The organism is Haemophilus sp. CCUG 60358, from assembly GCF_001679485.1.
In the GTDB taxonomy this organism is placed as follows: Bacteria; Pseudomonadota; Gammaproteobacteria; order Enterobacterales; family Pasteurellaceae; genus Haemophilus_D.
In genome coordinates this window covers 57,672-264,241 of record NZ_LZOZ01000014.1, presented here as the reverse complement: position 1 = coordinate 264,241, position 206,570 = coordinate 57,672, and the positions used below count along the sequence as shown (strand labels likewise).

The 206,570-nt window shown below is 39.5% G+C and carries 227 protein-coding genes, 12 tRNA genes, 1 riboswitch and 2 other annotated features (1 of these 242 only partly in view); of the genes, 78 read left to right on the top strand and 161 right to left on the bottom strand.

From position 1 onward, the window contains the following. Positions 1–204: 204 nt before the first annotated feature. The gene (locus tag A9500_RS06340; RefSeq protein ID WP_065244300.1) at positions 205–1,779 is read right to left on the bottom strand and encodes a carbon starvation protein A; all 1,575 of its coding nucleotides are present in this window, start codon (positions 1,777–1,779) and stop codon (positions 205–207) included. A gap of 200 nt (positions 1,780–1,979) precedes the next feature. Between A9500_RS06340 and A9500_RS06335 the strand changes: the two genes are divergently transcribed. Continuing rightward, positions 1,980–2,213 (top strand): zinc ribbon domain-containing protein, encoded by a 234-nt coding sequence (locus A9500_RS06335; RefSeq protein WP_014065022.1) that lies wholly within the window; start codon positions 1,980–1,982, stop codon positions 2,211–2,213. A 45-nt stretch (positions 2,214–2,258) separates the two neighbouring features. Here A9500_RS06335 and A9500_RS06330 read toward each other — a convergent pair whose 3' ends face one another. The 6 genes from A9500_RS06330 to lpcA all read right to left on the bottom strand — a co-directional run bounded on the left by A9500_RS06330 (position 2,259) and on the right by lpcA (position 6,650). Further along, a complete protein-coding gene (locus A9500_RS06330) occupies positions 2,259–2,972 on the bottom strand; it encodes an NAD-dependent deacylase (protein ID WP_065244299.1) in 714 nt (237 codons plus the stop codon). 117 nt (positions 2,973–3,089) lie between these two features. Continuing rightward, positions 3,090–3,773: an arginine ABC transporter permease ArtM gene (gene artM / locus A9500_RS06325; protein WP_065244298.1), complete on the bottom strand. Its 684-nt coding sequence runs from the start codon at positions 3,771–3,773 to the stop codon at positions 3,090–3,092. Next, positions 3,773–4,444 (bottom strand): arginine ABC transporter permease ArtQ, encoded by a 672-nt coding sequence (gene artQ, locus A9500_RS06320; RefSeq protein ID WP_065244297.1) that lies wholly within the window; start codon positions 4,442–4,444, stop codon positions 3,773–3,775. Before artQ ends, artM begins: the two co-directional genes overlap by 1 nt. A 3-nt stretch (positions 4,445–4,447) precedes the next feature. Continuing rightward, positions 4,448–5,167 carry a lysine/arginine/ornithine ABC transporter substrate-binding protein gene (locus A9500_RS06315; protein ID WP_065244296.1) on the bottom strand — a complete coding sequence of 240 codons (720 nt, stop codon included), beginning with the start codon at positions 5,165–5,167 and terminating at the stop codon, positions 4,448–4,450. 11 nt (positions 5,168–5,178) lie between these two features. Further along, complete coding sequence (gene artP / locus A9500_RS06310; RefSeq protein WP_005696556.1) at positions 5,179–5,916, bottom strand: arginine ABC transporter ATP-binding protein ArtP; 738 nt, start codon at positions 5,914–5,916, stop codon at positions 5,179–5,181. A gap of 149 nt (positions 5,917–6,065) precedes the next feature. Beyond that, complete coding sequence (lpcA, locus tag A9500_RS06305; protein WP_049356571.1) at positions 6,066–6,650, bottom strand: D-sedoheptulose 7-phosphate isomerase; 585 nt, start codon at positions 6,648–6,650, stop codon at positions 6,066–6,068. Positions 6,651–6,850: 200 nt separating this feature from the next. On the opposite strand from lpcA, the gene A9500_RS06300 reads away from it, so the two are divergent. Beyond that, on the top strand, positions 6,851–7,660 hold the full coding sequence (locus tag A9500_RS06300) for a DNA ligase (protein WP_065244295.1): 810 nt from the start codon (positions 6,851–6,853) through the stop codon (positions 7,658–7,660). Between the two features lie 53 nt (positions 7,661–7,713). Here the strand turns inward: A9500_RS06300 and trxA are convergent, their stop codons facing one another. Both trxA and A9500_RS06290 read right to left on the bottom strand, forming a co-directional pair. Beyond that, the gene (gene trxA / locus A9500_RS06295) at positions 7,714–8,037 is read right to left on the bottom strand and encodes a thioredoxin (protein ID WP_049356568.1); all 324 of its coding nucleotides are present in this window, start codon (positions 8,035–8,037) and stop codon (positions 7,714–7,716) included. Positions 8,038–8,154: 117 nt separating this feature from the next. Further along, on the bottom strand, positions 8,155–9,264 hold the full coding sequence (locus A9500_RS06290; RefSeq protein WP_065244294.1) for a methionine biosynthesis PLP-dependent protein: 1,110 nt from the start codon (positions 9,262–9,264) through the stop codon (positions 8,155–8,157). A 255-nt stretch (positions 9,265–9,519) separates the two neighbouring features. Between A9500_RS06290 and A9500_RS06285 the strand changes: the two genes are divergently transcribed. The 3 genes from A9500_RS06285 (at position 9,520) to A9500_RS06275 (ending at position 9,791) form a co-directional block, all read left to right on the top strand. Beyond that, positions 9,520–9,595 (top strand) — tRNA-Gly (locus A9500_RS06285). Between the two features lie 7 nt (positions 9,596–9,602). Beyond that, positions 9,603–9,676 (top strand) — tRNA-Cys (locus tag A9500_RS06280). Between the two features lie 28 nt (positions 9,677–9,704). Next, a tRNA-Leu gene (locus tag A9500_RS06275) sits at positions 9,705–9,791 on the top strand. 597 nt (positions 9,792–10,388) lie between these two features. Here A9500_RS06275 and A9500_RS10520 read toward each other — a convergent pair. From A9500_RS10520 to A9500_RS06145, 29 genes are all read right to left on the bottom strand, one after another. Next, positions 10,389–10,901: a hypothetical protein gene (locus tag A9500_RS10520; protein ID WP_083180352.1), complete on the bottom strand. Its 513-nt coding sequence runs from the start codon at positions 10,899–10,901 to the stop codon at positions 10,389–10,391. 42 nt (positions 10,902–10,943) lie between these two features. Next, complete coding sequence (locus A9500_RS06265; RefSeq protein WP_065244293.1) at positions 10,944–11,228, bottom strand: hypothetical protein; 285 nt, start codon at positions 11,226–11,228, stop codon at positions 10,944–10,946. A gap of 153 nt (positions 11,229–11,381) precedes the next feature. Next, on the bottom strand, positions 11,382–12,983 hold the full coding sequence (locus A9500_RS06260) for a hypothetical protein (RefSeq protein WP_065244292.1): 1,602 nt from the start codon (positions 12,981–12,983) through the stop codon (positions 11,382–11,384). After that, complete coding sequence (locus tag A9500_RS06255; RefSeq protein ID WP_065244291.1) at positions 12,984–13,547, bottom strand: hypothetical protein; 564 nt, start codon at positions 13,545–13,547, stop codon at positions 12,984–12,986. Further along, positions 13,534–14,301, bottom strand: coding sequence for a hypothetical protein (locus A9500_RS06250; RefSeq protein ID WP_065244290.1), 768 nt, complete (start codon positions 14,299–14,301; stop codon positions 13,534–13,536). Before A9500_RS06250 ends, A9500_RS06255 begins: the two co-directional genes overlap by 14 nt. 57 nt (positions 14,302–14,358) lie before the next feature. Next, a complete protein-coding gene (locus tag A9500_RS06245; RefSeq protein WP_065244289.1) occupies positions 14,359–14,724 on the bottom strand; it encodes a hypothetical protein in 366 nt (121 codons plus the stop codon). After that, entirely contained in the window at positions 14,705–14,857 is a 153-nt protein-coding gene (locus A9500_RS10730) for a hypothetical protein (RefSeq protein ID WP_179854552.1), read from the bottom strand. Before A9500_RS10730 ends, A9500_RS06245 begins: the two co-directional genes overlap by 20 nt. Then, positions 14,857–15,198, bottom strand: coding sequence for a hypothetical protein (locus A9500_RS06240; protein WP_065244288.1), 342 nt, complete (start codon positions 15,196–15,198; stop codon positions 14,857–14,859). The genes A9500_RS10730 and A9500_RS06240 overlap by 1 nt, the downstream gene beginning before the upstream one ends. Then, the gene (locus A9500_RS06235; RefSeq protein ID WP_065244287.1) at positions 15,191–15,469 is read right to left on the bottom strand and encodes a DNA helicase UvrD; all 279 of its coding nucleotides are present in this window, start codon (positions 15,467–15,469) and stop codon (positions 15,191–15,193) included. The genes A9500_RS06240 and A9500_RS06235 overlap by 8 nt, the downstream gene beginning before the upstream one ends. Further along, positions 15,448–16,047 carry a hypothetical protein gene (locus A9500_RS10900; RefSeq protein ID WP_257005682.1) on the bottom strand — a complete coding sequence of 200 codons (600 nt, stop codon included), beginning with the start codon at positions 16,045–16,047 and terminating at the stop codon, positions 15,448–15,450. Before A9500_RS10900 ends, A9500_RS06235 begins: the two co-directional genes overlap by 22 nt. Continuing rightward, a complete protein-coding gene (locus tag A9500_RS10895) occupies positions 16,048–18,285 on the bottom strand; it encodes a phage tail protein (protein WP_257005681.1) in 2,238 nt (745 codons plus the stop codon). It lies immediately after the preceding gene. Positions 18,286–18,311: 26 nt separating this feature from the next. Further along, positions 18,312–18,836, bottom strand: coding sequence for a phage tail protein (locus A9500_RS06220; RefSeq protein WP_065244286.1), 525 nt, complete (start codon positions 18,834–18,836; stop codon positions 18,312–18,314). 9 nt (positions 18,837–18,845) lie between these two features. Then, on the bottom strand, positions 18,846–20,015 hold the full coding sequence (locus A9500_RS06215) for a baseplate J/gp47 family protein (protein WP_065244285.1): 1,170 nt from the start codon (positions 20,013–20,015) through the stop codon (positions 18,846–18,848). Next, complete coding sequence (locus tag A9500_RS06210) at positions 20,008–20,343, bottom strand: DUF2590 family protein (protein ID WP_015979431.1); 336 nt, start codon at positions 20,341–20,343, stop codon at positions 20,008–20,010. The genes A9500_RS06215 and A9500_RS06210 overlap by 8 nt, the downstream gene beginning before the upstream one ends. A gap of 3 nt (positions 20,344–20,346) precedes the next feature. Then, on the bottom strand, positions 20,347–22,458 hold the full coding sequence (locus A9500_RS06205; RefSeq protein WP_065244284.1) for a phage tail tape measure protein: 2,112 nt from the start codon (positions 22,456–22,458) through the stop codon (positions 20,347–20,349). Positions 22,459–22,467: 9 nt separating this feature from the next. After that, entirely contained in the window at positions 22,468–22,638 is a 171-nt protein-coding gene (locus tag A9500_RS10725; protein ID WP_158004197.1) for a hypothetical protein, read from the bottom strand. A gap of 8 nt (positions 22,639–22,646) precedes the next feature. Continuing rightward, positions 22,647–22,955 (bottom strand): putative phage tail assembly chaperone, encoded by a 309-nt coding sequence (locus tag A9500_RS06200; protein WP_065244401.1) that lies wholly within the window; start codon positions 22,953–22,955, stop codon positions 22,647–22,649. A gap of 2 nt (positions 22,956–22,957) precedes the next feature. Further along, positions 22,958–23,188: an Rz1-like lysis system protein LysC gene (gene lysC, locus A9500_RS10995; RefSeq protein ID WP_373554055.1), complete on the bottom strand. Its 231-nt coding sequence runs from the start codon at positions 23,186–23,188 to the stop codon at positions 22,958–22,960. After that, entirely contained in the window at positions 23,148–23,495 is a 348-nt protein-coding gene (locus A9500_RS06195; protein WP_065244283.1) for a hypothetical protein, read from the bottom strand. Before A9500_RS06195 ends, lysC begins: the two co-directional genes overlap by 41 nt. Then, positions 23,480–24,040 carry a lysozyme gene (locus A9500_RS06190; RefSeq protein ID WP_065244282.1) on the bottom strand — a complete coding sequence of 187 codons (561 nt, stop codon included), beginning with the start codon at positions 24,038–24,040 and terminating at the stop codon, positions 23,480–23,482. The genes A9500_RS06195 and A9500_RS06190 overlap by 16 nt, the downstream gene beginning before the upstream one ends. After that, positions 24,033–24,266: an HP1 family phage holin gene (locus A9500_RS06185; protein WP_049355445.1), complete on the bottom strand. Its 234-nt coding sequence runs from the start codon at positions 24,264–24,266 to the stop codon at positions 24,033–24,035. The genes A9500_RS06190 and A9500_RS06185 overlap by 8 nt, the downstream gene beginning before the upstream one ends. Positions 24,267–24,356: 90 nt before the next feature. After that, complete coding sequence (locus A9500_RS06180; RefSeq protein WP_049355444.1) at positions 24,357–24,809, bottom strand: DUF2597 family protein; 453 nt, start codon at positions 24,807–24,809, stop codon at positions 24,357–24,359. Positions 24,810–24,812: 3 nt separating this feature from the next. Beyond that, entirely contained in the window at positions 24,813–25,943 is a 1,131-nt protein-coding gene (locus A9500_RS06175) for a DUF2586 domain-containing protein (protein ID WP_065244281.1), read from the bottom strand. A gap of 14 nt (positions 25,944–25,957) precedes the next feature. Continuing rightward, positions 25,958–26,641 (bottom strand): hypothetical protein, encoded by a 684-nt coding sequence (locus A9500_RS06170; protein WP_065244280.1) that lies wholly within the window; start codon positions 26,639–26,641, stop codon positions 25,958–25,960. Then, the gene (locus A9500_RS06165) at positions 26,619–27,119 is read right to left on the bottom strand and encodes a phage tail protein (protein ID WP_065244279.1); all 501 of its coding nucleotides are present in this window, start codon (positions 27,117–27,119) and stop codon (positions 26,619–26,621) included. Before A9500_RS06165 ends, A9500_RS06170 begins: the two co-directional genes overlap by 23 nt. Continuing rightward, a complete protein-coding gene (locus A9500_RS06160) occupies positions 27,107–27,559 on the bottom strand; it encodes a head completion/stabilization protein (RefSeq protein WP_065244278.1) in 453 nt (150 codons plus the stop codon). The genes A9500_RS06165 and A9500_RS06160 overlap by 13 nt, the downstream gene beginning before the upstream one ends. Continuing rightward, a complete protein-coding gene (locus tag A9500_RS06155) occupies positions 27,552–28,397 on the bottom strand; it encodes a terminase endonuclease subunit (RefSeq protein ID WP_065244277.1) in 846 nt (281 codons plus the stop codon). The genes A9500_RS06160 and A9500_RS06155 overlap by 8 nt, the downstream gene beginning before the upstream one ends. A 12-nt stretch (positions 28,398–28,409) precedes the next feature. Then, a complete protein-coding gene (locus A9500_RS06150; RefSeq protein ID WP_065244276.1) occupies positions 28,410–29,426 on the bottom strand; it encodes a phage major capsid protein, P2 family in 1,017 nt (338 codons plus the stop codon). 3 nt (positions 29,427–29,429) lie between these two features. Next, complete coding sequence (locus A9500_RS06145) at positions 29,430–30,290, bottom strand: GPO family capsid scaffolding protein (RefSeq protein ID WP_065244400.1); 861 nt, start codon at positions 30,288–30,290, stop codon at positions 29,430–29,432. 203 nt (positions 30,291–30,493) lie between these two features. On the opposite strand from A9500_RS06145, the gene A9500_RS06140 reads away from it, so the two are divergent. From A9500_RS06140 to A9500_RS10510, 3 genes are all read left to right on the top strand, one after another. Further along, complete coding sequence (locus tag A9500_RS06140; protein ID WP_065244275.1) at positions 30,494–32,317, top strand: terminase ATPase subunit family protein; 1,824 nt, start codon at positions 30,494–30,496, stop codon at positions 32,315–32,317. Then, a complete protein-coding gene (locus tag A9500_RS06135) occupies positions 32,307–33,344 on the top strand; it encodes a phage portal protein (protein WP_065244274.1) in 1,038 nt (345 codons plus the stop codon). Before A9500_RS06140 ends, A9500_RS06135 begins: the two co-directional genes overlap by 11 nt. Before the next feature lie 79 nt (positions 33,345–33,423). Next, on the top strand, positions 33,424–33,696 hold the full coding sequence (locus A9500_RS10510; RefSeq protein ID WP_083180369.1) for an ogr/Delta-like zinc finger family protein: 273 nt from the start codon (positions 33,424–33,426) through the stop codon (positions 33,694–33,696). An 18-nt stretch (positions 33,697–33,714) separates the two neighbouring features. Here the strand turns inward: A9500_RS10510 and A9500_RS06130 are convergent, their stop codons facing one another. The 14 genes from A9500_RS06130 to A9500_RS06070 form a co-directional block, all read right to left on the bottom strand. Beyond that, the gene (locus A9500_RS06130; protein ID WP_065244273.1) at positions 33,715–34,122 is read right to left on the bottom strand and encodes a type II toxin-antitoxin system HicB family antitoxin; all 408 of its coding nucleotides are present in this window, start codon (positions 34,120–34,122) and stop codon (positions 33,715–33,717) included. A 63-nt stretch (positions 34,123–34,185) separates the two neighbouring features. Then, the gene (locus A9500_RS06125) at positions 34,186–34,365 is read right to left on the bottom strand and encodes a type II toxin-antitoxin system HicA family toxin (protein ID WP_065244272.1); all 180 of its coding nucleotides are present in this window, start codon (positions 34,363–34,365) and stop codon (positions 34,186–34,188) included. Positions 34,366–34,444: 79 nt separating this feature from the next. Continuing rightward, positions 34,445–34,963, bottom strand: coding sequence for a phage N-6-adenine-methyltransferase (locus tag A9500_RS06120; protein WP_065244271.1), 519 nt, complete (start codon positions 34,961–34,963; stop codon positions 34,445–34,447). Positions 34,964–34,965: 2 nt separating this feature from the next. Next, positions 34,966–35,139: a hypothetical protein gene (locus A9500_RS10720; protein ID WP_179854560.1), complete on the bottom strand. Its 174-nt coding sequence runs from the start codon at positions 35,137–35,139 to the stop codon at positions 34,966–34,968. A 46-nt stretch (positions 35,140–35,185) separates the two neighbouring features. Further along, positions 35,186–35,431, bottom strand: a complete 246-nt coding sequence (locus tag A9500_RS06115) for a hypothetical protein (protein WP_065244270.1) — start codon at positions 35,429–35,431, stop codon at positions 35,186–35,188. Positions 35,432–35,444: 13 nt separating this feature from the next. Continuing rightward, the gene (locus tag A9500_RS06110; RefSeq protein WP_065244269.1) at positions 35,445–35,687 is read right to left on the bottom strand and encodes a hypothetical protein; all 243 of its coding nucleotides are present in this window, start codon (positions 35,685–35,687) and stop codon (positions 35,445–35,447) included. A 7-nt stretch (positions 35,688–35,694) separates the two neighbouring features. Next, the gene (locus tag A9500_RS06105; protein WP_065244268.1) at positions 35,695–35,994 is read right to left on the bottom strand and encodes a hypothetical protein; all 300 of its coding nucleotides are present in this window, start codon (positions 35,992–35,994) and stop codon (positions 35,695–35,697) included. An 11-nt stretch (positions 35,995–36,005) separates the two neighbouring features. After that, a complete protein-coding gene (locus A9500_RS06100; RefSeq protein WP_065244267.1) occupies positions 36,006–38,333 on the bottom strand; it encodes a replication endonuclease in 2,328 nt (775 codons plus the stop codon). 2 nt (positions 38,334–38,335) lie between these two features. Further along, complete coding sequence (locus tag A9500_RS06095) at positions 38,336–38,596, bottom strand: hypothetical protein (RefSeq protein WP_065244266.1); 261 nt, start codon at positions 38,594–38,596, stop codon at positions 38,336–38,338. Positions 38,597–38,646: 50 nt separating this feature from the next. Further along, entirely contained in the window at positions 38,647–38,928 is a 282-nt protein-coding gene (locus A9500_RS06090) for a hypothetical protein (RefSeq protein WP_065244265.1), read from the bottom strand. A 12-nt stretch (positions 38,929–38,940) separates the two neighbouring features. Beyond that, complete coding sequence (locus tag A9500_RS06085) at positions 38,941–39,150, bottom strand: hypothetical protein (RefSeq protein ID WP_065244264.1); 210 nt, start codon at positions 39,148–39,150, stop codon at positions 38,941–38,943. Further along, a complete protein-coding gene (locus tag A9500_RS06080) occupies positions 39,150–39,518 on the bottom strand; it encodes a hypothetical protein (protein WP_065244263.1) in 369 nt (122 codons plus the stop codon). Before A9500_RS06080 ends, A9500_RS06085 begins: the two co-directional genes overlap by 1 nt. A gap of 18 nt (positions 39,519–39,536) precedes the next feature. Continuing rightward, positions 39,537–39,953 (bottom strand): hypothetical protein, encoded by a 417-nt coding sequence (locus A9500_RS06075; RefSeq protein ID WP_065244262.1) that lies wholly within the window; start codon positions 39,951–39,953, stop codon positions 39,537–39,539. Positions 39,954–40,010: 57 nt separating this feature from the next. Continuing rightward, positions 40,011–40,223 carry a DNA-binding protein gene (locus tag A9500_RS06070; RefSeq protein ID WP_065244261.1) on the bottom strand — a complete coding sequence of 71 codons (213 nt, stop codon included), beginning with the start codon at positions 40,221–40,223 and terminating at the stop codon, positions 40,011–40,013. Positions 40,224–40,335: 112 nt separating this feature from the next. Between A9500_RS06070 and A9500_RS06065 the strand changes: the two genes are divergently transcribed. The 12 genes from A9500_RS06065 to A9500_RS06010 all read left to right on the top strand — a co-directional run bounded on the left by A9500_RS06065 (position 40,336) and on the right by A9500_RS06010 (position 50,685). Further along, complete coding sequence (locus A9500_RS06065; protein WP_143421584.1) at positions 40,336–40,917, top strand: phage repressor protein CI; 582 nt, start codon at positions 40,336–40,338, stop codon at positions 40,915–40,917. Beyond that, entirely contained in the window at positions 40,918–41,823 is a 906-nt protein-coding gene (locus A9500_RS06060; RefSeq protein ID WP_065244259.1) for a BRCT domain-containing protein, read from the top strand. A gap of 3 nt (positions 41,824–41,826) precedes the next feature. Next, a complete protein-coding gene (locus A9500_RS06055; RefSeq protein ID WP_065244258.1) occupies positions 41,827–42,381 on the top strand; it encodes a hypothetical protein in 555 nt (184 codons plus the stop codon). 2 nt (positions 42,382–42,383) lie between these two features. Further along, on the top strand, positions 42,384–43,397 hold the full coding sequence (locus A9500_RS06050; RefSeq protein WP_065244257.1) for a site-specific integrase: 1,014 nt from the start codon (positions 42,384–42,386) through the stop codon (positions 43,395–43,397). Between the two features lie 434 nt (positions 43,398–43,831). Further along, a riboswitch (TPP riboswitch) is annotated at positions 43,832–43,923 on the top strand. 74 nt (positions 43,924–43,997) lie between these two features. Next, positions 43,998–44,723, top strand: a complete 726-nt coding sequence (locus A9500_RS06045) for an ABC transporter ATP-binding protein (RefSeq protein WP_065244256.1) — start codon at positions 43,998–44,000, stop codon at positions 44,721–44,723. Beyond that, a complete protein-coding gene (locus A9500_RS06040) occupies positions 44,720–45,457 on the top strand; it encodes an ABC transporter permease (protein WP_065244255.1) in 738 nt (245 codons plus the stop codon). The genes A9500_RS06045 and A9500_RS06040 overlap by 4 nt, the downstream gene beginning before the upstream one ends. A 25-nt stretch (positions 45,458–45,482) precedes the next feature. Further along, positions 45,483–46,427 carry an ABC transporter substrate-binding protein gene (locus A9500_RS06035; protein WP_065244254.1) on the top strand — a complete coding sequence of 315 codons (945 nt, stop codon included), beginning with the start codon at positions 45,483–45,485 and terminating at the stop codon, positions 46,425–46,427. A 9-nt stretch (positions 46,428–46,436) separates the two neighbouring features. Beyond that, entirely contained in the window at positions 46,437–47,084 is a 648-nt protein-coding gene (tenA, locus tag A9500_RS06030; protein WP_065244253.1) for a thiaminase II, read from the top strand. A 15-nt stretch (positions 47,085–47,099) separates the two neighbouring features. After that, positions 47,100–47,894 (top strand): hydroxyethylthiazole kinase, encoded by a 795-nt coding sequence (gene thiM, locus A9500_RS06025; protein WP_065244252.1) that lies wholly within the window; start codon positions 47,100–47,102, stop codon positions 47,892–47,894. Further along, the gene (gene thiD, locus A9500_RS06020) at positions 47,887–48,696 is read left to right on the top strand and encodes a bifunctional hydroxymethylpyrimidine kinase/phosphomethylpyrimidine kinase (RefSeq protein WP_065244251.1); all 810 of its coding nucleotides are present in this window, start codon (positions 47,887–47,889) and stop codon (positions 48,694–48,696) included. The genes thiM and thiD overlap by 8 nt, the downstream gene beginning before the upstream one ends. Before the next feature lie 10 nt (positions 48,697–48,706). Continuing rightward, positions 48,707–49,384 (top strand): thiamine phosphate synthase, encoded by a 678-nt coding sequence (gene thiE, locus A9500_RS06015; RefSeq protein ID WP_065244250.1) that lies wholly within the window; start codon positions 48,707–48,709, stop codon positions 49,382–49,384. Then, entirely contained in the window at positions 49,381–50,685 is a 1,305-nt protein-coding gene (locus A9500_RS06010; RefSeq protein WP_179854562.1) for an MFS transporter, read from the top strand. Before thiE ends, A9500_RS06010 begins: the two co-directional genes overlap by 4 nt. A gap of 105 nt (positions 50,686–50,790) precedes the next feature. Here the strand turns inward: A9500_RS06010 and A9500_RS06005 are convergent, their stop codons facing one another. The 4 genes from A9500_RS06005 to A9500_RS05990 all read right to left on the bottom strand — a co-directional run bounded on the left by A9500_RS06005 (position 50,791) and on the right by A9500_RS05990 (position 55,377). Beyond that, positions 50,791–52,179, bottom strand: coding sequence for a cytochrome-c peroxidase (locus A9500_RS06005; RefSeq protein WP_065244248.1), 1,389 nt, complete (start codon positions 52,177–52,179; stop codon positions 50,791–50,793). 230 nt (positions 52,180–52,409) lie between these two features. Further along, entirely contained in the window at positions 52,410–53,297 is an 888-nt protein-coding gene (gene hflC, locus A9500_RS06000) for a protease modulator HflC (RefSeq protein WP_049367835.1), read from the bottom strand. Continuing rightward, positions 53,297–54,538 carry an FtsH protease activity modulator HflK gene (gene hflK / locus A9500_RS05995; protein ID WP_065244247.1) on the bottom strand — a complete coding sequence of 414 codons (1,242 nt, stop codon included), beginning with the start codon at positions 54,536–54,538 and terminating at the stop codon, positions 53,297–53,299. The genes hflC and hflK overlap by 1 nt, the downstream gene beginning before the upstream one ends. A gap of 128 nt (positions 54,539–54,666) precedes the next feature. Next, on the bottom strand, positions 54,667–55,377 hold the full coding sequence (locus A9500_RS05990) for a 4'-phosphopantetheinyl transferase superfamily protein (protein ID WP_065244246.1): 711 nt from the start codon (positions 55,375–55,377) through the stop codon (positions 54,667–54,669). A 172-nt stretch (positions 55,378–55,549) separates the two neighbouring features. On the opposite strand from A9500_RS05990, the gene A9500_RS05985 reads away from it, so the two are divergent. Then, positions 55,550–57,043 carry a PTS transporter subunit EIIC gene (locus A9500_RS05985; protein WP_065244245.1) on the top strand — a complete coding sequence of 498 codons (1,494 nt, stop codon included), beginning with the start codon at positions 55,550–55,552 and terminating at the stop codon, positions 57,041–57,043. Positions 57,044–57,123: 80 nt separating this feature from the next. Here A9500_RS05985 and thrC read toward each other — a convergent pair whose 3' ends face one another. The 3 genes from thrC to thrA all read right to left on the bottom strand — a co-directional run bounded on the left by thrC (position 57,124) and on the right by thrA (position 61,880). Continuing rightward, positions 57,124–58,398 (bottom strand): threonine synthase, encoded by a 1,275-nt coding sequence (thrC, locus tag A9500_RS05980; protein ID WP_065244244.1) that lies wholly within the window; start codon positions 58,396–58,398, stop codon positions 57,124–57,126. Between the two features lie 77 nt (positions 58,399–58,475). Beyond that, positions 58,476–59,420 carry a homoserine kinase gene (gene thrB, locus A9500_RS05975; protein WP_065244243.1) on the bottom strand — a complete coding sequence of 315 codons (945 nt, stop codon included), beginning with the start codon at positions 59,418–59,420 and terminating at the stop codon, positions 58,476–58,478. A 12-nt stretch (positions 59,421–59,432) separates the two neighbouring features. Further along, positions 59,433–61,880, bottom strand: coding sequence for a bifunctional aspartate kinase/homoserine dehydrogenase I (gene thrA, locus A9500_RS05970; RefSeq protein ID WP_065244242.1), 2,448 nt, complete (start codon positions 61,878–61,880; stop codon positions 59,433–59,435). A gap of 33 nt (positions 61,881–61,913) precedes the next feature. Beyond that, positions 61,914–62,028 (bottom strand) — a sequence feature (Thr leader region). A gap of 163 nt (positions 62,029–62,191) precedes the next feature. On the opposite strand from thrA, the gene A9500_RS05965 reads away from it, so the two are divergent. After that, positions 62,192–62,896 carry a YggS family pyridoxal phosphate-dependent enzyme gene (locus A9500_RS05965; RefSeq protein WP_065244241.1) on the top strand — a complete coding sequence of 235 codons (705 nt, stop codon included), beginning with the start codon at positions 62,192–62,194 and terminating at the stop codon, positions 62,894–62,896. Between the two features lie 56 nt (positions 62,897–62,952). On the opposite strand, the gene murA is transcribed toward A9500_RS05965, so the two are convergent. The 15 genes from murA to galT form a co-directional block, all read right to left on the bottom strand. Then, the gene (gene murA / locus A9500_RS05960) at positions 62,953–64,233 is read right to left on the bottom strand and encodes a UDP-N-acetylglucosamine 1-carboxyvinyltransferase (RefSeq protein ID WP_065244240.1); all 1,281 of its coding nucleotides are present in this window, start codon (positions 64,231–64,233) and stop codon (positions 62,953–62,955) included. Between the two features lie 8 nt (positions 64,234–64,241). Beyond that, positions 64,242–64,499: a BolA family protein gene (locus A9500_RS05955; RefSeq protein WP_049380103.1), complete on the bottom strand. Its 258-nt coding sequence runs from the start codon at positions 64,497–64,499 to the stop codon at positions 64,242–64,244. Positions 64,500–64,512: 13 nt separating this feature from the next. Beyond that, positions 64,513–64,848 carry a lipid asymmetry maintenance protein MlaB gene (locus A9500_RS05950; RefSeq protein WP_065244239.1) on the bottom strand — a complete coding sequence of 112 codons (336 nt, stop codon included), beginning with the start codon at positions 64,846–64,848 and terminating at the stop codon, positions 64,513–64,515. 4 nt (positions 64,849–64,852) lie between these two features. After that, positions 64,853–65,500, bottom strand: coding sequence for a phospholipid-binding protein MlaC (gene mlaC, locus A9500_RS05945; RefSeq protein ID WP_014064940.1), 648 nt, complete (start codon positions 65,498–65,500; stop codon positions 64,853–64,855). A 21-nt stretch (positions 65,501–65,521) separates the two neighbouring features. Next, positions 65,522–66,028 (bottom strand): outer membrane lipid asymmetry maintenance protein MlaD, encoded by a 507-nt coding sequence (gene mlaD, locus A9500_RS05940; RefSeq protein WP_065244238.1) that lies wholly within the window; start codon positions 66,026–66,028, stop codon positions 65,522–65,524. A 12-nt stretch (positions 66,029–66,040) separates the two neighbouring features. Beyond that, complete coding sequence (gene mlaE, locus A9500_RS05935) at positions 66,041–66,826, bottom strand: lipid asymmetry maintenance ABC transporter permease subunit MlaE (protein ID WP_049366355.1); 786 nt, start codon at positions 66,824–66,826, stop codon at positions 66,041–66,043. Continuing rightward, a complete protein-coding gene (gene mlaF, locus A9500_RS05930; protein ID WP_065244237.1) occupies positions 66,823–67,617 on the bottom strand; it encodes a phospholipid ABC transporter ATP-binding protein MlaF in 795 nt (264 codons plus the stop codon). Before mlaF ends, mlaE begins: the two co-directional genes overlap by 4 nt. Before the next feature lie 72 nt (positions 67,618–67,689). Further along, entirely contained in the window at positions 67,690–69,222 is a 1,533-nt protein-coding gene (gene lnt, locus A9500_RS05925; RefSeq protein WP_065244399.1) for an apolipoprotein N-acyltransferase, read from the bottom strand. Between the two features lie 74 nt (positions 69,223–69,296). Then, positions 69,297–70,193 (bottom strand): CNNM family magnesium/cobalt transport protein CorC, encoded by an 897-nt coding sequence (gene corC, locus A9500_RS05920; RefSeq protein ID WP_014064936.1) that lies wholly within the window; start codon positions 70,191–70,193, stop codon positions 69,297–69,299. A 208-nt stretch (positions 70,194–70,401) separates the two neighbouring features. Continuing rightward, positions 70,402–70,536, bottom strand: coding sequence for a hypothetical protein (locus A9500_RS10505; RefSeq protein ID WP_257005679.1), 135 nt, complete (start codon positions 70,534–70,536; stop codon positions 70,402–70,404). A 13-nt stretch (positions 70,537–70,549) separates the two neighbouring features. After that, positions 70,550–70,942, bottom strand: coding sequence for a hypothetical protein (locus A9500_RS05915; protein WP_065244236.1), 393 nt, complete (start codon positions 70,940–70,942; stop codon positions 70,550–70,552). Between the two features lie 94 nt (positions 70,943–71,036). Next, a complete protein-coding gene (locus A9500_RS05910) occupies positions 71,037–71,276 on the bottom strand; it encodes a hypothetical protein (RefSeq protein ID WP_065244235.1) in 240 nt (79 codons plus the stop codon). 167 nt (positions 71,277–71,443) lie between these two features. Then, entirely contained in the window at positions 71,444–72,469 is a 1,026-nt protein-coding gene (gene galM, locus A9500_RS05905) for a galactose-1-epimerase (RefSeq protein ID WP_065244234.1), read from the bottom strand. Beyond that, positions 72,463–73,617 carry a galactokinase gene (gene galK, locus A9500_RS05900; RefSeq protein WP_065244233.1) on the bottom strand — a complete coding sequence of 385 codons (1,155 nt, stop codon included), beginning with the start codon at positions 73,615–73,617 and terminating at the stop codon, positions 72,463–72,465. Before galK ends, galM begins: the two co-directional genes overlap by 7 nt. Positions 73,618–73,671: 54 nt before the next feature. Next, the gene (gene galT, locus A9500_RS05895) at positions 73,672–74,718 is read right to left on the bottom strand and encodes a galactose-1-phosphate uridylyltransferase (RefSeq protein WP_049374436.1); all 1,047 of its coding nucleotides are present in this window, start codon (positions 74,716–74,718) and stop codon (positions 73,672–73,674) included. Between the two features lie 215 nt (positions 74,719–74,933). On the opposite strand from galT, the gene A9500_RS05890 reads away from it, so the two are divergent. The 4 genes from A9500_RS05890 (at position 74,934) to mglC (ending at position 79,739) form a co-directional block, all read left to right on the top strand. Beyond that, positions 74,934–75,941 (top strand): substrate-binding domain-containing protein, encoded by a 1,008-nt coding sequence (locus tag A9500_RS05890; RefSeq protein ID WP_065244398.1) that lies wholly within the window; start codon positions 74,934–74,936, stop codon positions 75,939–75,941. A 180-nt stretch (positions 75,942–76,121) separates the two neighbouring features. Continuing rightward, entirely contained in the window at positions 76,122–77,117 is a 996-nt protein-coding gene (mglB, locus tag A9500_RS05885; RefSeq protein WP_014064930.1) for a galactose/glucose ABC transporter substrate-binding protein MglB, read from the top strand. Positions 77,118–77,195: 78 nt separating this feature from the next. Continuing rightward, positions 77,196–78,710: a galactose/methyl galactoside ABC transporter ATP-binding protein MglA gene (gene mglA, locus A9500_RS05880; protein ID WP_065244232.1), complete on the top strand. Its 1,515-nt coding sequence runs from the start codon at positions 77,196–77,198 to the stop codon at positions 78,708–78,710. 18 nt (positions 78,711–78,728) lie between these two features. Next, a complete protein-coding gene (mglC, locus tag A9500_RS05875; RefSeq protein ID WP_049373959.1) occupies positions 78,729–79,739 on the top strand; it encodes a galactose/methyl galactoside ABC transporter permease MglC in 1,011 nt (336 codons plus the stop codon). Between the two features lie 113 nt (positions 79,740–79,852). Here mglC and iscX read toward each other — a convergent pair whose 3' ends face one another. From iscX to A9500_RS05765, 22 genes are all read right to left on the bottom strand, one after another. Then, positions 79,853–80,047: a Fe-S cluster assembly protein IscX gene (iscX, locus tag A9500_RS05870; RefSeq protein WP_049366368.1), complete on the bottom strand. Its 195-nt coding sequence runs from the start codon at positions 80,045–80,047 to the stop codon at positions 79,853–79,855. Continuing rightward, positions 80,047–80,388, bottom strand: coding sequence for an ISC system 2Fe-2S type ferredoxin (fdx, locus tag A9500_RS05865; protein ID WP_005696659.1), 342 nt, complete (start codon positions 80,386–80,388; stop codon positions 80,047–80,049). The genes iscX and fdx overlap by 1 nt, the downstream gene beginning before the upstream one ends. 45 nt (positions 80,389–80,433) lie before the next feature. After that, the gene (hscA, locus tag A9500_RS05860) at positions 80,434–82,290 is read right to left on the bottom strand and encodes a Fe-S protein assembly chaperone HscA (RefSeq protein ID WP_065244231.1); all 1,857 of its coding nucleotides are present in this window, start codon (positions 82,288–82,290) and stop codon (positions 80,434–80,436) included. A 40-nt stretch (positions 82,291–82,330) separates the two neighbouring features. Continuing rightward, positions 82,331–83,017: a DUF2625 domain-containing protein gene (locus A9500_RS05855; RefSeq protein WP_065244230.1), complete on the bottom strand. Its 687-nt coding sequence runs from the start codon at positions 83,015–83,017 to the stop codon at positions 82,331–82,333. Positions 83,018–83,091: 74 nt separating this feature from the next. Further along, complete coding sequence (gene hscB, locus A9500_RS05850) at positions 83,092–83,613, bottom strand: Fe-S protein assembly co-chaperone HscB (protein WP_065244229.1); 522 nt, start codon at positions 83,611–83,613, stop codon at positions 83,092–83,094. 9 nt (positions 83,614–83,622) lie between these two features. Then, complete coding sequence (gene iscA / locus A9500_RS05845) at positions 83,623–83,946, bottom strand: iron-sulfur cluster assembly protein IscA (protein WP_032822628.1); 324 nt, start codon at positions 83,944–83,946, stop codon at positions 83,623–83,625. Between the two features lie 50 nt (positions 83,947–83,996). Then, complete coding sequence (gene iscU / locus A9500_RS05840; protein WP_005696665.1) at positions 83,997–84,380, bottom strand: Fe-S cluster assembly scaffold IscU; 384 nt, start codon at positions 84,378–84,380, stop codon at positions 83,997–83,999. 54 nt (positions 84,381–84,434) lie between these two features. Next, positions 84,435–85,649: an IscS subfamily cysteine desulfurase gene (locus A9500_RS05835; RefSeq protein ID WP_049366738.1), complete on the bottom strand. Its 1,215-nt coding sequence runs from the start codon at positions 85,647–85,649 to the stop codon at positions 84,435–84,437. 62 nt (positions 85,650–85,711) lie between these two features. Beyond that, positions 85,712–86,167 carry a Fe-S cluster assembly transcriptional regulator IscR gene (gene iscR / locus A9500_RS05830; protein ID WP_065244228.1) on the bottom strand — a complete coding sequence of 152 codons (456 nt, stop codon included), beginning with the start codon at positions 86,165–86,167 and terminating at the stop codon, positions 85,712–85,714. 59 nt (positions 86,168–86,226) lie between these two features. Beyond that, positions 86,227–86,946: a tRNA (cytosine(32)/uridine(32)-2'-O)-methyltransferase TrmJ gene (gene trmJ / locus A9500_RS05825; protein ID WP_083180347.1), complete on the bottom strand. Its 720-nt coding sequence runs from the start codon at positions 86,944–86,946 to the stop codon at positions 86,227–86,229. A 122-nt stretch (positions 86,947–87,068) separates the two neighbouring features. Then, positions 87,069–87,144 (bottom strand) — tRNA-Lys (locus tag A9500_RS05820). A 29-nt stretch (positions 87,145–87,173) separates the two neighbouring features. Continuing rightward, a tRNA-Lys gene (locus A9500_RS05815) sits at positions 87,174–87,249 on the bottom strand. Positions 87,250–87,274: 25 nt separating this feature from the next. Next, positions 87,275–87,350: transfer RNA gene (locus A9500_RS05810), tRNA-Lys, on the bottom strand. 175 nt (positions 87,351–87,525) lie between these two features. Next, positions 87,526–87,993: a peptidoglycan-associated lipoprotein Pal gene (pal, locus tag A9500_RS05805; RefSeq protein ID WP_065244227.1), complete on the bottom strand. Its 468-nt coding sequence runs from the start codon at positions 87,991–87,993 to the stop codon at positions 87,526–87,528. 23 nt (positions 87,994–88,016) lie between these two features. Next, a complete protein-coding gene (gene tolB, locus A9500_RS05800) occupies positions 88,017–89,300 on the bottom strand; it encodes a Tol-Pal system beta propeller repeat protein TolB (RefSeq protein ID WP_005696671.1) in 1,284 nt (427 codons plus the stop codon). A gap of 41 nt (positions 89,301–89,341) precedes the next feature. Continuing rightward, positions 89,342–90,595, bottom strand: a complete 1,254-nt coding sequence (gene tolA, locus A9500_RS05795) for a cell envelope integrity protein TolA (protein ID WP_065244226.1) — start codon at positions 90,593–90,595, stop codon at positions 89,342–89,344. Positions 90,596–90,613: 18 nt separating this feature from the next. Next, positions 90,614–91,033 carry a colicin uptake protein TolR gene (gene tolR, locus A9500_RS05790; protein ID WP_014064913.1) on the bottom strand — a complete coding sequence of 140 codons (420 nt, stop codon included), beginning with the start codon at positions 91,031–91,033 and terminating at the stop codon, positions 90,614–90,616. Positions 91,034–91,111: 78 nt separating this feature from the next. Then, on the bottom strand, positions 91,112–91,798 hold the full coding sequence (tolQ, locus tag A9500_RS05785) for a protein TolQ (RefSeq protein WP_065244225.1): 687 nt from the start codon (positions 91,796–91,798) through the stop codon (positions 91,112–91,114). 20 nt (positions 91,799–91,818) lie between these two features. Next, positions 91,819–92,247 carry a tol-pal system-associated acyl-CoA thioesterase gene (gene ybgC / locus A9500_RS05780; RefSeq protein ID WP_179854559.1) on the bottom strand — a complete coding sequence of 143 codons (429 nt, stop codon included), beginning with the start codon at positions 92,245–92,247 and terminating at the stop codon, positions 91,819–91,821. Between the two features lie 71 nt (positions 92,248–92,318). After that, positions 92,319–92,606 carry a cyd operon protein YbgE gene (ybgE, locus tag A9500_RS05775; RefSeq protein ID WP_065244224.1) on the bottom strand — a complete coding sequence of 96 codons (288 nt, stop codon included), beginning with the start codon at positions 92,604–92,606 and terminating at the stop codon, positions 92,319–92,321. A 112-nt stretch (positions 92,607–92,718) separates the two neighbouring features. Next, on the bottom strand, positions 92,719–93,858 hold the full coding sequence (cydB, locus tag A9500_RS05770) for a cytochrome d ubiquinol oxidase subunit II (RefSeq protein ID WP_065244223.1): 1,140 nt from the start codon (positions 93,856–93,858) through the stop codon (positions 92,719–92,721). A 14-nt stretch (positions 93,859–93,872) separates the two neighbouring features. After that, entirely contained in the window at positions 93,873–95,438 is a 1,566-nt protein-coding gene (locus A9500_RS05765) for a cytochrome ubiquinol oxidase subunit I (protein WP_065244222.1), read from the bottom strand. A 459-nt stretch (positions 95,439–95,897) separates the two neighbouring features. Here A9500_RS05765 and A9500_RS05760 point away from each other — a divergent pair, with 459 nt between their 5' ends. Beyond that, on the top strand, positions 95,898–96,209 hold the full coding sequence (locus A9500_RS05760; RefSeq protein WP_049368010.1) for a DUF5339 domain-containing protein: 312 nt from the start codon (positions 95,898–95,900) through the stop codon (positions 96,207–96,209). Between the two features lie 55 nt (positions 96,210–96,264). Here A9500_RS05760 and ruvB read toward each other — a convergent pair whose 3' ends face one another. The 10 genes from ruvB to aspS all read right to left on the bottom strand — a co-directional run bounded on the left by ruvB (position 96,265) and on the right by aspS (position 104,268). Continuing rightward, positions 96,265–97,272, bottom strand: coding sequence for a Holliday junction branch migration DNA helicase RuvB (gene ruvB, locus A9500_RS05755; protein ID WP_041918230.1), 1,008 nt, complete (start codon positions 97,270–97,272; stop codon positions 96,265–96,267). A 13-nt stretch (positions 97,273–97,285) separates the two neighbouring features. Beyond that, complete coding sequence (gene ruvA / locus A9500_RS05750) at positions 97,286–97,897, bottom strand: Holliday junction branch migration protein RuvA (RefSeq protein WP_049368011.1); 612 nt, start codon at positions 97,895–97,897, stop codon at positions 97,286–97,288. 59 nt (positions 97,898–97,956) lie between these two features. Further along, entirely contained in the window at positions 97,957–98,529 is a 573-nt protein-coding gene (gene ruvC, locus A9500_RS05745; RefSeq protein WP_065244221.1) for a crossover junction endodeoxyribonuclease RuvC, read from the bottom strand. Between the two features lie 50 nt (positions 98,530–98,579). Next, a complete protein-coding gene (locus A9500_RS05740) occupies positions 98,580–99,014 on the bottom strand; it encodes a hypothetical protein (RefSeq protein ID WP_065244220.1) in 435 nt (144 codons plus the stop codon). A 17-nt stretch (positions 99,015–99,031) separates the two neighbouring features. Next, positions 99,032–99,772, bottom strand: coding sequence for a YebC/PmpR family DNA-binding transcriptional regulator (locus tag A9500_RS05735; RefSeq protein ID WP_005697071.1), 741 nt, complete (start codon positions 99,770–99,772; stop codon positions 99,032–99,034). Between the two features lie 30 nt (positions 99,773–99,802). Continuing rightward, positions 99,803–100,276 (bottom strand): dihydroneopterin triphosphate diphosphatase, encoded by a 474-nt coding sequence (gene nudB, locus A9500_RS05730; RefSeq protein WP_065244219.1) that lies wholly within the window; start codon positions 100,274–100,276, stop codon positions 99,803–99,805. A 101-nt stretch (positions 100,277–100,377) separates the two neighbouring features. Then, on the bottom strand, positions 100,378–101,646 hold the full coding sequence (locus tag A9500_RS05725) for an NRAMP family divalent metal transporter (RefSeq protein WP_014064903.1): 1,269 nt from the start codon (positions 101,644–101,646) through the stop codon (positions 100,378–100,380). A gap of 284 nt (positions 101,647–101,930) precedes the next feature. Then, on the bottom strand, positions 101,931–102,308 hold the full coding sequence (locus tag A9500_RS05720; protein WP_257005678.1) for an opioid growth factor receptor-related protein: 378 nt from the start codon (positions 102,306–102,308) through the stop codon (positions 101,931–101,933). Positions 102,309–102,323: 15 nt separating this feature from the next. Further along, positions 102,324–102,452 carry a hypothetical protein gene (locus A9500_RS10890; RefSeq protein WP_257005677.1) on the bottom strand — a complete coding sequence of 43 codons (129 nt, stop codon included), beginning with the start codon at positions 102,450–102,452 and terminating at the stop codon, positions 102,324–102,326. A gap of 49 nt (positions 102,453–102,501) precedes the next feature. Beyond that, positions 102,502–104,268 carry an aspartate--tRNA ligase gene (gene aspS, locus A9500_RS05715; RefSeq protein WP_065244218.1) on the bottom strand — a complete coding sequence of 589 codons (1,767 nt, stop codon included), beginning with the start codon at positions 104,266–104,268 and terminating at the stop codon, positions 102,502–102,504. A 184-nt stretch (positions 104,269–104,452) separates the two neighbouring features. Between aspS and cmoA the strand changes: the two genes are divergently transcribed. Next, positions 104,453–105,178 (top strand): carboxy-S-adenosyl-L-methionine synthase CmoA, encoded by a 726-nt coding sequence (gene cmoA / locus A9500_RS05710; protein ID WP_065244217.1) that lies wholly within the window; start codon positions 104,453–104,455, stop codon positions 105,176–105,178. 67 nt (positions 105,179–105,245) lie between these two features. On the opposite strand, the gene A9500_RS10885 is transcribed toward cmoA, so the two are convergent. Then, complete coding sequence (locus A9500_RS10885; RefSeq protein WP_257005676.1) at positions 105,246–106,739, bottom strand: GDYXXLXY domain-containing protein; 1,494 nt, start codon at positions 106,737–106,739, stop codon at positions 105,246–105,248. Continuing rightward, positions 106,711–107,925: a DUF2157 domain-containing protein gene (locus A9500_RS10880; RefSeq protein WP_257005675.1), complete on the bottom strand. Its 1,215-nt coding sequence runs from the start codon at positions 107,923–107,925 to the stop codon at positions 106,711–106,713. Before A9500_RS10880 ends, A9500_RS10885 begins: the two co-directional genes overlap by 29 nt. 168 nt (positions 107,926–108,093) lie before the next feature. Between A9500_RS10880 and gloA the strand changes: the two genes are divergently transcribed. From gloA to priC, 4 genes are all read left to right on the top strand, one after another. Then, the gene (gene gloA / locus A9500_RS05700) at positions 108,094–108,501 is read left to right on the top strand and encodes a lactoylglutathione lyase (protein ID WP_049356445.1); all 408 of its coding nucleotides are present in this window, start codon (positions 108,094–108,096) and stop codon (positions 108,499–108,501) included. A gap of 74 nt (positions 108,502–108,575) precedes the next feature. Beyond that, a complete protein-coding gene (gene rnt, locus A9500_RS05695) occupies positions 108,576–109,265 on the top strand; it encodes a ribonuclease T (RefSeq protein WP_049384305.1) in 690 nt (229 codons plus the stop codon). 117 nt (positions 109,266–109,382) lie between these two features. Continuing rightward, positions 109,383–109,510 (top strand) — a sequence feature (His leader region). Positions 109,511–109,613: 103 nt separating this feature from the next. Further along, positions 109,614–110,966, top strand: a complete 1,353-nt coding sequence (locus A9500_RS05690) for a Na+/H+ antiporter family protein (RefSeq protein WP_054418282.1) — start codon at positions 109,614–109,616, stop codon at positions 110,964–110,966. A 38-nt stretch (positions 110,967–111,004) separates the two neighbouring features. Next, positions 111,005–111,586: a primosomal replication protein PriC gene (gene priC / locus A9500_RS05685; protein ID WP_065244216.1), complete on the top strand. Its 582-nt coding sequence runs from the start codon at positions 111,005–111,007 to the stop codon at positions 111,584–111,586. A 68-nt stretch (positions 111,587–111,654) separates the two neighbouring features. Here the strand turns inward: priC and A9500_RS05680 are convergent. Further along, positions 111,655–111,744: transfer RNA gene (locus A9500_RS05680), tRNA-Ser, on the bottom strand. Positions 111,745–111,899: 155 nt separating this feature from the next. Continuing rightward, positions 111,900–114,713: a ribonuclease E gene (gene rne, locus A9500_RS05675; RefSeq protein WP_065244215.1), complete on the bottom strand. Its 2,814-nt coding sequence runs from the start codon at positions 114,711–114,713 to the stop codon at positions 111,900–111,902. Between the two features lie 176 nt (positions 114,714–114,889). Between rne and A9500_RS10715 the strand changes: the two genes are divergently transcribed. The 4 genes from A9500_RS10715 to hflX all read left to right on the top strand — a co-directional run bounded on the left by A9500_RS10715 (position 114,890) and on the right by hflX (position 117,856). Continuing rightward, entirely contained in the window at positions 114,890–115,063 is a 174-nt protein-coding gene (locus A9500_RS10715; protein WP_179854558.1) for a hypothetical protein, read from the top strand. Between the two features lie 76 nt (positions 115,064–115,139). Beyond that, complete coding sequence (gene rluC / locus A9500_RS05670) at positions 115,140–116,120, top strand: 23S rRNA pseudouridine(955/2504/2580) synthase RluC (RefSeq protein ID WP_065244214.1); 981 nt, start codon at positions 115,140–115,142, stop codon at positions 116,118–116,120. An 86-nt stretch (positions 116,121–116,206) separates the two neighbouring features. Then, positions 116,207–116,491, top strand: coding sequence for an RNA chaperone Hfq (gene hfq / locus A9500_RS05665; RefSeq protein ID WP_049364479.1), 285 nt, complete (start codon positions 116,207–116,209; stop codon positions 116,489–116,491). 9 nt (positions 116,492–116,500) lie between these two features. Continuing rightward, complete coding sequence (gene hflX / locus A9500_RS05660) at positions 116,501–117,856, top strand: ribosome rescue GTPase HflX (protein ID WP_065244213.1); 1,356 nt, start codon at positions 116,501–116,503, stop codon at positions 117,854–117,856. Here the strand turns inward: hflX and A9500_RS05655 are convergent. The 6 genes from A9500_RS05655 to mepM all read right to left on the bottom strand — a co-directional run bounded on the left by A9500_RS05655 (position 117,846) and on the right by mepM (position 124,107). Continuing rightward, on the bottom strand, positions 117,846–118,796 hold the full coding sequence (locus A9500_RS05655; protein WP_065244212.1) for a sigma 54-interacting transcriptional regulator: 951 nt from the start codon (positions 118,794–118,796) through the stop codon (positions 117,846–117,848). The genes hflX and A9500_RS05655 overlap by 11 nt on opposite strands. 120 nt (positions 118,797–118,916) lie before the next feature. Further along, a complete protein-coding gene (locus A9500_RS05650) occupies positions 118,917–119,825 on the bottom strand; it encodes a siderophore ABC transporter substrate-binding protein (RefSeq protein ID WP_065244211.1) in 909 nt (302 codons plus the stop codon). A gap of 14 nt (positions 119,826–119,839) precedes the next feature. Beyond that, positions 119,840–120,601, bottom strand: coding sequence for an ABC transporter ATP-binding protein (locus A9500_RS05645; protein ID WP_065244210.1), 762 nt, complete (start codon positions 120,599–120,601; stop codon positions 119,840–119,842). Beyond that, a complete protein-coding gene (locus A9500_RS05640; protein WP_065244209.1) occupies positions 120,592–121,551 on the bottom strand; it encodes an iron chelate uptake ABC transporter family permease subunit in 960 nt (319 codons plus the stop codon). Before A9500_RS05640 ends, A9500_RS05645 begins: the two co-directional genes overlap by 10 nt. Further along, on the bottom strand, positions 121,544–122,497 hold the full coding sequence (locus tag A9500_RS05635) for an ABC transporter permease (protein WP_065244208.1): 954 nt from the start codon (positions 122,495–122,497) through the stop codon (positions 121,544–121,546). The genes A9500_RS05640 and A9500_RS05635 overlap by 8 nt, the downstream gene beginning before the upstream one ends. Before the next feature lie 134 nt (positions 122,498–122,631). Then, positions 122,632–124,107, bottom strand: coding sequence for a murein DD-endopeptidase MepM (gene mepM / locus A9500_RS05630; RefSeq protein ID WP_049369154.1), 1,476 nt, complete (start codon positions 124,105–124,107; stop codon positions 122,632–122,634). 178 nt (positions 124,108–124,285) lie between these two features. On the opposite strand from mepM, the gene znuC reads away from it, so the two are divergent. The 5 genes from znuC (at position 124,286) to tilS (ending at position 129,184) form a co-directional block, all read left to right on the top strand. After that, positions 124,286–125,080, top strand: a complete 795-nt coding sequence (gene znuC, locus A9500_RS05625) for a zinc ABC transporter ATP-binding protein ZnuC (protein ID WP_049370526.1) — start codon at positions 124,286–124,288, stop codon at positions 125,078–125,080. A gap of 9 nt (positions 125,081–125,089) precedes the next feature. Continuing rightward, positions 125,090–125,875, top strand: coding sequence for a zinc ABC transporter permease subunit ZnuB (gene znuB / locus A9500_RS05620; protein ID WP_049370527.1), 786 nt, complete (start codon positions 125,090–125,092; stop codon positions 125,873–125,875). Positions 125,876–125,962: 87 nt separating this feature from the next. Next, complete coding sequence (accA, locus tag A9500_RS05615; protein ID WP_065244207.1) at positions 125,963–126,910, top strand: acetyl-CoA carboxylase carboxyl transferase subunit alpha; 948 nt, start codon at positions 125,963–125,965, stop codon at positions 126,908–126,910. Positions 126,911–127,025: 115 nt separating this feature from the next. Beyond that, positions 127,026–127,892, top strand: coding sequence for a pyridoxal kinase (gene pdxY, locus A9500_RS05610; protein ID WP_049364468.1), 867 nt, complete (start codon positions 127,026–127,028; stop codon positions 127,890–127,892). Further along, entirely contained in the window at positions 127,892–129,184 is a 1,293-nt protein-coding gene (gene tilS, locus A9500_RS05605; RefSeq protein ID WP_065244206.1) for a tRNA lysidine(34) synthetase TilS, read from the top strand. The genes pdxY and tilS overlap by 1 nt, the downstream gene beginning before the upstream one ends. A gap of 15 nt (positions 129,185–129,199) precedes the next feature. Here tilS and mutH read toward each other — a convergent pair whose 3' ends face one another. The 3 genes from mutH to A9500_RS05590 form a co-directional block, all read right to left on the bottom strand. Beyond that, complete coding sequence (gene mutH, locus A9500_RS05600; protein ID WP_065244205.1) at positions 129,200–129,871, bottom strand: DNA mismatch repair endonuclease MutH; 672 nt, start codon at positions 129,869–129,871, stop codon at positions 129,200–129,202. Then, the gene (locus tag A9500_RS05595) at positions 129,868–130,407 is read right to left on the bottom strand and encodes a methylated-DNA--[protein]-cysteine S-methyltransferase (protein WP_065244204.1); all 540 of its coding nucleotides are present in this window, start codon (positions 130,405–130,407) and stop codon (positions 129,868–129,870) included. The genes mutH and A9500_RS05595 overlap by 4 nt, the downstream gene beginning before the upstream one ends. Positions 130,408–130,496: 89 nt before the next feature. Next, the gene (locus tag A9500_RS05590; RefSeq protein WP_065244203.1) at positions 130,497–131,885 is read right to left on the bottom strand and encodes a porin; all 1,389 of its coding nucleotides are present in this window, start codon (positions 131,883–131,885) and stop codon (positions 130,497–130,499) included. A 208-nt stretch (positions 131,886–132,093) separates the two neighbouring features. On the opposite strand from A9500_RS05590, the gene A9500_RS05585 reads away from it, so the two are divergent. From A9500_RS05585 to purN, 3 genes are all read left to right on the top strand, one after another. Next, positions 132,094–132,381 (top strand): YfcZ/YiiS family protein, encoded by a 288-nt coding sequence (locus tag A9500_RS05585; RefSeq protein WP_065244202.1) that lies wholly within the window; start codon positions 132,094–132,096, stop codon positions 132,379–132,381. A 153-nt stretch (positions 132,382–132,534) separates the two neighbouring features. Continuing rightward, the gene (gene purM / locus A9500_RS05580; protein ID WP_065244201.1) at positions 132,535–133,572 is read left to right on the top strand and encodes a phosphoribosylformylglycinamidine cyclo-ligase; all 1,038 of its coding nucleotides are present in this window, start codon (positions 132,535–132,537) and stop codon (positions 133,570–133,572) included. Between the two features lie 68 nt (positions 133,573–133,640). Beyond that, a complete protein-coding gene (gene purN, locus A9500_RS05575) occupies positions 133,641–134,279 on the top strand; it encodes a phosphoribosylglycinamide formyltransferase (RefSeq protein WP_065244200.1) in 639 nt (212 codons plus the stop codon). Between the two features lie 56 nt (positions 134,280–134,335). On the opposite strand, the gene A9500_RS05570 is transcribed toward purN, so the two are convergent. Continuing rightward, positions 134,336–134,950, bottom strand: coding sequence for an OmpW family outer membrane protein (locus tag A9500_RS05570; RefSeq protein WP_065244199.1), 615 nt, complete (start codon positions 134,948–134,950; stop codon positions 134,336–134,338). Positions 134,951–135,163: 213 nt separating this feature from the next. On the opposite strand from A9500_RS05570, the gene A9500_RS05565 reads away from it, so the two are divergent. From A9500_RS05565 to mtgA, 7 genes are all read left to right on the top strand, one after another. Further along, the gene (locus A9500_RS05565; protein ID WP_065244198.1) at positions 135,164–135,919 is read left to right on the top strand and encodes a beta-methylgalactoside transporter; all 756 of its coding nucleotides are present in this window, start codon (positions 135,164–135,166) and stop codon (positions 135,917–135,919) included. Position 135,920: 1 nt separating this feature from the next. After that, positions 135,921–136,475: a septation protein A gene (locus tag A9500_RS05560; protein ID WP_065244197.1), complete on the top strand. Its 555-nt coding sequence runs from the start codon at positions 135,921–135,923 to the stop codon at positions 136,473–136,475. Beyond that, positions 136,475–136,945: an acyl-CoA thioester hydrolase YciA gene (yciA, locus tag A9500_RS05555; RefSeq protein WP_065244196.1), complete on the top strand. Its 471-nt coding sequence runs from the start codon at positions 136,475–136,477 to the stop codon at positions 136,943–136,945. The genes A9500_RS05560 and yciA overlap by 1 nt, the downstream gene beginning before the upstream one ends. Positions 136,946–136,956: 11 nt before the next feature. Continuing rightward, on the top strand, positions 136,957–137,253 hold the full coding sequence (locus A9500_RS05550; protein WP_065244195.1) for a YciI family protein: 297 nt from the start codon (positions 136,957–136,959) through the stop codon (positions 137,251–137,253). 66 nt (positions 137,254–137,319) lie between these two features. After that, complete coding sequence (locus A9500_RS05545) at positions 137,320–139,557, top strand: transglycosylase SLT domain-containing protein (RefSeq protein WP_065244194.1); 2,238 nt, start codon at positions 137,320–137,322, stop codon at positions 139,555–139,557. Between the two features lie 32 nt (positions 139,558–139,589). Continuing rightward, a complete protein-coding gene (trpR, locus tag A9500_RS05540; RefSeq protein ID WP_065244193.1) occupies positions 139,590–139,898 on the top strand; it encodes a trp operon repressor in 309 nt (102 codons plus the stop codon). Then, positions 139,876–140,622 (top strand): monofunctional biosynthetic peptidoglycan transglycosylase, encoded by a 747-nt coding sequence (mtgA, locus tag A9500_RS05535; RefSeq protein WP_065244192.1) that lies wholly within the window; start codon positions 139,876–139,878, stop codon positions 140,620–140,622. Before trpR ends, mtgA begins: the two co-directional genes overlap by 23 nt. Positions 140,623–140,677: 55 nt before the next feature. Here mtgA and A9500_RS05530 read toward each other — a convergent pair. Next, positions 140,678–140,753, bottom strand: a tRNA-Ala gene (locus A9500_RS05530). Positions 140,754–140,835: 82 nt separating this feature from the next. Then, positions 140,836–142,278 (bottom strand): glutamate--tRNA ligase, encoded by a 1,443-nt coding sequence (gene gltX, locus A9500_RS05525; RefSeq protein WP_065244191.1) that lies wholly within the window; start codon positions 142,276–142,278, stop codon positions 140,836–140,838. A gap of 172 nt (positions 142,279–142,450) precedes the next feature. On the opposite strand from gltX, the gene A9500_RS05520 reads away from it, so the two are divergent. The 4 genes from A9500_RS05520 to A9500_RS05505 all read left to right on the top strand — a co-directional run bounded on the left by A9500_RS05520 (position 142,451) and on the right by A9500_RS05505 (position 142,904). After that, a tRNA-Val gene (locus tag A9500_RS05520) sits at positions 142,451–142,526 on the top strand. A gap of 44 nt (positions 142,527–142,570) precedes the next feature. Then, positions 142,571–142,646: transfer RNA gene (locus A9500_RS05515), tRNA-Val, on the top strand. A 59-nt stretch (positions 142,647–142,705) separates the two neighbouring features. Further along, a tRNA-Val gene (locus tag A9500_RS05510) sits at positions 142,706–142,781 on the top strand. Positions 142,782–142,828: 47 nt separating this feature from the next. Continuing rightward, a tRNA-Val gene (locus A9500_RS05505) sits at positions 142,829–142,904 on the top strand. Positions 142,905–143,022: 118 nt separating this feature from the next. Here A9500_RS05505 and A9500_RS05500 read toward each other — a convergent pair. The 3 genes from A9500_RS05500 to A9500_RS05490 all read right to left on the bottom strand — a co-directional run bounded on the left by A9500_RS05500 (position 143,023) and on the right by A9500_RS05490 (position 146,168). Then, positions 143,023–144,015, bottom strand: a complete 993-nt coding sequence (locus tag A9500_RS05500) for an amidohydrolase family protein (protein ID WP_049374946.1) — start codon at positions 144,013–144,015, stop codon at positions 143,023–143,025. Positions 144,016–144,205: 190 nt separating this feature from the next. Next, complete coding sequence (locus A9500_RS05495; protein WP_065244190.1) at positions 144,206–145,948, bottom strand: DUF3413 domain-containing protein; 1,743 nt, start codon at positions 145,946–145,948, stop codon at positions 144,206–144,208. A 1-nt stretch (position 145,949) separates the two neighbouring features. After that, positions 145,950–146,168, bottom strand: a complete 219-nt coding sequence (locus tag A9500_RS05490) for a YejL family protein (protein WP_014064863.1) — start codon at positions 146,166–146,168, stop codon at positions 145,950–145,952. A 139-nt stretch (positions 146,169–146,307) separates the two neighbouring features. On the opposite strand from A9500_RS05490, the gene yejK reads away from it, so the two are divergent. The 4 genes from yejK (at position 146,308) to cpxA (ending at position 149,971) form a co-directional block, all read left to right on the top strand. Next, entirely contained in the window at positions 146,308–147,324 is a 1,017-nt protein-coding gene (gene yejK, locus A9500_RS05485) for a nucleoid-associated protein YejK (protein ID WP_065244189.1), read from the top strand. Between the two features lie 62 nt (positions 147,325–147,386). Next, positions 147,387–147,800 carry an outer membrane protein assembly factor BamE gene (gene bamE, locus A9500_RS05480; protein WP_065244188.1) on the top strand — a complete coding sequence of 138 codons (414 nt, stop codon included), beginning with the start codon at positions 147,387–147,389 and terminating at the stop codon, positions 147,798–147,800. A 63-nt stretch (positions 147,801–147,863) separates the two neighbouring features. Continuing rightward, complete coding sequence (locus A9500_RS05475) at positions 147,864–148,568, top strand: response regulator (protein ID WP_065244187.1); 705 nt, start codon at positions 147,864–147,866, stop codon at positions 148,566–148,568. After that, positions 148,568–149,971, top strand: coding sequence for an envelope stress sensor histidine kinase CpxA (cpxA, locus tag A9500_RS05470; protein WP_065244186.1), 1,404 nt, complete (start codon positions 148,568–148,570; stop codon positions 149,969–149,971). The genes A9500_RS05475 and cpxA overlap by 1 nt, the downstream gene beginning before the upstream one ends. Positions 149,972–150,008: 37 nt before the next feature. Here the strand turns inward: cpxA and A9500_RS05465 are convergent, their stop codons facing one another. Together A9500_RS05465 and A9500_RS05460 are read right to left on the bottom strand one after the other, a co-directional pair. Then, positions 150,009–152,177 carry a cation-translocating P-type ATPase gene (locus A9500_RS05465; RefSeq protein ID WP_065244185.1) on the bottom strand — a complete coding sequence of 723 codons (2,169 nt, stop codon included), beginning with the start codon at positions 152,175–152,177 and terminating at the stop codon, positions 150,009–150,011. Continuing rightward, a complete protein-coding gene (locus tag A9500_RS05460; RefSeq protein ID WP_005696754.1) occupies positions 152,164–152,373 on the bottom strand; it encodes a heavy-metal-associated domain-containing protein in 210 nt (69 codons plus the stop codon). Before A9500_RS05460 ends, A9500_RS05465 begins: the two co-directional genes overlap by 14 nt. An 80-nt stretch (positions 152,374–152,453) precedes the next feature. On the opposite strand from A9500_RS05460, the gene cueR reads away from it, so the two are divergent. After that, positions 152,454–152,840, top strand: a complete 387-nt coding sequence (gene cueR, locus A9500_RS05455; protein WP_065244184.1) for a Cu(I)-responsive transcriptional regulator — start codon at positions 152,454–152,456, stop codon at positions 152,838–152,840. A gap of 1 nt (position 152,841) precedes the next feature. Here cueR and metJ read toward each other — a convergent pair whose 3' ends face one another. Beyond that, positions 152,842–153,159 carry a met regulon transcriptional regulator MetJ gene (gene metJ / locus A9500_RS05450; RefSeq protein WP_005696757.1) on the bottom strand — a complete coding sequence of 106 codons (318 nt, stop codon included), beginning with the start codon at positions 153,157–153,159 and terminating at the stop codon, positions 152,842–152,844. A 227-nt stretch (positions 153,160–153,386) separates the two neighbouring features. On the opposite strand from metJ, the gene aqpZ reads away from it, so the two are divergent. Continuing rightward, positions 153,387–154,076: an aquaporin Z gene (gene aqpZ / locus A9500_RS05445; RefSeq protein WP_065244183.1), complete on the top strand. Its 690-nt coding sequence runs from the start codon at positions 153,387–153,389 to the stop codon at positions 154,074–154,076. A 114-nt stretch (positions 154,077–154,190) separates the two neighbouring features. Here the strand turns inward: aqpZ and galU are convergent, their stop codons facing one another. From galU to A9500_RS05405, 8 genes are all read right to left on the bottom strand, one after another. Beyond that, complete coding sequence (galU, locus tag A9500_RS05440) at positions 154,191–155,078, bottom strand: UTP--glucose-1-phosphate uridylyltransferase GalU (protein WP_065244182.1); 888 nt, start codon at positions 155,076–155,078, stop codon at positions 154,191–154,193. 224 nt (positions 155,079–155,302) lie between these two features. After that, on the bottom strand, positions 155,303–155,494 hold the full coding sequence (csrA, locus tag A9500_RS05435; protein WP_049363188.1) for a carbon storage regulator CsrA: 192 nt from the start codon (positions 155,492–155,494) through the stop codon (positions 155,303–155,305). Between the two features lie 78 nt (positions 155,495–155,572). Next, complete coding sequence (gene alaS / locus A9500_RS05430; protein WP_065244181.1) at positions 155,573–158,197, bottom strand: alanine--tRNA ligase; 2,625 nt, start codon at positions 158,195–158,197, stop codon at positions 155,573–155,575. Between the two features lie 186 nt (positions 158,198–158,383). Continuing rightward, positions 158,384–158,809 carry a universal stress protein UspA gene (gene uspA / locus A9500_RS05425; RefSeq protein ID WP_014064852.1) on the bottom strand — a complete coding sequence of 142 codons (426 nt, stop codon included), beginning with the start codon at positions 158,807–158,809 and terminating at the stop codon, positions 158,384–158,386. Positions 158,810–158,913: 104 nt separating this feature from the next. Continuing rightward, positions 158,914–160,206 (bottom strand): Xaa-Pro aminopeptidase, encoded by a 1,293-nt coding sequence (gene pepP / locus A9500_RS05420; protein WP_065244180.1) that lies wholly within the window; start codon positions 160,204–160,206, stop codon positions 158,914–158,916. Positions 160,207–160,218: 12 nt separating this feature from the next. Next, positions 160,219–160,767, bottom strand: coding sequence for a YecA family protein (locus tag A9500_RS05415; protein ID WP_065244179.1), 549 nt, complete (start codon positions 160,765–160,767; stop codon positions 160,219–160,221). Positions 160,768–160,878: 111 nt separating this feature from the next. Then, positions 160,879–162,525: a chaperonin GroEL gene (groL, locus tag A9500_RS05410; protein WP_065244178.1), complete on the bottom strand. Its 1,647-nt coding sequence runs from the start codon at positions 162,523–162,525 to the stop codon at positions 160,879–160,881. A 22-nt stretch (positions 162,526–162,547) separates the two neighbouring features. Further along, positions 162,548–162,838, bottom strand: coding sequence for a co-chaperone GroES (locus A9500_RS05405; protein ID WP_005629492.1), 291 nt, complete (start codon positions 162,836–162,838; stop codon positions 162,548–162,550). A gap of 169 nt (positions 162,839–163,007) precedes the next feature. On the opposite strand from A9500_RS05405, the gene ureA reads away from it, so the two are divergent. The 10 genes from ureA (at position 163,008) to aspA (ending at position 171,093) form a co-directional block, all read left to right on the top strand. Beyond that, on the top strand, positions 163,008–163,310 hold the full coding sequence (gene ureA / locus A9500_RS05400; protein WP_065244177.1) for an urease subunit gamma: 303 nt from the start codon (positions 163,008–163,010) through the stop codon (positions 163,308–163,310). Between the two features lie 51 nt (positions 163,311–163,361). Then, positions 163,362–163,667, top strand: coding sequence for an urease subunit beta (ureB, locus tag A9500_RS05395; protein ID WP_065244176.1), 306 nt, complete (start codon positions 163,362–163,364; stop codon positions 163,665–163,667). A gap of 11 nt (positions 163,668–163,678) precedes the next feature. Further along, positions 163,679–165,397: an urease subunit alpha gene (gene ureC, locus A9500_RS05390; protein WP_065244175.1), complete on the top strand. Its 1,719-nt coding sequence runs from the start codon at positions 163,679–163,681 to the stop codon at positions 165,395–165,397. A gap of 37 nt (positions 165,398–165,434) precedes the next feature. Next, the gene (locus tag A9500_RS05385) at positions 165,435–166,055 is read left to right on the top strand and encodes a glutathione S-transferase (RefSeq protein WP_065244174.1); all 621 of its coding nucleotides are present in this window, start codon (positions 165,435–165,437) and stop codon (positions 166,053–166,055) included. 12 nt (positions 166,056–166,067) lie between these two features. Continuing rightward, positions 166,068–166,679, top strand: coding sequence for a hypothetical protein (locus A9500_RS05380; protein WP_065244173.1), 612 nt, complete (start codon positions 166,068–166,070; stop codon positions 166,677–166,679). A gap of 4 nt (positions 166,680–166,683) precedes the next feature. After that, positions 166,684–167,241, top strand: coding sequence for an urease accessory protein UreE (gene ureE / locus A9500_RS05375; protein ID WP_065244172.1), 558 nt, complete (start codon positions 166,684–166,686; stop codon positions 167,239–167,241). Further along, entirely contained in the window at positions 167,226–167,933 is a 708-nt protein-coding gene (locus tag A9500_RS05370; protein ID WP_065244171.1) for an urease accessory protein UreF, read from the top strand. Before ureE ends, A9500_RS05370 begins: the two co-directional genes overlap by 16 nt. A gap of 82 nt (positions 167,934–168,015) precedes the next feature. After that, positions 168,016–168,651: an urease accessory protein UreG gene (gene ureG, locus A9500_RS05365; RefSeq protein WP_065244170.1), complete on the top strand. Its 636-nt coding sequence runs from the start codon at positions 168,016–168,018 to the stop codon at positions 168,649–168,651. 50 nt (positions 168,652–168,701) lie between these two features. Beyond that, positions 168,702–169,514, top strand: a complete 813-nt coding sequence (locus A9500_RS05360) for an urease accessory protein UreD (RefSeq protein ID WP_065244169.1) — start codon at positions 168,702–168,704, stop codon at positions 169,512–169,514. A 160-nt stretch (positions 169,515–169,674) separates the two neighbouring features. After that, the gene (aspA, locus tag A9500_RS05355; RefSeq protein WP_065244168.1) at positions 169,675–171,093 is read left to right on the top strand and encodes an aspartate ammonia-lyase; all 1,419 of its coding nucleotides are present in this window, start codon (positions 169,675–169,677) and stop codon (positions 171,091–171,093) included. A 67-nt stretch (positions 171,094–171,160) separates the two neighbouring features. Here the strand turns inward: aspA and A9500_RS10875 are convergent, their stop codons facing one another. From A9500_RS10875 to pyrH, 16 genes are all read right to left on the bottom strand, one after another. Then, a complete protein-coding gene (locus A9500_RS10875; protein WP_257005674.1) occupies positions 171,161–171,295 on the bottom strand; it encodes a hypothetical protein in 135 nt (44 codons plus the stop codon). Between the two features lie 18 nt (positions 171,296–171,313). Then, positions 171,314–171,760, bottom strand: a complete 447-nt coding sequence (locus A9500_RS05350; protein WP_257005673.1) for a DJ-1/PfpI family protein — start codon at positions 171,758–171,760, stop codon at positions 171,314–171,316. Between the two features lie 85 nt (positions 171,761–171,845). Continuing rightward, positions 171,846–173,699 (bottom strand): SLC13 family permease, encoded by a 1,854-nt coding sequence (locus tag A9500_RS05345; protein ID WP_065244167.1) that lies wholly within the window; start codon positions 173,697–173,699, stop codon positions 171,846–171,848. Positions 173,700–173,734: 35 nt separating this feature from the next. After that, complete coding sequence (gene rnhB, locus A9500_RS05340) at positions 173,735–174,337, bottom strand: ribonuclease HII (protein WP_065244166.1); 603 nt, start codon at positions 174,335–174,337, stop codon at positions 173,735–173,737. Next, positions 174,330–175,499, bottom strand: a complete 1,170-nt coding sequence (gene lpxB, locus A9500_RS05335) for a lipid-A-disaccharide synthase (protein ID WP_065244165.1) — start codon at positions 175,497–175,499, stop codon at positions 174,330–174,332. The genes rnhB and lpxB overlap by 8 nt, the downstream gene beginning before the upstream one ends. Before the next feature lie 95 nt (positions 175,500–175,594). Next, positions 175,595–176,383 carry an acyl-ACP--UDP-N-acetylglucosamine O-acyltransferase gene (gene lpxA / locus A9500_RS05330; RefSeq protein WP_049381727.1) on the bottom strand — a complete coding sequence of 263 codons (789 nt, stop codon included), beginning with the start codon at positions 176,381–176,383 and terminating at the stop codon, positions 175,595–175,597. Positions 176,384–176,406: 23 nt separating this feature from the next. After that, positions 176,407–176,856, bottom strand: coding sequence for a 3-hydroxyacyl-ACP dehydratase FabZ (fabZ, locus tag A9500_RS05325; RefSeq protein ID WP_014064844.1), 450 nt, complete (start codon positions 176,854–176,856; stop codon positions 176,407–176,409). Positions 176,857–176,952: 96 nt separating this feature from the next. Next, on the bottom strand, positions 176,953–177,978 hold the full coding sequence (lpxD, locus tag A9500_RS05320) for a UDP-3-O-(3-hydroxymyristoyl)glucosamine N-acyltransferase (protein ID WP_065244164.1): 1,026 nt from the start codon (positions 177,976–177,978) through the stop codon (positions 176,953–176,955). A gap of 12 nt (positions 177,979–177,990) precedes the next feature. Beyond that, a complete protein-coding gene (locus A9500_RS05315) occupies positions 177,991–178,599 on the bottom strand; it encodes an OmpH family outer membrane protein (RefSeq protein ID WP_065244163.1) in 609 nt (202 codons plus the stop codon). A gap of 103 nt (positions 178,600–178,702) precedes the next feature. Continuing rightward, positions 178,703–181,081 carry an outer membrane protein assembly factor BamA gene (gene bamA / locus A9500_RS05310; protein WP_065244162.1) on the bottom strand — a complete coding sequence of 793 codons (2,379 nt, stop codon included), beginning with the start codon at positions 181,079–181,081 and terminating at the stop codon, positions 178,703–178,705. A 26-nt stretch (positions 181,082–181,107) separates the two neighbouring features. After that, complete coding sequence (gene rseP / locus A9500_RS05305) at positions 181,108–182,439, bottom strand: sigma E protease regulator RseP (RefSeq protein ID WP_065244161.1); 1,332 nt, start codon at positions 182,437–182,439, stop codon at positions 181,108–181,110. An 8-nt stretch (positions 182,440–182,447) separates the two neighbouring features. Next, a complete protein-coding gene (locus A9500_RS05300) occupies positions 182,448–183,314 on the bottom strand; it encodes a phosphatidate cytidylyltransferase (protein WP_065244160.1) in 867 nt (288 codons plus the stop codon). 11 nt (positions 183,315–183,325) lie between these two features. After that, positions 183,326–184,045 carry a polyprenyl diphosphate synthase gene (gene uppS, locus A9500_RS05295; protein ID WP_065244159.1) on the bottom strand — a complete coding sequence of 240 codons (720 nt, stop codon included), beginning with the start codon at positions 184,043–184,045 and terminating at the stop codon, positions 183,326–183,328. 40 nt (positions 184,046–184,085) lie between these two features. Then, the gene (ispC, locus tag A9500_RS05290; protein ID WP_065244158.1) at positions 184,086–185,285 is read right to left on the bottom strand and encodes a 1-deoxy-D-xylulose-5-phosphate reductoisomerase; all 1,200 of its coding nucleotides are present in this window, start codon (positions 185,283–185,285) and stop codon (positions 184,086–184,088) included. A gap of 89 nt (positions 185,286–185,374) precedes the next feature. Beyond that, entirely contained in the window at positions 185,375–185,932 is a 558-nt protein-coding gene (gene frr / locus A9500_RS05285; RefSeq protein WP_005696784.1) for a ribosome recycling factor, read from the bottom strand. Positions 185,933–186,056: 124 nt separating this feature from the next. Further along, positions 186,057–186,770 (bottom strand): UMP kinase, encoded by a 714-nt coding sequence (pyrH, locus tag A9500_RS05280; RefSeq protein WP_005698626.1) that lies wholly within the window; start codon positions 186,768–186,770, stop codon positions 186,057–186,059. Between the two features lie 125 nt (positions 186,771–186,895). Between pyrH and A9500_RS05275 the strand changes: the two genes are divergently transcribed. After that, complete coding sequence (locus tag A9500_RS05275) at positions 186,896–188,455, top strand: phosphoethanolamine transferase (RefSeq protein ID WP_065244157.1); 1,560 nt, start codon at positions 186,896–186,898, stop codon at positions 188,453–188,455. Positions 188,456–188,529: 74 nt separating this feature from the next. Here the strand turns inward: A9500_RS05275 and tsf are convergent, their stop codons facing one another. The 4 genes from tsf to mtr form a co-directional block, all read right to left on the bottom strand. Next, positions 188,530–189,381, bottom strand: a complete 852-nt coding sequence (gene tsf, locus A9500_RS05270) for a translation elongation factor Ts (RefSeq protein ID WP_049365655.1) — start codon at positions 189,379–189,381, stop codon at positions 188,530–188,532. Positions 189,382–189,514: 133 nt separating this feature from the next. Further along, complete coding sequence (gene rpsB, locus A9500_RS05265; protein ID WP_005698638.1) at positions 189,515–190,237, bottom strand: 30S ribosomal protein S2; 723 nt, start codon at positions 190,235–190,237, stop codon at positions 189,515–189,517. Positions 190,238–190,406: 169 nt separating this feature from the next. Next, entirely contained in the window at positions 190,407–191,180 is a 774-nt protein-coding gene (locus tag A9500_RS05260; protein WP_065244156.1) for a class I SAM-dependent methyltransferase, read from the bottom strand. A 64-nt stretch (positions 191,181–191,244) separates the two neighbouring features. Beyond that, positions 191,245–192,501 (bottom strand): tryptophan permease, encoded by a 1,257-nt coding sequence (gene mtr / locus A9500_RS05255; RefSeq protein WP_065244155.1) that lies wholly within the window; start codon positions 192,499–192,501, stop codon positions 191,245–191,247. 121 nt (positions 192,502–192,622) lie between these two features. On the opposite strand from mtr, the gene A9500_RS05250 reads away from it, so the two are divergent. Next, positions 192,623–193,402: a M48 family metallopeptidase gene (locus A9500_RS05250; RefSeq protein WP_005699798.1), complete on the top strand. Its 780-nt coding sequence runs from the start codon at positions 192,623–192,625 to the stop codon at positions 193,400–193,402. Between the two features lie 127 nt (positions 193,403–193,529). On the opposite strand, the gene A9500_RS05245 is transcribed toward A9500_RS05250, so the two are convergent. The 5 genes from A9500_RS05245 to priA form a co-directional block, all read right to left on the bottom strand. Further along, complete coding sequence (locus A9500_RS05245; protein WP_065244154.1) at positions 193,530–196,634, bottom strand: efflux RND transporter permease subunit; 3,105 nt, start codon at positions 196,632–196,634, stop codon at positions 193,530–193,532. 13 nt (positions 196,635–196,647) lie between these two features. Then, positions 196,648–197,844, bottom strand: a complete 1,197-nt coding sequence (locus tag A9500_RS05240) for an efflux RND transporter periplasmic adaptor subunit (RefSeq protein WP_065244153.1) — start codon at positions 197,842–197,844, stop codon at positions 196,648–196,650. 30 nt (positions 197,845–197,874) lie between these two features. Continuing rightward, a complete protein-coding gene (locus A9500_RS05235) occupies positions 197,875–198,453 on the bottom strand; it encodes a TetR/AcrR family transcriptional regulator (RefSeq protein WP_065244152.1) in 579 nt (192 codons plus the stop codon). A 156-nt stretch (positions 198,454–198,609) separates the two neighbouring features. Then, a complete protein-coding gene (gene ftsN / locus A9500_RS05230) occupies positions 198,610–199,494 on the bottom strand; it encodes a cell division protein FtsN (protein ID WP_065244151.1) in 885 nt (294 codons plus the stop codon). A 93-nt stretch (positions 199,495–199,587) separates the two neighbouring features. After that, complete coding sequence (gene priA / locus A9500_RS05225) at positions 199,588–201,777, bottom strand: primosomal protein N' (protein ID WP_049375039.1); 2,190 nt, start codon at positions 201,775–201,777, stop codon at positions 199,588–199,590. A gap of 114 nt (positions 201,778–201,891) precedes the next feature. Here priA and trmB point away from each other — a divergent pair, with 114 nt between their 5' ends. From trmB to napA, 5 genes are all read left to right on the top strand, one after another. Beyond that, a complete protein-coding gene (gene trmB / locus A9500_RS05220; protein ID WP_065244150.1) occupies positions 201,892–202,638 on the top strand; it encodes a tRNA (guanosine(46)-N7)-methyltransferase TrmB in 747 nt (248 codons plus the stop codon). Between the two features lie 50 nt (positions 202,639–202,688). Further along, on the top strand, positions 202,689–203,030 hold the full coding sequence (locus A9500_RS05215; protein WP_065244149.1) for a YggL family protein: 342 nt from the start codon (positions 202,689–202,691) through the stop codon (positions 203,028–203,030). 222 nt (positions 203,031–203,252) lie between these two features. Continuing rightward, positions 203,253–203,795 carry a ferredoxin-type protein NapF gene (napF, locus tag A9500_RS05210; protein ID WP_065244148.1) on the top strand — a complete coding sequence of 181 codons (543 nt, stop codon included), beginning with the start codon at positions 203,253–203,255 and terminating at the stop codon, positions 203,793–203,795. Continuing rightward, entirely contained in the window at positions 203,782–204,045 is a 264-nt protein-coding gene (locus A9500_RS05205; protein WP_049367905.1) for a chaperone NapD, read from the top strand. Before napF ends, A9500_RS05205 begins: the two co-directional genes overlap by 14 nt. 63 nt (positions 204,046–204,108) lie before the next feature. Then, positions 204,109–206,570, top strand: the 5' portion of a protein-coding gene (gene napA, locus A9500_RS05200) for a nitrate reductase catalytic subunit NapA (protein ID WP_065244147.1). It continues 25 nt past the right edge of the window; only the first 2,462 of its 2,487 coding nucleotides appear in the window; the start codon lies at positions 204,109–204,111; the stop codon falls past the right edge of the window.

The following is a 206,570-nucleotide window of genomic DNA, read 5'->3' as shown; positions in this document are numbered from 1 at the left end:
CTTGCTTGCTTGCTTGCTTGTCAAATGTTCTCACAGATTAAAATCCTAGGTTATAAAAGTTTTTGAATTATCCTATCATTTACTCTTCAAAACAAGAAAAGAAATGTAAAGGAATATAAGGAAATGTAAAGAAACATAAAAATTATAGATAAAAAACCGTTCGAACATCAATTCAAACGGTTTTATAAAATGAGATTTTATGAATTAATTATTTACATACGCTTCTTCGTCACGATCACCTAATGGTTTAAGCTGTGTGAAGAATAAAACTAAACAAAGTACTGTTAAGCCTAAGCCGATATAAACAGATAATTGATAGTCTAAACCAAAACCGATTTTGTTGTATGCAAGGTAAGTAAAACATACGGTACTGATAAATGCCGCAGGGATTGTACATATCCAGTGGAATTTATTATAGCGATATAAATACGCAGCTGCAGTCCATAACATAACCATCGCAGTAGTTTGGTTCGCCCAAGTGAAGTAACGCCATAAGATAGAGAAATCCACTTTTGATACGATATAACCAACCACGAATAATGGCACAGCAATAATTAAACGTTTAGCTAAGGTTTTTTGTTCTAAATGGAAAAATTCTGCAATAACAAGACGTGCCGCACGGAATGCTGTATCGCCTGATGTAATTGGAAGAACAACCACACCTAACACTGCAAAAATACCACCAACAAGACCTAAGAAGTGGATAGAAGAGTCATAAACCACTTTAGAAGGAGAACCTGCTTTAATCGCTGCTAATAAATCTGGTAAAGAATCATAGAAACTTAAACCAACTGCACACCATACTAACGCAATCACACCTTCACCGATCATCGCACCGTAGAAAATGAAACGTCCTTCTTTTTCGTTTTCAGTACAACGTGCCATTAACGGGCTTTGTGTTGCGTGGAAACCAGATAATGCACCACAAGATATTGTTAAGAACAAGAGTGGCCATAATGGTAAATCCGCACGGGTTTCAAAGTTTTGGAAGAATTTCTCAAAAGACATACCGTCCACAGAACGATAGAAAGAAATTGGGTCTGCTGAGCTAAGATCTGCACTTACTAAACCATATACCATACCTACAGACATAAAGAGTAATAATGCACCGAAGAATGGGTAGATACGACCGATGATTTTATCAACCGGAAGTAATGTCGCAAGAATATAGTAAATGAAAATGATAGCAGTCCAAACACTGATAACAGTCGCTTTATCCATACCCCAAACGGTAATACCACCTGCTTCAGCTACTTGATGGATTTCTTCCGCATTGCTAATAGAAATGCTACCTGATGCAGCACCGAACACATCCATTGTAATCGTACCCATTAATTGAGCTGGACTTGCAACGAATACCACACCTACTAACAATAAAAGCACAACAGCTAATACGTTAATGAATGCTTTAACTGGACGACCTAAGTATTTACCTGCGAGGTTAGGCATAGATGCACCGCCATTACGCACACTTAACATTCCACAGAAATAATCGTGTACCGCACCCGCAAAGATACAACCAACCACAATCCAAAGCATAGCAACTGGTCCGTATAACGCACCAAGAATCGGACCAAAGATTGGGCCTGTACCTGCAATATTTAATAATTGAATTAACCAAATCTTAGTTTTAGACATTGGCATATAGTCAACGCCATCATTCATGGTATACGCTGGCGTTTGACGATTTGGATTGATCACAAAAATGCGCTCAATTACACGACTATAAAAGAAATAACCTGCAAGCAATAACGCCACGCAGAAGAAAAACCACAACATAAAATACTCCTCAGGAATAAATGAATACCGAAATTTAGTCATATACTAGACTTCGTCGGCGGTATTCTAAGTTAAAATTCTCAAAATCAAAATTTTAATTTTTACAATGTTTCAAATTTGTGATCTATATCACGTTTATCATTACGCTTTTTTCACTTACAATAAGCTCATAAATTCAAATAATTAAAAAAGGATCATAAATGGCTCTTACTCGCTGCCCTGAATGTCGTAAAAAAATCAGCGAATCCGCTCAATTTTGTCCAAATTGTGGTTTTTCTTTTAAAGAAGAAGATCTTGAGATTTACAAACAAAAACTCGAAGAACGACGCCAACATAATGCCGAAATTAATCGAAAAAGCACTAAACTTCACCTTATTTGGTTCGCTATTTTCACTATCGTTATTTTGCTCGCAAGTTGGCTGACAGGAGAATAAAAAGTGCGGTCAAAAAATAATGAAAATTTTGACCGTACTCCATCTTTATTGCTTAGATATAGGTGAATCGTTTATTTTATCTAACAATACGCTCACTACCTTCGGTACGCCCTTCCCTGCTTTTTCTTTTATTGTGATGACTTGCTTACGAACAAATCCTGTATTGGGATTTGGATCGATTAAGTAAATTGGCGCTTTGCTTGGCGCTTCATTAACTAAACCATTCGCAGGATACACTTGCAAAGAAGTACCAATCACTAACACGACATCCGCTTGCTCTACGATATCCACTGCACGTTCTAACATCGGCACCATTTCACCGAAAAAAACAATATATGGGCGCATTGGATGACCGTTAGGATCTTTATCTTCCAATTTCTGATCGACAAAACAATCCACAATATAACTTTCATCAAAACTACTACGGGCTTTATTCAGTTCACCATGTAAGTGTAAAACATTCGAACTTCCTGCTCGTTCATGTAAATCATCCACATTTTGCGTGATAATTCTCACATCATAGGCTTTTTCTAATTCAACTAAGGCGATATGTGCAGCATTTGGCTTAGCTGCAGCCGCATTTTTTCGTCGTTGGTTGTAGAAATCTAATACTTTTGCACGATTCTTTTGCAAGGCTTCAGGCGTACAGACTTCTTCAACTTTATGCCCTGCCCATAAACCATCTTCCGCTCTAAATGTAGGAATACCACTTTCGGCACTAATTCCTGCGCCTGTTAATACGACACAAATAGGTTTCATAATATCCTCCTCAGTACTTTATATTATAAGTACTGAAAAACAGATTTACTTCGCATTTATAATAAAAAATCGGGCAATTTTTAAACTGCCCGATTAGTTTCTATTTTTGACCGCACTTTATACCTTGGCGGTATCAATACGTTCGAATGACAACACTTTATTTTCTAACTGACGGAGTAATAAAGTGGCAATACCGGTAATAATGAGATAAATACCGCCTGCAATACCGTAGATAGTGAGTGCATCATATTCAGTACCGTAAAGTTGGCGAGCATATCCCATGATATCCATGATCGTAATGGTAGAGGCCAATGCTGTACCTTTAAATACCAAAATAATTTCATTGGTATAAGAAGGGAGTGCGCGTTTTAACGCATAAGGAATGAGAATTTTTAAAGTCTGCATACGACTTAGTCCTAATGCCGCACAGCTTTCCCATTGACCTTTAGAGATCGCTTTTACTGCCCCATGGAATAATTGAGTTGAATAAGCCGCACTATTCAAAGCCAAAGCTAATGCAGCACAGAACCATGCATTGGAAAATAATCCCCATAATGGACTGTCCACCAACCATTGGAATTGACCAGGGCCTGCATAAATCAAGAAAAATTGCACTAAAAGCGGGGTCCCTGTAAATAAAACAAGGAACAAATTGACCGCACTTTTCACCAATTTATTGCCAATAGAAAGCAAGAAGGTTAGCCCTAATGCTAAGAAAAAGGCAATAAACAAAGACACAACTGTAAGCAACAGGCTAGTCGGAATACCTTGAGCAATTACTGCTAAATACTCTTGAAACATTATTCGACTCCCCGTTCAAATCGAGTGAAACGTAATTCTAATTTGCGAATCCCCGCTTGGCTGATCAACGTAATCACCAAATAAATTAACGCAGCAATACCATACCAAGTAAAAGGCTCATGAGTATTCGTATTGATGTATCCTGCTTGACGCATTAAATCATCTACCCCGATTAATGACACCAGCGCGGTATCTTTTAATAACACGAGCCATTGATTGCTTAAGCCCGGTAAAGCATGTCGCCACACTTGTGGCATAATTAAATTGATGAAGGTATAAGGACGGCTTAAGCCTAACGCCGCACCTGATTCCCACTGCCCTTTTGGAATGGCTTGAATCGCACCACGTAAGGTTTGTGAAGCATAAGAGGCAAAAATCAAAGACAATGCAAATACACCACAACCAAAGGCGCTGAATTCGATATACTCCCCTGTCAGCATTTCTACTACTTGGGTTGAACCAAAATAAATCAGTAGAACCACCAAGATTTCCGGTAAACCACGCAATAAAGCAATCACAACAGAAGCTGGTTTTGCAATAAAGACATATTTATTCGCTTCTAAGGCAGTAAAAATAATACTGAGCAATAAGCCGACAATTAACGAGCAAATAGCAAGCCCTAAGGTCATTAGGGCTGCATGTCCAATTAATGTAAGATAATCATAAAACATAGATTATTTTGTCATCCATTTGTCATAGATTTTTTGGTATTCACCATTTGCTTTCACGGTTTCTAAACCTTTATTTAAGCTTTCTAGCAATTCTTTACTTGATTTATTCACCGCGATACCTAAACCGTTACCGAAATATTTTTTGTCGGTCACTTTGTCGCCTACAAATTGAATTTCAGGCTCTTTAGAAATCATATCAGACAATACGGCGGTATCACCGAAGATGATATCAATACGACCATTTTTTAAGTCTAAGATCGCATCTTGAAGGCTGGCATAAGCTTTTGCATTATATTGTTTGCTTTCTGCAGCAGTATATTGTTGGAATGTTGTTCCGTTTTGAACACCAACTGTTTTTGCTGAAGCTAAATCTGCTTTACCTTTTAAAGCTACATAGCTTGCTGAACTATCATAGTAAGCATTAGAGAAAGCCACTTGTTTTGCGCGCGCTTCCGTAATATCAATCGCAGAAATTGAAGCATCAAAACGTTTAGATTTTAAGCCTGGAATTAACGCATCAAATGCTTGGCTTTTAAAGTGACAAGTTGCTTGAATTTCCTTACAAATTGCATTCGCGACATCCACATCAAAACCGATAATTTCGCCTTTTTCATTCGTTGTTTCAAATGGTGGGTAGCTCGGCTCCATCGCGAAAGTGATTTCTTGTGCATTCGCAACAAAAGCTGAGCCCATTAACATTGCGCTTAAAAGTAATTTTTTCATGTTGTGTTTCCTTATTCTGAGTGTGAAAGATATTGTTTAAATTGTTCGGTTTTGGGATTATCAAAGCAATCTGCACTGCCCATTTCAATAATCTTACCTTGTTCCATATAAACGACCTTTGTCGCCACTTTTTGTGCCACGTTCACTTCGTGGGTTACAATCACTTGAGTAATGCCTGTTTGTTGAAGTTCTTTAATGATATCAACAACTTGAGCTGTAATCTCAGGATCCAGTGCTGCCGTTGGTTCATCAAACAACAACACTTGCGGTTTCATCATTAATGCACGAGCAATGGCAACACGTTGTTGCTGACCGCCAGATAAGTGAAGCGGGAAACGATCGGCATGCTCTTCCAAACGTAAACGTTTTAAAAGTTCTAATGCATCTTTTTTCGCTTCTTCCTCGCTAATGCCTAACACTTTTTTCGGCGCTTCAATTAGGTTTTCAATCACTGTTAAATGTGGCCAAAGATTGTATTGCTGAAATACCATGCCTACATCTTGACGAAGTTGACGAATAGCTTTCGGATTATTATTCGCTTGAGATAAATCAAAATGGTTATTCGCAATATGCAATTCACCAGAAGTTGGCACTTCTAATAAATTTAGTGTACGGATTAACGTACTTTTCCCAGCACCACTTGGCCCGAGTAACACCACAGTATCGCCTTCCTGTGCATCAAGATTGATATCAAACAATGCCTGTGATGAACCATAAAAGAAATTCAAATTTTTAACACTAATCGCCATTTTAAGTTTACTGCTGTCCTTGATTGACTTGTAAGAATGAATAAATATTACTTTTTAGTGATTATTTATGCAAGCATTTTTTATAAAAAATCCCAAAAAACTTTTTGGGATCTTTAAATCATTGAATTTTAAACCGCACTTATCGCGTATTAAGCCTCTTTCGCCATTTCAAATTCAACTAGCATCATTAAAATATGGATCACTTTGATGTGAATTTCTTGAATACGATCTGCATAACCAAAGTGTGGCACACGAATTTCAACATCCGCTAAGCCTGCCATTTTACCGCCATCTTTACCTGTCATCGCAATCACTTTCATGCCTTTTGCTTTCGCGGCATCAATCGCATTTAAGATATTTTTAGAATTGCCCGATGTCGATAATCCAAATAAAACGTCGCCTTCTTTACCCACGGCCTCAACAAAGCGAGAGAATACATATTCATAACCAAAGTCATTACTTACACAGCTTAAATGACTTACATCAGAAATCGCAATTGCAGGATAACCAGGACGATTTTCACGATAACGACCAGTTAGTTCTTCAGCAAAATGCATAGCATCACAGTGAGAACCACCATTACCGCAAGATAATACTTTTCCGCCATTTTTAAAGCTTTCTGCTAACAATTTAGCCGCTTTTTCAATGAGTTTGATGTTGTTATCATCTGAAACAAACTTATTTAGTACGTCTTGTGCTTCCACAAGCTCAGCTTTAATTTGATCAAAATACATTTTATTCTCCTTAAAAATTAAAATTCGAAATCGCGTTGGCATTGTATAGCGTTCATTTCAAATAATCCACAGCTCTTTCTTATCTCTCTATTTTTCAGCTTACTTCTCATTATTTTGCGATACGAATCACAGATTCAATTAAAAACGCTGTAAAAAATGACCGCACTTTTTAAACTCAATAAATTTAAAAAGGAAACATCATGAGAGCGATTTACTTATTACTTTGCCTCCTATTCAGCCAAATAACCTGGGCGAATGAGCGTGATTTAATGCTATTAAGCACCTATGAGAACCAAGATATTCAAGGTTGGGTAATGTCTGAAAAATTAGATGGGGTACGAGGTTATTGGGATGGCAAAACATTATTAAGTCGTCAAGGACTCCCCTTGCCCGCGCCTACCTATTTTACCGCTCAATTTCCGCCTTTTGCCATTGATGGTGAGATATTTAGTGAACGTAATCAATTTGAAGAGATTGCCTCTATCACGAAATCCTTTAAAGATGATAATTGGACAAAATTGATACTTTATGTTTTCGATGTGCCTAATGCATCAGGCAATCTCTTTGAACGTCTCAAAACCTTAGAAGATTATTTGAAAGATCACCCTACACCTTATATCAAGATTATTCCGCAAATTCCGATACGAGATAAAACACATTTATTCGAGTATTTGTATGAAGTGGAAGCGAAAAAAGGTGAAGGGATTGTATTACGTAATCCTAATGCGCCTTACGAAAGAAAACGCAGTACACAAATTTTAAAGTTAAAAAGCACTTATGATGAAGAGTGCACAGTGATAGCACATCACAAAGGGAAAGGACAATTTGAGAATATACTCGGATCGCTCACCTGTGAAAATCATCGTGGAAAATTCAAAATTGGTTCAGGATTTAATCTGAGTGAGCGCGAAAATCCACCACCTATTGGCTCCACAATCACCTATAAATATCGTGGATTAACTAATTCAGGAAAACCTCGTTTTGCCACTTATTGGCGAGAGAAAAAATAAGAGCGGTCAAAAACATCACTATTTTTGACCGCTCTTTATGTTTAATAACTCAATTATAGGTGTTGATTAATAAACGCCGCTAATTGATTTTTTGGTAACGCACCGACTTGTGTTGCAACAAGTTGGCCATTTTTGAAAAGTAGTAAAGTTGGGATACTACGTATACCAAATTGACCTGCAACTAATTGGTTGTCATCGACGTTGATTTTAACGATTTTTGCTTTACCTGCAAATTCAGGTGCAATTTCATCTAAAATTGGCGCAATCATTTTGCAAGGACCACACCAAGGTGCCCAGAAATCCACTAATACTGGGATATCAGATTGCACAACGGCAGTTTCAAAATCTGCATCATTAATATGTAATACTTCGCTCATTTTTGTTTCCTTATTTAATAAGGTGCTGACGAATCAACACCTAACGTTAATTGATGTTATGCATAATAGCACAAGGCATATTGAATTGCACAGATTAGTCCGATTGATAAAAACTAATTATTTAAGTTGTGCAAACGCCTGTAATAAATCGGCTTTGATGTCTTCCACATCTTCTAAACCAACAGAAAAACGCAATAATGTGTTTGTAATACCACGAGCGACGCGTTCTGCTTCTGGAATATCCATATGAGTTTGGGTTGCAGGATAGGTAATAAAGCTTTCTGTTCCCCCTAGACTTTCAGCAAAGGTAATCAATTTAATTGATTTCAAGAAAGTATTTACCCAATTTTCATCTTTCAAACGGAAAGATAGCATACCGCCTTTGTTTGGATATAACACACTATCAATTTGTGGCTGTTGACGTAAAAATTCTGCAATCGCCTTCGCATTATCTTGATGGCGTTTCATACGTAATGAAAGGGTTTTCATACCACGCACGGTTAACCAAGAATCAAATGGCGAAAGTACGGCACCTGCACCATTTTGAATATAGGCGATACGATCACAAAGCTCTTGTCCTTTCGCAATAATCAAGCCCACTAAACTATCATTATGACCCGCAATATATTTTGTACCGCTATGAATGACAATATCTGCGCCTAAATCTAATGGACGAGATAGCACTGGGGTTAAGAAGGTATTATCCACAATCATTAACAAGTTGTGTTTTTTCGCTAATTTCGCAATTTCTGCCACATCACACTCTTCCATTAATGGATTCGATGGGGTTTCAATAAAAATCGCTTTTGTATTCGCTGTAATCGCGGCTTCAATTTCAGCTAAAGAAGCGGTATTCACATAAACGGGTTTTACGCTGTTGTTATTTTTATAGGCAAAATCTAATAAACGATAAGTTCCACCATATACATCACTTGATACAATCCATTCATCAGGGCCTTTAAATAGGTTCATCAGCACTTGAATTGCCGCCATACCTGAAGCAAAAGCAAAACCACGGTCACCATTCTCTAATTTTGCAACTGTATCTTCCAAAACACTACGCGTTGGGTTTTTCGTGCGGGTATAATCAAAGCCAGTACTTTCACCAATCCCATGATGGCCATAAGCTGTTGAAAGATAAATTGGTGTTGAAACCGCACCTGTGCGCTCATCACTGCGATTCCCCGCTTGGGCTAATAATGTATCGATAGAATATTGTTGTGTCATAATTTACCTCTAAAACATGCAAAAACTTGACCGCACTTTTCTTTATTTAATGGCGAGCAAAACGTTCCAATTTTGTCATAAAGCCTCTCATGATAAAAGTAGAAATTGAAAACTCTGTAAAAATTATATTCTTGTGCTAAATTTTGCTGTAATTTCAACCGAAACGAAGATTTTTTCAACATTTGAATTTTTTTTTAAGATCTTCGATTGACAGAATTTTAAATTCCCGTAAAATGCACCGCACTAACAGCGTATGCGGGAATAGCTCAGTTGGTAGAGCACGACCTTGCCAAGGTCGGGGTCGCGAGTTCGAGCCTCGTTTCCCGCTCCAAACTAACGGCGTGTTAGCAAAGCGGTTATGCACTGGATTGCAAATCCATGTAGCTCGGTTCGACTCCGGGACACGCCTCCATAACCACGCAGTTAGTTAATCACTCAATGCCCGAGTGGTGGAATCGGTAGACACAAGGGATTTAAAATCCCTCGCCTTTCGAGGCGTGCCAGTTCAAGTCTGGCTTCGGGCACCATTAAAAACAATTAAAAATCAAAAAGATAGTCGCACTAAGCGGCTTTTTTTATATCAAAAATTCACACCTAATTTTTAATACTGGCGGTTAAGTGGCGATAAACTGGCAGCAGATTTTATTTAGTTATTGCTATTATATTTTATCCTGTGGCGATGATCGCCAGAGCTTTTAACTGAAACAGTTTTCTCTAAAAAAATCCCACGTAAAACTTATAAATATAATGAAAATCATATAGTTAAAAAACTCTATATCAATTTAAAGATCTCTTTTAAGTGAAAAACACTGTAAAACCCCGTAAATTTTACAGTTAAGATCTCTATTCTTTCAGTAAAATGATCTCTTTTACTTCAACTACTTACCTAATTCTACCAGCTGAAAATTAACTGAAAAAATGTAAATTTTTAACGCAAATTCGGCGGGGGAGGAAGTGGATTTTCCGTGCCTTGTATTTTTACGTGAAAAAATTCCGTGAGATTCTTTTGATATGGTTTATTGAGTAAATTTATTTTTTAAACAATAACTTAGATTTTACGTGATAAATGCCGACGAAATTGATTTCGTTGAAATAAAAAAAGCGGGAGAATCCCGCCTTTGAAATCATACTGAAACTTTATTGATGATAGTTTCAATCTTCATTTTCTTCTTATTTAGAAGTACAAAAATATCAGCCCAAACCCCTGTTGGTATTTTTCTTTCATTTGTTAGCCAAAATCTTATTCTACGCGCATCTGATAACCCTAGTTCTTTTGCGAGGTTTGTTTGCCATTGGTCGCCATAAAGTGCCTTCCCGCATTCGGCTAATTCATCTGCTCCATAATTTTTGATGTCATCCGTCAATTTTGCATAGTGATAATATCCTAACCAAAACGAGCCTTGCGCATCAAAACCCATTTTGTCTTTAGGGTCGGTTAAGTCACTAGGTATCTTATCCATCAAACGCATAATTTCATCTTGTGAATTTGATTTAATTATATCTCCACGTTGATTCATTAATCCGATTCCTTTTGCTGGAAACCGAATGATAGTGTTTTGAATATTTACCGGAATATCAACGCCATAAACGCAGCGAACTAATTGCCCTATTGAATACATGATTTCTTTATAATTCATTTTTGATTCTCCTTAAAATAAAGCCTCTTTCGAGGCTTGTTATTATTTTTTTCCGCCATCAACCATCACGACTGCAAAGATTGTTTGTTTTGGAGTTGTACTTGTAAAGCGACTATATTTATCAATCCAAACCCAAGATTCTTGACGGCCAAAGAATGTATCAATAATTTTTTGTACGTGCGCAATTTGTTCTGCGGTTGCGCCTTGAGGGATTTCAATTTCACCAAGGATTTTAATGATATTATCAATAATATCATTAGCCCATTTGATTTGTTTTTCTGAACCGATTAATTGAGGTTTTTTGATTTGGATAGTTTGAGTTGTCATAATTGCCTCCTTTAGGCTTATTTCAGGCGCCCCCTGTGGGCTTCCTTTCTACGTCCTAATAATAGGACAATTTAAATTTAAATGCAAGCATTTTTTTATAAATTTTCAAAAAAAATAGCGGTCAATAGACCGCTTTGTTTAAATGTAAATATGTTATTCAATAATCGGCGTGAGTTTACCTTTGATTACTTTTGCTTTGTTCGCCTGCTGGTTGAATGTGCTTGCTTGATCTGGCGGTGGCGATCCTCTATGAGTATGAGTTGCCACTGTGCTTGCCACCTCGCCTAATAGTTGAATGGTATCTTCCAAAAGTCTAAATATGTTTTGCCCTTCAGTACCCATATAACTTAGCGGCGCCACAAATTTATTCTTTTCGTCTGAAACACGTTGAGCCAATCCGACTATTTTTTCTTGTAGCGTGCCACCTGTCCCTACAGTTCGATTACTTGCTGTCGTGTCATTGATACTGCCCAACACGCTAACAGTTTTATTTCCGCCAATAGTTTCAGTTTTATCAGAATCAATCGTCACATTTGACGTGCCAATTTGTTTTACTTCGCTGTCGGTTTCGATATAGCGTTCAAATGATTTATCTGTAATCTTCTGATCGGTTTCGCGAATCTTATTGCCTGCAGCATCGGTGCGTTCATACACTTCGGGGCGTTGCTGTTTGAGTTGTTCTCCAGGTGCAATACTCGGTACTGTTTTTCCTTGCGCTAACATAGTGCGTACAAAAGGCTGATCGCTTCGCCCATAAGCGAAACCTACTTCAACCATCGTTCCCACTTCAGGAAAAGCAAAATCTCCGCCTTGTGAACCTGTACTTGTTACAGGTAACGGTACTGCAGGATAAACCGGCACAGTTTTATCCTCGTTTCCGTTTTCGTCCAGTAGCTGCAGCTCAACGGCATACTTTGGACGGAACGGATCGGAAATATCGCCACCGCTTGATGGATCTGCAATACCAACTACTTTCGCATACTTCGGCAAATGATACCCGCCCGCCAGTTCCGGGAATGTTTTTTCCATTTGTCGGCGTTCTGGGCTTTTTTGTTCGGGCTTGCCGTCTTTGCCTAGATTTTCCCACGAAAGTACATAATCATCGCCATGCAATTCCACTTTCTGAATTTTATTGCCATTAATGATTGCACCAGGTCGAATAGCGGCTGTGATAGGAATTGTCATATCATTGCTACCGCTTGTTAATGTCATGCTTTCGTCAAACTCAATATTCTTGCCTGCCCAGCGTGAATCTTTATGCGAACCAACAAACAAAGAACCGTCTGGCGATTGTTGCCACATATAATCTGCTATTTGATATTGTCGCCCAATATTGGCTAAAAGCTGATAACCACTGCCATTATGAGTGAATAACGAAATCGGCGTATCCGCATAATCCACTTGCGGCACCTTTACTGGGATTTTTGTTTGGCTTGTAATCCACGCGCATAAATCGCGCAAAGTAATATGGCGATGAGAGCAATTTAACGGCTTTTCAAACACGGCCACTTTTTCGCGAATAAATAATTTTTTATAGCCGTTTTCCGCACTTTGTTCACGCTCAACAATACCGTCAAACCATTTGTAATAGTGATCATATTCTCCCATCTCAAAAACTGCGCTTTTGCCGATACAATCTTTATCTGTGCGAACCGTGACAAATCCACGCCCTGTATTATTAAGTTCTAAAACGATAAGTTCATCAGCAAGTTCCAATTCTTCATCATCGATAATGCATGTTTTTATAATTTTCATTTATGAACCAATCCAATCATCTAAATCTTTTGCCCAGCCTTTTCTTTCGTCCGACTTATTTTCTTCTCCAGATTTCCCCGAATTTTCACCCGCACTTTTATTCGCTGTTGGTGCTTTTTCACCTTGTGCCTTGGCTTTCGGTTTTTTCTTGCGTTGGTCTTTTTTCTCGGCCACTGAATTAACTTCGCGCAAGGTGAATGATATAGCCCACCCTAATTGTCCGCTTTGTTCTATTGCTGACACTTCGCCACTAAATTGTACTTCTCGCATATTCACCGCCTCGGCAATGGTACAAGACACACGGTATTTGCTTTGCTCGCCTTTGCCGTCTTCAGATTCTGCTAAGTTAAATAATTTGGTGAGCCATTCTTTTTGACTGTATGGGATAAATCCAGTAACGTTTAATTCTTTAGCTTTTACGCCTTTATCTGATTTTTTTGTACTGGATTTTTGACCGCTCATGTCTTTTTCTTCGCGTTTGACTGAAACCGACATTAAAATATTGTTTAAATAAATTGGCGTGCCATTTAGTGCAAGTTGTACACTGGGATTACGTTTCGGCATTTTGCAACATTCCTCTAATATTGGTTAAATCTGTGCCAATAAACATCACACAAGCAGTAAACACATTACCCGCTGTAGGCACATTCAATTTGATTTTTGTTTCCGCCACTTCGAGATAATCCGAAACGGAAAACGCATACACATTCGCCGATGTGTTCAGCATTTTTTCGACTTTTTCATTATTGGCTTTATCGCGTTCTTTTTTAGCGGCCTTTAACGCTTCTATCATCGCCATCGGATCTTTAGTTTGCGCAGCAACCGCTGCAGATGTCGCATTGCGTAAAATACTTTGCATCGTGCGGGCTGAACTTGGCGTAATATCGGCACTATTGGAAAATGATGGACTTGCCATAGTTGGCGTTTTTATCATTTTTGTTTCTTGTAAATCTTTACTTGATTTCGCATAGTCTAGCGCTTGCTTAAATGTTGGCTCTGGCAATAGCTCACGCACTTTTTCCAACTCTGCAATAAACTGATCAATATTGCTACTTGTCACCATAATGACCACGACATCCTGCACACCTTTAGGGCGATTCGGATCGGCATAATCAACCAACTTTGCCGCTAGTGCTTTCACGGCATTTTCGGGTGACAAATAGTGATTTGATTTTTCTTTGATGCCGTGCGACCAATTATGCACACCTAACTTAGTACCACTTACAGATAGCGAAAAAGGGGAAATAATCCCCTTTTGTGCGTTTTGTAATGTTGTTTTTGCCTGTGGGGATAATTTTAGTTTTTGTTGTTTCCACATATAAAAATCTACGATATTAATGATTCAATATTATGATAATTAAGAATGAAAGAATCTCTAACCCACCTCACTCACAAAATCCACCTGTGCAGGGTCTACAAACGCAATGAGATAAATTGGGAAATATGATGCATCCGCAGGCATTTCGTAAATTTCTTTGAAATAGGCGTTTTCCATAGTAGCGTTGGCAAATAATGCCATACCCCCTTTCCCCACTAATTCAGGATTAACTTTCACATTTATTATCTGAGATTCGGTTGACCCCGGTTTTAACGTCACTTTCTGCACCCATTGGGTTTTTGTCCCCTGTTGAGCGGTAGCGGAGACTTGTAAGGCTGCCACCGTCTCTTGTAAGTGGGCAATGTCTTTTCCAAGTTGATAGATAAAAGCTTGGTCTTGTTGGTTAATTTCTAATTTTTCCATTTTTGTAGTCCTCTTTAGCTTGGTTGTAAATTGTTAAAAGTGCTTTATCAAACAGTGCAAGGCTTGCCAGCTTTACACAAGGCTTAACCTGGATTTGCACGGTTTGTTTGGGTTTTACTTGGATAGTTTGCATCATACTCTCCGCGTAATATCGTGTTGTAACCGCACTTTGCCGTTACACCACGTTTTAATTTTGCCGTCTGGCGTGGTTTGTTGCAGGTCAAATCTTGCCTCTTTCCACGTTACATTTTCTGTCTGTTCATGGGCGATAATGAGGCTGACTTCATTTCCACTGATAAGAATGCCTTGGTTGTCCGTCGATAGATGAATCTTCTCGCTTGCACTCCATAAGGGCACGATATCGCAATCAAACCGACTGCCTGTAAAATCTAAGGGTTCGCCGTTTTCTTCAGTAAAAACGAGGGTTTCTGCTTCGTCATCGCCGCGAATCCAGTTAAAAATAATCTCACCCACGCTGCACCGCCTTAAAGCGTTCATCATGTTGTTTGCCTGAAATCTCGCTTTCATAGGCCATTTTACAGTGATTGCGGTCAAAAAAAATGCCGTTGATGACACGATACAACACACGCCAGCGTTTTTTCGGGTTTTCCGCGAATACCGCGCCTCGATAAGTGCGGCTGGAAAGAGTTTCATCTGCTGCGCCACCTGTTAAGGCGTTAAACAGTTGGTCTATGGCAATGACCACGTGATAGCCATAGCGTTTTAATTTGTTTGGAATTGCCATTGTTCAATCTCCTGTTCAAGTGCGGTTAAATCATCGGGCGTTTTTAAAGCGACCAAGCGGTCTTCAAATGCCTGACGTTGCCCAATAATGATTCCAATCGCCACAGCAAACTGAGCGGATTTTTCAATCACTTTGCTAATTAGCATATCCAGTGGTACACCACGTACACGAGCAATTTGTGAAAGCATCGGTGTAGGGGTGTTGTGGTCGGCTTGCCATGCGAGAGCCTCTTTTTCTTGACGGTAAAAACTTTCAATTTCCGTCTGTGGATACCCTGCCAGTAGGCTATTTTTAAGTTGGTCAGCTTTGTCCGCTAACTTATTGAGTAAGCCTTCTTTTTGTTGTGTAAAAAGTACGGTCAGTTTTTCTTGAGGAATTTCCCAATCTTTTCCATTCCACTCATAAAACTCGCTCTCTGGAGCATTGACTAAAATCATTTTGCCATTGCTCTTAACTAATTTTTTATTTATCAATTCCTCGATATTTGCTATTTCAATTTCGTGATATTTTGTTTTATCTTCCGGTTCTGGAAAAATCACATATTGACTAATATCAGTCTTTAAAAACCAAGCTTTCATTTAGGCCCCCACTACTACAATTTTCTTAATAATAGGCTTCCTTGCATTTTCTGGTGTAAGGGTTAAATTTCTTCCATTTCTGGTTAATTTAATCGCCATAGAAAAGTTATAGTCACCTGCTGAGCCACCTGCATCTTGGTCACCTATTCGTGTATTATTACAATGTTCTATCGGTGCAGATAACCACATATCAACGATAGTTCCTGCCCCCCATGATTTTGTAACACAGACAAAAAGGATTCCTCTATCAACAGGTAAAGTCACGGTGAGCTCATTACGCATTTCACCTTGCCAGACAAGTTGCTCCTTAGCTATATCATGTTTAAAGGCGACTCGCCCCAAATCAGTTTTATCTAGACGGACTTTTAATCCATCTGAAACCCAAGATAGTGCAATGTCATGAGTTCCTTCATCTTTGTAGATTGCATTATTTAAAGATTTCCCCAATGATGTTTTTACGTCTCCTGGCGAGACAAAATCTCCACTGTGTTCGAAGCTCCAGTTTTTACTTGTCCCATTATCTTCGATAAGGTTAATTATCCCTCTGCCGAATCCATCGCCAGCGCCTTGCTTGGTCGTGTAACCGAACGAAAATCCAGCGCCATAACGTCCTTTTGACCGCACCAACCCTTTAACAAATGGATGATATGTATCACGATCTTGAGATCCCTCGGCATTAACTAAAAACGGTGCGCCGCTGGTATATTGATTAGCATAGTTACCATACCCATAATGTTTAGATGAGATGCCGACGGAATACAAAATGCCAGTCATAGAATCACCAGCTTTATTTATCGCCCAGCTTTGATAGGCAACAACTTCGCCGTTATTTCCTAGTGCGGGGAATGATAGATAGACACGATCGCCTATATTAGGGATAAACATCATATTAAAACGACGATTAGCCGCTTCGTGCGAATTTGGGTGTGCCTCTAACTGCCAATAACCCTGTGATGTCTCAAATTGATAAGCGCTCCATCCCCCAGATATATTTTTAGCCCTCAATGTACCGTTTATAGTAGTGTCACCTGTTTTCGGTACTCGACCTTCAGCATTTTGGTTTGCTTTATCCGCTGCCGTTTTGGCTTCCGCACCTTTATCATAAGCGGTTTTGGCCGCTGCACTGGTTGCGACGGTTTCTGCACTATTACTATTTACCGCAGAGGATTTTTTACTGTTTGGAATGTAATTACCCAAATTACGCGTAATTGCATCAATTAATGCTTTTAAGCCTTTAATTGCTTTCGGGGTTGCAGCCATATCTTCGGCATCTGAATCATAGCCTGAAAATAATTTTACAATCCCCTTTTTAACTAAACTTGCGATAGGTAACTTGTGCGTATGACCCCGTTTATCTTTGGTATTTTCGGTTGTGTCATCTAATGTAAGCGGATTCATACCCAAAAACGGCGAAAGCAAGCGGCGATCTGTCACATTGCCTTGGCTGTCAATATCCGCCAGAATTTGTACATAATGTTGGCGGCTTGCAGTATCTACATAATCCGCTTTTGATTGCGTGAGATACTTAATTTCGGTTTGGTATTCTCCCGTTACGGTGCAATGATGCACTAGATCGGCGTAAACTGAACATGGCAAATTGTTTGCTGTGAGGTTATAAAGTACGGATAAATCCATACGAACACCTTCAACATAAGCATTGCCTGGTTGAATAGTAAATTGATTGCCTGTTTTACGTTTAACCAGAAAACTATCATCGAAAAATACTGCTCTGCCATACAGATCACGATTGGTTAAACGGATTTTTTCATCAAGTCCATGTAAGCGCACAGTAAAATCAATTTGCCATGTGTTTGCGTTCACATTAATGCCGGTTAAGGCTTTTGCACCTGAAAACTCCAAAAGGATGTTGCGCGTAATGCTGTTGCCTTGCACGGCATTTTTATTGCGTGTTTTTTTCACCGGTGCAGTTTGTACGGCAACGGCAAGCATATTTTTTGATTTATTGATCAAACCGATGAAATTAAAATCAAAATCGCCTACTTCTGTTCCAATCGTCACCGAATACACAACGGCATTTTCATTAATCACGCCACTTTGTGATACCGCTTGGCGGTGTACAATTTGTGCCGATGTTGGCATAGTGAGATATTGCGCAAGATTGTTCTCATTTAACCCTGGAATATTGGCGAAAATAAATTCATCAAACTGCACTGTGCCACGTGCAATAGTTTGTTCTGCAACGTAGCGTTCAAATTGTGGCGTAATTAAACTAGCCATAAATAAACCTCTTATTGTTGTTATTATCAGTTTACTTTTACATAAAAACTTTGATAATCGTGATTAAATTCGCCATGGTGAATCGTCACGCTTTCTTTCGTAATCACTTCAAAGGTGTAACGGCGACAAGTGCGGCCATATTTTCGAATGATCAAATTGAGTAATTCTGTTTTCTTCGCTAACTGGGAATCACTGATTCGAATTTTGATCACATCCCAATTTTCCCTATCGAACCGTTCTTCAATTTCTACGTAGCCAATGCCTAAGCGTTCAAAAATGCGGATAAAGCCCGCTTTACTGCCCGCATCTTTCGCATTTAAAAAGGCATATTTCACACGCTTGCGGAAGAGTTCTAACGGCTCGCCCTCAAATCGTTCTACGTCGCGTTGATAGGCGATTAAATTTAAAATGCGTTCACTGCAGTGTTCTTCATCTAAAATATTGAAAGGAAATTTGACCGCACTTAAAACGTAATCCCACCATTTGCCAAACAGCACGGCGACTTTGTTAAGTTCACCTTTATCCATCCAGAAGGGCAATTTTATTTTCATTTTTGCCCCTTACTTTTGGACTGTGACAGATAACTGCTGAATACGCGGAATAGATAAATCGCTTTGAATGTCACTTTGCCCCCACACGATAGAGGAAATTTCGCTGATCTTGTCGTGGATTTCCTCGCCTAATTTCGACCAGCTAAAACGGCTAAAAGGGTAAGTCCTTGTTACACCATAATTATTATTTTCGCGAAATGCGCAGCGGATCATATTTTCCACTTGTTGCACGATTTCTTGTTTACGCACATCGCCGACAAAAATAGATGGTTGGAAGTAAATGGCGCACGTTAAATTATGTTTAGTTTCCGGCATGGCGTAGCAAATCAAATCATCACCGTGGCCGTGAAAACCCTCATCACGCACATGTCGATTGACTTTATCAATAAAGGGCTGACTGGTTACGCCTGTGTCTAATAACAAATAAGCGTTTGCCGTACCTGGCCCACGTGGCGCATCGTGTTTAAAATAAATTCTGTCCACCGATAAGGCGGCAACTTTGGCGATCATGCCTTTGTAAACGCTGTCAATATGATGCTGTCCAACGCTGGAAAACTGCGTACGATAGCGTTCTCGTAACTCGTCATTTGTTTCACGATCTGCGCCTGGTGAGGTGAGCCAATTTTCTAAATTTTCTACCGCACTTACCCCTGCGATAGATTCTGGCAAAATACGGTAATAACCTGCAGCCAAATTGAAATTTGCGCCAGCCTGCTCTGCGATTACTGGCACTGGCGCACGCAACACACCTTTAGGAATAAGGGTATCTTTCGTCACCATCAAACGGAAAATCACATCATTAATACGTTCCGTTTGAATCACTGTGCCTGCTTTAATGGTAAGATCGGTCACATCGCTTTCTTTTGTAAAATGCACAACCCCTTCTGCTTTTGTTGCTGCTTTAAAATCTAAACCCACTGCCCACGCTTGAATTTGTAACCAACTATCTTTTGCAGTTTTTACAAATAAATTCGGAAGAATTTCAGCGATTAAATGATCTGTCAGCCACTTCACAGGCTTAACAGCAATGGCAGTGATTAATCGCCAGAATGGACTCATTCTGCTTGTGTTAGTAATCAATCCTTCTTCTGCGGTTAAGCGTTCAAATTCTTGACGGATTTGCGTTTCTTCTGTGGGCAATCCGCTTTCAGCTAACATTTGTTTAAAATTTTCACTCATTTAAACGTAACTCCAATTCATCAAGTCGCCCAAATTCATAAGTTTCAGCGGTAATAAATAACTGTCCTAAACGTTCTTCGCTAATGGAAACGGTACCTGGAATCAAGCGCACATCTTCTTCAACCAATAACACCATTTGCAAAATAATATCGCGACGTAAAATGCGCGAACGCTCTGCGATAAGTTGTGTCGCCAATCCACTTTCTAAAATGGCGTGTTTAATATCTTGCGCAATAGATATTCGGTTATCGCAAATTAACGGCTGATTGCCGCTATCTAGCGTAATGTCTTCTCCTGTAATCAATAAATCAAGATAAAGCTTTTCCATTTATCACCCCGCGGCCAACTGTTCACGATTGCGCATTTCTTGCCATACTTTATTTCCATCATTGCTATTGATGGTGACACCGCCGTAATTAATCGTTTTCGTGGTTTGTTGGTTTTGTGTAATAGCTTTGCTGACCGATCCGCTTGGCATTTTGGTAAATTGCGGTTTCGTTTGCTCGCTCAATTCAAATTTTGGCGATGTGGTATTCAACGTCCCAATTTGATTTTGCATTTGTAACGCTTGCGCACCGATTGATGCACCGACAGCTGTCGCACTACCCTTCATTGGTAAAGCGCTGTCTTCCCATTTAGGGATCAACGGAATATTGATACCTGGCAAATTGTTCGCTTTTTCAATAATGAAATTAATGACATCCGTAAATGCATTTACAATACCTTTAAAAGCTCTTGAGAAAATCTTTCCCAACTCCGATGCGATATTTAAGAAACTTTCAATTGGTTTGTTACTGTCCCAAAGTGCGGTTATCGCATTCCATCCGTCAATCATTGCACCGATAGAAATAGCAAACACATCTGCCATAAACCCGAAGGAACGAGCGACTAATTCCACGGCATTAAGCACGATATTAAATACGGTACCTAACGCATAGCCCATATCTACGCCGAATTGTTGGAAACTATATGCCGAATCGGATGCACTACCGAATAAGCCAATAATTTGCCCAATAGTTGAGCCGATGCGTTGCAATGCACTCCATACAATCTCAAAGGCAGAAAACAACGGCGCGAAAGATACGCCAGCCATTTTAAATCCTTCGATAAAGCCAGCTATAAATGCCATAAATTGAGAACGGAATTTATAAATTACAATACCTAACCCAATCACAGCACTTACGACTAACATAACTGGGCTGACTAAGAAAGAAAATGCCACACCAATTGCCGAAACAATACCACTCATCAAGGTAAGTGCGGCTGTTAAACCGGTGAATCCAATTAATGCCCCCACGGCATAGCCAATCCAACGGGCAATATTCTTGTAAGTCCGCAACCAATTTGTAAATTCTTGCCCCATGTCAGCAAGACGATTCATCACAGGCTCAAGTTTTGCAAGAATCTGTGTGCCAATGGCAATTTTAATGTTTTGAAAAATAGCCTGAAAACGCATCCACGAATCTGTCACAGTTTTTGATATAGCCATGGCATCATCAAGGGTTTTCATTTTGTCGATTTCTGCAATATCCGCTTTGAGTGAATCAATCTTCGGTAGAAGATTGTTGATCACTTGTGCCGCCTCTTTCGTACCGAAGGCTTTTTGCAGTTCATAAAGATTTTCGGAATTTAACTCACCATACTTGCCTTTGATTTTTTCCAAAATATCAATCATAGGCAACATCTTGCCTTGAGAATCGAGGAAAGATAAACCCAGTTTTGATTGTGCTTTTACCGCGCCACTTAAAAAGGCAGCGTATTTTGTACCGGCCAATCCGCCTTCAAATACATTTTGCAAGTTACCAATAACGGCAAATTGCTCTGCAGTTTTAATGCCGTGGTCTTTCGCTGACGAACCTAAATTTGTGTAAGCCTGCATTAATGATTCGCCAGATGACTTGAATTTATTCGCAGTCACAGTGGCTTGTGCTGAAATTTGTTCAACCCATTTTTCTTTACCAATTTTGGCCGCCTCATCACCAAAAATTCCGTATAGCTGGGAAATATACGACCCCATGGCTTTAACATCTGATCCAGTGGCTTTTGCAAGGATGTTAGACCCTCTGGAAAAGGCGATGAGTTCACTGTCATTTAAACCATCAATGGCGCGCGCAATTTCATTTGTAGAATTCACTACGTCCGTTGCTGCGCCCCCATAAGTGGCGGAAAAATCAAGGGCGAAATCAGTGATTTTATCTAAACCCGTTTGATCTCGCCCAGTGGCTTTAACTTCATTCAATGCACGCGTAAAATCAATGGCAGGATCTAGGGCGTTTTTCATCGCTGCACCCGTGGCGATAACACCTGCTGCGCCTAAACCAATTCGGCGCATCGCATCTTCACCACGTTTGCCTAAATCATCAATGGTTTTCATCACGCCTTTAAGTGGTGCGGAAAGCTGATCATTTAAGCTGATGATGTACTCAAGCCCCTGAATTGCCATTATTTAATCCTAAAATACCTTGGCTATACCGCTTGCCACGGCATTTGCCTGTTGTTCGAAATACTGTTTATGTAACCACATTGCGCGCGCTAGATTGTAGTCGCTGTTATCTGCGTGTGGTAAATAGTGCATTCGTAGCGCAATAGCTTGCGATAAGCCATTGCGCTCTATGCTATCCACACGCGAGGCTAGTTTTTTACCGTAATATTAATTTTCGGTACTAATACCTCATTCACTTTTCCTGCAAGTAACCCCGCAAGACCCGGAACATTAATAATTGCTAATAAATCTTCTTTTTGCTCACGAGCCACAATTGTAAGTAGATAATCTTTGATTGGGGTCACTTTATTGTCAGTCGTAATGTCATTCATCATTTGATCATATGCGCTATTGTCGCGGACAAACGTAAATTCAAACCCTTCGACATTGACTTTGACTGAGTCTTTAAGATTGCCAGTAAGTTTATTTAACAAAGTTTGGGCGTTGTTTTTTTCCATTTTTAGTTTCCCTTTTGGTTTCTGTTTTGGTTGTTGAAATCTGTGATGCACTTGTTCATCGCTGTGTAAGCCGTGGTGCATATTTCAAGGCGGTCTAACGCCTGATTTAAACTATCTGCCAAATCTCCATTGGTGCGAATGTTTACGTTTAACGGTCTACATTCGGTTGTTTGTGGGCAAATTAGCTGTAAATTATTTACTTGTGGCTCTGTGGTTGAGCACGCCAGCAACATCATCAGGCACGCGGCCATAAGTCCAAATTTTATTTTCTGCATTGTTTAGCACGTCCTTTAGTTGTTGCCGGCGTTGTTCGGCTTTTTTGTTAGCTTGATTGAGTTGCGCTGTTAATTCTGCATTTTGCATTTCGTAACGTTGCAACATCACTTTATTTTGTTCGATAGTTTGTTCACTTTGTTTTAATAAAAGTGCGGTGGTTTCTGCCTGTTTTTTATAGTGCAGTGTCGATCCAATACAACCAACAAACACAATAAAAAATGCACCAATAAACAATAATTTAAAATGCATTATTCCCCCAGACAAATTGCCTTTTCTTTTGTGCGGCGCATTTGTAAGCCTTTTAATACTCGACCGCCCGATTTGTTGAAATCAGAAATGTGATTACACATTAATGACCAGTCTTGCGCTTTTGCCGCACGATAAATCGTTGTAGGTAATGTCATACCATGTTTTTTACTGTAATACCGCTTGATATTGCTACAGCCTAAATTAAAGGCTAAAGACACCATGGCATCATATTGCCCTTGATTCATCTTGCGCCCATTAAAATCAGCATTAATGCAGTTTTCTGCCTCTTTAATGTTTTGGCGTAAATCAGCTGCCACTTCATCAATAGTTAAAATCTTGGTTTTATCCACGTTATGTGTATTTCCAACACCATTAGTCCATACATCGGCAGGGCATTTATATGGATTGCGCACACAGCCTTCCAAATTAACAATCATGTAAACGGCTTGTGGGCTGACTTTGTTTTGTAATTCTTCCGATAAATCTTTTTGTTGAGCAAAAAAAGCAGTAGCAACAGCCGCCGCAGAACATAAAATCATTGCACCAAATTTTTTACTCATCACTAATTCCTAATTTTTTCGCCTCAATTTTCGCCGCCAACATTTTGTAGGCTAATTCATCTTTACGTGCTTGCACGTCTTCTTTGTATTTTCGGTAAGCAATCCAAACCGAAGCCGCACCAAATAAAATACCGAATATTGCTGCCCACTCATTCAATGTAAGTCCTGATACAAAAGCAACGATAGATGCAACAAAAGGCTGAGTACTATCCATTCTGTTATTCATAATAAAAATCACCTTAAAGCATTTAGGAAACTGACCGCACTTGCTTTTTTATAATTGTTGTACGTCAGAACGGCCAGCACCTAAATTCGGTTAACCGATAAGATCACGTGTATCTTCGTCGGATAAATAAGGCACACCATTAATGCGCACGAAATCCGGGCTTGTGACAAAATATTTCAATTTTTTTGTGCTTTTCGCACCGCCTTTGGGGTCGATGTTTAGCACGTCAGTTAAAATAATTTTGTTACCGTAGGTTTCCACTTTGTCGCGCACACCGCCTCGCATCGCGAAGAAGGTAAAATCTACTTCCGGCAAGCTACGATAACTGCCTGCACTTGCTGCAGCCTGTGATAATTTTTGAAAGTTTTTTGAATCGAGCTCAATTTCACCTTCTGCAGCTACATCACCGCTTACCCAACCATCAGGAATACCACGGGTTAAAGCCACAGCACTATTATCACTAATGGATAGATTCACTGATTCCACGTGGATCGGAAAGCCCATCATGTAGAAATCAAAACTCATTCCGCTGATTCGTTCCATTTATTAATCTCCTAAGGTTTCTAAATCTAAGAAAATGTTTGCCGTAATATCTTTCGGGCAATCGTAAGGGCGCACTTTGATGTAAATCGTCACCTTGGTTTTGCTTTGCCACACAATCGTGATGGCATCATCTTTTGGTGGCATACATTCGCCAGGAAAATCCTTGCCGTTGATGGTCGCAGATTTGCTCATATCGCGCATCGGTTTGGCAAAATATCCTTGGTGATATGCGGTACTTGATGTTGTGGAGTTAAAAGAGCGGTCAGCAATTTTTGTGATAGCCAATAAACGTACTTTACGCGCGACTTTATCCACTACTCGGACGTTTTCGATCACTTGATAATCGCCGCCTTCCACGTCTAATGTGCGACCGTCCGCCCAGTAGTAACCGTCATAGTCTGGATACCACATCGGCACAGAATAACGTGCAGTTTCAAGTGATTTTAAATGCGCAAGGGTAAGCTCATTGCCATCTTTGTCTAACGGTTTTTCGGCACTGCCTAGGCTCACTAACGCGCCTGTTTGTACCCGTGCAGGGCTATCTGCCACCGTCACGGCACGATTTGCCAATCGCCCTGCCAATACGCCCGCCTCATTGCCGAATAGTAAAGGCACAAGGCAAACGTGATCGGCGACAATGGTTTGTTGCAAAGTGGTAAGTTTCTGCACATATTGATCCCATGTTTCGCCATCAGATTGATCATGATTAATACCTTGTACAGCCTGGATAAAGAAAGTACGACGACCGAATTTAGCAAGTAGTTCTACGTAGCATTCTTGCAATTTCCCAATACTTGCTTTATCTACGCCTAAATATCTGGTATTGACACAATATTCAAAAGAGGCGGTTTGATTGGCTTTTTTCACACATTCGACAAAGTCATAGCCGTCTTCTTGTGCGATATACACGTGTGCGAACCAGTTTTGCCCAGCATTAAGCATGGCCGCACGCACTTGTTTTTTTAAGTCGGTATCGGTTTCGCCAAATACTTTGTCAAAATCAGAATCGGGCGTTAATGCCAATAACTTTCCTGGATTAACGGTGCCTACGCCAACAAATAATGCGTGACGTTCAATTTCCTTGGTTTCGCCACTTAACTGATTAAGGGCGTTAATTTGTACAGATGGGAACATTCTTTACTGTCCTCTTATTGTTGTTTTTGAGTATATTTTTGAATTTCCGCCAGGATAATCTTGGCGTTTTCTTCTTCACGTGTATCTAAGAATGAGCGTTTTTCCGTTGGAATTATCCATTGCGTTAAATGTCTACTTGGATTCATACCGTTCTTTTCTTCCAGTTTACGAATAATCAAACTGGCTTTCGCACGTGATAAGGTGCTGCGGATTTCGCTTAATGTCGGCTTGCGGCGTTTGGCCTTGCCGTTTTTTGTTTTACCGTTTGCCACGGTATAACCTAAATCTTTTAATTTCTTTGCTTGGCGAAGGGTGCAAGGGTCTGCCCCTATGCCACCTTTATTTTTGCCAGTAAATTCCGTTTTTTTAAATAAGTGCGGAATTCCTTCTTGGTGTTCTTGCGCAATTTCGCCTGTTCGTTTTTGTTTATAAAACAATGCGCCTTGTGCTTTTTCTGCTTTACTATTGGCTAACTTTGCAATTCGGCGTAGCATTTTTGCTGTGCCGTTTTTTCGTTTCTTCCAACTTCCGCCCATTGGGTTACGTTGGTTTGCCGCACTTTTCACTGCTTGGCGTTTAATCATTTGCAAAGAGCGGATTAAAATTTCACGTTTTTTCTTATCGGGCAAACTGATGATTTCAAGATCTTTCAAGAACTTCTTTAAGTCTTCTTTATCAATCCCCATTCGGATATTCATGTTCAACCCTTACGACAACGTCAATTTCTTCGGCCGTGAAAACTTCAATTTCATCTAAACGATAATTCACACCATCAATTTTTAATTCGCCCTCGCTATCTTCCATTGCTGTCAGTGGCTCACGGAAAGCGATAGTAAAGATTAAATCTGCCGTGTTATCGTCGATAATGTCTAAATCAAATGGGATTTCACTTTCATCCAATACATCACGCATTGGATCGTTTTCGTTTACCCACACTTGAATATGCGCCATTAAATAAGCGGGAGAAATTTCATTAAATGGTAAGGCTTCAAAGTGAAAGATACCGTTATAAGAAAGATGACAGACTTCAATGCCGTTTTCGGTCACTTGTCGCCCTTCATTCAATAATTTGCCGTCTTCAATCCAGCTGTAAAAATTCCCGTGATAACGTTTCGGCAATTTTGTGAGTAAAAACTCCGTCAGTTGCTGATACAGCATTTTCTTTACAGCAGCCATACCGATCCCCGCTTTTTACCTTTCAATGTGCGGATAGCGTGGGTTGCTTCTGCCAATAGGCTTTTTTGCTCGGCCACGTATTCGCGGTTTTGGTGAATTTCACGTCCTGAAAGGGTGTTAAATTCTGGGAGTAACTCCGCTTTGGCGCGGGCAAATACCGCTTTTTTGTACAAGGTTTCGGCATAATTTTCGCCATTAATCCACTGTGTTGAAATTTCTTGCACAGAATTGACCGCACTTTTACGGTGATTTTCTTCAACCTCGGCAAGATCTAAATTAACGCCTTGCATGGCGGCAATGAGTGCCGTTTTCACCATTTCCACAGGAATTTGTAATGGAATGGCGCGTTGCTTTTGAAACTCTTCAACATAAATATCCGACCAAAAGCCGTTATTGGTGATGACTGTATCATCGTAATCTTGTGTTCTGCCGTTAAACATTGCCTTCCTCGTTATTTTGGAGTGGGCGGGCGGTAAGTTTTTCAATAACAAGATCAAAATCAATTTGCTGTTTTTCCAAACTCAAGCCCGCCACTTGGGGAAGACTGTTCGGGTCGTAATCGCCCGATTTTGCCAATGCGTTTAAACGCATGACACAACGCTCAATCATATTTTTTACACCAGCTTTCTGATTGAGTTGGAAAGCGCGGTTACATAATTGAATAGCCAGCACAAGTGTTTCGGCATCATCAATGCCACTGGCTTGTACTTTGCCTTGTGAACTGCGTAAAAGCAGTGCCGCCGCTAATTTGAGCCACTTCGCCGTGACAATTTCGTGCAACTTCCACAGAGTCGCCACGTTTTTAAAAGTTTGTGTAAAATATGGCTCCACGGATTGACCCGCTGCGGCGGTTTTATCTGTCCAGTTGTAAATTTGGTCTGCGACAAAGTTTGGCAATGTGGTTTGCCACCCTTGTGGCATAGATTGATTTTGCTGAATTGCTTTTTCAGCCAGTGACAAGGCTCGGTCAAAATCAGCAATGTCAAACAAATACACAATGCAATAAACCAAGTAATCATTCTGATAAATTGCCCCTTTATCTAAATATTCATTCACAAACGGCAACCACTTTGGCAAAAATCGGTTGCGTTTATAGTCTAATTTTTCGGCACGTGTCGGGAATGCGCGTACTGCGTTCACATCATTTTGTAAGGCGATTTCAAGCACGGCATAATCATTACCGTGAGTCGTAACCGCACTTTGTTGTGTATTGCTCCCTGATACTTGATTAATGTCTGCTAATGCCTGCATTTGGCGTTGAAAATCTCGCATTCCCATTTGGATTAGTTCCTATTCTTCGGTATCTAATTTCACGTTTTTAAATTCGATTGCGGCGAATTTGCCTAAGTCTTCCACGGCGTAAGCCTGATTGCGGTAATAGCTATCTTTAATCGCTTTTGAATCTTGATCATCACGGAAACTACGACGAATTGAACCTTTTTGCGTGTAAATGGATAAGTTATCTAAACTTGTCACAATCGCTGCGCGACCTGGCATATTAGGTACAATCATTGCTGGCATACCGCCGAAGGTTTTCATCAGATCGTGGGTGGTGAGTGCAGCTTTTTCTGTCGCGATCAAGCTGTTACCGCGATAGACTACGCTAGCCTCTTTAGCCACTAAATCTGCACCAACCAAGAATACTAGATCCCCCGCATCACGATGACGTTCGTGCAACCCTTGTTTTAAATCGTAGGCTAATTCATCTAAATTTTTATAATCTGCATTTTCACCAAAAATGCGGATTACACCATCAACTTTACCCTTAGTTAAAACTTGGGTAGGTTTGTTTTCGCGGGCAAACTGCATCCAACCTTTGTTTACATCTTTGCCTTGTGGGTCTTTTGTCGTTTTACCCACGCTTTCGCCATAAAAACCAATCATGATTTCATCAAGCGCGATTTGGCGTTGCACATAATCCGCCCACATTTGCGCGAATTGTGGCGCAAGATGCCCCCATTGATCTACGCGAGCCCAAGGGATCAATACGCCAGAATCTGTTTCAACGCATTCATAGCCATAGCCTGATGGATCAACACTACCATAATGACGTGCGTTTTCTTTGCGACCAGTAATAATGCCCTCTGTTGCACCAAAGATTAATTGGCCTTTTGCATCATCTACTTGCACGTAGTTAATTTTTTTCAAGAAGTCCGCTTGTTTTTGGATGTTGCCTAGTAAGTGGGTTTCTTTTGGCGTTTCAATCGCAAAAGACTGACCATTTTCTAAACGGGTTACGTCTGCACCGTAATAACCAGCAACATCTTGTAAAAACTGCTTAAATACTTTTTCTGTTTCTAATTTCATTGTTTACACCGCCACATTAAATGTTTTAGTTTCCACTGGTGTGCCATTTGGCACTTCGGTTTGTTCTTGGCTTAATTCGTTGAATTTTTTATCCAACGCCTGAACCGTTGTTAAAAGTTGATTGAACTGCTCTGCTGTTACGCTTTGCGGCTGTTCATCTTTCTTTTCTTCTGGTTTGTTTTCCGGTTCTTTGGTTTCAGGTTTGACTGAAAAATGATTGTCAATTTTTGTGCCTAAACCATTCACCGCATCAATTAGTTGCTCGAACTGTTTATCGTTCATTGCATCGTCCTCTTTATTATTGTTGTTATTGGGAGTTGGTTGTTCTTCCGTTTGGGTGGAAGATGAAAATAACTTTTTAAAAACATTCGCTAAGGTGCGTAATGCCTTTTCTTCTTCAACATCTTCTTTTGCAGAAAAATCTACTTTGATAAATTCACCGCAAACACTGCCTTTTTGTTCAACATTGAAAAATTTTAATTCTGTGGTACCTACGGATGCCGGGGAATCTGTTACACCTAAACCTGATAAGTAGGCTTTTCCGCTGTTGCGGAAATTCGGGGTAATTTCAATACTGGTGAATAAGTATTGTCCTGCACGGTTGTATTCGATTAATTCTTTATTGGGTGCGATGATGGCAAAAAGTTGAGTTTCGCCTTTTTCGTTTTCTTCGGCTTTTAGCTCAATGACCTGCCCCATATTGAACCAACGACGATGTTCTGGCCATAGATTCGCAGTGTAATGTTCTGGGTCGTAGGTTTCTGCCATTTCGTGCAACTCTTGGGCGGTGATTTGGCGACCGTCCACGGTGTAGCCCGATGTGGCGATACAAATAAAATCAGTTTTTAGTTTTGATTTGTTCATTTTAGAAATGCCTGTGTTTCGCTTTGTTTGCGTAAGTGCCGCCATTTTTGCCGATCTTTTTTTCAAAATCACGGATCAAAACTTGGATATATTCGGATATAGGACTGAAATAACTCCTATCCGAACATATCCAAATGTTGCCATTAAATTTTTGCTGTTTTTGTTGCCACAATACGTCCAACAAAACAACAGCAAGATAAAAGATGACGGAATCCAAGCTAAGAAAAAGAAAAACAAAACGCTACGATGACGAAGTGATTTATGCGGCAAAGTTTTTGTATTTAAAAAAATACACGCCGAAAGAGATCGCTGAAGAATTAGGTTTAAATAGCACACGCCCGATTTACTATTGGGCGGAAAAATACAACTGGCGCAATTTAATCAGCGAAAGCGGGATTGAAGAATTAATCGCGTTGCGAATTATCACGCTGACAGAGCGTGAAAATAAAAGCGTTCAGGAAATAAAAGAACTAGAAGCCCTGATCGATAAAGATATTCAGTATAAAAAGCAACGTGCCGCAACGGTAGCTAAAGTGACAGCAAAAAGTGCGGTCAATTCTGCGGACGTTTCTGGCAATGAGCGCGCCTTTGCTGATAGTGGTGACGGCGATGAACGCAAGAAGAAAAAACGGGTTAAAAATGATATTTCCCACGTCACCCCCGAAATGTGCCAGCCTTTTATTGATTCGTTGTTTGATTATCAAAAACATATTCGTGCTAACAAGCACAATGATGTGCGCAATATTCTGAAATCGCGCCAAATTGGGGCGACCTATTATTTCAGTTTTGAGGCATTAGAAGATGCGATTTTTAGCGGTGACAATCAAATATTCTTGTCGGCAAGTAAACGACAAGCGGAAATTTTCAAAAATTATATTGTAAAAATGGCGCGCGAATATTTCGCCGTTGAGCTAACCGGCAACCCGATTATTTTAAGCAATGGTGCTGAACTGCATTTTTTATCGACCAACAAAAACACGTCACAAGGTAACAGTGGTCACGTGTACGGCGATGAATACGCATGGATTCGAGATTTCCAACAATTCAATGATGTGGCCTCTGCGATGGCAACACACGCGAAATGGCGCGAAACCTATTTCAGCACACCGTCTTCAAAATTCCACGAATCTTATTCGTTCTGGAGTGGCGACAACTGGCGAGATGGAGACCCTAAACGCAAAAACATTCCATTCCCGACCTTTACAGAATTGCGCGACGGTGGGCGACTTTGCCCCGATGGTCAGTGGCGTTATGTGGTGACGATTGAAGATGCACTAAAAGGCGGTGCCGATACGTTATTTAATATTGATAAACTGAAACAACGCTATAGCAAATATGCCTTCAATCAGCTTTATATGTGCGTTTGGATTGATGATGCAGATTCTATTTTCACCATTCATCAACTTTTAAAATGTGGTGTAGATATTTCGAAATGGAAAGACTTTAATCCGAAAGCGGATCGCCCTTTTGGTGATCGTGAAGTTTGGGGCGGATTCGACCCCGCACACAGTGGCGATGGGGCTAGTTTTGTAATTATTGCCCCGCCTGCGTTACCCGGTGAAAAATATCGTCTGCTTGAACGCTATCAATGGAATGGACTTTCCTATGTCTATCAAGCTAATCAAATTCGCGCCCTTTATGAAAAATACAATATGACCTACATCGGCATAGATGCGACGGGTGTCGGTTATGGAGTTTATGAATTAGTGAAAGAATTTGCCCGCCGTGCCGCCACTGCCATTATTTACAACCCCGAAAGTAAAACAGGTATGGTGCTGAAAGTGCATGATTTAGTTGAGCATGGGCAAATTGAGTGGAGCGAAAGCGAATTAGATATTGTACCGAGCTTTTTAATGATTAAACACCAATCAACCAAATCTGGCAATACGATGACGTTCACTGCTGAACGTACAGTCAAAACACAACATGCCGATGTGTTTTTTGCAATTTGTAATGCTATTAATAAAAAATCTTTAAGTGATAAACCGCGCAAACGTCGTGGATGGAGTGTATTAAGTGGAAACTAATGTAAAAAAAGACAGTAAAAAAGGGATTTTTATTGCACCGATAAATGACCGCACTTTTTCCTTGAGTGAGATCACAGCCTCGCCAGCATTGGATTATGTCGGTATTGGCTTTGATGAAAATTATAACTGCTATTTACCCCCAGTGAATCGTCATGCACTGGCTAAACTACCTCATCAAAATGCACAACATGGTGGGATTCTGCATAGTCGTGCCAATATGGTGAGCGCCCTCTACGAAGGTGGTAAAGCATTATCTCGTATGGATATGCGCGCACTTTGCCTTAACTTAATTCAGTTTGGTGATGTGGGGCTTTTAAAAGTGCGTAATGGGTTTGGGCAAGTGGTGCGTCTTGTGCCGTTATCTAGCCTTTATTTACGCGTGCGTAAAGATGGCGGCTATTCCTATTTAATGAAAAAATCGCTTTATGATACAGCACAAGAAATCTATCGCTATGATGCTAGAGATATTATTTTTATTAAACTTTACGATCCCATGCAACAAGTCTATGGATCGCCCGATTATGTAGGCGGTATTCAATCGGCATTGCTAAATTCTGATGCGACTGTATTCCGACGCCGCTATTTCAGCAATGGTGCGCATATGGGCTTTATTTTGTACTCCACGGATCCCGACTTAACCGAAGAAATGGAAGAAGAGATCGCAAGAAAGATCAGTGAATCTAAGGGAGTTGGAAACTTCCGTTCCATGTTTGTGAATATTGCTGGCGGTCATCCTGACGGGTTAAAAGTGATTCCTATTGGCGACACTGGGACAAAAGATGAATTTGCGAATATCAAAAACATCTCAGCACAAGATGTGCTAACCGCACACCGATTCCCTGCAGGTTTAAGCGGCATTATCCCAACAAATACGGCAGGATTAGGCGACCCCTTGAAATATCGTGAAGTGTATCACTATGATGAAGTAATGCCATTACAAGAGATTATTGCAGAAACAATAAATCAAGATCCAGAAATCAAAAACTTATTAAAAATTAAGTTCCGCGAACAAAATTTCGCAAAATAAATCTTTGTTTTTAACCTGTACAAAAAGCCATTCATTGATATAATTATTTGCAGTTATTTTTGTGATGGCTTTGGGGAAAATGGCAAGAACAACAGATATTTACTGCACTGTTTGCAATTCAAAATCAGTAATTGAAAGATCTGAACGCATACACAGTGAATTTACTCGATATTATTGTGCATGCAAGAATCCCCTGTGCGGTCATCGTTTTGTCATGAATATGGAATTTGGGCATACCACACGCGCCAGTAAGCTGACAAAAGACAAATTGCTTGAGCTTGTTTTGGGTAAATTATCGGACGAAGAAAAAGCCAATTTGAGAAAGATATTAGATGATGAAAAAAGCCGCTAGAAATAGCGGCTTTTATTTTTATGCAGCAAGTAACTTATTTGTGGCAATCTGTGCCAAAAAGTTGCTTCTGTTTTTATATTCTGGATGCGTAGCTACAAAGCTATCAATGCGTTTAATTAGAAGACTAGGCAAGGTTACATTGATTTTTTCGGCTTTCCCCATTAGATGCGTTAAATCTACATCCACAAAACTAAACGTAAAGCCTTCATACTCTGGATTTTTAACGTGCTCTTGTAATGATGTTGGCTGTGGGATTTCCTCTCCATCTTCTAACATGCCTTCAATATGGAAAGCAATTGCCTCTTTTGCGTTGATGAATGCTTCTTCTAATGTATCACCCGCTGAAAAACAGCCTGGTACATCAGGCACAACCACACCGTATGCGTGATTTTCATCGCCCATTTCTATTCCGATTGGGTATAACATAATCTTTCCTTACTTATTATAAAAAATTGAATAATCAAAAATAGTTTCAATAAAGGGGGATTTTTAAATCCCCGCTTGCTTTAATATTGATTTTACCGTTTTTATTGGTAAATCCTTTTTGGGATGTGGAACTGTAACTCGTCCTTTCTTTGTTGGATGCTTAAATTGATGGTGACTACCGACAACATTTACAAGATACCAACCGTCATCCTCAATTTGTTTAATTATTTTTGCACTATTCATTTACCCTCTTTCTTATTAACTTACGGAGTTATTATAACTCCTCAATCTTTAATTTTCAAGTTTTTTAGAGTTATACGGGTTATTTTTTATTATTTAATTCTTTCATCGTATGCAATGAAACATAAGACGACTTCAAACTGCCGTAAGGGGCTTTGGGCTCAAATAGTACAAGCATTTGTGGCTTGTTATTTTGGTCTGTTTCTTCGCCAGTTTCGTTGTTGATGAAAGGGATTCGTGAATTAGTGATATACACGATTTCTTTTGCGTTGCGTACACACATATCAAACCATTTTGTCGAACCATCTACATTAAGCAACATTACCACCGTCTTGTTATGTAACACGCTTTGCTGGATGGCGCGCAACACAAACGGCAACGGGTTACTATAAGGCGGATTCATCCAACAATAACGTCCTTGCCAATCTGCTGTTAGCGTGTCTTGTTCTGGGCTGATAAAGTTTTTCACTTTGGTGTTGTGTTCCATGGCGCAAGCATCTAGATCAAATTTGATGTTGAAATATTGTTCTGCATAATGAAATACCCACCAAGGTGTGGCCCATAAGTCTTTATCTGATTTTTTGGTGTTGGATTTATTCATTTTTAGTCTCTATATTTTTTTATATCTTTTATCTCTTTATCTATAGCATCTCTTAGGCTATGCCCATCGGTAAACCACATTTCGTTAAAGCAAAATTCAACACCGCCATCACGAACCTGAAACCAATATTTCTCAATAAAATCAAGTCTTTCTTTGTCTGTAATTTCTTTTTCCATTTTTTAATCCTCAATATCTGATTTTTTGGTGTTAGATTTGTTCATTTTATTTTTCCTTTGACTTGTCTTTAATTTCACAAACAAGCGGATTATTATTTTTATCCACTGCCACAACGACATGACCGTTATCTGTGACTAAATAACCAACATTGTGAATACATATTTCATTGATTATTACATCTGGATAATTCGAATGTTTGCCAAAAATGCCACCAGAAAACGGCACAATATATTTTTCTGCCAAACAAGGAAAAGCCACTAATATTGCAAAAAGTATCATTGATTTTTTCATGATTATTTAAACCCTATGTATATTCACTTGCTTTCACAACCCTCAAATTATCCACATATCTAATTTTTTCGCCGTTTGGATGTGACCAGCGATAACCAAATACTTTAATTTTTAGTCTTCCATCTGGCATTTTCTTTAATATATTACAATGCATTAAAAAATAGATTTTTGAACGGCTATTAAGCGAATGTTCACATGTAAAATAATGTTCCCCATCCCATTCTTTAGGTTGTTCTTTACAAATTCTGTAATTCATACATCTCCTAAAGGATACACAACACCCACATAAACATCCCAATAATCCCACCAATCATTCCACTGGCAAGCCCTAACAATACATTGCCGAATCGTTCGGTTACGATTTGGCGCTTGATATTAATCGCTTGTTCTAAAACATAGGCTTTTAAATTAATTCTCTGAATAGATAGTTTCGCTCTTAATAAGTGAACGCGTTTTTCTAAATATTCGATAGTTTCTTGCAATTCCGCATTAATTTGACCGCACTTTTCCGTGCGTTTTGCCGCTAAGATTCGGCGGATTTGTTTCTGTTTTCTTTTATTCATTGCGTTTTCTCCTATTGAATACGTTGGCTTTTATGAAAATCTTTGAGCTTTTGAAGGTTTCTTGGCACAGGGGAAAGCGACGTCATCATGTTTTGATTCCGTTTCACTAACTGCACATCATTTTCGGTGAGTTCTATGGCTGTATATTTATCTATGATTAGCCGTTTGTACTTGAATAAATAGTCTAATTTTTGTGCGCTAAGTGGTGCGCAGATCGATTGTGTCAGTAACTTGATCTTCTGCTCAATAATTGAGCGGTTACAGTTACTGACACAAGTCCAAGGCGCACTGCGTGCGCTATTGTTAGCGGTTGAGCTACGCTCAACCATAGATTCTGCGCGTTGTGCAAAATCTTGTGGGCGTTTTTTAATTTGCCATTTTTTGGTGCGTGAAATGACTTGTTTTAAGCTGAATCTATTTGCTAAACCAATAATGGCTTTGCGTTGTTCGCCATATTTATTAGCAGGTTTAGTTTCATAATCGAGCTTGATAGGTTGATCAGTACGTTTAGCAAGCGCACCACCTTGAATTTCCATATATGCCGCATAGTCATTCGCGATGCCTGCGGCTGCTTGGGCTTTATTGATAATTTCATCATCTGCTTGACCGCTGATTAATCGGCGCAATTCACGCCAAACAGAAATTGATGCGCCCCCGTAGAATTGGAACTGACGAATGTTCCAACGGCTCGCCCATGCACGAACGCGCAATGCGTTGTCGTGTAGGCTTAGTGTTGGGTCTTCATCTGAGACTTCGCCTGCAAGGGCGAAACCGTCAATATTTTTCGCAATGTATTTTGCAATGTAAGCCGTTGCGCTACCTTTTGTTTTATCGCATTCTTCCACCTTGCAACGGTGTTCTGCTGCGCCTTTCTCATTGCCGTCTAACTCTAGGGCTTTTTGTTTAAATAAGCGGATGACTTCCTCTTTATGTTCTGCTTGAACATAAAATAACGCATGCCAGTGTGGTGTGCCGTCTTTGTGCGGCTCTGCCACTCGCATACCGTAAAATTTAATATTACGTTTCGACAATAACGCACGGAACTGTTGCCACACTTTGTTTAAATAGTTTTGCGTATCTCGTGGATTGACGCCCGACCATTTTTTATTGCCGTTTCCTGCGTGGAATGATGATGGCGCAGTAAGCGTCAAAAATAAGGCTTCATTGTTGTTTTCTTCTGCCCATTCTTCCAAGCCACGCAAGCGCACCATCATTTCATTTCGGCGTAATGCGGGGTTGGAGGATGATTTTAAGAACATATCGAAAAGCTCGACCTGTTCTTCTGGGTTGTCGATGTTTTCAATAATCATGGCGCGCAAGTAATCGTGATTCTTGCGTTGCTGGAGTTGCCATTCCTGGAAACTTTGATTGGAAATATAACTGGCGGCATTGGCGCGCACCTCGCCACAGGCAATAGCGATATGCTCGACCATACGTTTTTGTACGTCTCGCATTTGCTTAAACCACCATTTTTCGCACGTAAGGCGAATTAAAGTGCTATCAATGCGTTCGGCTTTGATGCGTTTGTCATTTTCGATTTTTTCCCAGTGAGGAATTTTGAAACCGGCAGAAAGGGCAATTTCACCACACCATTTATAGAGCTGATAGAAATAGCCTTGAATATCGCTCTCGTTGTCGTTTTCAATGCCATTTTTTAAAAAGTGGGTGCAATCAAATTGGAATTGAGTGAACGCTGTGGCGATTTGGTATGCCATTGCTTTCAACTTACTTTCGGTGATTAAGTAGAAAGGTAGCTGCTTCTGCTTTTGTTGGATGCCAAATACTTGAAAACGGAATCCGCTGTAATGCAACTCATTGTAGTGTTTTGCTAGCTCTTCACGTGTTGGCACGGTGGAGAACTGCACGGCTTGTTGCATTTCATCTTTAACGGACAGCAACCATTGCGGCGTGTTGATGAACGCTTGCAAAAAATCGACGTTCACGTTGTATTGTGAAAAGACTTTTTGTAAACGCACATCTAAGATATCGCGTAAATAATCATTGGCGTATCGACGTTGTTTATTGCCGAGGGCAAATGCAATTGACCCATCGTCTTTTACAGAACGATAGGCTTTAATGTAAAGTTTACGGAAATATTCTCGCTGACGTTGGCGTGGTAAGCTTTTAAGTTTATTTTCGATGAACTCAAAATCAGCTGGATTAGTGGCAAACAACTCCAACTGCAGTGGTGTGTAACAGCTTTCGTCAAAAGGCAGAAAAGAGCGGTCAAATTTATGCCCATTCTCTGCCGCTTGATGGCGTTCACAGGCAACCGCCGCCATGTGTGCATTTTTGGCACTGACGGTGTTATCACGTTGCTGTTCCCACATTGATTGCATAGCTAATCTTCCCACATCCCAGCAATCGACCCTAATGCGCTTAAACGATCACATTTGCCGTCTTTTGCCCAACGGCATTCTTCAAATCGTTGATGTTCTTGATTGTCGTAAAATGAACTGATCGAATAGGCATATCCGCCAATCAGTGGGTATGGTTCATTAATAGCAAGCAAGCTCACATCCGCAAAAATATAAGCTTTAAAACCGTTGTTAAGACGGACTGGCGCACCTTGTAATGCTTGCTCTAGATTAAATTCAGTCATAAATATTTATTTTGTATGAATTAAATTAATAGATATAGATAAAAAAGGGTTTATGCCTGCGCATAAGTTTCTTGAATTTCAGTGATACGTTTTACTTCGGCGTAGATTTCTTTTAATTTTTTAGCGACATCAGATAGCGCATTTATATCATCACCCATCAATTCACAAAGAATGAGCGTATCAACCACCGCGAATAAGTCTTTACAAACTTTCCCGCCTACTCGTTCATAAGTGCCATTTTCTTGTAGTTCAATTTTGTAAATAATGTACTTCTCTGTTTCGCTTAACTTAATGCTGTAGCGATTTGATAATTCGATAAAATGTTCTTGCATAATAAAATCTCCTTAATGAGCCAACTCTTCAGCTTTCTTGGTTAAATACCCTACGTTATCTAATGCGATCACCATCTTGTGATAGATGGCACTGGCGGCAACTTCATTTTGTTGTCTTTTAAATAACTCCCATTTTGTGCGATAAGCCCAATATTTATTTCGCCATTTTCGTGCGGCACTTAGGCAATTTTCTGTACTTGGTTGATTTAGTTTATTTTCCATTATTGCCCCCTTGTATGTGGGTCGATATTGTAAAAATCACGACGCGTTAAAGCGCGCGGAAAAGGCGTACGAAGTGCTGACATGGCGTGAAAGGCTTTGGTTAATTTATCAATGCCTTTTTCGTTGTAATGCCATAACTTATCGCCAGTCAGATCGGGCGAGATGTAATCTTCAAAGGGTTCAATATCTGCTAACGCTTTTAACATGCCTTTTTGCTCATCGGAAAGATGATTAAAAGCACGTTCAGTGGGATATTTACTCAAGCCCATTTCATGCAAAGTTTCTTCGCTATTTCTTGCTTTCGACATAGGAATGCCATTTTCTCGGTGCCATTTTTCTACCGCACTTTCGTTTTCAGATACATACATTGCCGCGCCCTCGCTTTTTTATTTACCTGATTTGTTGTATGCTTTCCCTAAAATAAATAAACGATCACTTAATTTAAGGATTTCAGAAGATGAACGATCAGATGCAAAAAACTCTTCAAGATATGCAAGCACAAATTCATCAGCAACATTTACAACTGGCACTTCAAGAACGTGTGATGGGTTGCTTGTTGCGTGGACTTTCTCGCCACCCTGATTTGCTTGATGATGTGGAGAACGAACTTCACATGCTGATTGATTCAACGTCTCAAAAATCGCCCGAATTGCTTGATGTGCTTGTTCCGTTTGTTGAGCGTTTGGCGAAACGGGATTAGGTTGATTAATTACAGCAGTGATTTCTTTGATTCGTTCAATGGAAATTTCTCCACTTTCGACTTTCTCTTGAACAAAGAATTTAAAGGTTGATGTTTTAGTCATTGTCTTCCCCTTATAACTAAAATCTTCTGGAAACTAACCGCACTTTTGTGCGGTTTTTTATTCTTGTTTCGCCGCTTGTTTGGCAATCGCGATTAAATTCACTAATACTGACCCCCTTTCCGCTTTTTTATCTGCAATAGGCAGTTCGCCTGACGCTCTCATCTTTCGCACTTTGTCTAACGAAAGCCCGGTAAGCTCGGCATATTTCTTTAATGTGACGTAAGGCGCGTGGATCTGTACATTTATACAAATTGCATTTTGGCTGTTCATTGCTTAAACTTCCCCTTGTTAAATATTGGTATATATTGATTTATGGCTCATTTGCGTAATTATAATATTATGGCTCATTTGAGAATGTCAATATGAATTTATGGCTCATTTTATGAATAAATTAGAATTGATTGGCGGAAAGGATGTCATTGACCGCATTCAAAAAGCATATGGATTTGCAAAAAGAAAAGATTTAGGCGAACACCTCGGGATCTCGCCCAGCACGTTTAGCACTTGGGTTTCTCGTAGTTTTTTTCCTGCGGAATTAGTCATTCGTTGCGTGAAAGAAACAGGGGCAAGATTGGATTATGTGGCCTATGGAAATGAGCCGATTTTCGATAATTCGGAAGACCTGAAATATTTTCATACAATAAAACTAGAAAGCGGAAAATCTTTCATAATGGAAAATAAACCCTTTCTTTTGCCTTACTTACCGAATTTAGACAGCCGTGAAAGTTATGACAAAGTGTTTTGTATTTTAGAAGACAATCACACCTACTTTGCGACTAGCGATTACGGCAATTTAGTGGATGGCGAATACTTCGTCATCGTCGAAAACTCCCATCTTATCCGTTATATCACCGTGCTACCTGCAGGAAAAATCCGTGTGGACGGAGGCAAGTTCAGTTTTGAATGTGAATTAAGTGATATTGATGTGGTGGGGAAGGTGATTTTGAAGATGGAGAAAGTCTAAATGATGACCAATTACAAAAGAACGAATATAAAATTCTTAACTGTTCTGTATGGCATGATTGAGGGTTTTTATTGTGATTTAACGATGAACAAAGACGAAGCCTTATTTTTAGACACTTGGTTATTAGAGATTGAATCATCTGTTTATCTTGATCCCCTTTCCCTCGAAATCTATAACGAAGCTCGCAAATTTACTCAAATATTTTTATCTTTCCCCGATGGTGAACCACAAGGCAAAATCCTAGATGAATTATTAACCGCACTTGAGCATTTACAAGATAAGATCGGTGAACAACTGGATAAAGCTATTGCTGATTGCACTGTTCGTGATGTAAATAAGAATAGTTCAATTATCATTACAAATGAATTTCAAGGCTTATGCAAAGGATTAATTGCCGATGGTCATATTGCTATTGAAGAAGTTCGTTGTTTGGCTGATTGGTTAGATGAAAATGCGTTTTTACAAGATGATCCAATTATAAGTAAATTCTATTCATTTTTTGAAGAAAACGATGTTGAAAACCTATCATCAAATGGCTTTGAAAGATTGAAAAGGTTGTTGGTTGATTTTTGTGGTTCTGACACTGAAGGCAATGCCGATGGCATGGCGTTGGGCGAATCATTCTTTGATTTAGTTGATGAACTAAATTTGAATGGAAAGGTAGTGCAACTAACCGGAAAATTCAAATACGGTTCAAGAAAGAAATGCTCTGAATTAGCGATTTCTCAAGGTGCAACCGTTATCGATGATTTTCGCCTTGATTTAGATTATTTGATTGTTGGAATGTTTAATTCTCGTGATTGGTTGCAACAAAGTTACGGCAAAAAAATTATGATTGCAAAAGAATATCAAGCAGAACGCAATCATAAAGTTAAAATTATTTCTGAATCACAGTGGGTTAAATAATAAATGATAAAGCGATTTTTCGAAGAAGAATCAAAATCTCCCATAAAAGATTTTTTATTGTGGTTATTGGTTTATCCATTTGTGATGGCGTTTTCTGTTGCATGTGTTGCTTTTTGTGTTGCTAACCCATCTTTTATATCTTCTTTATGTTCTATTGTGGCCATCATTCTAGCTTGCCTAGGTTTTGATTCATGGAAGAAACAGAAGATTTTTGATCTAGAAGTAAAATTATTAGAGTCGTTAAAAAAATTAAACCAAAAGGTACTTTCGTTACGTTATGAAATTAGGCTTGGTATAAATTTTTTGGAAATATGTGACAGGTATGCAAGTCAGTTAATGCAGATGAATATAGATTTAGAAATTGATTCTTTAGTTATTAATAAGAATGATGAATTAGCTGATTTATTAAAGAAGAATGAACTCTTATATGGCAGACTGGTAAACATAACTGCATACAAAATACTATCTCATGAATTAGATGATAAAAAATCTGTAGATAAATTAATTCAATCTGTTTTTGATGAATCAAATAATCTAATAAAAAACTTCAAATTATAGTAATGGCAGTTCGTAAAGACACAAAAAATGGGAAATGGCTTGCGGAAGTTTATGTAAACGGCAAGCGATCACGCAAATGGTTTTTAACTAAAGGCGATGCGCTACGTTTTTACAATCAAGCCAAAGAACAAACGACAAGTGCGGTTGATTCTGTACAAGTTTTAGAATCAAGCGATTTGCCTGCGTTAAGTTTTTATGTGCAGGAATGGTTTGATGTGCACGGTAAAACGTTGTCGGACGGTGAGGCTCGTTTAGCCAAACTAAAGAACTTGTGCGCGAACTTAGGCGATCCGCCTGCCAATGAATTTAATGCAGAAATTTTTGCCGACTACCGCAAACGCCGCCTTGATGGTGAGTTTTCCGCAAACAAAAACAAGCCCCCGAAAGAATCCACAGTAAACCGTGAACACGCCTACTTGCGAGCAGTGTTTAACGAACTGAAATCATTGCGTAAGTGGACGGCTGAGAATCCCCTTGATGGTGTGCGCTTGTTCAAAGAACGGGATACGGAACTAGCTTTTTTGTATGAGCGTGATATTTATCGCTTATTAGTTGAGTGCGATAACTCTCGCAATCCTGATTTGGGCCTAATTGTCCGAATTTGCCTAGCAACTGGTGCACGTTGGAGTGAAGCTGAAACGCTGACCCAATCACAAGTTATGCCATATAAAATCACCTTCACGAACACAAAATCAAAGAAAAACCGCACTGTGCCTATCAGTAAAGAATTGTTCGATATGCTACCGAAAAAGCGTGGCAGATTATTCAATGATGCTTACGAATCCTTTGAAAATGCGGTTTTACGTGCCGAAATTGAATTACCCAAAGGGCAACTAACCCACGTTTTGCGCCATACTTTCGCCAGCCATTTTATGATGAACGGTGGGAATATTTTAGTGTTGAAAGAAATCCTCGGACATTCAACTATCGAAATGACAATGCGTTATGCACATTTCGCCCCATCGCATTTAGAAAGTGCGGTCAAATTCAATCCGCTTTCTAATCCTGCACAGTAAAAAGGGATTGTTTTTTAAAAAATCCCTTGTACTTTTCCTTATTTTTAGTGGCGATCAACTGGCGACAATGTTTTATATTTGCCTTTATATACTTTTATTTACTATCTTAACACGTTGAAAATCAATTAAGTTATTGTTTTCACAAAGCTTATTATGGGATTTAAAATCCCTCGCCTTTCGAGGCGTGCCAGTTCAAGTCTGGCTTCGGGCACCATCTAATTCCAAACCAATAATCAGTACCTAGTCCAATACTTAACTTTAACTTTTAATTATTGTTATATTGGAAATTATTGTTTTCTCTCATTCTTCTAATCTGTTTTATCTTCTTTCACTCTCACCAGTTAAGTAACTTTCACAAAACTAAAGAGAAACCGAAACTGCAGTTAATACAATTTTGTTCTTGTTTTATTCTGAATTGAGATATAGAATCTATCCAAATTTAGTCGGGGTGCCACAAAGTGGCTGAGATGATACCCGTGAACCTGAAACAGTTAGCACTGACGTAGGAAACTAATATGCCAAAATACTTTTCATTCTTCATATCTATTTTCAATTCTTTTTTCTCAAAGCCTTTAGTTATTAATCAGTAAGGTTAATACTATGGTGCATATTCAGGATCTTAGTCTTGCTTTTGCTAAGCAGGTACTATTTAAACACCTTGACTTAACGCTTTTGCCTAATGAGTGGGTGAGTCTACTTGGCTGCTCTGGTGTAGGTAAATCAACGCTTTTAAGATTAATTGCAGGGCTTGAAATACAAGGGAGGATTCAAGGTAATATCATCTTTCATCCTAATATTCGAGTGGCATGGCTACCACAAAAAGATACTCTTTATCCCTGGCTTTCAATTATTGATAACGTCCAATTAGAAAACGTACTATTCGGGAATAAATCTGCAAAAACAACTCTTCAAGCAAAAGCACTACTTGAACAAGTAGGCATGTCAGAACATCTTCATAAAAACTGTTATCAATTATCTGGAGGACAAAAACAACGCGTCGCCCTAGCACGAGTTTTAATGCAAAATGCTGATTTAGTTTTACTTGACGAGCCCTTCTCTGCCCTTGATGCGATTAGTCGTTACCAATTACAAAACTTGGCTTATGAACTATTAAAAGATAAATCAGTGTTATTGGTTACACATGATCCTCAAGAAGCATTACGCTTAAGCCAGCGTATTTTTGTATTACGCTCACCGCAGCCTAATCAGCCAGCATTATCTGATGTCATAAAACCTGAAGGTAAAGCACCACGAGAACTTAACCAAGAAAATTTGTGGATGCTCCAGCAGCAATTATTGAACGAGTTATTAGAGGGAAAAAGATGAAACTTAGCCTTCTTAAACCGCTCTTTATTGGAATTATATTGCTTGGTCTTTGGCAACTTATTGGCGTATTTGGTGATTTTCCCCATTACATATTTCCTCCTCCGCAAGCTGTATGGCTGCAATTAACTTCTCATTCAGAACTACTTTGGCAACATACACAAATCACCTTAATTGAAATTGGCTTAGGGCTGCTACTGGGTTTTATTTTCGGATTGTCATCAGCCCTGTTACTCTCTTTTTCACCTAAAACATCGTCCTTACTGTTACCAATTTTAGTAATTTCTCAAGCAATTCCTGTTTTTGCTATCGCTCCGATACTCGTACTTTGGCTAGGTTATGGAATGCCATCAAAAATTGTTATGGCTATTCTCATTATCTATTTTCCTGTAACCGCAGCTTGTTACGATGGCTTACGCAATACACCTCAAGCTTGGCTCGACCTCGCCAAAACGTTAAAACCATCCCCTTTGCGTTTATTACTTAAAGTGCGATTACCTGCTGCATTGCCTGCATTTGCATCGGGGTTTCGTATTGCCGTTTCAGTCGCCCCAATTGGCGCTGTAATCGGAGAATGGGTGGGTTCATCAGAAGGGCTTGGCTATTTAATGATCCACGCCAACGCTCGTATGCAGGTGGATTTAATGTTCGCTGCGTTGCTGATCTTAGTCGCGATTTCACTTTGTTTATATTTCAGCATCGATTGGCTACTACGCCGTTTTATTTGGCACGTTTAACACTTCATGACACAAGGAGACAAAAATGAAGAAAATCATATGTTATTTCAGTCTTTTAATGGGATTCACTGCCAGCTTTTCCAGCTTGGCAAAAGAGAAAATCAGCTTAATGCTTGATTGGTATGTAAACCCTGATCACGCCGCAATCATTGTGGCGCAACAAAAAGGCTTTTTTGAAAAAAATAACTTAGACGTCGACATTATCGAACCGGCTGATCCATCGCTACCGCCTAAATTAGTTGCCGCTGGAAAAGTGGATTTAGCCATTAATTATCAACCTCAACTTTATCAACAAGTTGCTGAAGGATTACCTTTAGTGCGTGTTGGCTCTCTGATTTCCAGCCCATTAAATAGCGTTGTGGTGCTTAAAAATAGCAACATCAAAACGCTTGCCGATCTGAAAGGGAAAAAAGTAGGCTATTCAGTCAGTGGCTTTGAGGATGTATTACTCGATACCATGCTCCACGCCATCGGGCTCAACAACCAAGACGTAAAATTGGTGAATGTGAATTGGTCACTTTCCCCTTCTCTTTTAACAGGACAAGTCGATGCGGTCATCGGAGCATTTCGTAATTTCGAACTGAATCAGATTCATTTAGAAAAACAAGAAGGCCTAGCATTTTTCCCAGAACAATATGGCGTGCCGGTTTATGATGAATTGATTTTAGTGGCTAACAAAAACAATCTTGCATCTAAAAAAATTTCCGATTTTTTGACCGCACTTGAACAAGCCACAACCTATCTACAAAGCCATCCAGATGAAGCATGGCAAGCTTTTACGAACTATAAGCCAAAAGAACTCAATACAGAATTAAATCAATTAGCGTGGAAAGATACCCTACCTTTATTAGCAACGAAACCCCGTCAATTGGATGCCAAACGTTATCAACAAATGGCGGAATTTATGCATCAAAAAGGCTTGATTCCAAAAGCACTTGAATTGAAAGACTATGCCATCGAATTACAGTAAGGGAAAATGATGATTGAACAACTCATTCAGCAAGCGCAACCTTATTGGAAGCAATATGTTGAGCATGAATTTGTGCAACAACTCGCAAAAGGCACCTTGCCCAAAGCTTGTTTTCAGCACTACTTAAAGCAAGATTACATCTATCTTTTCCATTACAGCCGTGCTTTTGCCTTGGGCGTCTTCAAGGCAAAAAATTTCACTGAGATGGAAATGCCACGTAAAACGCTCGACATTCTTTGCCAAGAAATCCAATTACATTTGGATTACTGCCGTCAATGGGAAATTAGTGAGCAGGAAATATTAGAAACTCCAGAAAGTTCAGCATGTATTTCCTATACACGTTACCTGCTTGATTGTGGAATAACGGGCGGCTTACCAGAGCTATATGCAGCCGTGACGCCTTGTGCTTTAGGTTATGCTCAAGTAGCAGGTTACATTACAGAAAATTATCCAAAGCTATCAAACAATCCTTATCAAGCGTGGATTGATGCATATTCTTCCACTGAATATCAACAAGCAGCACAAGAAACGGTTGATTTTCTTACCGCACTTTGTGAGCCACTTGATTATTCCCAATTCGCTTATATCCAACAAATTTTTACTACGGCTACCCGAATGGAAATCGGATTTTGGCAAATGGGATTAGATTTAGCATAAAAATGAAAGTATAAAATGAAATCAGTTTATTTATCAAAAATTCGTGAACAGAATCCGTTGATTCATAACATAACCAATATTGTCGCGGCAAATTTTAGTGCCAATGGTTTACTCGCATTAGGTGCATCACCATTGATGTCAGCCAACATAGAGGAAATGGTTGAAGTGCCCAAAATCAGCCAAGCATTGGTAATCAATATCGGCACGCTTATCGGTAAAGAGCGAGAGGCTATGTTATTAGCAGGTAAAACCGCTAATTCAATAGGCATTCCTGTGGTGCTTGATCCTGTAGGAGTGGGTGCCACTAGCTACCGACGGGAAACTATCCGTCAGTTACTGTCTGAAGTGAAATTTGCCTTAATTCGTGGTAATGCAGGTGAGCTAGCTACGATTGCTGGTGAAGACTGGCAAGCAAAAGGCGTGGATGCAGGACAAGGTAAAACGAATCTACAAGAAGTCGCTCAACGTGTTGCACAACGCTATGGTTGCACTGTGTTAATTAGTGGCGAAGTCGATATCATCAGTGATGGAAATCAAACATCTACCATCCATAACGGTACGCCATTATTCCCCAAAGTCACCGCATCGGGGTGTTTATTAAGTGCAGTATGTGCAGCATTTTTAGCCGTTGATGAAGGAAAACATTTTTCAGCAACAATCGAAGCCTGTGCCGCTTACACCGTTGCAGGGGAGATTGCCGCTAAAAACTTAACCACGCAAGTCGGTCAATTCCAAATTCGCTTACTTGATGAATTGGCAGCCTTAACACCAGATTTAATAGAACAAAACGCGGAGGTGAAATATGTCTAACATTCCACAAACATTGACTATTGCTGGTTCGGACAGCGGTGGTGGCGCTGGTATTCAAGCAGATTTGAAAACCTTTCAAATGCAAGGTGTATTTGGAACTTCGGTGATTACTGCTGTCACTGCTCAAAACACACTTGGCGTATTTGATATTCACCCTATTCCACTGAAAACAATTCAGGCACAGCTAGAAGCGGTAAAAAATGACTTTCAAATTGCAAGTGCCAAAATTGGCATGCTTGGCACAGCAGATATTATCGAATGCGTTGCTGATTTCTTAAAAAATCGTCCATTCGGCACATTGGTTATCGATCCTGTCATGATTGCAAAAGGTGGAGCCCCTTTATTGCAACAACAAGCGGTATCCGCATTAATCAAACATTTATTGCCACTTGCCGATGTGATTACGCCAAATATTCCTGAGACAGAAGCTTTAACTGGTTTTAAGATTTCTGATACAGCCAGCATTCAACAAGCTGCGTTAGACTTGCAGAAACAAGGCGCAAAGAATGTGATTATTAAAGGCGGACATTCGCTCAATTCACAAAATCAGCAATGCCAAGATTGGATCCTTTTACAAAATGGTGAACATTTTGTTTTAGAAAGCCCGCGTTTTGATACGCCACATACTCATGGCACAGGTTGTACTTTTTCAGCTTGCTTAACGGCAGAATTAGCCAAAGGGGCACCTCTAAAAAGTGCGGTCAAAACAGCCAAAGATTTTATTACGGCAGCTATTTCTCACCCATTGAATATTGGTCATGGACATGGACCAACAAATCATTGGGCTTACAGTCGCCTTTAAGGATTGAAAGATGAACAATATTCAAGAAATTTTACCGCTCTATTTTGTGGCAGGTACACAAGATTGCCGACATTTAGGTGATAATCCTGCAGAAAACTTGCTCTTTGTACTAAAACAAGCTTTAGAAGGTGGTATTACCTGTTTTCAATTTCGCGATAAAGGCAAATTCTCATTAGAAAATTCTCCAACAGAACAACGAGCCTTAGCCATTAAGTGCAGAGACTTATGTCGTCAATATAATGTGCCATTTATTGTCGATGATAACGTTGATTTAGCTTTAGAAATTGAAGCGGATGGCATTCATGTTGGACAAAGTGATACGCCCGTAAAAACGATTCGAGCAAGAACCCATAAACCACTCATTATTGGTTGGTCCGTCAACCGTTTAGACGAAGCCAAAATCGGAGAGGAATTATCTGAAATCGATTATTTCGGTATTGGTCCAATTTTTCCGACTCAGTCAAAAGAAAATCCTAAACCTACTCTAGGAATGGCGTTTATTCAAACCTTGAGAAAAGCAGGTATCACAAAACCACTTGTAGCTATTGGTGGCGTGAAATTGGAGCATGTGAAAACGTTGCGAAAATACGGCGCAGATGGTATCGCGGTAATAACCGCAATCAGTCAAGCCAAAGATATAAAGGCAAGCACCAAAGCATTAAAGGAAGCAAGCGGATGCAACCACTGAATAAGCCAAATAGTTTGAAACGTGTAGCAATGGCAACAATGATTGGCACCGCTATTGAATATTTCGATAACTATATTTATACCATGGCTGCGGTGCTCGTTTTCAATCATCAATTTTTCCACGCTGCTGACCCACTTTCGGGACAAATTGCTGCGCTTTCTACACTAGCACTGACTTTTATTGCTCGTCCTCTAGGTGCGGTATTATTCGGACATTTTGGCGATCGCTTAGGAAGAAAAAATACCTTTGTTATGAGCCTGTTAGTAATGGGGATCTCAACCGTAGTGATCGGCTTATTACCAACTTATGACAGTATCGGAATATGGGCGACTATCTTACTTTGCTTGTGCCGTATCGGGCAAGGCATTGGTTTAGGTGGCGAATGGGGCGGCGCTGCATTAGTGGCAATCGAAAATGCACCTGAAGGGAAACGTGGTTGGTATGGCACTTTTCCACAATTAGGCGCTCCTCTAGGATTACTACTTGCCAATGGTGTCTTTTTACTCATTACCGCGCTTTTTGGACAAGCAGCAATGACTAACTGGGCATGGCGAATTCCATTTCTTTCCTCTTTTGTATTAATTGCAATTGGTTTGTATGTTCGATTAAAGCTTACGGAAGCACCAATATTTCTTGCAGCCCTGAACAAGCCTAAACCTAAAGGTTTACCGATGATGGAAGTAATCGTTACTCATTTCAAAGCGTTCTTCTTAGGCATGTTAATCTGCATTGCTGGCTATGTGCTCTTTTATATTATGATCGCTTTCAGTCAAATTTATGCAAAATCTGCCCCTACCGTATCGGAAGCCGGTTATGCAATGGGATTAGGTTTCTCACCACAAATTTTTACTGCTTTATTAATGTGCAGTGCGATTTCATTAGCCATTACAATTGCTATTTCAGGCAAATATATCGATATCGTTGGACGAAGAATTTGGTTAATTTGGACAACCTTTGGCGTGGCTATTTTCGGCTTAGCCTTGCCATATTTTCTCGATAATGGAACAACTACCAGTTTATTTTGGTTCTTGATGATAGGAATGGGGTTAATTGGCATGGGATACGGCCCCCTTGCGAGTTTATTACCTGAATTATTTCCAACACATGCTCGTTATTCCGGTGCATCGTTGACCTACAATATTTCAGGCTTATTCGGTGCCAGTGTAGCAGCAATTATTGCGTTACCACTGAATGTCAATTACGGCTTAAAAGGTGTTGGAATTTATCTAACCTTAAATGCTGTATTAAGTTTGATTGGACTTTGGTTTATTACGGAAACAAAGGATAAACACTTAGCATAAAATAAGGGAAAAGAAACTCATCGTTTTGCTTTATAGTAAATCTCAAAATAAAACACATAAAAAAACGACCGCACTTGCGGTCGTTCCTATTTAGCCATTTAAAGATTATTTTAATTTTTCACCTTTAAATTCACCTGTCAAACTTTCTAAGAAAGAGGTGATGTCCTCTACATCTTTTTGAGCAGGCTGTTGCACGTTACTTTGGTATTTCAACATTGCACTCACGGCATCTTTTAACTCTTTTGCTGATGCATCATGGAAATATGGTGCAGTAAGTGCGATGTTGCGTAAAGTTGGCACTTTAAAGCGATGCATATCAAATGGATCTTTAGTTTGTGCAAAGCGACCTTCATCTGCATCAGTTAATGGCGTACCACGATCTTTAAAGTAATCGCCGTAGAGTCCCATGTATTCGTAAGATTGTCCGCCCATTGCTACGCCAGTATGACAAGTATCGCATTTATGTTGTTTGAATAACTCATAACCGCGAACTTGTTGCTCAGTCAAGGCTGTTTTATCCCCTTTCAAATAACGGTCGAAACCACTATTTGGCGTAATTAATGTTTTTTCATATTCACCAATCGCATGAGTTAAGGTTTCTTTCGTCACTTGTGGATATTCTTTTAAGAATTCTTTTTTGAATTCTTCATCCATTTCAAAACGTGCCACGATGTCATCCCAAGAGTGCGAGCCCATTTCTACTGGGTTTGTTGGAGGACCTTTCGCTTGATCCGCTAAATCTGCCGCTCGACCATCCCAGAATTGAACAAAGTTGAATGCAGCATTGAACACAGTTGGTGCGTTAATTGGGCCTTTTTTACCATCAATACCCGTTGAAGTATCAAGTCTATCCACACCACCTTTGTCTAATTGGTGACAAGTATGGCATTGAATAGAACCATCACCTGATAAACGTCCATCAAAGTAAAGATCATGACCTAACGCGACTTTTGCTTCATCAGTCGCAATACTGTCTGGAATCGGTTGAACTAAACGATCGGCATCAACATTTGGTGTTTCTTTTGGTAAAGACATTTTACGTGCTTCACGAATCCAGTTAAGCAACGCCACTTTTTCTTGATCATCTGGTTTACTTCCCCAGTGAAGATGTCTGAATTTAGCAATTGGCATTTCGTTATTTTCAAGTACACGTTGTAATTTTGCTAAATCAGCTTGGGATAATTTGCTCGGATCTTTTAAGCCTTCAACTAAACGATCTAAGCGGAAGGCTCTAAGCCCATTCTGAATATCCGATTGCATTTGGTCACCCACAATCGGAAATTTTGAATAAAATGGAAGAGGTGTGTTTGGACTATGGCAATATTGGCAGCTGTTATCAAACAACGCTTTTGCCACTTTTTCTTGTTCGCCCGTATAGTGATTTTCCATTAAAAGTTGGGTCGCGTTCTCTTTATCAAATTGATGTAGATACCCCACAACCCCCAAATAACTCAATACTGCAATGGCTGCTCCGCCAATAATCAGTTTTTTCATCTAATCCTCCAAATGATCAATAAAATATAAAAAGAAAGAAAAAGCTTAAAAAGCAAGGTGATTATGCCAAAAAATTGGCTTATATTTTGTATGGATTTAATTAACTTTGGCTATGGATTCAATTGATTGCATTAAAGGTCTTTTTACCTTATAAGTGAAAACTCCCTTAAAATTAAGCAATAAAAAATGCGGTTATTTCTAACCGCACTTTACGTTTCATTATCTCTTGCTTATTTCTTTGGCGCTTGCATAAAGCGGAAGAAATCACTGTCTGGTTTCAAGATCATCATATTACCTGAACCTTCGAAGCTGCTTTCATAGGCTTTTAAGCTACGAATAAAGCTATAAAACTGTGGTTCTTGAGCAAAAGCTTGAGAATACAATTTCGCTGCTGCCGCATCACCATTACCACGTAATTCTTGTGCAGTTTTATTTGCATTCGCTAAGATCAAGGTCACTTTACGATCCACGTCTGCTTGGATGAACGCCGCTTTTTCTTTACCTTGAGAACGGTGTTCACGGGCAACGGCATCACGTTCTGCACGCATACGTTGGTAAATCGAAGAAGAGACTTCATCCGGTAAATTGATTTGTTTTACGCGAACATCGACGACTTCAATCCCTAATTCAGAGGTACTATCCTGCCCTGAATTTAACGCTTTTTTCGCCCCCGCCATTAATTCACCACGTGTACCTGAAACGATATCTTTAATCGTACGAGTACCAATTTCTGAACGCAAACGATCATTCACTTTACGGCTTAATAAGCTTGCAGCTTGGTTATAATCGCCACCACCCGTTGCAGTATAGAAACGACCGAAATCGCTGATTTTCCATTTTACATAGGAATCCACCAACAAGTCTTTTTTCTCGACTGTCACAAAACGAGTAGCTGAACCATCAAGGGTACGAATACGCGCATCAAGCACTTTAATGCTATCAATTAAAGGCAATTTGAAATGCAAACCAGGCTCATACACCACAACTTTGTTTTCTGCATCACGTTGTACTTTGTTAAAACGCAACATGATGCCACGAGTGCCTTCAGTTACAACCACGACGCTGGAATATAGCACCGCGGCAATCACCACAATAATCGGAAGTAAAAATTTACGCATTAGTTAAATCTCCCTTGGCGAATGCCTTCATTTGATTGAACTGGTTGAGCCGTTTGTGTTTCTATACGACGTTCCTGTGTTGAAACAGGTGCAGAACTGATCGCACTTTCAGGCGTTGTAGTAGTCGGTTGAGCCGCTTTTTTACCCATTAATTGTTCTAATGGTAATACGGTTAAATTGTTACCATTATTCGCATCTAACATGACTTTCGGCGTATTTGCCATGACTTTTTCCATGGTTTGAATATAAAGACGCTCTTTTAACAAATCAGGCGCAGCTTTAAATTCAGGCAGAAGACGTTGTAAACGTTCCACTTCCCCTTGCGCATCAAGCACAACACGATCTTTGTAAGCAGTCGCTTCTTCTATAATACGCTGTGCGTCACCGCGAGCGATTGGCTCTTTCTCACGAGCATAAGCTTCTGCTTCACGAATGTAACGTTGTTCGTCTTCCTGTGCTTTAATCGCATCATCGAAGGCATCTTTTACTTCTTCTGGTGGACGCGCAGATTGGAAGTTCACATCAATAACTTCAAGGCCCATGTCATAAGGTTTGATAATATCGTTCAACGCTTTCCAAGTATTTTCACGCACCACTGCTCGACCCGTTGTCAGAATATCATTCATGGTCATATGACCGATCACATAACGAAGCGCACTGTCCGTCGCTTGTCCAAGACTATTATCTGCATTGCTCACGCTAAACAAGTATTTTTCTGGATTTTGCACGCGATATTGTACGGTCATTTCCACTTTAACCATGTTTTCATCTTTGGTTAACATTGCACCTTGCGTTTTAAGCTCTCGAACTTGTTCTACATTCACTGGAACCACTTTATCAATGAAAGTCGGTTTCCAGTTCAAACCTGGTTGAACGGTAGAATGAAACTCACCAAAACGTAACGTCACACCACGTTCCGCTTCTTTAATGGTGTAAAAACCGCTTGCCCCCCAAATAATTCCCCCAATCACCGCGGCGATCGGTAAAATTTTACCTAAATTGAATGAAGGGATATTCGGCGAAGTATTATTTGAACCGTCTTTTTTATTACCCCCACCTAATTTTTTCAACAGATTATTGAATACTTCTTCAATATCTGGTGGTGATTGCTCCTGATTTTTATTGTCTCGCGAGCCCCAGCCATTTTCATTTTGCTTATCTGATGAATTATCTGACTGTTTTGGACCGCTGCTCTGCCCCGGTTTACCCCAAGGATCTTGATCTGGACCGTTTTGCGACATTACGTTCTCCATTTGTCTAAAAATTTTAATGAGTTTATCGAAATAAATGGGGTTAGTCTATGAAAATACAAGTGGCGAATCAAGTTTTATAAAATAAAAAATCCTTGAATATTTTCAAGGATTTTCTTTTATTCATTTACTTGGTAAATCAAGGATTTTTTTATATTTTTTTCGAGTAAATTTTTTCCACTCCAGTGATAAAAGTGCGGTTGAATTTTTGACTGATTTATAAATGCCGCAAAGTAAAAAGGCAATTCATCTGTAAAAATCAACTTACCTTTCGGACAATAATCTGAAAAGATCTGCAGTTGTTCTGGCAAATGCGTCACACTTGATAACTTCACTATTCCTACGCCCTGTGATTTCAATACAGCTTCACGCAAACACCAACAACGATAAAAGGCCTGCTCTTCGTCAGGCTGTTTATCAAACCAATCTTGTTCTGCTTGTGGCGCAAAATGCGCCATGAGAGCAGAAAAATTCCGTTGTTTGGGAAATTCAATATCAATACCGACCGCACTTTTTTCTGATTCATTAATATGCAGCAATACAGCAACCCAATCACCAGAGTGACTAATATTAAAATCAATATTCTCGACGGGAAATTGTGGTCTGTCACTTTGTGTACGATAAATTCGCCCTAAAAGTGCGGTTGATTTTTCCGCTGTTTTTAGCAACTGCCAAAGTAAAAAATGCGCCAATCGACGACATTGATGTCGTTGCGTTATCCTAGAATTCCCCTTCGGTTCCATATGCAAATTCTCAGGGACGAGTTCCCTAGGAATTTCATTAAAAGGAAAAGGTTGTTGAATATTGGCGTAAGCAATAAAAGTTGTCATAAAAATAATGAATAAACACGCAAGTTTGATTGCATTATAAAAGGAAATCCACCACACGCCAACATAAGCTAAAACTCATCAAAGCAAGGTGTTAGATTGAAACTGTGAGCGGTTTCACAGATTTTTCCCTTCAAATACGTTACATTTCAAAAAAGTAATCACAGGAGGTTCTATGTTTAAACAACTTCAACAAGTCGGTAAGGCATTCATGTTGCCGATTGCTATTTTACCTGCTGCAGGTCTTTTGCTCGGGATCGGTGGTGCGCTTTCCAATAAAGCAACAGTGCAAGCCTATCCAATTTTAAATAATGAGGCACTACAGGGTCTGTTTCAGATTATGTCAGCAGCCGGTAGCGTGGTGTTCGCTAATTTAGCCTTATTGTTGTGTATTGGTTTAGGTATCGGCTTAGCCAAACGTGACAAAGGCGTTGCCGCTCTCGCTGCGGTTGTTGGTTATCTCATTATGACAGGTACCATTGCTGCATTAATTCCGATTTTCTCTCCTGATGTAAAAAGCATCGATACGGGTGTGATTGGAGCATTGGTGATGGGCTTGATTACCGTTAAATTACACAATCGCTATCACAACATCCAATTACCACAAGTATTAGGTTTCTTTGGCGGCTCTCGCTTTGTGCCAATTGTGACTGCTTTTTCAGCTATTTTTGTTGGATTAGTTTTCTTCCTCATTTGGCCAACTTTCCAACAATGGCTCGTATCGGCAGGTAAAAGCATCGCCTCCATGGGAACCTTTGGAACATTCTTATACGGTTTCTTAATGCGATTATCTGGTGCGGTTGGCTTACATCACATGATTTACCCACTGTTTTGGTATTCTGAATTAGGCGGTGTGGAAATGGTTAATGGCGAGATGATTGTCGGTGCACAAAAAATCTTTTTCGCTCAATTAGCGGATCCAAATCACCATGGTTTATTTACTGAAGGAACCCGTTTCTTTGCTGGCCGTTTTGATACCATGATGTTTGGCTTACCAGCAGCCTGTTTAGCTATGTATCACTGTGTACCGAAAAAACGTCGTGCACAAATTGGCGGTTTGTTCCTTGGTGCAGCCCTAACATCATTCATTACCGGCATTACAGAACCGATCGAATTTATGTTCTTGTTTGTTGCACCATGGCTTTATGTGTTCCACGCATTCTTAGATGGTGTGTCTTTCTTTATTGCCGATTATTTAAATATCTCTATCGGGAATACTTTCTCTGGTGGTTTTATTGATTTCTTGCTCTTTGGTATCTTACAAGGTGATGAAAACACCCATTGGTTGCGTGTCATTTTCGTCGGTATTCCTTGGGCTCTGCTCTATTATTTCTCTTTCGTTTTCTTGATTCGCATCTTTAATGTGATGACGCCAGGACGCGATGAAGAAACCGAAGAAAATGTAGAACAAGAAACTAGCTCACTTACAGAAAATGCACATAAAATTATTGCAGCATTAGGTAGTGCTGAAAATATTGAAAACGTGGATGCGTGCATTACTCGCTTACGTGTTTCTGTTAAGGACGTGAAAGCCGTTGATAAAGCCACATTGAAAAAATTAGGCGCGATTGATGTGCTTGAAGTCGGCGGTGGCGTACAGGCTATCTTCGGTGCTAAAGCCGTACTCTATAAGAGTGAAGTGAATCAAATCTTAGGAAAAGAAGATTAACTCCTAAAAATAAAGGGCGTTTATCCCGCCCTTTTGAGTAATAAAACAAAAGTGCGGTCAAAACCAACCGCACTTTTTTATTATTTCAACAAATATGCACGTAATTGTGCAAAATTGTCATCCATTTCATCAGAAAGTAATGGCAATTTATTATGTTTATCCAACGCTTCTGGCAATGGAAGATCGAGCGAAAGAATACGCTCTACAGACTCTTTAAATTTCGCAGGATGTGCCGTACATAAGAAAATACCGGTTTCATCCGCTTTAAGTTGGTCTTTCAATACTTGATAGGCGATCGCACCGTGTGGTTCACATAAATAACCTTTTGCGTACATCGCTTTTAAGGTTTCTTCTGTTTCGCCATCGCTTAACATACCTGAACCTAAATCACTTAAATTCCAGCCATTACGTTTGAATAGTTCTTCTACACGTGGCCAGTTGTTCGGACGACTTACATCCATCGCATTAGAAAGCGTGGCTACAGTCGCTTTAGGTGCCCAATTACCTGATTCTAAATAGCGTGGCACCGTATCGTTCGCATTGGTTGAAGCAATAAAGCGTTTAATTGGTAAACCTAATGTTTTCGCGATTAACCCTGCGGTTAAGTTACCAAAGTTACCACTTGGTACAGAAACCACGACATTATCACGTTTTTCTTTTGGTAATTGAGCTACCGCTTCAAAGTAATAACAAACTTGCGCCAATAAACGGCTAATGTTGATGGAATTTGCTGAGTTTAAACCAATCGCTTGACGCAGTTCTGCATCATCAAACGCTTGTTTAACTAACGCTTGGCAAGCATCGAAATCACCATTAATCGCCACAGTGCGAATATTTCCACCTAAAGTACAGAATAATTTTTCTTGTAATGGGCTGATTTTGCCTTTCGGGTATAAAATCACCACATTGATGTTTTCTAACCCATAAAACGCGTGGGCAACTGCCGCACCGGTATCACCAGATGTTGCCGTTAAAATGGTAATTTTGCCATCACCTCGCACCGCTGCGAGCGCCTGTGCCATAAAACGACCACCAAAGTCTTTAAATGCTAAAGTTGGACCATGGAATAATTCAAGGGCATAAATATTGTCTTCTACTTTTTCTAACGGCGCAGGAAAAGTAAATGCATTTTTTACCATTGCATCTAGCGTGGCTTTCGGCAATTCTTCACCGATTAATGCACCAAGAATTTTTTGACTACGCTCAACTAATGGTAAGGCTAATAACTCATCAATATTGGTTAAAGAGGGGATCGTTTCAGGAAAGAACAAACCTTGATCTTTGCCAAGTCCTTGACGTACTGCTTGCGCAAAATTCACTTGTTCTTCAGGGTGTTTGATGTTGTACAAATTCATTGTATATCCGTTAATTATAGAGTTTTAATAAAATGTTATTCCCCTCTTATAAAAGATGGGATGAAGCGATTTGTTATTTAACCGAGTTCTCTCGCACCGTCATTATCGACCTTACAAACATGAACAAAGCCTTCATTGTTTTGTAAATAATGATTTTCTAAATAAGTCGCCAGTTTTGTTGCTGTTTGTAAATCGGGTGCAATAGAGAAAATCGTTGGACCAGAGCCTGAAATCCCCGTCGCTAATGCTCCTAAATCACGCGTAGCTTGTTTCACTTCTGCGAAGTTGGGTAATAAAGCCTCACGATAAGGTTCTGCAATCACATCTTTCATCATCATCGCAGCAAGGTTTTCTTGATGAGTGTGACATGCATGCACAAAGCCACCTAAATGACGACCATGAGAGATCACATCTTGACGTGTGTAGCTTTTCGGTAAAATTGCGCGCGCTTCAGCGGTTGAAACCTCAATGCCTGGATAAGCTAAGACCCAATACCAATTATCAAAAAATGGCAGTTTTTGGCAAATGTTACCGAGGGATTGTACCATAAATTGCACACCGCCTAAGTAACAAGGTGCCACATTATCATAATGGATCGAACCTGAAATACGACCTTCTAGCTCCCCCATCATTTCTAACAATTCCATTTTTGAGAATGGTTCATCGTGGAATTTATTTAATGCCACTAATGCAGCTACGATTGAGCACGCACTTGAGCCTAATCCCGAACCAATAGGCATATTTTTCTCAAGGGTCAAACGCAATGGTTTGACTCTCACATTACGTAATTTTAATTGCTCACTAAACAGTACATAGGCCTGATACACGATATTTTTTTGTGGTTCCTTTGGCAATTTACGCACAAAATAGCCCGCACTTTCTAGCTCAAAACCACTTGGAATAGAGTCAATCTGTACGACATCACCTAATAATGAACCATCAATTGGTGAAATGGCTGCGCCTAATGTGTCAAACCCTACACTAATATTTGCACTCGATGCGGGAGCATAAATTCTTAACATATTATGTCCTTTTTAGTGATGTAATGTTCTTAAAATATCCGCAAAGATACCTGCTGCAGTCACGGCATTACCCGCACCGTAACCACGTAATAGCAACGGAATTGGTTGATAATAACGAGTGTAGAACGCAAGGGCGTTTTCACCGTCTTTCACCTTATACAATGGGTTATTTTGATCCACGGCAATGATTGACACTTTGCAGTGGCCATCTTTAATTTGGCCTACGTAGCGCAATACTTTGCCTTCCGCTTTCGCGGCTTCAACGCGTGCTTTAAATTCCGCGTCTAATTGTGGCAACATCGCCATAAATTCATCAGCAGATTTGCCTTCTGAGAAGCCTTTCGGTAACACGCCTTCCACTTCCACATCGGAAAGCTCAAGTTCTAGACCCGCTTCACGCGCTAAAATAAGCAATTTACGTGCCACATCTTGCCCCGATAAATCATCACGAGGATCTGGTTCTGTAAAGCCTTTTTCACGTGCAAGTGCGGTCACTTCTGAAAGAGAAAGTCCTTCTTCTAATTTGCCGAAGATGAAAGAAAGTGAGCCCGATAAAATGCCTTCAAAATACTCAAGTTCATCACCTGCAGCCAATAAGTTCTGTAAGTTTTCGATAACCGGTAAGCCTGCCCCTACGTTAGTTTCGTATAAGAATTTATGTTGGCTTGCTTGTGCATTACGACGTAATTCATGGTAATAGGCTAATTCACGGGTATTCGCTTTTTTGTTTGGGGTTACCACATGGAAGCCTTCTTTTAACGCTCGCGCATAAAGTCCTGCGACCGATTCAGCCGTTGTACAATCGACAAAGACTGGATTCACTACGTGATGTAATTTAATGAAAGATAACAACACATCGAAATCAGAAGGTTGGGTTGCATTTTCAAGATCGGCTTTCCAATTATCTAAATTCAATCCATTTTCGTTTAAAAGCATTTTGGTTGAATTTGCTAAGGCACAAACACGGATTTCAATATCCTTCTTTGCAAGGTATTCTTTTTGTTGTTTAATTTGTTCAATCAATTCACCGCCAACACCACCGACGCCGACTAAAAACATATCGACGACCTTTTTATTATTAAAAAGGGCTTGGTGAGTCGCTTTCACAGCTTCAATCGCTTTATTTTGCGCCACTACCGCTGAAATTGAACGCTCAGAAGAACCTTGTGCAATTGCTACTAGGCTGATATTCGCTTGAGCCAATGCAGAGAAGAAACGAGCCGCAATACCTTTAGCTTGTTTCATGCCATCGCCCACAACAGAGATAATAGAAAGATCTTTTGCAACTTCAATCGGTTCTAATTCATGGGCTTTTAATTCTGCAGCAAATTCTTGTTCTAAAATCGCTTTCGCTGCATCTGCTGATTTCACTGGTACGCAGAAACTGATGCTGTATTCAGAAGAAGACTGCGTGATTAAAATGACCGAAATCCCTGCTTTCGACATGGCAGAGAAGACACGAGCGGCCATTCCCACCATACCTTGCATACCTGGTCCTGAAACGTTAAACATCGCCACATTATCAAGGTTAGTAATTCCTTTAACCTGTAACTCTTCAGATTTTACATGGCCATCAATTACAGAACCTGGCGCAGATGAATTACCCGTATTTTTAATTACACATGGAATTTGTTTTGGTAATAATGGACCAATTGTACGCGGATGGATCACTTTCGCACCAAAATAAGAAAGCTCCATTGCTTCACGATAAGAAAGGCTTGGTAATAAACGTGCATCTGGTACTAAACGTGGATCACAAGTATAAACGCCGTCTACATCAGTCCAGATTTCGCAAACAGACGCATCTAAACAAGCGGCTAAACAAGCGGCTGAATAATCAGAACCGTTACGACCTAATAACACTAATTCGCCTTTGTCATTACAAGCGGTAAAACCTGCCATTAAGACAACTTTATCCTTTCCGATACTTTTCGCATCAACGCGTTTTATAGATTCTTCAATATCAACTGAAGATTCTAAGTAACCGCCCTGCGCTAATAATTGTTTAACTGGATCAACAATATGAACATTGTATCCACGTGCTTCAAACCACGCTTTCATCATGGCAATCGATAATTTTTCACCACGGCAGTCGATGGTTGCTTTAACCTTATCTTCTACTTTGCCAGCTTGGCGGATTTCTTCTAATAAACCTTTAATTTGGGCAAATTCTGCATCAATTAATGCTTTGGTCCCCGCAAGATCAAATTTATTATTTTCAGCGTGCAAACCATTAATGATGTTATAGAAAATTTCAATGGCTTCGTTAAAGTGGGTATCGGTTGGTTGGTTTAATGCGGCTTTTTCAGAGAGGGCTACAAGATGATTAGTAATTTTAGCAGGAGCGGATAACACACCGGCTGCTTGTTCTTCTAAATGAGCTTTTTCGATTAATTGAGCTGCTTGCGAGAAACGCTCAGGGTTGGCTAATGAAGTGCCACCAAATTTTAATACGCGCATGATAATATCCTCAAGATGTTGTGATTTTTAAATATTAAAAAACCCGCACTAGACTGAATGCGGGTTTTCCTGATCCTGTTTGCTACGCACTAACCCGCCCCATTAATTGTCGTAATGGTCATAATAATGGTGGTAATAGTGAAAGTACGGTTATTTTTCATTGTATTTTTACCTTGAAAAAAAGATGTGTTTAGAAATACCGAAAAAGCGCGAGCTTGTCAAACATAAAATCGAAAAAATGAAGATTTTTTCTAAAAATCATTACTTTGGTGTAGAATAAAACGAGTTTTACATTGGTCAGGAAGGAAATGATGACAATTCAACAAGCTCTCGAAACCATTCATCAACAAATCCAAACATCCACTCAACTCGCTCATCGCCCTGAAAGTGCGGTCACTTTATTAGCTGTTTCTAAAACAAAACCTAATGAAGCAATTTTAGAAGCCTATCAAGCCGGACAAAAAGCATTTGGGGAGAACTACGTTCAAGAAGGCGTAGATAAAATTCAGTATTTTGAAGCACAGAATATTCAAATTGAATGGCATTTTATTGGGCCACTACAATCTAATAAAACCCGTCTTGTAGCAGAACATTTCGATTGGATGCAAACCTTAGAACGTGCCAAAATTGCCGATCGTTTAAATGAACAACGTCCTGCCAATAAAGCGCCTTTGAACGTTTTAATTCAAATTAATATCAGTGATGAAGCCAGTAAATCAGGTATTCAACCGAGTGAAATGCTTGAGCTTGCAAAACACATTGAAAATCTACCGCACTTACGTTTACGTGGCCTGATGGCGATCCCTGCACCAACAGATAATGTTGCTGAACAAGAAGCGGCTTTTAGCCAGATGGAACAATTATTTGAACAACTTAAAGCCGCTTTGCCTCATCAGCAAATTGATACGCTTTCAATGGGGATGACCGATGACATGCAAAGTGCCATCAAATGCGGCTCGACCATGGTGCGTATTGGTACAGCCATTTTTGGGGCGAGAGATTATTCAAAAAAATAATGAATAGAAAATAAAAAAGCGGTCAAAATTGACCGCTCTTTTTTATCTGGATTTAATTAAACTTCTTCGCTCTTTTCAGAGAAACGTTCAATCTTCGCACCTAAGCAACGAAGTTTATCTTCAACGTGCTCATAACCACGATCGATATGATAAATACGATCTACGATAGTTTCACCACTTGCGATACAACCCGCTAATACAAGGCTGATTGATGCACGTAAATCTGTTGCCATCACTTCTGCACTAGAAAGATGCTCAACACCGTGACAAACTGCCGTGTTACCTTCAATTTCAGCTTTACCGCCCATACGAATTAATTCTGGAATGTGCATAAAGCGGTTTTCAAAGATGGTTTCAGTAATGATACTGGTACCTTCTGCCACCATGTTTAACAAGGTGAACTGAGCTTGCATATCTGTTGGGAAACCTGGGTGTGGTGCAGTACGAATATTGACGGCTTTCGGACGATTGCCATGCATATCTAATGTAATGCTATCTTCTGTTACTTCAACTTCCGCGCCTGCTTCACGAAGTTTATCAATCACCGCATCCATGGTATCCGCTTTGGTATTTTTACATACTACTCGACCACCAGAAATGGCACCCGCAATTAAGAATGTACCAGTTTCAATACGATCTGGCACAATGTTGTGCTCGCAGCCTGTTAAGCAGTCAACACCTTCAACGACAATGTGATCAGTACCTGCACCTGTAATTTTCGCGCCCATTTTGTTGAGGAAATCTGCTGTATCAACAATTTCTGGCTCGCGCGCTGCGTTTTCAATCGTTGTAGTACCTTTCGCAAGTGTCGCGGCCATCATAATGGATAAGGTTGCGCCCACGCTCACTTTTTCCATCACAATACGTGTACCTACAAGACGCTCTGCGACAACTGCTTTTACATAACCTTCATCAAGCTCAATCGTTGCGCCGAGTTTTTCTAAGCCACTAATATGAAGATCAACCGGACGTGCACCAATTGAACAACCACCAGGTAAAGAAACTTGACCTTGATGAAAACGAGCTACTAACGGTGCTAATGCCCAAATAGAGGCACGCATAGTTTTTACTAATTCATACGGCGCAACGAAGTGATCAATTTTAGAGCAATCTAGTAATACTGCACCTTCAGCATCGCGCTCTGCCACAACGCCAAGTTTACGTAAGATCTTTAAGGTGGTATCAATATCTTTGAGTTCCGGCACATTTGTTAATTTAACCGGCTCAGTCGCCAAAATTGCGGCAAAAAGAATAGGAAGTGCAGCATTTTTTGCACCAGAGATGGTTACAGTACCACTTAAGCGAGATTGCCCGCCATAAACACGAAATTTTTCCATAGAAAATCCTAGCTTGCTTGATGTAATAGACGATCCATTTTCCACTTTGCAGTGGTATAGGTTTTAATGGTTAAAGCATGAATTTCGCCAGTTTGGAAATAAGGCATTAATGGCGCGTAGATAGTTTGTTGTTGTTTTAATTTAGAAAGTGCAGCGATCTCATCGCTCACTACAATCACACCAAAGTGTGCATTTTCACCTTGAGCATAAACCTCATCTACATTCAGGCTTTCTTTTAAAATACGTTCAATTTCTTGCAGTTCCATTAGGATTTCCGTTTTAATGATGATCAATAAAAGTGCCAATCCAATGAGATAAATTCACTAAATCAGCAAGGGTTAATAACTGTTCTGGCGGATTTATCAACCGCACTTTTTTATTTGGTAACTGCTCACTATCATGTAGAAAATCACACAATAATGCAAAACCAGCCGAATCAATTCGTTTAATATTCGTTAAATCAAATTCAATGGTACTTTGATTCTCCAGCTTTTCTGATAAAAAAGAAGCACGTTGTTGCCATAATGGTAACAACGTGTTGCGGGATAGCTCCCCCGATAATTGGAGAGCTATCTTATCATTATTTTGGATTAAATCCCACTTTAACGCAGTCATTCGCTTATTTGCTCAATGTCACTGGTGCAGCAGCAGATTTTTGAATTTGAGCAGTTAATGCATCAATACCTTGTTGACGTAAGATACCGCTCCATTCATTTTGTTTGGTGACAACCATGCTCACGCCTTCAGCAACCATATCATAAGCTTGCCATTCGCCCGTTTTACTGTTTTTACGCCATTTGAAATCTAATTTAATTGGCGCTTGTCCACCATTTTGCATGATGTTTACACGAATGCTCACAAGGTTTTTGTCGCCCACTTCTTTAGCCGGTTCAATTTGAATATTTTGATCGGTGTAAGCAGTTAATACTTGTGCGTAAGCTTGTTCGATAAAATCGCTGAATGCTTTAAAGAATTTTTCACGTTGTTCTGGTGTGGTTGATTTAAAGTGTGAACCTAACACCAAAGAACCTGCATAGTTTACTTGCACGTAAGGTAATAAATCGTTACGCACGATGGTACGTAAATAGTTTGGATCCTTTTTAATTTTTGCCTGATTGTTTTTGATATCGGCAAATAACTTATCTGATGCTTGTTGCATCAACACATAAGGGCTTGTTTCTGCACGTACAGTTTGAGTCACAAAAAGTGCGGTCACTGCAAATGCCATTACGCTAAACCATTTTTTAAACTGAGTAAATTTCATCATAAATCTCCTAAATAAAGATTATTATTTTACATCTGATTCTGCTTTGTCAGCATTACCGTCTGCTTTTTTATCACCGTAAAGGAACTGGCCGATTAAATCTTCCAATACCATTGCGGATTTAGTGTCTTGAATTTGGCTACCGTTTTTTAACATCGCGGTTTCACCATCATCAAAGCCCATACTTAAGGCGATATATTGCTCGCCCAACAATCCCGATGTTTTGATCGATAACGAACTGTTTTCCGGAATTTCGTTATATTCTTCATTAATCGCAATACTGACTTTTGGCAAGTAAGATTTTTCGTCTAACGTAATGTCAGACACGCGACCAATGACTACCCCACCAAGTTTAAGTGGTGCACGGACTTTTAGTCCACCAATATTGTCAAAAGTTGCAGTCACTGTGTAAGATTTTGTTTCACCAAAACCTTGCACATTCGCTACACGTAAGCCTAAAAACACTAACGCGGCGATACCAAGTAGTAAAAATAGCCCTACCCAAAATTCATATTTAATTGTTTGTCGCATAAAAATACCCTTTTAGCCTGCCCCAAACATAATGGCAGTTAAGATGAAATCGAGTCCAAGAACCACAAGTGATGCGTGGACAACTGTTCTGGTTGTGGCTTGACTGATACCTTCTGATGTCGGAATACAATCATAACCATTGAATAACGCAATCCACACCACGGCAATGGCGAAAAATACGCTTTTAATAAATCCGTTTAGAATGTCATAGCTCCAGCTGACGGCATTTTGCATCACAGACCAAAAGCTACCAGCATCGACACCTTTCCAATCTACGCCGACAAGCGCACCGCCCCAAATACCAATCGCGGTAAAGAGAAGCGCAAGAATTGGCATCGCAATCAGCCCAGCCCAAAAGCGTGGTGCAATCACTCGACGTAATGGATCGACCGCCATCATTTCAAGGCTGGAAAGTTGTTCTGTGGCTTTCATTAAGCCAATTTCAGCTGTTAACGCAGAACCTGCTCGACCCGCGAATAAAAGTGCGGTCACTACTGGGCCTAATTCACGTAATAAAGACAGCGCTACAAGTTGTCCAAGGCTGGTTTCTGCTGAAAAATCGACTAATACCACATAACCTTGCAACCCTAACACCATTCCAATAAATAAACCTGAAAGCAGGATAATTAATAAAGACTGTACACCTAATACGTGTAATTGCTTCACTAATAAAGGAAAATGTTGACGAATTTGTGGCTTACCCACTAATGCACCAAACAGCATAAAGCCTGAGCGGCCTAATGCGCGGAAAAATTTGATTACGCTTCGTCCAAGTGAAGAAATCATATCAACAATCATTTAAATAATTCCTCCACATAATCACCTGCCGGATAATGGAATTTTACCGGACCATCTGCTTCACCTTTTAAGAACTGCACCACTTGCGGATCTTGGCTCGCGAGCAGTTGTTCTGATGTTCCTTCGGCAATCACATGTTTATCCGCAATGATATAGGCATAATCCGCAATGCTTAATACTTCCTGCACATCATGGGAAACCACAATAGAGGTTAAATTCAGTGCTTCATTCAAGCGTTTAATTAAACTCACGATTACGCCCATGCTGATTGGATCTTGCCCTGTAAACGGCTCATCAAACATAATTAAATCCGGATCAAGTGCAATCGCTCGAGCCAATGCGGCACGACGCGCCATCCCACCAGAAAGCTCCGAAGGCATTAAATCTGCCGCACCGCGTAAGCCCACCGCTTCTAATTTCATCAACACAATTTGACGAATTAAACTTTCCGGTAAACGGGTATGCTCGCGAATCGGAAATGCCACGTTATCAAACGTTGAAATATCCGTAAATAATGCACCTGATTGGAATAACATTCCCATGCGTTTACGCACTTCGTAAAGATCACGATTTGAAAGACGACAAATATCTTGTCCATCAAACAAAATCTCGCCCTGTTCAGGATGCAACTGACCACCGATTAATTTTAGTAGCGTGGTTTTCCCGATCCCTGATGGCCCCATAATGGCCGTAATTTTGCCCTGTTGGACTTTTAAATTCAGGTTATCGTAAATCACACGCTCACCTCGTTTGAAGGTCAGGTTTTTGACTTCGATTAGATTTTTATTCATTAAAATCTCATTGGTTTTATAAGAAGAAATTTATTTTTCTCTCACGTTAAAAAAGTGCGGTCGTTTTGACTGCTATTTTTGTGAAAGGTTCAAGCGGCGTTTTAATAACGTCGTAAAGCCACGTAATAACACAAAAATCAATGACAACACATAAATAGGTAAATTACCTAATGCTGCATAAGGCGTTTTGCCTTCTGTTGGCACCATTTTATGGGTCAGCGTTGTTTCCTCAAATTGAGGCGCTTTCGCTTCAATGTTGCCTTTTGCATCAATAAACACTGAAATCCCTGTATTCGTTGCACGAATTAATGGTTTACCTAATTCGAGCGCGCGCATTCTAGCCATTTGTAAATGCTGCCAAGGGCCAATACTATCACCAAACCATGCATCATTAGAAATAGTCAGCAAATAATCTGTTTCTTTTTTCAGATTTTCACGAAGTTGCTCACCAAAAATAATTTCATAACAAATCGCTGGCGCAAAAGCATGTTGTTTTGCCATAAAAGATGGCTGTACCGCATCGCCACTTTGGAACGCTGACATTGGCAAATTAAATACGGAATTAAGTGGACGTAACAAACTTTCTAACGGCACATATTCACCAAATGGTACGAGATGATGTTTGCTGTAACGATTTTTTGTTGTTAATTCATAAGGGAAATCAGGATTCCCTGCCGTCACAATGGAATTTAATAATTTACCACTTTGCTCATCGCGATATACGGTACCAATCATCACTTCCGTATTTTTCTCTTTCGCAACTTTATCTAAAGCTTCAAAAAATGGCGTAATGGCATTTTCAAGAGTAGGCAATGCTGACTCGGGTAAAATAATCAAATCAGACGTGCCTAAATGCCCCAAAATTTGTTTTTGATAGATATCTACCGTGGCATAAAGGTATTCAGGATCCCATTTTAAATTTTGCTCAATATTACCTTGTGCAAGGGTGACGGTTAATCCTTTATCTCCTTTTGGTTGAACAAAATTCACCTTACCTGCATAAGCACTTAATCCACCCACAACCAATAATAGCAATGCATTCACACCGACTAAATTCCATTGTTTTTTCGATAGTGAAAAAACAAGATTAAAAATGACCGCACTTGCCCAAACGGTAAAAAATGTTAGCCCCGTGACACCAAAGATCGGCGCGATGCCGAAAAATGGACTGTCGATTTGGGTATAACCAAATTGTAACCAAGGAAAACCGGTAAACACCCATCCACGCAAGAATTCAGTCAATGTCCAAATCGCGGCAAAAATGACTGCACTTTGCACCTGAAAACGCTGCACTAAATAAGTGAAAAGCATTGGATAAAGTGCAAGGTAAGCCGAAAGTAAGCCCACCAAGAGATAGCTCACACCAAGGGATGCCCCACCAAATTGATGAATGCTGACATTTAACCAACTTACACCAAAACAGAAAAAGCCCATCGACCACAAAAAGGTGGCCAAAAGTGCGGTTGATTTTTTGGCATTTTTCGCTACAAAAAGCAAGCCGCCCAACGATACATAGGCTAATCCCCAATAATCAAACGGCGAAAAGGCAAATACGCCAATCACACCAGAAATCAGGGCCATAAGATAAACGATTAATTTATTCATTTTATCCATACTACAAAAAAATATTCCCCCTCTTTAGCAAAGAGGGGGCTAAGAATACGGTCAAACTGAGTAACTTACTCAGCTTGTTCTTCTACACCTTCCATATCCGATAAATGTTCATCTGGCACGGTTACGCGTACCTGAATTAAACGGCGACTATCGGCAGAAGTGACTTTAAATTGAATATTTTCTAAGGTAATTTCTTCACCGCGTTTAGGCAAATACCCAAAGGCTTGCATGATTAAACCACCAATGGTATCCACTTCTTCATCATCAAAATGCGTATTAAATTGGGCATTAAAATCATCAATATCCGTTAACGCACGTACCGCATAAGTGTGACGAGAAAGCTGACGAATATCCGCGACATCTTCCTCATCAAATTCGTCTTCAATATCACCAACAATTTGTTCGAGAATATCTTCGATGGTCACTAAACCTGATACTGCACCAAACTCATCTACCACAATTGCCATATGGAAACGCTCAGAGCGAAAATCTTTTAACATACGATCAACACGTTTACTTTCCGGCACAATCACAACTGGACGTAACAACTTGGAAAGCTCGAACTCTTCCGCATCTTCACGTAAAAACTTAAGCAAATCTTTTGCGTGCAAAATACCTTCAATATTATCGCGGTCATCCGTATCTGCAATCACAGGAAAACGAGAGTGGGCAGATTCAATAATGGTATTCAAGCAGGCATCGAGATCTTGATTCGATTCAATAAATACAATTTGCGAGCGAGGAATCATGATATCGCGAACGCGAAGCTCTGCGATTTCCATTACCCCTTCAATCATCTCACGAGTGTTTTGATCGATTAAATCGTTTTGTTCTGAATCGCGAATCACTTCGACGAGTTCTTCACGGTTTTTCAACTCACCTTGGAAAAAGCGGCCAATAAGTGATTGGAAAAAAGATTTTTTAGTTGTTTCAGTTTGATTACTCGAATGTTCTTCGTTCATAAAATTAAATGTGTTACAGTCGGATTGACGGTGTGAAAAGTAGCACATTTTAACCAAAATCGCAAAAAACTTAAGCTAAATGGCTGAAAATAAAGTGCGGTTAAAAACTTGGTAATTTTTAACCGCACTTTTACTTTAAAACTCTAGTCGTTGCGTTAACCCTTCCTCTGGTTCTTGACTTCGGAAAATCAGCCATAACCTCAACACATCAATCATAATTCCACGATGCAACGTAAGATAAAGCGGAAATCTGTGCAAGATATACACTATTTGGATAGGTGTACAATATCCGACCAACACGGATATTGCCTAAGGCGGAATGTCCACCGAGAATGACAGTCATAAAAACCTCTAATCTAAACTGAAAAATAAACTTCATTACTTATGTTGGGTTCAGATAGTAAGAAGTCATACCACTTAGATAAAATAATCTTAAATTGGTCAAACTCAAGATAATCATCAGGATATTCTTCATCCCCCCAATAAATAGTTACTTTATCTAACGAGATTAGCGCACCTAAGGTTTGCCCCCACATATCATATTCAAGAATTTCTTGTTTAGATATTTTATCAATCTCTTCAAGACCATTTTTTATCCATTTTTGTAAATGGCTTATACCTAATCCCTCATCATCAATTAAAAAATTAACTATATTTAAAGCCTCATCTACATTTAACATTGAGCAACGAGGTCTCAAAACCCCGTCTTTCCATGTAGACGATATATACCAATAAAATTTAAAATCCATAATTAGTTCCTATTTCATGAGTAGGTAAACTGTTACTTTAGGTTCTTTGTATCCTTCTACTTCTACACAGGGGTGATATTTTCCAATATTCATTTTATGGATAATATTTTTTATCCAACAAATTAAGATTTTCTAATATTTCATCATTTGTCATATAAAAACCAGGTTCTATTATACTAATCAGATCCAATGCAAAATCACGAAACTCCTCTCTCCAATCAATTGATGAATTCATTAATTCTAAGGCTCTATAAGAAATCTCCTGTTCTGATGCATTATTACTTACCATGGATCTAATTTCATTTATAAAGTCTTGTTCACTATATCTGATCATTTTTATTTCCCAATTGAACTAACATATCAACAAATGAGCATTAGTATTCTGAGATTATCAATAAGCTATTACCTAATACATTCAAATATACCTTAAATACTCTATTCATAAGAATAAAAAATGCGGTTAAAAATACAATATTTTTTAACCGCACTTTCAAGGATTACCTATTTAAACCTAAATTCTGTCCACTGGTAATAGCGTTCACCTGCTTTTTGAATACCGCCATAATTTTGCCATTCGGGATGGTTAGGGGTATCGGGAAGGCATTGAGTTTCAAGTGCGATGCCACTGAAATCTTGATAAGTGCTACCTTCACGAGTTGGAGTGCCGGCAAGATAGTTTCCTGTATATACCTGTAATGCTGCTTGGGATGTGAGCACTTCAAGGCTTAAATCTTCATTAGGGGAAGTCAATAATACACAAGGCTTTTGCCATGCTTTATTGACGATAAAAGAATGATCGTAACCTTTTGTCACCACTTGATCGCCTTGCTGAAAATCTTGTGCAATTGGTTTTGCAACACGAAAATCAAAGCTGGTATTCACCACATGCTTAAGTGGTGAATTTGGGATGCCTTCGCCATCAACCGGTAAATAGAAATCCGCATTGAGGCGTAATGTATGATTTCTCACATCACTACCCTGCTCAGCATTTTCCAAATTGAAATAAGCGTGGTTCGTTAAGTTAAGTGCGGTATCTTTATAGCTTTCTGCTTCATATTCAATTTTTACGCTATTTTCATCGGTTAATGTATAAATCACATTGACTTGTACATTACCTTCAAAACCTTGATCACCATCGGGAGACACAAGGGAAAAACGCACAAAATTCTGACCGCACTCTTCCACTTTCCAACGACGTTTATCAAAACCTTCTTTACCACCATGTAATTGATGATTGCCTTGATTCGCAACCAGCTGGATTGTTTGCTCACCTAATTCAAATTGGGCGTTAGCAATACGGTTCGCATAGCGTCCTACGCTTGCGCCAAAATAAGCAGTTTGATGAGGATAATCTTCCACTTTGCAGCCGAGTAACACTTCTCGCAACTCACCATTCACCGGGACTTTACAAGAAAGCCAAGTGGCTCCCCAATCCATAAATTGCACCATCATGCCATTTGAATTGGTGAGTTGAACAAGTTGATAAGGCTGTCCATCTGATGCATTGAACGCCGTTTTTTCTAGCATAGACTCACTCCTTGTGAGGCTGTGCAAACGTAGAAATCTTCTTTTAAACCCGTTTGTTTCTCATAATTATCGGCAATAATTTTACGCACTTCTTCAACTTTATCATGAGGTGCAAGGGCAACAATGCAGCCACCAAAACCACCGCCTGTCATTCTCGCACCACCGGTTTTACCAATCACTAATTGAGCAAGTTCAACAAGATAATCGATTTGCGGTACGGTAATCTCAAAATCGTCACGCATGGACTCGTGAGATTGCCCCATTAACTCGCCTAATTTTGTTAAATCGTTATGTTTTAACGCTTCAACCGCATCAAGCACACGTTGATTTTCAGTCACCACATGGCGTGCACGTTTCGCCACTAAAGAATTAAGTGCGGTCAATTCTGCTTCTCTTTTTTGGAATTCTTCTACTGACACATCACGTAACGCTTTTACACCAAAGAATTCTGCAGCCTTCTCACATTGCCAACGGCGTGTATTGTATTCGCCCGTCACCAAATCATGCGGTACATTTGAGTTCACAATAATAACAGCGACATCTTTCGGCACAGGCGTTGGCTGTGTATCTAAGCTACGGCAATCAATCATTAAGAGATGATCTTTTTGCCCTAAAGCGGAAATTAATTGATCCATGTTCCCGCAATTTGCACCTACAAATTTGTTTTCAGCTTTTTGACCAATTAAAGCAATCTCGGTATGTGTTAAAGGTAAATCACTAAGCTGTTGGCAGAACTTACCCGTCGCTACTTCAAGAGCTGCAGAAGAACTTAAACCAGAAGAATGAGGCACATTTCCTGAAATGACCAAATCAGCGCCTTGTTTAAATTGTGGGCAACGTTCTTGAATAAATTTCACGACACCACGCACATAATTCGCCCATTTTTGCTCACTTTGAGGGAAATCCTCATCAAGAGAAAAGGTATCCTCAAGATCAAGATCTGCTGCATAAACATTCCAAATATGATCAGCACGTTTTGAGCCCGCAATGGCTGTACCATAATTGATTGCACAAGGCATCACAAAGCCATCATTGTAGTCGGTATGTTCGCCGATAATATTTACACGACCTGGTGCATACACGGTCAGTTCAGGTTGCTTATTATATTTTTGCGTAAAAATGTGTTGGGATTTTTGGACTGGAGTCATATTATTTTCCTTTATCTTTCACACTCCCTCTTAATTCAAGAGGGAAAAGATTTCTTAACGTTCTTTATAATGTACTTCGCTTAACGCTCGTAATCTTTCTGCGGCTTGTTCAGCGGTGAGGTCACGTTGGCTTTCACCTAGCATTTCATAGCCCACCATAAATTTTCGTACCGTAGCTGAACGCAATAATGGTGGATAAAAATGTGCATGAAGCTGCCAATGTTCGTTATCTTCACCATTAAATGGTGCAGCATGGAAGCCCATCGAATAAGGGAAAGACGTTTCAAATAAGTTATCGTATTTCGTTGCCAATTTTTTCAATATCACGGCAAGATCTTTAGCTTGAGCTTCAGTTAATTCTGTTAAGCGTTTTACATGCAATTTAGGCAACAACAGGGTTTCAAACGGCCACACCGCCCAATAAGGCACCACCGCAACCCAATGCTCGGTTTCCACCACAATACGTTCTTTTTTCTCTAATTCTTTTTGAACGTAATCCACTAAAAGTACCGAACCGTGTTTTTCATAATAATTTCGTTGAGCAACATCTTCGCGTGCAACTTCATTCGGTAAAAAGCTATTTGCCCAAATTTGTCCGTGCGGATGTGGATTGGAACATCCCATTGCCGCGCCTTTATTTTCGAAAATCTGTACCCACTGATATTTTTGACCCAGTTCACGCAATTGCTCTTGCCACACTTTAATCACTTCTTCAATTTCAAGTGCGGTCAATAATGGCAAGGTTTTGCTGTGATCTGGTGAAAAACAAATAACACGGCTTTCACCACGAGCTTGGCTCATTTGGAAAAGAGGATCGGCTGATTGCTCTGGCGCTGGTGTATCTTCTAATAAAGCCGAGAAATCATTTTTGAATACATAAGGTTTATGGTAATCCGGATTAGGTTCGCCAGTGATACGTTTATTACGCGGGCAAAGATAACAATTTGGATCGTGGCTTGGCTTTTGTTCCTCACTCACTTTTTCTTGTTGCCCCTGCCATGGACGTTTAGCACGATGTGGCGAGACTAAAACCCATTGGTCAATTAACGGATTATAACGACGATGTGGATGATCTGTCGGTTCAAATACGGTTTCGCTCATATTTTTGCTCCAAAATGTAAACGATTACAAAAAATTTTCTCATAAGATAACAAATTAAAAAAAATAAACCGTGATCATTATCACAAAATCAGGAAATAAGCCGCTCATCCAATCAGTTTTTTGTGACGAATGTAGCATTTTTGAAAGTAACCGCTTTCAATTTTATTCAAATTTACTATGATAATTGCTATGAAAAAATGAATGAGAGCCCTGTTATGCCTACAATTCGAGATGTTGCTGAATTAGCTTGCGTGTCGGTTGCCACTGTTTCCCGGGTGATTAATCGCTCCCCATCTGTGAGTGAAAAAACCCGTTATTCGGTACAACGTGCAATGGAAGTCTTAAATTATCAACCCAATGCAAACGCACAAGCTCTGGCAGTACAAAATACTGATACCATTGGCGTGGTGGTTACCGATGTAACGGATCCGTTCTTTGCTATCTTGGTTAAATCGGTCGATAAAGTCGCTGAAGAGCATCAAAAAACGATTTTGATCGGCATTGGATACCATCATGCAGAAAAAGAGCGTGAAGCCATTGATACCTTGCTACGCAAGCGTTGTAGCTGTTTGGTTGTTCATTCCAAAGCCCTTTCTGACGAAGAGTTACAACATTATTTAGAAAATGTACCCGGTATGGTGGTAATTAACCGCGTGATTGCGGGTTATGAAAATCGTTGCGTCAGCCTTGATAACCGCCAAGGTACCTATCTTGCCACTGAAATACTGATTCGTTATGGTCATAAGCACATCGCCTACATTGGTTCCAACCACGGTATTTTAGATGAAACTGAGCGCAAGGAAGGCTACTTAGAGGCCTTAGAAGCGCATAACTTCCCCATTGTAGAACAAGCCATTGTGCATAATTCGCCTGATTTTGAAGGCGGTGAAAAAGCCATGATTGATTTATTGAGCTACAACTCCAATTTAACCGCAGTGGTGGCCTATAACGATACAATGGCAGCGGGGGCAATTTCCGTTTTAAATGAAAACAATATCAAAGTCCCGAAACAATTTTCCATTGTGGGATTTGATGATATGCCAATTGCTCGATATTTAATCCCAAAACTCACTACGATTCGATATCCAATTGATTTAATGGCAAATTATGCGGCAAAACTAGCGTTAAGTTTAGTCGATTCGTCTATTGTCACACCTACTGTTGTTCAATTTAATCCAACATTGGTGAGACGTTTTTCCGTGGAAAATGCAATAAAACCGTGATGGAGATCACAAATTTAAACATTGCTATGTAATCGTTTTCATTTATGTGAGTTTGATCACAGATTAACAGTTTTGATTTCGTTATGATGAATTCAGTTGCAATAGATGTACGCAACATTCCTCTATTTGATATATAAAAAATCAACAATAAAATCTCTTTCTCTACATAGGAGCGTTTTTATGAAAAAAACAGCAGTATTAAGTGCGGTCGCTTTAGCAATCGGTTTAGGTTCAGCAACTTCAGGTTTCGCAGCCGATAACCGCATTGGTGTTACCATTTATAAATATGATGACAACTTCATGTCATTAATGCGTAAAGAAATCGATAAAGAAGCGAAAGCGCTTGGCGGCATTGAGTTATTAATGAATGACTCTCAAAATGCACAATCTATTCAAAATGACCAAGTGGATGGTTTGCTTTCTAAAGGTGTAAAAGCTTTAGCGATTAACTTAGTAGACCCAGCAGCAGCTTCAACTGTTATCAAGAAAGCTAAACAAGATGACATTCCTGTTGTTTTCTTCAATAAAGACCCAGGTGCAAAAGCAATTGGTAGCTACGATCACGCTTACTATGTTGGTACAGACCCGAAAGAATCTGGTTTAATCCAGGGTGACTTAATTGCTAAACAATGGAAAGCAATGCCAGCCTTCGACTTAAACAAAGACGGTAAAATCCAATATGTATTATTAAAAGGTGAACCAGGTCACCCAGACGCAGAAGCACGTACTAAATATGTGATTGAGCAATTAAATGCTAAAGGTATCCAAACCGAACAATTATTTATTGATACCGGTATGTGGGATGCAGCAATGGCTAAAGATAAAGTGGATGCATGGTTATCTAGCTCTAAAGCTAACGAAATTGAAATGATTATTTCAAACAATGACGGTATGGCATTAGGTGCATTAGAAGCAACCAAAGCACACGGTAAAAAATTACCAATCTTTGGTGTGGATGCATTACCGGAAGTACTTCAATTAATCAAGAAAGGCGAAATTGCTGGTACCGTGTTAAACGATGGCGTTAACCAAGGTAAAGCAGTTGTTCAACTTTCTGCAAACCTTGCTAACGGTAAAGCAGCAACAGAAGGTACACAATGGAAATTAGAAAACCGTGTGGTACGTATCCCTTATGTTGGTGTAGATAAAGATAACCTAAGTGAATTCTTAAAATAAGAAAATCTATTGCTTTTCTTTAATTTTAGGGGGAAAGGAAACCCAAATTCCCTTTCCCCCTTTTTGATGAGGTTGGATATGACAACTCAAACCCAAGACAGTGATGTACTACTGACAATGACGGATGTCAGTAAGTCTTTCCCCGGTGTAAAAGCCCTTGATCACGCCAATCTAACAGTTCGTTCTCACTCTGTTCACGCCTTGATGGGTGAAAACGGGGCGGGTAAATCTACATTATTAAAATGCCTCTTCGGAATTTATGCAAAAGACGAAGGTGAAATTTTATTCTTAGGCAAACCTGTTGATTTTAAAACATCAAAAGAAGCCCTTGAAAATGGGATTTCAATGGTTCACCAAGAACTTAACTTGGTGCGTCAAACCAGTGTAATGGATAACCTATGGTTGGGTCGCTACCCACTTAAAGGTCCTTTTGTGGATCACGCCAAAATGTATCGTGATACCAAAGCGATTTTCGATGAATTGGATATTGATGTTGATCCAAAAGAAAAAGTGGCCAAACTTTCCGTTTCACAAATGCAGATGATCGAAATTGCGAAAGCTTTCTCTTATAACGCTAAAATCGTAATTATGGATGAGCCAACATCCTCACTTTCAGAAAAAGAAGTGGAACATCTTTTCAAAATTATTCAAAAATTAAAAGATCGCGGTTGTGGCATTATCTATATTTCACACAAAATGGATGAAATCTTCAAAATTTGTGATGAAATCACCATTCTTCGTGATGGTAAATGGATCAATACCGTTGAAGTTAAAGGCACCACCATGGAAGAAATTGTTTCAATGATGGTAGGCCGTGAATTAACACAACGTTTCCCTGAAAGAACTAACGTACCAAAAGAAATCACACTTGAAGTGGAACATTTAACTGCGGTGAACCAACCTTCTATTCAAGATGTTTCCTTTAATTTACGCAAAGGTGAAATTTTAGGTATTGCAGGTCTTGTTGGTGCAAAACGAACCGATATTGTGGAAGCCATTTTTGGTGTACGCGAATTAAAAGAAGGGACGATCAAACTCAACGGAAAAATCGTGAAAAATCATACCGCACTTGAGGCGATTAACCACGGTTTTGCTTTGGTAACTGAGGAACGTCGTTCAACCGGGATTTATTCAAACCTAAGCATTGAATTTAACTCTTTGATTTCAAATATGAAATCTTACCTCACCCCATGGAAATTGCTTAGCAACAAAAAAATGGCAAGCGATACACAATGGGTGATTGATGCGATGAACGTGAAAACACCTTCTCACAAAACAACGATTGGATCGCTTTCTGGTGGTAACCAACAAAAAGTGATTATCGGCCGTTGGCTTTTAACCCAACCAGATATCTTAATGCTCGACGAACCAACTCGTGGTATTGATATTGGGGCAAAATTTGAAATTTATCAGCTCATTCAAGAACTCGCTAAAAAAGATAAAGGCATCATTATGATTTCATCAGAAATGCCGGAACTATTAGGCGTAACAGACCGAATTTTGGTCATGAGTAATGGTCGTGTTGCCGGCATCGTTGAAACGGCAAAAACGTCTCAAGAAGAAATTTTGCAACTTGCCGCAAAATATTTATAAATCATAAAGGAACAAATTATGAGTGCCTTACCAAAAAATAAATCATTCGATTTCTTAAAACAAAATGCGATTTATTTTGTGTTGTTGATTTTACTTGGCATCATCATCGCACAAGATCCAACATTCTTGAATGTTCGCAACTTTAGCAACATTTTAACTCAATCATCCGTCCGTCTCATTATTGCCCTAGGTGTTGCAGGCTTGCTTATCACTCAAGGTACCGACTTATCAGCCGGTCGCCAAGTAGGTTTAGCAGCGGTTATTTCTGCTACTCTCTTACAATCTATGGAAAACATGAACCGCGTGTTCCCAGATTTAGGTGAAATTCCTATTCCAGTAGTTATCCTGACTGTTTGTGCGGTAGGTGCTGTAATCGGCTTAGTGAATGGTTTAGTTATCGCTTATCTCAATGTAACCCCGTTCATTGCAACTATGGGTACCATGATCATCGTTTACGGTTTCAACTCACTTTATTATGATGGCGTAGGTGGTTCACCAATTGCTGGTTTCAGTGAATCTTTCTCTAACTTCGCACAAGGCTTCTTCAGACTTGGTTCGTTCAAATTATCCTATATCACTATTTATGCTGCAATTTGTGCATTCTTAGTTTGGGTAATGTGGAATAAAACACGCTTCGGTAAAAATATCTTTGCTATCGGTGGTAACCCTGAAGCAGCAAAAGTATCTGGCGTAAACGTAGCACGTAACCTTGTTGTGATTTACATGATTGCAGGTATGTTCTATGCATTCGGTGGTATGTTAGAAGCTGGTCGTATCGGTAGTGCTACCAACAACCTCGGTTTCATGTATGAATTAGATGCGATTGCTGCCTGCGTAGTAGGTGGTGTATCTTTCGCTGGTGGTGTGGGTACTGTTATCGGCGTAATCACAGGTGTTATTATCTTCACCGTTATTAACTACGGTTTAACTTATATCGGTGTAAACCCTTACTGGCAATATATCATTAAAGGTAGTATTATCATCCTCGCGGTTGCTATCGACTCCTTAAAATATGCGAAGAAAAAATAATTAAAAACAACGATAAAAATAACCGCACTTTAGTAATAAAGTGCGGTTTTATTTTGAGGTAAATTCTCAAAACAAAAAGCGAGCCTCTCAGCTCGCTTTTTTAATCGAATCGATTACTCGTATTCATCTAACCATTTCAACAAAATCGCTTCCAGAATACTCTCGTTAGATTTCATTGGATCATCATCAAAACCGTCTAGTTCACAAATCCACTTATGCAAATCCGTGAAACGTACCGTTTTAGGATCTAAATCTGGATTACGATCATAAAGTTCTTCTGCAATAAGTTGGGCATCGGTCCATTTCATTAGTGGGCTGCCTCATTCGCATGGTTAATATTATATTTAGGGATTTCCACCACTAAATCTTCATCACCCACGACACATTGGCAAGAAAGGCGGCTATCCATTTCTAAGCCCCATGCTTTATCCAACATGTCTTCTTCTTGATCGCTGGCTTCATTTAATGAATCAAACCCTTCACGAATAACTACATGGCATGTTGTACAAGCACAAGAACCATCGCAAGCGTGGTGAATTTCAACGCCCGCATTATGTGCCACTTCTAATAAGTTGTCGCCAGCTGCCGCATCAACCACCATACCCTCTGGGCAGAATTCTTCATTCGGTAAAAAAATCACTTTTGGCATATTACTTTCCTCAATATAAAAAACTCGTTAATTTATAACCGCACTTTATTGCTCAATGTCAGATACAAATTTACCTGTCAGCGCTTGATTAATGGATTTATTCATTCGTCTTGCCGCAAATTCTTGAGTCGCGACATCAAGGGCTTTGATTCCTTGAACGATAGCATGACGATCTGCGCCTTCTTTTACATCCATTAGTTGTCTCAATGCATTTTCAATTTGGTGGAATTCGGCTTCGGTTAATAAGTCAGCCCCATCTTGTTGTAATGCTACAATCACGCTTTCAATCACACGATCAGCCTCAACGCGCTGCTCAGCTAATTCACGGGCTTGCATATCATCTTGTGCATTATCAAAAGAAGCTTTAATCATTGCCGTTACTTCTTCATCTGTTAAGCCATAAGAAGGCTTAATTTGAATCGATGCTTGGACTTTTGTGGATTTTTCCATGGCGGTTACACTTAATAAGCCATCTGCATCCACTTGATAAGTTACACGAATATGTGCCGCACCTGCTACCATTGGCGGAATGCCTCGCAATGTAAAACGACCTAAAGAACGGCAATCACCCACCAGCTCACGTTCACCTTGTACCACATGTACCGTCATCGCAGTTTGACCATCTTTAAAGGTGGTAAATTCTTGCGCGCGAGCCACTGGAATCGTGGTGTTACGTGGAATAATTTTCTCCACTAAACCGCCCATGGTTTCAATACCTAAAGAAAGCGGCACCACATCGAGTAACAACATATCACTGTCATTCTTGTTGCCCACTAAAATATCCGCTTGAATTGCTGCACCTAAGGCCACGACTTTATCTGGGTCAATCGAGGTTAATGGGGTTTTACCGAAGAATTCGCCCACTTGCTCACGTACGTAAGGCACGCGAGTTGAGCCTCCAACCATAACCACTTCTTGCACGTCTTCAGCTTCAACATGCGCATCTTTCAATGCACGACGACAGGTTAATAACGAACGTTTTACTAATGAGTGGATTAATTCATTAAATTGCTCACGACTTAACTCACCTTCAAATCCACGCCAAGAAATGACCGCACTTTGCTCACTCGTTAAAGCAATTTTAGTCTGAGTCGCTAAGCTTAAAAGCTCACGCTGCTCATTTACATTTTGTGGTTGAATACCCGCTTGTTCAACAATCCAATCTGCAATTAAATGGTCAAAATCATCACCACCTAAAGCGGTATCCCCACCTGTTGCTAAAACTTCAAATACGCCTTTAGATAAGCGTAAAATTGAGATATCAAAGGTACCGCCACCTAAGTCATAAACAGCGATGACGCCCTCTTTTCCGCTATCTAAGCCATAAGCGACTGCTGCTGCAGTGGGTTCATTTAATAAACGTAATACATTCAACCCTGCAAGACGTGCTGCATCCTTCGTACTTTGGCGTTGAGCATCATCAAAATACGCGGGAACAGTAATCACCACGCCAGAAAGCTCTCCTGCAAAGCGCTGTTCTGCAATATGATTTAAACGAGATAAAATATCCGCAGAGACTTCAATTGGGCTTTTTTTGCCTTGATGCGTGACCAATAATGGTAACCCATTTTCACTTGCCACAAACTCATAGGGCAAGTTTGTATAACGAGATTGCACATCGGCAAGACTACGACCAATCAAACGTTTAACCGAAATAATCGTATTCTTAGGATCAATTGCAGCTTTTGCAAATGCTTCAGTACCCACAAGTTTTTCATTTTCACCATAATACACAACTGAAGGCACAAGGCTTCTGTCTTGTTCATCATTCAAAATGGTGGCTTGACCGCTACGTACAGCGGCAACTAAAGAGTTTGTTGTACCTAAATCAATCCCTACTGCAAGACGATGTTGATGGGGTGCAGCCGTTTGTCCTGGCTCTGCAATTTGGAGTAATGCCATATCTCTTTTTATCTCTAATAATTAATTCGTTAAGGGCTCATTATGCGACAGAATAAGCTTGTGCAAATTTATCTTGTTCGGTGAAACTTGCGTTGTAATGGGTTTCAATGTTGACTTCGCGTCGTTCACGCTGATTAATATCAGTCGTCTTATCTTCTGAAAGCTCTGGTGTAAAAACAATCATGTGATTACCATCGAGTTGTTTTACATCTTCTTGCCAATTTTGCCAAAACAGATTTTGGTAAAATGCTTCAATGTCACCATTTAATGCCCAAGCTAAGAAATCCGTATAGGTAAAATTTAAATCATGCCAAGTTAAGTCTTTTGGTGAAAAATAGTAAATCTTGCCAAGATTATCCCCTAAAGAACCACCATTTAAGGCAAAATAACCGCCAATGACATCATCTGCAACGAGCAAATATTTTGGTTTATCACCTGATTGATTAAAGGATTTGCTGAAATTCCAGTCCATTAATCCACGTGGTAATTTAAAACTGCCTGACCCCAATATACGCAACCAACCATGATGGATTAAAATGCCACCAGTTTCATAAATGACCGCGCCCATTGGAGAAGAAGTGGGCATTTGCATGGTGAAAAGTTCACGTTCTGCACTGGATTGATCTTTTTTAATTACTTCACAATGATTACGAGCACGCTCAATCCATTGAGAAATTGCTCCCCACGCAGATTTTGAGGCATCAGTCAGTTGTTCTAAAGTTTGCATAATCGGATTTCATTAGTATGAGGGCAGCTGCCCATTTATCAATAGCGAAAAGGGCGTATTAAACGCCCTCAAGATTATAATTCAAATAGACGTTCTTCTACTTGGCTAATTTCATCCGCCAATTTTTTTAGAAAACGTAATTTATCGCAGAACTGTTCAGCAGGTGACCATTGTTGCTCATTAAGCTGTGCTTCAAGTGCGGTCAACATTTCTTTTGTTTCTTTTTTGACTCGTTTTGCAAAAGATTCTAGTGCATTTTCATCCTGGCTTTGCTCAATATTTTCTAGCTCTTCTCGCCATTCTAATTGCTGCATTAAAAATGTGACATCTTGCGTACTTTTTTGCTCTAAATCCTGTGTTTTACCTGTATTTAACGAAATAATCGCTTCTGCGCGTAAAATCGGGTCTTTCAAGGTTTTTAATGCATCATTAACTTCTGTGGATTTTTGCATTGCAATGCGTTGTTCTTGCGCATCTGCCGTAACAAAATTATCTGGATGCAAACTCTTTTGAAGTACTAAATAGCGTTCAGACAAAAGCGCTTGATCAACATTGAAAGCAACGGGCAAATCAAAAATAGCAAAAGGATTTGTCATCTTTATTCCTTAAACATGGAAACTTTCACCACATCCACATGATTCTTTCACATTTGGATTGTTATATTTAAAGCCTTCGTTCAAGCCTTCTTTGACATAATCTAGCTCGATGCCATCTAAATAAACCAAGCTTTTTGGATCAACTACCACTTTCACGCCATGCTGCTCAAAAACAAGATCGTCATCATTGAGCACATCAACGAATTCAAGCACATAGCCTAAACCCGAACAACCTGATGTTTTCACACCTAAGCGTAAACCGATGCCTTTTCCACGATTTTCAAGAAAAGTACGAACTCGTTGTGCCGCTTTTTCAGTGAGTGTTATAGACATATTCTGATCCTTAAATTGATAAAGTGCGGTCATTTTCAACCGCACTTTGATTACTTACCTTGTTTATTTTTGTAGTCAGCAATAGCGGCTTTAATTGCGTCTTCTGCTAAGATTGAACAGTGTACTTTTACTGGCGGTAATTCAAGTTCTTCCGCAATTTGGCTGTTTTTAATTGCACCCGCTTCATCTAAAGATTTGCCTTTTACCCATTCGGTAATTAAAGAGCTAGAAGCGATCGCAGAACCACAACCATAAGTTTTGAATTTTGCATCTTCAATAATGCCACTATCATTTACTTTAATTTGTAACTGCATAACATCACCGCAAGCTGGCGCACCCACCATTCCGGTTCCCACAGAATTATCTTTTTTGTCCATTGAACCAACATTGCGTGGATTTTCGTAATGATCGATAACTTTTTCGCTGTATGCCATATTATTTTCCTTTCCTAAATAAGTTGCTATCAGGCGGTCAAGCCGCCTTGAAAATTAGTGGGCTGCCCACTCAATAGTGTTTAAATCAATGCCTTCTTTGAACATATCCCAAAGTGGCGATAATTCACGAAGTTTCGCTACTGCACCATGCATTAAATTAATGGTGTAATCAATTTCTTCTTCAGTGGTCCAACGACCAAGCGTGAAACGAATTGAGCTATGTGCTAATTCATCATTACGACCTAATGCACGTAATACATAAGATGGCTCTAAACTTGCAGACGTACACGCGGAACCAGAAGATACTGCGATATCACGTAATGCCATCATTAACGACTCACCTTCAACATAGTTAAAGCTGATGTTTAAATTATTTGCTACGCGGTGTTCCATTGATCCATTTACATAGGTTTCTTCAATGTCTTTAAGACCATTGTATAAACGATCACGCAATGCTCGGATACGTGGCATTTCAGTATCCATTTCTTCTTTTGCAATACGATAAGCTTCACCCATACCAACGATTTGGTGTACCGGTAATGTTCCTGAACGCATACCACGCTCGTGACCACCACCATGGATAATCGCTTCTAAACGAACACGCGGTTTACGACAAACATATAATGCGCCAATCCCTTTTGGTCCGTATAATTTGTGGCTAGACATTGACATTAAATCAACCTGTAATTCCGCGAGATTGATTTCGACTTTACCGACACTTTGTGTTGCATCTACGTGGAAAATGGTTTTATTTGCACGGCAAAGCTCACCAATTGCTTTAATATCTTGAATCACGCCAATCTCATTATTCACATGCATAATTGACACAACAATTGTGTCTGGACGCAATGCCGCTTTAAATTTCTCAAGATCGATTAAACCATCTTCTTCAGGATCTAAATAAGTGACTTCAAAGCCTTCACGCTCTAACTGACGGCAAGTATCCAATACGGCTTTGTGTTCAGTTTTGCAAGTAATAATGTGCTTACCTTTTGTTTGATAAAAGTGCGCTGCACCTTTAATTGCAAGGTTATCTGCTTCTGTTGCGCCAGAAGTAAACACGATCTCACGTGAGTCTGCGCCAATCAAATCCGCAATTTGATTACGTGCAATATCAACAGCTTCTTCAGCTTGCCAGCCAAATTTATGTGAACGAGATGCTGGATTACCGAATACACCATCAATGGTTAAATATTCCATCATTTTTTTAGCCACACGTTCATCCACTGGACATGTTGCTGCATAATCTAAATAAATTGGTAATTTCATTTTCACTCCTAAAAACTACAAAAAATGCTATCAATTTGACCGCACTTTAATCTACTTTCCTATTACTGGTTAACAACAATCAACTCATCAAAATCTTTATGAACTTTGTGCTTCCCTGATTTTTTCTCTACCAACTCAGCTAATGTAATCTCATCTAAAAAATCAGAAATTCGATCACTTAAATCTTGCCATAAAGAATGAGTTAAACATTCAACGCCACCTTTGCAATTTCCTTTGCCAAGACATCTTGTGACATTAATGTTCTCATTAACGGCAGAGATCACCATACCGATAGAAATTTGATCCGCTGGCAATGCTAAACGATAACCACCACCTGGACCGCGAACACTTTTTACTAATCCACCTCGGCGCAATTTTGCGAATAATTGCTCAAGATACGAAAGTGAAATACTTTGGCGTTCTGAAATATCTGCCAAACAAACTGGAGCTGTTCCAGCATGTAATGCGATATCTAGAATTGCGGTAACCGCATATCGACCTTTAGATGTAAGCTTCATAAAGCATCCCTATTAATCATCATTTAGATAGTTTACATATCTGACTATGATAGTCAATTTTACTCTTTTTGCAGATCAAGGCGTTTTTCAACCGCACTTAACATTCCACGCAAAATATTTAATTCATTTTTTTCCAAAGAAGAACGGTTATAAAGCCGTCTTAATTTTTGCATAACCCCTTGATTTTGAATAAAACCAAGAGTCTTATAAATTTGTTCCATGTGAGCAAAAAAATATTCCATTTCTTGTGCTGTTGGATAGATATCTTCTATCGTTGAAAGTGTACTTTCCGTTTTATTTTTTGTTAAAAATGCCATTCGCATTTCATAACTTACCAACTGTACTGCCATCGCTAAATTGAGCGAAGAATATTCGGGATTGGCAGGGATATTTAAATGATAATGACATTTAAGTAATTCTTCATTTGTGAGCCCAACACGCTCACGACCGAACACGATCGCTACTTGCCCTTGATGTGCACTGGCTTTCTCTGCACACTCTCTTGGCTCAATCAGCGTACTCTGTAAATGACGTAATCTTGCACTCGTACCAATCACTAATGAGCAATCTTCTATTGCTTGTTCAAAAGTATCAGCAATGTGGGCATTACGCACGATATCATCAGCGCCTGCTGCTAATGCAATAGATTGCTCATCCACTGATTTTGGTGAGACCAAATAAAGATTGGATAATCCCATTGTTTTCATCGCACGCGCCGCTGAACCGATGTTCCCGCTATGTGATGTTTCAACCAAAACAATTCGAATATTTTGTAACATTTTATGCCCGACTTAACTTTGTGGATATTCTACCATAATAACCGCTAAATATAGTCAAGAATTTTGAAAATATTTTAATTTTTTGTAAATTTTTTAACAAACAGGAGAAATAAGATGTTGACTGGTGGGCTGTGAGAGGCTCGAACTCTCGACCAACGGATTAAGAGTCCGCTGCTCTACCAACTGAGCTAACAACCCAACCGGTTAAATAATGATCTTTAAATAGATGGTGGGTCGTGAAGGATTCGAACCTTCGACCAACGGATTAAAAGTCCGCTGCTCTACCGACTGAGCTAACGACCCATTTGGGAATTCTTCGAAATAAAAGTGGTGGGTCGTGAAGGATTCGAACCTTCGACCAACGGATTAAAAGTCCGCTGCTCTACCGACTGAGCTAACGACCCACATCATTTCGTAACAGGTGCGTATATTACCGATTTTATTTTCTGACGCAAGAAAAATCTGAAGAAATTGTGTTAATTGCGTGAATACTCGTCAATTTCTGACAAGATCTTAGAACAAATAAAAAAGGAGAGTATTTCTACTCTCCCTTTTTCTAAGAATCAAAATTCTCTAAAATTAGTATGCTAACACTGCACGACGGTTTTTAGAGTATGCTGCTTCATCGTGACCTAACACTGCAGGTTTTTCTTCACCGTAAGAAACAGTTGATACTTTACCAGCGTCAACACCTTTACCAGCTAAGAAACCTTTAACTGCATCAGCACGACGTTGACCTAAAGCGATGTTGTACTCTGGAGTACCACGTTCGTCAGTGTTACCTTCAACAATAACTTTAGAAGCTGGAGTTGCATTTAAGTATGCAGCGTGAGCATCTAAGATTTGAACGTATTCACCTTCGATGTTGAATTTGTCGAAACCGAAGTAAACGGTGTTGTAACGTTGTTGAAGATCTTCAACAGAGTAACCACCGAAAGTTTGACCGTTGTTAGCACCGTTGCCTGCTGCATCGTTGTTTGATGAGCTACATGCTGCTAATGCAGCTACTGAACCAGCAACTAATAATGATTTAACAAATTTGTTCATTAGATTTCTCCTCAATGAGTTTTTTATTTAGTCAAGTATGGAGACCAAGCTGGAAATTTCACTTGGCCATTACTTCCTGGAAGACTCGCTTTAAAGCGACCATCTGCAGAAACTAATTGTAACACCTTTCCTAGCCCTTGTGTAGAGCTGTAAATGATCATGATACCATTAGGAGAAATACTTGGGCTTTCACCTAAGAAAGATGTACTTAATACTTCAGAACTACCGCTGGTGAGATCTTGTTTAACCACGTTGTTATTACCGTTGATCATCACAAGTGTTTTACCATCACTACTGATTTGCGCACTACCGCGACCACCAACTGGTGACGCACCACCACCGCTTGCGCTCATGCGATAAACTTGTGGTGAACCACTTCTATCTGAAGTAAAGAGAATTGAGCTACCATCTGGGGACCATGATGGTTCTGTATTATTGCCCGCACCACGAGTTAATTGAGTCGGTGTACCACCATTTGAGCCCATTACATAGATGTTTAATAAACCATCTTGTGAAGAAGCAAAGGCAAGTTTAGAACCGTCTGGAGAGAATGCTGGCGCACCGTTATGTCCTGGGAAAGAGGCGACCACTTTACGAGAACCTGAACCTAAGTCTTGTACAACAAGTTGAGATTTTTTGTTCTCAAAAGATACGTAAGCTAAACGTTTACCGTCTGGAGACCATGCTGGAGACATAATTGGTTGTGAGCTACGATTTACGATGAATTGATTGTAACCATCATAATCTGCTACACGAACTTCATAAGGTTGTGAGCCACCATTTTTTTGCACCACATAAGCGATACGAGTTCTGAAAGCACCACGAATACCGGTTAATTTTTCAAATACTTCATCACTCACAGTATGTGCACCATAGCGTAACCATTTATTTGTCACTGTATAGCTATTTTGTGCAAGCACCGCACCAGGTGTACCTGATGCACCTACCGTATCAACCAATTGGTAAGAAATGTTATAACCGCTACCAGTTGATGTCACTTGACCTACTACAACAGCATCAATACCTAAAGCAGTCCAAGCTTCCGGTTTCACTTCTGCTGCAGTCGTTGGTTGTTGTGGCATTTGGCTTACTGGAATTGGGTTAAATTTACCACTATTACGTAAGTCATCTGCAACAATTTGACCAATATTTTCAGGTGCAGAACCTGCGAAAGGAACAACTGCGATAGGACGAGCGCCATCAACACCTTCATCAATCACAATTCGAACTTCATCTTCAGCCATTGCTGTGCTTGCAAATGCAAACATCACCACAAATAGCCCCATAACACGTTTGATCAATTTCATTTAATCACCTTATTTTAACGTTGTTACTTTCTTAAAACCGATTATCGAGCATTGATATCAAAATCGATAGTCGGCGCTTTATATTTATCATAAATAGCATCAGATGGTGCTGCTGGAACTTTTTTCGTTCTAGCTACCGCACTTAATGCTGCAGTACAAATATCATCAGGTCCAGAAACGCGTTGGTAGCCTAAAATAGTACCATCTCGACCGAGCTGGATTTTAATACTACAAACTTTACCGGCAAAGCTTGGGTCTTTTAAGAAACGGCGTTGAATTTCACGTTTAATGACACCAGCATATTGGTCACCAACTTTACCACCATCTCCAGCACCAAGTCCTGCACCACTACCTTGTGTACCACCTTTATTTGCATTACCACCTTTAGATGCACTACCACCACCGACATCACCGCCGCTCATGAAATCATCTAAAGCTGCTTGATCTGCTTTACGTTTTGCTGCGTCAGCTTTTGCCTTCGCATCAGCCTTCGCTTTCGCTTCTGCATCCGCTTTAGCTTTTGCTTCAGCCTTCGCTTTCGCCTCTGCATCGGCTTTCGCTTTTGCATCGGCTTCAGCTTTTGCCTTAGCCTTGGCATCCGCCTCAGCTTTCGCTTTAGCATCTGCTTCTGCCTTGGCCTTCGCTTTTGCTTCAGCATCGGCTTTCGCTTTTGCCTCAGCCTTCGCTTTTGCATCAGCTTCAGCTTTTTCTTTTGCTTTTTGAGCTTCAGCTTGTGCTTTAGCTTTTGCTTCTTCCTCAGCCTGTTTAGCAGCTGCTGCTAAACGTTTCGCTTCCGCATCAGCTTTTAACTTCGCTGCTTCAGCGGCTTGTTTTGCTTTCGCTTCTTCAGCTTGTTTCTGCTTTTCTAACGCCTCTTGACGAGCAAGCTCTTGTTGCTGTTTTTGCTTTTGCTTTTCAATTTCTTGCTGCTTTTGTTTTTCAAGTTCTTTTTGACGTTGAATTTCCTGCTGACGCTTAATCTCTTCTTGTTTCGCAATTTCTTGCTGATTTGGTTCAGGTTCAGGCTCTGGTTTTTTCTCTTCAACTACAGGCTCAGGTTTCTTCTGTTTATCAGTTTGACCTTTTTTCTGCTGTTGAATACGTCCCCATTCCTGTGCTGCGCTGCCAGTATCGACCATCACAGCTCCCATGGCATCACCTTCACCTTCTCCACCACCCATTATTTCAACGGTTTGATAAAGAGAGCTCCAAATCAACAAACCAAACAATGCAAGGTGCATCGCAATAGAGATGACAAACTCATTTGCACGTTTTTTTCGTCGATTATTCTGCACGGTTTTACCTACTTATTCTTAAATTGGGTTGGTCATTAAACCCACAGACTTAATGCCGGCAAGATGTAGTAAATTCAGTGCTTTAATCACTTCTTCATAAGGTACATCTTTTGCTCCGCCCACTAAGAACATTGTGTTATTGTCTTTATCAAATTCTTGTTTTGATAATTGGGTTACCATTTCTTCGTTAAGGCCTTCTTGGCGTTGACCACCAATCGAAATCGAATACTGCCCAATACCTGCTACTTCTAAAATAACCGGTGTTTTATCTTCATTTGATACATTTTGACTTTGCACCGAATCAGGGAGTTCCACTTGAACGCTCTGACTGATAATCGGCGCGGTTGCCATAAAAATTAACACTAAAACTAAAAGAACATCGAGAAATGGCACGATGTTAATTTCAGATTTAATGTCTTTACGCTGACGACGAGCCATAATTTCCTCTAAAACTTCGCTAAAATCCACCGCACTTTTCGTTTTATTTATTAAGTGCGGTCAATTTTTCATTTATTTTTAATGGGGCGCTTTACCAAAAGCTTGACGATGTAAAATTGTGGTGAATTCATCAATGAAGTTACCATAATTTTGTTCAATCGCATTTACACGTAAGCTTAAACGGTTATACGCCATTACAGCTGGAATCGCCGCAAACAAACCGATTGCGGTTGCGATCAAGGCTTCTGCGATACCTGGAGCAACCATTTGTAATGTTGCTTGTTTCGCACCACTTAATGCCATAAATGCGTGCATGATCCCCCAAACGGTACCAAATAAACCAATATATGGACTTACAGAAGCCACTGTTGCTAAGAAAGGTACTCGACTTTCAAGTGCTTCTACTTCACGATTCATCGCAAGGTTCATCGCACGAGTCGTACCTTTGATGATTGCTTCTGGTGCATTCACATTCACTTGTTTTAAGCGAGAGAATTCTTTAAAGCCGACAAAGAAAATTTGTTCGCTACCTGTTAATACTTCACGACGATTAGATAAACCATCATAAAGTTTATTTAAATCTTCACCAGACCAGAAACGATCTTCAAAAGTGTTCGCTTCTTTTAACGCGCTCGTCAAAATACGGCTACGTTGAATGATGATTGCCCAAGAAATAATTGAGAACGAAATTAAGATCACAATTACAAGTTGAACAACGATACTCGCTTTTAGAAAAAGATCTAAAAAGTTCAATTCTGCAGTCATTGCATACTCCGAAAAGTTATTTACTTTAAAAATGCCGCTTTTAATTCTTCAGGAATTGCGACAGGTTTCATTTTGCCTAGATCAACACAGGCTACCTTAACAGTAGCCTTTGATAACACCATCGTCTCACGAACTAACCGCTGTTCAAAGAGGATTGTCGCCCCTTTCACTGCCATTATTTCAGTTTCGACAATAAGATAATCATCCAATTTTGCCGGAATACAATAGTCAATAGACATGGTTTTGACCACAAAAGCAACTTGTTGTTCCTGCAATAATGATTGTTGGGAAAAATTAAGCGTTCTTAAATATTCTGTTCTCGCGCGTTCAAAGAAATGTAAGTAACGTGCGTGATACACTACTCCGCCTGCATCCGTGTCCTCATAATAAATACGAACCGGAAAGGTAAAACATTGGTTATTCAAAATAATGCTCAAATTATCAGCCATAACAAGCCGCTTATTTTAGAACCTGTTCATAAGATGTGCAAGATCCAAATAATAATATTTGTCTATCATTCTTATAATAACCAATGCTGAACAATGGCGATTATTGTGGTGAAATAACCAATAAATGGCAAGAAAACAAGCTGCCATATTGCCCGACGAATATCAAATCCAATGCCGTGGATCCATAAATTAATCAATCCCCAAAAGATTGCGAGAATCCAAGCAGGATGAGCAGTTCGAAGTGCGGTCGAAAATTGACTTAAATTTAAAAAGAAAGCCGCAGTTAAAAATAACGATAAAATAAACGAAAGGGTTCGCAAGGAACCCTTATTACTTAATTGATAGAGTGAATTAATCATCATTACTCGTCAAATTTACCTGACTTTTCTTTACCAATGGTTAATTTAGCACTCACCATAACTGCAGCCAACACACCCACTACCCAAATTGCATATAACATATTGTTTCTCCTTAGTATAATGAGTTTTTGTTGTCTTCAACAAAGCTTTCATCCAAGCGACCAAACATTTTGTAGTATGACCAAATGGTGTAAAGCAATGAGATGGTAACAAATACTAGTGCCAAGTAGAACATTAAGGTTAATGTTAATTCACTTGACGTTGCATCCCACATTAACAAGCTTTGTTCTGGATGAGTACTTGAAGGCATTACAAATGGGAACATTGATACTGCCGCAGTGATAATTACACCAGCCATGGTTAATACAGAGAAGAAGAACGCGAAACCACAACGATTTGCTTTAGATGCAACCACATTCAATAATGCACCAACTACTGCTAATGCTGGGAATGCCCATAAAGCTGGATTTTCATTGAAGTTTTTAAACCATGCACCTGCTTCAACTGCCACTTGTTTACCTGAAGCTGGGGCTGATGCAGCAAAGTGATCCACTGCGCTAGTCACAACATAACCATCTTTGAAAGAAAGCCACACACCTGCAAGTACAAAAGTAATTAATGTCACTAATGCACCGATTTGTGTAATTGCTCTTGCACGATCACGCAATGCTGCAGTGGTTTTCATTTGTAACCAGTTCGCACCGTGAGTCACTAGCATTGCAAGGCTTAACACACCGCAAAGTAATGCGAATGGATTTAATAATGCAAAGAAAGAACCTGTGTAAGTAGCTTGTGAAAGCTCATTTAATTCGAATGGTACACCTTGTAATAAATTACCAAATGCTACACCGAATACTAATGCAGGTACAAAACCACCCGCAAACAAGCCCCAATCCCACACAGCACGCCATGTTGGATTATCAATTTTCGCACGATATTCAAAACCAATTGGACGGAAAAATAACGCGGCTAACACGAGGAATAAGGCAATATAGAAGCCTGAAAACGCCACAGAGTAAACAATCGGCCATGCCGCAAAGATTGCACCACCAGCGGTTAATAACCAAACTTGGTTACCATCCCAGTGTGGAGCAATAGAGTTAATCATAATTCGTTTTTCTACTTCTTTCTTACCTGCTACTGGTAAAAGTGCGGTCACGCCCATATCGAATCCATCTGTTACAGCGAAACCGATAAGTAATACAATAACTAGCACCCACCAAATAATACGTAGAATTTCATAATCAAGCATAATCCATCTCCTGCTTATTTAGATGATTGCTCAAAATAGTATTTGCCGGTTTTCAATGCACTTGGACCTAAACGTGCATATTTAAACATCAAATACATTTCCGCAATAATGAAGAAGAAGTAAAGTACACAAATTAAACCGATAGAGAACCATAAGTCACCTACACTCAAGTTAGAGGCAGACACACCTACCGGTAATACTTCATAAATCGCCCATGGTTGACGACCAAATTCAGCTAAGAACCAACCAAATTCAATCGCTAAGATTGGCAATGGGATACCCCAAAGCAATGCTTTAAGTAATAAGCGAGAAGAAGTCACTTTGTTACGTAAATTCTGAACAAATGCGCCGAAAGCTAATAAGATAATTAAACCACCAGCCGCTAACATACCACGGAATGCCCAGAAGTTAGGACCTACGTTTGGAATAGTATCACGTGCCGCTTGTTTAATTTGTTCATCCGTTGCATCAACAACTTTATCTGTGTAACGTTTTAATAATAAACCGAAACCTAAATCACCTTTGACTTCATCAAATTTTGCTTTAGTTTCTGGATTTACTTGGCCTGCTGATTTTTTCTCTGCTTTTAATTGTGTGAATAAATCATAAGCAACCATACCGTTACGAACACGACCTTCATTTTTTGCTTGAATTTCTTTCAAACCAACGATTTCAGTGTCTAAAGAACGCGTTGCAATTAAACCACCTAAATATGGGATTTCAATCGCAAAATCATTTTTCATTTCTGCAGTATTTGGAATCGCCACTGGGTGGAATGGTGCAGGTGCTGCATGAGTATCAAACTCAGCTTCCATTGCAGCCAATTTCACAGGTTGTGCTTTACCAATGTCATAACCTGATTCATCACCCATAATTAATACAGCTGATGCAGCGATAAAACCAAAAGTTGCCGCTACAGAGAATGAACGTTTAGCAAAACCGATATCGCGGCCTTTTAATAAATAGAATGCGCTGATACCTAATACAAACATTGCACCGGTTGTATAACCGGCTGTTAATGTGTGTAAGAATTTACTTTGCGCAACTGGATTTAACCAAAGATCTAAGAAGCTGGTCATTTCCATACGAACGGTTTCAAAGTTAAATTCTGCCGCTACTGGGTTTTGCATCCAACCGTTTGCCACTAAAATCCACATTGCTGAAAGGTTTGAACCAAAGGCTACACAGTAAGTTGCGAGTAAGTGTTTACCTTTAGTTAAACGATCCCAACCGAAGAAGAATAGACCCACGAAAGTGGATTCTAAGAAGAACGCAAGTAATGCTTCGATAGCTAATGGCGCACCGAAAATATCACCTACATAGTGAGAATAATACGACCAGTTTGTCCCGAATTGGAACTCCATGATAATACCGGTCGTCACCCCTAGAGCAAAGTTAATACCAAATAACTTACCCCAGAATTTTGTCATATCTTTATATACTTCTTTGCCCGTTTTAACATAAATGGTTTCCATGATCACAAGAACGAAAGATAAACCTAATGTTAATGGTACAAAAATGAAGTGATATAACGCAGTTAACGCAAACTGCAAGCGTGAGAGATCAACAACGTCTAACATCTCAACTCCTTGTATAAATCTACAAGATTTTCACTTTGTGATTACCAAGGATACCCCAAAATAACCACCCCAAACTACTCAACACAAATTGTTAAGAAATATTGAATTATTTACGTAATAATTGCCTTTTCTATTCTCAAAACAGAATACAGTAACCGATTACAATATAAATATTCAAAATATTTGTCATATTCTACTACTATTTATGAGGATAAAAAACAGAAAAAACCGTTATCTTGATCACATTTTTTGATATAAGTTACAAAATACCCTATTTTGCATAACAATGACAAAATTGATCCACATCAAATTCTGTATTTTTTGCTCAAAATGGAAAAATTTATCTATCACAAGGAAACTTTATTTAAAAAAAATGGACAAAATAATCACTAGACAGGGCTGCAAGATTTTGCTATTTTTTAGCCTAATAATATTTGGAGAGATTTGTAGGGATTTACAATGAAAAAAATTTGCGTAATTTTGACCGCACTTTTCGGTTCTATGGCATTATCTGCTACCGCAGCACCTCTTACAGAAAACAAAGCTGCTCTTCCACAACAATGTACACAGTTATTTAAAGAAACAGAAAATTTGATTGCTCAAGCAGAAAAACAGCCTGGCACTCATACTCAAGTAGGTAAAATCAAAAGTAAACTTAATCAAAGCAAACAGCAAATTCTCGAGATGGAATTAGCGACTCAACAAAAAAGCTGTGATGTGGGTTTAGCAAGATTAAATAGCATGAAGAGCTATACTGAAGGAACTAACTAAGCAGGTTTCAAAAAGAAAGGACATATTGATATCAATATGTCCTTTTTTCTATCTCTTATTCTGACGGCTTCTGAAGTCCGAAGTGTCGATAAGTTAACGAGGTCGCAATTCGGCCTCGAGGCGTACGCTGTAAAAATCCTTGTTGAATCAAGTAAGGTTCTAAAACATCCTCGATAGTGTCTCGTTCTTCACCTATTGCTGCAGCCAAGTTATCTAACCCAACTGGCCCACCATCAAAACGTTCAATCACAGCGGTAAGCAATTTTCTATCTAAATAATCAAAGCCCGCATCATCTACATCCAACATTGAAAGCGCTTGTTTCGCAATGTCTGCTGAAATAATGCCATCATTACGCACATCAGCAAAATCTCGAACGCGACGCAATAAACGGTTTGCAATACGAGGGGTGCCACGTGAACGACGAGCCACTTCAAAAGCGGCTTTATCTTCTAATTCGAGATTTAAGCAAGAGGCACTTCTTGTCACAATAGAAGTTAAATCTTCAACGGAATAAAATTCTAAACGTTGAACGATACCGAAACGATCACGTAGTGGTGAAGTTAAAGAACCCGCTCGAGTTGTTGCACCAATTAATGTGAAAGGTGGCAAATCTAATTTAATTGAGCGTGCAGCAGGTCCTTCACCGATCATAATATCCAGCTGATAATCTTCCATTGCTGGATAAAGCACTTCTTCAATCGCAGGGGAAAGACGGTGAATTTCATCAATAAACAACACATCATGGGGTTCAAGATTTGTCAGCATTGCTGCCAAATCCCCTGCTTTTTCAAGAACAGGGCCTGACGTTGTGCGAATATTCACACCCATTTCATTTGCCACAATATTAGCTAGCGTCGTTTTTCCTAAACCTGGAGGGCCGAAGATCAAAAGATGATCTAAGGCATCTTGACGCAATTTTGCCGCCTTAATAAAAATATCCATTTGCTCTCGCACTTGCGGCTGTCCCACATAGTCCGCTAAAAGCTTTGGACGAATCGCACGATCGATGACATCTTCATCCATCTTTGCCTGACTGCTAATAATTCTATCTGCTTCGATCATATCTGTTTAATCTTTATAATGCGGCTTTTAAAGCTTCGCGAATTAATTGCTCACTGCTCAAGTCAGCTTTAGCGACTTTTTTCACCATTTTTTCAGCATCGGTTGGTTTATAGCCTAACGCAATCAGCGCAGCAACCGCTTCATCAGCTGAGCTCTCCGCTTGACGTAATTCTGAAGTTGACGGAATATGCTTGCTCTCCACAAAGAAATCACTTTGGCGAACATCTTTAAACTTCCCTTTTAACTCTACTAATAAACGTTCAGCCGTCTTCTTGCCCACACCAGGAATTTTAACTAATTTTGACAGTTCTTCTCGTTCAATAGCATAAGCAAACTGCTCTACTGACATTGCAGATAAAATCGCAAGTGCCAATTTAGGGCCAACACCATTGGTTTTAATTAATTCACGGAATAAAGTGCGGTCAGTTTTTTGGGCGAATCCAAAAAGAAGATGAGCATCTTCACGCACAACAAGATGGGTAAATAAAGTAGTTTCTTGCCCGATTTCAGGTAAGTCATAAAAACTGGTCATTGGTAATAATAATTCGTAACCGACGCCTTGAACATCAAGCAATATTTCAGGAGGTTGTTTTTCTAATAAGATGCCTTTTAAACGACCGATCATAAGATTTCCATGTAAAAAAAATTTTGCATAGAATAAAATAAAACTGGATATTAATCCAGTTAAATTTTTAATCTAAATCGACCTCGACTGTACCTTGTTTTTAAAAGTGCGGTCATTTTTTCGTGTGTTTCTGTGGTTTTGACCGAGCTTGCAATATGCAAGGAATGTTGAATGGTATGAGCATGAGTGATCGCAATGGCTAAAGCATCTGCCGCATCAGCTTGTGGTTTATCTGAGAGCTTCAAAATTCGTGTCACCATGTCTTGAACTTGAACTTTATCTGCAGAACCAATCCCAACGACAGTCTGTTTCACCAAACGAGCGGCATATTCAAATACCGGTAAATCATGGTTCACGGCTGCCACAATCGCCGTACCACGTGCTTGCCCGAGTTTTAAAGCTGAATCCGCATTTTTAGCCATAAACACTTGTTCAATGGCAAACATATCGGGCTGAAATTGTGTGATGATTTCTGTCACGCCAGCATAAATTCGTTTTAAGCGTGTAGGCAGGTCTTCTACTTGTGTGCGGATTGCGCCACTGCCGAGATATTCTAAATGGCGACCACTTTGCCTAATCACACCATAGCCCGTTACACGAGAACCTGGGTCAATGCCTAAAATAATACTCATAAATTCTCAAAAATAAACGGCCGGTCAATGCCGGCCGTTTTTAGCGTTAATTATTGGTTTGCTTTTGCAGTTGCTTTTGCATCTACATCACAGTTTTTCACAACAATTTTGTCTGCTTTTTTGCCTTTAATTAAAAGATTTACTGGCACAACAGAATCAAATTTATCTAAAGTTAAACCACTATCTACGTTCCAAACATATTTGCCTGAAGTAAATGAAGTGAAGTCTTTTTGATCTGCATCACGAGCAAAATCTTTCGCGATAACTTTGTTACCCACCATCACCATTGCTGCTGTTGGCTCTTGGTTTTCGAATTGATAAACTGCAGTTACAGTTTTCTTGTTACAAGTATAAACTACCGTTTTATCCGTTACAGTAGGGGTGGCCATTTGTTCCGCTTTGTTTTCCATTTTTGGTGCATCGCTTGCACACGCAGATAAAACAACAAGAGCGGCCATTGCAGGTAATACTTTAGCTAATTTCATTCTAAATCTCCTTAAAATTACAGCTGAGCTGCAACTTCATCACTAATTTCACCGTTATGATATACGTTTTGTACATCGTCACAGTCTTCTAACATGTCAATTAAACGCAACAATTTAGGCGCAGTTTCAAGATCAAGATCAACCGTTGTTGATGGAATCATTGTCACTTCTGCATTATCAATTTTAAATCCTGCTGCTTCGATTGCATCGCGCACAGAACCTAAATCTTCCCACGCAGTATAGATTTCAAATGATCCATCATCTTGTGGTTGAACATCATCTGCACCGGCTTCAATTGCCGCCTCCATTAACGCATCTTCTTCACCTTGGCTAATTAAAATCAAGCCTTTTTTGCTGAATAAGTAGCCTACAGAACCTTCAGTCCCTAAGTTACCACCACATTTAGTGAAACTTGGGCGAACCTGTGAGATGGTTCGGTTTGCGTTGTCACTTAGACACTCAACCATCACAGCAGTTCCACCCGGACCATAACCTTCGTAAATTCTTGTTTCCATATTGGTGTCATCACCACCACCCACACCGCGTTCAATCGCACGGTTAATGGTGTCGCGAGTCATATTGCTCGATAAGGCTTTATCTACTGCCGCACGTAGACGCGGGTTAGCACTGACATCACCGCCACCAATTTTTGCAGCAGTCACTAATTCACGAATTAATTTTGTAAAAATTTTACCGCGTTGCGCATCTTGTGCTGCTTTACGGTGTTTAATATTTGCCCACTTACTATGGCCTGCCATGTTGTTTTCCTTCTTATCTTAAAAACGTTTTTAAATTAAATCCTCTTTTAGAGGAAAGCCGTTCATCAAATATTTTTTGATGGCCTCGGCATTATTCGGCGATTTCGTCATTTGGATCGCATGTTCTGGTGAAACCCATTGATACGCCAAATGCTCACTTAATATCGGTTTAAATTCCTGCTCAACTGCCAATAAAAACCAATGTTCATGACAGTGAGTTACATTCGGTGCGTATTTATAGCGGAAATGCGGGAAAATTTCAAATTCTATACTCTCTTTACAATCAAAAAGTGCGGTCGAATTTTCTTCTATTTTTAATCCAACTTCTTCCCAAACTTCTCGAATTGCTGTTTCTCTTGGTGTTTCGTTGGTTTCCAATGTCCCCGTAACGGATTGCCAAAAAGTGGAATCATCTTGGCGTTGAAGCATAAGAACACGATGCGTGCTTTCCGCATAAATTACCACGAGAACCGATTGATTATTTTTATATTTCAAGCTCGTCATCTACATAATTGAGAATGGGCAGCATCATACCTTTTCTACTAAAAACTTTCAAAAAAATTACCGCACTTTAAAACTAAAGTGCGGTAATTATCTCAATTATTTTAGTTTAACCAGCCAGCTTGTTGGGCGATAAACAAGCCTGCAAAGGCTGTTAAGTAGAATAAACCGATAAGGGATAACCACAATAATCCGCCTTTTACACTGTGTTTCGCGTGCTTAGTCAGAGATAAATTCAACCAAGCAAAGATTGGTGCAGAAACAAATGAAGCAATCATCGCGAATTTCAGCATTGGGCCTACTGCATTATTAAAGTAGAAAATAATCGCTAAACCAGATAACGCCGCAAAAATCATACCGATATTAAGAATTCTCACAGAGCTTTCTTGTTTACCGAATAAGATACGCAAAGATTCAACATTGGTACGAGAGTAACCATCAATTACTGTAATTGTTGTACCAAACATACACATGAACGCAATGACTGCAATTAATAAGCGAGACCATTCACCAATAGTACTTGCATACATATTGATAAGTTGTGCGATATATTTTCCGCCCACCATCTCTACGGTTTCAGGAGAACCATATTGCACCAATGCACCAAGCGCTAAAAATACGACAGCTAAAATTGCTGTACCGATATAACCCACGTTGAAGTCAAATAAACCATCTTCATAAGATACTTTCGTTAGACGACGTTTTGCCACCACCCACATAGAGTTAACAGCAGAAATTTCAATTGGTGCAGGCATCCAGCCCATTAAGGCCACTAAAAACGCTAATTTACTTAATTCCCATGGAGAAGGTGCTACAAAATCAGGTGTGGCTACGCCATTGATACCATTACGCATAAAAGCAATCACGACAGCGCTCACGGTTGTTACCGTTAAAGCAATCATGATGATTTTCGATAAACTATCTAATAAACGGTATTTCCCTAACAATAAAATGCCGGTTGTCACAAGAATCACTAATGAGCTTAATACTGGCATTGGAAGTGGAATTGGTGTAATAAACGTTAAAATTGCAGCTGTTAATAATCCTACTGCCGCGGTATTAATCACTGTAGCAAAAACGTTTAAAGCAAGGAATAACCAAAGATAGAATTTCCCTTTTTGACGGTAACCTTCTAACAAGGTATTACCGGTATCTAGGGTATATTGAACACCGAAACGGAAGAAAGGATATTTAAATAAGTTAGCAAGAATAACAATACTCACTAATTCCCAACCATAGATCGCACCAGCTTGGGTAGATGCAATAATATGCGAACCACCAACAGCTGCTGATGCCATCACGATGCCCGGGCCTAAGGCAGAGAATTTACTCGCCCACGTTGATTTTTCTACTGGAGTTGAAACTTCACTCATAAAATGTTCTCTTATAAATTAATCATAAATCGAAAAAGGTCTTATTTATAATAGAATTTTATCCTTGAGTAAAGTAAATAAAGTTCCATTTAAAGAAGAATAAAAGAGTAAAAATCTAATTATTTTGAAATTTCAGGATATAACTTCAAAACAAATAAAACTACATCATATTCATACCAAAAAAGTGATGTATTTAAGTGAATAAAATTTTTTCAATAAAAAGAAAGTGCGGTCAAAATCAGTTGAATTTTTGACCGCACTTTATTGCAAATATGTATTCTTTGTTATCTATCTAATGAAGGTACCAATGTTGCATTCAGCCAATAGTCAAATATTTTGGGATTCACATTGCCATATTTATCTGCGATAACTAACAATGCTTGTTGTAGTGAGAGCGCTAACTCTGGCTGATCACACAGTGCAAGGCTATGGATTGTTCGAGTCATCCTTAATTGATTATGGTCATGAGGTTTTAACCAAGTATATTCTTTCTTAGTCAAAATACCTTTTTCAACAATATTTAATCCATCACGCACCATCCCCCAAAAATCAAGCATTACATCCAAGGATTTCTGTTGATGTTGCTTTAATAAATCAGAATGAGCAAAATCCAATCTATCCTGCTTTGTTAAAATCGGTGAAGGATGGTATCTCGACATCACCTCTAAAGGAAAAATCTATTGGATAAAATTATGTGTATATTCTAATTTTTGATGGTTAAATTCCCAAATATCCTTAATATAACGCCCATGTGTATCTGGAATTTGATTCGCATAGAACTGTAATAAAGGACTAAAATTCTGCATAAATCACCAAAACAAAGGGCGTATTAAATACGCCCTAATAACTTTTCTATTATTCAGCTTTAGTCACTGCAATACTCAACTCCGCTAACGCCTGCGGATTCGCAAAACTTGGTGCCTCTGTCATTAAACACGCTGCTGCTGTTGTTTTCGGGAATGCAATCACATCACGGATATTTTCAGTGCCTGTTAAAAGCATGGTTAAACGGTCTAAACCAAATGCTAAACCTGCATGTGGCGGTGTACCGAATTTTAATGCATCTAATAAGAAACCAAATTTTTCACGTTGTTCTTGTTCGTTAATACCAAGAATACGGAAGACGGTTTGTTGCATTTTCGGATCGAAAATACGCACGGAACCGCCACCAACTTCATAACCATTGATCACCATATCGTAAGCATTAGCGACCGCACTTGTCGGATTCGCTTCTAATTGTTCCGGGCTAAAATCTTTTGGTGAGGTGAATGGGTGATGCATTGCAGCAAGATTACCTTCATCGTCACGTTCAAACATTGGGAAATCAATTACCCAAAGCGGTTGCCATTCGTCTAAACGAGTTAAGCCAAGATCACGACCTAATTTCAAACGCAACGCGCCCATTGCGTCTGTAGTAGTTTGCCATTTGTCCGCACCGAAGAATAAAATATCGCCAGTTTGAGCTTTCACACGTTCAGCTAATGCTTTCCATATCTCTTCATTTAAGAATTTCGCGATCGGGCTTTGTACGCCTTCAAGGCCTGCATTAATGTCATTCACTTTCGCCCAAGCCAAACCTTTCGCACCGTAGATGCCTACAAATTGTGTATATTCATCAATTTGTTTACGAGTGATTTCTGTACCATTTGGTACACGAATGACTGCCACACGGCCGTTTGGATTGTTTGCAGGCTCATTAAATACTTTAAATTCAACATCTTTAACGATGTCTGCCACATCGACTAGTTCAAGCGGGTTACGCAAATCTGGTTTATCTGAGCCAAAACGAGTCATCGCTTCTTGCCAGGTCATTTGTGGGAATTTACCTAAATCCACACCAATGATGTTTTGCCATAAACCGTGTACCATGCGTTCCATGATCTCACGTACTTCTGGCGCAGTTAAGAAAGAAGTTTCCACATCGATTTGAGTAAATTCAGGCTGACGATCTGCGCGTAAATCTTCATCACGGAAACATTTCACGATTTGATAATAACGATCAAAACCAGACATCATTAAAAGCTGTTTGAAAAGCTGTGGTGATTGAGGTAATGCATAGAATTTGCCTTTATGCACACGACTTGGCACTAAATAGTCACGCGCACCTTCTGGCGTTGCTTTGGTAAGCATTGGGGTTTCAATATCAAGGAAACCATTGTCATCCATAAAACGACGCACAAAGCTGGTGATTTTTGCACGGGTTTTCAAACGTTGTGCCATTTCTGGACGACGTAAATCTAAATAGCGATATTTTAAACGTTGTTCTTCGGTGTTATTTTGGTTGAAGTCTAATGGTAAAACGTCAGAAGCGTTGTAGATACGTAATTCTTTCGCCAATACTTCTACTTCGCCTGTCGCCATATTTTTATTAACTTGATTATCAGGACGCGCGATCACTTCACCTTTAATTTGAATACAAAATTCATTACGTAAGCTTGAAGCAGCAGTTAACGCTTCTTGATATTTCGGGTCAAAACAAACTTGTACGACACCATCACGATCACGCATATCAATAAAAATTAAACCGCCTAAATCGCGACGACGGTGAACCCAACCGCTTAATGTTACTTCTTGTCCAATATGGTTGCGGTTTAATGCACCGCAATAATGTGTACGCATCATTTCTATATTCCTTTCATTTTTCTAAAAATGGATAATTAACACGTTGATTATACGGAAAAAGACATGCCTTTTAAATTGAAAAGCGAAATTTATTTGATCCTTTAAAAACTTTCACTAAAATGACCGCAGTTTTTTGCATTTTATCTAAATAAATGCCCTCTCAATACAACAACAGAACTCAATCATGATGAAAGATACAATTTTTGCAGCCCCGATCGAAAAACTGGGCGATTTTACTTTTGATGAAAGCGTGGCGGAAGTGTTCCCCGATATGATTCAACGCTCGATTCCGGGCTACTCCAACATTATCACGGCGATTGGTATGTTGGCTGAGCGTTTTGTGACTGCAGACAGCCAAGTCTATGATTTGGGCTGTTCACGCGGTGCGGCAGCTCTTTCTATGCGACGTAATATTAAACAACCGAATGTGAAAATTATCGGTGTCGATAATTCTTTGCCAATGGTGGAACGCTGCCGTCAGCACGTTGCGGCTTATCATAGTGATGTACCCGTAGAAATTCTTTGCGATGATATTCGTCAAATTGAAATTAAGAACGCCTCAATGGTAGTGCTCAACTTCACATTGCAATTTTTACCACCAGAAGATCGTGTAGCCTTGCTCACCAAAATCTACCAAGGTTTAAACCCAAATGGTGTATTGGTGCTCTCTGAAAAATTCCGTTTTGAAGATGAAAAAGTGAATGAGTTGCTTATTGACCTCCACCACCAATTCAAACGTGCTAACGGTTACAGTGAGCTTGAAGTGAGCCAAAAACGCACCGCACTTGAAAATGTAATGCGTACTGACTCGATTGACATCCACAAAGAGCGGTTAAAAAACATCGGATTTTCACACGTCGAATTATGGTTCCAATGTTTTAATTTTGGCTCGATGATCGCGGTAAAATAATCATAACCCAATCAATCATCTAAAAAATAAGGGCGTATCAAATACGCCCTTATTTGTCACCAATGCTTTATAGCCCTTTTAAATCCTTATCTAATAAACGAGCTAGCAACAAAATACCGTCTTTAAAGCGATATTCTGCATATTCTGCTTGTGCATAATATTCACCTTTTCCTTCTGCAAAGAAATAATCTTGGCTTGGTAATTTAGGAAGCCAACTACCATTATAACGAATTGGCAAATAAACATTTGGTGTGCAATGTTTAAAATCTGTTGGTATTTCTGATTGCGCCTCACAAAATGTCGCAACATGATTTTTATCAAGATGAACAAGGAGATAAGCTTTGTTTCCCGAAGGACTTGATTCATCTATACCTGTGGTTTCAGTGGTTTCATTAGATTCAAGAGTATCAATAGATTCATTGCTTTCAAGGGATTCATTTGATTCAGGTAAAACCTGACTTTGCTGAAACTCAGATAAAATAGCGTAATTCAATATCATATAATCGCCTTGCATCAATGAACGAGGATCCACAGGGGCGATTTTTAAAACAATAGGCTTACCGGTAGCCAGCACATCTTCAAATTGCTGCACTTTATAGTTCACCGCCCCCAATAATGCAATCACAAAGACGCCAACAAGCCAAATCGGTGCTTTAAAAACAGAATGGTTTTCGACCGCACTTTGTGAAGGCGCTTTATAACGTGCATGCAAGAATAAAGTAACAATCGCAAAAATAACGGCAAAGCTTACTAGCAATACCCCTTTATAGAGTAATGGGATGCTCAATTGGTAATAGAACCCACCTAAATAAACAACAAAGGCAAATACCAAAAGACCGAAGAACGCACGGCTGTCCGTCCAATAAACAAGCAATAATAACGCTGTTAAATATAAAATGACGGGTATCCCAACAAAGCCTAATGCAAACAAGGTTAATACTAATAAAATTAACACTGCTTCTGTGTGTTTGGATTCACTATGCTTATTCATTAGTGCATAGACAATTAATGGTAATGCACAGATAAGCAGATATAAGATATGGCTAACATCAAACTGGAAGTGTGACCAAAATTGTCCACTTAAAACTTGCAACACATTATCAAGACTCATCGCGTCTGCTGGCATGACATCACTTGAAACATCTGTATCAATAAGGCCATAATCTACCCAAGGAATCGTCATATACGACGGCACAGAGATCCATAGAGAGAATAATACTGTTCCCCAGGCAATAGGCTTTAAATGAATTCGCGCTGATTGATGAGGTCGCATGACCCAATAAAAGAGTACAATCGAACTCAGGAGCTGGATTTTATTAAACCATGTGTTATTAAACCATGTGTTAAACCATGCGTTATTCAAGCTGTAACTATGGAAATATAGATTATAGGAAATTTGCCAATACACGAGAAGCTGGGTAACCAGTAGAATCCTCACTAAAGAATTCGGCATCAATTTGTAGCTAACGATAATAATGACGGTAAAAATTAGTGCGGAGATAAAAATACCGAAATTTGAATCCTCGCTAAATTCATATCCTAATAAAAGAAAAAAAATCATCAAATTTAACAAGCAAATAGAATCCTAAAAAACTGTTTGCGATTAGAAAAAATAAACCTGCTAAAATTATAGTGTATTCATTTTTATCTTTATTTAAAGTAATCAACCAAGCTATACCAAATAAAAGAATACCAACAATGAATGCACTAGACGCATCTAAACCTAAAAATAAAAATAACCAAACACCTATAGTCACGAAAGCTATCAATAAAGCTATCATCCATAGTATTGAAATCGCCCAATGGGATTTCTTATTATTTGGATATTCTTGTTGATAGCGTTTCACTAACCACTTGATTGCCATGACAGTGAAAATAAAGCCAATCAATCCTAAAACCACCCCCTCTTCTACACCACGAATCAAAAGAGATGCCAATACATCACGAATCAAAAGAGATGCCAAAAAGCAATAAGCGCCAAGCAAGGCTATGACTGAAATAATTAAATTAATAAAATCAAAGCGATATTTGTGATATACATAAAGTGCGATTAAGGCAGGAATAGCAATTAGCAAAGAACTGAGTGGTGAACGACCAAGCTCACCCCAAGCATAAGCATAAAAGTACACATCATAAATTACTATTAAACCGAATAAACTGGCAAAAGTCAGTACTAGAAATACTTTGGGTAAAATGCGCCAATGTTGGTCATGAAAAGCTTTACTGAATAATTCCGATATCACAAGCAATCCAGCATTAATCAGCACGGCATAACACATTGAGTTATAGGCGTTTTGTTCATTAAATAAATAAAACGCAACATTGGCGGTGGCGGCAAATAATAATGCAGAGGCCACATTCGGAAATAATAATAAAAATGGAAGTTGGCAAAGTGTCCAAACAGCAAATAACTGCCATACATCAGCCCCCGTTTGATAGGTTTGGCCGACTAAGGCAAATAAACCGCCAATCAAGACTGAAACAACAAAAAAGATACTATATGTCTTCCACTTTAGTTTTTCTTTGGCTTGTCGACGACTCTCTCGAATAAAGCAATAAATACCTAATACCACTGTCACCACAAGCAATGTTTGTAAGCCATAAATTTTGGCTAAATCAGAAAAATAATCTAAATTAGCTGCAATTAACGTGACTACTCCACTCGTTAAAAACCCTACGGTTAATAATAAAAACAGTAAATTTAAATAACGTTGCCAAGAAAGATTAAAAAGGCCAGCTGTATTCATTCATTTTTTCCTTTTTATAAAAAGATTAGTATTATCTTAGCATAATAGTAAGGTAAATAAATAACTTAAAAAATGTAATGTAATTTACCCGAGTTTCGAAGATTAATTCGCGCCACATTGCATTTTATGGTAGAATTTTTAACCTAAAGATAATGGGGGGAGAACAACATGCAAATTTTACACACAATGCTTCGAGTAGGTGATTTAGATCGCTCTATTAAATTTTATCAAGATGTTTTAGGTATGCGTTTATTGCGTACGAGTGAAAACCCAGAATATAAATATACGCTTGCATTTTTAGGTTACGAAGATGGCGAAAGCGCTGCAGAAATTGAATTAACATACAACTGGGGCGTAGATAAATATGAACAGGGCACTGCGTATGGACATATTGCTATCGGCGTTGATGATATTTATGCTATTTGTGAAGCAGTTCGTGCTAGTGGTGGTAAAGTGACTCGCGAACCAGGCCCTGTTAAAGGTGGTACAACCGTTATTGCTTTCGTTGAAGATCCAGATGGCTATAAAATTGAATTTATCGAAAATAAAAGCTCAAAATCTGGTCTAGGCAATTAATTAAAAGTGCGGTTGATTTTTTCGCTCTTTTATAACGCAGGGTTACCTGCGTTATTTATTTTAAAGGATACAATATGTCCAATTCTCAAGAAATTCCTTATCACCACCAATTAAAAAATCGTTTTCGCGGCTACTTCCCTGTCATTATTGATGTGGAAACAGCGGGATTTGATGCCAAAAAAGATGCACTTTTAGAGCTTGCTGCTATCACCTTAAAAATGGATGAGAATGGCAATTTACAACCTGATCAAAAATGCCATTTTCATATTGAGCCATTTGAGGGCGCGAATATTAATCCGGAATCACTCAAATTTAATGGGATTGATATTCACAATCCATTGCGTGGTGCCGTATCTGAATTAGATGCCATCACAGGGTTATTCCAAATGGTGCGTCGTGGACAAAAAGATGCGGAATGTCAGCGTTCTATCATCGTGGCACATAATGCGGCTTTTGACCAAAGCTTTGTCATGGCTGCGGCAGAACGTACGGGTGTAAAACGCAATCCATTCCACCCTTTTGGGATGTTTGATACGGCAACGCTTGCCGGTTTTATGTTTGGGCAAACGGTACTCGTCAAAGCGTGCCAAGCGGCAAAAATTCCTTTTGATGGCAAACAAGCACACTCTGCGCTATATGATACCGAACGCACAGCAGAATTATTTTGCTATATGGTGAATCATTTAAAAGATCTCGGGGGATTCCCGCATATTGCTCAAACAGATGAAGCGGAAAAAACAGATGAAAATCAGACCGCACTTTAATTTTTAAAATTTTTTAGAAAAAAAACTTGCAATCATTTCTGGTTTACCGTATTTTAAAAAGTAATTCAATTTAGTTATCTAAATAAGAGAGTTTCCAATGAACTTTATCCTTCGTCACCATCATCGCCATTCAACTGAATAATCTTTCAGGCTGTTGGCGTGCTTGGAAGATTTCTTCCGAGCTGACAAGATAAAGATCAAAAAAATCTTACCCCTCGGAAGGCAACTTTCGAGGGGTTTTGTTTTATTATTAATTTACAGGAGTTTATTACTATGCGACATTTAACCTTAAATCAATTTTCTTTTATGCGACCTTTTTCTTTTAATTAATCAATAAGGAACAACAATATGTTATCGAATCCCGTTGTTATTTCAATTGTCGTGCTACTGGCGTTAAGCTTGCTGCGCGTAAACGTGGTTATCGCACTTGTGATTTCCGCTCTGACTGCAGGCTTGTGTGGTGACTTAGGTTTAGGAAAAACCATTGAAGCCTTTACAGGTGGTTTAGGTGGTGGAGCTGAAGTAGCGATGAACTACGCCATGTTAGGCGCATTTGCCATTGCAATTTCAAAATCTGGTATCACTGATTTGCTTGCCTATAAAATCATTACCCGAATGAATAAAACACCAACCGGCAAAAATTTAGCTTGGTTTAAATATACACTACTGAGCATTTTACTTTTATTCGCCATTTCATCCCAAAACTTACTCCCAGTGCACATTGCGTTTATCCCGATTGTTGTGCCACCGTTACTTTCTATTTTTAACCGTTTAAAAATCGACCGTCGTGCAGTGGCTTGTATTATTACCTTTGGTTTAACGGCAACCTATATGATCTTACCTGTCGGTTTCGGGAAAATCTTTATCGAAAGCGTTTTAGTAAAAAATATCAATCTTGCTGGTGCACCACTTGGTTTACAAACTAGTGTTGGTGAAGTTTCTTTTGCTATGCTTATCCCTGTTATTGGTATGATTCTTGGTTTACTCACCGCCGTATTTGTTACCTATCGCAAACCGCGCGAGTATGTTGTGACAACGGCAGAACCAACTACAACTGAAATTGAACAACACATTGCGAACATTAAACCTATTCAAATTACCGCAAGTGCGGTTGCTATTGTCGCGACTTTTGCCACACAGCTTTTCACAAGCTCTACAATTATTGGTGGTTTAGTTGGTTTAATCATTTTCGGTGTATTCGGTATCTTCAAACTCAAAGAAAGTAATGACATTTTCCAACAAGGCTTACGTTTAATGGCGATGATCGGCTTTGTTATGATTGCTGCTTCTGGTTTCGCTAATGTGATTAATACCACAAGCGGTGTGAAAGAGTTAGTTGATGCACTTTCAACTGGTGCGATTCAAAGTAAAGGCGTTGCGGCATTCTTAATGTTACTCGTTGGGTTATTGATTACCATGGGTATTGGTTCTTCTTTCTCAACTGTACCAATTATCACCTCAATTTATGTACCACTTTGTCTCTCTTTTGGCTTCTCACCACTTGCGACAGTCGCTATCGTAGGTGTAGCAGCAGCATTAGGAGATGCGGGTTCACCGGCTTCTGACTCAACACTTGGGCCAACATCCGGTTTGAATATAGATGGTAAACACGACCACATTTGGGATTCTGTTGTGCCAACCTTTATTCACTACAATATCCCATTATTAGCGTTCGGTTGGATTGCAGCCATGACCCTTTAATCGTTATAATCCCTGCATACATTATGCGGGGATTTTTTATGTCTATTCAATCATTACTCAATACGCTCGAGCAAAAAGTACAGCAACTGACTCAAGCCTATCAAACTGACTCTGATAAAAAAATCAACGCGAAATTTAACCGCACTTTATTTACCGAAGATTTTGAAACCGTCGGTTTTTATCTCAAAGAAATCCAACAAAGCTTAACTAAGCTATGTAAAATTACTCATCAAAATGAAGAACAAATTGTATTTATGGCAGAACATCTTTTAGGGCAATGTACTGCCTTGACCGAAGCCATGAATCGCAAGCATAAAAAGCCCATTCAGCCGAAAATAGCAGAGCCACAAGTTGCAAGTAGTAAATCACAACATAGCATTCATCGTCTCCCTCCTAGAGAGCGTCTAGAAAAGTATTATGAAGCCTTGCAGCAACTCACGGAAAAATACGAAGAAGCTAAAGCACAAGCGGATACGGCACAAACAGATATTCAACGAGATATGCATAAGCAAACTGCGGCAATTTATTTAACGCGCCGTCAAAAATGTTTAGAGGCGATTGAGACCTTAGAAGAATACCTTGCCTTTAAAGAAGCCCAAGAAAGTGCGGTCAAAAAATAAGATATTTTTTAATAGACTGAAAAGCAAAAATCCCTAAATCTTTCGACTTAGGGATTTTTTGAATTTGATGGCGGAGGAAGTGAGATTCGAACTCACGGAGGGCGTAAACCCTCGCCGGTTTTCAAGACCGGTGCCTTCAACCACTCGACCATTCCTCCGTGATTTAAGCGAGGTGAATAATACGTTTTTTCCCCCACCCCGTCAAGCAAGAAAATAAAAAAATTATCTGACTGACTACTTTTAAATCACAATGTTTAAAAAATACACAAAATAAAAAACGGAACCTACTGGCTCCGTCTTTATTATTGAGATATTACTCTGCTTTCGCTTGTGTCGCTTCAGAATAAATATGACTAATTGCACTATGATGGCCTGCAGCGCCTTTACCGTTAAAGTAATAGCGAGACTCCGTCCATTCTACAATTGGGAATGGTTTAGACTCTTCATCTGGTGCTTTAGCTAATGTCATCGCTGCTTTAGTGTGTTGTACCGCTGAAATGGTACCTGCACGACCAGTGAACACATAAGAGCGAACAAACTCTGTTTTCTCTTGTAGTTCAACTTCTGTCGTTGCAACTTTAGCAACAGGTTCTGATTTATGATGCAAGCGTTCTAATGATTCTTGCACTTTCTGTTGAACCGCTTCATTTGCCGGTTGAGTAATGAAATCTAACGCTGGTTGTGCTTCAACTGATTTCTCTTCCACGACAATACCTGTTGCAGGCGTAATCACACCTTTTTTCGTTTTTTCTTGCTCAAGCAATTCATCCACCGATAAGAAATTATTTTCTTTCGGTGCATTCACAGCAGAATAATCGATGCATACTTTACCGCTTGCTAATTCAGGCGAAGCAACTGCCGCAAATAATGGCATTGGTGACTTCACTTCATTACGACGACGGCGTTGATTATTCGATGTACGTAAATGACGTGGAGTACGACGCTGACGTTCTTGACGTGGTTTATCTTCAGCATTATCAGCAACATTGTTTTCAACCACTTCATTTTGAACAGTCTCAACAACGGGTACTTCAACCGCTTCAATAACATTCTCGTTTACATCAGTTGCATTGTCATCAATACGAACACGTTTACGTAAATCACGACGTTGACGACGCTCTGCTACCGGTTTCTCTGCTTTTTCTTCTTGACGATTATCATCAGAAACATTAGCAAAATTAACCGCACTTTCAGATGTCACTTCTTCATTCGCGTTACGACGATTGCGACGATTATTTACACGCTCGCGAGTTGGACGCGCATTTTCTTCATCTGTATTTTTCGCATTATCGTTGTTTTCGTTGTTGCGAGAACGGCGATTATTACGACGTTCTTGATTGCGACGATTATTACGGTTGTTGTTACGATTGTTGCGGTTGTTTTGGTTTTTCTCTTCTTCTTTTGGTTCAGAAGCAAATAAACCTTTAATTGCGGCAACAATTTTTGCAAACAATGACGGTTCTTCCGATTTACGCTCAACCGGTGCTGGTGCAGCCGTTGGGATCGATAGAGATACTGCGGCACTTTCCATCACTTGCTCAGAGGTCACTGCTGCAGTTTCGATATTGCGAGAAACAAGAGACTCTTCAGGTACGAAAGCATCTTCTTGTGCTTCATGGAATTTTGCTAAGTTGTAGCTTAATTCATTAAGTTCTTCACCTTCACGTACGCGGAACACACTGAAGTGCGGGGTTTCCATCGCTTCATTTGGTACCACAATAATCTCTACATCATGGCGTTTTTCGATGCTGCTTACTGCTTTACGTTTTTCGTTAAGTAAGTAAGACGCAATTTGTACAGGCACGATAGTGTGTACTTGTTTGGTATTTTCTTTTAACGCTTCTTCTTCGATTAAACGTAAGATTGAAAGTGATAAGCTTTCGTTATCACGCACTTTACCTGTACCTTGACAGCGTGGGCAAACATGGTGAGAAGACTCACCTAATGATAGGCTTAAACGCTGACGTGACATTTCCAACAAGCCGAAGCGAGAAATACGGCTGATTTGAATACGTGCACGGTCTTGACGCACGGCATCACGAATACGGTTTTCTACTTCACGCTGGTGACGAACAGGTGTCATATCAATGAAATCTATGACCACTAACCCACCTAAGTCACGTAAACGTAATTGACGAGCAATTTCATCTGCGGCTTCAAGATTCGTATTTAATGCGGTTTCTTCAATGTCACCACCACGCGTTGAACGCGCCGAGTTGATATCGATCGCCGTTAACGCTTCTGTCACATCAATGACAATTGAACCGCCAGAAGGTAAACGCACTTCACGTTGGAAGGCTGATTCAATTTGTGACTCAATTTGGTAGTGGCTAAATAACGGCACTTCGCCTTGATACAATTTTACACGATTGATGAAATCTGGGCGCACAAGTTTGATGTGCGCTTTTGCTTTTTCAAATACTTTCGGGCTATCAATTAAGATCTCACCGATATCACGACGCAAGTAATCACGGATCGCACGAACGATCACATCACTTTCTTGGTGAATTAAGAACGGTGCCGGACGGCTTTGTGAAGCTTGTTTGATCGCTTCCCAATGATGTAAAAGTACTTTCAAGTCCCATTGTAATTCTTCTGGTGATTTACCTACACCTGCAGTACGCACGATAAGGCCAACGCCTTCCGGTACATCTAAAGAACTCAATGCTTCTTTTAATTCGATACGTTCATCACCTTCAATACGGCGAGAGATACCACCTGCACGAGGATTGTTTGGCATAATCACCAAATAACTACCGGCAAGGGAAACAAAAGTGGTTAAGGCTGCGCCTTTATTGCCGCGTTCTTCCTTGTTCACCTGAACAATCACTTCTTGACCTTCAGTCAAAATATCACGGATATTTGGACGACCTTGGAACACATAATCAGCAGGGAAATATTCGCGGGCAATTTCTTTTAAAGGAAGGAAGCCATGGCGCTCTGCACCATAATCCACAAAGGCAGCTTCTAAACTCGGCTCTACGCGAGTGATTTTCCCTTTGTAAATATTCGCTTTTTTCTGTTCATGACCCGGACTTTCAATATCCAAGTCGAATAAACGCTGACCATCGACCAACGCAACGCGCAACTCTTCTTTTTGAGTCGCATTGATTAACATTCTTTTCATTGTCAATTTCTCGTTTGAATTATCTAAAATACCTTGAAAATTAACCGCACTTTACAGATTTACTGACCTTAGCCATCGACCTCGTGTTTCTCGCGAACAGTCAATCTCACGACTGTGTGTTGCTGGGTGCATTGATAGCATACTCAATTGTTATCTAAGACAATTTTCGTAAAACAATGCGGTGTGTTAATTACGCATTGCAAGGAAGCATTAACCTTCAAGAAAAATATGTTGATTATCAATGTCTTATGCCATTCGCTGCATTGAGTTTTGACCAACATACAAAATCGCTTTCTAAATGCCAAATTTTAGGCGCAGAAAGACGCTCTATTATCCACATTCAGGGCTAAATTAGCAAGGCATTCTTGCTATTATCACCAGGGATATTGTGATATGATTCAGCCCAATTTTTAAAGGACAGATTCAATGACTGAAAAACAAGAAAAAATCATCAATCAATCCGTCAAAATGCTCACCGTTTCTGAGGATGAAGCAGGACAACGCATTGATAATTATTTATTGGCAAAATTAAAAGGTGTGCCAAAAAGTTTGATTTATCGCATTCTGCGTAAAGGCGAAGTTCGTGTGAACAAAGGACGAATCAAACCTGAATATAAATTGCAAAATGGTGATGTGGTGCGTGTGCCACCAGTTCGTGTTTCTGAAAAAAATACTGCCCCAATTTCTAAAAACTTGAACAAAGTCGCCTCCCTTGAAAGCCATATTATTTTTGAAGATGACTGTTTATTAGTATTGAACAAACCTTCTGGCATTGCAGTTCATGGTGGGAGCGGCTTGAATTTTGGTGTGATTGAAGCCTTGCGTGCATTACGTCCTGAAGCCCGTTTTTTGGAATTGGTTCATCGTTTAGACAGAGATACATCAGGTATCTTATTAGTAGCGAAGAAACGCTCTGCCTTACGCAACTTACACGAACAACTTCGTGTTAAAACGGTACAAAAAGATTATCTCGCACTCGTACGTGGACAATGGCAATCTCATGTAAAAGTTGTACAAGCGCCTTTATTGAAAAATGAATTGGCCAGTGGTGAACGCATCGTTAAAGTCAGTGAGCAAGGTAAACCTTCAGAAACCCGATTTGCCATTGAAGAACGCTATCAAAATGCGACCTTAGTAAAAGCGTCGCCTGTAACGGGAAGAACCCATCAGATCCGAGTTCATACTCAATATGCAGGTCACCCAATCGCGCTGGATGATAAATACGGTGATAAAGAATTCGATAAATATATGCAAGATCTCGGACTCAATCGTTTGTTTTTACATGCATTTTCTATTCGATTTGAACACCCTAAAACGGGCGAAACATTACGTTTCAATGCACAACTAGATGAAAAAATGAAAACAATTCTGAAAAAACTGCGTGAAAGCAAAGAGATAAACCCATAGACAAGAAAAATGTTTATTGCTATATTTGGCGATGGAGACAACTCGTTTCTATCATTAATTAACATATAACAACAAAGGATAGCAAAATGGCAAAAGGACAATCATTACAAGATCCTTATTTGAATGCGTTACGCCGTGAACGTATTCCTGTTTCGATTTATCTCGTTAATGGGATTAAATTACAGGGTCAAATCGAATCATTCGACCAATTCGTGATTTTATTAAAAAACACTGTTAATCAAATGGTGTACAAACACGCTATTTCAACTGTGGTTCCAGCACGTTCTGTTTCTCACCACAATAATAACGGCGGTCATCATGCAGCACAAACGTCTGACGCTGCAGCGGAAGTAGAAACACAAGCAGAATAATTCTGTTCAATGAATGATTTCATCAATTTAAGTGCGGTTGAAAATTCACCAGAAATTTCAACCGCACTTTCGTCATCTAAAACAGGCGACAATAGCCAATCGGAAAAAGATAAAGCTGTCGTCGTGCATGTTTTCTTTTCTCAAAATAAAAACATTGAAGATCTGCAAGAATTCCAACTTTTAGCAGAATCTGCCAATGTTGAGATTTTACAAATCATCACCACGAGCCGAGCGACGCCACAAGCGAAATATTTTATCGGTGAAGGAAAAGCACAAGAAATTGCGGATGCAGTAAAAGCCTTAGATGCCGATGTTGTTTTGGTGAATCATCAATTAACCCCTGCACAAACCCGTAATTTGGAAAGCATCTGCCAATGCCGCATTGTAGATCGCACTGGGGTAATTTTAGATATCTTTGCCCAACGAGCTCGATCACACGAAGGGAAATTACAAGTTGAATTAGCTCAGCTTAAGCATTTATCCACTCGATTAGTTCGCCGAAAAACAGGTTTAGATCAGCAAAAAGGTGCAGTTGGATTACGTGGTCCAGGGGAAACGCAATTAGAAATGGATCGCCGTTTAATCAAGGTGCGTATTGCACAGTTGCAAAATCGTTTGGCAAAAGTCGAAAAACAACGCAATCAAAATCGCCAAACCCGACAAAAAGCGGATATTCCGACCATTTCCTTAGTGGGTTATACCAATGCGGGAAAATCGACACTATTCAATTTCATCACACAAGCCAATGTCTATGCCGCGGATCAGCTTTTTGCCACTCTCGATCCCACATTAAGGCGTTTACAAATTCAAGATGTTGGTACAGCCATTCTCGCCGATACCGTTGGTTTTGTTCGCCAACTCCCCCATGATTTAGTGTCCGCTTTTAAATCTACGTTGCAAGAAACGGTAGAAGCCAGTTTACTCTTGCATGTTATTGATGCAGCAGACGCTCGAAAGATCGAAAATATTGAAGCGGTGAATTTAGTATTGGAAGAAATTAAGGCTAACAAAGTACCGGTATTGTTGGTGTATAACAAAATCGATTTATTGGAAAATGTAGCGCCCCACATTGAATATGATGACGAGAATAATCCAGTTGCCGTTTACCTTTCAGCACATTCAGGTGAAGGATTAGATCTGCTACTTGAAGCCATTAAAGTGCGGTTGAAAAATGAGATACTTTCTTTCACCCTCACGCTGCTTCCGCAAGAGGGCAAAATTCGCCACGCGCTCTATCAATTAGATAGCATTCGTCACGAACAAATTTCGGATGAAGGTGAATTTATCCTCAATGTACAAATTGATAAAGTCGAATGGCTCAAACTTTGTAAACAATTCCCTAAACTGTCAGAAATTATTTACTAATACCGTATTGTTTTAATTTATTGGCGATCGCCGTGTGTGATACGCCTAATCGTTGTGCCAATTTTCGCGTACTTGGATACTGAGCATAAAAAGCACGCAATACACTCGCCTCATATTGTCCCATGATCTCATCCAGGGTTTGCTCACCAAAATCATCCGCAGAAATGACCGCACTTTGTACGGGTTTTAAATTTAAACTTTCAATATCAAGCTGATTATTTTTCGCTAAAGAACAGGCACGATACAACACATTGTAAAGCTCTCGCACATTACCTTTCCAAGGCTGCCCTTTCAAATAATTCAAAAAATCACCATCATATTGCGGCATTGGAATCTTAAGCTGCGTGCTAATGTCTTGTAAAAAACTTTCCGTTAAAGGCTGAATATCTTCAACTCGCTCACGCAATGGCGGTACATTTAGTGCTAAGACATTTAAGCGATGGAATAAATCACTGCGCAATTTCCCTTGTTCTAACAGCTTTTCCATCGGTTCTTGTGACGTACAAATCACCCGAACATTTGCATGATGTTCTTTTTCTTCACCCACTCGACGGAAAGAACCATCCGTTAAAAAGCGCAATAATTTTGCCTGTAAACTTAATGAAAGCTCGGCAACGCCATCTAACAACACCGTGCCTTCGTGAGCATATTCAAAAAAACCGATGGTTTCACTGTCACCCACTTTACGCCCAAACATTTCGCTTTCCGCATCTTCATCCGGCAGGCCTGCACAGTTTACTGCAATGAATTTTTTCTCACGGCGCAAACTCGCAAAATGGCAAGCTTTGGCTAATAAATCTTTACCCGTGCCCGTTTCGCCCTGAATTAAAAGCGGCACATCAAACATCGCAAAACGTTGTGCATTTTCGACCGCACTTTTCATGGAGAGGCTTTGAGTGACAAAGCAAGAGAACGGATCTTGTGGATTAAATGTCAGCATAAAATAAGCTCTGTTTTATTAAGTGATGCCGATATGATAGGAAGTTTATTGACATGTGTAAAGATTAATTTACATATAAAAAGGGCAATCCTTGACTGCCCTTTTAAATCATTTTTCGTATTATTTTTTCACTGCACGATCAAGTTCTTGTGCAATGATTTCCATACTTTCTAAACCACCAAACGCAAGATACCAATTGGCTGCATCAAGGTACACAATGTGTCCATCTTTATACGCTTTAGTTTGTTTGATGATATCGTTATCCAATACTTTTTGCGCATTGTTAGCTTTTTCTGTAATGGCCGCTGTACGATCCACTACGAGTAAAAAGTCTGGATTTTTTTCTAAGATATATTCAAAACCAACGCTTTGTCCATGCGTAGACGATTTGATGCTGTCATCAATCGGTTTAAAACCAAATTTTTGAAACACCATGCCATAACGAGAACCATCACCAAAAGCACTGATTTTACTTTCATTAACCAACACCAATAGTGCCGTTTTGCTTTGTGCGTCTTTCGCAACTTGCGCGACTTTACTGTCTAACGCTGATAATTTCTCTTTTGCTACATTTTCTTTGTCAAAGATCTGTCCAAGTGCGGTCACATTTTGTTGAAAACTTGGATAATAATTTGTGTAGTCATTTTCAACATTAAATACTGGTGCGATTTCTTTAAATTTGTCGATCATTTTTTCTTGACGTTTAGACGCAATGATCAAATCCGGATTAAGTTCGTTAATTTGCTCCAATGATTGTTCTTTCAAATCACCAACATTTTTATATTTTTTGTCTGCAAATTCTGAAAGATAGTTTGGAATTTTTCCGCTTTGTGGGAAGCCCACAATTTTATCTTGCACACCTAATGCACGAAGCGTATCAGCTGCACCAAAATCGAGAACCACCACACGTTGTGGATTTTGTGGTACAACCTGTTTTCCAGCGGCATTTTCAACGGTAATATCTGCAGCTTGTGCAATACCGGTAAATGCAAAGAGTGAAAGTGCTAACGTTGATAATGTTTTTTTCATAAAGATTTCCTTACTTATCTAAAATAAACGGCAATTTTACGGTCGTCGATATCCTGAATCGGAATCGTCATGTCATAAATATCTTGTAATATGGTTGATTGCATAATGTGGTTAATCTCGCCTTGGTGCACTAATTTTCCATTTTTCATGGCAACAATGTAGTCTGAATAACAAGAGGCGAAATTAATATCATGAATCACAATCACCACGGTTTTGTTGAGTTCTGTCGCTAATTTACGCAAAACTTGCATGATCTGCACAGAATGCTTCATATCCAGATTATTTAATGGTTCATCCAACAAAATATAATCGGTATCTTGTGCAAGCGTCATTGCAATATAAGCACGTTGTCGCTGACCACCACTTAAACTATCGATATATTGGTGACGAATATCATCTAAATTCATATAGGCAATGGCATTATCAATAAAAGTGCGGTCAGTTTGGGTTAAGTTTCCTTTGCAATAAGGAAAACGCCCAAAAGCGACTAAATCTTCAATAGTTAGACGCAAATTAATGTTGTTCGTTTGCTTTAAAATCGCAAGTTGTTTCGCAATATCGCTACTTTTCTTACGATTGAGCAATTCACCGTTGAGATAGATCTCGCCACTATCAGCATTCAACAAACGGCTCATAATAGACAGCACCGTACTCTTCCCCGCGCCATTCGGCCCGATAAAAGACGTAATTTTCCCCGTAGGAATGGTAACGGACACATTATCCACCACCTTTTTGCTTCCGTAACTTTTAGTAATATTGCGAATTTCTATTGCCATTTTTTGTTTGCTCTTAATAACAAATAAATAAAGTACACACCGCCGACAAAATTAACGATGATGCTTAATGTCGTGCGGAACGTAAAAATATGGGTCACTAATAATTGCCCTAAAACCAAGGTAATGATGGAAATTAACATTCCGGCAGGAATGAGTACCTTGTGACGATAATCACGAATAAATTCAAAGGTCACGTTCATCACTAATAACCCAAGGAAAGTCAGTGGGCCAACAAGTGCGGTCGAAACTGACGTTAAAATTGCTACAAGAATTAATAGGACTTTTAAGGTCTTTTGATAATCGATACCTAAGTTAATGGCATTTTCTCGCCCTAACGCCAACACATCAAAGCAATGCCAATATTTCAAACTGAAAACAATGGTCGCGACTAAAATGGCCAATGCGACCCACAAGATTTGTGTATTGATTCGGTTGAAACTTGCAAAGCCAATATCTTGTGCGATCTGGAATTCATTTGGGTCAATCAACACTTCCATAAATGTCGTTAAGCTACCAAAGAAGGTGCCGAAAATAATCCCAACAAGCAATAAGAAGAAAATATTTTGGTTTTCTTTCTTAAATAGGAAGTGATAAAGCACTAATGAGAACGCCATCATTAATCCCGTACACAAGACAAACAATGCAATCGAATTCATGGAAAGCAATGTGCTTGAACCAAAAAGGAAAATAATCGTTGTTTGAATCAGCAAATACAGCGAATCTAAACCCAAAATACTCGGCGTGAGAATTCGGTTATTCACAACCGTTTGAAAAATCATCGTAGCGAGTGCAATTGCCGCACCTGTAATCACAATCGCAATTAAGGATAAGGCACGATTTTCCAAGGCATATTGCCAACGGTTTGGTAAGTTGTAGCCTAAATAAAGTGCAAGAGAAAAAATGGCTAACAACAACAATACAATCAGTTGAGAAGAAGATTTCTTAGCCATTTCTATACCGCTTTAATAATAAAAATAAGAAGATACCACTGCCAAATACACCAACTACGGCATTAATAGAAATCTCATAAGGATAAATTACACTTCGCCCTAAAATATCGCAGAATAAGACAAATACCGCACCTAATAAGGCGGTATGAGATAACACTTTCTTCAAGTTATCACCCAAATAAAGTGTGACGATATTCGGGATAATTAACCCTAAGAAAGGGATCACGCCAACAGATACGATAATAATCGAAGACACCACTGCCACAATGAGCAGACCGAGATAAAGTACTTGGTTGTAATTTAGACCTAGATTAACCGCAAAATCTTTCCCCATCCCAACAATAGAAAAACGATGCGCAAATAAATAAGCCACGATGAGTGTAGGAATACTGAAATACAACAATTCATAACGGCCTGACATCACAAGAGAAAAGTCCCCTTGTAGCCACCCGGATAAGTTTTGCAATAAATCTTCTTTGTAAGCGATGAAGGCAGTAATTGAACTGATGATATTACCGAACATAATACCCACTAAAGGCACAAAAATCGTGTCCTTGAATTTCAAACGGGACAGAATCGTCATAAATAACAATGTTCCAAGGAAAGACACGATGACTGCAATAGTGGTTTTTAACAACATCGAAGCCGTTGGGAAAAACAGCATCGCCATTAAAATCCCTAATCTTGCACTATCCATGGTGCCCGCAGTGGTGGGAGAAACAAATCGGTTTCGACTGAGTTGCTGCATCACTAAACCACAAATACTTAGGGATGCGCCAGCAATTAAGATACTAATTAAACGAGGCACGCGACTAATTAAAAAGATCTGCCATTGATTACCTTCAAAATTCAGTAACCCTTGCAAATTAACGGTACTTACCCCGAGAAAAAGTGAAATAAAGGAAAGCACTATCAAAAGAAAAATCAGATAACGTCTCTTAATCATAAAAATGAGAATAATTCTAAAATGCAAAGAGAATAGCATATTGAGGAAAAAGAGAAAAGATGAAGTGCGGTCAGTTTTCAGCTAATTTTTTAGGCCTATAAAAAATGCGGTCAAATTTGACCGCATTTTATTCACTATAATTTTAATGTTCTTTCAACTTCTTTCGCTCGGACTAAGAATTGCTTACGCTCTGCAGTTGCCATACCGCTGCTGGTACCTGGTAATTTCACCGTAAGCGGGTTCACCGCTCGCTCATTGATATGAAACTCGTAGTGCAAGTGAGGCCCCGTTGAAATACCCGTATTCCCTGTTAATGCAATACGTTCCCCTTTCTTCACCGCTTGCCCTGCTCGAACTAAAGCACGACTTAAATGCATATACACCGTTTGATATTCACGACCATGACGTATCACAACATAACGTCCTGCACCACCGGCTTGGTAAGCCACTTTTTCCACCACACCTTCTGCTGGCGCAATAACTGGTGTACCTGGTGCGACAGCAAAGTCTACCCCTTTATGTGGGCGAACACGTCCCGTTACTGGATGGCGGCGATTTGGGTTAAATGGTGACGAAATACGTGCTTGGCGTTGTAATGGATAACGCGCAAAGCCTTTACCAAGAGTTTCACCTTGCTTATCGTAGTAACGACCATTCGCCGCTTGAATACCATAATAACTCTTACCATCGGCTATAATATGAATCGCTTCAACGTTACCTTGCCCCGTTAATTTATCGCCTAAATATTCGCGAGACACTAAAATCGCAAATTTAGTCCCTTTACTGAGTTTTTGGAGACTCACCTGCCACTGTAACGCAGAACTTAATTGGCTGATTTGACGACCATCCAAACCTAAATCACGTAAACTTGAAGCAAAGGATCCGTTAATCGTGCCTTTTAGCACTTCTTTCTTCCAGATACTTTTCTTCTCTAGAATTTGGCGTTTAAACTTACCGTCTTCCGTGCGTTCATAAATACGTTCTTCTTTTTCAGACACCAACCAGTTTAAATACTCCAGCTGATCTTCTTTATCTAAAATCCAATAGAACTGCTGACCGGCGCGTAAGTTTTTTAATTCAGGATATTCGGCAATTAAATTTTTCGCCGTATCATCTTCTAAACCAGAAAGCTCTAACACGTCTTTTAAAGAGTCGCCACGCACCACGGTATGACTAAATTGATCGGTAATACGCAATGCCTGATCAGCTACATCTAAAATGCCACTGAGCGCATCTTGTGCATCTTTTGGCAAATCAGTTAGCTCATCAAACTGTGGTTTAATTTCATCTACTTCATCATCTTTGGCTTGAAGATCATCATCGTAAGAAGTCGCATCTTCCGTATTCGCATTCTGCTTAGTTTCAGGATGTTCGCCTGCTTGAGTTTGTTGCTTATCTGATTCTGTTTTTTCAGGTGTAAGGGATTGATATTGAACGTTATCCACCATCTCTGGCTCAAGATTACTTTGCAAAGAAGGATCATAATCAGCGGTATCTTTAAAAGCGAGGAAAATACCCGTTAAAATAAGCAAAAGTGCGGCAAAAAAAATCGCCGCTTTTATACGGGATTTTCGTTTCCGTCGATCTCTAGCTAATTTAACGTGTTGCAAAATAGATACCTTTAAAATGAATAAAAAGCTTTTCGCTCTTCAGACTACAAACTCTAAAAAAAATTCATTTTACCCTAAAAATGTCAAATCTTATGCCTAAATATTAGGCATAGTCAGAATTTCTTGAGAAAAACAAGGAAATGAGCTATTTTAGTGAGCCATTTTTAAAGGGGGGATTATGCAGATTCACGCCATTCAACCAGCCCAACCAACACCATTAATTACGCTGAAAAATATCAATGTGGTCTTTGAACAAAAGACAGCATTACGGGATATTAATTTCAGCATTTATCCTAATTCAATTATCACCATTGTAGGCCCAAATGGTGGGGGGAAATCGACCCTCTTGAAAACCTTATTAAAATTACAACCGCCGACATCCGGTGAGGTGATTTATAGCACCAATGTCAGAATTGGCTATGTCCCACAAAAAATTCACCTCGATCACAGCTTACCAATGACGGTTGAGCGTTTTCTGGCACTCAAAAAAGGTGTTAAAACGCAAGAAATATCAACCGCACTTGAGCAACTCTCTATCACTCATTTGAGAAAAAATAATATGCAAAAACTCTCAGGTGGGGAAATGCAACGCGTGTTATTAGCTCGTGCGATTTTGAACAAACCCAATTTACTGGTGCTAGATGAACCAACTCAAGGGGTCGATATTAATGGTCAAGCTGAACTTTATCAGCTGATTCACCGTACTCAACAAGCCTTAAATTGTGCGGTTTTAATGGTTTCCCATGATTTGCATATCGTGATGGCGGACAGTAAAGAAGTGTTGTGCATCAATCAACATATTCGCTGTGCCGGCACACCCGAAAGTTTATCGAATGATCCAACATTTATACGCCTTTGGGGCAACCAAATCTCACAAAATGTGGGCTTTTATACGCACCATCATAATCATCATCATAATATGCACGGTGATGTTTGTAGTTGCAGTGCCAATCCATCTGAATGCCAACAATAAGGAAAAATCATGTTTGAGATTTTATTTCCCGCCTTGCTTACGGGATTACTGCTTTCCTTAATTACCGCACCACTGGGTGCTTTTGTGGTGTGGCGTAAAATGGCTTATTTTGGTGATACCCTTTCCCACTCTGCCTTACTCGGTGTGGCGTTAGGCATTTTCCTACAAATTAATCCTTATGTTGCCATTGTAATTTTGACGATTATTCTCGCCGTATTAATGGTGTGGCTCGAAAGTAACACGCAATTTTCAGTGGATACCCTTTTAGGAATTATCGCACACAGTTGTCTTTCCCTTGGTGTAGTCACGGTTGGCTTACTTAAAAATGTCCGCGTAGACTTAATGAGTTATCTTTTTGGAGATTTGCTTGCCATTAATTTTAACGACTTACCTTACATTGGCGCGGGTGTCGTCATTATATTAGGCACACTACTTTACTTCTGGCAAGCCTTACTCTCCACCACAGTTTCGCCTGAACTGGCTCAAGTGGAAGGCATTAACATTAAAAAAATGCGATTTATTTTAATGATTTTGACCGCACTGACGATCGCATTAAGTATGAAGTTTGTTGGGGCTCTGATTATTACATCACTCTTAATTATTCCCGCCGCAACAGCAAGACGTTTTGCCAAAACACCTGAACAAATGGTGTTTATTGCGATTTTAATCAGTATGCTTTCCGTCGTTGGCGGGTTATTCCTTTCCGCCTTTTATGATACCGCTGCGGGGCCTTCTGTCGTGATTTGTTCCGCATTTTTGTTTTTGTTATCATTACTAAAAAAGGAATATTTATAATCCGCTCCAACCAGTGAAAACCATTTGCACCGCACCTTAAATCTTGATAAAGTGCGGGCAACTTTTGACGATATTTTAGGATAAGAAATGAGCCAAGAATATTTAGATTTTGAATTACCTATTGCTGAACTTGAAGCCAAAATTGAAGCACTACGTTCAGCATCTGATGACAAAATTGATTTACACGATGAAATTAAACGCTTACAAAAGAAAAGCGATGAATTAACCCAAAAAACCTTTGCAAATCTTGATGCATGGCAGGTTTCTCGTATGGCACGTCACCCAAATCGTCCATACACGCTTGATTATATCGAACATATTTTCACTGATTTCCAAGAACTTGCAGGCGATCGTGCCTTTGCAGATGATAAAGCAATCGTAGGTGGTCTTGCTCGTTTAGATGGTCGCGCAGTGATGATTATCGGTCACCAAAAAGGTCGTACAGTAAAAGACAAAGTAACACGTAACTTTGGTATGCCAGCACCTGAAGGCTATCGTAAAGCATTACGTTTAATGCAAATGGCTGAGCGTTTTAACTTACCTATTATTACCTTTATCGACACACCTGGGGCTTACCCGGGCATCGGTGCGGAAGAACGTGGTCAATCTGAAGCCATTGCTCGTAACTTACGTGAAATGTCTACCTTAAAAGTGCCTGTTATCTGTACGGTAATCGGTGAAGGCGGCTCTGGTGGTGCATTAGCCATTGGTGTCGGCGACAAAGTAAATATGTTGCAATATTCAACTTATTCCGTTATTTCACCAGAAGGCTGTGCTTCTATCTTATGGAAAAGCGCAGAAAAAGCGTCAACCGCAGCCGAAGTCATGGGCTTAACAGCCGCTCGTTTAAAAGAGTTAGGTTTAATTGATAATATCGTTCAAGAGCCATTAGGTGGTGCGCATCGTAATTATCATGAAATGGCACGTAATTTAAAACAATGCCTCCTTGAAGAACTCAACGAACTCGATACCTTCGACAAAGATGGCTTATTAGAAAGACGTTACGAACGTTTAATGTCTTATGGTTATTGTTAATAAAATAGAAAAAGAGCGGTTAGTTTAACCGCTCTTTTTTGTGTTTTGAAAAAAATGTAGCATGGATGCAAGAAACAGCATCAATGCCTAAAATAATATAAAAGGAGAACTCAAAATGAAAAACGTATTAGCAATCCAATCTCACGTAGTTTATGGTTTTGCCGGTAATAAATCTGCCACCTTCCCAATGCAGCTATTAGGCGTGGATGTATGGGCACTCAATACCGTGCAATTCTCTAACCATACCCAATATGGCAAATGGACGGGGATGGTGATTCCACAAGAGCAAATTGGTGAAATCGCCAACGGTTTAGATGCCATTGGAAAACTGCAAGAATGTGATGCGTTGCTTTCTGGCTATTTAGGTTCAGCTGAACAAGTTGACAAAATTATCTATGCTTTAGAGAAAATCAAAGCACGTAACCCAAATGCACTTTACTTGTGCGATCCTGTTATGCCAAATGCCGAAAAAGTCTGCGTGGTCGCCGATGGTGTACGTGAACGCTTAATTGAAAAAGCCATTCCACGTGCGGATATCATGACCCCAAATCTTTCCGAACTTCGTACGCTTTCTGACTTCCCTATCAATACGTTTGACGATGTGCTGAAAGCCGCCAATGCATTAGTGGCTAAAGGTGTGAAAAAAGTGTTGGTTAAACACTTAGGTAAAGCGGGTAAATTAAATGATCCTGATACCTTTGAAATTATTATGGCGACACCTGAAGGTGTATGGCATTTAAGCCGTCCGCTTTATAAATTTAACTTTGAACCTGTTGGTGTGGGTGATTTAATTGCGGGGACTTTCTTGGCACATTACTTAAACTGTGGCAACGATGTTGAAGCTTTTGAAAAAATGAATAATGCTGTGGCGGGTGTAATGAAAACTACGTTTGATTTGAAATCTTACGAACTCCAACCTATTGCTGCACGTTTTGAGATCTTAAATCCAAGCACAAACTACAAAGCTGTTAAAGTTGCCTAATGGATCTTTTTTCATTATTCCAAGCTCAAATCCCAACCACCGCCAATAAGCTTCTCATCGCTTTTAGCGGTGGTTTGGATTCAACTGCACTGCTTTCTTTAGTTAAAAAACTCAGCGAAAAACGACCGCACTTAAGTCTGCGAGCTATTCATATCCATCACGGATTAAGCCCGAATGCGGATACTTGGACGACTCATTGCCAACAACTCTGTGAGCAATTTGCCATTCCACTTATTATTGAAAAAGTCAAAGTGGAAATGCACAATGGCATTGAAGCGGGCGCAAGAGAAGCTCGTTATCGGGCGATTTTAAAACATATTCAGCCAGATGAATATCTGGTCACTGCACATCATTTAAATGATCAAACTGAGACTTTTTTCCTGGCGCTAAAACGCGGAGCTGGATTACAAGGTTTAGGTGCTATGCAAAAAGAAAGCCAATTATTCGGAATGCCTATTCTACGCCCACTCCTTTCTTTTAGCCGCTATGAATTAGAAGATTACGTTCAGCGAGAAACTCTGTCTTGGGTCGAAGACGAAAGCAATCAAGACAATCATTACGATCGCAATTTCTTACGTAACCAAATTTTGCCTGAAATACGCCAACGCTGGAGACATTTTGATCATGCAGTTCAGCATGCCGCACAACATTGTTTTGAGCAACAACAACTGATTAATGAATTATTACAGACCTGCTTTGAGCAGCACATTCTTGAGGATCAAAAACAGTTTTCGCTCATAAACTTTCTAGACTATTCATCGCAAAAACAAACCTCACTTTTGCGTATGTGGTTGGCTAAAAATCAAATTGCCATGCCAACGCAGGTTCAATTAATGCATATTATTGATGATGTTATTCAGGCCAAAGCGGATGCATCCCCACAATTTCAACTTGGGGAGCATATTATTCGTCGTTATCAACAATGTCTCTATTTAACCGGAAAACTCGCTGATTTGTCGCAAACTTGCCTTGATATGCCGTTAAATCAACAGATTACCTTACCTGATAATCTTGGAACAATTTGTGCAGCCCACAACGCGAAAGGCATTTTAGTCAATTGGAACGAAAAACAGGTTCAACTTGCTGATACACAAGAGCCGATTCAAATACGATTTGCTTATACTGGCAAAGTAAAACGCCAACATAATCGCCCTGCCGAAACCATGAAAAAAATCTGGCAAGAGCTCGGTGTTCCGCCTTGGCAACGAAATCGTGTTCCACTCATTTTTTATGGTGAGACTTTACAAAGTGCGGTGGGTTTTTTCCGTGTTTTTCAGAACTTAGAGAAATAAAAAATGGGTGATGAGTCACCCATTTTTATGATTAAGAAAAGCGTTTAAAATGCCTGCCGTAAATTCTTTCCGTAAATAAAACCCCAGCGGTAAGGTATCAATCACTTCCCCATTTTTACCAATGCCTTTTGTGATAGCTTTGCTGTTTGCACCTTTTGGACGCAGTTGCATGACTTCACCAATACGCGCCGTAATCTGATCTAACTTCCCGAGCACAATATAATCCATCAACTCTTCCCAATCTTGGCGTAATTGATGTTCTTGTTCAGCCGAAGGTTGCCATAAGATAGGTTGGCCAATATGGCGCTCACGCAAAGGGATATCTCGACTGCCTTCAATAGGAATCCACAAAACTTTCGATAATTTATGGCGAACGTGCGAATTTTCCCAATTCACGCCCGAATTTTGAACCAAAGGCGCAAGACTCACAAACGTGGTTTCCAACGGAAAACCTTCTGCATTAATGGGCAACGTTTTTAATTCAATGCCTAAATGGGAAAAGTCCTGCTCTGCTTTACTGCCGGCAGTCGCCCCCAATGCGGTTTCAAGCAACATTCCAACCCAACCTTTATCGCGTTTTAAATCAGGCGGAACGGGAATATTTAATTCATCTGCAAGTTCGCCAAAGGTTAACCCCGCAATAGATTGCGCTTTTTCTAATAAGGCTTGTTCGGTTTGTGGGATCATTCGTGGTATTTCTTCAATAATTTCGGTTTAACGTATTCTACGCCTTTGTCGATGTAAGGAATATTTTCTAGTTTCAATAAAAAGCGTTTTGCTGGCAATCCACCACCAAAACCAGTGATTTCACATTTTTTTCCTAATACACGATGACATGGAATGATAATACTAATGGGATTACTCCCTACTGCACCACCAACGGCACGCACCGCCTTGGGATTATTAATGCTTTCTGCTAACCCGCCATAACTCGCCGTTTTACCATAAGGAATTTGACGTAATGCTTTCCAAATCGCTTGTTGAAATGCGGTACCTTTAGGCGATAAAGGAATATCGGAGAAACTTTCTGGATCGCCATTAAAATAACGCATTAAAGCGCACCGCACTTTTTCAAAAAGCGGTAAATCTTCTCGTAAAATCCAATTTGGATTTGGCATGGTTTGTTCTAACTCACAATCTAAATTTGTAAGATGTTCACCATCAGAAAGCATTAATAACCGACCAATTGGTGAATCCATATAAGCATAAAAAAGTGCGGTCATTTTTCTCTCGTTTTTATGGATTGATATAAGAAAAAAGCACACCGAACATACATTCGGTGTGCTGCGTATTATGCTAAATTTTTAACAAATTAGAAACTGTAGTTTAAGTTTAAACCGTAAAGGTTAGCACTTGCTTTAGACGTATAGTTTGCTGTAACAGTCGCTAAGTTGCCAATTGATTGTTTCTCGGTAAAGTTAAGTTTTTTACCACGTAAGTGCGCAAATCCCGTATCAATAGAAAGATTCGGGGTAAATTTATAAGTTGCCCCTACGCTATACCACATACGATCAGTATCTGGAATAGATGCACTTGCATGCTCTGTTGGCGCAGCCGCTTCATCATAAGCAATACCGGCACGGAGCGTTAATTTATCATTTACATTATAGGTTGCACCTAATGCATAACGAGAGTTGCTACGGTATTTTTCATCTTTATGGAAAGCTAACTCTCCATCATCAAATGTCGCGTGTAACTCTTTGAAACGACTCCAATGTGTAAATTTGTAGCTATAGTGCAATGCCAAATTATCTGTAACTTGGTGGAAACCTGATAATTCTAAATAATCTGGTAAATGTAATGTTAATCCACCAGGACCTGTACGCCCATTTCCAATCGCTGCATCATCTTCAAAATCAATATCAACTTTTGAATGATAAGCTAAACCTACACGGTTATTTTCGTTGAACTCATACATTAAACCTGCATTCCAACCGAAACCCCATGCATTTTTATCTTGTAAATGTGTAATAGTGCTATCTTTCTCCAGTGCTCGCAATCTTTTCAATGATGCTGCTGTATTATTTAGAGTAGATAGTCCCATTTTTTTAAGATTAGGAAGCATAACAGTCATTACATCTGGATTTTTGGCAGCATCAGATAAAATTCCAGCTCTACGTTGAACTTCAGCTTTAGCATAAATCGCATTTAGTCCGAATCCGGCACTTAACCCTTGCGTTACTTTATATGATCCACTTAAATTTAAATTAATTGCACTTAAATCTGTGGTACCACCAAATACGCCTGCATCATAGGTATTACTGTATTCGCTTTTCAATCCAAAATTCACGTTCATTCCACCACCAATGGCAAATTTATCATTGATTGGTGCCACAAAATACATATTCGGAATCAATGAACCAGGAACAACATTATTATAATGTGCAGAACCTGTTGCTAAAGTACCTGTTGGATTTTTTGGGGTTTGATTCAGTGGAGAAGTCACTGTAACTGGACCACTCATATGAATTTTAGAATCCACATAAACGCCGCCCACAGAGAATTGATTAGTTTTGAATAAGCTCATTAATGCAGGGTTAGTGGCAACTACTGCAGCATTATCAGCAATTGCTGCTTCACCGGCATAAGCACGACCAAGACCTGATGTAGAAACTTCTGCTAATTGGAATGCGGCTGCATTTGCACCGCTTGCTACTAACAATGTGGTCATTGCTAATAGCGTTTTATTAAATTTTGTCATTTGGAACCTTTGTTATTAATAATAATTAAAAAATCCGCGAGATTCTAAAACTCCAATAAATGGAGTGCAAATTATTTCATACTAATTTTTAAGTGTTCCGACCAGTGGTAAACAAATGATATTTAAATTAAAAAAATGTAGTTACTTTTGCAGGTGGCTCAAAAGTGCTAAAATATGATCAATCTTAATTTTAAAATAAGGAAATCCTATGACAGTAACATGCAAAGCAGAAGAATCTCTCACTTGTAGTTGTGTTGATGTGGGTACGATTATTGACGGTTCAGATTGCTCTGTTGATATTCATCAAACCTATGCGAATAAAGCTGAAGCTGAAGCGGCACTTAATCGTTTCGTTGAAAAAGCACGCAAAACAGAAAGCGATCCTTGCGACATTAAAAGTGAAATCACAGAAACTGAAAATGGCGCCAATTTAACGGCTCGTTTTACATTTAGCTGCCAAGCTGAAGCGATAATTTTCGAATTAGCGAATCGCTAAAAACACTTTTGAAATTGACCGCACTTTATCATGCAAAATAAAGTGCGGTCATTTTTTTGCTTAAATCCTGATTAAATCACTATCGCAAACGTTTGCTTAATCTGATACAATCACGCCGTTTTATCATTTAACCTAAAAATATAGGACAACATTGTGAGCAAACCATCATTAAGTTATAAAGATGCAGGCGTGGATATTAATGCCGGTAACGAATTAGTTGAACGTATTAAACCACACGTAAAACGGACAACTCGCCCTGAAGTCATCGGGGGATTAGGTGGGTTTGGTGCATTATGTGCCATTCCGGGCAAATATAAAGAACCTATCCTTGTTTCCGGCACAGACGGTGTGGGCACAAAATTACGCTTAGCCATTGACTTAAAAAAACACGATACCATCGGTATTGATTTGGTTGCAATGTGTGTTAACGATTTAGTCGTGCAAGGTGCCGAACCATTATTCTTCTTAGATTACTACGCCACGGGCAAACTTGACGTAGATGTTGCCTCTGATGTGGTAAAAGGTATCGCTGAAGGCTGTGTGCAATCGGGTTGTGCATTAGTGGGTGGTGAAACCGCTGAAATGCCGGGTATGTACCACGCTGGCGATTATGACCTTGCCGGTTTCTGTGTGGGTGTGGTTGAAAAATCAGAAATCATTGATGGCAGTCAAGTTAAAACAGGTGATGCTTTAATCGCGCTTGGTTCTAGTGGCCCACATTCAAACGGTTATTCTTTAATTCGTAAAGTCATTGATGTTGCAGACGTAAACCCAGCCACTGAACAATTAAATGGTCGCCCATTAAGTGAACAAGTGCTTGCGCCGACAAAAATCTATGTAAAATCTGTTCTCGCTTTAATTAAACAAACGGAAGTTCATGCTATTGCACACTTAACGGGTGGCGGTTTCTGGGAAAATATCCCTCGTGTATTACCGAAAAATACCAAAGCTGTTATCGATGAAAGCAGTTGGGAATGGCAGCCCGTGTTCAAATGGTTACAAGAAAAAGGCAACATCGAAACCTATGAAATGTACCGTACGTTCAACTGTGGCGTTGGTATGGTGATTGCATTACCACAATCAGAAGTAGAAACCGCCTTAGCGATTTTAAAACAATCGGGTGAAAATGCCTGGTTAATCGGTCATATCGAAAGTGCGACAGATGACGAACCACAGGTTATCATCAAATAATTTCTCTTTTCCATTTCAGGGCGAAAATTTCAGAATGAAAGGTTCGCCCTTCTTTTATGTAGAATAATATGAAAAAAATTGCCGTCCTGATTTCAGGGCAAGGATCGAATCTTCAAGCAATAATTGAGGCTTGTCAAACTGGGTTTATTCCAGGAAAAATTGTGACTGTCATCAGTAATAAAATCGATTCATTTGGCTTAGAACGCGCTAAAAGTGCGGGCATTCCTAGCCGAGTTTTTTTGCGCCAAGATTTTTCCTCTAATCTCGATATGGATAAGGCTATCGGTGATTATTTAGAAGATCTCTGTGTTGATCTCATTGTGTTAGCCGGTTACATGAAAATCTTAACCAAACCATTCACACAACGTTTTGCGGGGAAAATTTTAAATATTCACCCTTCTCTTCTGCCAAAATATCCCGGGATACACACTTATCAAAGAGCACTTGAGAATGGCGAGAGTGAACATGGTACAACCGTACATTTTGTCAATGAAGAGATCGATGGCGGCGCCATTGTGTTACAAGCTAAAGTGCCGATTTTCCCTGGTGATACCGTCGAGGAGATTGAGTTTCGTACACGTGAACAGGAATATAATATTTATCCTTTAGTGATTAAATGGTTTATTGAAGAGCGATTAAAACTCGAAAACGGTATAGCATATTTAGACGACTCCCCTTTACCCATATCTGGCTATGCCGCTGAATAAAGTGAAATAAAAAGCGATACACATTGTGTACCGCTTTTTTTCAGAGCAAGGTTCTATTAGAAACGATAACCTAAACCTACGAAATATACTGTAGGGTCAAGTTTCACCTTCACCGTATGATTTTCACCAGCTAAATTAAAACGCGCTTTGGTTTTAATGTTCGCATACCACATTGCCGCATTGAGATAAAGGTTGTCAGTCAGTTTAATATCGATACCCACGTTCGCAATTGGGCCAACTGAATCTTTTAATCTAAGATCAGATACGCCAGCTAACTTAGCTTTTTCACTGAAAAATGTCGTGTAGTTAAGACCCGCACCTACATAAGGACGTACGCTAGCATCTTTATCAAAGAAATAGTATTGAGCATATACACTTGGTGGTAAATGTTTAGTTTTACCTACTAAGGCAGAACCTAACTTAATTTCATGACTGAAAGGAGTCGCCGCAAGTAATTCTACCCCGATGTTATCAGTGAACATATAAGTACCGGTTAAACCCAATTGAGTATTGTTGTTCACTTTAAATTTGAAGACATCGCTATTTGTGGTCGTGTGAGTATCCACAAGAACACCACCCGCTCTAACAATAACATCACCTTGCTGATGTGCGTTTGCAAAACCTGCTAATAATGCTGTGCTCAATCCCAATGCTAATGCTGTTTTTTTCATTTTGACTCCTTAGTCATTTTCTTTAAGATCAATTCCCATACAAATTATGGGTAAATATATGATACCCATTTTTTAGTATTAAAAATGTGATCTTAATCAATTTTTCAAAAAATAATTATTAATAATTTTTAATCTAGAACAATTTTTCGTATTTTTAGTTTTTTGATGTCAAAGCTTGTATAATTACCTCACTTTTTTTACCGAGAAAATAAGATGCAAATTAACTTTACTCAGATTTTTCAAGATAGCCTCAACTTTATGCGTAATCAGCGAAAAAGCGTGCTGATTTTCATTGGGATTTTTGTCGTCGCACAATTGATTAATCAATTAGTAAGCGTCCCTCTGCCAAGTTTGGGTAATAATCCTAATCCATCTCAACAAGATATTATTAATGCCTTAAGCAAAGTGGAGCCAACTGCACTGATTGGATCTTTTGTATTCCAACAATTGTTAATGTCTTTTATTGCAACCTTCGGTATTGCAACTATTCATCATATTAGTCAGCAAAATCAAAATCCGATTAATCAAGGTCTCATGCTGACATTGCGTCGTTTTTTAGGTGTGGTGGTTTTAGATATTTTTATGAGCTTGCCACTTCTCTTTGGCATGGTTGATGTTGTGAGTTCATTTTTAAGCAAAAATGCGCACTCCCCTCTAGCCTTTGTTTCAATGGTATTTGGTTTATTTTTCTTTGTTCGCCTATGCTTATCGCCTGTGCATTACATTGCATCCAATCAATCTATCGGGCAAAGTGCTTTACAAGTGTGGCGTGCGGGTGTTAAACGTAATGGCATATTGATTATTTATGCTTTGATCACTTATTTACTTCTACCTTTATTAGTGAATAGCGTTGGTGCAATCCTAGGTACATCATTTCTAAGTGTGATTTTTGGCATTTTGGTAGCATTATTTCAACTATTTATTTTGGTATTTACTTACCGTTTTTACAGTTTATTTATGAAGGCATAATATGAAGCAACTTCTTGAATTTATTCCTCTTGTTCTCTTTTTCATCACCTACAAAATGTTTGAGGTGCGTGAGGCGGCGATTGTCTTAGTGATCGCGACCATCATTCAGATGGTTGTACTAAAACTGAAATATGGCATGATTGAGAAACAACAAAAAATCATGGCAATTGCTGTCGTCTTTTTTGGTTTGCTTACTGCTTATTTCAATGAAATCAAATATCTACAATGGAAAGTCACGATTATTAATGCCCTCTTCGCCATTGTTTTATTGGTTGCACAATTCCAATTCAATACGCCACTGGTGAAAAAGTTATTAGGCAAAGAAATCCAATTACCGGATAATGTGTGGAACAAATTAAATGTAGGCTGGGCAGGATTTTTTATTCTGTGTATGCTGGTAAATATTTATATCAGCCAAAATATGTCTGAAGATGCTTGGGTTGATTTCAAATCTTTTGGTTTACTTGGTATGACCTTTGTTGCAACAATTGTCAGCGGTGCTTATATTTACCGTTACTTACCTAAAGATGATCAAAAAAATGACGGGGACAAATAATGGTTTCAAATCTTATCGATAAAAACAGTCGTCAATCTAAAGGCGTATTATTATTACGTACCTTAGCGATGCCTTCAGATACCAACGCGAACGGTGATATTTTCGGTGGCTGGATTATGTCACAAATGGATATGGGCGGAGCAATTCTAGCAAAAGAAATTGCTCATGGTCGCGTTGTCACCGTTGCCGTAGAAAGTATGAACTTCATCAAACCTATCGCCGTCGGTGACGTGGTGTGTTGTTACGGCCAATGTCTCAGTGTGGGTCGTTCTTCTATTAAAATCAAGGTAGAAGTATGGGTGAAAAAAGTTGCCAGTGAACCAATTGGGGAACGTTACTGCGTGACAGATGCTGTATTTACCTTTGTCGCCGTAGGAAAAGACGGCAAATCCCGCTCTATTCCACGTGAAGGTAATCTTGAACTAGAACGTGCGTTAGCCACCATCGAAGAATTACAATTAAGTTGTTAAAAGGAAAAATGATGTATTACGTGATTTTTGCCCAAGATATTCCTGGCACTTTAGAAAAACGCCTTGCTGTACGTGAGCAGCATCTCGCTCGCTTAAAACAATTACAAGCAGAAGGTCGTTTATTAACCGCCGGTCCCAATCCAACCATTGACGATGAAAATCCAGGTGAAGCTGGCTTTACAGGCTCGACTGTGATTGCTCAATTCGAAAGCCTGTCTGCAGCAAAAGACTGGGCAGCACAAGATCCTTATGTTGAAGCTGGCGTTTACAGTGATGTGATTGTGAAGCCTTTCAAAAAAGTTTTCTAAATAAAACTAACTCTACACTCAAAGACGGATCTAAATATCCGTCTTTCTCTTTATATGGAATCTCCTATGCGAGCACTTAAACACACGACAATTTCGTTATTGATTTTAACCGCACTTTCAGGCTCAGCTTTGGCTAATCAGCATGCTCATAAAAGCAAAAATGAAACTGCGCCACAAATTAACCTTGCTGAAGAACAAGCCAAATGGGCACAACAACAGCACGCTCATGAATTAAAGCTGATTGAACAACGCGCGACTTTTCTGCAATTAGAGTCGCTACTTAAAAGTGCGGTCAAAAATAATCATGTTTCTAATAATGCCAAATTATTTCTTGGGCTTATTGATTCTTTAAAAGGTTATCCATTGCAAACTGATGCTATAGTGGCTTATTTAGATGCACGTGTAAAAACCGTTAATCGCGATACGCCTCGTGAAGAAGTGAATGCATTGAGAACAGACATTGAACAATTTATTCAGCAACATTCCTCCCATTTTCTACGTGGAAAATTAGAACAAAGTATTTTTACTTTGTTAATCAATGCTGAAGATACTCAAGCACTTGCCAAACTCACGCCAAATAATTTGGAAAGACAAATTGCTGTACTTACGGCTAAATATCAAATAGAAGCATCCAATACTAGTCAAACGGCAGAAAACCAATCAAACGACAAGGATAAATCGGCTATTTTGTCTGAGTATGAACAGCTTTGGCTCAACAATGCAGAGCTTCCTAATGATGCTCAACTCTGGACAGCTTGGTATTCACAGGGTGGCCGTACTCCAGAAAAAATCTATCAAAAAGCTGAAATGCTCTTCAGTAAAAATGATGCGAAAGGATTAGAAATACTCGCTAAAGAGTTAGAAAAAATTGAGAACGCTAAAGAAGATGAGCAAGTAGCCGCTCATTTAGCGCTCTATCAGGATCTCTTAAAAAATCCAGCCAATTTGAAAACACTCGCTGAGAAATTGCCATTAATCGATGGTAATACGAATAAAATCACCAATAAATTTGTCGTAGTGCTCGGTTTTGCTCGTTATCTGCGTACTATTCCAGAAAATATGAATGAGCCAACCTTCACCCCTTACGAGCAATGGGCGAAGACTTGGCAATTAAACGAAACTGAATTACGTGATTGGAAAATCGCCTTTATTAGCCGTTTCTTTGATAACGAAAGCCCCAACTTTGTGCAATGGCGCGATCAAGAAATCCTAAAACTGAATGCCGATAACCTCATTGAACGTCGTTTGCGTACGGCTATTTGGCAAAAAACGGATTTATTAGGTTGGTTGAATGCCCTTTCCAATGAAGCGAAGCAAAAACAAGAATGGCGTTATTGGATGGGGAAAGCACTCGAAAAAGAGAATGTCACAAAAGCCAAAGAAATATTCTCTGAATTAAGCAACGAACGCGGATTCTACCCAATGTTAGCGACAGCAAAATTATATCCTGAAAATCGTGGCGCAGGATATGATTTCGGTCAAGCAGAATTATATGTCGCGCGGAGTATTTCCGATCCCTACTGGGCACATGAATATAAAAAATTTCAACCAGAGCTCGCAGAAATTGCTGAATTACGTCAATTAGATCGATTAGGCGCTGCCAAACAACGTTGGCGTTTTCTGTTAGAAAAATTATCGCAAGAAGAACAACTACAGATTGCTTTAAGCCAATATGCGAATGAACAAAATTGGTTTGAATTAGGTGTGGATGGGTCGATTATTGCGAAAGCATGGGATTATATCGGATTACGTTTACCAAATGCTTATAGTCAATATTTTGATATTGCTCTCAGTAATGTGAATCTCAGCGAAACGGAACCTCAAGCGATTGTGGATAATCGTGTAACCAAAACTTTTGCGATGGCAATTGCTCGCCAAGAAAGTGCTTGGAATCCAATGGCACAATCTTCCGCAAATGCGCGAGGATTAATGCAGCTATTACCAAGTACCGCGCAAAAAACGGCAGAAAATCAGCAACTTCCTTATAATGGAGAGTTAGATTTATTCAAACCGCTTAATAATATTTTACTCGGTACGGCTCACTTAAATGAGTTAAATGCTAAATACCCTAATAACCGCATTTTGATCGCCTCCGCCTATAATGCGGGAGCAAGCCGTGTAGAAAAATGGCTTGCGAGAGCCAATGGCAAATTGGCCATGGATGAATTTATTGCCTCTATTCCGTTCTTTGAAACGCGAGGTTATGTTCAAAACGTATTAACTTACGATTTTTACTATCAACACCTACAAGACAAAGAAAAATTACAAACCTTTAGCAAAGAGGAATACGATCGGCTATACTAGTCGCACTAGTTTAATAGTATAGGATTGTTGATATGTATATTAGTCGCAATTTAGAACAATGGAATGCTTTCCTCGCGACCTTGCAAGCCGCGTTTGAACAAGGAAAAGCACAAGATTTATTAACGCTTCTGCTCACGCCAGATGAGCGTGATGCAGTGGGTTTACGTTTACAAATCGTGGCGCAGTTATTGGATAAAAATCTCTCACAACGAGAGATTCAACAAAATCTCAATACCAGTGCGGCAACCATTACTCGTGGTTCTAATATGCTCAAAACAATGGATCCGGATTTTATAAACTGGGTGAAAAGCCAACTCGATGAGCAAGCTGCAAAAAACTAAGCGAATTTTGACCGCACTTTTACCTCTTTTTCACCCATCTTGGTGGAAAAAAAATTGGCAACGGGTTGCGTGGCGTTTTTCTCTCGCAATCCTGGCATTTTTCATTTGCTTCCGCTTTATCCCTGTTCCCTTCTCTGCCTATATGGCACAGCAAAAAATTGGGCACTTATTACAGTTGGATTTCAGCTATTCAATCAAATACGATTGGGTGAGCCTTGATGAAATCTCACCAAATATGCAACTTGCAGTGATTGCCGCTGAAGATCAAAAATTTCCAAACCACTGGGGCTTTGATTTTGAAGCGATTCAAAAGGCCTTTAAATTTAATGAAAAATCTCGCCGAACCCGAGGTGCCTCAACGATTTCTCAACAAACAGCAAAAAACCTCGTTCTCTGGCATGGACAAAGTTGGTTTCGCAAAGGATTAGAAGTTCCCACAACAGCATTAATGGAAATCTTTTGGTCCAAAGAACGCATTTTAGAAGTGTATTTGAACATCGCAGAATTTGGTAATGGTATCTTTGGTGTAGAAGCAGCTAGTCGCTATTACTTCAAAAAATCAGCAAAAAATTTAACTCAATCAGAAGCGGCATTACTCGCAGCGGTTTTACCAAACCCTATCATCTATAAAGTAAATAAGCCTAGTGCGTTAGTTCGTAAAAAACAAAGTTGGATTATGCGACAAATGAATGGATTAGGCTTGAATTATCTAAAAGAAATGTAGATTCGTTATAAAGAAAAAACCTTGAAACTCACTTTAAGTTTCAAAGTTTTAAATTTGGTGGAGATAATCGGGATCGAACCGACGACCTCTTGAATGCCATTCAAGCGCTCTCCCAACTGAGCTATATCCCCAAATAACGCAAGAGCTATGATAAATTTCGGCTGATAAACTGTCAATATTGAAATAATCAAATCCCGCTTATCAGCCTAAATATTAAGCGTTTTGAGATTTAATAAAATCAATGGCACGTTGGATGCGCGCTAACACACGTTCACGACCGATACCCACTAATGTCACATCCATAGAAGGTGATTGACCTGAGCCTGTTACTGCTACGCGTAATGGCATCCCGACTTTTCCCATACCCACTTCTAATTCAGCCGCGGTTTGTTCAATCGCTTCATGCGTAGAATGTAAATCCCAGCTAGAAAGTGCGGTCAATTTTTCTTTTACTTTTTCAAGTGGTTCAATCGCTGCTGCTTTAAAGTGTTTCTTCACTGCCGCTTCATCAAAGCTTTCAAACTCTTCGAAGAAATAACGGCTTGCTGATGCCATTTCTTTTAAAGTTTTGCAACGTTCTGCAAGCATTGTCACGATTTCTGTTAACGCTGGACCATTTGAAGTATCAATACCTTGATCTTTATAGTGCCATGCAAGGTGTTTGGCCACATATTCAGGTGGTAACTCACGAATGTAATGGTGATTTAACCACAATAATTTTTCAGTGTTAAATGCACTCGCTGACTTACTCACATGATCTAATTCGAAGAATTTAATCATTTCTTCACGTGTAAAGATCTCTTGGTCACCATGACCCCAACCTAAACGAACAAGATAGTTGATTAAGGCTTCAGGTAAATAACCGTCATCACGATATTGCATCACACTTACCGCACCATGACGTTTTGAGAGTTTTTGACCATCATCACCATTAATCATGGAAACGTGCGCATATACTGGAATTGGTGCGCCTAACGCTTTTAAGATATTAATTTGACGCGGGGTGTTGTTAATATGGTCTTCACCACGCACAACGTGAGTAATGCCCATATCCCAGTCATCCACTACCACACAGAAGTTGTAGGTTGGTGAACCATCGGTACGACGAATAATTAAATCATCTAATTCACTGTTGCTGATTTCAATACGACCACGCACTGCATCATCAAACACAACTGAACCTTCTGTTGGGTTTTTAAAACGTACAACATGTGGCTCCTCTGCTGCATGATTATGATCATGTAAACAATGACGGTCATAACGTGGTTTTTCTTTGTTTTGCTCTTGTGTATGACGTAATTCTTCTAGGCGCTCTTTAGAGCAATAGCAACGATAAGCCAAGCCTTGCTCAATCATTTCATCAATCACTTGATTGTAACGATCAAAGCGTTTGGTTTGATAATAAGGACCATGCTCCCAAGCAAGGTTTAACCACTCCATCCCTTCAATGATTGCCGCTGTTGCTTCTGGTGTAGAACGCTCCAAATCAGTATCTTCAATACGTAGTACAAACTCACCATTGTTATGTTTTGCAAATAACCAAGAATAAAGGGCTGTACGTGCGCCACCTACGTGCAAATAACCTGTCGGACTTGGGGCAAAACGCGTACGTACTTTGACATTCGGATCTAATTCAAAAGGAGGATCAATTTTCATTTTCTTAATAACCTATTCATTTACAAAAATTACCTTTATTTTACTACGACTTGCGTGACTTCTAAATAAAAAATCTGATTTTATGCCTATTTTTGCAACAACTAGACGCTTTTTCATAAAAATATATTGACTGAAATCTCATTATACTTATAATGCCAATCCACAACATTAAGGGCGATTAGCTCAGTTGGGAGAGCACCTCCCTTACAAGGAGGGGGTCACTGGTTCGAGACCGGTATCGCCCACCACTTTTTCCAAAGTTGGCTTTAATGTTGTAAAAGTTTGACCAAGCGGGCGATTAGCTCAGTTGGGAGAGCACCTCCCTTACAAGGAGGGGGTCACTGGTTCGAGACCGGTATCGCCCACCACTTTTCTAAAGTGTTCTTTCCGCTCAAACTTTCCCATTATTTAAACGCTTTTCTTATGTGGGCGATTAGCTCAGTTGGGAGAGCACCTCCCTTACAAGGAGGGGGTCACTGGTTCGAGACCGGTATCGCCCACCACTTAATTTTAGTGTTTAAATAAATCCGAATACCTTTTCAGGTGCATCGGGCGATTAGCTCAGTTGGGAGAGCACCTCCCTTACAAGGAGGGGGTCACTGGTTCGAGACCGGTATCGCCCACCACTTTTCTTAAAGTCCTTTTTTAAATCAGTCAAATTAGCATTAGTTCTGTTTTATCTTATAAATAAAAACGGCCACAAAACGTTTCGTTTTATGACCGCACTTCTATCTAATTTTTGGATTAAACTGGCTCTAAACCTAACACTTTGCGTCCATTAATACTCGCAATATCAACCATTGCATCAAGATGTGGGAAACGACAGCCAGCAGCAAGTAAGCTTAGTTCTTGCCATAAATCTCCTTCACAAAGTGGCACCATATAATCACAGATATTATCCGTGCCTAACGCGACTGTAATCCCTTCTGGAATCATTTCATCTGCAGGTGTCAGTGCATTATGGAAAGGCATTAAATCTTCTTTTCGGTTACTATCAATCCACGCCATTGGACAAGCAATCATCATCATTTTGGCCTGACGCATTTTTTCATAAAGTTTATATCGGTATTCTTTGCTATGTGCACCAATGGAAATACCATGGATTGCCACGACTCGACCTTCCATACCGTGTTCGATGGTTTTGTCACAAAGCTGCTCAGTTTCTTTTTCTTTCGGAGAGTTGAATTGATCCACATGCACATGACACATAATGCCGCGAGACTTAGCTGCATCAAGCAAAATATCCATTGCTTCAAGACCACGACCATAATCAAGCTCATCACGATAAGGCAAGCCACCAATCATATCGACCATATCAGAGCCAATATCAAACCATTTGCGAGCTTCTGGCTCAATCACACCTTTTAAGGTCTGATTCGCAAATTTCAAAATAATGTCATGCTTATAAACTTCGCGAGCTTTATGTGCAGCAATGATGGCTCGGTCTTCACAAATCGGGTCGATATCCACAAAAGTACCAAATGCCGTCACCCCTTGGGAAATCATCAGCTCAATCGATTGACAGAAACGGGCGTAATAATCATCAACACTTGATGTACGTTTCACTTCATCCACTAAATCCCATTTTTGTTGAAGATTGCTATTGTGATAAATACCGATTTTTTCGGGTGTCATTGTAAAAGCACGATCTGCGTGAGCATGGGCATTAACCCAGCCGCCTTTTTTAATAATTTCGTCTCGAATAAACGTTTTAAAGCTACGAACGTGATTTCTCATAATAACTCCGCCAAAAAAGAAAGGAAAAGAGAGACGAGAAGTGTATTAATTGAAAAGCAAACCCAATAAGGATCTGATCTATTGTGAATTGTTTACAATGTTATGAAAAATTCGCAGATTTTAATTAATAACATCTTTTCAGTCTTTCAACTGGGTGCAAAGTATAAGATTTTAAGCACAAAAAAGCTATCTATTTATTGACAAAAGAACGCTCTTGTTTGAAAACCTCTAAGAATAAGCCGAGCGGTGGGCGGCTAGAAGATTGCTCAGTATAAGTGCGGTCAAATTTCTTATAGTTTCCTTTGCGATCAATATGATACTGTGTGCCATCCGGCTGAATAATGACATTCCAACGGAAATTTGATGCTAACACCCAAGGATCGCCATTAAGCTCAAATAAATTGCGACCTTGTGCATAATCCGAAACTGGATTTTTCACTTTAAAGATTGATGACATCAATGCCGGTAACAAATCAGTATGACTCGTTAATTTAGAGACTTCTTGCACCGGTAAATCTTTCCAGTAAACAATAAACGGCACTTGGATTTCATCACGACCAAAATAGTTTTCTTGCTCTTTTTCATCCAGCTTATTAAAGGTTGTACCATGTTCTGCTGTAATAATGACTATCGTATTCTCTAAAGAAACTGACGCTAAGGTTTCATCAATCTGTTGATCTATATCAGCAAGCGATTTGGTGTAATTTTCTTCCGTTTTATCCGTAATATCTAAATCCACATAAGCAAACCAAGGCTTATCATTTTTTAATAGTGATAAAACCCCATTTCTCGCGTCTTTTGGTGAAGAGGCTTTCACTTTAGGCAATTTCACATTACGGAACAAGGCTTGTTTAAATAAACTGTCTTTAAATGCCGTAGACGAATAAGCGACAAATTGATATTTCTCATCTTGTAGCTTTTTAATTAATACCGACGGTGTGTGATTACTCAAAATACTGTCCGTATAATTCGCATTCAGTCCATAAAATAAGCCCACTAAGCCGGCATTGTTCGTATTGCCGCTACTGTAATGATTCGTAAATTGAGTCGAGCTTGTGGCAAATTCAAACAATTTAGGCATTTTCTCACTAGTCAGCGCATCATAACGTAAGCCTGAAACGGTAATCACGAGGATGTTTGGTTTGTTCTCAACTTGCTCAAACTGAAGATCTTTTTTCGGATAATCAAGTTTTAATGCATCTAAACGCCCTTCTTGCTCTAAGCGCTGAGAGTATGTTTCTGCATTAATAAATCCTTGTTTTTCCAAAAAGGTTCGAGCAGTCATTGGATAAGAAAGCGGAAAATTTGAGCGTTGCATGGTAATCGGACGATATAAAAATGCATCCGCCCAAGCATAAATTAAATGTGTTGCCACAAAAGTAGATGTCAGCACTAATCCCACTTTTTTCAGCCATTTTTGACGTTCTAAACTACGTAATTTTTCCCAACTCCAACGAGAGAAAAGCATTTGGATTAGCAAAATAATCGGCATCGGTGCAAAGAAAATTTGCCAATCCCGTGAAAGATCGCCCTTTTCAGGATTCACTAACAAATTCCAAACAATAGACGAAAGGTGGATATTAAAACGGTTAAACACTTCCGTATCAAACAGCAATAAAGTAGTGCAAATTGTCGCGATAATCACCGTTAATCCACGGAAAGTGCGGTGATTTTTGATGATGAAACTCAGCGGGAAAATAACTAGCAAATACAAGGCAAAAACACAAAAGCTGAAATGCCCTAATAAGCTGATAAAGAAATAAATTTTACCGAGTAAGGTGTCTGGCCAATCAATGAGAAAGGCATAACGACTACCAATAAGAATTGCGATGATAATGTTAAAAAAAGCAAACCAATGTCCCCACGAAATTTTTCGCGAGGTTTCTTCACGGTATTCACGTCCGTTAAATTTGCTTTTTTTAAACCACCACATTTTACTTTGTTTTTACCGAATTCATCAGAGAGTTGGCAAAGGCTTGTGCTAATGCTTCACGCTGTGCAGCTGGCACGCTAGTGGTTAATAAATTACTAGCCATATTACCTAAAGCGATAAGAGAAAGATCAACGGGCGCTTTGTGAGTTTCAAGCACGCTAATCATATCGTTAATGATGGCATTAACTTGCCCATCGGAATACTTTGAATGTTGAGCCATTTGGAATGTTTAAGCCTGTTCTAAATACAAAAAAACTTCTCATATCATACCCGATAATTTGCTCAATCTGAATAATTTCTTTTTTCTTGCATAAAAAGTGCGGTTATAATTTAAGGCAAATTTTACGAAGGAAAAAATTATGAGCATTACGGTTAATCAAATCGTGCTACATCAATTAGTTAAGCACGCTGAAAATGAAACCTCTACCATGGAAAGTGTGTTGCGTGATGAGCTTCTTACCATTACGCCAGAAGTCGAACAAATGATGTTGCAATTACATCAAGGTTATCAAAATAAAGGTAAAGCATTTGGTGTCTTCCAAGAGAACTCTATTTTTGCACAAGATCTGAATCGTTTATTAGAAAATGAAATCAACTTTTTAAATTTCAGCCAACAATCCACGAAATTATTAGCGCAAGAATTGGGCAAATATAATTTTGCAGACAGCGGTACCCTTATCCTATGCCAATATAACTTTTTAGCGACGGATTACCTATTCATTGCTTTGTTGGATAGCCGTATCAGTATGTTAGTTGACGAAAATCTTGAAATTCGCCGTACAGAATACTTAGATATCACACAATTTGATATTGCGGCACGTATCAACTTAACAGATTTGCAAGTGAACGCAAACTCAAACCGCTACCTTACCTTCATTAAAGGTCGTGTTGGTCGTAAAATCAGTGACTTCTTTATGGATTTCTTGGGGGCTGAAGAAGGGTTAAATCCACAAGTTCAAAACCAATGCTTATTACAAGCTGTAAGTGACTACTGTGAACAAGGTGAACTAAACAAAGAACAAACTCAGGCGGTTAAAAAGCAGGTATTTGAATACTGCAAAGGTCAATTAGCAAGCGGCGACGAGATCGCATTAACTGAACTTTCAGCTAATTTGCCGACTCTAAACAAGCGCCCTTTTGTCACCTTTACAGAAGAGCAAGATTACGGCTTGGAAGAAACGATTCCACCAGTACGTTCAGCCTTAAAAACATTAACGAAATTTTCAGGTTCCGGTAAAGGGGTGACATTAAGTTTTGATGCGGATTTATTGAATAATCGTATTGAATGGGATCCACTTACAGATACTTTAACAATCAAAGGGATACCACCAAATTTGAAAGATCAACTTCAAAAAGCATTAAAGTGCGATAATTAATTTGGCAAGATCATAAAGTTTCGGTATCATTCGACATAACTTTGCAGTAAAAGGTAAAAAATATGCAATTAAGAACATTTTTAGGTGCAGTTGTTTTGGCATTAAGCTTAACTTCTTGTTCAACTGTACAAAAAGTAGTTTATCGTATTGATGTACCACAAGGTAACTATTTAGAAGCGGCCACTGTGGCACAAGTAAAACCAGGCATGACCGCCCAACAAGTACAATATTTACTTGGCACACCGGTTTTAATTGATCCTTATAGTAACTTAACTTGGTATTACGTATTCTTACAACAACACTCTTACCAAAAACCTGAGCAGCACACATTTACAGTGAAATTCGATCAAAACGGTTTAGTAAGTAGTGCAGAATTAGATAAGCCATTACCTGAAGTGGAAAAACAAGACGAAAATAATACTATCATCAGCACACCTGAAAACGCAGGTAAGAAAAGCTGGTGGAAATTCTGGTAGTCATAAAAAAACAATACCTGCTTGTCATATCAAGCAGGTTCGTTGTATTACAAGGGAATAAAAATGTCAAAAATTCTATTAGTTGATGATGATATTGAACTAACAGATTTACTTGCAGAAGTTTTACGATTGACTGGTTTTGAAGTCGAAGTCGCGAATAATGGTCAAGAAGCATTAGACAAGTTAAATTCAAGTCACCAATTAGTCTTATTGGATGTTATGATGCCTGTATTAAACGGTATTGAAACACTCAAGAAAATTCGTCAAACATCAAACGTCCCTGTAATGATGCTTACTGCGCGTGGTGAAGAAATCGATCGTGTGCTGGGCTTAGAACTTGGTGCCGATGACTATTTACCAAAACCATTTAACGATCGTGAGTTGGTTGCCCGCATTAAAGCTATTTTGCGTCGCATTAGCCCATCAGAAAGTTCTCAAAATTCGACCGCACTTTCATCAGAAGAAAATGAATTAGAATTTGCGGGTTTAGTGCTTCATTCGGGTCTTCAACAAGCCTCTTATAAAGGTCAAGAGATTGCTCTAACCGGCTCTGAATTTGCTCTACTTCATAAACTGGTACTTCGTCCTGGACAAATTGTTTCTCGCGAAGAGTTAAGCGTGAATGTGCTTGGTAAACACCTTTCGCCTTTTGACCGCTCAATTGATATGCATATGTCAAACTTACGCAAAAAACTCCCAGAAAGAGACAACGGTTTACCATGGCTGAAAACGCTACGTGGTCGTGGTTACTTGTTGGTTTGTGAATAATGCTTATCAAGAAATTCAACTTAAATCAGCTCACTATACTCACATTCACTGTCTTTTGGTTGGCATTCTTTGCCATGACCGCACTTTTGGTCGCACTCCCTTATTTTGATAGCCGCTTATACTCAGATTTAAATCAAAATGAAATCTCGAGCTATCAAAAGAAACTCGTTGAATCAATTCGTAACAATAGGATCAATGGTATCCTCGCAGGCGTTCCTGTACTTCCAACTGATAAATTCGACTCAGCTCGTCCAGTCATCATGACGCCCGAAAAAGACATCTTCGGCGCTTTAGGCGAAGAAAGAATGCATATTGCTCAGTTCGCCCAAGAATCAAGTAACTTTGCCCAGCCACAACGTAAAACGTTTAAAGATATCCAAATTGCAGGACCTTTTAAAGTCTATATTGGCGATTCCGACCAAGCATCCGAATTATTCTTTGTATCTCGAGCAAATGGTCAACAAGAAATTTTACGTTATATGCTTGATCACCCTTGGATCTTACTGCTCTTAACGTTAATTATTACGACACCTTTGCTTTGGTGGTTCACTCATACCATCGTCAAACCGATTACCAATTTGCAAAAAGCCGCGAATAACGTGGCTTTGGGGCACTTCAAAGTTGATAATAAGTTAGCGAACCATGGTCCATCAGAATTACGAGAAGTAGGTCAAAGCTTTAATAATATGTCGATTGCAATTGATAATCTAATTTCAAATCAACACAATCTGCTATCGTCTATTTCTCACGAATTAAAAACACCATTAACGCGTTTACAACTTTCCACTGCGCTAGTTCGTCATCAAACAGGTGATATTGAACCAGTAAAACGCATTGAAAAAGAAATACAACGAATGGATAAAATGATCAGCGAATTGTTGCTCATTTCTCGCCAACAGATGCATTCTCAAATGGAACACAATTTATTTTCCATCGACCAACTTTGGGATGATGTAATAAAAGACGCCCTATTTGAAGCAGAACAACGCCAGATCACTTGTGATGTGAATATCTCTATTTTACATCCTGAAAAGCATATGATTCATGGCAACCTAAGTTTGCTGACTAGTGCAATTGAAAACATCATTCGTAATGCATTGAAATACACGAAAGATCGTATTTTCTTAACTATTGATTTACATAAAAATGAGCAGGATGATAATTGCCTTCAAATTCGAGTAGATGATAATGGCTTAGGCTTACCACCTGAAGAATTTGATAAAATCTTTAAGCCATTCTATCGTGTAGATGAAACCAGAACAAGAGCCACTGGCGGAACGGGATTAGGTTTAACGATTGTCTATAATGTTGTGAATGAACACAATGGAAAAGTATGGGCTGAATCCAGCAATTTAGGCGGACTTGCCGTCACGATTCAACTTCCAGTATGGAAACAAAGTTAGTTCAAATAAAAGGCGATATTTTCATATCGCCTTTTTCTTATCTAATTTTCACTCGTTTTAATCGCAATGCATTGGATAGCACAGAAAGTGAACTCATCGCCATTGCTGCGCCCGCTAATACAGGACTTAAATAGCCCAATGCGGCAAGTGGAATACCTAACACATTGTAAATTAAAGCAAAGAATAAGTTTTGCTTAATATTTTTTAATGTTGCACGAGAAATCATTAATCCATCGACTAACTGATCCACCGAATGCTGCATGAGTGTCGCCGATGCTGTTTGCTCTGCAACATCAGAACCCGATTTCATCGCAAAGCTTACATTAGCCATCGCTAAGGCTGGTGCATCATTCACACCATCACCAACCATTGCGACCACTTTGCCTTGCTGACGTAATCTCTCAATATAAGTTGCTTTGTCACGTGGACTGCAATTACCCTGTGCAGTTTTCACACCTACTTGCTGGGCAACATAATCAACGACAGATTGCTGATCGCCACTCATTATCACCACATCAATATTATGTTGGTGTAAGCGTTGAATCGCTTGCAAACTATCCTCTTTTAGACTGTCTGCTAGCGCAAATGCACCGATTGGACTGTTATCTACAGATACCGCAACAACACTCGCGATTTGCCAAATTTGAGGCATATTATCTGGTAAGGTTAAGTCACAATAAGTCGGCTTACCCACTTTAACCAAACCAACTCCTTCAATGTGAGCAGATATACCCTGCCCCACTTCTGAATGAACCGAAAGTGCGGTCGGAATTTCAAGTGATTTTTCCTGTGCAGCCAGGACTATCGCTTTAGCTAAAGGATGATTGGCATTTTGCTCAACGGAAGCCGCAATGCGATATAAATCTTCCTCAGAATAGACCGCACTTTGTGGTTGCCAAACAGCGGCAATTTTGAGCTTTCCTTGAGTTATCGTTCCTGTTTTATCTAATACCACCGTATCCACATGCGCTGCCTCTTCCATGGATGCTGCATCTTTAAACCAAATCCCTGCATTGACTGCTTTCCCCATTCCCACCATTATGGCAGCAGGTGTAGCAAGCCCTAACGCACAAGGACAAGCGATAACTAACACGGCAACCGCATGAATTAAAGCGGTAACCCAATCACCTTTTATCCACCAGGTTGCTCCAAATGTTATCGCGGAAATCAATAACACGGCTGGCACAAATACAGCAGCAACTTTATCGGCAAAACGAGCAATCGGTGCTTTTGTACCTTGCGCCTCGGAAAGTGCTTTCATCATATCGCCCAATAGGGTTTGCTGACCGAGTTGATTGGCTCGATAAATAAGGCTACCTTGCGTCACCATTGCCCCCGCAAGCACAGGACTTTGAGACATTTTTTCTAATGGTTGAGATTCACCGGTTAAATGACTCTCATCGCACCAACCACTACCCTGTTCAACTACGCCATCAGCTGCAATACGTTCACCTTGATTAGCTCGTAAAATATCTCCTATTTTTACTTGATCGAGAGGAATCGTTTCCCAACGATTTTCACGTTGAACACTGACTTGTTTTGGGGTGAGTTGTAATAATAGCCCTAAACTGTTTAAGCTTTGTTTCTTCGTTCTTTCCTCAAGAAATTTCCCTAGGCTGACAAAACCAATGACCATCACCGATGCTTCAAAATAGACATGAGATACACCATCATGCCCCATTGACTGATGATAAAACAGCATAAAGACCGAATAGAGATAAATCGCCAACGTACCAGTACTTACCAGTACATCCATATTGGCCAAACCACCTCGAATACTACCAATCGCACCTTTATAAAAAGGAATGGCTAACCCAAGTTGCACAATGCTCGCAAGAACAAATTGCCACATTGGTGGCATCATCCAAGAATGATGATTAAACATCATCCCGATCATTCCGATTAAAAAAGGAATGTTAATGAACAAAAGCAACCATAAACGCGGACTAATCTTCGTTTCATTAGGTGCGCTAGGCAACACATTTTGTTTTAGAATGCCATTAAATCCAGCCTTTTGAATAGTTGTTAAAATATCTTGTTCTGAAGCCTGAGATGAATCAAATGCCACATGCGCTTCCTCCGCAGCAAAATTCACGCCAGCTTCAGAGACAAAATCTTTTCGATTCAACACCTTTTCAATCCGATTCGCACAGGATTGACAGGTCATTCCCTCGATTTGAATGGCTATTTTTTTATTCTGTTGCATCAAAACCTGCGTCTTCAATTGTTTCAATTAATTGTGGAATACTGACCGCACTTTCATCAAAGGTAACCACTGCTTTACCATCATCAAGTGTTACTACGGCTTTTTCTACGCCATTAAGTTCTTCCAACACTCTTGTGACGCTTTTCACACAACCACCACAAGTCATCCCTGTTACATGTAATGTAATTGATTTCATATTTACTCCTTAATTATTGATATAGATTGAAATTAAGCTTACTATAAACCTTAACATAAGGTTAAGGTCAAGGATTTTTTATGAACATCAGTGAAGTGGCAAAATTAGTCGGTTTATCAAGTAAACAAATTCGGGATTATGAGAAGTCCGGCTTATTAAAACCAGCACAGCGAAGCCTTTCCGGCTATCGCCACTATGAAGAAAAGGATTTAGAACGACTACGTTTTATTCGTCACTCTCGAGAGGTTGGGTTTTCACTCCAACAAATTCACCAACTTTTGCAATTACAGGATAATCCCAATCGTAGTAGCCGAGAAGTTAAAGCACTTACGACGCAGCATATTAAAACATTGAATGAGCAAATTCATCACTTGCAAAAAATGGTAGAGGAATTGGAACGATGGCATAACGCTTGTCAGGGCAATGATTGCCCTGAATGCAGTATTTTAGAAGGATTAAAAGGATAAATTAATATTCCCAGCTTTCAGGATCGATGCCTAAATCACGCATGATCTCTTTGGCATTTTCAGGAATCTCATCATGGCGTTCTTTCATTAAATCTGCATCAGTCGGTAATGGTTGACCCGTAAAAGCATGCAAGAATGCCTCACAAAGCAATTCACTATTTGTTGCATGGCGCAAACTTTTCAGCTGACGACGCGTGCGCTCGTTCGTCAAAATTTCCAATACTTTAATTGGAATAGACACTGTAATTTTTTTGACTTGCTCGCTCTTTTTGCCATGCTCTGCATAAGGGCTAATATATTTGCCATCCCAGTTTGCCATAATGCACCTTAAATAACCTGATAATTTATCCGTATTTTAATGAAAAATAAGCAAAATGACAATCTAGACGGCTAAAAGTATAGCATGCTATTTCCCTTACATTCACTTACAAACATTTACAATAATTTGCAGAACTAAAAATCATTACCTTTGACTAAATGCCTGTTGCATTCGCAATACATTATTGTTATTTGAAGATAACGACATGTTTAATATTGAGGTCTATTATGTCAAAAAAACTTTTTGCTGAATTCTTCGGCACATTTTGGTTAGTGTTTGGTGGTTGTGGTAGTGCAATCTTTGCCGCTTCTGTCAACCTAGGTATCGGTTATGTAGGCGTTGCATTTGCGTTTGGTTTAACCGTATTAACCATGGCTTATGCTGTAGGTCACATTTCTGGTGGTCACTTTAACCCAGCTGTAACACTTGGTTTAGTGGCAGGCGGTCGTTTCTCTGCGAAAGATGCTCTTCCATACATTATTTCTCAAGTAGTTGGTGGTTTAGTAGCGGGTGCAGCACTTTATCTTATCGCATCAGGTAAAGCGGGCTTTGATGTGACTGCCGGTTTCGCATCTAATGGCTACGGCGAACACTCTCCTGAAGGTTATTCTTTAGAAGCGGTATTCGTAGCAGAAGTATTATTGACTGCATTCTTCTTATTAATCATCATGGGTTCAACTCATAAAAATGCAGCTGCAGGTTTTGCGCCAATTGCAATTGGTTTAGGCTTAACGTTAATCCACTTAATCAGCATTCCTGTATCAAATACCTCTGTAAACCCGGCTCGTAGTACTGCAGTTGCGGTATTTCAAGGTTCTTGGGCAATCGACCAATTATGGTTATTCTGGGTTGCGCCGATTATCGGTGGTATTTTAGGTGGTATTATCTACCGCACTTTATTAGCGAAAAATAACTAAGATTTCGTTTCATAGAAAAAGAAGAAGGCATCATTAGATGCCTTCTTTTTTTATCTTTTATATTGTGTAATCCAAATATATAAATAAAAACCACCTTTCGGTGGCTTCAGTCTATTATAAGGTTTTTGCAAGATCTTTTAGGAAAGCTTTAAATTCTTTACCTAATTTATCATGACGAAGACCATATTCTACAAAAGCTTCCATATAGCCAATCTTGTCACCACAGTCAAAGCTTCTGCCTGTCATATGAAATGCTTCAACGGTCTCTTTCTCAATAAGCATATCGATTGCATCCGTTAATTGGATTTCATCGCCAACACCAACTGGTGTTTTTTCTAATAAATCCCAAATCGCAGCAGAGAACACATAACGACCTACAACGGCAAGATTTGATGGCGCCTCATCAACAGATGGTTTTTCAACAATACTATCAATTTTAACGCTATCACCGCCTTTTAACTCTACACCACCACAATCCGCGATACCATAGCTACTCACTTCATCTGCAGCAACAGACGCTACCATAATTTGGCTTGCTTGTGTTTCTTTAAAACGTTTAATCATTGCTGAAAGATTTTCTTTCTTTTGATTTGCCGTAAAATCCGCTAAAAGCACATCAGGTAACACCACTGCAAACGGCTCGTTTCCAACGACAGGACGACCACATAACACGGCATGGCCTAAACCTTTCGCATTGCCTTGACGAACGTGCATGATGGTTACATCTTTAGGACAAATAGAACGAACCTCTTCCAAAAGTTGACGTTTAACACGTTTCTCAAGCATGGTTTCCAACTCAAAAGACGTATCAAAGTGGTTTTCAATCGCATTTTTAGAAGAATGTGTAACTAACACGATTTCTTTAATTCCTGCTGCGACACACTCATTCACAACATATTGAATCAGTGGTTTATCCACAAGCGTTAACATTTCTTTTGGAATCGCTTTTGTTGCTGGCAACATACGGGTGCCTAGACCGGCTACGGGAATAATTGCTTTCATTGATTTTCCTTTTTGTTTTAATATGGAATGACCACACTTCTATACTAAAAGTGCGGTCATTATTTATTAAATTTTGATAGATTTAAGTTGGAAAAGTTCCTTCTCTACCTTTATAACTCAAATTCCGTTATTTTTAAAATCTTGCAAACCAATGGGTTTAATTTTTTGAAAAACGTTAATTAAATTATAAATAGAATGTAAAACATTCATAAAACTCGTCGGTCTTAAGATGCCCCATCTATATGTTCATCTTTTGACTGCAGAATTCGTTGGTAAATTTCCTCTCGGTGAACGGATACTTCTTTAGGCGCTTGCACACCGAGTTTGACTTGGTTTCCACGTACACTCAAAACCGTGATAGAAATATCGTCTCCAATGAGAACACTTTCGCCAACTTTTCGAGTTAAGATTAACATCTTTTATCTCCTTAGTTTGCATTTATTAGATATCCCTATCAATCAAGTAAAGATCGGCATCCCACCGACCTGCTTGTACTACAGATTATTGCTTAACCAGTTTTGTGCGACAGTTAATGCTAGATTCACATTTTCTGGTTGGGAGCCTCCTGCCATTGCCATATCAGGGCGACCACCGCCTTTCCCACCAACTTGCTGAGCCATTAAATTCACTAGCTCACCAGCCTTCACTTTAGTAGTTAAATCGCTTGTCACGCCAACGACGAGGTTGACTTTATCATCTAAAATAGATGCAAATACAATTACGCCTGAACCAAGTTGATTTTTTAAATCATCAACCATCACACGTAACGATTTAGTTTCAATTCCGTCTAGTTGATGTACGATTACAGAAACATCATTAATTTTAACCGCACTTTTCACTAAATCGGACCCCGCTTGCATTGCGGCTTTTTCTTTTAATCCTTGTAATTCTTTTTCTGCTTTCTTCGCTTTATCTTGAAGTTGCTGAATTTTCTCAACAAGGGTGTTAACGTCAGATTTAAATAAATCTGCACTTTGAGCAAGAATGCGTTGTTGATTATGTAACCAATTAATTGCATTTTCACCCGTTACCGCTTCAATACGACGAACACCTGCTGCAACTGCAGTTTCCGCCACAATTTTAAATAAACCGATATCACCGGTACGTTTAGCATGAATGCCACCACAAAGTTCAACGGAGAAATCACCCATTGTTAAAACACGTACCACATCAGCATATTTTTCACCGAATAACGCCATTGCACCTTTTGCTTTTGCCGCTTCGATATCCATTACGTCCGTTTGAACCACATAATTCTCACGTACTTTTTGGTTTACCAACGTTTCAATTTCGTTAAGCTGTGCTTTGGTAATCGCTTCCGGATGAGCAAAGTCAAAACGTAATGCTGTATCGGATACTAATGATCCTTTTTGCACTACATGGTGACCTAAAACTTGACGCAATGCTGCGTGTAATAAGTGTGTTGCAGAATGGTTAAGTGACGTTTGATGACGTCTTGCTGCATCCACAACCGCATTGACTGTTTGTCCAACTTTTAAACTGCCTTGTTCTAATTCACCAATATGACCAAATACTTGACCATATTTTTGAGTATCTTTTACATTAAACTGAATGCCTTGAGAGGTTAAATAACCGCTGTCACCAATTTGGCCACCTGATTCCGCATAGAATGGCGTGTTTTCTAAAATTACCACAGCACTCTGGCCTGCAGTAATACTCTCTACTGATTTACCATCATAGAAAAGTGCGGTTACTTTGGCTAAAGATTCTGATTCAGTATAACCTTCAAATTTCGTTTCGCCTTCTACACGAATAACATTGTTGTAATCCATGCCGAATTGGCTTGCAGATTGTGCGCGTAAACGTTGTGCTTCCATTTCACGCTCAAAACCTGCCTCATCAATTGCAATATCACGCTCACGACATACGTCTGCAGTTAAATCAAGTGGGAAGCCATAAGTATCATAAAGTTTAAAGGCTACTTCACCTGACAACACGCCATCTTTCACTTGAGCTAGCGCATCATCTAATAAGCTTAATCCGCGCTCTAATGTACGAGCAAATTGTTCTTCTTCTAAACGAAGTAATTTTTCGACATTGGCTTGTTTTTCTTTAACTTCTTTGCCTGCTTCCGCCATGACTTCAATTAAGGTTGGCACAAGTTTATAGAAGAAGGCTTCTTTTGCCCCTAATAAGTGGCCATGACGTACTGCACGACGAATAATACGACGTAATACATAACCGCGACCTTCATTTGATGGAATTACGCCATCTGCAATTAAGTATGCGCAAGAACGAATGTGGTCTGCAATTACGCGTAATGATTTATTTGTTAAATCTGTTGTTCCTACAACTTCTGCCGTTTTCGCAATTAATTTTTGGAAAATATCGATCTCATAGTTAGAGTTTACGTGCTGTAATACGGCAGAAATACGCTCTAATCCCATCCCGGTATCAACCGATGGGCGCGGTAATTTTTCCATGGTACCGTCTGCTAGACGGTTAAACTGCATGAATACCACATTCCAAATTTCGATATAACGGTCACCATCTTCTTCAGGTGAGCCTGGAGGGCCACCCCAAATGTGATCACCGTGATCGTAGAAAATTTCAGTACATGGACCACAAGGACCAGTGTCCCCCATTGCCCAGAAGTTGTCTGATGCATAAGGCGCACCTTTGTTATCACCGATACGAATAATACGCTCTGCCGGCACACCAACTTCTTTATGCCAAATATCATAAGCTTCATTATCAGTTTCATACACGGTTACCCATAATTTTTCTTTTGGTAACCCGAGCCATTGTGGAGAAGTCAAATACTCCCACGCAAAATTAATCGCATCATGTTTGAAATAGTCGCCAAAACTGAAGTTGCCGAGCATTTCAAAGAAAGTATGGTGACGCGCCGTATAACCGACATTTTCTAAATCATTATGCTTACCACCTGCGCGCACACAACGTTGTGCAGTTGTCGCACGTGAGTAAGGACGTTTATCCATACCAAGGAACACGTCTTTAAATTGGTTCATACCGGCATTGGTAAAAAGCAATGTCGGATCGTTTTCAGGCACAAGCGAACTACTTGCGACGACCTGATGCCCCTTGCTATGGAAAAAATCAAGGAATGACTGTCTAATTTCTGCTGTTGTTTTCATTGATAAAACCTTGTGTCTCTATCTCGATCACGATTTATAAAATAAGCTCACTATTCTTGCATATTTTGACCTAGAGAAAAAGGCTTTTTCACTGATCTTAAAAAGAAAACCGCACTCTACTGCATTAATTGAGAAGTGCGGTTAAAATTTACGTTATTTTAATAGGGCTAAAATAATTTTTGATCACTATTCGTCGCGAAGTGGCACAACCAACATATCAATTTTAATGGTATTCATCACTTGACGTGTTGAAGACATTAATTTACTCCAGAAATCTTGGTGATGACCTGTCACTAGTAGATCTACATCATACTGATCAATAGCGTCCGTCAAAACTTGACCTAAATCACCGCTGCCGCTCAATTTTTCTTTCACTGGATAACCAGCATGTTCTGCTAAATTAATTAGCGCTTTTTGTGTTTCGCTCGAAATTCTATCTTGCATTGATGACATATTGACATCAATCAAACCAGTATAGAGATCCGAGAAGTTTACATCTACATGGATAATGGAAAGTTGCGCATCATTGCGTTTTGCAATTCCCACGGCTTTTTTGAGTAGAAATTCACTTTCATCAGAAAGATCTACCGCCACTAAAACGTGTTTATACATAATCGACTCCTTACTGATTTAATTGGTCTTTTTTTACCTAACTGCATAGTAGCACTTTGGCTACAGGAAAAACTTGCACTAGATCACAAATTTGAGAATTTTTCTCAATTTTTCATTAAATTCTCAATGTCATCGATTTCTTTTGGTGCCGCTGCTGTCAGATTTTTGTTGCCGTATTCAGTCATCAACAAGTTATCTTCAATACGCACACCAATGCCTTTATATTGAGCTGGCACATCCGCCTCTTCTGAAATATAAATACCTGGCTCAACAGTGATGAGCATCCCCACTTCAAGCGTGCGACTACGATCATCATCATAGCGACCAACATCGTGCACATCTAAACCAAGCCAATGGCCTAAACCATGCATATAAAATTGGCGATAGGCTTTTTCTTCAATCAGCTTATCTACATCCCCTTTCAGAATGCCTAAATCAACCAAGCCTTGAGTTTTAATACGAATCACTTCATCATTTGCCAATTTAATTGAATTACCTGGCACTAATAGCTCAATAGCTCGCTTTTGTGCTTTTAAAACTAATTCGTAAATATCACGTTGAGGCTGGGTAAATTGACCATTTACAGGGAACGTACGCGTGATATCGCCTGCATACATAGCAAACTCACAGCCAGCATCAATCAACACAAGATCGCCATCTTTTAATGATTGATCATTTTCGGTGTAGTGCAAAATACAGGCATTATCTCCTCCCGCAATAATCGAATTGTAAGACGGGAATCTTGCACCATGACGATTAAATTCATGCAAAATTTCACTTTCAATTTCATATTCAAAACGATTTGGACGAGTCACTTGCATCGCTTTAATATGTCCAAATGCTGTAATTTGTCCCGCTTGCTGCATTAATCGAATTTCATTTGGTGATTTAATTAAGCGCATCTCACTTAACATCGGCTGCCAATCAAAAACAGCGTAAAATTTCACCGCACTTTCAGCTATTAATTTATCGCCCCAAGGATGACGATCTGACACATGATAAAGTGCGGTCAATTTTTCCGTTAATTTTGGAAATTCAGTTTTGAAATCATCAATAGAATACGCTTCATTAACATTGAGTTTTTGCGGTGCTCGCTCAACGCCTAATCGGCGACCATTCCAGGTTTCAAGCAAAGGATCTCGCGGACGAAGAAATACAACCGCCTTTTCCGCATCTTCCGTTTTAATCAATAACAATGCAGCATTGGGTTCATTAAAACCTGTTAAATACCAGAAGTAACTGTCTTGACGGAAAGGAAAATCACAGTCGTTATTACGACGTTTTTCAATTTCGGAAAATAGCAACAAGGCAGAATTTGGCTGCATTTGCGCGAATACTTTTTGACGACGTTCTGTAAATTCCTCTTGCGGTAATGCCGCCATATATGCGAGATCCATGTTTCGCTCCTTTTAATGTAATATCGGTTTTATTTCTTGTGCATCATCATTGAAATGGGTGTAAAACAACATTGCAATGGTGCGAACATATTCAATGATTTCTTCTAGGGCTTCGGTAAGCTCTTCTTCATCATCTTCTTCATCATAACCAAGCTGACAAATATCTTGTAAATCATCTACCGCTTCGCCAATTTCGCCTTTTTCTTTATCCAATTCTGTCTGAACAAGACCTAAACCCAGTAAAAATTGGTTTGCCCAGTCTGATAAACTGTCTGCACGTGCAAACACGCTCTCATCTTCTGTTAAGCCCAATTCAAAATCAAACCCTTCTACGTCCCCTAAGGTTTTACCAATTTGTTCATAGATTTCGGTAATCGGCTGAATTAATGCGATTGGATATGCGTGGTTATCGTTACTAAATTGATATAGAAGTGGTAACCAGCTTTGGTCTTTCAGTCCACCACAAATTAAGCCGCTCAAAAAGCCATGTAATTCTGTTGCATTAATACCAATACCGGCAGATTTGAGTTGTTGATTAAGTTCAGTTTGGGAAATTGTCATTGTTATACCTATAAAATCATCGAAAACCATTAAAGTGTAGCACCACACAAATAAAAATGCGATCGCATTTCTATAAAGAAAAACGATCGCACTTTCTTTCGCAAAGTGGAATTACATCATTCCGCCCATGCCTCCCATACCGCCCATTCCGGCAGCACCTAAATCAGCTTTATCATCTTTTGGAAGATCGGTAACCATACATTCTGTGGTGATCATTAAACCTGCTACAGAAGCCGCGAATTGTAACGCAGAACGAGTTACTTTAGTTGGATCTAAAATACCCATTTCGATCATATCACCGTACTGTTCAGTACCTGCGTTATAACCAAAGTTTCCTTCGCCATTTTTAACCGCACTTGCCACAACAGATGCTTCTTCACCTGCGTTAGTGACGATTTGACGAAGTGGCGCTTCCATTGCTCGTAATGCAAGTTTAATACCTACATCTTGTTCTTCGTTATCACCTTTTAAGGTTGCAGCTACTTTGCCTGCTGCACGAACTAAGGCTACACCACCACCTGCAACGATACCTTCTTCAACCGCTGCACGAGTTGCGTGTAATGCATCATCTACACGATCTTTTTTCTCTTTCATTTCAACTTCAGTTGCTGCACCAACTTTGATGACAGCCACACCGCCAGCAAGTTTAGCTACGCGTTCTTGAAGTTTTTCTTTGTCATAATCAGACGTTGATTCTTCGATTTGCTGACGAATTTGAGCTACGCGACCTTTGATTTGTGCTTCATCACCCACACCATCGATAATCGTGGTATTGTCTTTGTTGATAACAACACGTTTCGCTTGACCTAAATCTTCTAATGTCGCTTTTTCAAGTTCCATACCGATTTCTTCAGAAATTACGGTACCAGCAGTTAAGATCGCAATATCTTGCAACATTGCTTTACGACGATCACCAAAACCAGGTGCTTTCACTGCTGCAACTTTCACGATACCACGCATAGTGTTCACTACTAAGGTTGCAAGTGCTTCACCTTCAATATCTTCAGCGATAATTAATAATGGTTTACCCGCTTTCGCTACACCTTCTAATACTGGAAGTAATTCACGGATATTTGATACTTTTTTATCTACTAAAAGAATGTATGGGTTGTCTAATTCAACAGTTGCCGTTTCTGGTTTGTTGATGAAATAAGGTGATAAGTAACCACGATCGAATTGCATCCCTTCCACAACCGCTAATTCATCGTCAAGACCGGTACCGTCTTCTACGGTAATCACGCCTTCTTTACCCACTTTTTCCATTGCTTGAGCAATTAATTGACCCACAATGCTGTCAGAGTTAGCAGAAATCGTCCCTACTTGCTCAATTTCTTTAGAGGTTTCGCAAGGTTTAGATAAATTTTTAAGCTCAGAAACAACCGCACTTACCGCTTTATCAATACCACGTTTTAAATCCATTGGGTTCATACCTGCAGCCACAGCTTTTAAGCCTTCATTTACGATAGCTTGAGCAAGAACTGTTGCAGTAGTTGTACCGTCACCCGCTGCATCATTGGCTTTAGAGGCAACCTCTTTCACCATTTGTGCACCCATGTTTTCAAATTTATCTTCTAATTCAATTTCACGTGCGACAGATACACCATCTTTAGTGATGGTTGGTGCACCAAATGATTTATCTAAAATTACATTACGACCTTTAGGGCCAAGGGTAACTTTTACCGCATCAGCTAGTACATTCACACCTTTAAGCATTTTTACGCGTGCATCGTTACCAAATTTTACGTCTTTTGCTGCCATTTTCTTTTTTCCTTAATTTAAATTATTCCACAATCGCCAAAATATCGTTTTCAGAAATGATTAACACTTCTTCACCATCGATTTTTTCACTTTTCACGCCATAACCATCATTGAAAATGACTGTATCGCCAACTTTTACATCTAAAGGTTGAACGGTGCCATTTTCCAAAATACGACCTTTACCCACTGCCAATACTTTCGCACGGGTTGATTTAGTCGCCGCTGAACCAGTTAATACGATACCGCCAGCTGAACGAGTTTCTACTTCTTCACGTTTAATGATTACACGATCGTGTAAAGGACGAATATTCATGATTAATTTCCTTCTTAAAAATTAGTTAACTCTTTCCCTATATAAGGAGGTTTTTTATGATTTCAAGGGGTATTATTAAAAAAATCGAATAAAATATTTTTCCTATTCTGTCGTTTTTTACGTAAAATTCAGCCCGTCTTGCATAATAAACAAAAAAAGGAATAACGATATGCATTTAACATCAAGAGAACAAGAGAAATTGATGCTCTTTTTAGCCGGTGAGCTTGCGGCAAAACGCAAAGCGCGAGGCGTAAAATTAAACTATCCTGAGGCAATCTCGTACATTGCCAGTCATTTACAAGAAGCAGCAAGAGATGGCATGAGTGTGGCGGAAGTCATGCAATATGGTGCAACGTTGCTTACCGTTGAAGATGTAATGGAAGGTGTTGCTGAAATGGTGCACGAAGTACAGATTGAAGCTACTTTCCCAGATGGCACGAAGCTTGTTACTGTGCATAACCCGATTAGATAATAAGTACAAGCGGTTAAAAATCGGAAAAAATTTACAACTAAGGAATTAAAAATGATCCCAGGCGAATACCAATTAGCTGAAGGCGATATTATTGCCAATGTTGGCAGAAAAACCGTCACAATCGAAGTAACCAATTCAGGCGACCGCCCAATTCAAGTCGGTTCCCATTACCATTTCTTTGAAACCAATAATGCGCTTAAATTTGACCGCACTTTAGCACGTGGAATGCGCTTAAATATTCCGTCTGGCAATGCCGTACGTTTTGAACCGGGTGAAGTAAAATCAGTAGAACTAGTCGCTTTTGGTGGTTCGCAAACCATTTACGGCTTCCATAATCAAATTGATGGCAAATTATAAGGTAGGGCAAAATGGCATTAACAATTTCAAGAGCTCAATATGTAGCAACTTATGGCCCAACCGTTGGCGATAAAGTCCGTTTAGGCGATACCAATTTATGGGCAACCATTGAACAAGATTTATTAACCAAAGGTGATGAGTGTAAATTTGGTGGCGGTAAAAGCGTGCGTGATGGCATGGCGCAAAGTGGTACGGCAACTCGCGACAATCCAAATGTGTTGGATTTTGTCATTACCAACGTAATGATCATTGATGCGAAATTAGGCATTATCAAAGCCGATATTGGTATTCGAGATGGCCGCATTGTCGGCATCGGACAAGCAGGTAACCCTGAAACCATGGATAACGTCACACCCAATATGATTATCGGTGCTAGCACAGAAGTGCATAATGGTGCACATTTAATTGCAACCGCAGGCGGTATCGATACGCACATTCACTTTATTTGCCCTCAACAAGCACAACATGCGATTGAAAGTGGGGTTACGACTTTAATTGGTGGCGGAACCGGCCCGGCTGATGGTACACACGCGACCACTTGTACACCGGGTGCATGGTATATGGAACGTATGTTCCAAGCGGCAGAAGCTTTACCAGTCAACGTCGGTTTTTTCGGCAAAGGAAACTGCTCAACTTTTGATCCGCTACGCGAACAAATTGAAGCGGGGGCATTAGGTTTAAAAATCCATGAAGACTGGGGCGCAACGCCTGCAGTAATTGATTCTGCCTTAAAAGTCGCAGATGAAATGGATATTCAAGTGGCAATTCACACTGACACGCTAAATGAAAGTGGCTTTTTAGAAGATACCATGAAAGCAATTGATGGACGTGTGATTCACACTTTCCACACTGAAGGAGCTGGTGGTGGCCATGCGCCAGATATCATTAAAGCGGCAATGTATCCAAACGTTTTACCCGCTTCAACCAACCCGACTCGTCCATTTACCAAAAACACCATTGATGAACACTTAGATATGTTGATGGTTTGCCATCACTTAGATAAACGCGTACCGGAAGATGTAGCATTTGCTGATAGCCGTATCCGTCCTGAAACTATTGCTGCAGAAGATATTTTGCATGATATGGGCGTCTTCTCAATTATGAGTTCAGACTCTCAAGCGATGGGACGTATTGGCGAAGTCGTTATTCGTACATGGCAAACCGCAGATAAAATGAAAATGCAACGTGGTGAGTTAGGCGATGAAGGAAATGATAACTTCCGCATTAAACGCTATATCGCGAAATACACCATCAATCCAGCAATTGCACACGGTATTGCGGATCATATTGGTTCATTAGAAGTGGGAAAAATTGCAGATATCGTATTATGGAAACCGATGTTCTTTGGGGTAAAACCAGAAGTGGTAATTAAAAAAGGCTTTATTAGCTACGCAAAAATGGGCGACCCAAATGCCTCTATTCCAACGCCGCAACCTGTATTCTACCGTCCAATGTACGGCGCACAAGGTTTAGCGACAGCACAAACCGCGGTATTCTTTGTTTCACAAGCCGCTGAAAAAGCCGATATTCGTGCGAAATTCGGTTTACACAAAGAAACCATTGCTGTGAAAGGTTGCCGCAATGTGGGTAAAAAAGATCTCGTTCATAACAACGCAACACCTGAAATCACGGTGGATCCAGAACGCTATGAAGTGCGTGTAGATGGTGAGCTCATTACTTGCGAACCCGTGGATACGGTGCCATTGGGACAACGATATTTTATGTTCTAAGCAGAAAAGAGCGGTCAAATTTTAAGGATAATTTACAATGAAACTTTGGTACTCCACCACCAGCCCGTATGTACGTAAAGTGCTGGTAACGTTGAAATATCAACAACTATTAGACAAAACAGAACTGATTAAAATTGGTTCATCATTTGATGCTAACTCTGCGCATAATCAGGCAAATCCTCTGGGTAGAGTGCCAGCGTTAGAACGTAATTGTGGTAATTGGCTTTATGGCAGTTTGCTCATTTGCGAATATCTTGACCAAAAAGGCAAGGTAGAGCCTAAACTCATTCCAGAAAGTGGCAAACCACGCTGGGCAGCGTTAGCGTTGCATAATTTAGCCGATGGCATTATGGAAAATACCGTGCCGATGATGGCTGAAAAAATACTTCGCCCTGAAAGTGAATGGTGGACAGATCGCCATCAACAACTAACCAAACGTAACCGTCAAAGTTTTGCAAGACTTGAGCAAGATTTAAAACCGTTTGGCACGGAATTAAACATTGGTACGTTAACGGCGGTTGCAGTCATTGATTGGTTCTTGTTTAGAGCAGAAAAAATTGGATTAGATCTTGCAAAAGAATTTCCAAATTTAACCGCTTGGGCGGCGGAGATGAATGAAAAATATGAGGTTTTAAGAGAAACAAAACCTCTTTTATAAAAGGAACTAGATATGACTAACCAGAAAAATGTATCTAAATCTAATGCTATTACTAAAAAACAATCTTGGTTTGCAACCCATTCTGCTCAAAATATAATAGGAGTTATCTCGATTCTTGGAGTCGCATCTATAGTATCTATATGTTACGAAAGTTTTAGAATACCGTCATTAACCACGAAGATAGAAAGTTTAAATAATAAAATCGCTAGTCTTGAAAGTAAATCAGAAATAGTTAAGCTAACTAAAGAGAATTTAGAAAAAGTAAAACTTCTCGACGCTAAAGATAGCGAAATCCTTAGCTTAAAGTCTCAAATTCAGGAAATTAATAAGAACAGAAATGGCTTAGAAAAGCAAATAAATGAGTTAAATAATATTATTTCACAATGGAATTCATGGGGAAATAATATTAAAAAGGAACTTAATATTTGTAAAAATAATGTAAATATACAAGAGGAAATTAATAAGCTTCGAAAACGTATCGACAATAATAATCGTAGAATTGCAGATGACTCTTCGCTTAGAGCAACAGACAGAGAACTCCGAAGTTTATTTATGGATAATCAAAATTTAAATAATTCTATTTTAGAATATCAAAAAAAATTACAATGCCAAGAAATAAAATAATAATATGAAAATCCTCAACCCCATTCTGCCTATTATGGATAGCATTTTAGGTAATTTAACTAGCCTTCAAGCTGAAGGCAAGATTACACATCAAACCATTGAACGCGTGGCATTGCAGTGGTATGAAAGCGAACGGAATATTCTGCGTAAAACCACAAATACGGGGCGCGAAGTTGCCTTTCGCTTGCTAAAAGAAGGGCAACGTTTAAAACACGATGATGTTGTGTTTATCAGCGATGAATTAGTGATTGCGATTGAAATTTTACAGAGTGAAGTCATTGTGCTGTCTCCGAAAACCTTGCCAGAAATGGCGCGCGCTTGTTATGAAATCGGTAATAAACATTCGCCACTCTTTTTAGATGGTGATGAAGTGACATTACCTTACGATAAGCCGATGTTCGAATGGTTACAAGCGGCGGGATTTCATCCACAAAAAGCTGAACGACGTTTAAGCCAAGCGTTAAGAGCAAATTCTGCACAGGGGCATGGGCATTCTCATAGTCATTCGCACGATCATCATGGTTATCACCATCATGGAGACGGCAATTGGCACCAACATTAAACCGAAGCCTGGCAGATTTAGGCGCGTTGTTGCACTTGGTTGACCCGACTTTGCCAATCGGGGGCTTTAACCATTCAAACGGTTTAGAAACTTTTGTGCAGCAAGGCGTTGTTTCAACAAAAACAAGCCTAGAAGAATATGTGCAAACCGAACTTTTGCAAAACTGGGTGTATAACGATGGCGCTTATCTTTCGCTCGCATTTGAAGCCATGGCTACCAATGATTTTGAGCGCTTGTGTGAATTAGACCATTCGCTATCTGCGACCAAAATTGCGCGAGAAAGCCGTGAAGGCAGTTTTAAACTCGGCGTGCGGTTATTAAAAATTTTTATCCGCTATGAACAACACCCAATCCTGAGCCAATTTCAGCAAGCGATTCAGAATAAAACCGTGCAAGGCTATTTCCCGATTGTGTTTGCTATGGTGGCGCAAGCGATGGGGCTCAGCAAAGCGGATACTCTTTATGCGTTCTACTACAATGCAGCAGTTGGTACCATTACCAATGGCGTGAAACTCATTCCGCTCAGCCAAATGGATGGGCAAGATATTCTGTTTGATTTGCGTAGTGCGCTCTTGCAAGCTGTCGAATTAAGCCTTGAGCCCAATCTTGATTGGTTGGGTGCAGCAACTCTCGCAAATGACATCCGCTCCATGCAGCACGAAGTGCTTTATACGCGACTTTATATGTCGTAAGAGCGGTCATTTTTTATTAAATTTTTACATATCGCAGAGGTGATAAGAATGAGCCCCTACGATAATCAACAAAAGGAACATTATGCGTAACTACATTAAAATTGGCGTAGCAGGCCCTGTTGGCGCAGGCAAAACCGCGTTAATTGAAAAACTAACTCGTGAAATGGCAAGCCGTTATAGCGTAGCGGTGATCACCAATGATATTTATACCCAAGAAGATGCGGAATTTTTAACGAAAAACAGCCTACTTCCGCCAGAGCGTATTATGGGCGTGGAAACGGGCGGTTGCCCACACACAGCAATTCGTGAAGATGCGTCTATGAACTTAGAAGCAGTCGATGAAATGGTTGCATGTTTCCCAGACGTGGAAATTGTGTTTATCGAATCGGGTGGTGATAACCTCTCGGCGACTTTCAGTCCAGATTTAGCGGATGTGACCATTTTTGTGATCGACGTGGCACAAGGCGAAAAAATTCCGCGTAAAGGTGGGCCTGGTATTACTCGTTCTGATTTATTAGTGATTAACAAAACTGACCTTGCACCATTCGTTGGTGCTGACTTAAGCATCATGGAACGTGATGCTCGTCGTATGCGTAATGGTCAACCATTTATCTTTACCAACTTAATGAAGAAAGAGAATTTAGACGGTGTGATTGGTTGGATTGAAAAATACGCCTTATTGAAAAATGTAGAAGAGCCGAAAGCATTAGTGAGATAAATCATCCTTCCCTCTTCTTTTAAGAGGGAATTTTACAAATTTAATCGATTATGAACAGTACGCTAAAACTCTCAACTAAACTTTCTTCAAGCGGTAAAACTCAGCTTGCGGAGTATTTTGCTACTCCCCCTTTCAAAGTGATGACGTTGCCTGCTTATTCGGATGCTTGGACGAATGGACTTAATGCTATTCAGATGTCTTCTTCGCCAGGACTCTTATCTGGGGATCGTATCAATATTCAAATAACACTTGAAGAATCGACCGCTCTCTCTTTAAATACACAGGCTTTTACTCGTGTTCAGGCAATGAATGAAGGCGATTTTGCTGAACAAAACACCTTCATTCAGCTTGAAGAGAATAGCCGCTTATTTTATTTGCCCCACCCATTAGTATTGCATAAGAATTCTGCATTTAAGCAAAAAACATTCATCAATATGCAACCTAATAGCGTTCTGATTTATGGAGAGATTGTGGCTATTGGTCGAGTAGCAAACAATGAACGTTTTGAATTTCGTCAATTTTCTTCTCATCTGAAAGTTCAGCTTTTGCAAAATAATGGGCAAACTAAACCGCTTGTATTGGATTGTATTCAATGGCAACCAGTACAAATGAAATTGACCGCATTAAGCCAAATGGAGGATTTTTCACATCAAGGCTCATTGGTTTATCTCAATTTACAGAAAACACAAACTGAAATTAAGCAAATCGTCCACACACTTCAACAACAAGAAAGCGAAAAATCGCTACTTGTTGGTGTTTCTCAATTAAATGAAGGTGGACTTATTGTGCGAGTATTAGGACATCGTGCTGAACTCATCCAGAAACTGTTTGAGAAAATAGCTGAACAACTAAAATCAGCATAAAATTAATATAGCTGAATTAATTTCCCCTAAAAAAATTTATGCGAGAAATGAAAATATCTCTTATACGTCTTATTTGAAATGTGATCCATGTCAAATTTATTTTCTATGTAAATTCCTATAATTACCTCAAATTAATTAACAACCAAAAAAGGTGATTAAAATGACTCAATACAGAAAAGAAGTGGATTTATTAGGTGAACGTGATGTGCCAGCAGATGCATACTGGGGTATCCATACCTTAAGAGCGGTTGAAAACTTCAATATTTCTAATGTAACCATTTCTGATGTACCGGAATTTGTTCGTGGTATGGTGATGGTAAAAAAAGCAACTGCCCTAGCGAATGGTGAATTAGGTGCAATTCCAAGTGATATTGCAAAAGCGATTGTGGCAGCTTGTGATGAAATTCTTACCACGGGGAAATGCTTAGATCAGTTCCCATCTGATGTATATCAAGGTGGTGCGGGTACTTCTGTCAATATGAATACCAACGAAGTGGTTGCTAACCTCGCGCTTGAAAAAATTGGTCATAAAAAAGGTGAATATGATGTTATTAACCCAATGGACCACGTGAACGCTAGCCAATCTACCAACGATGCGTATCCTACCGGTTTCCGTATTGCGGTATATAACAGCATTTTGAAACTTATCGACAAAATCCAATACTTACATGATGGTTTCGATAATAAAGCAAAAGAATTTGCTAAAATTTTAAAAATGGGTCGTACCCAATTACAAGATGCTGTACCTATGACCGTTGGTCAAGAGTTTAAAGCGTTTGCCGTATTACTTGAAGAAGAAGTGCGTAACTTAAAACGTACCGCAGAGTTACTCCTTGAAGTAAACCTTGGTGCAACGGCAATCGGTACGGGTTTAAATACTCCACAAGGCTATACAGAACTAGTTGTAAAACACCTTGCTGAAGTAACTGGATTAGCTTGCGTACCAGCAGAAAACTTAATTGAAGCTACATCTGACTGTGGCGCTTATGTCATGGTTCACGGTGCATTAAAACGTACCGCAGTAAAACTATCTAAAGTATGTAACGACTTACGTTTACTCTCTTCTGGTCCACGTGCAGGTATTAAAGAAATTAACTTACCTGAATTACAAGCAGGTTCTTCTATCATGCCTGCAAAAGTGAATCCTGTTATTCCAGAAGTGGTAAACCAAGTTTGCTTTAAAGTAATTGGTAACGATACTACTGTTACTTTCGCATCTGAAGCGGGTCAATTACAATTAAACGTAATGGAACCAGTGATTGGGCAAGCAATGTTTGAATCTATCGACATCTTAACCAATGCTTGCGTGAACTTACGCGATAAATGTGTAGACGGTATTACTGTAAACAAAGAAATTTGTGAAAACTATGTATTTAACTCAATCGGTATCGTGACTTACTTAAATCCATTTATCGGTCACCATAATGGCGACTTAGTGGGTAAAATCTGTGCTCAAACCGGTAAAGGCGTACGTGAAGTGGTATTAGAAAAAGGTTTATTAACCGCAGAACAATTGGATGATATCCTTTCTGTAGAAAACTTAATGAATCCAACTTACAAAGCGAAATTAAATAAATAATCTCGCTGAGATATAAAAAGGGCGGTCAGTTTTGACCGCTCTTTTGTTTAATCTAAAACTAAATCTATTATTCAAATCCATAAATTCGAGCAAAATTATCTACGCTAGGATCTTTTTGCCAATGATATTCGGTGTGGTTAGCAATGTCTTGAGCCAAGTCATTGCCATAATAATCAGCAATAAACCCAAGTGCCATATCCATACCAGCAGAAACGCCTGATTAAGTATAAAACTTACCCTCTTTCACCCATCTTGCAACGCGTTGCCATTTCACTGTAGAACGACATTGTTTTACCCATTCAAAAGATTTTTTATTAGAAGTCGCTTTTAAGCTATCTAATCGCCCCGTACAAGCCAATAATGCTGAACCTGTACAAACACTTAAACAAACCTCTGACTCATCAATCCACTTACCAAGCTGATTAATAAATTGTTCATCTTTTACTAACTGACGAGTTCCTTGCCCTCCTACAACTAATAACACACTATGAGGCAATAAATGTTCTAGTTTTTCTGTTTCAATATGAAATTCTTGCTTACTATGAATTAATCCCCCAACTTGAGATACATAGTGAAGTTTAACATTAGGGACTCTTGCTAAAAACTCAACAGGTCCCATTAGATCTAACGTTTCATAGTCATTAAAGATAAGGCAATAAATATTCATTTTCTATTCCAAGTACATAATGCAAATGCTTTATAAATTACGAAAGCAGTAAAAACTTAACCTCAAAACTGACCGCTATTTTCATTTAAAATGGAAACAATATTGGCACGATAAAAACAGTCACCAGCATAACAATTAAGGTAAAAGGTACGCCGATCTTAATAAAGTCAGCAAATTTGTAGCCACCTGGTCCCACCACCATGGTATTTACTGGAGAAGAGACTGGGGTCATAAATGCAGCTGAAGCAGCAATCGCGACAACCATTGCAAATGGCACGGGAGACACATTAAGTTGCTGAGCAAGAGAAATCGCAATGGGAGCCATCAAAATTGCAGTAGCTGTATTCGAAATAAACAATCCGACTAATGCACAAAATACAAAGAGTACAATCAATACAGGATACATTCCCCATCCATCAATGATCTGTGTGAGCCATTTCACCGCAAACTCAACTCCACCTGTTTTTTGAAGTGCGGTTGAAAATGGCATCATTCCGATAATCAGAATAAGGCTCGGCCATTGAATGGAGTCATAAGCACTTTTAGCATCCACGCAACGGAAATAAGCCAACATTAAACAACCAATCAAGGCAGCCACAACATTCGGCACAGCACCTGAAACCATCAGTACCACCATAGTCAAAATGGATAGTAAGGCTAGTGGTGCTTGACGTTGAGCTGGTACGGCACGCTCCATTTCTTTCGGATAATTCAATACCAGGAAATCTTTTCGACGATCACGCATCGCTTGAATAAGTCGCCAATCGCCAATCACTAAAAGCAAATCACCTGAGCGATATTTTTCTTTAAAAGCATCACTCAACACCACACCATCTCGTTTAATCCCAACCACATTTAAGCCATATTTTGTACGGAATTGTAACTCTGCAGTGGTTTTACCAATACAGGCAGAGTTCGGCACAATAATTAACTCGGCCATTCCAATGGAACGTGCCTGCTGATCAAACGATTGTGATTTAATTTCGGCTGGCTCTAGATGAAATTCTTGGCAAAACATATCGAAATTAAAATCACAGCGTTCCAAATCCACCATGAGAATATCTTTTGCTTTTATCTCTGATGTACCAAGAGGCATGATGTAACTTGGACGGAAATGTTTCCAACGCTCAATCGCCAACACATTTAATTGATAGCTAGAACGCAAATGAAGTTGATCTAAGGTTTTACCCACGAAAGGAGACGTACTTTTCACCACCAAACGTTTGGTACGATCTTTCAAACCATATTCATTAATTAGCTCATTCATGGAGCTTTGCATCGTATCTTGATTGCTTTCATCGTTATTATCTGAAAGCCATCGACGAGCAATAAGCATATAGCCCATACCCAACACTAAGATCAGCAATCCGATTGGCGTGAAATCAAAAAACTCAAGGCGAAGATTCGTATCTTTCACTAATTCCGCATTCACCACAAGGTTAGGAGCCGTCGCGATTAACGTCATCATCCCACTGATTAATCCCGCTACGCTTAACGGCATCATTAATCGTTTTGGGGAAATATTCATTTGACGGCAAATCATAATCACAACAGGAATAAACACCGCAACCACGCCAGTAGAACTCATAAATGCACCTAATCCAGCCACTGAAAGCATCAGTAAAATAAGCACTTTAGCTTCACTATTTCCCGCAACTTTCAAGATGCCGTCACTCACACGATAAGCAATTCCTGTCCGAACCAAGCTTTCCCCCACAATGAAGAGTAAAGCAATCAGGATAATATTAGGATCGCTAAAGCCAACTAAGATCTCTTGGATACTGAGAATGCCACTTAGATAAAAAGAGAGCATCACCAATAATGCCACCACATCCATACGAATTTTATTATGCACAAATAAAATGATGGCTACGCCAAGCAACATCAATGTCCAAAATAATGGGCTCACCCAAAGTGCATGATCAAAAATGGTATTCATACTCTATCCTTTAATCTTACGACCTTTCACTCTAACTATTCTTCTATGCCTAATGCTTTCTTCACGGGTGAAAAACTACGACGATACTCTGGTAAAGGACCCAGTTCCGCTAATTTTTCTAAGTGTAATTTGGTCGGATACCCTTTATGTTGAGCAAAAGCATATTCTGGATACTTTTCATCTAACGCTTCCATTTCCTGATCCCGTGCGACTTTTGCCAAAATAGAGGCAGCGCTAATTTCAGCCACAAGTGAATCCCCTTTCACCACAGCTTGGGCAGGCAAGCCAAGGTTAGGCGGAATTCGATTTCCATCTACCAACACAAAGTGCGGTTGAATTTTTAAGGCTTTTACTGCTCGCTCCATGGCTAACATAGAGGCATGCAGAATATTCAATTCATCAATCTCGGCTGGCTCTGCTCGCCCCATTGCCCAAGCTAAGGCTTTCTCTTTAATTTCTGCTGCGAGTGTAAGGCGTTTTTTCTCGCTGAGTTTTTTAGAATCCGCCAAACCGATTATCGGATTATTAGGATCTAAAATTACTGCAGCCGTTACAACAGCCCCAACTAAAGGGCCACGGCCAACTTCATCCACTCCTGCAAATAATTGATAACCTTCAGGATAAACAAAATCAGTCATGTCTTTGCTCCAATAAATCAATCACAGCTTGTGCGGCTTGGCTATCCGCATCACATTGAATTAATTTGTGTAATTCAGTAAAACGTTGAATTAAAATACTGCGAGATTTGACCGCACTTTCATCATCACCCAAATACTGAGAAAGTTGTTCTGCTAATTTTTGTGGTTCGCAATCTTCTTGAATCATTTCTGGTACTAACATTTCATCCGCTAACAAATTAGGTAATGAAATATATTTTGTTTTGACCAATCGTTTTGCCAAAAAATGTGTGAAAGGTTTCATTCGATACCCTACCACCATTGGCGATTTACACAACATCGCTTCAAGTGCAGCGGTACCTGAAGCTAGTAAAGTTGCTTCGGCAGCAATCATCACTTGGCGTGCTTTACCATCAATTAAATGCATATCGAGATCAGGTGCAATCTGAGCCTTTATTTCCTCAAATTGCTGGCGACGCTTTTCATTCACCAAAGGGACTAAAAACTGCAAGTCTGGATATTTTTCTTTTAATAACAAAGCAGTTTTTAAAAATGGCTCAGTAAGAAAGCCCACTTCACTACCTCTACTCCCTACTAAAATAGCAAGGTAACGTCCTTTTTCATCAATACCTAAAGTCTGGCAAGCTTCTGTACGATTTGGTTTTAATGGAATCGCATCTGCCATGGTATGGCCAATAAAACGGCAAGGCACATTAAAACGATCATAAAAAGCTTTTTCAAAAGGAAGAAAAGCCAATACTTGATGAGTTGCTTTGGCAATTTTGTAGATACGATTTTGACGCCAAGCCCATACAGATGGACTCACGTAATGAATGGTTTTAATCCCTTTTTCTTTTAATTTTAGTTCAACGGTAAGATTAAAATCCGGTGCATCAATACCGATAAATATATCCGGTTTAATAGCAGAAAGTTGTTCGATGACACTACGACGAATTTTTAGCAATCGAGGTAAATGCTTGAGAACTTCTACTAGCCCCATAACAGAGAGCTCTTCCATATCAAAAAAGCTTTCAAAACCTTGAGCAATCATTCTCTCTCCGCCAATCCCGACAAACTTAGCTTGCGGATACTGGCGTTTAAGCGCTTGAATGAGACCTGCACCAAGAATATCACCAGATACTTCACCTGCGACAATCGCAATAGTCGGATTTTCTTTTATCATTAAATTTATCCTAAAAAACGACCGCACTTTGAAAAAATCATCGTGCGGTCTCTTTGTTATTCATCATTTTCTCTTAACGAGAAAAGAAACGTTAATTAACGAATAATGCCACGGGTAGAACGTTTGAAGAATTCCACAAAGAAACTAATTGCAGATTCAGTTTGTGCAATTTGTTCAATTTCCGGCAATACTTCTTCAAGGGTTTTACCGCTACGGTAAATCATTTTATAAACATTACGGATAGCATGCATGGTTGGTTTATCAAAACCACGACGTTTTAATCCTTCAAGGTTAACACCAAAAGGCTGTGCATGGTTACCTTGTGCCATCACATAAGGCGGCACATCTTGGCTAACCATAGAACCACCACCTAGCATTACGTGCGCACCGACGATCACAAATTGGTGAATCGCAGACATACCACCTACAATAACAAAATCATCTAATTCAACGTGACCTGCAAGGGTTGCATTGTTTGCCAAAATACAGTTATTTTTAATTTGACAATCGTGAGCAACGTGGACGTTGATCATCAATAAGTTGTTGTTACCAATACGTGTTACACCACCACCTTGGATTGTGCCGCGGTGAATCGTCACATGTTCTCGAATAAGGTTGCCATTACCAATAATGGTTTTAGTTGCTTCGCCTTTATATTTTAAATCTTGGTTGACTTCACCGATGCTGGCGAATTGATAAATCTGGTTATCCTCACCAATCACGGTGTCGCCTTTCACGACAATATGAGAATTTAAAACAGTACGCGCTTTAATCTCAACGCTCCCTTCAATAATACAGAAAGGACCGATAACAACGTCTTCGCCAATAACTGCACCATCAGCAACAAGCGCGGTTGGGTGAATTTTTGCACTTGGGTGGATCATACTTACCCCTTAATTTTCTTTAATTATCGACGAGCACACATTAATTTGGCTTCACAAGCAACTTCACCGTTTACGGTTGCAATACCTGTGAATGCTGTAATACCACGACGTTCTTTAATCACTTGAACGTTCAATTCCATTTGATCTCCAGGTAATACTGGGCGTTTGAAACGCGCTTCATCAATACCTGCGAAATAGAATAATTCGCCACCTTTTAATTCATGGGTTTTAAATGCAAGGATCCCCATTGATTGCGCCAAAGCTTCAAGAATTAACACGCCCGGTAAAATTGGCTCTCCAGGAAAATGACCGGTAAAACAAGGTTCGTTTACGCTGATATTTTTAATTGCTTTTAACCATTCACCTTCTTTGTAGTCTAACACACGATCCACTAATAAAAATGGATAACGATGTGGCAATAAGGTCATAATTTCTTTTGCTTCAATTACTTTACTTACTTGATTCTCTGACACGTCTAATACCTTTAAAATAAATAATAATAAAACACTGGAATTATACGATATTTCTGTATAAAAATAAAACGCACCCTAGGGTACGTTTTAAAAATCTTAGCCAAGTTTTTTCTCAAGGGCTTTCAGTCGTTTATTCATACCATCAATCCCCAAGGTAAGTGCGGCTGTTTTTCGCCACTCTTTATTGGTTTGTAATGGGATACCCGATGAGTAAACGCCTGGTTCAGTAATTGGACGCATTACCATCCCCATACCAGTCACTGTTACCTTATCGCAGATTTCCATGTGACCATTAATCACACTTGCTCCGCCAATTAAACAATAACGACCCACTTTCAAGCTACCCGCCATAATCACACCGCCAGCGACTGCTGTACCTGTGCCGATATGAACGTTATGCGCAATTTGACAAAGGTTATCAATAATGACGTTATCTTCAATGACTGTTGCGTCTAAAGCTCCACGGTCAATACAGGTACAAGCACCGATTTCGACATTATTACCAATAATCACTTGTCCTACTTGTGGAATTTTTACCCAGCGACCACGATCATTCGCATAGCCAAAGCCATCACTACCAATTACAGCACCTGATTGAATTAAGCAATTTTGTCCAATTTCTACTTCATGATAAACGCTTACATTTGCCCAAAGCTGTGTACCTACACCAATTTTGGTGAATTTACCGATAAAACAACCTGCGCCAATAATCACATTATCGCCTAATACAACACCTTCTTCAATCACGGCATTTGCACCAATTGATACATTTTCACCCATTAAAGCTTTTTCAGAAATAACCGCACTTGGGTGGATATTTTGAGCAGCTTTCGGAGTGGTATCCATATATTGAGCTAATACGGCGTAAGCAACATAAGGATCTTTGACGATAAGTAAGTTACTTTCAGGTGAGCAAAATTCCACATCTGCTTCTGACACGACAAGAATACCTGCTTTAGATTCGGCTAATAAAGGACGGAATTTTGCATTAGAAATGAAAGTAAGCTGGTTAGGTTCTGCTTTTGACAATGCTGCAATATTATTAACGACAACATCGGCGTTACCGCGAAGGGTACCGCCGACTTTTGCTGCTAATTCCTGTAAAGAATAGGATTTTTGCATTATGAGAACCTATTATTTTTTCTCTTCAGTTTTTGCTGGAGCGACTTTCTCAGTTGCAGGAATAGATTTTAATACTTCTTCAGTAATATCTTTACCATCTACCGCAAATACGACAGAGTTTGCATCTAAAACATAAGTATAACCTTTAGCTTTAGCTAAATTATTCGTTGCAACTTGAATGCTTTCCAATAATTTACCACGCTCTTCAGTTTGACGTTTTTCGTTTAACTCTTGGAACTCTGCCACTTTTTTATCTTGCTCTTCCATTAATTTACTTAATGCAGCTTCTTCATCTGAACCAAATTTAGTGATTTCTTCTTGGCGTTTTTGAATTTCAGCTTGACGTAAACGAGGTGCATCTTTTTGTAAAGCAGCAACTTTTGCTTCTACTTTTTTACGAGATGCTACGATTTTGTCATCAATTTCTTTCTTACTTGCAGCAAGTTTGTCCGCCATTGGTTTGAATTCTGCATCTAACTTATCTGCTACAGCTTGACGATCTGGATGGTTTTGGAATAAGTAACCCGCGTTGATGAATGCGATATTTTCATCTGCAGCAGCAAAACCTGATGCAAGTGCAAGACCTAAAGAAAGTGCGGTAACTTTTACTACGTTTTTCATGTTTGAATTTCCTTAAATTAGTTTAGTAAATATTTCTGTGCCAGCTAACTCACTGACACAGAACGAAGATTTTGACTTAAATAGAACGTAAAAGTTCAATTTATTAGAAAGAACCACCAATACTGAATTGGAATTGTTCTACATCATCATTTTCATATTTTTTGATTGGTTTCGCATAAGAGAATACCAATGGTCCAATTGGTGATTGCCATTGGAAAGCAACACCAGTTGAAGCACGGACTCGACCTGCTTTACTGTAATCAGATAATGTTGCATAAATCGGAGATGATTTTAAGCCTTCTTTATCTGATTTCCATTTTGTATTCCAAACGCTCGCTGCATCAACGAAAAGTGAGGTTCTTACGCTATTTTGGCTTTTATCTCCAACAAATGGGGTTGGAACAATAAGTTCAACACTTGCTGTAGCCATCGCGTTACCACCAACGACATCAGTACTTTGATACCATTGGCCATATTTGTCTTGATAAATCGCATTAGGACCTACCGCACCGTAAGCAAAGCCACGTAATGAACCGATACCACCAGCCGTATAAAGTTGATAGAACGGTACACGTTTACCACCTAAGCCATTTGCATAAGAAGCGGTTGCTTTTCCAGATAATACCCAACGATGATCACGATCTAATGGGTAGAAACCTTGAAGCTCAGCGCTTAATTTATAATATTTATTATCAGATCCTGGAATGGTGACACGACCACCTAGATTTGCTTTTACCCCTTTAGTTGGGAAATAGCCACGGTTTAGGCTGTTATAGTTCCAACCAAATGAGAAATCAAAATCATTAGTTTTGATTGAGTTTCCAGTCAAATTCATTGACTTCATGTATAAATCACGGTTGTACTCATACGCGAAGTTGCTAATTTTATTGTAAGTATAACCTAATCCCACATAATACGAGTTATTCTCATTGACTGGGAATCCTAATGTTACATTACCGCCATAAGTCGTACGCTTATAGGTTGATGAAGTATCATTTTTCGAGTTGTCGTAAGTTTCATAGAATACGTTTCCACCTAAACTTACGCCATCTTTAGTAAAGTATGGTTCTGTATAACCTAAGTTTACACTTGTACCATAGTCATTACGTGTACCAGCTAAACTTACCGCTGCACCTGTTCCCAAGAAGTTATCTTGTTTTACGCTTGCTTGATAGCTAAGCCCACTTTCTGTACCATAACCGATACCAAAGTTAATGCTACCGGTATTACGTTCTCTAACCTTATATACTACATCTACTTCATCATTAGAACCTTGGATTGGTTCAATGCGGTTTTCTACGCTTTCAAAGAAACCTGTTCTATCTAAACGCACTTTACCTAACTCAACTAATTGTGAGTTATACCAAGTCCCTTCTTGCTGACGCATTTCTTGACGTAATGTACTATCAGCAGAAACCGTATTACCTTCAAAACGAACTTGACGTACAGATAGACGACGACCCGCATCCACAACAAATGTTAACGCCAGTGTTTTATTCGCATCATCAAAAGTTGGTACAGAATTAACTGTTGCGCTACCATAACCTCGCTCGCCTAATTTATCTTTAATTAAGCTTTCTACGTATTGCACATCTGAACGTCTGAATATTTCGTTCAAGTGAAGCTCGCGCAATAATGGTTGTAACTCATTCGCCATACCACCTAGGTTACCAACAATACGAGCTGAACTTAAATTGTATTTTTCACCTTCACTTACATCAATGGTCACATCCGCTTTTGTATGATCTTCATTTAATTGAACATCTGTTTTAGTCACTTTTGCTTTTGCATAACCATTATTTTGATAATAATCTTGGATAGTCTGGATATCTTTCTCAAACTGAGAACCATCAAACTTATTACCCCAAAGCTTCCACCAAGAATCTGGTTGAAGCTCCATTTGTTCTTGTAACTTACTGCTCGAAATAGCTTCGTTTCCATTAAAAGTCACTGAACGGAGTTTTGCAGTATCATCTTCATCAATTTGAAGGGTAATTTCCGCTCGATTATTGGGTAAAGTCGTCACGATAGGCTCAACTTTCGCATTATAGCGACCTACGCTCTTATAATGATCTCTTAAGCTTTGAGCAAACCCTTCTAACTTCGCACGATTTAGCACCTCACCACTCTTTAATCCATTTGCATCAAGATTTTGTTTCAGTGCTTCCGTCGGAACGGCTGAGTTGCCTTTAATATTCACTTCAGAAATGATTGGTTTCGCGATAACGCTCACAACTAACGCATCACCATCTTGGAAAGCTTTGACATCATCAAACTGTCCACTTACAAATAATGAACGTACAATATTGGCTACGTCTTTATCCGTTACACGCTGACCGCTACGAACAGGAAGGCTCGCCAGAATTTGTTGTTCTAAGTCTCCTTGAGCACCGTCAACACGAATGTCTTTTGCTACAAATGGTGCCGCAAATACACTCGTTGTAGTACCGAATAATAAACTTGCGATTAGAAGTTTTTTCATCGACTTTATCCTATAAAAAATAATAGTTATAAACGTAAGAAATCATTAAAAAGCACAAAAATTGTTTCAATTAACAAGATTATTAGCCCTATACGATAACTTAAATTTTGTACCCGTTCTGAAACAGGTTTTCCTTTGATAGCTTCCGCCGCCAAAAACACGAGATGTCCACCATCTAAAACTGGCAACGGAAATAAATTCATTATGCCTAAATTAACACTAATTAACGCGAGAAAACTTAAGAAATAAATCACGCCAGCGTTAGAAGATGCGCCTGCCCCTTGGGCAATTGAAATTGGCCCAGCTAAACTGGAAAATGAAAGTTCACCACTAAGCAATTTCCCGATTGCCTTCACAATAAACCAAGCAATCTGGCCTGTCTTTTCCACACCTTTTTGTAGCGCATCAAGAATACCATATTTTAATTCAGTTCGATACTGTTCGCCAACTTTTAAGAACGTCGGACTTAACCCCACAAACCATTTACCCTCTTGATTCTTCTCCGGTTGCAAGGTTTTGTCAAAAATTTCCTGATTTCGTTCAACCTTGATTGTAAAAGGTTGACCTTGTTGTACCTGTGCGACAAAAGCTTTCCAATCAAGTGCGGTCGAATTTTCCGCTAAAATTTTATCGCCAATCAATAAGCCCGCTTTTTCAGCTGGTGAGTTCTCCACCACTTTTGATAAAGTCATCTCCACTTTACTTGAAACTGGATTGATCCCTAATGTTTCAAATGCTGTTTCTTTATCTGGCTCAAATGTCCAATTTTGCAGATTAATGGTTCGTTGATAAGGTCGGTCTTCACCAAAAGGCGTTAATGTGAGCTCAACAGAATTAGAACCTAACTTATCAGTGAGCAATAAATTAATGGTTTCCCAATCAGGGGTATTCTTTCCATCAATTGCCAAAATCTGGGTATTCGGTTCAATTTGAGCTATTGCAGCCGGTGAATTTGACGTGATGTTTTCAATGACCGGTTTAACACTCGGAATCCCAACAGAATAAATAACCCAATATGCCAAAATCGCAAAAATAAAATTGGCCAAAGGGCCTGCTGCAATGACAAAAGCGCGTTGAGCAACAGATTTACTTTCAAATGCTTGCGATTTTAATTCTGCTGGAACTTCTTCATTTCGCCCGTCAAGCATTTTGACATAACCACCAAGCGGAATGGCTGAAATAGCAAATTCAGTGCCCAATTTATCTGTGCGTCGCCAAATCACTTTACCAAAGCCAATCGAAAAACGATGAACTTTAATACCGCACTTTCTTGCTGCCCAAAAGTGGCCGTATTCGTGTACGGCAACCAACACAGCAATTGCAACAATAAATGAGCCAAGCGACCACAAAAACGACATGTTCTATCCTATAACACAAAGAAATAGAAGTATGTGAAGAATGGTACTGCGGCTGTTAAGCTATCAATACGATCTAAAATACCGCCATGGCCTGGAATTAATTGACTACTGTCTTTAATGCCTGATTCACGTTTAAACATACTTTCTGCTAAGTCACCTAATACAGAAATAGCCACTGTTGCCACAGAAAGCACAACAAAACCACTCATTGCACGGCTACCTAATAAGGTTTCACCTGAGAAATGAATAAATACAAATGCCAATACCGCCGCGGTGATCATGCCTCCAAATACCCCTTGCCATGTTTTTCCCGGTGAGACTTTCGGCGCAAGCTTGTGCTTACCAAAGGCTCTCCCCGCAAAATAGGCACCTGAGTCCGCTGCCCATACCAATACAAACACATAAAGCAATAAGAATAAACCATGATAAGGATCAGCAGCATAATTATCTAAGCGTAAACGTAAGACTGCTGCCACAAAAGGAATCAACGTAGAAAAAGCAAACAGGAGTTGTAAAGGAATATTTTTCCCCCAAAACTTCGCTGAGCTTGGATAAGTCACCACTAATACTAATGCAAGCGCCCACCAACCGACTGAATTTAGCAATAAAAGCGGCAAGTAGTTTTCAAATACTCGACCTGCATCTAAATAATTACCTTCGTTATAAAGCCAGAGGAAGATAAATGCGCCTAAAAATGCCGCGATACAAAGGCGCGCCAAAGGATTTTTAAAACGAGCAAATTGAGCCCACTCCCAAATACCAAGTGTCGCCACAAAGCCCAAGGCTAGGGCAAAATAAAATGGGGTAAATAAGAACAAGGCACATAACACCAAAGCAATCAACACAATGGCTGATAATACACGTTCTTTAAGCATAAGTTCTCCGCTTATTCTGTCCCGCCAAAACGGCGATGACGTTGTTGATAGCAGGCAATTGCCTGATTAAAATCTTTTTCACTAAAATCCGGCCAAAGCACATCTAAAAAACACAATTCCGCATACGCAATTTGCCAAAGTAAGAAATTACTAATGCGTTGCTCACCGCTCGTCCGAATTAACAAATCGACCGGCGGCTCATCTTGTGTGACTAAATGTTGCTGGAAAAGTGATTCATTAATATCACTCACCGAAATCTCATTATTTTTTACTTTTTCAGCTAATTGTTGGGTCGCTTGAACAATATCCCAACAACCACCGTAATTCGCCGCAATATTTAAAGTCAGTGCGGTATTATTTCCCGTTAAATTTTCTGCTTTTACGATCTTCTCTTGCAATTTTTCACTAAAACGAGAAACATCACCGATAATCTTTAAACGAATATTATTTTTATGTAATTTTTTGACTTCTCGATCAAGCGCTTGCATAAAGAGCGTCATTAAAGCGCTCACTTCTTGCTCGGGGCGATTCCAGTTTTCGCTGCTAAACGCATATAACGTCAAAAATTTGATGCCAGTTTGTCGTGCATAGCTCACCGCACGGCGAACAGCCGCCACCCCATTTGTATGGCCAAAAATACGCAGCTTATTTTGTTGTTTCGCCCAGCGCCCATTACCATCCATTATGATGGCAACGTGTTCGGGAATATTATTGTTATCAAGTTCTTTCATTCTAAAATATTCGAATTTTGTGACCGCACTTTGGTGTATTCTACATTAACTTTTTAATCAGCAAAGCTGCTAATTCACGTGCTTGCTTATCTACGGCTAATACATTATCAATGCTTGAAATTATAGAAGATTGCATTTTCTCAACCGCTGCTTGGTTAATTTTCGCAATATCCATAAATTTAATATAGCCATCTAAAAAGGCTTGTACTGCAATTTCATTTGCTGCATTCATAGCGGTTGTCGCATACTGCCCTTCTGCAAAAGCATCGATCGCTAATTTTAAATTTGGATAACGATTAAAATCAGGTTCGATAAACGTCAATTCTTTGATTTTAAAGAAATCTAATGGTTTCACACCACTAACAGTACGATTTGGATAAGCCATGGTTTCCGCAATTGGCGTGCGCATATCCGGATTGCCCATTTGAGCAATGACCGAGCCATCTACATAGCGCACCATTGAATGAATAATAGATTGAGGATGAATGATCACTTCCATTTCATCAGCCGATGCATTGAAGAGCCAGCGGGCTTCAATGTACTCTAAACCTTTATTCATCATCGTGGCAGAATCCACGGAGATTTTTTTACCCATTGACCAGTTTGGGTGGGCGACGGCTTGTGCGGGAGTAATATGTTCAAACTCATTTAATGGCGTATAACGGAAAGGCCCACCAGAACCAGTTAAGACAATTTTACTGACGCCCAATTCTTTCAAAGGACAGAACCCAACTTTTTCTTGCGCTTCAGGCGGTAAAGATTGAAAAATCGCGTTATGCTCACTATCAACAGGCAATAATTTTGCTTTGAATTGTTTTACTGCATCAATAAAAATTTGACCACAAGTCACTAAAGATTCTTTGTTAGCAAGTAAGACTTTCTTACTCGCTTTCACTGCTGAAAGGGTCGGTAGTAATCCAGCTGCCCCCACAATTGCTGCCATCACTTGATCCGCATCAGGATGTGCTGCTAGCTCACAAATGGCTTTTTGTCCTGCTAAGACTTCCGTTTTAATGTGGTGTGAAGCTAATTTTTCTCGCAATACCTTTGCCGCATTTTCGTCATCTAGTGCGGCAAAGTGCGGTTGAAATTTCACGCATTGTTCAAACATTGTCTCAACATTTTTGCCTCCCACTAACGCAAAGGCATGGTATTTGTCGGAGTTATGTTCGATAACTGAAAGGGTGCTATGACCAATAGAACCTGTTGATCCTAAAATAACAAGATTTTGTTTTTGCATAAAATTTCGACCGCACTTTGTGCTTTTATTTCTTCATCAGAATAGAACAAGGGCAGACACTTGGTCTGCCCCAAAACATGGTTCGACAATTAGAAATCCATTAATTCTTTTTCTTTATCAGCTAAGATCTCATCCACTTTTTTGATATAGCTATCAGTCACTTTTTGAATGATTTCTTCCGCTTTGTGTTGATCGTTTTCGCTGATTTCTTTGTCTTTTAATAATGCTTTGATTTTATCATTTGCATCACGACGTACGTTACGAATCGCGACTTTACCTTGTTCACCTTCGCTTTTTACGATTTTGATTAAATCGCGACGACGTTCTTCAGTTAATGGAGGAAGAGGCACGCGAATTGTTGTACCTGCTGAAGATGGGTTTAAACCTAAATCAGACGTTAAAATTGCTTTTTCTACTGCACTGATTAAAGAACGGTCAAATACTGTTACCGCTAAAGTACGCGCATCTTCTGCAACAACGTTAGCCAATTGACGAAGTGGCGTCGCTGCACCATAGTATTCCACTTGGATAGCGTCTAATAAGCTAGGTTGAGCACGACCTGTACGGATTTTTGCAATATGTCCACGCAACGCTTCGAGGCTTTTTTCCATACGAGCTTCAGCATCTTGTTTAATTTCATTAATCATTCATCTGTCCTTTTAAATAAATAAAGATAAAACACAGTGATTTTACTGGATTTTTAGGGAGTTTTGAATAAATTTATTCATAAAAAAGGCGAGATAGTCTCTCGCCATTTTATTCTTTAAAAAATTAACTAATCGTTGTGCCTTCTTCTGTACCGAGTACAACTTTGCGTAACGCACCTGGTTTACACATATTAAATACACGAATTGGCATACCGTGGTCACGCGCAAGTGTGAATGCAGCTAAATCCATTACTTGTAATTCTTTATCAATCACTTCTGCATAAGATAATTTATGGTATAGCTTCGCGTTAGGATTTTTTGCTGGGTCGCAATCATACACGCCATCAACTTTGGTCGCTTTTAACACGATATCCGCTTCAATTTCGATACCACGTAAGCATGCCGCCGAATCTGTGGTAAAGAACGGGCTCCCCGTACCTGCAGAGAAAATTACGACACGTTTTTCACGCAACATTTTAATCGCTTCAGACCAGTTATAAGTATCGCAAATACCATTTAATTGGAATGCAGACATTAACTTCGCATTCACATCTGCACGGTGAAGCGCATCACGCATCGCCAAACCATTCATCACGGTTGCAAGCATCCCCATATGATCGCCCACTACGCGATTCATCCCCGCTTTAGCTAATTTTGCGCCACGGAATAAGTTACCACCGCCGAGCACAACACCAACTTCCACACCCATTTCAATTAATTCTTTAATCTCTAACGCCATACGATCAAGAATCGAAGGATCGATACCGAATCCCTCATCCCCTTGTAATGCTTCACCACTTAATTTCAATAAAATACGTTTGTAAATTGGTTGGCTCATTTGTCTTTTCCTTTGTCGGTTACAAAATTTGGCTTATTCTAGCAAAAGAGCGAAAAAGTTAAAAATGGAAATTGGTCAGAAAAGTGCGATAAAATATCGCTGTTTTGATTTTATAGGTAAACTTTATGAAGATTTCAAAAACCTCACAAATTTTAACCGCACTTTTTTCTTTGGCTTGTGCCATTGCTGCTGGTTATTTGATTTTACGAGGTTCAGGGATGTTTCCTGAGCCATCTATTAGTCTGATTTTACTCACGGCTATTTTCATTATTTTGTTAAGTAGCAGCCGAAAATCCTTCTATTTAATTTTGTTGCCATTAGTTTGCTTACATGCATTTTATACACCAACAGGTTTAAATTTTGGCGCACCAAGTTACCAATATATCGCTTCGGTTCTTGCGACAGATATGTTGGAAACCAAAGAATTTCTGCTACAAATTCCAGTAAGTAGCTATTTAGCCGCATTGGCTATTCCACTATTAGTCTTTTTACATTACAAAAGTGCGGTCAAATTTGGCGTGAAATTTTATCGCAATAAAACATTTATCGCTTTGGCTACCTTGTTAATTGGTTATAACTTACCAATTGCTGCACCATTAAAAGAAACCATTGATTCCACTGTTAAAATCGTTGATGAATGGCAAAAATTGAAAAAAATGTCACAAGAAAGCAACTGGGGACAATCCACATTAGAAAATTCGAAATACCAAGATTATGTGATTATTTTGGGTGAAAGTGCGCGAAAAGACTACTTACATGCTTATGGCTATCCTGTTAATGACACGCCATTTATGTCATCAGCAAATGGCACACTTATTGATGGAATGACATCTGCCGGAACCAACACTGTCGCCTCATTGCGCTTAATGTTAACTTTACCAGACAAAGAAAAATGGGAACCAAACTATGATTTAAGCTTAGTGGATCTGATTAAGTCCGCGGGCGTAAAAACCTATTGGTTATCAAACCAAGGCTTCTTAGGTGAATATGACACGCCAGTTGCTTCGCTTGCATCCAAATCTGATGAAACCATTTTCTTGAAAAAAGGCGGGAGTTTTAATTCGACAAACTACAGCGATTTTGATTTAATCCCTAAATTTGCCCAAGTTTTAGAAGATCCAACACAAGGTAAACGCTTTATTGTGTTACACATTTATGGTTCACATCCTCTTGCTTGCGATCGTGTTGAAGATTATCCAAAAATTTTCAGCGACAATGAAATCGAGAAAAAGAACGAATACTTAAATTGCTATATTACATCCATTAAGAAAACCGATGATTTTATTAAGAAAGTGTATGAAACGCTCAAAGAAAACGAGCAAAAAACACACCGCACTTTCTCCATGATTTATTTTTCAGATCATGGTTTATGTCATCAGGAAGATGATAAACATGGTGTAACCTTGTTTAATCAAAACTGTCACAGCCAATTACATCATAATATTCCGCTCTTTAAGATTTCATCTGATGATACGGCACGTAAAGAATACAAAGCCTTTAAATCTGGTTTGAATTTCTTAGAAGGCATCGCTAATTGGATAGGGATTAAAAATCCTAAGCTCACATTAGAGGAAGATTTATTCTCTGAACAAGCTGACACAGATGACTATGGACTGAAAAAAATGATTGAAGAAAAATATCGTAAAGATGCAGACCCTGCCATTGATATTCGTCCGAATAAATAGAGAAATATCTCAAATTTAAGACAACAAAAAAGCCGATATTGAATATCGGCTTTTTTATATCTCAATGGAGAAAATTAAGCGTTACCGCCAGTGATTTTTGCAACTTCAGCTGCGAAATCTTCTTCTTTTTTCTCGATACCTTCACCCACTTCTAAACGGATGAAGTTAGACACTGAAGTGTTTACTGATTTTAAGAAGTCACCTACAGATACAGAAGGATCCATGACGAATGGTTGACCTGTTAATGAAACTTCACCAGTGAATTTCTTCATACGACCTTCAACCATTTTCTCTGCGATTTCTTTTGGTTTGCCAGAGTTAACTGCGATATCAATTTGGATTTGACGCTCGTGTTCAACTACTTCTGCAGGTACATCTTCTGGGTTCACGAATTCTGGTTTAGATGCTGCTACGTGCATTGCCACTTTTTTAAGTTCATCAGCTGAACCTTCACCCGCAACTAACACACCGATTTTCGCACCGTGTAAGTATTGAGCAATAACTTGACCATCTAAGTAAGCAACACGACGGATGTTCATGTTCTCACCGATTTTAGCCACTAATGCAGCACGTTTTTCTTCAAATTGTGCTTGTAACGCTTCGATAGTGGTACCTTTGTGTGCTGCTGCGAAATCAGCTACTTCGTTTGCTAAACCTAAGAAGCCAGCATCTTTTGCTACGAAGTCAGTTTCACAGTTCATTTCAACTAATACACCGAAACCATTTTCTACACGAGCAAGGATAACACCTTCAGCTGCAACACGGCCTGCTTTTTTAGCTGCTTTAGCTTGACCAGATTTACGCATGTTGTCGATTGCTAACTCGATATCACCGTTTGCTTCAACTAATGCTTTTTTACATTCCATCATACCGGCACCGGTACGTTCACGAAGTTCTTTTACTAATGATGCTGTGATTTCAGCCATTTTAAAAATCCTCTGTCGAAAATGCGATTTATTTTGACCGCACTTTTAGATAAAAATATAGGGGCTAAATTTTAGCCCCTATGCCAATTAATCGTTCGATTATTAAGGGCTTCGCCTTATTGCAAAACTTAAATTATTCTGCGTCAGCTGCTAATTCTTCAGCAACTTGAGCTTCGTTACCACGACCTTCTTTAACCGCTGCTGCAGCTGCAGAAACGTAAAGTTGGATAGCACGAGTCGCATCATCGTTACCAGGGATAACGAAATCTACGCCAGCTGGAGTTGAGTTAGTATCAACGATAGCAAATACAGGAATACCTAGGTTGTTTGCTTCTTTAACAGCGATATGTTCGTGGTCTGCACCGATAACGAATAACGCATCTGGTAAGCCGCCCATATCTTTGATACCGCCAAGGCTTAATTCAAGTTTTTCCATCTCACGGGTACGCATTAACGCTTCTTTTTTGGTTAATTTGTCAAAAGTACCGTCTTGAGATTGAGTTTCTAAATCTTTTAAACGTTTAATTGATTGACGAACGGTTTTCCAGTTAGTCAACATACCACCTAACCAACGGTGGTTTACGTAATATTGTTGACAGTCTAATGCTGCAGCTTGTACTGCTTCTTGAGCCGCGCGTTTAGTACCAACGAATAATACTTTACCGTTGTTGCTAGCAATACGGGTTAATTCCGCTAAAGCTTCGTTGAATAAAGGTAAAGTTTTTTCTAAGTTGATGATATGAACACCGTTACGAGCACCAAAAATGAAAGGTTTCATTTGTGGGTTCCAGTAACGAGTTTGGTGTCCGAAGTGTACGCCCGCGTTGATCATGTCGCGCATTGAAACTTGTGCCATAATATTTTCCTTTTGTTGGGGTTGAGCCTCCACATATCAGCTAATCGACCGTTTGGCACCCCGATTAAGCCTTAATGATATGTGTGTGTTGTTAATAATTAAAAACGCTGCTTTTGAAACCCAAAAACAGCGGTGCGATTTATACCATAAAGTGCGGTCAAAAACCAGTTTATTTTGTTAAATTCATCACTTTTCTTGCTTTAATAAACAATAAAGGGGGACGATGCCGCAAATCTTTAAATTCATCATGCCATTGTGGCTGCTCGGCTAACATTGGTTCAGCCATTTGTTCAATTTGAAAACCTGCGGCAATTAAATCATTAATAATTGTTGCTGTCGTGCGGTGATACGTTTTGAAAGGTTGTCGAAACCAATTTCGCTCTCTCAATCCTTCATCACGGTAATGATTTAAACGATAAGCGACTTGCTGTTTTTGCTCATTTTTTTCCCAGCGTTCCCCTTCTTTATGGCTAGTCGTAATCGGATGCTCTTGGGAAAAAACTAATGTGCCGTTAGGCTTAAGCTTATTGGCTATCATCGCTAATAAAGCGGGAAAATCCTCAATATAATGAAAAGCAAAAGAGCTGGTAATGACATCAAAATCACGTTCTGGCAATTCTGTTAATTTTTCCATCGGTAACTGATATAACGAAAAACGCCCTGAAAATTGACTGCACTTTTGTAGATCTTTTTCGGCTTGCTCGAGCATTTTAACTGAAAGATCTGTTCCCACTACACTCGCCGCATCGCGTTCTAAATAGAGTTGCAAATGTCCACCTGTTCCACAACCTAGATCGAGTAATTTTTTCCCTTGTAAATCAGGTAATAGGGAAAGCATCGTTGGCTTTTCCACTATTTCATTGAGACTGATGGGATTAGATCGAAGTTTTTGATAAAGCGCAAAGAAGTTTTCTTTATCGTAAACACTCGTTTTGTTATTCATTTTGTTTCCTATGCAAAATTAAAAAGGGCGTATTTGATACGCCCCTACATATTAACGTGAAAACTTATCCTGCGAAACTTGCAAACCATCCTAAGTTTGCGCCTACTTGTGCCACAATATTTAACACACCGAATAAGATCACAAAGCCAATCATAAAATTACCACCATAGACTTTATAAGTTGCATTTGGGAATTTTTGACGACTTGCTCTGGCAAGCAGTGCTGGTACGATTGCTGCCCAAATGGTTGCAGCTAATCCCGCATAACCAATGGCAATCACGAAGCCATAAGGGAATTGTAAACTTAATAATAACGGCGGTAAGAACGTCACCAATGTAGTTTTGGTTCTGCCTAACAAGCTGTCATCAAATTTAAATAAATCGGCAATGTAGTCGAATAACCCTAAAGTCACTCCTAAGAATGAAGTCGCAATAGCCATATAAGCAAAGAAATTCAACACAACGGCAATGTATTCTACTTCAATGTATTTGTGTAACGCTTCTAATAATGCTGATACATCGCCACCTTTTGCAATCACCGGAGCAAACTCGGTACGCGGTAAATTACCTTGCACCGCAAGCTGCCATAAAATGTAAATCACTAAGGCTAAACCTGTACCAATAAAGATCGATTTCATCACGCGACGACCATCACGATCGTAATATTTGACGAGACTCGGTACATTTCCGTGGAAACCAAAAGACACTAAGCAAACTGGAAGTGCGGTCAATAAATAAGGCAAATAGCTTTGTTCACCTTCCGCAATGGTATTGAATAACACCTCTGTTTTTACAGAGCTCAATAAACCTGCAGTAGAAAGGAAGAAAGCCACCACCATTCCAACGATCAAAATGGTTGTGAAACGATCCACTGCTTTAGTAGAAAGCCAGACGAAAGCTGCAAGAATAAAACAGAAAATCAAGGAACCAGAAGTACGTCCAATATCGACCGCACTTTCAGCGGAACCCAAGGCTTGATTGAGCAAGTTTTGTGTAATACCGCCGCCAGAGGTGATATAGGCATAGGTTAAAATATACAGTACGAAAGCAACGGAAAGACCATTGATAATATTCCAACCTTTTCCTAACAAATCTTTCACGATGGTGTCAAAGCTTGAGCCGGTAGGATAATGTAAGTTGGCTTCTAAGATCATCAAACCTGATGTGGTCATACAAAACCAGGTGTAAACCAAAACCAGAATAGAGCCGATAAACCATACACCCGCCGTCGAGGTTGGGTTAGCAAGCATACCGGCACCAATTGCGGTACCCGCAATAATCATGGCGCCGCCTAATAAAGAAGGAGATTTTTTTATTGTCATCGTTAAGTCCTAAAATAAAAATTTGCACTATTATAGTAGTACAAATTTAAAAGACAATCTTTTTGTATCGACAAAACGCAATAAATTCATATAATCAGCCATCTCAACAAAAGGATAATTTATGAAAAAACAACTCAAAAGTTTTGCTTTTGCTGTATTAGCAGGGGCGGTTATCACGTCTTGTGCGGATTCTGCCTCAATCAATCAAGAAGCAGCAAGCAGCTATACACAAGAAATGGGGAAAATTCGCTCACAAGGTGCGATTGATACCACATCAAATACCGCAAGACGTATTCATCACGTCTTTAACAAAATGGTGCCTTATGCAAACCAAGCGAATGAAACTGGCTTAAAGTTTAATTGGCAAATCAATGTCATTAAATCTAAAGAGCTCAATGCTTGGGCAATGCCAGGCGGGAAAATGGCTTTCTACACAGGTTTAGTAGATACCTTACAACTAAACGACAATGAAATTGCCGTTGTAATGGGACATGAAATGGCACACGCCTTAAAAGAACATGGTAAAGCCAAAGCCAACTTCGGCACCATGAGTGCCATTGCAGGCGCTATTGGTGGAACAGCACTGTCTGTTGTGGTTGGAGCCGATGTGACTGATTTAGTGACACTCACGAAAGACTTTGCTTTAGATAAACCGTACTCTCGTAGTGCTGAAACTGAAGCCGATGAGGTGGGTCTCATGTTAATGGCTCGCTCGGGTTATAATCCACAAGTCGCGCCTGGCTTATGGCAAAAAATGGCTAAAGCCTCTGGTGGTTCTAAAGGTGCACTTGATGTGTTAGCTTCTACTCACCCGAGTGATGAATCCCGTCAAGAAAACTTACAACGCTTATTACCAGAAGCGATGGAACTTTATAAAGCGGCAAAAAATAAAAATGGCTAAATAAAATAGTCAAAAAATTGACCGCACTTTACAAATAAAAAGCGAACATGATGTTCGCTTTTTTAATCTCTCAAAGAAAACCGCACTTGAAAAATCAAAGTGCGGTTTGTTTTTATAGTATTTTCAATTAATGTTGTTCGTTAATGTGACCTTCAATTGGTTTTACATTTTCATCAAACACTGGTAACGGTTTGTGTTCGCTTGCAATGTAAGAATAAATCACTGGCAACACGAACAAGGTAAACAATGTACCGATTGCCAAACCTGCCACGATAACGATACCAATACTGAAACGAGATACCGCACCTGCACCTGTTGCATAAAGCAACGGTACAAGACCTGCAATCATCGCTGCGGTTGTCATCAGAATTGGACGTAAACGTACTTTAGCCGCTTCGGTAATCGCTTCAACACGCGTTTTACCATGATTTAACTGCTCTTCTTTCGCTACTTCACACATTAAAATACCGTGTTTTGTGATAAGACCAACTAAGGTAATCAAACCAACCTGTGAGTAGATATTTAGCGTTGTCCCTGCAATACCAATAAATCCGAAAGCATTTAAGGCCAACAATGCACCACTCACAGCTAACGGAACAGAAATCATAATCACGATTGGATCGCGAATTGATTCAAACTGAATCGCCAACACTAAGAAAATAATTACTACCGCAAGTAAGAACGTTACAGCAAGTGCATTACCTTCTTGTACTAACTGACGCGCTTCACCTTTAAAGTCATAGTTATAACCCTGTGGTAACGTATTTTTCGCATTGTCTTGCAACCATTGGATTGCATCACCAATTGAAGTCCCAGGCATCGGTACAGCACTAATCACCGCAGAGTTTAACTGACTGAAACGAGGCAATGTACTTGGTTGCGGTTCCAATGTAGCCGTCACCAAGCTGCTTAATGGCACAGAGGTACCATTTGCCGCAGTGACGTAATACTTATTAAAACTTTCCGGTGATAAACGATTGTCACGTTTTACTTGGGAAATGATTTTATAAGCACGGCCGTCAATATCCACACGTTCAATGGTTGCGGCAGATAAGAAACTCCCTAACGTACGGCTGATTTGTTGCATCGTAATACCGTAAGTCCCCGCTTTTTCACGGTCGATCTTAATACGCATTTGAGCAGTATCAAATTTAAGATCGAGGTTGGTATAAACGAACTTACTGGATTTCTGCATATCCTCTAAGAATTTACCCGCCACATTTGCTAAATCGCCATAGTCTTGTGACGTACTAATCACAAAACCAATTGGAGGACCTTGCTCCCCTGTATCAATTTCTGGGAACGCAAAGCCTTGTACAGACACTTCAGGAATAGATTTCGCTTTTTCATTTAACTCATTCATGATAGCTGTTTGGCTTTTTGAGCGTTCTTTCCAATCTTTTAAAGTCACAACGTTTAAAGATTGGTTAGAGCTTGGTACCCCTGAAATCGTCATCGCAAACTGTACTTCTGGCGTATTGGTTAAAATCTCTTGATAAGGTGTCATCGCATTTTGCACGTAATCTATGTTTACGTTAGAAGGTGCAGAACCGACCGCTATAAATGCGCCCTTGTCTTCTGTAGGTGTTAATTCACTCGAAAGGGATTTAAACAACACGGGTAAGGTTGCAAAAATGATTGCCGCAAACATCAACATACATTTACGGTTTACCATCACCAAATCAAGTACATACGCATAAGCTGCATTCACTTTACTAAGGGTATGCTCTACTCGTTGTTCCAATTTACTTGGAGCCTCATTGGATTTTAGCAATTTACTGGTCATCATTGGTGAAAGCGTTAATGCTACGATACCAGAAATAAATACTGCTCCAGCAAGGGTTAAAGCAAACTCTTTAAACAACGTCCCCGTAATACCGCCCATTAACGCCATTGGTGAATATACCGCAATCAAGGCAATGGTCATGGAAATAACCGGAACGGCAATTTCACGCGTACCTATAATCGCCGCACGGAATGGCGTTTCACCTAACTTAATGTGGCGGTCTACGTTTTCCAATACCACAATCGCATCATCCACCACCAAACCGATGGCTAGAATCAATGCGAGCAAAGTCATCAAGTTAATGGAGAAATCAAATGATTGAAGCAACATAATTACCCCAATTAATGAAATCGGAATAGTGATAACCGGGATTAAAATCGAGCGGAATGAACCAATAAACATGGTAATCACCACCAACACGATTATCGTTGCCTCAACAATCGTTTTGATTACTTCATTAATTGAGTTATTAATCGCAATTGTACGGTCATATAAGATGTCAGATTCAATAGCATCCGGTAGATTATTTTTAATACTGTCATATAGCGGACGTACTTTCGCAGCTACTGTTAATGGGTTTGCTGACGAGGTTGGGTTAATCGCTAATACAACAGAATCTGCGCCATTGGCTACCGCACGTGAGCTATCGCTTGATTTATTTAACTCAATATCAGCGATATCGCGTAAACGTACTAACTTATCACCATTAGACGTCACAATTAAGTTGCTTAATTCTTCAACCGATTTTGTCGTAGTTTCTACTTTGTTTTTATAGGTCACAAAATAGCCATTATCATTACCTGCTGCTGTTTGAACGTTATTCGCCGATAATGCTGACATCACCTGTGTTGCCGAAAGGTTTTGAGCCGCCATTTTTTCTGGGTCTAACCAAACACGAAGTGCGTACTCCGAAGCACCAAAGATCTGTACACTCGCCACACCTTCTACGGTAAAGAATTGTGGTTTCACTACGCGTTGAATATAGTCAGTCACTTGGCTTGCATCAAGTTTGTTAGAACGGAAACTAATATACATAATCCCCGAACCACCGGTTGATGAAGAAATCGTTGGATCTTCAATACCACTTGGTAATTCAGAACGAACTGAGTTAACTTTAGCTAAAACATCTGCCAAGGCCGCATTCGGATCCGTATTTAATTTCATTTTTACGGTGACAGTTGACGTACTTGGGCTAGAGCTTGAAGACATATAGTCCACATTATCTGCTTGCGCTACCGCCTCTTCAATTTTGGAAGTAACAAACGCTTGAATTAAGTTCGCATCCGCCCCTGGATATGCAGTGGTCACCGTAATCACCGTCGTAGTCATTTTCGGATATTCGCGCACAGCCAATTTCGAGATCGCTTGTAAACCTAAAATAATGATTAACAAGCTAATCGAAACCGCCAAAACAGGGCGACGAATAAATATATCGGTAAATCTCATTCGCTTTTCCTAATTAAAGATTCGTTTTATTTGCAGGTTGTTCTGTACCCACGCCCGCTTTATCTGCAACAGACACTAATGAGCCGTTACTTAAGTTTTGCTGACCACCGGTCACAATTTTATCGCCAACTTTGACTTCATCGCCTTTTAATTGTGCATAAATACCTTGACGATCTTTCGTAAATACAGTGATTGATTTTGCACGGTACATATTTGCTGCTTTTTCTGCGCCGCCTAATTTCTCAATATCTTCATCGGAAAGTGCGGTCAAAATATAAAGCGATTCGCCATACATGTTGTAGCTCACCGCTACTTGCGGCACGACGATTTGGTTATGTTCAGTTGGTAACGCGACATTTAATCGAGTAAACATACCGGATAATAATTTTGCACCATCTTCTGGCTCAAATGTTGCTTGAACATCAACTAAACCCGTTGAAGAATTAATTGCTGGCTCAATTGCAGTCACCTTAGCAGCAAATGTTTCACCTTTACGCGCATCTGCCGTAGCTGTTACTTTTTGACCAATATGCAATTTATCTAATAGGTTTTGAGCAATCGCAAAATCGACTTTCATTGAAGAACGATCTTCCACACGCACAATTTCAGTACCGTTTGAAACATACTGACCAACATTCACTTTCACGATACCAGCTTTACCATCAAATGGCGCGACGATTTGGCGACGCTCAATGGTTGCTTTTAATGACTCAATATTTGCCGCTTGTGCTTCATAAGCTGATTTTGCGTTATCTAATTCTTGACGAGAAACGGCACCGCTGCCTGCAAGGTTTGCATAACGTTGATAAGTTTGACGTAATGACACCACTTGAGCTTGAGCCGCTTGTAAGCTTGCACGCTCAACGGAACTATCTAACTCAACTAACAAATCACCCTTTTTCACGCTTTGGCCATTTTGCACGAGCACTTTAGACACCGTTCCTGCACTTTGAGCGCTTAACATTGCCCCTTGATTCGGACGAACAAGACCTGTCGTTTCAATGATTGGCGTCCATTCTGAAGCCTTAACTGTCATTGCAGTCACAGGAGAGGCTGTTTCTGGTTTATTTGCTAAGAAATCAGCAATGCCTTTTGCCTTCATTTGATTAAGGAAAATCATTGCTGCAAAAATTAACACAAATACGCCTAACGCTAATTTCAAAAAGAAAACGTGTGAACGCTTTGGTTTATCAGTTTGAGTTATACTCATTTGGAAAACTCCATTAAGACAATAAAATGACTATTTCTGAATTGCACGCCAAGAGCGTTCAATGACAGATTCTAACACAACATCGGTAACCGCTATACCGAGAAATTTGTTATCTGAGGCTAAAACTATTGCAGTATCTAGACTCAGCAAAAATAAAATTCGAGGTTCTAAATTAGCTAACACATTTGCTGCTTGTCCATTGAGACAAAACTGATCCCAGCACGAATGCTCCATTTCTTTGCAGGTTTCAATAAACTCCAGCAAAGATTTATACTGGTTCATATTTGACAAAACCGTTGGTTTTTCTTGAAGAAAATGCCAAATATTCCACCACATTTTTCTGTATTGTTCGAAAAAAGGTTGATTTTCATCAAAACCTTCTTCAATCGCCATAACAAACTTATTGAACACTCGACGAGCAAATTGTGCTAATAACTCGTCTTTACTCTTAAAATAAAGATAAATCGTGCCAGCTGCGATGCCTGCTTCCTTGGCTAACTTATGCATAGAAAGATGATGTAATCCTTCTTTTGCCATAAGACGATCTGTTGCATCAAAGATCTGCTCGCTGACATCAAGCTTCGTTTTAGAGGCTTTTACTTGTCGCATAATAAAAAATTAAATTCTTAGGGTTATATATGAGAAAGGTCATTTAAGATGAATATCAAAAATGAATAAACGTTCATTTTATTGATTTTTCGTTTTTTGGCAAGTGAAAATATAAAAAAAGTGCGGTTATTTTTAACCGCACTTTTAAATTCTGAATTACATTCCAATCACTACGCAACTCGCCACTGATTTTGCTTTATCTTGTGCTGCTGTTGCGGCATCTCGACTACCAAATGGTCCCACTCGTACGCGGTTCCATTCTTCACTTGTCGCAATTTGTGCATTTACGCCAGCCATCGCTAGACGACCTTGTAAGCTTTCTGCTTGTGCACGATTTTTAAATGCTCCACATTGTAAACCGAATTTTTTGCCGCCAGCCTGTACTTGTTGTTCAGCGGGTTTCGGTTCTACTTTTTTCGGTTGCTCAGTTTTAGCAGGTTCCGTTTTTGCGGGTTCAGCTTTCACCACTTCTACTTTTTTCGGAGGTTCAGGCTTTTTAACTGGCTCTGTTTTTTTAACTGGCTCAGGCTTTTTCGCTTCTGGGTTTGCTGTTTGCTGAGCTGGCTGAGTTTGAGCTGTCTGTGCTGGTTGAGTTTGCTGTGCTTGAGCCGCGGCTTTTTCTGCATTCGCTGCTTCTTGCTCTTTACGTTGAGCTTCTAATTTTTTCGCTTCTTCTGCTGCCTTTTGCTCTTTTTCCATTTGAATAAGCACTTGACGCTGTTCTTCCGTCAAACGCATATTTTTTTCAACTGAAGAAGGATTATTATCCACCGGCACCGTACGAGTTTCTAATTCTTTAATATAGTACCACACCTCTTCTGGGCGATTTGGTAACACACTTTTCGGTTGCGGTTTTTCCGGCTGAACATTTGTCGTCACTACAGGTTCAGGCGTTTTACTTTTTAAGAAGTAAAGCCCTAAACCAAAACCTAATACCGCCACCAACGCAAGAACAATTAAGGTATTGCGATTAAAACCTTTCTTTGCTTTCTTTTTATTATTTTTTGAGCCGCTTCGACCGGCAAAATCTCGATGAGCCACGATAAAATCCTAAAATATTCGATAAATTAAACTTAGAGTATAAAAAACGCTTAATTCTACTGAAAAACTGTGCATTTTTCTAGGGAATTTTTGCTAACTCAAATCCAATGGATCCACGTCTAAAATCAACCGCACTTGCGAAGACTTTATCAACTCTGGTGAATATCGACTCAATGCAGCCTGTAATTGTTTTCGAGAGGCGTGTTGTAATAGTAACTGCCAACGATACTGTCCCGCTTTTTTGCTGAACGGTGCAGGAATTGGCCCCAACACTTGCAAACCTTCAATTTTTTGTTCATAGAAGAAAGACGCCAATTGCGACAATGCATTTTCCGCCTCTTCAGAATGACGACATTGAGCTTTAAACAAGGCTTGGAAACTAAATGGAGGCAAGCCCATATTATGCCGCAACTTCAAGGTTTCTTCTGCAAAAGCTTGGTAACCCTTTTCAAGCAAGGTGGTTAATAACGGATGATCCGGATAGTGCGTCTGCAAAACCACTTCACCCTGTTTCTCCGCTCTGCCTGAGCGACCAGCCACTTGTACATAAAGCTGCGCCAAACGTTCTTCGGCTCTAAAATCAAGGGAAAACAAGGCATTATCCACATTCACTAACGCAACCAAGGTGACATTCGGGAAATGGTGTCCTTTGGCTAACATTTGGGTACCAATTAAAATCTGGCTTTTACCTTGCTGAATATCCTCTAAATAACCTTCAAGCTTGCCTTTTCTCGCCGTGCTATCACGATCGATGCGAGCAATATTATATTGAGGAAAACGTGCTTTTAGGGTTTCTTCTAACTGTTCTGTGCCTAAACCCGTTGTGACTAAATGCGTTGAACCACAATGGCCACATTGCATCGGCACTGTTTTTTGCGCACCACAATGATGGCAGCGTAAAACGCGCTGATGTTGGTGATAAGTATAAGGTTTTTCGCAATGATGACATTCATCAATCCAGCCACATTCATGACATAACAACACAGGCGCAAATCCACGTCGATTAAGGAATAACAATACTTGGTTGCCTTTTTCTAAGTGTTCTTGCATTCGTTGCAATAGTGGTTCAGATAAGCCGTTTTGAATTCGTTGATGTTTTAAATCAATCACAAACTGGCGAAGTGCGGTCGCATTTCCGGCTCTTTTTGATAAGACCAAATGATGATATTTACCATTTTGTACGTTATTCACACTTTCCAAACTTGGTGTGGCAGAACCTAATAAGATAGGGATATTGAGCTTTTGCGCTAAAACAACGCCTAAATCTCTTGCATGATAACGCCAACCATCTTGCTGTTTAAACGAGCCGTCATGTTCTTCATCTAAAATAATTAAGCCGAGATCTGAAAATTGGGTAAAAAGTGCCGATCTCGTACCGATCACGATTGCACTTTGCCCCGTTCTTGCACGCTCCCAGACATTTAAGCGTTGCGTATCGTTCAAGTTGGAATGCAATACATCAATTTCCACATTAAAACGTGCTTGGAACCGTCTCACTGTCTGAGGGGTAAGCCCAATTTCAGGAACAAGCACTAAAACCTGCTTGCCTTTCTTTAACACCTCTTCAATGTATTGCAGATAGATTTCGGTTTTGCCCGAACCAGTTACGCCCTCTAACAACCACACATTAAAGCCTTCTTGGAAAAGCAACTGGCTAAATGCAAGGGCTTGTTGCTTGTTTAAGGTCAATCGGTTATCAAGATTAACTAAAGGATTATCCCCTAGAGCTTGCTGCCAACTTTTTTGTTCAGTAGACACAATAATCTCTTCCACATAATCTTTGCCTTTAAGGGCTGACCAAATTGCGGAACTGATTTCATTGTTACCTTTTTCTAGATCTTGCGTTAGCAACAAATTTAAGGCTTCAATTTGTTTTTTAGCGCGTTTTAATGCACCCAATTCTAACGCTTGTTTTCCAAGGTCCGTAATACGCCAAAAAGTGCGGTCATTTTTAACCGCACTTTCTCCATTACGAAGTTTGACTGGCAAGGCTTGAAACAACACATCGCCTAATGCTGCACGATAATAATTAGCGGACCAAGCTAACCAATCCCAAGTTGTCGAATTAAAGAGTGATTCATTATCAAGTACATCAATAATCGGTTTTAACTTCTCTTTTGCGACATCCGAAGAAGCTGGCAAATCCACCACGATACCGACTCGTTTTTGCGAACCAAAAGGCACCAACACTCGTCCACCAACGATTGGCGCCAAGTCAGGTGAAGAGAGATAATCAAAAAATCGGGGAAGCGGTACGGCTAATGCAACTCGGACAATATTCATAACAAAAAAACGATTAAAAATTTTCGCTATTATACGGGAATTAGGTGGAAAAATCCCACAACCTTGCCTTTTAGTGTATAATCGCCGCCAATTTTAATTGAACGAATAAAAACCATGACAGAAGAGCAAAAAACCTTTGCTGATCAAAAACGTAAAACCGTTGAAACGGCTGAATTTACAGAAGATGGTCGTTATAAACGTAAAGTTCGTAGCTTTGTGTTGCGGACAGGTCGCTTAAGTGATTTTCAAAAAAATATGATGAATGATCACTGGGCTGATCTTGGATTAGATTACCCAAATGCCCCTTTTGATTTTGTCGCTATTTATGGCAATACGAATCCCGTTATATTAGAAATTGGCTTCGGAATGGGGAAATCTTTAGTGGATATGGCTGAAGCGAATCCTGATAAAAATTATCTCGGTATTGAAGTACACACACCTGGTGTAGGTGCCTGTATTGCTTATGCGGTAGAAAAAGACGTGAAAAACCTTCGCGTGATTTGCCATGATGCCACTGAAATTTTACGTGATTGTGTGAAAGATGGCGAATTGGGCGGTTTACAGCTTTTCTTCCCTGACCCTTGGCACAAAGCGAAACATCATAAACGTCGTATTGTTCAACCGCACTTTGTAGAGCAAGTCGTCCAAAAATTACAACCAAATGGATTTATTCATATGGCAACGGACTGGGAAAACTATGCAGAACAAATGCTCGAAGTGCTTTCGGCTAATGAAAATTTAGTCAATACTGCCGAACAAGATTATATTCCACGTCCTGATTTCCGCCCTCTTACCAAATTTGAAGCGCGCGGTCATCGTTTAGGTCACGGTGTGTGGGATTTATACTTTAAGAAAAAATAATCATCGAGGTGATGATTATACCCATTACCTTAACATAGGAGAACATTGAAATGACAACTCGTAATCAACGTCAACGTAAAAAACTTCACTTAGCAGAGTTCCAAGAATTAGGCTTTTTAGTGAATTGGCAATTTGCTGAAGGTACCAGCATCGAAACTATCGATGAAACCGTTGATCGTTTTATTGCTGAAGTGATTCAACCAAACGGCTTAGCTTATGAAGGTAGCGGCTATTTACATTGGGAAGGCTTAGTTTGTTTAGAGAAAATCGGTAAATGTGATGAAAGCCATCGTCAATTAGTGAAAAAATGGTTAGAAGAAAATAAATTACAACAAATCGAAATCAGTGAATTATTCGATATTTGGTGGGATTACCCAACCCCAAAAGCATAATATTTTAAACTCACTTCAGGGCGGTTCCTCCGCCCTATTTAATAATCATTTTCACTTATATTTTAACAATTTATTTACACTAATAACATATTTTCAAAATATCATTGATCTATCTCAACAAAAGTGTATATTTTTTTAAAACTACTCCTTTTAGGTAGTTACTATTTTTTTATTAGAGCTAGATAATGCCTCCCTTGAAAATACCGAACTTTAAAGAAAAATATGGCGATTGAAAATCCTTCTCGCAGACAATTATTACGTGGGCAATTTTTACAATCGTTACATTCTGAAAACGCGAAAATTCAAGGTATTAATGCTATCCGTCCACCTTGGTCGATAAACGAGAGCAACTTTACAGATAAATGTACGCGGTGCGGTGATTGCATACTGGTATGTGAAACCCAAATTATCGTAAAAGGCGATGGCGGTTTTCCTGAAATACAATTTGACAAGGGCGAATGCACGTTCTGCCAAAAATGTGTTTTAGTCTGTGAACAACCGATTTTTCGTTCATTAGAAGAAGAGCCTTGGGCACATAAAGTTGAAATTACAACGGAGTGCTTAACCGAAAATCGAGTGGAATGTCGAAGTTGCCAAGATAGCTGTCCGATGAATGCCATCCGTTTTCGATTACAACTTGGTGGCGTAGCAAAACCCATATTGGATTTAGAAAGCTGTAATGGTTGTGGTGCTTGCCTAAGTGTTTGCCCAACAAAAGCAATAAAAATTTTTAATATTGAAACAAATATCGATGAGTCAATTTAGCGAAAATGAGAACTGGTATGTATGCAGCATTGTTGTGCAAGCCAGACCAGAAAAACTTAACCAAGTCAAAGAAGCCATTTTAGCGATTCCAACCGCTGAGATTCATGGCGAAAAATCTGATGAAGGCAAATTGGTGGTCACCCTTGAAAGTAACCGTCAATTAGCATTAGCGGATCTTATGGATGAAATTAAAGATATCCCAGGAGTAATTGTCGTTTCTTTAATTTCTAATTACTTAGATGAAAAATAAATAATTTAGGAATACATACTCTTTTGTATATTCTAAAACATTCAACAACGAGTGGGGAAAACTATGGAACTTAATCGTAGAGATTTTATGAAAGCCAATGCTGCACTTGCAGCGGCAGCGGCTGCCGGTATGACCATCCCTGTTAAACAGGTTAATGCGACCGAAGATATGGGCATCAAATGGGATAAAGCCCCATGCCGTTTCTGTGGTACAGGATGTAGCGTATTGGTAGGAACCAAAGATGGTCGAGTTGTCGCAACTCAAGGTGACCCAGATGCAGAAGTAAACCGCGGTTTAAACTGTATCAAAGGTTACTTCCTTTCTAAAATCATGTACGGTGCAGACCGTGTACAAACTCCGTTATTACGTATGAAAGATGGTAAATTCCATAAAGAAGGTGACTTTACACCAGTTTCTTGGGAGCAAGCTTTCACTATCATGGCGGAAAAAATCAAAGACATCTTGAAGAAAAAAGAACCAAATGCTGTTGGGATGTTCTCTTCCGGTCAAACTACTATCTATGAAGGCTATGCAAAAGTAAAACTTTGGAAAGCTGGTCTTCGTTCAAATACTATCGACCCTAATGCTCGTCACTGTATGGCGTCTGCAGCAGTTGCGTTTATGCGTACATTCGGTATGGATGAACCAATGGGTTGCTATAACGATATCGAGAAAACCGATGCATTTGTGCTTTGGGGTTCAAACATGGCGGAAATGCACCCAATTTTATGGTCTCGTATTTCTGACCGTCGTCTTTCTTCTGATAATGTGAAAGTGGTGGTTATGTCAACATTCGAACACCGTTCGTTTGAATTAGCTGATGTGCCTATCGTGTTTAATCCACATTCAGACCTTGCAATCCTTAACTATATTGCAAACTACATTATCCAAAACGATAAAGTAAACTGGGACTTCGTTAACAAACACACCAAATTCAAACGTGGTGAAACTGATATCGGTTACGGTTTACGTCCTGAGCATCCATTACAAAAAGCAGCGAAGAACGTAAAAACTGCAGGTAAAATGTATGACTCTGACTTCGAAGAATTCAAGAAAATCGTTGCTCCTTATACATTAGATGAAGCACACCGTATTTCTGGTGTACCAAAAGATCAGCTTGAAACCCTCGCGAAAATGTACGCCGATCCAGAACAGAACTTAGTGTCTTACTGGACAATGGGCTTTAACCAACACACTCGTGGTGTATGGGTTAACCACATGATCTATAACGTACACTTATTAACCGGTAAAATTTCTAAACCAGGTTGTGGTCCGTTCTCATTAACTGGTCAACCTTCAGCTTGTGGTACAGCGCGTGAAGTCGGTACTTTCGTTCACCGTTTACCAGCGGACATGGTGGTAACCAATCCTAAACACGTTGAAATCACTGAGAAAAAATGGAAATTACCAAAAGGTACCATTCCAACTGTACCTGGATACCCAGCTGTACAACAAAGCCGTGCATTAAAAGACGGTAAATTAAACTTCTTATGGCAACTTTGTACCAACAACATGCAAGGTGGTCCAAACATTAATGAAGAAATTTTCCCTGGCTGGCGTAATCCTGAAAACTTCATCGTTGTTTCAGACCCTTACCCATCGGTTTCTGCGGTTGCAGCTGACTTAATTCTTCCAACTTGTATGTGGGTAGAAAAAGAAGGGGGTTATGGTAACGCTGAACGTCGTACCCAATTATGGCGTCAACAAGTAAAAGGCCCAGGTGAGTCTCGTTCTGACTTATGGCAAATTGTTGAATTTGCTAAATACTTCAAAACTGATGAAGTATGGGGTGAAGAGTTATTAGCTCAAATGCCTGAATATCGTGGCAAAACCTTATACGAAGTGCTTTACGAAAATGGTGAAGTAAACAAATTTAAAGTACCAACCGATGTTCCGGGATACATCAATGATGAAGCAGATCACTTTGGTTACTACCTACAAAAAGGTTTATTCGAAGAATACGCTGACTTCGGTCGTGGACATGGTCATGACTTAGCACCATTTGATACTTATCACCAAGTACGTGGTTTACGTTGGCCGGTTGTTGACGGTAAAGAAACCTTATGGCGTTACCGTGAAGGCTTTGACCCGTATGTCAAACCAGGTGAAGATATCGCATTCTATGGCTATCCAGATAAAAAAGCGATTATTCTAGGTGTTCCTTATGAAGCACCTGCAGAATCACCGGATGAAGAATATCCATTATGGTTATGTACTGGTCGTGTACTTGAGCACTGGCATACCGGTACTATGACTCGTCGTGTACCTGAATTACACCGTGCGTTCCCGAACAACTTAGTTTGGATGCACCCAGCGGATGCAAAAAAATATGGCTTACGTCATGGGGATAAAGTGAAGTTAATTACTCGTCGTGGTGAAATGGTTTCTTACTTAGATACCCGTGGTCGTAACAAATGTCCTCAGGGCTTAATCTACACCACCTTCTTTGATGCGGGTCAGCTTGCAAACAAATTAACATTGGATGCAACCGATCCAATTTCAGGCGAAACCGACTTCAAAAAATG

Coding starts and splice junctions, on each gene's coding strand:
- A9500_RS06340 (WP_065244300.1), bottom strand. CDS start 1,779: ATGTTGTGGTTTTTCTTCTGCGTGGCGTTATTGCTTGCAGGTTATTTC.
- A9500_RS06335 (WP_014065022.1), top strand. CDS start 1,980: ATGGCTCTTACTCGCTGCCCTGAATGTCGTAAAAAAATCAGCGAATCC.
- A9500_RS06330 (WP_065244299.1), bottom strand. CDS start 2,972: ATGAAACCTATTTGTGTCGTATTAACAGGCGCAGGAATTAGTGCCGAA.
- artM (WP_065244298.1), bottom strand. CDS start 3,773: ATGTTTCAAGAGTATTTAGCAGTAATTGCTCAAGGTATTCCGACTAGC.
- artQ (WP_065244297.1), bottom strand. CDS start 4,444: ATGTTTTATGATTATCTTACATTAATTGGACATGCAGCCCTAATGACC.
- A9500_RS06315 (WP_065244296.1), bottom strand. CDS start 5,167: ATGAAAAAATTACTTTTAAGCGCAATGTTAATGGGCTCAGCTTTTGTT.
- artP (WP_005696556.1), bottom strand. CDS start 5,916: ATGGCGATTAGTGTTAAAAATTTGAATTTCTTTTATGGTTCATCACAG.
- lpcA (WP_049356571.1), bottom strand. CDS start 6,650: ATGTATTTTGATCAAATTAAAGCTGAGCTTGTGGAAGCACAAGACGTA.
- A9500_RS06300 (WP_065244295.1), top strand. CDS start 6,851: ATGAGAGCGATTTACTTATTACTTTGCCTCCTATTCAGCCAAATAACC.
- trxA (WP_049356568.1), bottom strand. CDS start 8,037: ATGAGCGAAGTATTACATATTAATGATGCAGATTTTGAAACTGCCGTT.
- A9500_RS06290 (WP_065244294.1), bottom strand. CDS start 9,264: ATGACACAACAATATTCTATCGATACATTATTAGCCCAAGCGGGGAAT.
- A9500_RS10520 (WP_083180352.1), bottom strand. CDS start 10,901: ATGAATTATAAAGAAATCATGTATTCAATAGGGCAATTAGTTCGCTGC.
- A9500_RS06265 (WP_065244293.1), bottom strand. CDS start 11,228: ATGACAACTCAAACTATCCAAATCAAAAAACCTCAATTAATCGGTTCA.
- A9500_RS06260 (WP_065244292.1), bottom strand. CDS start 12,983: ATGAAAATTATAAAAACATGCATTATCGATGATGAAGAATTGGAACTT.
- A9500_RS06255 (WP_065244291.1), bottom strand. CDS start 13,547: ATGCCGAAACGTAATCCCAGTGTACAACTTGCACTAAATGGCACGCCA.
- A9500_RS06250 (WP_065244290.1), bottom strand. CDS start 14,301: ATGTGGAAACAACAAAAACTAAAATTATCCCCACAGGCAAAAACAACA.
- A9500_RS06245 (WP_065244289.1), bottom strand. CDS start 14,724: ATGGAAAAATTAGAAATTAACCAACAAGACCAAGCTTTTATCTATCAA.
- A9500_RS10730 (WP_179854552.1), bottom strand. CDS start 14,857: ATGCAAACTATCCAAGTAAAACCCAAACAAACCGTGCAAATCCAGGTT.
- A9500_RS06235 (WP_065244287.1), bottom strand. CDS start 15,469: ATGGCAATTCCAAACAAATTAAAACGCTATGGCTATCACGTGGTCATT.
- A9500_RS10900 (WP_257005682.1), bottom strand. CDS start 16,047: ATGAAAGCTTGGTTTTTAAAGACTGATATTAGTCAATATGTGATTTTT.
- A9500_RS10895 (WP_257005681.1), bottom strand. CDS start 18,285: ATGGCTAGTTTAATTACGCCACAATTTGAACGCTACGTTGCAGAACAA.
- A9500_RS06220 (WP_065244286.1), bottom strand. CDS start 18,836: ATGAAAATAAAATTGCCCTTCTGGATGGATAAAGGTGAACTTAACAAA.
- A9500_RS06215 (WP_065244285.1), bottom strand. CDS start 20,015: ATGAGTGAAAATTTTAAACAAATGTTAGCTGAAAGCGGATTGCCCACA.
- A9500_RS06210 (WP_015979431.1), bottom strand. CDS start 20,343: ATGGAAAAGCTTTATCTTGATTTATTGATTACAGGAGAAGACATTACG.
- A9500_RS06205 (WP_065244284.1), bottom strand. CDS start 22,458: ATGGCAATTCAGGGGCTTGAGTACATCATCAGCTTAAATGATCAGCTT.
- A9500_RS06200 (WP_065244401.1), bottom strand. CDS start 22,955: ATGGAAAAAAACAACGCCCAAACTTTGTTAAATAAACTTACTGGCAAT.
- lysC (WP_373554055.1), bottom strand. CDS start 23,188: ATGTTGCTGGCGTGCTCAACCACAGAGCCACAAGTAAATAATTTACAG.
- A9500_RS06190 (WP_065244282.1), bottom strand. CDS start 24,040: ATGAGTAAAAAATTTGGTGCAATGATTTTATGTTCTGCGGCGGCTGTT.
- A9500_RS06185 (WP_049355445.1), bottom strand. CDS start 24,266: ATGAATAACAGAATGGATAGTACTCAGCCTTTTGTTGCATCTATCGTT.
- A9500_RS06180 (WP_049355444.1), bottom strand. CDS start 24,809: ATGGAACGAATCAGCGGAATGAGTTTTGATTTCTACATGATGGGCTTT.
- A9500_RS06175 (WP_065244281.1), bottom strand. CDS start 25,943: ATGTTCCCATCTGTACAAATTAACGCCCTTAATCAGTTAAGTGGCGAA.
- A9500_RS06170 (WP_065244280.1), bottom strand. CDS start 26,641: ATGAATATCCGAATGGGGATTGATAAAGAAGACTTAAAGAAGTTCTTG.
- A9500_RS06165 (WP_065244279.1), bottom strand. CDS start 27,119: ATGGCTGCTGTAAAGAAAATGCTGTATCAGCAACTGACGGAGTTTTTA.
- A9500_RS06160 (WP_065244278.1), bottom strand. CDS start 27,559: ATGTTTAACGGCAGAACACAAGATTACGATGATACAGTCATCACCAAT.
- A9500_RS06155 (WP_065244277.1), bottom strand. CDS start 28,397: ATGGGAATGCGAGATTTTCAACGCCAAATGCAGGCATTAGCAGACATT.
- A9500_RS06150 (WP_065244276.1), bottom strand. CDS start 29,426: ATGAAATTAGAAACAGAAAAAGTATTTAAGCAGTTTTTACAAGATGTT.
- A9500_RS06145 (WP_065244400.1), bottom strand. CDS start 30,290: ATGAACAAATCAAAACTAAAAACTGATTTTATTTGTATCGCCACATCG.
- A9500_RS06140 (WP_065244275.1), top strand. CDS start 30,494: ATGACGGAATCCAAGCTAAGAAAAAGAAAAACAAAACGCTACGATGAC.
- A9500_RS10510 (WP_083180369.1), top strand. CDS start 33,424: ATGGCAAGAACAACAGATATTTACTGCACTGTTTGCAATTCAAAATCA.
- A9500_RS06130 (WP_065244273.1), bottom strand. CDS start 34,122: ATGTTATACCCAATCGGAATAGAAATGGGCGATGAAAATCACGCATAC.
- A9500_RS06125 (WP_065244272.1), bottom strand. CDS start 34,365: ATGAATAGTGCAAAAATAATTAAACAAATTGAGGATGACGGTTGGTAT.
- A9500_RS06120 (WP_065244271.1), bottom strand. CDS start 34,963: ATGAATAAATCCAACACCAAAAAATCAGATAAAGACTTATGGGCCACA.
- A9500_RS10720 (WP_179854560.1), bottom strand. CDS start 35,139: ATGGAAAAAGAAATTACAGACAAAGAAAGACTTGATTTTATTGAGAAA.
- A9500_RS06115 (WP_065244270.1), bottom strand. CDS start 35,431: ATGAAAAAATCAATGATACTTTTTGCAATATTAGTGGCTTTTCCTTGT.
- A9500_RS06110 (WP_065244269.1), bottom strand. CDS start 35,687: ATGAATTACAGAATTTGTAAAGAACAACCTAAAGAATGGGATGGGGAA.
- A9500_RS06105 (WP_065244268.1), bottom strand. CDS start 35,994: ATGAATAAAAGAAAACAGAAACAAATCCGCCGAATCTTAGCGGCAAAA.
- A9500_RS06100 (WP_065244267.1), bottom strand. CDS start 38,333: ATGCAATCAATGTGGGAACAGCAACGTGATAACACCGTCAGTGCCAAA.
- A9500_RS06095 (WP_065244266.1), bottom strand. CDS start 38,596: ATGACTGAATTTAATCTAGAGCAAGCATTACAAGGTGCGCCAGTCCGT.
- A9500_RS06090 (WP_065244265.1), bottom strand. CDS start 38,928: ATGCAAGAACATTTTATCGAATTATCAAATCGCTACAGCATTAAGTTA.
- A9500_RS06085 (WP_065244264.1), bottom strand. CDS start 39,150: ATGGAAAATAAACTAAATCAACCAAGTACAGAAAATTGCCTAAGTGCC.
- A9500_RS06080 (WP_065244263.1), bottom strand. CDS start 39,518: ATGTATGTATCTGAAAACGAAAGTGCGGTAGAAAAATGGCACCGAGAA.
- A9500_RS06075 (WP_065244262.1), bottom strand. CDS start 39,953: ATGACTAAAACATCAACCTTTAAATTCTTTGTTCAAGAGAAAGTCGAA.
- A9500_RS06070 (WP_065244261.1), bottom strand. CDS start 40,223: ATGAACAGCCAAAATGCAATTTGTATAAATGTACAGATCCACGCGCCT.
- A9500_RS06065 (WP_143421584.1), top strand. CDS start 40,336: ATGAATAAATTAGAATTGATTGGCGGAAAGGATGTCATTGACCGCATT.
- A9500_RS06060 (WP_065244259.1), top strand. CDS start 40,918: ATGATGACCAATTACAAAAGAACGAATATAAAATTCTTAACTGTTCTG.
- A9500_RS06055 (WP_065244258.1), top strand. CDS start 41,827: ATGATAAAGCGATTTTTCGAAGAAGAATCAAAATCTCCCATAAAAGAT.
- A9500_RS06050 (WP_065244257.1), top strand. CDS start 42,384: ATGGCAGTTCGTAAAGACACAAAAAATGGGAAATGGCTTGCGGAAGTT.
- A9500_RS06045 (WP_065244256.1), top strand. CDS start 43,998: ATGGTGCATATTCAGGATCTTAGTCTTGCTTTTGCTAAGCAGGTACTA.
- A9500_RS06040 (WP_065244255.1), top strand. CDS start 44,720: ATGAAACTTAGCCTTCTTAAACCGCTCTTTATTGGAATTATATTGCTT.
- A9500_RS06035 (WP_065244254.1), top strand. CDS start 45,483: ATGAAGAAAATCATATGTTATTTCAGTCTTTTAATGGGATTCACTGCC.
- tenA (WP_065244253.1), top strand. CDS start 46,437: ATGATTGAACAACTCATTCAGCAAGCGCAACCTTATTGGAAGCAATAT.
- thiM (WP_065244252.1), top strand. CDS start 47,100: ATGAAATCAGTTTATTTATCAAAAATTCGTGAACAGAATCCGTTGATT.
- thiD (WP_065244251.1), top strand. CDS start 47,887: ATGTCTAACATTCCACAAACATTGACTATTGCTGGTTCGGACAGCGGT.
- thiE (WP_065244250.1), top strand. CDS start 48,707: ATGAACAATATTCAAGAAATTTTACCGCTCTATTTTGTGGCAGGTACA.
- A9500_RS06005 (WP_065244248.1), bottom strand. CDS start 52,179: ATGAAAAAACTGATTATTGGCGGAGCAGCCATTGCAGTATTGAGTTAT.
- hflC (WP_049367835.1), bottom strand. CDS start 53,297: ATGCGTAAATTTTTACTTCCGATTATTGTGGTGATTGCCGCGGTGCTA.
- hflK (WP_065244247.1), bottom strand. CDS start 54,538: ATGTCGCAAAACGGTCCAGATCAAGATCCTTGGGGTAAACCGGGGCAG.
- A9500_RS05990 (WP_065244246.1), bottom strand. CDS start 55,377: ATGACAACTTTTATTGCTTACGCCAATATTCAACAACCTTTTCCTTTT.
- A9500_RS05985 (WP_065244245.1), top strand. CDS start 55,550: ATGTTTAAACAACTTCAACAAGTCGGTAAGGCATTCATGTTGCCGATT.
- thrC (WP_065244244.1), bottom strand. CDS start 58,398: ATGAATTTGTACAACATCAAACACCCTGAAGAACAAGTGAATTTTGCG.
- thrB (WP_065244243.1), bottom strand. CDS start 59,420: ATGTTAAGAATTTATGCTCCCGCATCGAGTGCAAATATTAGTGTAGGG.
- thrA (WP_065244242.1), bottom strand. CDS start 61,880: ATGCGCGTATTAAAATTTGGTGGCACTTCATTAGCCAACCCTGAGCGT.
- A9500_RS05965 (WP_065244241.1), top strand. CDS start 62,192: ATGACAATTCAACAAGCTCTCGAAACCATTCATCAACAAATCCAAACA.
- murA (WP_065244240.1), bottom strand. CDS start 64,233: ATGGAAAAATTTCGTGTTTATGGCGGGCAATCTCGCTTAAGTGGTACT.
- A9500_RS05955 (WP_049380103.1), bottom strand. CDS start 64,499: ATGGAACTGCAAGAAATTGAACGTATTTTAAAAGAAAGCCTGAATGTA.
- A9500_RS05950 (WP_065244239.1), bottom strand. CDS start 64,848: ATGACTGCGTTAAAGTGGGATTTAATCCAAAATAATGATAAGATAGCT.
- mlaC (WP_014064940.1), bottom strand. CDS start 65,500: ATGATGAAATTTACTCAGTTTAAAAAATGGTTTAGCGTAATGGCATTT.
- mlaD (WP_065244238.1), bottom strand. CDS start 66,028: ATGCGACAAACAATTAAATATGAATTTTGGGTAGGGCTATTTTTACTA.
- mlaE (WP_049366355.1), bottom strand. CDS start 66,826: ATGATTGTTGATATGATTTCTTCACTTGGACGAAGCGTAATCAAATTT.
- mlaF (WP_065244237.1), bottom strand. CDS start 67,617: ATGAATAAAAATCTAATCGAAGTCAAAAACCTGACCTTCAAACGAGGT.
- lnt (WP_065244399.1), bottom strand. CDS start 69,222: ATGAATAAATTAATCGTTTATCTTATGGCCCTGATTTCTGGTGTGATT.
- corC (WP_014064936.1), bottom strand. CDS start 70,193: ATGAACGAAGAACATTCGAGTAATCAAACTGAAACAACTAAAAAATCT.
- A9500_RS10505 (WP_257005679.1), bottom strand. CDS start 70,536: ATGACTGTCATTCTCGGTGGACATTCCGCCTTAGGCAATATCCGTGTT.
- A9500_RS05915 (WP_065244236.1), bottom strand. CDS start 70,942: ATGGATTTTAAATTTTATTGGTATATATCGTCTACATGGAAAGACGGG.
- A9500_RS05910 (WP_065244235.1), bottom strand. CDS start 71,276: ATGATCAGATATAGTGAACAAGACTTTATAAATGAAATTAGATCCATG.
- galM (WP_065244234.1), bottom strand. CDS start 72,469: ATGCTAGAAAAAACGGCGTTCAATGCATCAGATGGACAGCCTTATCAA.
- galK (WP_065244233.1), bottom strand. CDS start 73,617: ATGACTCCAGTCCAAAAATCCCAACACATTTTTACGCAAAAATATAAT.
- galT (WP_049374436.1), bottom strand. CDS start 74,718: ATGAGCGAAACCGTATTTGAACCGACAGATCATCCACATCGTCGTTAT.
- A9500_RS05890 (WP_065244398.1), top strand. CDS start 74,934: ATGCCTACAATTCGAGATGTTGCTGAATTAGCTTGCGTGTCGGTTGCC.
- mglB (WP_014064930.1), top strand. CDS start 76,122: ATGAAAAAAACAGCAGTATTAAGTGCGGTCGCTTTAGCAATCGGTTTA.
- mglA (WP_065244232.1), top strand. CDS start 77,196: ATGACAACTCAAACCCAAGACAGTGATGTACTACTGACAATGACGGAT.
- mglC (WP_049373959.1), top strand. CDS start 78,729: ATGAGTGCCTTACCAAAAAATAAATCATTCGATTTCTTAAAACAAAAT.
- iscX (WP_049366368.1), bottom strand. CDS start 80,047: ATGAAATGGACCGATGCCCAACTTATTGCAGAAGAACTTTATGATCGT.
- fdx (WP_005696659.1), bottom strand. CDS start 80,388: ATGCCAAAAGTGATTTTTTTACCGAATGAAGAATTCTGCCCAGAGGGT.
- hscA (WP_065244231.1), bottom strand. CDS start 82,290: ATGGCATTACTCCAAATTGCAGAGCCAGGACAAACGGCTGCACCCCAT.
- A9500_RS05855 (WP_065244230.1), bottom strand. CDS start 83,017: ATGCAAACTTTAGAACAACTGACTGATGCCTCAAAATCTGCGTGGGGA.
- hscB (WP_065244229.1), bottom strand. CDS start 83,613: ATGACAAATCCTTTTGCTATTTTTGATTTGCCCGTTGCTTTCAATGTT.
- iscA (WP_032822628.1), bottom strand. CDS start 83,946: ATGTCTATAACACTCACTGAAAAAGCGGCACAACGAGTTCGTACTTTT.
- iscU (WP_005696665.1), bottom strand. CDS start 84,380: ATGGCATACAGCGAAAAAGTTATCGATCATTACGAAAATCCACGCAAT.
- A9500_RS05835 (WP_049366738.1), bottom strand. CDS start 85,649: ATGAAATTACCAATTTATTTAGATTATGCAGCAACATGTCCAGTGGAT.
- iscR (WP_065244228.1), bottom strand. CDS start 86,167: ATGAAGCTTACATCTAAAGGTCGATATGCGGTTACCGCAATTCTAGAT.
- trmJ (WP_083180347.1), bottom strand. CDS start 86,946: ATGTTACAAAATATTCGAATTGTTTTGGTTGAAACATCACATAGCGGG.
- pal (WP_065244227.1), bottom strand. CDS start 87,993: ATGAACAAATTTGTTAAATCATTATTAGTTGCTGGTTCAGTAGCTGCA.
- tolB (WP_005696671.1), bottom strand. CDS start 89,300: ATGAAATTGATCAAACGTGTTATGGGGCTATTTGTGGTGATGTTTGCA.
- tolR (WP_014064913.1), bottom strand. CDS start 91,033: ATGGCTCGTCGTCAGCGTAAAGACATTAAATCTGAAATTAACATCGTG.
- tolQ (WP_065244225.1), bottom strand. CDS start 91,798: ATGACTGCAGAATTGAACTTTTTAGATCTTTTTCTAAAAGCGAGTATC.
- ybgC (WP_179854559.1), bottom strand. CDS start 92,247: ATGGCTGATAATTTGAGCATTATTTTGAATAACCAATGTTTTACCTTT.
- ybgE (WP_065244224.1), bottom strand. CDS start 92,606: ATGATTAATTCACTCTATCAATTAAGTAATAAGGGTTCCTTGCGAACC.
- cydB (WP_065244223.1), bottom strand. CDS start 93,858: ATGCTTGATTATGAAATTCTACGTATTATTTGGTGGGTGCTAGTTATT.
- A9500_RS05765 (WP_065244222.1), bottom strand. CDS start 95,438: ATGTTAGACGTTGTTGATCTCTCACGCTTGCAGTTTGCGTTAACTGCG.
- A9500_RS05760 (WP_049368010.1), top strand. CDS start 95,898: ATGAAAAAAATTTGCGTAATTTTGACCGCACTTTTCGGTTCTATGGCA.
- ruvB (WP_041918230.1), bottom strand. CDS start 97,272: ATGATCGAAGCAGATAGAATTATTAGCAGTCAGGCAAAGATGGATGAA.
- ruvA (WP_049368011.1), bottom strand. CDS start 97,897: ATGATCGGTCGTTTAAAAGGCATCTTATTAGAAAAACAACCTCCTGAA.
- ruvC (WP_065244221.1), bottom strand. CDS start 98,529: ATGAGTATTATTTTAGGCATTGACCCAGGTTCTCGTGTAACGGGCTAT.
- A9500_RS05740 (WP_065244220.1), bottom strand. CDS start 99,014: ATGAAATTAGCTAAAGTATTACCTGCAATGGCCGCTCTTGTTGTTTTA.
- A9500_RS05735 (WP_005697071.1), bottom strand. CDS start 99,772: ATGGCAGGCCATAGTAAGTGGGCAAATATTAAACACCGTAAAGCAGCA.
- nudB (WP_065244219.1), bottom strand. CDS start 100,276: ATGACGAGCTTGAAATATAAAAATAATCAATCGGTTCTCGTGGTAATT.
- A9500_RS05725 (WP_014064903.1), bottom strand. CDS start 101,646: ATGAGTGAAGTTTCAACTCCAGTAGAAAAATCAACGTGGGCGAGTAAA.
- A9500_RS10890 (WP_257005677.1), bottom strand. CDS start 102,452: ATGCAGAATTTTAGTCCTTTATTACAGTTCTATGCGAATCAAATTCCA.
- aspS (WP_065244218.1), bottom strand. CDS start 104,268: ATGATGCGTACACATTATTGCGGTGCATTAAACCGCAACCATATTGGA.
- cmoA (WP_065244217.1), top strand. CDS start 104,453: ATGATGAAAGATACAATTTTTGCAGCCCCGATCGAAAAACTGGGCGAT.
- A9500_RS10885 (WP_257005676.1), bottom strand. CDS start 106,739: ATGATTTTTTTTCTTTTATTAGGATATGAATTTAGCGAGGATTCAAAT.
- A9500_RS10880 (WP_257005675.1), bottom strand. CDS start 107,925: ATGAATACAGCTGGCCTTTTTAATCTTTCTTGGCAACGTTATTTAAAT.
- gloA (WP_049356445.1), top strand. CDS start 108,094: ATGCAAATTTTACACACAATGCTTCGAGTAGGTGATTTAGATCGCTCT.
- rnt (WP_049384305.1), top strand. CDS start 108,576: ATGTCCAATTCTCAAGAAATTCCTTATCACCACCAATTAAAAAATCGT.
- A9500_RS05690 (WP_054418282.1), top strand. CDS start 109,614: ATGTTATCGAATCCCGTTGTTATTTCAATTGTCGTGCTACTGGCGTTA.
- priC (WP_065244216.1), top strand. CDS start 111,005: ATGTCTATTCAATCATTACTCAATACGCTCGAGCAAAAAGTACAGCAA.
- rne (WP_065244215.1), bottom strand. CDS start 114,713: ATGAAAAGAATGTTAATCAATGCGACTCAAAAAGAAGAGTTGCGCGTT.
- A9500_RS10715 (WP_179854558.1), top strand. CDS start 114,890: ATGCGGTGTGTTAATTACGCATTGCAAGGAAGCATTAACCTTCAAGAA.
- rluC (WP_065244214.1), top strand. CDS start 115,140: ATGACTGAAAAACAAGAAAAAATCATCAATCAATCCGTCAAAATGCTC.
- hfq (WP_049364479.1), top strand. CDS start 116,207: ATGGCAAAAGGACAATCATTACAAGATCCTTATTTGAATGCGTTACGC.
- hflX (WP_065244213.1), top strand. CDS start 116,501: ATGAATGATTTCATCAATTTAAGTGCGGTTGAAAATTCACCAGAAATT.
- A9500_RS05655 (WP_065244212.1), bottom strand. CDS start 118,796: ATGCTGACATTTAATCCACAAGATCCGTTCTCTTGCTTTGTCACTCAA.
- A9500_RS05650 (WP_065244211.1), bottom strand. CDS start 119,825: ATGAAAAAAACATTATCAACGTTAGCACTTTCACTCTTTGCATTTACC.
- A9500_RS05645 (WP_065244210.1), bottom strand. CDS start 120,601: ATGGCAATAGAAATTCGCAATATTACTAAAAGTTACGGAAGCAAAAAG.
- A9500_RS05640 (WP_065244209.1), bottom strand. CDS start 121,551: ATGGCTAAGAAATCTTCTTCTCAACTGATTGTATTGTTGTTGTTAGCC.
- A9500_RS05635 (WP_065244208.1), bottom strand. CDS start 122,497: ATGATTAAGAGACGTTATCTGATTTTTCTTTTGATAGTGCTTTCCTTT.
- znuC (WP_049370526.1), top strand. CDS start 124,286: ATGCAGATTCACGCCATTCAACCAGCCCAACCAACACCATTAATTACG.
- znuB (WP_049370527.1), top strand. CDS start 125,090: ATGTTTGAGATTTTATTTCCCGCCTTGCTTACGGGATTACTGCTTTCC.
- accA (WP_065244207.1), top strand. CDS start 125,963: ATGAGCCAAGAATATTTAGATTTTGAATTACCTATTGCTGAACTTGAA.
- pdxY (WP_049364468.1), top strand. CDS start 127,026: ATGAAAAACGTATTAGCAATCCAATCTCACGTAGTTTATGGTTTTGCC.
- tilS (WP_065244206.1), top strand. CDS start 127,892: ATGGATCTTTTTTCATTATTCCAAGCTCAAATCCCAACCACCGCCAAT.
- mutH (WP_065244205.1), bottom strand. CDS start 129,871: ATGATCCCACAAACCGAACAAGCCTTATTAGAAAAAGCGCAATCTATT.
- A9500_RS05595 (WP_065244204.1), bottom strand. CDS start 130,407: ATGACCGCACTTTTTTATGCTTATATGGATTCACCAATTGGTCGGTTA.
- A9500_RS05590 (WP_065244203.1), bottom strand. CDS start 131,885: ATGACAAAATTTAATAAAACGCTATTAGCAATGACCACATTGTTAGTA.
- A9500_RS05585 (WP_065244202.1), top strand. CDS start 132,094: ATGACAGTAACATGCAAAGCAGAAGAATCTCTCACTTGTAGTTGTGTT.
- purN (WP_065244200.1), top strand. CDS start 133,641: ATGAAAAAAATTGCCGTCCTGATTTCAGGGCAAGGATCGAATCTTCAA.
- A9500_RS05570 (WP_065244199.1), bottom strand. CDS start 134,950: ATGAAAAAAACAGCATTAGCATTGGGATTGAGCACAGCATTATTAGCA.
- A9500_RS05565 (WP_065244198.1), top strand. CDS start 135,164: ATGCAAATTAACTTTACTCAGATTTTTCAAGATAGCCTCAACTTTATG.
- A9500_RS05560 (WP_065244197.1), top strand. CDS start 135,921: ATGAAGCAACTTCTTGAATTTATTCCTCTTGTTCTCTTTTTCATCACC.
- yciA (WP_065244196.1), top strand. CDS start 136,475: ATGGTTTCAAATCTTATCGATAAAAACAGTCGTCAATCTAAAGGCGTA.
- A9500_RS05550 (WP_065244195.1), top strand. CDS start 136,957: ATGTATTACGTGATTTTTGCCCAAGATATTCCTGGCACTTTAGAAAAA.
- A9500_RS05545 (WP_065244194.1), top strand. CDS start 137,320: ATGCGAGCACTTAAACACACGACAATTTCGTTATTGATTTTAACCGCA.
- trpR (WP_065244193.1), top strand. CDS start 139,590: ATGTATATTAGTCGCAATTTAGAACAATGGAATGCTTTCCTCGCGACC.
- mtgA (WP_065244192.1), top strand. CDS start 139,876: ATGAGCAAGCTGCAAAAAACTAAGCGAATTTTGACCGCACTTTTACCT.
- gltX (WP_065244191.1), bottom strand. CDS start 142,278: ATGAAAATTGATCCTCCTTTTGAATTAGATCCGAATGTCAAAGTACGT.
- A9500_RS05500 (WP_049374946.1), bottom strand. CDS start 144,015: ATGAGAAATCACGTTCGTAGCTTTAAAACGTTTATTCGAGACGAAATT.
- A9500_RS05495 (WP_065244190.1), bottom strand. CDS start 145,948: ATGTGGTGGTTTAAAAAAAGCAAATTTAACGGACGTGAATACCGTGAA.
- A9500_RS05490 (WP_014064863.1), bottom strand. CDS start 146,168: ATGGCTCAACATTCAAAGTATTCCGATGGGCAAGTTAATGCCATCATT.
- yejK (WP_065244189.1), top strand. CDS start 146,308: ATGAGCATTACGGTTAATCAAATCGTGCTACATCAATTAGTTAAGCAC.
- bamE (WP_065244188.1), top strand. CDS start 147,387: ATGCAATTAAGAACATTTTTAGGTGCAGTTGTTTTGGCATTAAGCTTA.
- A9500_RS05475 (WP_065244187.1), top strand. CDS start 147,864: ATGTCAAAAATTCTATTAGTTGATGATGATATTGAACTAACAGATTTA.
- cpxA (WP_065244186.1), top strand. CDS start 148,568: ATGCTTATCAAGAAATTCAACTTAAATCAGCTCACTATACTCACATTC.
- A9500_RS05465 (WP_065244185.1), bottom strand. CDS start 152,177: ATGCAACAGAATAAAAAAATAGCCATTCAAATCGAGGGAATGACCTGT.
- A9500_RS05460 (WP_005696754.1), bottom strand. CDS start 152,373: ATGAAATCAATTACATTACATGTAACAGGGATGACTTGTGGTGGTTGT.
- cueR (WP_065244184.1), top strand. CDS start 152,454: ATGAACATCAGTGAAGTGGCAAAATTAGTCGGTTTATCAAGTAAACAA.
- metJ (WP_005696757.1), bottom strand. CDS start 153,159: ATGGCAAACTGGGATGGCAAATATATTAGCCCTTATGCAGAGCATGGC.
- aqpZ (WP_065244183.1), top strand. CDS start 153,387: ATGTCAAAAAAACTTTTTGCTGAATTCTTCGGCACATTTTGGTTAGTG.
- galU (WP_065244182.1), bottom strand. CDS start 155,078: ATGAAAGCAATTATTCCCGTAGCCGGTCTAGGCACCCGTATGTTGCCA.
- csrA (WP_049363188.1), bottom strand. CDS start 155,494: ATGTTAATCTTAACTCGAAAAGTTGGCGAAAGTGTTCTCATTGGAGAC.
- alaS (WP_065244181.1), bottom strand. CDS start 158,197: ATGAAAACAACAGCAGAAATTAGACAGTCATTCCTTGATTTTTTCCAT.
- uspA (WP_014064852.1), bottom strand. CDS start 158,809: ATGTATAAACACGTTTTAGTGGCGGTAGATCTTTCTGATGAAAGTGAA.
- pepP (WP_065244180.1), bottom strand. CDS start 160,206: ATGGATCTCGCATATATGGCGGCATTACCGCAAGAGGAATTTACAGAA.
- A9500_RS05415 (WP_065244179.1), bottom strand. CDS start 160,767: ATGACAATTTCCCAAACTGAACTTAATCAACAACTCAAATCTGCCGGT.
- groL (WP_065244178.1), bottom strand. CDS start 162,525: ATGGCAGCAAAAGACGTAAAATTTGGTAACGATGCACGCGTAAAAATG.
- A9500_RS05405 (WP_005629492.1), bottom strand. CDS start 162,838: ATGAATATTCGTCCTTTACACGATCGTGTAATCATTAAACGTGAAGAA.
- ureA (WP_065244177.1), top strand. CDS start 163,008: ATGCATTTAACATCAAGAGAACAAGAGAAATTGATGCTCTTTTTAGCC.
- ureB (WP_065244176.1), top strand. CDS start 163,362: ATGATCCCAGGCGAATACCAATTAGCTGAAGGCGATATTATTGCCAAT.
- ureC (WP_065244175.1), top strand. CDS start 163,679: ATGGCATTAACAATTTCAAGAGCTCAATATGTAGCAACTTATGGCCCA.
- A9500_RS05385 (WP_065244174.1), top strand. CDS start 165,435: ATGAAACTTTGGTACTCCACCACCAGCCCGTATGTACGTAAAGTGCTG.
- A9500_RS05380 (WP_065244173.1), top strand. CDS start 166,068: ATGACTAACCAGAAAAATGTATCTAAATCTAATGCTATTACTAAAAAA.
- ureE (WP_065244172.1), top strand. CDS start 166,684: ATGAAAATCCTCAACCCCATTCTGCCTATTATGGATAGCATTTTAGGT.
- ureG (WP_065244170.1), top strand. CDS start 168,016: ATGCGTAACTACATTAAAATTGGCGTAGCAGGCCCTGTTGGCGCAGGC.
- A9500_RS05360 (WP_065244169.1), top strand. CDS start 168,702: ATGAACAGTACGCTAAAACTCTCAACTAAACTTTCTTCAAGCGGTAAA.
- aspA (WP_065244168.1), top strand. CDS start 169,675: ATGACTCAATACAGAAAAGAAGTGGATTTATTAGGTGAACGTGATGTG.
- A9500_RS10875 (WP_257005674.1), bottom strand. CDS start 171,295: ATGGATATGGCACTTGGGTTTATTGCTGATTATTATGGCAATGACTTG.
- A9500_RS05350 (WP_257005673.1), bottom strand. CDS start 171,760: ATGAATATTTATTGCCTTATCTTTAATGACTATGAAACGTTAGATCTA.
- A9500_RS05345 (WP_065244167.1), bottom strand. CDS start 173,699: ATGAATACCATTTTTGATCATGCACTTTGGGTGAGCCCATTATTTTGG.
- rnhB (WP_065244166.1), bottom strand. CDS start 174,337: ATGACTGATTTTGTTTATCCTGAAGGTTATCAATTATTTGCAGGAGTG.
- lpxB (WP_065244165.1), bottom strand. CDS start 175,499: ATGATAAAAGAAAATCCGACTATTGCGATTGTCGCAGGTGAAGTATCT.
- lpxA (WP_049381727.1), bottom strand. CDS start 176,383: ATGATCCACCCAAGTGCAAAAATTCACCCAACCGCGCTTGTTGCTGAT.
- lpxD (WP_065244164.1), bottom strand. CDS start 177,978: ATGCAAAAATCCTATTCTTTACAGGAATTAGCAGCAAAAGTCGGCGGT.
- A9500_RS05315 (WP_065244163.1), bottom strand. CDS start 178,599: ATGAAAAACGTAGTAAAAGTTACCGCACTTTCTTTAGGTCTTGCACTT.
- bamA (WP_065244162.1), bottom strand. CDS start 181,081: ATGAAAAAACTTCTAATCGCAAGTTTATTATTCGGTACTACAACGAGT.
- rseP (WP_065244161.1), bottom strand. CDS start 182,439: ATGTCGTTTTTGTGGTCGCTTGGCTCATTTATTGTTGCAATTGCTGTG.
- A9500_RS05300 (WP_065244160.1), bottom strand. CDS start 183,314: ATGCTTAAAGAACGTGTATTATCAGCCATTGTGTTGATTGCTTTGGTG.
- uppS (WP_065244159.1), bottom strand. CDS start 184,045: ATGAAAGAACTTGATAACAATAATATTCCCGAACACGTTGCCATCATA.
- ispC (WP_065244158.1), bottom strand. CDS start 185,285: ATGCAAAAACAAAATCTTGTTATTTTAGGATCAACAGGTTCTATTGGT.
- frr (WP_005696784.1), bottom strand. CDS start 185,932: ATGATTAATGAAATTAAACAAGATGCTGAAGCTCGTATGGAAAAAAGC.
- pyrH (WP_005698626.1), bottom strand. CDS start 186,770: ATGAGCCAACCAATTTACAAACGTATTTTATTGAAATTAAGTGGTGAA.
- A9500_RS05275 (WP_065244157.1), top strand. CDS start 186,896: ATGAAGATTTCAAAAACCTCACAAATTTTAACCGCACTTTTTTCTTTG.
- tsf (WP_049365655.1), bottom strand. CDS start 189,381: ATGGCTGAAATCACAGCATCATTAGTAAAAGAACTTCGTGAACGTACC.
- rpsB (WP_005698638.1), bottom strand. CDS start 190,237: ATGGCACAAGTTTCAATGCGCGACATGATCAACGCGGGCGTACACTTC.
- A9500_RS05260 (WP_065244156.1), bottom strand. CDS start 191,180: ATGAATAACAAAACGAGTGTTTACGATAAAGAAAACTTCTTTGCGCTT.
- mtr (WP_065244155.1), bottom strand. CDS start 192,501: ATGACAATAAAAAAATCTCCTTCTTTATTAGGCGGCGCCATGATTATT.
- A9500_RS05250 (WP_005699798.1), top strand. CDS start 192,623: ATGAAAAAACAACTCAAAAGTTTTGCTTTTGCTGTATTAGCAGGGGCG.
- A9500_RS05245 (WP_065244154.1), bottom strand. CDS start 196,634: ATGAGATTTACCGATATATTTATTCGTCGCCCTGTTTTGGCGGTTTCG.
- A9500_RS05240 (WP_065244153.1), bottom strand. CDS start 197,844: ATGAGTATAACTCAAACTGATAAACCAAAGCGTTCACACGTTTTCTTT.
- A9500_RS05235 (WP_065244152.1), bottom strand. CDS start 198,453: ATGCGACAAGTAAAAGCCTCTAAAACGAAGCTTGATGTCAGCGAGCAG.
- priA (WP_049375039.1), bottom strand. CDS start 201,777: ATGAATATTGTCCGAGTTGCATTAGCCGTACCGCTTCCCCGATTTTTT.
- trmB (WP_065244150.1), top strand. CDS start 201,892: ATGACAGAAGAGCAAAAAACCTTTGCTGATCAAAAACGTAAAACCGTT.
- A9500_RS05215 (WP_065244149.1), top strand. CDS start 202,689: ATGACAACTCGTAATCAACGTCAACGTAAAAAACTTCACTTAGCAGAG.
- napF (WP_065244148.1), top strand. CDS start 203,253: ATGGCGATTGAAAATCCTTCTCGCAGACAATTATTACGTGGGCAATTT.
- A9500_RS05205 (WP_049367905.1), top strand. CDS start 203,782: ATGAGTCAATTTAGCGAAAATGAGAACTGGTATGTATGCAGCATTGTT.